Below are 230,686 nucleotides of genomic sequence, written 5' to 3' on the forward strand. Positions count from 1 at the left end.
ACCGACGAGGCCGCGTCGCTGATGCACCTCCTGGGACGGAGCGGGCACAGTCCGTCGACGAGCAGGGGCTGATCCCGGCTGGGGTCGTCCGCGGGGGTCTCCACGCTCCGCGCACGGACGTGAGCAGAGCGCTGGAGCACGTCATCGTCGACGCAGTCGGCGCACGGACGACGGATCCGGTTCGGCCGCACGACGTGTGGTTCGCGCGTCCGTGCACTGGCAACCGTCGTACGTCGAACGTATGTTCGAGACATGCCACCGATGCGACCACTGCTCCACGGTTGCCCCCTCCGGGGGCGCGCTCCCCAGGTGCCGGATCTCGCCGGGAGTGCGTCATGACGACGTCGACGCTGCATCGGCCCCGACATGGCGTCCGTTTCGTCCTCTACGACGCCGGGCGGCAGCACACGCCCCCCATCCCCGTGCCGCTCGAGATCGACGAGGACCTGCCGGCGGGCTGGCGGCGTGACCCGGCGCACCCCCGCCGCGTCCACCTGCCGGACCCGGGCCGCTGTCCGCACGGCTCGTTCCCCCGGTACGCGGCGCGGAACTGCTGTGCTCGCGATCGGGGGACCGCAGACACCGGACCGGCGGCCGCGCGCCGGTCCCATCGGGTCGCTCGCCGGGCGGTCGGCGACGCCGTCGACGATCGGGGCTGGGGTCCACGATCACGGGCTTCGAGCGCGTCCGGTCCGAGGAGCGTGCTGGCCGAACGCCAGGCGGGGTGACGACGAACGGACTTCCGGGCTGCGGGTCAGCCGCCGGCGAGCCGCTGCAGCCGGGTGGTCAGCGCGGTCCGCCGGTCGGCGTTGCCGTGCAGGTCCACGTACCGCTGCCCGAAGCTGGCCAGCAGCGCGTCGTCCAGCCGGCGCACGGCACCCGGGGGGTAGCGGTAGTCCATCCGGGCGGTGATGCCGCTGTCGTCGACGCCGCGCAGCACCTCGCCCAGCTCCACCAGGCTGGTCACGCCCAGTTCGAGCAGCAGGCCGGAGATCCAGGTGTAGTGATCCGGGCGCGACCAGCCGGCGTCGGCGTACTGCCCGGCCAGGAACGCTGCCAGTTCCCGGGGCGCGATCCGAGGGTCGTCGGGGTCGGTGTCGTCGGCCTCGTCGCCGGGAACCGGTGCCCGGAGGCGCTCGCGGATCGCGGTGAACTGCTGATCGGCCAGCTCCAGCAACCCGGCGGCCAGGGTGAACCGGCGGTCGAACTCGGAAGCGTGTTCGTCCGGCACCGTGCCCTTGTAGCGGATGTCGTGCTCGAACTCGGCCCACGCATGCTGCAGCACCGTCCGCACCTGTACCTGCACCACGCGCCCGACCAACTCCGGCAGCTCGGCCGCCCGGCCCGGGTCCACGCCGATCAGCAGGTGCCGGCTGGAGTAACCGAACCGGCCCTGCTGCGCGGTCCGCCGCCCCATGTCGCGGTCGTCGATCACCCGCACCTGTGCGGCCAGCAGCTCGGCGACCGCCTCCACGTCGCTCTGCACGTAGGTGATCACCCGCACGCCGATCTGGTCGGTGATCTCCCGCGCCGGGTCGTCGTAGACGGGCACGCCGTCGACTGCGCGAGCCGCCTTCTCCGCGAACGAGGCGATGGTCTTGGTCCGCCCGGTCACCGACAGGTAGTTGATCCCGGCGTCGTCGAGCACGCCGGTGACGAGCGCGAGCGCCTGCGCCCCGGCGACCAGGGCCTCGGGCCGGCCGTCGGCGTACGCCTGGATGGCCTGCTGCACCTGGTCGGGCGGGGGAGCGTCGACCCGGGGGCCGGGCTCCAGGTCCGGCGGCAGGGTCGGGGTCACGATGGCGCCGCCGGCCGCGTCGCCGTAGGTGGTCACCTCGTCCGGGCGCCGGACGGCGATCCATCCCACGTAGGCACACACCACGGCATCGACCTGGTCCTCCACCACCCGCAGCTCGCTCTTGCGGGTGGCGGCCTGCACCTGCTCGCGCAGCGCCGCGAACGGTGCGCCGAGCTCGAGCTCGTCCACCGCGCCCAGCAGGTCGATGAGCAGGAGCAGCTCCGCGCGCATCTGCTCGAGCACCCGGCCCGGCTTGTTCTTGTACTTCAGCGTGCGGCCCAGCCGGAACAGCGCCACCGTCGCCGCGTGCGGGTAGACCTCGATCGCCCGGCGGTCGCGGCCCGAGCGGGGGTCGAGGTCCAGCCCCAGGCGCCGGCCGATCCGCCCGCCGCGGGTGTTCCCGTCGGCGAACTCGGGTTTGCCGGTGTTCGTCGGGTGCGCCCCGGCCTGGAACCTCGCGAAGTCGGCGTTGAGCGCCCGCTCGGCGGCCCGGTTCCCGGTGGCGTTGGCGACCACCAGCGGGGCGTCGATGGCCACGATGCACGGGCCGGCGGTGAACGGGGCCAGCGCGGTCTCGATCTGCTCGTCGGTGCGCACCGCGCTGACGTGCACCAGTCGGCCGTCGTCGTCCAGCACGGCGAGGCCGGTGGGTTGCTTGAGCCCCCAGGCCAGGTCGATCCCGATGTGCTGCACGGGGTCAGCTTGCCCTGCCCCGCACCTCGTCCGTCGTCCCGCGGTGAGGTGTCTCCGCCGTTCATGCCGGACGGCGGCCCGGTTCGTCGTCCGCAACTCCGTCTGCGGCGGAGATCGGCAGACCTCCGATGCCCTCCGGTCACCCGCGGGCCGGACGGGGCCCGGCCGGCCGTGGCCGGCTGCGCCGGACGCGCTGCGCGGCGGCGGCCAGGCCGATGCCCGCCACGGCGACGGCCGACGGCTTCGGGAACCACCGCAGGGCGCCGAGGGCCCAGCCGACGGGCGCGTCGGGCTGCCGATCGGACACCCGACGCAGTGCCGTCGCCGCCGGCGCCGGTGAGCTCCCGGCGAACGCGTCGAGGATCCCGGGGAGGAAGGCCGCCATGTCCTGGGGCCCTCGGCTCGTGGTGAGGTTGCCGTCCCGGACGAGTTCCTGGTCGAGCCAGGTGGCGCCGGCGTTCACCAGGTCGTCGCGGATCCCCGGCCAGGAGGTGAGGGTCCGTCCCTCCAGGAGCCCCGCCGAGGCGAGGACCCACGGCCCGTGGCAGAGGCTGGCGATGGGCTTGTCCGCCTCGGCGAACGCGCGGACGAACTCCCGTGCCGGGGCGGACTGCCGCAGCAGGTCGGGGTTGATGAACCCGCCGGGCAGCAGCAGTCCGTCGTAGTCGCCGGGATCGGCCTTCTCGACGGTGGTGTCGACGCGGACCCGCGTGGCGGGCATGTGCAGGTTCACCCCGCGGATGCGTCCGCGCCGCAGCGACACGACGTCGACCCGCGCGCCGGCCGCCCGCAGGGCTCGCAGCGGTACGACCAGTTCGACCTTCTCGAAGCCATCGGCGGCCAGGGCGGCGATCCTGCGGCCCTTGAGCCGGCGTCTGGTGGCCATGTCGTCCCTCCCTCGCTCGACGGCGCGGAGGGGACGGACGTCCCCGGGCGGCGGAGGCCTCGATCAGGGCACCGGCGAGCTCGTCGTACGTGGCTTGCTGCTCAGCGGGGGAGCCGGTACCCGGACGCGACAGCCGGACACGTCCCCCGGCGAACTCACGCGGCCGGCGGGGCGGCTCAGCCCACGGGCAGCGCTGCGAGCCGGGCGGCCAGTTCCGCGTTGCGGCGCAGGAAGGGCACCCATCCGGTCGGCGCCCGGGTCCCCGGCTGCGCGCGCGAGCAGGCCTCCTGCTCCCAGGCCCGGAGCCGGCCGTCGCGGATGCGGAGCCGGAGGAGGACGTCGTCCGCCCAGCAGGTGAGCGTCCGGTCGCCCTCCTCGCCGTGCGTGGTGACCCGCTGTGGCGCGACCACCCACTCGACCGCCTCGATCTCCTCCTGCAGCCGGGCCGCGGACTCGTAGGCCTGCGCCCCGGCTGCGGCGTCGCGCCGGGCGACCAGCGCCGCGAGCGCGTCGGCGACCGCCGTCGGGTCGCGGTCCAGCACGGACTCCACGGCGCTCACCAGCTGCGCCACGGGCCTGTCCTGCCCACCGCGCAGTCGCGCGAGCTCCCGCGCGCCTGCGCTGCGGGCCGGGCCGGCGTGGCCGACCGGGTACAGCCGTTCCAGCCCGGACACGGCCAGGCGCACCTTCCGGGCCCCCAGGTAGGGCCCGAAGCAGCGGACGCCCGGTGCCGGCCGGTGCGCCGGGGCGAGACCGAGCCGCGGCGCCTCCGGTGAGGGGTCCAGGCGGATGCTGACCGGCTTCTCGAGGCCACCCACGATCCGGTTGTACGGCGGCAGCGACCGCTCGAGCAGGTTGCGCTCGGTCCAGGCCGCCTCGTGGACGGAGTCGCAGACGAGTGCCTCGATCCGGGCCACCCGGAGCACCATCCGGCGCAGGTGGCGGCGGTCGCGCAGATCGCCCCAGTACGAGCCGACCCGGCGGCGCAGCTCCCCGGCGCGCCCGACGTAGAGCACGCGGCCGCTCTCGTCCCGGAAGCGGTACACGCCCGGTGCGGCCGGCAGGGCGGCGACGGCGTCCGGTCGGGCGGGCATGCCCCATCGTGCGCACGACAGGAGCGCCGGTGGTGGCGCCACGCCCCACGGGTCCCCGGTGCCCCACCGGTCACGACGGACCGGTGGGGCCTCAGGTCATCGGGCCGTCTGCGCCTCGCGGCGCGGGAGCACCCAGTCCGGGCGCACGTAGTGGCAGGTGTAGCCGAAGGGGATCTTCTGGAGGTAGTCCTGGTGCTCCTCCTCGGCCTGCCAGAACGGGCCGGCCGGCTCCACCTCGGTGACGACCTTCCCCGGCCAGATGCCCGAGGCGTCGACGTCGGCGATCGTGTCGAGCGCGACGAGCCGCTGCTCCTCGCTGGTGTAGAAGATCGCCGAGCGGTAGCTGCGGCCCACGTCGTTGCCCTGCCGGTCCTTCGTCGACGGGTCGTGGATCTGGAAGAAGAACTCCAGCAGCTCCCGGAACGAGATCACCTCGGGGTCGAAGACGATCTCGACCGCCTCGGCGTGGTCACCGTGGTTGCGGTACGTGGCGTCGGGGACGTCGCCGCCGGAGTAGCCCACCCGGCTGGTGAGGACCCCGGGGCGCTTGCGCAGCAGGTCCTGGGCGCCCCAGAAGCAGCCGCCGGCGAGGATCGCGGTCTCAGTGGTCACGTGTGCCTCCTTCTTGTCCAGCACACCCGGTGAACACCGCGACCCCCGCCGGTGTTTCCACCTGCGCGTCTGCCGGGCAGCGGCACCCGCCCCCCATCCCTCCTCGGCGCGCCTGTCCGCTGTCGGACCGGCGGCAGCGATCCTGGGAGACCGTGCCGGGGAGCCGGTCGTGGAGGACGGCGAGGGGGTTGCGTGCGGGCAGGGAGCCGGCTGGGTGGGTGCCGCGGCGTCGTCGTCGCGACCGCAGCCCTCGGGCTGATCGCCACCGCCGGCCCGGCAGCGGCGGCGCCCGGCGACGGCGCGGACCAGGCGACGGAGGCCGCCGCCGAGGTCGGCAGCTCCCTGACCGAGCTCGGGGCCGCGCAGGCCGCGCTGGCCCGGGCCGACGCCGACGCCGACGTGGCGCTCGCCCGCGCGCAGGTGGCGCAGCAGGCCTACGAGCAGGCGCAGGCTGACGCGGCAACAGCCGATGCGGCGGCGCGGACGGCGCAGGACGAGCTGACCGCCGCCCAGGGGTCCGTCGCTGCCTTCGCCCGGCGTGCCTACATCTCCGGCGGCTCGTCGCCGACGCTGGAGGCGCTGCTCACCTCGGGCAGCCCGAGGGACCTCATGGAGCGCGCCGCGTTCCTCGAGACCGTCGGCGAGTACCGGTCCGCCGTGCTGGCCGGGACGACGGAGTCCCGCCGGCGCGCGGACGACGCACGCGGCGCGGCGGAGGCAGCGGTCGGCGGCGCGGAGGAGTTGAGGCAGACGGCGCAGTCGGCGCTGGTCACCGCCGACACGGTGCGGGCCGACGCGGCCACGCGGGTCGCCGAGCTGCAGGCCCGCCAGGTGGAGCTGCAGGCCCGCCTCGACGCGGCGCGGGAGACCCTGGTGCAGCTGGCGGCCGAGGCGGCTGCGACCCCGGAGCCCGCGCCGCCTCCGCCGGTCCCGACGCCGTCCGCGCCGGCCCCGAGACCATCAGCACCGGCACCGGCACCTGCACCGGCACCGAGCCCGACGCCGAGCCCTCCGCCGGCTCCGCCGCAGGCCCCGGACTCCGGCCACGACTGGGACGCCGTCGCCCGGTGCGAGTCCGGAGGCAACTGGAGCATCAACACCGGCAACGGCTACTACGGCGGGCTGCAGTTCAGCCAGCGCACCTGGGACGCCTTCGGCGGCCGGGCCTACGCCGCGCGGGCGGACCTGGCCGGCAAGGCGCAGCAGATCGCGGTGGCGGAGGAGGTGCTGGCCGCGCAGGGCCCGGGGGCCTGGCCCACCTGCGGCCGGCTCCTCTGACCCGTCCGGCCCGCGCGCCCTAGAAGGTCAGGCGACGTCGGTGCGGGCGTCGGCCAGGTACTCGCGCACGGCCGGCTCCGGGACGCGGAAGGACCGGCCGACCCGCACGGCCGCCATCTCGCCGCCGTGCACGAGGCGGTACACCGTCATCTTCGACACCCGCATGATCGCCGCGACCTCCGCGACGGTCAGGAAGGCGACCGCCGGGCGCGGCGCGGGACGGTCGGCCATCGGGCGCATGCCGGGGTGCGCCATCGGGCGCATGCCGGCCGGGCGCTGACCCTGCGGAGCGAAACCGGGCTGCGGGCGGGCGCCGGCGGGGACGGCCCCGGCCGGGCGGGCGACGCGCTGGCCGGGAGCGGCCTGACGGGGGAGGAGCGGAGCGGGGGAGCGCTGGGGCAGGGACACGGTGGTTCCTCTCGGAGGCTGACGACGCTGTGCGCCTGTGTTGATACAGACGGTAGGGGCGGAGTGTCGGCAGCGGGAGGGCTGAGGAGGACGAGACGGACCCGTCCCGTTCGTCAGATGTTGACCGTGCGCCGTGCGGGAACCGTGCGAGTGGTGGGACGACCGGGGCGGGACGGAGCGGTCTCACCCGTTGGGGGCGCGGCGCCGGGCCAGGGCTGGAGCGCACGCCGCTCCCGGCCGATGCTGCGGGAGTGCCCCTGGACCACGGGGCACGAGCACCATCGACGGGGGAAGCGATCATGAACCTCCAGTGCTGGGCCAAGGCCCCGGCCAGCGACCTCACCGTCCTCGCCGAGACCGCGGAGGTCCTGGCCGCACGCAGTGCCGTGCAGCGGGCGCCGGTGACCCTCGCGGTCTCCGATCGCGTCGCCCTCGGCATCGCCACGATGTTCCGCAGCCCCACCCCCTCGGGCCTGGTGCTCGACCGGTTCTCCCGGACCGGCACCGCCGACAGCAGCGAACTGCTGGACGCGATCCGGACCGAGCAGGGCTACGCCTCCGCCGAGGCGCACGCCGTGCTGCACTGCCTCGCCGGCTGGGTCCGCAAGCAGCTCTACGTCGCGTCCAGCAGGGTCTGACCGGCCTCGCCGGCGGCCGCCAGGGACCGGGCCGCCGCGGGGGAGGACCGCAGCGTCGCCGGCCGGCCGGTGCGCCGGGCCACCTCCAGGTGGTCGAGCACGATCTCCCGTCCCGACGGCGACAGTGCCGTCACCGACCCGGCGTCGACCACCGCGACCCGGGCCGGCTCGCGCCCGTAGCGCCGGACGAAGTCGGTGACCGCCGCGGCGTCCACCTCGCCGGCCAGGCACAGGACGCCGCCGCTGCTGCTGTTGAGCAGCCGGATCACGCCGCGCGCGGTGCGCAGGTCGGAGACGGTCACCGGCCCGGCCGCCGCAGGGGGTCGGTGCGACCGTCGGCGCACGCGAGACCGGCGACGTCCCAGCCCGCCCGGGTCGCGCCGGCGACGTACGCCGCCTCGTAGAAGTCGAGCACCGCCGTCCGGGGGTCCGGGGCCGCCCGCGCGACGTCGTACGGGAGGACGGCGAGGTGGCTGGCGCCCCGCTCGAGCCAGGACGCGCCCTCGGGGAGCGGTGCCTCCGCCAGGCCGGCCGGCTCGGGAGCCGTGTAGGAGTAGAAGGCCGGATCGGGGAACGTGGGGTCCCCGAACCAGAAGCCCGAGCTGACCACCTCGCGGCTGTAGGCCTCCCGGGTGACCGCGTCGGCGCCGGCCGGGTGCTCGACGACGCGGTCGGAGAACCGGGTGAGCGCGATGTCGAACGTGTGCCAGAAGTGGTGGACCGGGCTGGTCTTGCCGGAGAACCGGCCGGCGAACTCCTCGAGCACGAGGCCGACCTGGCTGAGCACCTGCCAGTAGCGCGTCACGGCCGCGGGGTCGTAGGTCGCGTGCTCGCTGTCCTCGGCGAACGGCCGCTCGGCGTCGGGCAGGTCGAACGGGCGGGCGTCCGACAGGTCGACCGCGATCCCCAGGTCCCGCAGCGCCGTCGTCAGGTCGGCGTGCACGGCGGCGACGGAGCGGCCGAGCAGGCTGCTCGAGACCCGCCGCCCCTCGGCGGTGCTCACGTCGAGGCGGTGGTCGACGAGGTCGAGGTCGATGGTGAACGTCGGGTCCAGCCCCATCGGCCGGGTGGTGATCCCGCGGCCGGTGACGTGGAACGGCACGTGCCACCAGTGATTGCGCCGGGGGCCGGACAGCAGGCGCACGCGGCCGGCCATCTGGGCGATCCGGTGCACGGTGGCGAGCGTGTCCGACCAGGCGGCGTAGGGCATGGCGGGGAACAACTCCACGGGCGGGGCCTCTCGGTCCGGGCCACACCGGGGCGGCGGCCGCACGCCCCAGTGTGCCGCCGGGTCAGTCGCAGACGGCGATCGCGTCGATCTCCACGAGCAGGTCCGGCTCGCCGAGGGCGCTCACCCCGACCAGGGTCACCGGCTTGACCGGGTCGACACCCAGGCGGGCAGCCGCCCGGCCGGCGCCCTCGCCGAACGCGGCGAACTTCGACGGGTCCCAGTCGACGACGTAGACGGTCAGCTTGGCGACGTCGGCGAACGTCGCCCCGGCGCCCGCCAGGGCCGTCGCGACGTTGAGGAACGCCTGCTCGGTCTGGGCCGCCAGGTCGCCGGTGCCGACGGGCTCCCCGTCCGCCGTCCGGGCCACCTGGCCGGCGAGGTACAGGGTGCGGCTGCCGCGGGCGACCGCGACCTGGGCGTAGACGTCGGACACGGGCAGACCGGACGGGTTCAGCAGTTCGACGGACATCGGTGCCTCCTCGGGGTGGGGCTCGTAGCATTGCATAGCAATGCCATGTAACGTCAAGACGTGCCCCGCAGACCCGATGCCGAGGTCCGCCGCCGACTGGTCGAGCGCGCGGCCCGGATGCTGGCCGACCGCGAGCCGGTCACGCTGCGCTCGCTGGTCGAGGGCACGGGCGCCTCGACGATGGCCGTGTACACCCACTTCGGCGGGATGCCGGGGGTCTGGCGAGCGGTGCGCCAGGAGGGCTTCACCCGGCTGTCCGCGCGGCTGGCGACGGTCCCGCGGACGGCCGACCCGGTGCACGACGTCGCCGCCCTGGGGGTCGCCTACGCCGCCAACGCGATCGAGTCCCCGGCGCTGTACCGCGCGATGTTCGACGCGGTCGCCGAGCTCGAGGACCCGGCGGGTGCCGACAGCGGGCTCGCCGTGCTCGTCGACGCCGTGGCCCGCGCCCGCGACGAGGGTCGGCTCGCGGCCGGCACCGACGCGGCCGGGGTGGCCACCCGGCTCTGGCTGGCCGGCCACGGGTTGCTCGCGCTCGTCGTCCAGGGGGTCCTGCCCGCCGACGTCGTCCCCGGGCACTCGGTCGAGACGGCGGTCGCGCTGCTGACCGCCGCCGGGGACGAGCCCGCCGCCTGCCGGACCTCGGTCACCCGGGCCTGGGAGCCGTCGACCGGCCGCCCGCGGGTGTGACCCGGGCCCGGGCACTAGGTTCGGGAGTCGACACGGGGACCGTCGGCGCAGGGGAGTGGCGAGTGGGCAGGTCGGTGCTGGTGACCGGCGGGAACCGCGGGATCGGCCTGGCGATCGCCCGGGCCTTCGCCGAGCAGGGCGACGCCGTGGCGGTGACCCACCGCGGCAGCGGGGCCCCCGACGGCTTGTTCGGCGTGACCTGCGACGTCACCGACGGCGCGGCCGTCGACCGCGCGTTCACCGAGGTCGAGGAGCACCAGGGGCCGGTCGAGGTGCTGGTCAGCAACGCCGGGATCACCCGCGACGGGCTGCTGATGCGGATGAAGGAGGACGACTTCACCGACGTCCTCGACGCGAACCTCACCGCCGCCTACCGGGTGGCCAAGCGGGCCACGCCCAAGATGGTCCGGGCCCGCGCCGGGCGGATGGTCTTCGTCTCCTCCGTCGTCGGCCTGCTGGGCTCGGCCGGGCAGGTCAACTACGCGGCCAGCAAGTCCGGTCTCGTCGGCCTCGCCCGCTCGATCGCGCGGGAGCTGGGCGGCCGCGGCATCACCGCCAACGTCGTGGCGCCGGGGTTCGTGGAGACCGACATGACCGCGTCGCTGCCCGAGAAGCGGCAGCAGGAGATCCTCGGCCAGGTGCCGCTCGGCCGGTACGCCTCGGCCGAGGAGGTGGCGGGGGTCGTGACGTTCCTCGCCGGCGCGGACGCGGGGTACATCACCGGGGCGGTCGTCCCGGTCGACGGCGGACTGGGGATGGGGCACTGATGGCGGACAAGGTCTCGAGCACGACGGCGGGAACGGGCCTCCTGGCCGGGCGGACCATCCTGGTCACCGGCGTCCTCACCGAGGCGTCGATCGCCTTCGCCACGGCGCGGATCGCGCAGGAGCAGGGCGCCACCGTCGTCCTCTCCAACTTCGGGCGGGCGCTGTCGCTGTCCCGGCGGATCGCCAAGCGGCTGCCGCAGGAGGTGCCGGTCATCGAGCTCGACGTGACCGACGCCGAGCACCTGAGCACCCTCGCCGACCGGCTGCGCGAGCACCTGGGCGCCGACGCCGTCCTCGACGGCGTCGTGCACTCGATCGGCTTCGCCCCGCAGGAGGCCATGGGCGACGGGTTCACCGAGGTGGCCTGGGAGCACGCGGCCACCGCGTTCCAGGTGTCGACCTGGTCGCTGGCGTCGCTCACCCAGGCCTGCCGGCCGCTGTTCGGCGAGAAGGCGTCGGTCGTCGGGCTGACCTTCGACGCCTCGGTGGCCTGGCCGGTCTACGGGTGGATGGGGGCGGCGAAGGCGGCGCTGGAGTCCACCTCCCGCTACCTGGCCCGCGAGCTCGGCCCCGAGGGCGTCCGGGTCAACCTCGTCGCCGCCGGCCCGCTGCGCAGCATGGCGATGAAGTCCATCCCGGGCAGCAACCAGTTCGAGGAGGCGTGGGAGGGCCGGGCTCCCCTGGGGTGGTCGGTCACCGACACCGAGCCGGCCGGCCGGGCCGTCGTCGCGCTGCTGTCGGACTGGTTCCCCGCCACGACCGGCGAGATCGTGCACGTCGACGGTGGGTTCCACGCCGTCGGGGTCTGACCTCACGGGCGGCGCGTAGAGGTCTCCCTCTTGCGGTGTTCCTCGTGCTCTTGCGGCGCTGCAACACCGCGGGAGCACGAGGAACACCGCAGAAGCCGGTGCCTCCGCATCCGCCGGGGCCACGGCGGAGAATGACCGTCGTGCCCCTCGCGACCGACGTCGACCTCCACCCCGGCCAGGCCCCCAACGACGACCCGTCGCTGGCGGTCCGCAACAACGGCGGCGCTGACCCGGCCGCGGCGCCCGCACCCGCCGGCCGACGGGAGGCCCTGCTGGTGCTCTCCTTCGGCGGCCCCCGCGGGTACGCCGACGTGATCCCGTTCCTGGAGAACGTCACCCGCGGCCGGGGGGTCCCGCGGGAGCGGCTCGAGGCGGTCGCCGAGCACTACCGGCACTTCGGTGGGGTCAGCCCGATCAACGAGCAGAACGAGGCGCTGATCGCCGCGGTCGAGGCCGACCTGCAGGCGCACGGCGTCGACCTGCCGGTCTACTGGGGCAACCGGAACTGGGCCCCCTACGTCGAGGACGCCTGGCGGCAGATGGCCGACGACGGCATCGAGCACGTCTACGTCTTCGCCACCTCGGCCTACGCGTCGGCGTCGGGGTGCCGGCAGTACCACGAGGACGTCGCCCGGGCCCGCGCCGTGCTGGGAGCCGGTGCGCCGACGGCGGAGAAGCTGCCGCACTACTTCGACGCCCCCGGCTTCGTGCAGGCCAACGCGGAGGCGCTCGCGGCCGCGCTGGCCGAGCTCCCCGACGACGTGCGGAGCACCGCCCGCCTGGTGGCCACCGCCCACTCGATCCCCGGTGCGATGGCCGCGGTCGCCGGCCCGGACGGCGGTGCGTACCAGGACGAGCTGCACGCCGCCGCCCGCGCGGTCGTGGACGCCGTCGACCCGGGCCGGCCGGTCGACCTGGTCTGGCAGAGCCGCAGCGGCCCGCCGTCGGTGCCGTGGCTGGAGCCGGACGTCAACGACCACCTGCGCACGCTGGCCGCGGCGGGGGAGACTGCGGTCGTCGTCCTCCCGGTCGGGTTCGTCAGCGACCACCTGGAGGTGGTCTGGGACCTCGACAACGAAGCACGGGAGACCGCCGCGGAGCTCGGGCTGACGTTCGTGCGCGCCGGCACCGCCGGCACGCACCCGGCGTTCGTCGCCACCGTGCGGGAGCTGCTCGAGGAGCGCCGCGCGGGTGCTCCGCCGCGGCTGGGCACGAACTGCCCGGCCGCCTGCTGCTACGTGGCCCGGCCCCAGACCGGGGCGACCTCGCGGCGGTAGCCCCGGCCCAGCACCCGGCCGAAGACGAACACCACCGGCGCCGGGACCGTCGAGCGGATGTAGGTCCGGTGCTCGTCGGCCATGCCGTCGGTGATCCAGGCGAAGAACCGGCCGTTGTCCGCCGCCGGGCGGGCGCGCAGCTTCTTCTCCACGCCCTTCCAGCCGGGGCTCTCCATGTGCGGCACGATCGCCGGGACGACGTCGCGCTCCTCGTGGTCCAGGTGGGTGTCGACCACCGCACGGGTCCGCGCCACGGATTCCCGGGCCGCGGCGATCCGGGGGGCGCTCGCGTCGGCCGCCAGCTCCTGGAGGGCCGCGTCGGTCTCGTCGACGGCGGCGGACATCGCGGCGTGCTCGGACTCCATGACCGGCAGCAGGTCCAGCGCCAGGCCCTGCGCGGCCATCCACGGGAGGACGTACGCCTCCTCGCCCTCGTGGTGGTGGTGCAGCTCGCGGCACAGGTAGGAGTACGCGCGGGCCAGGTCGGCGGCGCGGGCGGTGTCGCCCACGGGCAGCTCGGCGAGGGCGGCGGCGAGGCGGTCCAGGTCCCGGCGAACGGCGCCGTGGATCACCGAGTTCATCGTGATCGGAGCGGTCATGGCGGGGGACCGTAGCCCCCGGTACCGGACGCCGTCCCGCTCCCGTGCGCGCCATCTCGGGACGGTCGCGCGCTACCTCGGGATGCTGTTGTACGCCGCTACCAACGCCTTCCGGACGGCGTCGGACAGCGGCCGCAGGGCCTCGTCGCGGGCCGCGGCCTGGGTGGTGGTGACCGCGGCACCGGGGGCGTCGGTCATCGCGAGGTCCAGCACCCTCGCCAGCCGCTGCGCGCGGGACAGCACCGACAGCGCCAGGGGATCGGTGTCGGCGGGCATGCAGGGAGCGGTGGGCGCCTGGGCCAGCCCCGCCAGCAGCGCGGGTACCTCCGGGTGCCAGCGGGCCAGGTCGAGCCCGGCGAGGGTGCGGGCGGCGTCGCCGACGGCCAGGTCGAGCTCCCCGGAGGCGGCCCGCAGCGTGCCCTCGACCGGCGGCGGAGCCGGGGTGGCCAGCGGATGGGCCGTCCAGGAGACCGTCTCGGTGCCCAGCCGCTCGGGCACCAGCGCGAGGGTGTTCCCGAGCGCGACCTGGCCGGCCGCCAGGGCCGGCGCCGTGAGCTCCGCGGCGCGGGGGAGGCCCCGCACGTCGCCGGGGACCGGCAGGACCAGGGAGAACCGGCGCTCACCGCGGCCCCGGAGGGCGGCCAGGGCCGTGCCGAGGGGCACCGCGCCGTCGGCGCCCGGCAGCCCCGACACCGAGTGCGCGGTCTCGCCGGTCAGGGCGTCCAGCGCCTCGTCGAACGAGCAGCGCCCCGTCAGCCAGGCGGTGGCCCAGGCGGCGAACCGGCCGGCGGGGAGGTCACGCACGGAGCGAGGTTACGACGCGCGCACCGGCGGCCCGGCACCAGTTCCGCAACGTGATCGGCCGCCCCGTTCCTGCTCAGGGCAGTGGATGCCAGAGTGGGGCCGTGGACCCCTGGGTGCTGTGGTTGATCGCGTCGGGCCTGTTCGTGGCCGGCGAGGTCGCCGGCGGCGACCTGTTCCTGCTGATGCTCGCCGGCGGCGCGCTGGGCGGGATGTCCGTCGCCCTGCTCGGCGGGCCGGTGTTCCTCCAGCTGATCGGCTTCATCGTCGTGAGCGCCGTGCTGCTCGCGCTGGTCCGCCCCCTGGCCAAGCGGCACCTGGTCGACCGCACGCCCGAGCAGCTGGACGGCGTCGCCACGCTGATCGGGCGCACGGCCCGGGTGACCCGCGCGATCGACGGGCACGGCGGCCGGATCCAGCTCGGTGCCGACGAGTGGACCGCGCGCAGCCAGTACGGCAGCGACACCTTCCCGGTGGGCGCGACCGTCCGGATCCTGCAGGTCGACGGGGCCACGGCCGTCGTCGGTGACGCGCTGGAGCTCGAGTAGATGTCCCGTTCCACCACGACCGAGGGAGCCTCCCTGTGACCCCCGCCCTGATCGCGCTCCTCGTGATCGCACTGCTGCTGGTCTTCGTGCTGGCCAAGAGCGTGACGATCGTCCCGCAGGCGCAGGCGAAGGTGGTCGAGCGGCTCGGCCGCTACAGCCGCACGCTCTCGCCCGGCCTGTCGATCCTCGTGCCCTTCGTCGACCGCGTGCGCGCCACCATCGACCTGCGCGAGCAGGTCATCTCGTTCCCGCCGCAGCCGGTCATCACGGCCGACAACCTCCAGGTGGGCATCGACACGGTCCTCTACTTCCAGGTGACCGACCCCCGGCTGGCCGTCTACGGGATCGCGAACTACATCACCGGCATGGAGCAGCTGACGACGACGACGCTGCGCAACGTCGTCGGCGGGCTGAACCTCGAGGGGGCGCTCACCGGCCGCGACGGCATCAACAGCCAGCTGCGCGACGTCCTCGACGGCACCACCGGCCCGTGGGGGCTGCGGGTGGCCCGCGTGGAGATCAAGGCGATCGACCCGCCGGCGTCCATCCAGGACTCCATGGAGAAGCAGATGCGCGCCGACCGCGACAAGCGCGCCATCATCCTGACTGCCGAGGGTGCCCGGCAGTCGGCGATCACCACGGCCGAGGGCGAGAAGGCGGCCGCCATCCTGTCGGCCGAGGGCAAGAAGCAGTCGGCCATCCTCGAGGCGGAGGCCGAGCGGCAGAGCCGGATCCTGCGGGCCGAGGGCGAGCGGGCGGCGCTCTACCTGCAGGCGCAGGGCCAGGCGAAGTCGATCGAGACGGTCTTCCAGGCCATCCACGACGGCAAGCCCGACCAGGGGCTGCTGGCCTACCAGTACCTGCAGACGCTGCCGAAGATCGCCCAGGGCGACGCCAACAAGATGTGGATCGTGCCCAGCGAGTTCAGCAAGGCCCTGGAGGGGCTGGCCAACCTGGGCGGCGCCGGCGAGGGCGGTTCCTGGATGGACGTGGGCTCCGGGAACGGCGCGCCGGACGGCGCTGCGGCACCGGCCCGCGCGATGGACACCAGCGACTGGTTCGAGTCCCAGCTCCCGCCGGCCGCGGCCCAGCCGGAGGCCCGGATCGAGCTGACCAGCATCGCCGACACGATGCCGGCCGTCCCGTCGCCGACGCTGCCCCCGACTGCCGCGATGGCGCACGAGGCAGAGGCAGAGGTCCCGCACCTGCCGCAGGGGCCGCACGTGACGCCGCCCCCGCCGCAGCAGTAGCGGACACACCGGTGGCCCGGAACTCGAGGAGTTCCGGGCCACCGGGGCCGGTCAGTCCTTGAGCAGGCCCTCGCGGAGCTTGGCCAGCGTCTGGCTGAGCAGCCGGGACACGTGCATCTGCGAGATGCCGATGTCAGCGGCGATCTGCGACTGCGTCATGTTGCCGAAGAACCGCAGGATCAGGATCCGCCGCTCGCGGGCGGGGATCGTGGCCAGCAGCGGCTGCAGCGACTCCCGGTACTCCACGCCCTCCAGCGCGGCGTCCTCCTCGCCGAGGGTGGCGGCGAGGGTGGGGGAGTCGTCCTCGCCGGACAGCCGCTCGTCCAGGGAACTGCTGCGGTAGGCGTTCGCGACGGCGAGGCCCTCCAGCACCTCCTCGCGGGGGATGCCCAGGTGCTCGGCGAGCTCGCTGGGCGTCGGCGCCCGGCCGTTCTTCTGGGCGAGCTCGCCCACGGCGGAGTTCAGCGACAGGTGCAGCTCCTGGAGCCGGCGCGGCACCCGCACCGACCAGCCCTGGTCGCGGAAGTGCCGCTTGATCTCCCCGGTGATCGTCGGGACGGCGAAGGAGAGGAACTCCACCCCGCGGGTCGGGTCGAACCGGTCGATGGCCGCGATGAGGCCCAGCGTGCCGACCTGGAGGAGGTCGTCGAAGGGCTCGCCGCGGTTGCTGAACCGGCGGGCGAAGTGCCGCACCAGCGGCAGGTGCTCCTCGACGAGGATCTCGCGCAGCCGCTCGCGGCGCGGGTCGTCCTTCGCCAGCGAGGCCAGCTCGGCGAACAGCGGAGCGGTCCGCTCGGCGCGGCGCCGGTTGTCCGACACCGGCGGGGTGACGTCCTCGACCTCGGCGCGGGGCACCGGGGGGACCGGGACGGCGTCGTCCGGCGCGACCGCCGCGAGCTCGGGATCGGTGTCGGCGGGCGGGTGGTCCGTGGCGGGGCCCGAGGTCACCGCGCGACCGAGACGTCGAGGTCGGAGCCACCCACGGTGCTCGGGGCGTAGCCAGGCAGGTACTTGTCGACGGAGATGAGCGCGACCGCGGCGGACGAGCCGTCGCCGGCCGGGACCTCCGCCTGCGTGGCGGGGCGGGCGTCGACGCCGTCGACCAGGGCCTGCAGGACCGCCCAGCCGAAGCCGTCGCGGGGCACGTCGGTGCCTGCGGCGGTGGGCACCCACGCGTCGATGTGCAGGCCGCTGCGCGTGGTCTCGAAGACGACGGTCAGCGGGTGCTCGGGCAGACCGATCACGGCGAGGGTCGCGCAGACCTCGTCCACGGCCAGCCGCAGGTCCTCGACCGAGTCCAGGTCGTAGTCCATCCGGATGGCCAGGTCGCCGGCCATCGCCCGAACCGCCGGCAGCTGGGTCGGCGTGGTGGGCACCCGCAGTTCCAGCCGTTCGGCGCGCCGCCCGTCCTGCGCGAGGCCACCCCTGCGATCCACCATGCGTCGTCTCTCCTGAACGTCGTGCGGACCGGCACCTCGGCGGCGCCGGTTCCCGGGCTCCATCCTGCCCGAAGCAGTACCCCGGGCGCGGGCCACGGGGCTGTCGGGCCGCGGCGCCGACGGGAACTGATACCCCTGCGCCGACGCCGGCAAACCCCGCTCCGGCGCGGTTGCCGGTCCTCCGGGGCTGGTGTCCACTGGCCGGAGATGGACACCAGCCAGGGCGCCCGGACGCCGGACGACGTGCCCGCTGACGTCCCGGGGACGGCTGCGCTCCTGTCGGCCCTCGAGCACGCCCCCGCGGCCATCTACTGCCTGTCCGGCGCCGGGTTGCAGCCCGTGTGGGCCAACGCGCGGGCCCGGGAGCTCGGCACCGACCGGTCGGACCTGCCCCAGGTGGCCGGCCGCCCGGTGATCGAGCTCGCCGGCCGGGCCCTGCGCACCGGCCGGACCGAGACCGTCACCGGCGTCCTCGGCGAGGCCGGCTCCCCGGCGACCCTGGTGATGCAGCCCCTGTCGGTGTCGGGGGAGCCAGGCGTGCTGCTCGTGCTGGAGGCCGGCTCCCCGGCCGACGCCCGTGGCGACGGCGGTCCCGTGGAGCAGGCCCAGTCCGCGCTGTTGCCGCCGTCCCTCCCGCTGCTGCCCGACATCCGGCTCTCGGGCAGCTACGACCGGGCGACGTCGGACAACGCCGCGGGCGGCGACTGGTACGACGCCGTGCCGCTGGGATCGGGACGGCTGGCGCTCGTCATCGGCGACGCCGTGGGCTCCGGCGTGCCGGCCGCCGCCGCCATGAGCCGGCTGCGCGGCGCGATGCGCTCGGTCGCGATGCGGGACCCGTGGCCGGGTGCGGTGGTCACCGCCCTCGACGAGTTCGCGGCGCAGATGGACGACGTCGAGGGCGCCTCGGTCTTCTACGGCGTCCTCGAGGCCGCCACGGGCCGGCTCGCCTACGCCGCCGCCGGTCACCCGCCGCCGCTGGTGGTCGCGGCGGACGGCAGCACCACCTTCTTGCCGTTGACGCCGCGACCGCCCCTGGGCAGCGTGCCCGGGACCCGCACGGAGGTCTCGCACGCCGTGCTGGAGAAGGGCGCCACGCTGGTCCTGTTCTCCGACGGCGCGGTGACCGCCTCCGGGCCGCCGCCCACCCACGGCCTGGGGCGCCTGGCCGAGGTCGCCCGCTCGGTGATCGCCTCGAGCGACCCGCAGGACGGGATCGGCTCGGCGGAGCTCGCGTCCGCGGTGGCCGGGATGCTGCCGTCGCCCCAGGGCCGGCCGGACGACGTCGCCGTCCTCGTGGCCCACCGGCTGGCCGACACCCCCACCCCGCTGCGGCTCGACCTGCCGGCGGTCCCGTCCTCGCTGCCCGCCGTCCGGCGGCACCTGGGGGCCTGGCTGGACTCCCTCGGCATGGGGGAGCAGGACCGGGTCGGGGTCATGGTGGCGGTGGGGGAGGCCGCGGCCAACGCCGCGGAACACGCCTATCGCGACACCGAGCCCGGGCCCATGCACATCTCGGCCGCGGTCGACCTCGACGGCGTGCTCACCGTGACCGTCCGCGACCAGGGCACCTGGCGGGCGCCGGACCGCGACCCCGGCAGCCGGGGCCGCGGACTGCTGATCATGCGGCAGCTGGTGGACGGCGTCGTCCTCCAGGGAGAGGGCGGGACGACCGTGACCCTCCGCCTGCGGCTGCGCCGGACCCCCGACGTCGACGTCGAGCACCTGCCCGGGACGAGTGCGGCCACCGTCGTCGTCGACCGCAGCGACGAGCGCCCCGTCGTCCGGGTCGAGGGGGCGCTCGACATGGTCAGCGCCGAGCAGCTCCGGATCCGGCTGCTGGAGGCCAGCCACGGGGGCACCGGCCGGGTGGAGCTCGACGTGCGCGGGGTGACCCTCTTCAGCAGCGCCGCCGTGCGGGTCGTGCTCGCCATGGCCCGGATCGCCCGCGACGAGGGCTGGCAGCTGGTGGTGCACGCCCCCGCCGGGGGTGTCACCCGGCACGTCCTGGAGATCAGCGGGCTGGGCGGGCTGGTCGACATCCGCTGACCGGGTGGTAGGTGCCGCACAACGGTTTGGCGGACGACGCCGGTGCGCATCCACCGGGAGTGAGATTGCGGCGCAGCGACGTGCACGGCAAGGGCTGGCGGCGCCGGCGCGCCGGGCGGGGGTTCGCCTACTCCGACGAGAACGGCGTCCCGATCAAGGACGAGCGGCTGGACCGGGTCCGGGCGCTGGCCATCCCGCCGGCGTGGAAGGACGTCTGGATCTGTCCCTGGCCCAACGGGCACATCCAGGCGACCGGGGTGGACGTGGCCGGTCGCCGGCAGTACCGCTACCACGACCAGTGGCGGGCCCGGCGGGACGCCGAGAAGCACGAGCGGGTGCTGGAGATCGCGCACCAGCTGCCCGACGTCCGGGACTCCGTCGTCGACGCGCTGCACACCCGCGGCCTGAACCGCGAGCGCGTGCTCGCCTGCGCCATCCGCCTGCTGGACCTCGGCGCCTTCCGCATCGGCAGTGAGCAGTACGCCGAGGACAACGGCACCTACGGGCTGGCCACGCTGCGCCGCGAGCACGTCTCCGTCCGCGGCGAGCGGACCTTCTTCTCCTACACCGCCAAGGGCGGCATCGACCGGGAGGTCGAGATCACCGACCGCCCGACAGCCACGGTGGTGCGCCAGCTCCTGGCTCGGTCCGACGACCCGAACGAGGAGCTGCTGGCCTACCAGCTGGACGACGGCACCTGGCGCGACGTCACGAGCAGCGAGATCAACGCCTACCTCAAGGAGATCAGCGGCGCGGAGATCACCGCGAAGGACTTCCGGACCTGGACGGCGACCGTGCTCATGGCCGCCCAGCTGGCCGAGGCCCCGCCCCCGACGTCGAGGACGGGGCGCAAGAAGGTGATCACCACGGCCTACAAGGCGGTGTCCGAGCAGCTGGGCAACACCCCCGCCGTGTGCAAGGCCAGTTATGTCGACCCGCGGGTGGTCGACCGCTACGAGCACGGCGAGACCGTCGCGCCGGCGCTGCGGGAGGCCGCTGAGGCCGAGAACGACCGGGACGCGCAGCGGGTCCTGGAGCAGGCCGTCTGCCAGCTGCTGCACAGCTGAGCGCTGCCGGCGCGGACACCGACGAGGGCCCCCACCGGATCTCCGGTGGGGGCCCTCGTCGGTCGGTCAGGCGGGAGGCGCCGTCAGCGCGCGCTGCCGTCCACGATGGTGAACAGGTCGATGAGACCGGTCACCTCGAGCGGCCGGGTGACCGCGCGGGTGGTGGCGACGAGCCGGAGCTCGACGTCGCGGCTGCGGGCCGACTTCTGCGTCTCCACGAGCACGGCGAGCCCGGCGGAGCCCAGGAACTGGACGCCGGACAGGTCGATCACGAGTTCACGGGGCTGCTGCTCCAGCTGGGTGTCCAGCGAGGACCGGAGCACCGGCGCGGTGAACGTGTCCACTTCGCCGACGACCGTCACCGTGACGACGCCGTCCTCGCCCGTGGCGGTGGAGAGCGTGATCACGTCGTCGAAGGGGGCCTCGGTGCCCTCGTTCGGCACGTCGGACTGACCCTCGGCGGGCAGGTCGGGTGTGGTCACGGACGAGCTCCTCTCAACGGCAGTGCCCGGCGGCACCACCGCGCGGTCAATCTACCGCTGTGCGGGGTGCCGTTGCCGACACCCCCGGGCACTGGCCCGGTCGGACGATGGCCGTACCGGGGGAGACCCCGGTGCGGGGCGCGGCTGCCTGCTCAACCGCGCTTACAACGTAGACACCCGTGTCGACCGCCGCCAACCCCGCCTCTCCGCAGGACGGCCGCGGTCAGCCGTCCGTGACGTGCATGGCCGCCTCCTCGGGGCCCTCACCACCCACCGCCGCGTCGGCGGTGGCCTCGACGTCGTCGGCCGTGGCGTTGGTCCCCGAGTCGGAGAACGGCGAGGTGGAGGTGTCCTGCTCCAGCTGCATCGTGGCCCGCTGCGGGTCCTCGGCCGCGCGGACGCCGGGCTGGACGTCGGGCTCCTCGCGGTCCAGCCGGCCGGAGAGGGACTCGCCCTCGGACTGCTCGAACGCCGTGGTCCCGAAGTCGACGGAGGCCCCGGGCCGCTCACCGGGCAGGGGAGCGAACTCCGGGTCCTCGTTCCAGGTCTGGGTGGGGGAGTCGTCCTGGCTGACCTCGGGGATGCCCTCGTCCTCGGGGTGGACGTCGCGGGCGGTCTGGCCCTCGGGGGTGGTCATGGGGTGCTGCCTCCTCCTGCGCGGGGTGCGCGCCGTTCGTGGGCGGCCGGTCGCCCGGCTGCGGTCTCCCTGCGCCTACCCGGAGGTCTGCAGACCATGCGGCGGTGCGTGCCGGGACCGCGCGCATGGGTCGACCGGCCGCCGTGCGGGTAGCGCAGCGCCATGGCGATCGGGAACGACCTGCAGCGGGCGGCTGCCCCCCTCCGGCGATGGGCGCGCGCCCAGGGGAGGGAGTACTCCCAGGACGAGCCCCGGCCGCTGGCCGGCGACCTGGGCGCGATGGGCGTCTACCTCGGGTTGGTGTCGGCCGGCGTCGCCGCCGTCAAGGCGTCGGGCCGGGAGCTGCCGGACCGGATCCCGCCCGGCGACGCCGCGCTGCTCGCGGTCGCCACGTTCCGGCTGGCCCGGCGGATCGCCAAGGACCCGGTCACCGCACCGCTGCGCGCGCCGTTCACCTCCTTCCAGGGCCCCTCCGGGCACGCGGAGGTGGCCGAGGAGGTCCGCGAGCACGGCGGCGTCAAGCACGCGGTGGGGGAGCTGCTGACCTGCCCGTTCTGCCTGGCGCAGTGGGTGGCGACCGGGCTGGTGTTCGGCTACGCGACCGCGCCGAAGGCCACCCGGCTGGCGGCGCTCACCATGACGCTGGTCGCCTCCTCCGACGTCCTCCAGTTCGCCTACGACGCCATCCAGAACGGCGGCCTCGAGCCGGCGCCCAGGGACGAGCCGCAGGGCGTCGACTGAGGCGTCGGTAGTCCGTCCGGGGGAGAGGCGCCCGCGTCGACCTGCCGGAGGGCCCGCACCCGGCCTACGCTGCGGGTTCGGGTACCGGGGGGCGGGAGGAGGCACGGCGTGCGGTCGATCTGGCGGGGTGCGGTCTCCTTCGGGCTGGTCAGCATCGGCGTGAAGCTCTACTCCGCGACCGAGGACAAGGACGTCCGCTTCCACCAGGTGCACGCCAGCGACGGTGGCCGGATCAAGTACAAGCGGACCTGCTCGATCGACGGCGAGGAGGTCGAGTACTCCGAGATCGCCAAGGGCTACGAGCTGCCCGACGGCCAGCTGGTCATCCTGACCGACGAGGACTTCGACGACCTGCCGCTGACGACCCGCCGGGAGATCGACGTCCTGCAGTTCGTCGACCAGGACGAGATCGACCCCATCCAGTTCGAGAAGACCTACTACCTCGAGCCCGACGGCCCCGCCGTCCGCCCGTACGTGCTGCTGCGCGACGCCCTGCAGAACGCCGGCCAGGTCGCCATCACCAAGATCGCGCTGCGCCAGCGCGAGTCCCTGGCCGTGCTGCGCGTGCGCGACGACATCCTGGTCATGCACACCATGCGCTGGCCCGACGAGATCCGCCGACCCGACTTCGGCTTCCTCGACGAGGACGTCACCGTCCGGCCGCAGGAGCTGCAGATGGCCGAGGCGCTCATCTCCTCGATGTCCGGCACCTTCGACCCCACCGAGTTCACCGACGACTACCGCGAGGCCATGACCGCGCTGCTGGAGGCCAAACAGACCGGCGGCGAGGTGCAGCCGGTGCCCGAGACCGCCGACCCGGGCGCCGCCGTCGTCGACCTGATGAGCGCCCTGCGCCGCAGCGTCGAGAAGGCCCGTGGCGGGTCGGCCGACGACGAGGCCGCGCCTGCGGAACGCGCGCCGGCGAAGAAGGCGACGGCCCCGCGCAAGGCGGCGGACGAGGCGCCGGCGAAGCGGACGACGGCCGCGAAGAAGACCGCCGCGGCGAAGACCCCGGCGAAGAAGACCACCGCCGCGAAGAAGACGACCGCGACCGAGAAGGCCCCGGCCAAGCGGACCCGCCGCAGCGCCTGAGGTGGTCCGCCCCGAACCGCCGCCGGTGCCGGCGCCGATGCTGGCCACGCCCGGCGAGCTGCCCCCGCCGGCCGAGGACGGCCGCTGGGGCTACGAGTTCAAGTGGGACGGCGTCCGGGCGGTCTCCCGGGTGCACGACGGCGACCTCGGCCTGTGGGCCCGCAGCCGCACCGACATCACGGTCCGCTACCCCGAGCTGGCGCGGGTGCCCGCCGCCCTCGCCGGCCGGGAGGCGGTCCTCGACGGCGAGGTCGTCGCGCTGGACGCCCTCGGCCGCCCCGACTTCGGCGCGCTCCAGGGGCGCATGCACCGCACCGGCCCCGAGGTGCGCCGGATGGCCGCCGCGGCGCCGGTCACCTATCTGGTGTTCGACCTGCTGGCCCTCGACGGCACGGACCTCACCGGGCTGCCCTACGTGCAGCGGCGAGCCCGCCTGGACGAGCTCCAGCCGTCGGGCGAGCGCTGGGTCGCCACCCCCTGGTTCCGCGGCGGCGGGGCCGACGTGCACGCCGCCAGCCGGGAGAACGGCCTGGAGGGCGTGGTCGCCAAGCGGCTGGACAGCGTCTACCGGCCCGGGGTGCGGGCGCCGGAGTGGCGCAAGGTCAAGCACCTGCGGATGCAGAGCGTCGTCGTCGGCGGTTGGCGACCCGGCCAGGGCCGCCGGGCCGGCGGCGTCGGCTCGCTGCTGGTCGGGGTGCACGACGACGACGGCCGGCTGGTCTACGCCGGCCACGTCGGCACCGGCTTCACCGACGCCGCGCTGAAGGACCTGGACCCCCTGCTGGCCGCGCGGCCCGCGTCGCCGTTCGCCGACGCGCTGCCGCGGGAGATCACCCGCGACGCCCGGTGGGTCGAGCCGGCGCTGGTCGGCGAGGTCGCGTTCGCCGGGTGGACGGCGGACGGGCGGATGCGCCACCCCTCGTGGCGGGGGCTGCGCGACGACATCGAGCCCGAGGACGTGACCGAGGAGTGGCAGGCGTGAGCCGTCAGCGGGTGCGGGTCGACGGGCGGCAGCTCGAGGTCTCCAACCTCGAGAAGGTGCTGTTCCCGGAGGTGTCGTTCACCAAGGCGCAGGTGATCGACTACTACGTCCGGATCGCGCCCGTGCTGCTGCCGCACCTGTCCGGCCGGCCGGTCACCTTCACCCGCTGGCCCGACGGCGTCGAGGGGCAGGCGTTCTTCGAGAAGAACAGCGCCCGCCACGCCCCAGACTGGGTACGCCGGGTGACGGTGCCCAGCCCGGGCAGCTCGAAGGGCCGGGAGACCCTCGACATGGTCGTGCTGGAGACCGTGGCCGACCTGGCCTGGGCGGCCAACCTCGCGGCGCTGGAGCTGCACGTGCCGCAGTGGCAGATCGGCAGCAAGCTGCAGCCCACGCTGCCGGACCTGCTGGTGCTGGACCTCGACCCCGGCCCCGACACGGGCATCCGCGAGTGCTGCCGGCTGGCGGAGCGGCTGCGGGAGCGGCTGGTCGCCGACGGGCTCGACCCGGTCGTGAAGACGTCGGGCAGCAAGGGCCTGCAGGTGTACGCCCCGATCCGGGTCACCGACCGCGAGCACCCCAGCCGGTACGCGAAGGCACTGGCCCAGGAGCTGTCCGCGCAGACGCCCGAGCAGGTCGTGTGGCGCATGGAGAAGGTCCTGCGGCCGGGCAAGGTGCTCATCGACTGGAGCCAGAACAACCCGGCGAAGACGACGGTGGCGCCCTACTCGCTGCGCGCCCGCCCCGACGCGACCGTCTCCACCCCGATCGGCTGGGACGAGGTGGACGCGGTCAACGACGGCGCCGACCCGGGTCTGCTGCGCTTCCGCACCGAGGAGGTCCTCCACCGGGTGGAGGACTACGGCGACCTGTTCGACATCGCCGAGCGCACCCGCGCCCGCCTGCCCGCGGCCTGAGACCGGTCGGGGAGGATGTCGCGCGTGCCGACCGATCCGACCACCGCCGACGCCGGCCGCCTCGTGGTGCGCTGCCCCGACCGGCCCGGGATCGTCGCCGTCCTGTCCCGGCTGCTGGCCGACGTGGGCGCGAACATCACCGACTCGCAGCAGCACTCCTCCGACCCCACCGGCGGCACGTTCACCCTGCGCCTGGAGTTCGTCCTCGCCGACCTGGCCGAGCGCCGCCCGCAGCTGGAGGGCGCGCTGGACCTGCTGGCGCGGCAGTGGGGGATGACCTGGCGGCTCACCGAGGCCGCGCACCGGCCGTCGGTCGCGATCTTCGTCAGCCGGGCCGACCACGCGCTGCAGGAGCTCGTCTACCGGGTGCGCGCCGGCGACCTGCGGGCCGACGTCACCGCCGTCGTCTCCAACCACCCCGACCTCGAGCCGGTCGCGCGGGCCGCGGGGATCCCCTTCCACCACGTGCCGGTCACCCCCGCCACGAAGGCCGAGGCCGAGGCCCGGGCCCTGGAGATCGTGGGGGACGCCGACCTGGTGGTGCTGGCCCGCTACATGCAGATCGTGTCGCCGGAGTTCTGCGCGCGGTTCCCCGAGCGGCTGATCAACATCCACCACAGCTTCCTGCCGGCCTTCGTCGGCGCGAACCCGTACCAGGCCGCGCACGACCGCGGGGTGAAGCTCATCGGGGCGACGGCGCACTACGTGACCGCCGAGCTCGACGCCGGCCCGATCATCGAGCAGGAGGTCGCCCGGGTCGACCACCGCGCCACGGTCGAGGACATGCGCCGGGTCGGCCGCTACGTCGAGCGGCAGGTGCTCGCCCAGGCCGTGACCTGGCACGTCGAGGACCGGGTCATCGTCGAGGGCGACCGGACGATCGTCTTCGCCTGACGGCGGTCCCGGCCGCCTGCGTGGAGCGGCGCCGACGCGGGTAGACGAACGCGCATGACCTCTCCGTCCCAGGTGCGGGCGCCGGCACCGACGACCGCCCGGGCGCTCGGGTGGGTGGCCCCGCTGTGCTGGATCGCGGTGCTGCTCGACGGGTTCGACCTCGTGGTCGTCGGAACCGTCGTCCCGGCGCTGCAGGAGCCCGCCGAGTGGGGCCTGTCCGGCAGCGGCAGCACGTTCGTGATCACCATCGGCCTGGTCGGCATGATGATCGGCGCCCTCACCATCGGGACGCTCACCGACGTCGTCGGCCGGCGGAAGGCCCTGATCGGCGCCGTGACCTCGTTCTCGGTGTTCACCCTGCTCTGCGCGTTCGCACCGAACGCCGGGGTCTTCGGGCTGCTCCGGTTCCTCGCGGGCCTCGGCCTCGGCGGCTGCCTGCCCACGGCCATCGCGATGGTGAACGAGTTCAGCCGCGGCCGGCGCAGCGGCCGCGCCACCACGACGATGATGACCGGCTACCACGTCGGGGCGGTGGCCACGGCGGCGCTGGCGATCGCGGTGGTGGAGCCGATCGGGTGGCGCTGGATGTTCGTGATCGGCGCGCTCCCCGCACTGGTGCTGGTGCCGCTGATGGTGGCCCGGCTCCCCGAGTCACCGGCCTGGCTGCTGGCGCACGGCCGGGAGGACGAGGCGCGCGACGTCGCCCGCCGGCACGGCCTGGAGACGGCTCCGCCCGTCGAGGCCGGGACAGCAGAGCCGGGCGGTGCGGGAGCGACCGTGCGGACGCTGTTCACCGCGGCCTGGCTGCGCAACACCGTCGCCGTCGGGGTCACGTCGTTCATGGGCCTGCTGCTCGTCTACGGGCTGAACAACTGGCTGCCGACGATCATGCGCCAGGCCGACTACGACCTCGGCGACTCGCTGGCGTTCCTGCTCGTGCTCAACGTGGGCGCCGTCGTGGGGCTCCTGGTCGCGGGCACCGTCGCCGACCGGGTCGGCATCCGGCCCTCGGGCATCGCCTGGTTCGGCGCCGCCGCGGTCTTCCTGGCCCTGCTCTCCATCCGGCTGCCCATCGGCGGCATCTACGTCATGGTCTTCCTGACCGGCTGCTTCGTCTTCAGCGCCCAGGTGCTCGTCTACGCGTTCGTCAGCGCCAACCACCCGCCGCAGGTGCGCGCGACGGCGCTGGGCTGGTCGGCCGGCGCCGGCCGCGCGGGGGCGATCGTCGGGCCGGTGCTGACCGGCCTGCTGGTCAGCCGCGACCTGGCGTTCCCGTGGGGCTTCTACCTGTTCGCCGCCGTGGGCGCCCTGGGTGCGGTCGCCTTCGCCGCGACCCGCACGCAGGTCCTGCAGGAGCGCTGACCTACTCCCGGCGCTTGTCCTGCTCGGCGAGGAACCGCTCGAACTCGTCGGCGATCTCCTCCCCGCTGGGGACCTCGCCGCGGCCGCCCAGCAGGCCGGTGTCGCCGTGCACCGCGGTGAACTGGTCGTACTGCTGCTCGAGCGCGGCGACGACGGCGGTGTTCTCCGGCGACCGGGCGATCTGCTCGTCCACCTCGGTGCGGTTGACCTCCGCCGCCTCTCGCAGCGCGTCGGTGGGCAGGTGCAGGCCGGTCAGCCGGGACAGGTGCTCCAGCAGCGTCAGGGACGCCGCGGGGTAGGTGGCCTGGGAGAGGTAGTGCGGCACGTGCACCCCGAGGCCGTAGGCGTCCACGCCCGCCTCGCCCATCCGGAGCTCGAGGAGCGCACCGATGCTGCCGGGGATGCGGACCTGGCCCCAGTAGACGGGGTAGCTCTCGATCAGCTGCCGCCGCGTGGCGTGCGCGGTCAGCGTCACCGGTCGGGTGTGCGGCACCGGCATCGGGATGGCGTGCAGCGCGACCACGGAGGTCACGCCCAGCCGCTCGACCAGGCCGCGCACGGCGCCGACGAAGCGCTCCCACGCGAAGTCCGGCTCGGCGCCGTGCAGCAGCAGGAAGGGCTCGCCGGCGTCGTCCTCCAGCGCGTAGACCAGGATCTCCGGCAGCGTGACGTCGGCGTAGCTGTCGCCGGTGAACGTCATGCGCGGGCGGTGGGCCCGGTAGTCGACGAGCGCGTCGGCGTCGAAGCGGGCGATCACCTCGTGCGGCAGGCTGGCGAGCAGGTGCGCTCCGGCCAGCGAGCCGGCGCGGGCCGCGTCGAAGTCCCCGGCCAGGTCGTGCACCAGCACCAGGCCGCGGCGGGCCCCGGCCGGATCCGCGTGCTGGGCCAGCGCGCTCTCCCGGTCCAGGAACGGATCGGCCGCGGACAACAGCTCCACGAGGTCCTCAGGTGTGCGTGCCACGTGGTGCTCCTCTTCGACGACGTCACCACTCCGAGCCGCGGGAGCCGCTCAGGCATTCCCATGATCCCCCGCGAGGATCACTCCCCGGCGTCCTCCTCCGGCCCGGGCCCCCGGTCGCCCGGCGCGTCGACCGACTCGGCGGTCAGCGAGACGCCGTTCTCGTCCCCGGAGATCTGGGTCCGGTTGCCGTCGTCGGTCACCTCGGGCGACTTCCCGTCCAGCTGGTCGCGCGTGTAGCGGTAGGTGACGGCGATCAGCGCGGCCACGGGCACGCCGAGGAAGGCACCGGTGATCCCGGCCAGGCTGCTGCCGGCCGTGACGGCGAGGATGACGACGCCGGCGTGCAGGTTGAACCCGCGGCCCTGGATGAGCGGCTGCAGGATGTTGCCCTCGATCTGCTGCACCACCAGCACGATGATCAGGACGGCCAGCGCCGTGCCGAAGCCCTGGTCGACGAGGGCGATGAGGACGGCGAAGGCGCCGGCGACGAACGCACCGATGATCGGCACGAACGCGGCGAAGAACGTGATCACGGCCAGCGGCAGGACCAGCGGCACGTGGAGGATCCACAGGCCGATGCCGATGAAGAACGCGTCGATGAAGCCGACGTAGGCCTGCTGGCGGATGAACTCCGACAGCGTCGTCCACGCCTTGTCCGACAGCGCGGCCACGTGCGGCGCGGCGCGGCGGCCGGTCTGCGCCGCGAGCCACGGGACCCAGCGGGGGCCGTCCTTGAGGAAGAAGAACGTCAGCACGAGTGCCAGCACGAGGTTGATCAGGCCGTTGCCGATCGCGGTCGCGCCGGTCGCGGCGTAGCCGGCGATGTCCCCGGCGCGCGACTGCAGCTCGTTGATCGCGTTGTCGATGGTGTCGCCGATCTGGTCCTCGCCGATGTTGAACGGCGGGCCCTGCAGCCAGTCCTGCACGTCCTGGAGGCCGCCGCCCACCTGGTCGGCGAGGGTCTCGACCTGGTCCACGACCTGCGGCGCGATCAGCGCGATGATCCCGCCGAACACCGCGATCGCGCCCAGCAGGACCGTCGCGGACGCCAGCGCCGGCGGCCAGCCGTGCCGGCGGAGGAAGCGGGTGGGCGGCCAGAGCACCGTGGTGATCAGCAGGCCGATGATGGTCGGCAGCAGGACCACCCACAGCTTGCCGAGGATCTCCCCGAGCACATAGAGCCCCAGGACGATGAGCAGCAGCTCGGCCGAGGCGATCGCCAGCGTGCGGATGCCGCGCTGCAGCCTGGGACCGCGCTCGTCGGACGGCGCCGGCGCGGACGTGGCGGCCCCGGGGACGTCGGTGACGGCGGGCGCCGCGTCGGGGGACGGCGGACGTCGGGGGAGCAGCCTCATGCCGATATGTCAGCACAGCGCGGCCGACCGCACCGGGCGACGGCCTCGGCGGTCGCACTACCGTGACCTGCATGCCCAGGACAGCCACCGCCGACCGGGTCGACCGGGACGCCCTGCTCGCCTTCCTCCGCCCCCGGCACCGCGCCGTGCTGCTCACCCGGCGGAGCTCGGGCGGACCGCAGCTGTCACCGGTCACCTACGGCGTGGACGCCGAGGGCCGGGTCGTCGTCTCCACCTATCCGCAGCGCGCCAAGGTGACCAACGCACGCCGGGACCCCGCGGTCTCGCTGTGCGTGCTGTCCGACGACTGGGACGGGCCCTGGGTGCAGCTGGACGGGACGGCGGAGGTGCTGGACCTGCCGGAGGCGCTGGAACCGCTCGTCGAGTACTTCCGGTCGATCAGCGGTGAGCACCCCGACTGGGACGAGTACCGGGCCGCGATGGCGAAGCAGGGCAAGTCGCTGCTGCGGATCACCGTCGAGCGCTGGGGCCCGGTCGCCACGGGCGGCTTCCCGGCCGAGGTGCTCGACAAGCTCTGAGGCTTGCCGCACGCTCCGGGCGTGCCGTTCGTGGTCAGCGTCGCCGGGGGGGCGGACCCCCTGGTCGTCTCCGACCCCGCGGCGGTCGTCGACTCGGTGCTGCGCCTGGTGCGTTCCGGCCGGCGGCCGATCGGGGTGGGCGCGGGTGACCCGGGCGTCCCCGGCCGCGGCGGGCCCGCGGTCCTCGCCGCCTCCCTCGCGCTGGCGGCGGCCGCCCGCGTCCCCGCCCGGCTCGCCGTCCGCGGGCCGCAGCCGGCCGAGGCGCGGGACGCCCAGGCGGTGCTGTCGGCCCTCGCGGTCCTGGTGATGCGCCGCAGCGCCGCCGCGTGGGCCGCGGTCGACCTGCTCGCCGCCGGCCGCACGCAGGCCGCGGCCGCGGCCGAGCTGGGCGTGAGCCGCCAGGCGGTGGGCCAGCGGCTCGCCGCCGGCGGCTGGGACCTCGAGTGCGACCTGCGGCCCACGGCGGCCCGCCTCCTGGCCCGCGCCGACCCCTGAGGCGGCGAGCGCGAGGCCGCTGCCGCCGAGCGCGTCGATCGACCGGCCGCGAGAATGGGCGGGTCCGTGCCGCTCACCCAGGAGGTCCCGTGCCCGAGTCCACCGCGAACGGCGGCATCCGCAACCACGAGCTGCTGGGCGTCTACGTCAACGACCACCTGGCCGCCGCCACCGGGGGCGTGGAGCTCGTGTCGCGGATGCTCTCGCGGCACAGCGGCACCCCCTACGAGGCCAGGCTGGAGCAGTTGCTCGACGAGTTGCGCGAGGAGCGGTCCGCCCACGTCGCGATGGCCGGGGCGCTGGGCATCCCGGTCCGCGGCTACAAGCAGCTGGGCACCTGGGTGGCGGAGAAGCTCTCCCGCGCCAAGCTGAACGGCCGGCTGTTCTCCAGGTCGCCGCTCAGCGACCTGGTCGAGTTCGAGTTCATCGCCACCGCGGTCCTCGCCAAGCGGGCCGGCTTCGAGACGCTGCTGGAGCTGGCGGCGGTCGACCCGCGGCTGGACCGTGCGCTGCTCGAGCGGCTGGTCGCCCAGGCCGACGAGCAGCACACGTGGCTGGCCGACGCGCGCCGGGAGGTGGCGGCCCGTGTCTTCGGGGGGCGGCCGGAAGCTGCCGACGAGGCCGCCGACACCTGAGCTGCCCGGGCGTCGGAGGGCTGGTAGGCAGGGGACATGTGCCACGACGTCGACAGCCGCCCGCCCGCTCCGCCGTCGGCCGGTGAGGTGGCCGAGCGCGGGCTGCTCACCCTGACCTCCGCGGACGGCACGGAGTTCGACGCCGCGTTCGCCGCCCCCGCGGGTGCAGCGCGGGCCGGCGTGGTCGTGCTGCCCGACGTCCGGGGTCTGCACCCCTACTACGTGGCGCTGGCCGAACGCTTCGCCGAGGCCGGGTACCCCGCGGTCGCCGTCGACTACTACGCGCGCACCGCCGGCCGCGCCGGGCACGGCACCCGCGACCAGGACTTCGACTGGAAGGCGCACATGCCGCAGGCCACCGCCGAGGGGATCGACGGCGACACGGCGGCCGCGATCGGCTACCTGCGCGAGCGCACCCGCGCCGACCTCCCCGTGATCACGGTCGGCTTCTGCTTCGGTGGCAGCAATGCCTGGCGGCAGGCCGAGGGCAGCCTCCCGCTGGCCGCCACCGTCGGCTTCTACGGCCGGCCGCAGATGGTGGGCGACGCGGCCGGCTCGGCCCGGCTGCCGGTGCTCATGCTGATCGCCGGCGACGACATGGCCACGCCGGTCGCCGACCAGCTGGCCCTGGCCGAGACGATGCGGTCGGCCGGGGCGGAGGTGGAGACGGCGGTCTACGACGGCGCTCCGCACTCCTTCTTCGACCGCAGCGCCGACGAGTGGGCCGAGGCCTCCGCCGACTCCTGGCGCCGCATCCTGGCGCTGCTCGACCGCCTGGCCCCGTGAGCGCTCAGGGCATCGACCCGGAGGTCCTCGAGCTGGCCCACCGGGTCTTCGACCTGGCGCGCAGCGGTGCCACCGAGGAGCTGGCGGCGTACGTCGACGCCGGTGTCCCGGCGAACCTGACGAACGACAAGGGCGACACGCTGCTGATCCTCGCCGCGTACCACGTCCACCCCGGCACCGTCGCGGCCCTGCTCGCGCGCGGTGCCGACGCCGGCCGCGTCAACGACCGGGGTCAGACCGCCCTGGCCGCGGCGGTGTTCCGGCAGTCCGCCGAGACCGTCCGTGCGCTGCTCGACGCGGGAGCCGACCCCGACGGCGGTGGGCCGAGCGCGCGCGACACCGCCGCCTTCTTCGTGCTGCCGGAGATGACCGCTCTCCTGGAGGCCGCTCGGAGCTGAGCCCGCGACCCGGGCGTGACACCCTGGTGGAGGGTCGCGGCGCAGGCCGCACGGGGGAGAGTGGAGAACAGATGGTGGCCCGATCGGAGCTGCCGGAGGGGCGAGCCGTCCCCGCCCGCCGGGCCGGCGACCGGGTGCCCGACGCCGAGGAGCCGGACGGAGCCGTCCGGGCCGTCGAGGCCGCGGCATCGACCGAGGTCGCCTCGGAGGTGGCCGCCGAGGTCGAGTCGGAGGCCCCCTCGGAGACCCCGGTCGCCGATGCTCCGCAGCCGGCCGGCGGCCTGCCGCGCTGGCTGGTCCTGCTCGTCGGTGCCGCGGCCGCCACCATCGCGCTCAGCGGGGTGCGCACGCTGGCCTGGCTGATCGGCCCGGTGCTCCTGGCCCTGGTCATCGTCGTGGCGCTGATGCCGGTGCAGCGCTGGCTGATGCGGCACGGCTGGCCCCGGTGGGCGAGCGCCGCGGTGCTGCTGCTGCTCGTCTGGTCGATCCTGCTCGCCTTCGTCGCGTTGCTGGTCGTGTCCGTCGCGCAGATGGCGGCGCGGCTGCCGGACTACGCGCCGCAGTTCAACGACCTGCTGCAGTCGGTGCAGGACGACCTCAACGACGCCGGCGTGGTCTCCGGGCAGATCAGCGACCTGGTCTCGCAGATCGACTACGGCCAGCTGGTGGGGGTGGCGACCGGGCTGCTGGCCAGCCTCACCGACGCCGCGTCCACCCTGCTGCTCCTGCTGACCGCGCTGGTCTTCCTCGCCATCGAGTCCGGCGGGTTCGGCCGGCGGCTGGCGCTCATCGCCTCCGAGCGGCCGCACCTGCTCATCGCGATGGGCCTGTTCGCCCGCGGCACCCGCAGCTACCTGCTGGTCAGCACCGTGTTCGGCTTCATCGTCGCGGTCGGGGACACCATCGCGCTGACGATCCTCGACGTCCCGCTGCCGCTGCTGTGGGGCCTGCTGTCGTTCATCACCAACTACGTGCCGAACATCGGCTTCGTGCTCGGCCTGCTGCCCCCGGCCCTGCTCGCGCTGCTGGACGGCGGCTGGGGCAAGTTCTGGGCGGTCGTGATCGTCTACGCCGTCCTCAACTTCGTGATCCAGACGCTGATCCAGCCACGGTTCGTCGGCGACTCGGTCGGGCTGTCCATGACCGTCACCTTCATCGCCCTGCTGTTCTGGGGCTGGGCCCTGGGGGCGCTGGGCGCGTTCCTGGCCATCCCGCTCACCCTGCTGGTGAAGGCGCTGCTGGTCGACGTCGATCCGCGCGGCCACTGGCTGGACGCGCTGCTGCGCGAGGAACCCCGGGCACCACGGACCAGTCGTGCGCGCCAGCGTGCCCAGGCCCGCCGCTCCGCCCTCGCCTCGGTCCGCGCTCTGCACGTGCCGCGTCCGCACGTGCCCCGTCCGCACGTGCCCCGGCCGCACCGCCGCCAGCCGGGCGCGGAACCGCCCGGACAGGGCGCTGACCAGGCCTGATCCCGGAATGACCGAGCGACTCTCGACGTTGACCTGAGGTCGAGAGGAGTACGTCATGAAGGGCGATCGAGTCGAGATCGTGATCGACGCCGGCGGGAGTACCCGCACCTACGAGATCGAGGCCACCCGGGCCGGCCGGCGGGTCGACGTGACCCACGGCCGCGGCGTCGTCGAGGTCACCGAGACCACTCGCGGCGGCACGCCGGTGCGCACCGCGAGGTTCATGTCCGCCCGGGTCCTGGCCCTGGTCGAGCACCCGGCGCCGCGGCCGGCCCAGGAGGACGACGCCGCCGTGACCCGGCTGCGCAGGACCGCCTGACCGGCGGCGGGCTGGGGCGAGCAGTGCTGTAGACACAGCGGGCCGACGTCGTCCCCCGTCCCGGAGGTCCCGCCCCCATGCTGCAGAGCCTCGGCTACGCCGTCGCCTATACCGGGGTGGGCATCGCGCTGCTCGTCCTCGGGTTCTTCACGCTGGACCTGCTGACCCCGGGCCACCTGGGCAGGCATATCCACGAGAACCGCTCGATCAACGCGGCCATCGCCCTGTCTGCGGGGTTCCTCGGGCAGGGCGCGATCACCTTCGCCAGCATCTGGACCAACGCGACCAGCGGCTTCGGCGACGCGCTGGCGTACACGGTCGTGTTCGGCGTCCTGGGGGTGTTCCTGCAGGCCGTCGCCTTCGTCGTCCTCGACGTCATCACGCCGGGGCGCCTGGGGGAGCACCTGACCGAGACGCAGTTCCACCCCGCGAGCCTGGTGAGCGCTGCGGTGCAGCTCGCGGTGGCGGCGATCATCGTCGCCAGCATCTGGCCCTGACCGCGGGTCAGCCCAGCTCGCTCAGCCGCACCGCCGGAGGGGCCGTCAGGGCTTGGGGCGGAAGAGGAAGTTGTTGATGTACCCGGAGCTCATGACCATGTTGGCGAGCAGCCCGCGGGCACGCACCGCCTCGGCCAGTGCGCGCTGGTCGCGCTCCACGTCGAACTCGGTGAACGGCAGCCAGCGGCCGCGGCGCAGGAAGCTCGTGGAGTAGCCGAGCCCCTCGACCAACGCCACGACCTCCTCGACGTTGGTCGGGCGGTCGTCATGCGCCTCGACCTCGACCAGCAGCACCGGGCGGTGGGTGCTGATGGTGTCGAGCGCCCCCTTCAGCACCTGCGCCTCGTGACCTTCCACGTCGATCTTGACGAAGCCGATGGCGCCGGGGATCTCGACGCTGTCGAGCGTCCGGAGCTGGACCGTCACATCCGTGGGGTCGGCGAACCCGGGCGTGTGCAGGGTGGAACGGCCTTCACTGCCCGGCCCCCCGGAGGGCACGTGCAGCACGGCCTCGCCTGCGGCATCGGACAGGGCGAAGTTGTGCACCGTCACGTTGGGTGCGCTGACCGACTGCAGGAACTGCGCGACGTGCGGAACCGGCTCGAACGTGTGCACCGCCGTCGCGCGGCGCGACAGCCAGTACGTCCACGGGCCCCACCAGCCGCCGACGTCGACCGCGGTCTTGTCGGCCGGGACGAAGTCGCGCAACCGGCGCAGCTCGCCCTCGGACATCCGGTACTGCATGGCGATCAGGCGATGCCGCGCGCCCGGCGGCACGACTGCGAAGGTGGATTTCAGCGCGCCCATGCAACTCCGAATCGCAGCAGCGAGGCCCTGGTGCGGGCCGATCGGGCGTGACCGTACCGTGCCCCAGCTCGAAGGGAGCAGCGGTCCGGCCCAGCGGCTGTGCGGCCACCGGCTCAGACGGTGTCGAGACCCAGCTCGCTGAGGGCGCGGTCCGGGGAGAGGGGAGCCGCGGGCCCGGCGAGGATGAGCCGGTTGTCCACCAGCTGCAGCGACGTCGCCTGCATCCCGACACGCATCAGCACGGCCGTGGCAGCGGGTTCGTCACACCCGTTCAGCATCACGGCGGTCCGGTCACCGAAGTGCACGACCTCGTCGACGGCACGCAGCCGTGCCTGCACGTCGGGTTGCCGCTGGTCGGACACCGCGAGCACGGCGATGTCCGACCGTGCCTCCCGGTGCTCGACGGACTGATCCGGTGTGGCCTCTCGCATCCGCGCCATCTCGCTGTGCAGGATGCCTGCCAGGAGGTTGGCGCTGCGGTCCCAGGAGAAGCACCCGGCCCAGGTCCGACAGGTGTCGGCCACCGCCTCGGCCCGCACGGGGTCGACCAGCTCGCGCAGTGCGCGGACCAGCGCCGAGCCGAGGTCTCGTGACTCGTCCACGAGCCAGCCGGTCTCGCCGTCGAGGACCGAGTCGCGGACCCCGGGCACCCGCAGGGCCAGGCACGGGACGCCCCAGGCCGCTGCCTCGAGGATCGTGCAGCCCCAACCCTCCGCCTGCGAGGTCGACGTCGTCAGCCAGGCCCTCGCGAGGAGCTCGTCCCTGGCCTCGTCCGACACCCGCCCGTGGAACGTGACGGTCGAGTGCAGGCCGAGTTCGTGCACGAGGCTCTGCAGGCGCGTCCGTTCCGGCCCGTCCCCGACGATCTCCACGCGCAGTCCCGGCACCTCGTCGGCCACCGTCCCCAGATGACCGAGGAGCAGGTCGATCCGCTTGTGCGGCACGAGGCGGCTGACGACGACGATGGTCGGATCCGTGGCGCGGAGGGTGGTCTCCGCCGGGAGGGGGATCGTCCCGTTGGGGACGACGAAGATCGGGCCCCGGTAGCCGAGCCGGGAACGCAACTCGTGCCGGGTCGAGGGGGACACGGCGGCGATCGGCCGTCGGCCGTAGGCCCATCGCGCCGCCCGTTTCTCCAGCCACCGCCCCAGAGCGGCCATCGGTGCGGAGAAGTGCGTCGAGAACTGGTCCTGGTGGACGTGGTGGACGATCTGCACGATCGGTGCCCGACGGCCGGCGAACAACGGCGAGAAGAACGGCGTGCCGTTCTGGCAGTCCACGGTCGCGTCGAAGTGGCCGCGGAGCGTCAGGAGGCGGGCCGCGACCCGCGGGTACACCGACATCGGCCCGCCGGCACGGACGATGTGCAGGCCGTCGAGGTGCTCGCGCGCGGGCTGACCGGGCACCGCCGCCGTCAGCCAGGTGACGTCGGCGCCGGACGCGACCCACCGCTTGCCGATCTCGTGCATGTACTGCTCGGCACTACCGGCGAGCGGATGGCGGACGTCGCGCCAGTTGAGGACGAGGAGGCGGGCACCACGCAAGGCGGCCGAGTGGTCGCTCACGACCCGCTGCCGACGGCGTAACGCTGCAGTTGGAGGACCGTGCGGAAGGCGGACATGCCGTCCTTGAGGGGGGAGAACGACGATCCGCCCGCGTGACTCCAGGCGACCGGGACCTCCACGATGTCCATCCCGGCCTGCTGCAGGTGGCGGAGCAGTTCGACGTCGAAGGCGAAGCCCGAGGTCCGGCAGGTGACCAGCGCGGGGACGATCGCGGCGCGCTCGAAGAACTTGAACCCGCACTGCGTGTCCTGGACGCCCTTGACGAGACTGCGGGTCATCAGGCGGAAGGCGGCGCCGCCCAGACGCCGGCCCGCCGGTTGGGCGTGGACGAACTGCGCACCGGCTGTGTACCGGGAGCCCACCACGGCCGCGGCGCCCGCCTGGAGGTGCGTCATCGCGATCGACAGGGTCTCCACCGGCGTGGCGAGGTCGGCGTCGAAGAAGCCCACGAAGCGGGCACGACTGTGCAGCAGGGCCCGCCGGACCGCGGCACCCTTCCCCGGCCGTGCGCAGCCCACCAGCTCGACCGGCACCGTGCTGTCGGACGCGCGGATGTGAGCACGGACGACGTCGGCCGTCCCGTCGGAGCTGCCGTTGTCGACCACCAGCAGGCGTGAGCTCCACGGCTGTTCGGCCAGGAACTCGACAGTGCGCTCCAGGGTGCGAGGCAGCCGGCCGGCCTCGTTGTACGCGGGGATGGACACCTCGAGGTCGACCGGCCGGGCGCTGCCGGGCAGTGGCCGCGTGGGCTGCGGCGAGAGGGATGCCGCCCGGTTGCCGTGCACCAGGACCGGACGGGGGAGGAGCGGACGGACACCCAGAGCTGCAGTGATCGGGGTCGCGCTTGGAGTCATCTGACGGTGCCTCCGTGCGGAGTGGGCGGCTGGGACACGACGGGCGATGAGCGGTCTTGCACGGACGAGGGCGTGCCGGCGTGCTCTCGGCGGGCTGTGGCCGTACCGGGGGAACGGCGCCCTGCCGCCGCGGGCACGGGCGACGGAGCGCTATCCCCGGGGCAGCTCGGTACGTGCGGGGAGAACGGGGAGCGGATCATGCGACCAGGACGAGTGGGGCGCCGGTCACGGGGCTGGCAGGCCGCACGCCCTCGGGCTTGATCTGCACGTCCCCTGCCTCCTCGGCTGTCGGGGACGGAAGCCCCTGGTCGCGTGGCGGTAAATATGGGGGGCGTCACTCCCCGGGTCAAGCCGGGATCGAGATCGACGTCGAGTCCATCCGGGGATCGACGTGCTGCCGGGCGCCCGTGACGGGCTGCCCGCGGCGACGGCCACGACCGCCCGATCCGGGCCCCGGGCGGCGAAGTACGGTGTCGGACGAGTCCGAGCGAGACGACCCGGTGCCGTCCGGCCCGGCAGGAGAAGGAGCGACATGACCGACGCACAGCGCCGCGTGGCGATCGTGACCGGCGCGGCCCGGGGGATCGGGGCGGCCACGGCGCAGCGGCTGGCCGCCGACGGCTTCGCCGTCGCCGTGCTGGACCTCGAGGAGTCGGCCGCCAAGGCCACCGTCGAGGCCATCGAGGCCGCCGGCGGCACCGCCCTCGCGGTCGGCGCCGACGTCAGCGACGCCGACCAGGTCACCGCGGCCGTGGACCGCATCGCCGCCGAGCTCGGCCCGCCGGTCGTGCTCGTGAACAACGCCGGCGTCCTGCGCGACAACATGCTGTTCAAGATGAGCGACAGCGACTGGGACATCGTCATGAACGTGCACCTCAGGGGCGCCTTCCTGATGACCCGCGCCGCGCAGAAGCACATGATCGACGCGAAGTGGGGCCGGATCGTCAACCTGTCCTCGACCTCGGCGCTGGGCAACCGCGGCCAGGCGAACTACTCCACCGCGAAGGCCGGCCTGCAGGGCTTCACGAAGACCCTCGCCATCGAGCTCGGCAAGTTCGGCGTCACCGCCAACGCCGTCGCCCCGGGGTTCATCCAGACCGAGATGACGAAGGCGACCGCCGACCGTCTCGGCGTGGGCTTCGACGACTTCATCCAGTTCAACGCCTCGCAGATCCCCGTCGCCCGGGTCGGCCAGCCCGAGGACATCGCACACCTCGTGTCGTTCTTCGTGAGCGAGGGCGCCGGCTTCGTGTCCGGCCAGGTCGTCTACGCCGCCGGCGGTCCGCGGGCCTGACGCCCCGCACGCGACGCGGTTCACGCCGGCCGGCGGGCACAGCGCCCCGCCGGCCGGCGTTGTCGTGGTCGTGAGCCGAACTCCCCTCCGCCTCGCCGTCCTGGGCGACTCGATCGCCTTCGGCACCGGCGCCGCGCGGCCCGAGGACACGCTCGGCGCCCGGTTGTCCGCCGCGTTGCGCGCCGACGGGCACGAGGTCGAGCTCAGCGTGCTGGCGGTCCCCGGCGCGGTCTCCGCCGACCTGACCGCCCAGGTCCGCCGGGCCCTGTCCGCGGCCGGCCGCGCACCGGACGTGGCCGTCGTCGTGGTCGGCGCCAACGACCTCGCCCGCCTGGTCCCGACCGAGTCGGCGGCAGCCGCCCTCGGCAGCGCCGTGACGGCACTGCGCGGCGCCGGCACCGACGTCGTCGTGGTCCCGGCGCCGGACATGTCCAGCATCCCGTTCGTCCCGCCGGCGTTCCGGCCGGTGGTGCGGGCCGCCTCGGCGCAGTTGCAGCGCCGGCAGGAGGCGGTGGCGGCGTCCGCGGGGGCGCGGGTGGCCGCGGTCGCCGCGCACGTGGGCCGCTCGTTCGAGTCCGACCCGTCGATGTTCGCCGCGGACCGGTTCCACCCGTCCTCGGCCGGCTATGCCGCGATCGCCTCGGCGCTCACCCCGGTCGTGCTGGCAACCGCCTGCGAGCGCCGGGACGGCACGGCGGCCTGACCTGGGGCGGGAGCGACCGCCACTCGATGGGCTGCCGCCGGGCCGAAGCCCACTATCTCGACGAGGCGCTATATTCCCGCCCTCTGAGTCGCACCTCCTGTTCTGCTGCGCTCGGATGCACGGTGAGGACGGCGACAGAGCCGTTCTCCCCTCCGGGGCATCGGAGGAAGGACAGTCGAATCGGAACGGGAGCGGGTGGAATGGTCGCACTGACCAGGCAGGCGAGCGACGCGGATCGCGGAGACGCAGATCGCGACGACGCGACCCCTTCCGCCCGTCGGTGGGACAGGATGCTCCTCGCCGGCGGGATCCTGATCGCGGTGCAGACCGTGGTGCGGGCCCTCATCGTGCTGCCGTCGTACTACTGGCAGGACGACTTCTTCCACATGTTCCAAGCGCAGGAACTGGGCCTGTCCTCGGACTTCCTGGTGCGCGACCACAACGACCACCTGGAGATCGTGCCCAGCCTGGTCTACTGGCTGATCGGCCGGGACACCGGCGGCTCGTTCCTCCCGGCCGCCGTCCTGCTGGTGGGCATGCAACTGCTGGCCTCGGTGCTCCTGCTCGCGGTGCTGCGAGAGCTCTTCGGCCGTTCGCTCTGGATCCTCGTCCCCTTCGCCGCCTACCTGTTCTCCCCGCTGGGGTTGCCCGCCGCGACGTGGATGGCGGCGGGCCTGGAGGCGATGCCGCTGCAGATCGGGATGCTGACGGCGCTGCTGGGTCTCATCCGGAGCGTCCGCCGGCGGTCGTGGCGCTGGGCGGTCGTCTCGGCCGCCGGCACCGTGGTGGGGCTGCTCTCCTATGAGAAGGCGCTGCTGATCCTGCCGCTCCTGATCGGGGTGCTCGTGCTCGTCGAGTGGGCCGCGGAACCGCTCGAGCAACGGTTCCGGCTGCTGGTCCGTGCCTGGCCGTACCTCGTGGCGCACGTCGTGCTGGTCGCGGCCTACGTCCCGTTCTACCTCTCCGTCGTCGAGACCACGGGCACCGATGGCGACGTCGCAGCGGGCGCGACGGCCAGCGGCGAGACGATCACCCGGCTGCTGCTGCCCGGCATCTTCGGTGGGCCCTGGACCGGTGGCGCGCAGAACACCGTGCTGCCCGATGTCACCACGAGCAGCGCCTGGGCCAGCACCCTGCTCTTCCTCGCCGTGGTGGCCGCGAGCTTCTGGCTGCGCGGGGACCGCGCCCTGAACGGATGGCTGCTGGGCGTCGGCTACGTCGTCGTCGACCTCGCGCTGGTCCAGCTCCTCAGGTCGGGGCTGGTCGACCAGTTCCCGATCGCGCGCGACCCGCGATACATCACCGATGCGTTGCCGGTCCTCGTCATCGGGGTGTGCGCCGCGTTCACCGGGCCGTTGGTGCAGCGCGAGGGGCCCAGCTGGGTGCACCGCCTCGTCCCCTCGACCCGCGCGGCAGTGGTCGGCATCGCCCTCATCGTCAGCAGCTGTCTCTTCTCCACCGCCGTGCTGGCCGAGGATCTCCAGCACCGCGACTCCCGTGACTACGTCGACGGCCTGATGCAGGCGATGGACGACGAACCCGCGGCCTCGGTCATCAGCACCTGGATCCCCGCGAACATCAACCTCTTCCCGCAGCCGGACGGCCTGCAGTCGCTCCTCGCGGTCTTGGGCGAGGACCGGCCGTTCGACCGGCCGGGCACCGACCTGCGGGTGTACGACGTGACGACGGGGTTGCGCCCGATCGTCCTCCTCCAGCCGATGCTGCAGGCCGCGGGCGGTGTTCCCGGGTGCGGGTGGCAGGTCGCCGGCACCGATCAGCAACTGGGCGAGCTGGCCGGCCCCTCACTCGGCCCCGAGGTCCTCCAGGTGGGGTACCGGACGGACCAGCCGGTGATCCTGCACGTGAGCGTCGGCGGTGACGAGCAGGTCCTCAGCCTGGCGGCCGGTGCCGGGCGGGCCGGGTTCGTCGTCACGGGCGACCGGGGCGCGGTCACCACCCGGGTCACCGCGACGGCGCCGGCAACCGTGTGCCTGGACGGCCTGGTGGTCGGCACGCCGTGGCCGCAGGGAGTGTCCTGAGCCGGTCGGGGCGTGCGCGAGCCGGGAGGTCCCGCCGACAGGCGTGTCGCTGACGACGAGCGCGGTCAGACCGCCCGGTCCGCGACGGCCACCGGCTGCGCGGGCGTCCCCGTCGTGGCGGCGAGCGGGCCGTCCTCGTCCGGGCGGGTGCTCGCGCGGCCCTCCTGGCCTCCCACGGCACAGTTCCCGTCGATGTCGGCCCCGGTCGCGATGCGGTCCAGCAGGGCGGCCAGCTCGTCCAGGCGCAGGCCGAGAGGGGCGCCGGCCCCGGCATCGCGGACGCTCCGGGCGAGGAACGCGGCGAAGGAGGCGACTGCGGCCGGCCAGCCCAGCGAGGCGGTGTGCTGCGCGGCGGCGCGGCCCATGGCGCGGCGCGCGGCCTCGTCCTCGACAAGGGAGGCGACGGCCTCGGTCATCTGGTCCAGGTCGTCCACGAGCACGCCGGTGACTCCGTCCCGGATGGACTGCTGCAGGCCGCCGGCGGCGGCATATCCCACCGTCGGGACCTCATGGCCGCCGGCCTCGTTGACCACCAGCCCCCAGCCCTCCTTCACCGAGGGGCACAGGTGCACCCACGCCGAGGCCAGCAGCTCGTGCTTGGTCTGCTCGTCGACGAAGCCCGCGAAGCGCACCCGGTCGGCGATCCCGAGCCGCTCCGCCTCGGCGCGCAACCGCTCCTCCGACGGGCCGTCGCCCACGATCGTCAGCCGCATGTCCGGCCAGCGGTCCCCGAGCCGGGCGAGCACCTCCACGGCGTGCTCGACGCGCTTGTACGGCACCAGCCTGCCCACGGTGATGAGCTCGGGCGTGGCCGAGCGTTCTGACGTCACGGCGGGCGTGGGCTCGATGCCCACCGGAGTCACCGTGATCCGGGCGGCGTCGACGCCGAGCTCCACCACGTCGTCGCGCGTGGCCTCAGACAATGTGACGTAACGGGCCCGGCGGTAGACCCTTGGCGCGACGACCGACTCCAGCCACCACCCGATCCGGCCGCCGATGCGACCGAAGACGATCGGCCACTGCTCGCGGTGGACGTGGAACAGCGCCACGGCCACGGGGGAGCGGGTGACGAGCGTGCTCGCGAAGGGCACGCCGTTCTGCACGTCGACCACCAGCCGGGGCCGGGAGCGCCGGACCAGGGCCATCGCTCGGGGGTAGACGGTCAGCCGGCCACCCCGCCGCAGGACCTGCACGCCGTTCACGACCTCGTCGGCCGGTGCGCGGTCGTGGGCGGCGCACGCCATCGCCACCCGGAGCCCGGCAGCCGCCAGGCCCTCGGCGATCCGGTGCACGTATCGCTCGGACCCGCCGCCCTCCGGGTGACTCAGATCGCGCCAGTTCAAGAACAAGACGTCGATGTCGATCTTGGGTGCGAGCACCCGCGGGAGAGTAGTCCACGGCCAGACCCGTAGCGGGCGGCCGGAGGAGTGCCCGGGCGGCAGAGCCGCCTGAGCCGGGGCGGGGCCACCCCCGGTGGCCCCGCCGGTGGCATCAGTCGGACGTGGGCGGCTCGTCCTTGCCGGCCTCTTCGAGCTCGTCGGCCTCTTCCTTCGTCTTGTGCACGGCCTTGTCGGCGTGCTCCGGCGGGCCGTAGACCGTGTAGAGCACCAGCGGGTTCGGGCCGACGTTCACGAAGTTGTGCTTCGTCCCGGCCGGGACGACGACCAGGTCGCCCTGAGCGACCTTCTTGGTCGCTCCGCCGACCTTGGCCTCGCCGGTGCCGCTCACGAAGGTGAGGATCTGGTCGATGTCCTCGTGGACCTCCTCGCCGATCTCCCCACCCGGCGGGATGGTCATGATCACGAGCTGGGTCTTCTCACCGGTCCACAGGACCCGGCGGAAGTCGGCGTACTTCTCCGCCTCGGTGGCGATGGTGTAGTGGATGACGGCCATCGTCGGCTCCTCTCGTCGTGAAGGGATGCCCCCCGGAGCTCCGGCCCGGACGGCGAACGCCCTGCTCCTGCCCGGTATGACGAGGAGTTAGTCCCCCGGCGGCGGAGCGGTGGGGGCGCTCACAGCGGCGCGGCCACCACCGGCTGCTCGTCCGCTCCGGCGACGTGGGCGCGCCAGAGGCGCAGCAGGCCGGTCGACACCAGCAGCACGCTTGCCCCGACGGCGGCGCCGACGACGGTGAGCACCGTCAGGCGGTCCCGGGCGGCGAGGACCTCGACGGCCGTGGCCTCCAGGACGACCGCACACCAGACCGCGATCCCGGCGACGCGGTCGGCCGCGGCGATGCCCGAGTAGAGGAGCAGCTGGGCGAGCGATAGCAGCGTCCCCAGCAGCGCGAAGATCCAGGTGGCGCCACCGAGGGCGTCGCCGTACTCCCCGCCGCCGACCAGGGGGAGGGCCCGGGCGCCGAGAACCGCCGTGACGGCGGTGATCACGAGTCCTATCGACGCGACCAGCGCGACGGCAGCCGGGAGCAGCCGCCGCCGCCCCTGGGCGTTCGCCAGCCGGGGCAGCAGGACCACGCTGACGCCCTGCGGCAGCCAGAAGGCGACCTTCGCGAAGATCGAGGCCACCGCGTACTCGCCGACCAGCTCGGCCGGCAGGTGGTGGCGGGCCAGGATGACGTCGAGGTTGACCAGCAGCACCAGCCCGAGCAGGGCCCCGGACGCCCGGGCCGCCGCGACGACGTGCTTCCGGACACCGCGGGCGAGGCCCGGCCGGCCGGTGACGATCCAGCCCAGGAGCGCGCTGCAGGAGCAGCCGATGGCCATCCCGATGAGGGCCGACTGCGGGGTGCCCCCGACCAGCAGACCGGTGACCCCGCCCCCGGTCTTGAGCAGCCCGAACAGGGACGCGACAGCTGCCAGCCGGCCGTAGCGGCCGGACCCCTGCAGGATGCCGTCGTAGCCGCCGACGAGCGTGTGCGGCACGAGCACGGCGACCAGCCAGAAGACGGTCGAGGGCCCCTGCAGGTGCAGCAGGGCGACGAGCGGCCCGACGGCGAGCAGCCCGAGCACGCCGACGGACGCGGCGCCGATCAGCGCCGTCGCATGCAGCCGGGACAGCACCAGGCGCTGGTCGTCGGCCCCGCGCCCCAGCGTCAGGGCGCCCGCGGTCTGCAGGCCCGTCATCGGGACGACACCGATGAACAGGACCGCGAACAGCGCGGCGAGCTCGCCGTAGGCCTCGGGTGCGAGCAACCGGGCGGCCACCACGGTGAAGCCGTAGGCGAGCACGTTGACCCCGAGCAGGGCCAGGGACACGAGGGCCGCCGGCACCGCGGCGCGAGGGCTCTGCCGCAGCGACCGCACCACCGAAGGGGCCGGGGTGGTCGTCATCGCGCCGCCGCGGCCCGTCCGCGCCGGCCGGGCATCCCCGTGGAGAGCTCCGGCAGGACGCGACGGGTCATGCCGTGCCGGTCCGCGTGGGTGCCGGGCCGTCCCCCTCGGAGACGGCGACCGGCTGCTGGACCGGCTCGTGGTGGGGGAGGGCGTGGCCACGGGCCATCAGCAGCTCGTGGCCCTCCTCCAGGCTCTTCTCGTCGGCGTGCACGCCGACGGCGGCGATGCGCTCCAGGGACTCGGCCAGTGCGGTGAGATCGCTGTCCCGGCGACCGGCCCGGTCCCGGACCGAGCGGGCGAGGACGGCGGCGAACCGGCGGACGGTCGAGGGCCACTCGAGGGACGCGGTGTGGCGGGCGGCCGCGGCGCCCATCTCGCGACGGGTGTCGTCGTCCTCCAGCAGCCGGCCGGCGGCGGCGGTCATCTGGTCGAGGTCGTCGACGAGCACGCCGCTGACGCCGTCGAGGATCGACTCCCGCAGTCCGCCGGAGGAGTAGTAGCCCACGGTGGGGACCTCGTGGCCACCGGCCTCGTTGACCACCAGTCCCCAGCCCTCCTTGATGGAGGGGCAGAGGTGCACCCACGCCGAGGCGAGCAGCTCGTGCTTGCCCTGCTCGTCGACGAACCCGGCGAACGTCACCCGGTCGGCCACCCCCAGCCGCGCGGCGTCGGCCCGCAGCTGGTCCTCCCACCAGCCGTCGCCGATGATCGTCAGGCGCAGGTCCGGCCACCGGTCGCTGAGCCGCGCCAGGACCTCCAGGGCGTGCTCGACCCGCTTGTGCGGCACCAGTCGGCCGAGCGCGACCAGCTCGGGCGTGTCGGACCGGCGGGTCGCCACCGCCGGGACCGGCTCGATGCCGACGGGCACCACGGTGATCCGGTCGGCGTCGATGCCCAGCCCGGCCATCTCGCCCCGGGTGGACTCGGAGATGGTGACGTAGCGGCACCGGCGGTAGAGCAGCGGCGCGACGATCGACTCCAGCCACCAGCCGACCCGGCCCATGATCTTGCCGAAGACGATCGGCCACTGCTCCCGGTGCACGTGGTAGACGACGGCGGTGACCGGTCCGCGGCGCACCAGGGTGCTGCCGAAGGGGATGCCGTTCTGCACGTCCACGACCAGCCGGGGCCGGGTGCGCCGGACGAAGGCCAGGGCACGCGGGTAGACGGCCAGCCGGCTGCCGCGACGGACGATCCGCACCCCGTTGACGACCTCGTCGGCGGGGGCGCGGTCGTGGGCGGCGCAGAAGAGGGTGACCTTCAGGCCCGCGGCGGCGAGACCCTCGGCGACCTGGTGCACGTAGCGTTCCGACCCGCCGCCCTCGGGGTGGCTGAGGTCGCGCCAGTTCACGAAGAGGACGTCGATGTCCTGGGGTCGGTGGAGCACTCGGGGCACATTAATGCACGTGACACACTCCATCGATCTCTGGAGCCTCAGCCACACGGATGGAGTGCACATTGGACCGGTCGGCCACCCTGTCCCGGGCGATCACCCTCTTCCGGTCGTTCCGGACGGAGCAGACCGATCCTGAGGGGTTCTACCGGACGCTGGCGGCCGACTCGGTGTCCCAACTGTCCCACTGGGTGCAGCTGGAGGGCACGACGCTCCTCGACGTGGGCGGCGGTCCGGGGTACTTCGCCGACGCCTTCCGCAGTGCGGGGGCGAGGTACGTGGGGCTCGAGTACGACGCGAGCGAGATGGCCGCGGCGGGCGAGCCCGAGCACGGCACGCTCCGCGGCAGCGGCGAGGAGCTGCCGATCCGCGACGGCGCCATCGACATCTGCTACTCGTCCAACGTGCTCGAGCACGTCCGCCGCCCGTGGGTGATGGCGGCCGAGATGGTCCGGGTGACGAAGCCGGGGGGCATCGTCTACCTCTCCTACACGCCGTGGCTGTCCCCGCACGGCGGACACGAGACGTCCCCCTGGCACTACCTGGGCGGGCACCGCGCCCGGCGGCGGTTCCGCCGCCGCACCGGGGCCGAGCCCAAGAACCGCTTCGGTGAGTCGATGTTCGCCGTGTCGGTGGGGAGCGGGGTGCGCTGGGCCCGGTCGTGCCCGGACGTCGAGGTGCTCGCGGTCCTCCCCAGGTACCACCCGTGGTGGGCGACCTGGGTCGTGCGGGTGCCCGGCCTGCGGGAGATCGTGGCCTGGAACCTGCTCCTGGTGCTCAAGCGACGGTGAGATCCGGCGAGGAGGAGCCCTCGAGCGGTGGTCGAGCCCGGTCGCTCGCGGCCGAGCCGCAGGTGATTGCTTCACCCGCCCGGCTGGGGAAGCTGTCGATGCGGCCCCTCGCGTGCTACGAAACCCCGTGACCGCGGCGCGTCCGGGCGTCGATCGTCCTGATGAGGAGAGCCGCATGCGGGCACGTGCCGTCGGCTGGACGCTGGGCTGCCTCGGGTCCGTCGCACTCGCCGCCGCCGTCCTGGTGCCCGTCCTGTCCCCGGCGGGTGAGACGGAACTGCCTCTCGACGCGGCGTACGGGACCGAGGCGCTCGGGGACGACGTCACCTTCCTGGACCCGGCGACCCTCGTGCAGCGCACCGGTGAGGACGTGTCGGTGTCGGTCCGGGTCCGCGGGGACGAGGACTCCGGGGAGGCCGACGACGACACCGCGGTCTGGACGTACGACACGACGACCCGCGCCGGTGACGGGACACCGATCTCGACGAGCACGACGACGGTCTGCCTCGATCGCCGGACGGCCGAGGCCGTCGACTGTGCCGTCGAGTCCGTGGACGGCACCCCGACCGACGTCCAGGGCCTGACGGTGACCTTCCCGATCCCCGCGCAGGCGCAGGACGGGATGCTGTGGGACGACACCCTCAGGACGTCGCTCCCCGTGCGCTACGTCGGCACCGAGCGGTTCGCCGGCCTGGACGTGCAGCGGTGGGAGCAGGTCGTCCCCGAGCAGGTGGTCGACCGGGTCACCGTGCCCGGGGTGCTGGTCGGCTCGACCGTGCCGCGGTCGCCGGCCGACGTGGTGTACAGCGCGACGCGCAGCCTGCTCGTGGAGCCGGTCAGCGGCATCGTCGTCTCGACCGAGGACGTCCCGCGGGAGGTCCTGCGTGCCCCGGACGGAACTCCCGGAGCGGTGCTGCTCAGCGGGACGTTCAGGACGACCGAGGAGAGCGTGGACCGTGCGGTCGCCCGTGCGCGGGAGGTGAGGGACGAGCAGGACCCGACCGAGGTCGTGTCCCCCTGGTGGCTGGGCGGCGCCGGGGTGGTCCTGCTGGGCCTGGGCGCGCTGCTCGTCGTCCGCGGCCGGCGCGGCCAGACGGCCGAGCAGGCCGAGGCCCGGGACTCGCGACCGCCCGTGCCGGTCGCCTGAGACCCGGCCCGATCGTCGACATGGCCACCATCGCGCTCGGTGAGCGCACCGGCTCCGCACCCGCGGACCCGGCCGGCCCCCGGGCCGGTGCGCCGGTGCGGCTCAGGCGGGTCCTCGGCCTGCTGGACCGGTTCCGGCTCGCCCTCGTGTGCCTGGGCTTCGTGCTGCTGTCGGTCCTGCAGCAGCCCGGCAAGGTGGTCGGCGACACCAAGCTGGACCTGGCGGTCGACCCGATCGGTTACCTGGGACGGGCGCTGTCGCTCTGGGACCCGGAGGGCGGGGCCGGGCAGCTGCACAACCAGGAGTACGGCTACTTCTTCCCGATGGGCCCGTTCTTCGCGCTGGGCCAGATCCTGGGGCTGCCGCCCTGGCTGGTGCAGCGGCTGTGGCTCGCCCTCCTGCTCAGCGTGGCCTTCCTCGGTGTGGTGGTGCTGGCGCGCCGGCTGCGGATCGGCACCCCGGCCACCGCGCTCGTCGCCGGCATCGCCTATGCGCTGGCGCCGCGCATGGTCACCTCGCTGGGGGCGACGTCGATCGAGGCGCTCCCCATGGCGATGGCTCCGTGGGTGGTCGTGCCGCTGGTCGGGGTCGCGCTCCACGGCTCGGCCCGGCGGGCCGCGATGCGATCGGGCCTGGTCGTCTTCTGCATCGGCGGGGTGAACGCGGTGGCGACGGCGGCTGCCCTGCCGCTGGGCGCCCTGTACCTGCTGACCCGCCCGCCCGGTCCGCTCCGCCGTCGGCTGATCGGCTGGTGGGTGCTGGCCGTGGGGCTCGCCACCGCCTGGTGGACCGGGCCGCTGCTGTTGCTGGGGCGCTACGGCACGCGCTTCCTCGAGTACACCGAGACGGCGGCGGCGACGACCGCACCGACCGACGTGCTGAGCGTGCTGCGCGGCACCTCGCACTGGGTGGCCTACATCAACTCGGCCGCGGGCCCGACCTGGCCGGCGGGATGGTCGTTGGTGAAGGACGTGGTGCCCGCCGGGGCCACGGTGGTCCTCGCGGCCGCGGGTCTGGCTGCGCTGTGCCGTCGGGACCTGCCGGAGCGGCGGTGGCTGGTGCTGGGCGCCCTGACCGGGGTGGTCCTGCTGACGATGGGACACCTGGCCGCGGTCGACGGACTGGGGGCGGGCTGGCTGCACGAGGCCTTGAACGGGCCACTGGCGCCGCTGCGCAACGTGCACAAGTTCGACCCGGTGCTGCGCCTGCCGCTGGTGCTGGGACTGGCGCACCTGGGCGCGGTCCTGGTGCGGCGCAGCCGCCGGAGAGACGCCTCCGGCGGTGCCACTGCGCCCTCCTCGACGGGTCGGCCTGTCGTCCGGCTGGCGTCGCGCGTCCTCCTCGCGGTGCTGACGCTGGCTCTGGTGGCCACCGCGTCGCCGGCGCTGGCCGGGCGTCTCGTGCCGTCGACCGGCTTCGAGGAGCTGCCCGGCTACTGGGAGGAGACGGCGGACTTCCTGGCGTCCGAGCAGCCCAGCGGGCGGGCGTTGCTGGTGCCGGCGTCGTCCTTCGGGACCTATGCCTGGGGGTCGACCGGCGACGAGCCGATGCAGCCGCTGGCGCGGTCGCCGTGGGACGTGCGCAACCAGATCCCCCTGACCCCCGAGGGGCACATCCGCATGCTGGACGCGGTGGAGGCGCGGTTGTCGCTCGGTGAGGGGTCGGCGGGCCTGGCCGCCTATCTCGCCCGGGCCGGGATCTCCCACGTGGTGCTGCGGAACGACCTGGACACCAGCGCGGCCGGCCTGACCCGGTCGATCCTCGTCCGGCAGGCGCTGAGGAACTCCCCGGGGATCACCCCCCTGGTCGCCGACTTCGGGCCGGTCGTCGGTGAGACCGTCGAGCCCGACGGGGCGCTGCGGGACGGGGGACTGGTCGAGCCGGCGCCCGCCGTCCAGGTGTACGTCGTGGCCGACGCCGCCCCTCAGGCCTGGACGGCGCCACTGTCGTCGGCGGTCGGCGTCTACGGCGGCCCGGACGCCGTCCTCGAACTGGAGGACCGCGGTCTCGTCACCGACCTCCCCACCGTGACCGCCGGGACGGGGGGCGTGTCCCCGGACAGCGTCATGGTCGGTGACGCGTGGGTCCGACGGGAGCGCAACTTCGGTCGCATCTCGGCGGCGACCTCGGCCGGCCTGACCGCCTCCGACCCCCTCCGGCAGGACAACCCCGCCCGGGACTACACGGCGCCCGAGTTCGCCGGCGCCGAAGGAGTGGTCGCCTACTTCGACGGAACGCCGAGCGCGTCCAGCTCGGCCTCCGATCCCAACGGCTTCTCCCCGCCCCAGCTCGACGCCCAGCCGTGGTCGGCGCTGGACCACGACCCGTTGACCTCATGGCGGCCGGCACGGTGGGCCGATCCCGCCACGCCGCCGTGGTGGCGACTCACCACGTGGCGGCCCTTCTCGTCCCCGACCGTCGTCGTCCGGCTCGGCGCGGAGTTCGGCGCCGAGCGTCCCACCCAGCTGCGGCTGACCACGGACGCCGGAGAGGTCACCGTCCCCGTCGCCGACACCAGCGAGCCCCAGGTCCTGCCGCTGCCGTCGGGGTCCTCCACCTCCCTGACGATCACCGCGGTCGTCGACGACCCCACGGGCGCGACCCGGTTCTCGCTCGCCGAGGTGGAGATCGCCGGGGTCGACGTGCAGCGGACGGTGCTCGTCCCGCGACCCGACGAGCCGGTCGCGGCCTATGCCTTCGACGTGTCCGCGGGGCGCTCCGGCTGCGTCGAGGACGCCGTCGGGGCGTCCCGGTGCAGCTACGGCCTCCTCGCCGCCGGGGAGGAGAGCACCGTCCTGGACCGCGTGTTCACCACGGTCGGGGCCGGGGACTACGACGTGACTGCGACCGCGATGCCCCGTCCCGGGCCCTCTCTCGACGCGATGCTCGCGGAGGTGCGTGGCGGTCCGACGGTGCAGGCGAGCAGCACCTCGGTCGCCGACCCACGCGGCAGTGGAGCGGCGGTCCTCGACGGCGACCCGGGGACGACGTGGGTGGCCTCGGGTCTGGACGAGGAGCCGACGCTGACCCTGGACTTCGGCGAGGTCCGGCTCATCGACTCGTTGCGTGTCGTCACCACCCCCGGCGTGGCGGCCGCGGTGCCGAGCGTCGTGACGATCGACGACGGCGGCGGCCTGCAGCGGACCGTGCGGCTGGACGACGACGGCGTCGCGCGGTTCGCCGCTGTGGAGACCGATCGGCTGTCGGTCACCTTCCAGCTGCCCGACACCGTCGAGAGCGTCGACCCGCAGACCCTCTGGCGCCAGTCGCTCGGCATCGGCGTCAGCGAGCTGGAGGTCGGCGGCCCGAACCCGGTCACCGCCCCCGAGACCCCGCTCAGCCTCCCCTGCGGGTTCGGCCCGGACGTGCTGGTCGACGGCGTGGTGCTGCAGACCGCGGCGACGACGACGGTGGGGGCGGTGACGGCGGCGCAGCCGATACCGCTCGAGGTCTGCTCCGGCACCCCCGAGGTGGCCCTCGACGACGGGGAGCACCGTCTCCAGGCCCTCGCCAACGTCCTGTTCCGGCCGGAGTCGGTCACCCTCACCCGCGCCGGTGCCTCGACGGGGGCCGCTCCGGATGGCCGGACGCCGGCGGAGCGGACCCGGTGGGATGCCGACCACCGCACGGTCGAGATCGGCGCCCGCAGCGAGCCGACGCTGCTGGTGGTGCCGGAGAACGTCAACCCCGGGTGGGTGGCGCGGATGGACGGCCAGGTGCTCGAGGCCGTGACGGTCGACGGGTGGCAGCAGGGCTACGTGCTGCCGGCCGGACCGGCGGGCACCGTCCGGTTGGACTTCGGCCCCGCCACCGAGTACGAGCTGGCCCTCGCCGGCGGTGCCGGGGCGGTGCTGCTCCTCGCACTCGTCTGCGTCCTCCCCGCGCGGCCGGGACGGATCCAGGCGGGGTCGGGGCGCCGGTCGACGGCCTCCGCCGCCCGGGCGGCAGCCGGTCTGCTCGTCGTGCTCACGCTCGGGATGGCGCTGATCGGCGGGGTCCTCGGCGTGGCCTCGCTGGGTCTCCTGTGGCTCGTCGGCCGGTGGGCGGGGAGACGGCGGGCCGTCGTCCTGGGAAGCGTCGCCGCAGGGGCGCTGCTCGCCTCGGGCCTGCTGCTGCTGACCCTCCCGGACGGCAACGGCACGACACGGCAGGTGCTCGCGATCACGGCGCTGGCCGCGGTCGCCGCGGCTGTGCTCCCGGTCCACCGGCCGCGGTTCCGGCGGAGGACCCACGCCGGGACACCCGCGCCCGGATAGGCCGGCGGCAGAGGCGCGCCGTTCCCGATGGGGGCGCGAGCCGGGGTACCGTCTCCTGGGTTGTGGCGCATGCGCCGTCGCGTCGAGGAGGGGCTGCATGCGGGCACAGGTCGTCGGGTCGGGGGACGGCCACCCCGCGGCCACCGTCGAGCAGGCAGAGGTCGGGCCCGGTCCGGTGCTCGTCGCGACCGCCTGAGTTCCGACGACATGGCGACGATCGTCGACACCGAGCGCACCGCGACCCCCGAGGCGCAGGTCCCCGCGCCGGCCGGCTCCCCGGTGCCGCTGCGCACCCGCGCCGCCGGACTCCTCGTCCGCGGCCGGCTCGCCGTCGTCTGCGCCGGGTTCGTCGTCTTCTCGCTGCTGCAGGCGCCCGGCCGGGTCCTCGGCGACACCAAGATCGACCTGCTCGTCGACCCGGTCGGCTTCCTCAGCCGGGCGTTGACGCTGTGGGAGCCGCTGGGCTCGGCCGGTCAGGTGCAGAACCAGGCCTACGGCTACTTCTTCCCGATGGGCCCGTTCTTCGCCCTGGGCGACGTCGTCGGGCTGCCCACCTGGATCGTGCAGCGGCTCTGGTGGGCGCTGATCATGAGCGTGGCGTTCCTCGGGGTGGTGGCCCTGGCGCGGCGGCTGCGCATCGGCACGCCCGCCACCGCGCTGTTCGCGGGCCTCGTCTACGCCCTGGCGCCGCGCATCGTCTCCGAGATCGGGCAGACCTCGAGCGAGCTGATCCCGATGGCGCTGGCGCCCTGGGTGATCGTGCCCCTGGCCGGACTGGCGCACGACGGCAGCACGCGCCCCGGGCAGGTGCGGCGGGCGGCGCTGCTGTCGGGCGTGGCGGTGTTCTGCGTCGGCGGGGTCAACGCCGTCGCGACGGCCGCGGTGCTGCCCCTGGCCGCCCTCTTCCTGCTCACCCGCCCGGCGGGCCCGGTCCGCCGCCGGCTCGTCGCGTGGTGGGTGGCCGCGGTGGCGCTGGCCATCGCCTGGTGGGCCGGGCCGCTGGTGCTGCTCGGCAAGTTCGCCCCGCCGTTCCTCTACTACATCGAGAACGCCCAGGCGACGACGGGCCCGAACGAGATCCTCGGCGTGGTCCGCGGCACGTCGCACTGGATCGCCGAGATGGCCTCCCCGTACGGGCCGGCGTGGCCCTCGGGGTGGGCGCTGGTCCACCAGGTGCTGCCGATCGCCGGCACCGTCGTCCTCGCCGCGGCCGCCTTCGCGGGCCTGTGCCGCCGCGACCTCCCCGAGCGCCGCTGGCTGGTCCTCGGGCTCGTCGCCGGGGTCGCCCTCGTGTCGATGGGGCACCTCGCCTCCGTCGACGGGCTGTGGGCCGGTGCGCTGCACGACGCCCTCGACGACTCCCTGGCCCCGATCCGCAACGTGCACAAGTTCGAGCCGATCGTCCGGCTGCCCCTGGTGCTCGGGCTGGCGCACCTGGGCGCCGTCCTCCTCCGGTGGGCCCGGCGCCGCCGCCCGGCGCTGCCGGCGCGGCACGAGGCGTCCCGCCGGACTCCCGCGCCGCCCCGCCGGGTGCTGCCCCGGCTGGCCCGGGGCGGCTCGCGCCTGGTCCTCCTCGCCGTCGTCGCGGCCCTCGTCGCCACCGTGTCGCCGGCGCTGGCCGGCCGGCTGGCGCCGCCCACCGGGTTCACCGGGGTCCCCGGCTACTGGCAGCAGACCGCCGACTACCTCGCCGACCAGCAGGAGACCGGCCGCGCGCTGCTGGTCCCGGGCTCCTCGTTCGCCACCTACGAGTGGGGCAACACCAACGACGAGGTGATCCAGCCGCTGGCCGAGTCGGCCTGGGACGTCCGCAGCGCGATCCCGCTCAGCCCCGAGGGCCACATCCGCGTGCTGGACGCCATCGAGGAGCGGCTGGCGCTGGGGGAGGGGTCCGAGGGCCTGACCCGCTACCTCGCCCGCGCCGGCATCTCCCACCTCGTGCTGCGCAACGACCTCGCCACCGGGGAGAGCCGGTCGACCCGGTCGATCCTCGTCCGCCAGGCGCTGGCGGAGTCCCCGGGCATCACCCTCGCCGCCACCTTCGGGCCGGTCGGGGGCACCGCCGACGTGCCCGACGACCTGGTCTCCGACGCCGGGCTCGACGAGCCCGCGCCGGCGATCGAGGTGTACAGCGTCGCCGGCACCGTGCCGCGCGCCTGGACGGCGCCGCTGTCGGACGCGGTGACCGTGGTCGGGGGCCCGGAGGCGGTGCTCGAGCTGGAGGAGCGCGGTCTGATCACCGGCCGCCCGACCCTCATGGCCGGCTCGCCCGAGGCGACCGGGACGCCGATGGTCACCGACGCGCTGGTCCGGCGGGAACGCAACTTCGGCCGGCTCGACGGCGCCACCTCCGCCGGCCTCACCGTCGACGACCCGCGCCGGCTGGAGACCCCGGTCCGCGACTACGTCGTCCCCGACGCCTCCCGGGCCGAGAGCGTCGTCCGCTACATCGGCGCCGAGCCGTCGGCGTCGAGCTCGGCGTCGGACGCGAGCGGCTTCGTGGCCACCCGGCTGGACAGCCAGCCCTGGTCGGCCGTCGATGGCGACCCGACCACCGCCTGGCGGCCGGCGCCCTGGGACGAGTCCGGGCAGGCGCCGTGGTGGCGGCTGACCACGGAGCAGCAGTTCCTCGCCTCCACCGTCGTGGTCGCCCTCGGTCAGGAGCCCGGGGTCGCGCGACCGACCGAGCTGCGGCTCACCACCGACGCCGGCGAGGCCGTCGTCCCGGTCGCCGACACCGGTGAGGAGCAGGTGCTGACGCTGCCGCCGGGGTACACCTCCACCCTCACGATCGCCGCCACGAGCACCGCGGACACCCAGGCGATGGCCCTGGCCAACGTCCGGCTCCCCGGGGTGGACGCGCAGCGCTCGGTGCTCGTCCCGCGCGCGGGCGACGGCGAGCCGGTCGCGGTCTACGCCTTCGACGCCCAGCGCGGCCGCGCCGGCTGCGTCGTCGACGCCACGGGTGCCCCGCGCTGCGCCGGGGCCCTCATGACCGGCGCGGAGGAGCCGGTGTTCCTCGACCGCTCGTTCTGGGTCGAGGAGTGGGCCGACTACGACGCCCGGGCGACCGCGGTGGCCCGCCCGGGTGCGGCGCTCGACGCACTGCTGACCTCCGTCCGCGGCACGATCCCCGTGACGGCGAGCAGCTCGGCGGTCGCCGACCCCCGCGGCAGCGCCGTCGCGGCGCTCGACGGCGACCCGTCGACCACCTGGATCGCCGCAGGGGACGACCAGCGCCCCTCCCTGACCCTGACGTTCCCCCAGCCGCGCACGGTCGACTCGCTGCGGGTGCTCACCTCCGAGGGGGTGACCGCCGCGCGCCCGCGGGCGGTCACCATCGACGACGGCGGCGGCCTGCCGCGCACCCTGCCGCTGGCCGACGACGGCACCGTCCGGTTCGCACCCGTGGTCACCGACCGGCTGACCGTCACGTTCGACCTCGCCGACGACGTGCGGTCGATCGACCCGCTGACCCGCTGGGAGCAGACGGTCGGCGTCGGGGTGAGCGAGCTGGAGGTCGGCGCCCCCAACCCCGTCACCGATCCCGCCACCCCGGTCACCCTGCCCTGCGGCACCGGGCCGACCGTCCGGGTGGACGCCGCGATCCTCGGGACGGTCGTCTTCGGCACCGTGGGGGAGCTGCTGGCCGGCGAGCCGATCGCGACCAAGCCCTGCGACGCCGTGCCCGCGCTCCGGCTGCCCGCCGGTGAGCACCGGGTGGTCTCGCGCAGCAGCGACACCCTGGCGGTCGACTCCGTCACGCTCAGCCGGTTCGGGCGGGCGGTCAAGGAGAGCTCGGCGGTCGTCCGGACACCCGCCGAGCCCAGCCGGTGGGACGCCGAGCACCGCGTCGTCGAGGTCGCCGAGCGCGAAGAGCCCACGCTGCTCGTGATCCCGGAGAACCCCAACCTGGGGTGGACCGCGCAGCTGGACGGGCAGGAGTTGGAGAAGGTGACCGTCGACGGGTGGCAGCAGGGCTACGTCCTGCCGGCCGGCCCGGCCGGGACCGTCCGCCTCGACTACCCGCCGGGCGCCGAGTACCGCCAGACCCTCGCCGTCGGCGCGGGCGCGGTGGTCGTGCTCGGCATCCTCACGGCCCTGCCCGCGCGACGACCGGGGCGGGGCGGTCCGCGCCGCCGGCGGACCGGGCTCCTCGGGGTCCTGCCCGGCGTGCTGGCCGGGGTCGCCGTCGTCGCCGCCGCGGTCCTCGGCACGGCCGTGGTCGGCGGCCTCTTCGCCCTGGCCGCGCTCGCCGTGCTCTGGGTGTTCTCCCAGCTCGCCGGCTCGCGGCGCGGGGCCGTCCTGGGCACCGTGGCCGTGGTCGGGCTGCTCGTCGCCGGTGCCCTGCTGCTCGCCGACCCCGACGGCACGGAGGACCCCCGCCAGGTCGCGGCCGTGCTGGGCCTCACCGCGGTGGTGGCCGGCGTGCTGCCGGTACTGCCGGTGCTCCCGTGGCGCCGGCGCACCGCATCGGGCGGCCCCGCCCCGCGGAGCGCCGCCTCGTCCTCGTGATCGGGCACCATGGGGCCGTGCTCCGCCGTCGCGTCGTCCTCCTGCCCCTGGTCGGGCTGCTGCTGACCGGGTGCCTGCGGCTGGAGGCGCCGGAGGCCGAGGAGGTCTCGGGGGAGCCCGCGGAGACGCTGCTGCCGGTGTCCGAGGCCGCCTCGGGCGGGGCCGTGCGGCTGGAGCCGTCCTGCCCGGCGCCCGATCCGGGCGAGGTCCTGGGCGCCGACGACTACAACGAGGCGTTCGAGGACGCCGACCTGCCCTACTGGCAGTCCGCGGACGTCGGGGCCAGCGCCGTGCTCAGCGACGGCCGGGTCGTCTGGATGTGGGGGGACACCATCCGGGAGAAGGAGGTGGAGCCCGAGATGCCGCGCATGGTCGACAACTCGATGCTCGTCACCTCCGGCACCTGCATCTCCCAGCTGGTCGACGACGAGCACGGGCCGGCCCTCCCGCGCGACCCCAACCGGCTGTCGGTCTGGCCGATGTCGGTGAACCGGATCGACCCCCGCCCGGACGACGCCGCCGACGTGACCGACGTGCTCGTCGTCTTCTGCTCGCGGGTGCAGCGCGGTGACCGCATGTGGGACTTCATCGTGCGCGGGACGACGGTGGCGGTCTACACCGTCGGCGCCGACGGTGTCCCGCGGCTGTCCGACGCCGCCCAGCTGACCCCCGACGACGCGAACCTCGGGGCGATCCACTGGGGCGCGGCCTCGGCGGTCGACGGCGACTGGTTCTACGTCTACGGGTCGCGCAACACCGGCCAGGCCTACGTCTACGGCCACGAGCTGTACGCGGCGCGACTGCCGATCGGCCAGGTGATGAACCGCAACGCCATGCAGTACTGGGACGGGCGGAGCTGGCAGGGCGACAGCGACCGGGTGGTGCCGGTCATCGGTGCCGACACCGGGGTGGCGCAGACCCTGTCGGTGGACCTGGTCGACGGGAGGTACGTCGCCTACTCCAAGCTCGGTGGCGACCTCGCCGACGAGGCGGCGACCTGGACGTCGGACTCGCCGACCGGCCCGTTCGTCGTCCAGCCGGTGCTCTCCTCGCCGGCCGGCCAGGACACCGGCTACATCCAGTACACGCCGCTGGCCCACCCCGACGTCCCGACGACGCCCGGGCAGATGCTCGTCTCGGTCTCCCGGAACGTCGACGACTACGAGCTGCTCCTGCAGCGACCGCAGCTGGGCCGGCCGCTCTTCTCCGAGGTGCCCCGCCCCTGATCCGCGCCGCGGTGGGCAGGGTCACGGCCGCGGCCGGAAGATCGGGGCCGTGCGGGGCGTCAGACCTGGGGTGAGCCTGCCGCCCGCCCTGCGTGCCCACGCCGTGTGGCTCGTGGCCCTCGCCGCCTACGTGGTCGCGGTGTTCCACCGGGCCTCGCTGGGTGTGGCCGGGCCGGAGGCGCAGGAACGCTTCTCCGCCGGGGCGTCGGCGCTCTCGCTGTTCCTCGTCCTGCAGCTGGCCGTCTACGCCGGCATGCAGGTGCCGGTCGGCGTGGCCCTGGACCGGTTCGGGTCCCGGCGGCTGATCGTCGCCGGGGGCCTCACCATGGCCGCCGGCCAGCTCCTGCTGGCCGTCGCGACCGACGTGCCCACGGCCGTCGGCGCCCGCGTGCTGGTGGGTGCGGGCGACGCGATGACCTTCATCAGCGTGCTGCGCATCATCGGGGCCTGGTTCACCGGCGGCACCGTCCCGGTGATCACCCAGCTGACCGGCATCCTCGGCCAGCTGGGCCAGGTCGCCGCTGCCACGCCGCTGGTCGCGCTGCTGCACGGCGCCGGGTGGCGCAACACGTTCCTGGGTGCCGCCGCGGTGGGCCTGCTGGTCACGGTCCTGGTGGCGACCACGCTGCGGGACGTCCCGGAGGGCGTGGCGCGGCCGGCGCCTCCCGGCCTGGCCGCCGTCCGGGAGGGGCTGGCGGCCACGTGGCGCGAGTCCGGCACGCGGATCGGGCTGTACACCCACCTGGTCACCCAGTTCTCCGGCACGGTGTTCGCGCTGCTGTGGGGCTTCCCGTTCCTGACCGTGGGGGAGGGGCTGTCGCCCGGGACGGCGGCGGCGCTGCTCACGCTCCTGGTGCTCGTCGGCATGGTGGTCGGCCCGGTGCTGGGCCGGCTGTGCGGCCGCTGGCCGCTGCGCCGCTCGACCCTCGTCTTCGCCATCCTCGTGGCGACGGTCACCGCCTGGACCGTCGTGCTCCTGTGGCCGGGCCGCGCGCCGCTGGGGCTGCTCGTCGTCCTCGTGGTGGTGCTGGGCACCAACGGCCCCGGGTCGATGATCGGGTTCGACTACGCCCGCACCTGGAACCCCGCCGAGCGGCAGGGCAGCGCCAGCGGGGTGGTCAACGTGGGCGGGTTCGTCGCCTCTCTGCTCACCGTGCTCGCCATCGGCGCGGTGCTCGACCTGCTCACGCCCGGCGCGTCCACCGCCTACGACCGGGACTCCTTCCGGGCCGCCTTCTCGGTGCAGTACCTGTTCTGGGCCATCGGGGCCGTCGGCGTGCTCCGCCACCGCCGGCTGCTGCGGGCCCGGCTCGCCGCCGACGGGGTGGTCCTGGTCCCGCTCCGGGCGGCCGTCACCGCCCGGGTGCGCGGGCGCGTCGCCTCCCGCTGAGCCGCGGCCGCCGTCCAGGAGCAAGGTGGACGGCATGAGAACGATCGTCCGTGCCGCCGTGGCCGGCGCCGGCGCCGTGGCTGCGGTCGCCGTCCGGGACCTGCTGCAGCGGGAGCACACCGTCCTGCGCAACTACCCCGTCGTCGGGCACGCCCGCTACCTCCTGGAACGGATGGGCCCGGAGATCCGGCAGTACCTCGTGGCCGGCAACGAGGAGGAGCGGCCGTTCACCCGCGACCAGCGGCGCTGGGTCTACGCGTCGGCGAAGAAGGAGAACAACTACTTCGGCTTCGGCACCGACAACGACCTGGAGCACACCAGCGGCTACCCGGTCATCAAGCACACGACCTTCGGGACGGCCGTCCCGCCCTCGCACCCGTCGTCGGCCGAGGACGTGGCGCTGCCCTCGGCGAAGGTCCTGGGCGGGCCGCGGGGGCGGCGGCACGCCTTCCGCCCCGGCTCGGTGGTGAACGTGTCCGCGATGAGCTTCGGCTCGCTCTCCGGCACCGCGATCGAGGCGCTGAACCGGGGCTCCGCGCTGGCCGGCTGCCTGCACAACACCGGCGAGGGCGGGCTGTCGGTGCACCACCGGCACGGCGGCGAGCTGGTGTTCCAGATCGGCACCGCCTACTTCGGCTGCCGGGACTCCGCCGGGCGCTTCGACCTCGCCCGGCTGCGGGACCTGGTGGCCGGCGCGCCGGTGCGGGCCCTGGAGGTCAAGCTCAGCCAGGGCGCCAAGCCCGGACTCGGCGGGGTGCTGCCGGCCCCCAAGGTCTCGGCCGAGATCGCCGCGGCCCGGGGGGTGCCGGTGGGGGAGACCTGCGTGAGCCCGTCGCGGCACGCGGAGTTCTCCGACGTCGACAGCATGCTGGACTGGGTGGAGCTGCTCGCCGCCGAGACCGGGCTGCCGGTCGGCATCAAGGCCGCCGTCGGCGACATGGCCTTCTGGGACGAGCTGACCGAGCTCATGGCGACCACCGGACGGGGCGTCGACTTCGTGACGGTCGACGGCGGGGAGGGCGGCACCGGCGCCGCCCCGATGGTGTTCGCCGACTCGGTGTCGCTGCCCTTCCAGCTCGGGTTCGCCCGGGTCTACGCCACGTTCGCCCGGCGCGGCCTGCAGGAGGACGTCACCTTCATCGGCGGCGGCAAGCTCGGCCTGCCTGGCGAGGCGGTCGTCGCGTTCGCCCTGGGCTGCGACATGGTGAACGTCGCGCGCGAGGCGATGCTCGCGATCGGCTGCATCCAGGCCCAGAAGTGCCACACCGACACCTGCCCGACCGGTGTCGCGACGCAGAACGCGTGGCTGGCCCGGGGGCTGGACCCGCAGCTCAAGTCGGTCCGGCTGGCGAACTACGTGGCCACGCTCCGCCGCGACCTGGTCAAGGTCGCCGAGGCGTGCGGTGTCGAGCACCCGGGGCTGATCAGCAGCGACACGGTGGAGCTGCTCGACGGGAAGACGTCGTCCACCCCGCTGGGTCAGGTCTACGGCTACGAGGCGAGCTGGGGTCTGCCGTCGGCCGCCGACCGGGCCGCGATCGCGGCGATCATGCGCGGCGAGGCCCCGCAGGGCGGCTCTGCCCCGGCATCCCCCGACGCCATGGGGTGAGGCATAGGAAGCGATCCCCACGTCCTGGACGTCAGGACGTGGGGATCGCTTCCTATGCCTGGTCGCCCAGCAACTGGTCGAAGGGGACGAAGTCCGCGAACGGGTCGGCCGGCCGGGCGGAGGTGGGGCGGCCGGCCACGAGGTCGGCCAGCTCGCCGGCCGCACGCTCGACCCGCGGCACCAGCGACCCCCCGTCACCGTCGGCCCAGTCCTCGGACGCGGCGAACACCGCGGTCGGGACGACGACCGCGCGCAGGTAGGCGAACAGCGGCCGCATCGCGTGCTCGAGCACCAGCGAGTGCCGGGCGGTGCCCGCGGTGGCGCCCATCAGGACCGGGCGGCCGCTGAGGGCGTCGGGGTCCAGCACGTCGAAGAACGTCTTGAACAGCCCGCTGTAGGACGCGCTGAACACCGGCGTCACCGCGATCACGCCGTCCGCGCCGGTCACCGTGTCGAGAGCGGCGCGCAGGCCGCCCGAGGGGAACCCGGTGACGAGGTGGTCGGCCAGCGCGCGGGCGTGCTCGCGGAGGTCGACGACCTCCACGGTCGCGTCGTCCCCGCGCCGGCGCAGCGCGTCGACGGTCGCGGCGGTCAGCCGGTCGGCCAGCAGCCGGGTGGACGACGGGGTGCTCAGCCCGGCGGTGACGACGGCGAGGGTGCGGGTGCTCATCGGGCGCTCACCTCCGCGGGGGCCTGCTCACCGGCGCGGCGGGCGTCGACGAGGGAGGCGTGGGTCGGCGCGTCGGGCACGTGCGCGGGCTTCAGCGCGGCGAACTCCCGGCGCAGCACCGGCACGACCTCCTCGCCGAGGATGTCCAGCTGCTCCAGCACCGTCTTCAGCGGGAGCCCCGCGTGGTCGACGAGGAACAGCTGGCGCTGGTAGTCCCCGACGTAGTCGCGGAAGCCGAGCGTCCGCTCGATGACCTGCTGCGGGCTGCCGACGGTCAGCGGCGTCTCCCGGCTGAACTCCTCCAGCGAGGGGCCGTGGCCGTAGACCGGCGCGTCGTCGAAGTAGGGACGGAACTCGCGGACGGCGTCCTGGCTGTTCTTCCGCATGAAGACCTGGCCCCCGAGGCCGACGATCGCCTGGTCGGCGTCGCCGTGGCCGTGGTGGGCGAAGCGCCCGCGGTAGAACTCGACCATCCGCCGGGTGTGCTCGGCCGGCCAGAAGATGTGGTTGGCGAAGTAGCCGTCGCCGTAGAACGCGGCCTGCTCGGCGATCTGCGGGGAGCGGATCGACCCGTGCCAGACGAAGGGCGGGACGCCGTCGAGCGGGCGCGGCGTCGAGGTGAAGCCCTGCAGCGGCGTGCGGTACTTCCCCTTCCAGTCCACGACCTCGGTGTCCCACAGCCGGCGCAGCAGCGCGTAGTTCTCCACGGCCAGCGGGATGCCGTCGCGGATGTCCTTGCCGAACCAGGGGTAGACCGGGCCGGTGTTGCCCCGGCCCAGCGTCAGGTCGACCCGGCCGCCGGCCAGGTGCTGGAGCATCGCGTAGTCCTCGGCGATCTTCACCGGGTCGTTGGTGGTGATCAGCGTGGTCGCCGTGGACAGCTGCAGCGTCGAGGTCTGCGCCGCGATGTAGGCCAGCGTCGTCGTCGGCGAGGAGGAGAAGAACGGCGGGTTGTGGTGCTCGCCGAGCGCGAACACGTCGAGGCCGACCTCCTCCGCCTTCTTCGCGATGGCCACCACGGCCTGGATCCGCTCCGCCTCGCTGGGCGTCCGCCCGGTCGTGGGGTCGGCCGTGATGTCGCTGACCGTGAAGATGCCGAACTGCATCGTCGTCGCCTGCCTCGGTTGAGTGTTCAACTACCGCTGCGTGCAACGAGGTCAGGGGGAGGGGCATTCCCCGGTCAGGCGGAGAGGGCGCCGCGCACGATGTCGAGGAAGTCGTCGAGCGTGATGCCGTCGGGGTCCGCGGTGATCTCGGGGTCCACCTGGGCCTGTGCCAGCACCAGGCCGCCGACGAACTGGGCGAGGTGGCGCGGGTTCCCGGCCCGCACGGTCCCGTCGCGCTGCCCGTCGGCGATCGCCTCGGCGTAGGCCTCGAGGACGGCCCGGAACGACGTGCGGTCGGCGTTGCCGGCGAGGTCCACGCCCATCGACGTCGCCGTCAGCCGCGCGTTGCGGGGGGAGCCGCGCAGGTCGTGGACGGCGGCGCGGGCCATGGCGACCACCTTCTCGATGCCCGGGGCCGCGGGCTCGGCCGACGCGCGGAAGGAGGTGCCGAGTGAGGTGGCGTGCCGCTCGAGGGCGGCGGAGTAGAGGGCGTCCTTGTTGGTGAAGAAGTTGTAGATGCTGCCGACCGAGTAGCCGCACCCCGCCGCGATCTGCTCCAGGCTCGTGCCCTCGTAGCCGTGCTCGACGAAGAGCCGCTCGGCGACGTCCAGGATCTCCCGCCGGCCGGCCTCCAGCCGCTCCAGCCGCCGGCGCTCACGGGCCGCGGTGGCGGGATCGGTGAGGGCGGGGTCGGGGCGGGCTGGGGCGGATCCTTCAGCGGCCGGCACGCCCCCGAGTCTGCCAGGAGAACGGATCGCCTGAGTGTCCTTCAGGGGATTGAAGGTGACTCAGACCACGGGCTAGGGTCGGCGCGTCCGTGCCCGGAGGCGTGCCCGGCCGGCCCCAGCGTGCCCACCCGCCCGCCGTGACGAGGAGGAGCTCCCGTGTCGAGAAGGCTCGACTTCCCGGTGTTCGACGCCGACAACCACATGTACGAGACGACCGATGCCTTCACCAAGTACCTCCCGCCGGACTACGCCGGGCTGGTCAAGTACGTGCAGGTCAACGGGCGGACGAAGATCGCGCTGCGCAACACCATCAGCGAGTACATCCCGAACCCGACGTTCAACAAGGTCGCCCCGCCCGGCGCCCAGGAGATCGAGTTCCGGCTCAAGAACCCGTCGTCCAAGCACGTCCCGGTCGGGGGTGCGGCGCAGTTCCACGACTCGTCCAAGAAGGCCGGCGACGAGAACCTGGCCGGCATGCCGCCGAAGTACATCGAGTCGCCCCCGGCGTTCTTCGAGCCCGGGCCCCGGCTGCAGCTGATGGACGAGCTGAAGATCGACCGGGCGATCATGTGGCCGACGCTGGCGAGCCTGCTCGAGGAGCGCCTGGCCGACGACCCGGACGCGACTCACGTGCTGGTCCACGCGCTCAACGAGTGGATGATCGAGCACTGGACCTACAACTACGAGAACCGGATCTTCCCGACCCCGGTCATCACGCTGCCCCTGGTCGACAAGGCGCTGGCCGAGCTGGACTACGTCGTCGAGCGCGGCGCCAAGACCATCCTCGTCCGCCCGGCCCCGGTGCCCGGCTACAACGGCCGCCGCCGGTCGTTCGCGCTGCCGGAGTACGACCCGTTCTGGGCCCGCGTCCAGGAGGCCGGCGTCCTCGTCGGGATGCACTCCTCCGACGACGGGCAGCAGCGCTACCTCAACGAGTGGGAGGGCCACGTCGGTGAGTTCCTGCCCTTCGGGCAGAAGCCGTCGGGGTTCTCCAAGTTCCTCGGGGCGCAGTACCGGGGCATCAAGGACACCGTGACCTCGATCGTCGGCCACGGCCTGGCGACCCGGTTCCCCGACATCCGGTTCATGCCGGTGGAGAACGGCAGCGCGTGGCTCAAGCCGCTGCAGGAGACCATGAAGAAGGTCTACGGCCGCAACCCCGGCGCCTTCGACGAGGACCCGTCGGTCGCGCTCAAGCGGTCGATCATGCTCCACCCGTTCTTCGAGGAGGACATCCTCGGCGTCGTCGACGCGATCGGTGCCGACAACGTCGTCTTCGGGTCGGACTACCCGCACCCGGAGGGCATGCACGACCCGACGAGCTTCGTCGACGAGATCGACAGCCTGCCGGTCGAGGACCAGGCCAAGATCATGGGCGGCAACCTGAACAAGCTGCTCGGCTTCCCGGCCGACAGCGGGGCCCTGCCCGCCGCGGCGTGAGGACGCCGGCCGGGTCGCCGCTCGGCGACCCGGCCGGCACCGCGGCAGACTGTGCGGCAGAACACTTCGATGGTCGTCATTGAATCGAATTCAGAGTCTTGAAGGTGACTCAGCCCACTGCTACCTTCGGGATGCCGCTGTTCCCACGTGCATCCCCGGTCGCCGCACCGGCCTGGAGCGCGTTCGCAAACGAATGAGGAGAGGCCTCGTGGCCCGACGACTCGACTTCCCGGTGTTCGACGCCGACAACCACTTCTACGAGACCACCGACGCCTTCACCAAGTACCTCCCCGCGGAGTACGCGGGCCTGGTCAAGTACGTGCAGGTCAACGGGCGTACCAAGATCGCGCTGCGCAACGTCATCAGCGAGTACATCCCGAACCCCACCTTCAACAAGGTGGCGCCTCCCGGGGCCCTCGAGCTGGAGTTCCGCGCCAAGAACCCCTCGTCGAAGCACAAGCCGCTGAGCAACAAGACCAGCTTCGGCGAGACGACGAACGAGGACCGCAAGACGATCGAGGGCATGCCGCCCAAGTACATCGAGTCGCCGCCGGCGTTCTTCAACCCGGCCGACCGGCTGCCGGTGCTCGACGAGCTGGGCCTGGACCGCGCCGTCATGTGGCCGACCCTGGCGTCGCTGCTCGAGGAGCGTCTCGCCGACGACCCCGACGCCACGCACGTCATGGTGCACGCGCTCAACGAGTGGATGCTCGAGCACTGGACCTACAACTACGAGAACCGGATCTTCCCGACCCCGGTCATCACCCTGCCGGTCCTGGACAAGGCGCTGGCCGAGCTCGACTACGTCGTCGAGCACGGCGCCAAGGCCATCCTGATCCGCCCGGCGCCCGTGCCCGGCTACAACGGCCGGCGCCGCTCGTTCGCGCTGCCGGAGTACGACCCGTTCTGGGAGCGGGTGAACGAGGCCGGCCTCGTCGTCGGCATGCACTCCTCCGACGACGGCCAGACCCGCTACCTGAACGAGTGGGAGGGCCACCAGGGCGAGCACCTGCCCTTCGTCAAGAACTCGGGCTTCCACGCCCTGGTGTCGGCCGAGTACCGCGGCATCAAGGACACGGTGACCTCGATCGTCGGCCACGGCCTGGCGACCCGGTTCCCCGACCTGCGGTTCATGCCCGTGGAGAACGGCAGCTCCTGGCTCAAGCCGCTCCTCGGCACGATGGCGAAGGTCTACGGCCGCAACCCGGGCGCCTTCGACGAGGACCCGACCGTGGCGCTCAAGCGGTCGATCGTCCTGCACCCCTTCTTCGAGGAGGACGTGATCGGCGTGATCGAGGCCATGGGCGTCGACAACGTCGTCTTCGGCTCGGACTACCCGCACCCCGAGGGCCTGCACGACCCGATCGAGTACATGAACGAGCTCGAGGGTCTGTCCGACGTGGATAAGGCCAAGGTCATGGGCGGCAACCTGAACAAGCTCTTCGGCTTCGCCGCCGACGACAAGGTCATCGCCGCGTAACAGGCACCACCACGACGTGAGGCGCCGGCCGGACGAGCACGACCGTCCGGCCGGCGCCTTCGTCGTGTCCGCAGCAGTTCCCACTGATCGGACCCACCCCGGCGACGGCGCCGGGCGGAGAGGCGGAGAGCACGCATGGCCGACTACCAGTTCATCACCTACGAGCCGCTGGACGACGGCACGATCGTCCGGATCAACCTGAACCGGCCCAAGCAGCGCAACGCGCAGAACCGCGGCATGCTCGTCGAGCTCGACGACGCCTTCCGGGCCGCCGAGATGGACGACCAGGTCCGCGTGATCATCCTGGGCGCGGAGGGGCCGGTGTTCTCCTCCGGTCACGACACCGGCTCCAAGCAGTCGATCGCCGAGTGGATGCCGGGCCCGTCCCAGCACCACAGCGTCACCATCGACGGCGGCACCCGGCAGGGCGCGGAGAAGCTGTACCTGCAGGAGTGGCACTACTACTTCCAGAACACCGCCCGCTGGCGTGACCTGCGCAAGATCACCATCGCCCAGGTCCACGGGAACGTGATCTCCGCGGGCCTGATGCTCGCGTGGGCGTGCGACCTCATCGTGGCCGCCGAGGACACCCAGTTCTCCGACGTGGTCGGTCAGCGGCTGGGCATGTGCGGCGTGGAGTACTTCGCCCACCCGTGGGAGTTCGGCCCGCGCAAGACCAAGGAACTGCTGCTCACCGGTGACTCGATCGGCGCGGTCGAGGCCCACGCGCTCGGGATGGTCAGCAAGGTCTTCCCCGCCGACGAGCTCGCCGAGGGTGCGCTGGCCCTGGCGCGCAAGATCGCGCAGCTGCCCACGATGGCGGCACTGCTGGCCAAGGAGTCGGTCAACCAGTCCGTGGACAACATGGGCTTCCAGAACGCGCTCAAGGCCTGCCTGACGCTGCACGAGCTCAACCACGCCCACTGGGCCTGGGTGCACGAGGACCGGTACCCCGTGGGCAAGGCCGAGGACGGCATCCTCGGGGCGATCACCGGCGCTCCGGCCACGGCGGCGTCGAACGGCACCTCGGCGTGACCGAGGCAGTGCGTCCCACGGTGGACGACGTCCTGCGGGTGCTCCGGCTGGAGAAGGACGGCGACGGCCGGTACGTCGGCCAGTGCCTCGCCACCGAGGGGCCGGTCGTGGCCGGCGCGCAGATGATCGCGCAGGCGATCGTGGCCGCGACCGCCGAGGCCGGCGGCAAGCGGGTCACGTCGATCTCGTCGAACTTCGCCCGCACCGGCCGCGCGGACTCGCCGGTCACCCTCGAGGTCGAGCGCTTCCACGAGGGCCGGTCGCTGGCGTCGATCACCGTGACGGTCAGCCAGGGCGACCGGAAGCTGGCCCGCTCGCTGGTCCTGCTCGGCGCCGACGAGGGCGACGTCATCCGGCACGACGCAGAGCCGCCGGCCACCGGGGGACCGGACGCCGCCCCGGAGCAGGACAGCTACCTGACCGGTCACGAGCAGCGCACCGTGGGTGCCGTCGACGTGTTCGACCCGGCCCTCGTCGGGCCGCCCGAGCTGCAGTACTGGTCGCGCTGGGCCACCGAGCGCACCGAGCGCGACGTCTCCCAGGCGCTGCTGACCTGGGCGAGCACGAACTCCTTCATCGGTGCCGCCATGCGGCCGCACGAGGGGGTCGGGCTCAAGCGCGCGCACCGGGACCTGTCGACGGGGGTGCTCAGCCACACGCTGTACTTCCACGACGACTTCTCCGCGGGGGAGTGGCTGCTGTACTCGCTGCGCAGCACGTTCACCGGCGGTGGCCGGGCCTTCGGCGTCGGCGAGATCTTCACCGAGGACGGCCGGCTGGTCGCCACGGCCACCCAGGAGTCGATGATCCGGCCCATGACGGGCGGCTCAGGGCTCTGACGCGGTGTCCCGGGGGCCGCGACCCCCGGGACGCGCTGACACGGACATGCGAGCCGGGCCCCGTCGGGGGCCCGGCTCGCACCCGTGCGCTGCCAGCCGCCGGTCCCCAGGAGTCACCTCCTGGCAGCTCTCGGTGACGACATGGGGACACGGCCCCGCGACACCCCGACCGTGCCCGTTCCGTGATCTGCGCGAGCCTGCGCAGCCGCTCGCCGTCCAGCAACCTCGGAGGCACACGGCGCGGGGGACGGCCGGGTGGGCAGTCCAGAGGGGGACGTCGATGTCGCTGCGAGCGCAGGTCCTGGTGCCACCCGCGGTCGAGGAGGCTCCCTCCCCGACCGGGACGACGGGTCCGCAGGCCCCCAGCGGGCTCGACGGACTCCTCGGCACGGATCCCTGCTTCCGCGGGGCCCTGCGCGGCTACGACCGGATGCAGGTGGACAACTACGTCACCTGGGCGGAGTCGGAGCTGGCCCTCGCCCGGCGCGAGAGCGACCACCTCCTGAGCCGGTACGCGGCCTGCTCCGCGGAGCTGGCGAGCGCCCGTCTCCGGCTGGCCCAGATCGCCCGTGAGCGGACCGAGCGGCCGCGCGCCGACCAGGCCCAGCAGCTGCTCGTCCAGGCCGCCGAGCACGCCACGGCGATCACCGCGGCCGCCGAGGCCGAGGCCGAGCGCATCCGGGACGAGGCCCGGGCCGAGGCGCGGGCCCGCCTCGCCAACGTGGAGGGCCTGCGGGCGGCCGCCGCGGCGGCGTCCGAGCAGGCGGCGGAGGCGGTGGCGGCCGCCGAGCGGGACCGGGCCGTCGAGGTGGCGGAGTCGCAGCGGCAGCTCGCCGAGATCCGGGGCGAGGCCGACGAGCTGCGCCGGCAGCGGGACCGGGCATGGGAGTCACTGGCCGCGCTGCGGGAGCAGGTGAACTCGGCGCTGCAGGTGGTCGCCGGCCTGACCCCCGCCGCCCTCGCCGTCGTCCCCGACGAGCAGCACCCCGTCGCGGCGGGAGTCGCCACGAGAGTCGCCTCGTGAGTCCGGTCACGGTGCGGGGAACGGCCGGAGGGTCCCGGTCGGGGACCTGAGCCGCGCGGCGTCCCTGTGCCGGGGTCGCGCTCTGACCAGTGGGTTCCGGCCTCCGCGGTGGTGACCGTGCGTCGCGTCCGGCAGTGCGGGGGAGGCCCGCGGGACGGGTGGGACGGAGCCCGTCACGCAGCGGCTCCGCGCCCCGGGGATTGTCACGGACCGGTAACGCACCTACCGTGGCTCCCGTCCAGCCGGTCGTCTCGTCCCCACCCGGGGAGTTCGGCTGGACGCCGCCGAGTCGTGACCGCGCACGCGGAGCGAGCCGGGGACCCATCGCAGTACTGGGGTGAATCCCGCGTACCGAGCCCAGCTCGGCCGCGGGTAGGGCGACTTCCCTCCCGAACCCGTCAGCTAACTCGGTAGGCGGCCATGGAAGAAACGGAGAGTCTCCGCATGCACCGCCTCCGGGCTCCCGCGGCCCGCGGGCGCCGCCGGCAGGACGCCCTGCTCGTCCGGCCGGCCTGAGCGCCCGCCCCCCGTACCCGAAGACACCAGCACCGCCTCGCCGTCCCCACCGGGGGCTGGTCGGCGCCTGCGCACTCTCCCTCGGAGCAACTCCCGCATGTCCTCGCACCACACTGCCCGTGCCCGCTTCGCCCGCATCGGCTCCGCCCGGCTCCGCCGTGTCCTGCCGCCGACCCGTGCGCGCCGTCCCGGCGTGCTCCTGGCCGCCGCGGCCGCCGGCGGCGTCCTGGTCAGCGTCCTCGCCACCGGCGAGCCGACCGCGGCCGCCGACGCCGCTCCGGTCGCCGAGTCGGTGAGCGTCGCCCAGGCGCTCGGCATCGACGGCGTCGCGCCGGCCGCCGACTCCTCGGCCGACCTGTCCGGGCTCGGCGACCTCGCCGCCTCGCGGTCCGAGCGCGGCATGGCGGCCATCGGGGCCGCCGCGGCCCAGCAGGCCGCCGACCAGGCCGAGCTCGACCGCCGCGCCGCCGAGGCGGCTGCCGCCGAGGCGGCCGCCCGCGCCGCAGCGGAGGCCCAGGCCGCCGCAGAGGCCCAGGCAGCCGCACAGGCGCAGGCCGCCGCCCAGGCGCAGGCTGCTGCGGCTGCCGCCCCCGCCCCCGCGCCCCGGGCCGCCGCGCCGGCCCCCGCCGCGTCGGGACACTCCGGTTCGTTCAAGGACTACGCGATGTCCCAGGTCGGGAGCGCCTCGCAGTTCTCCTGCCTGGAGTCGCTGTGGGGCAAGGAGAGCGGCTGGAACCCCAACGCGCAGAACCCGTCGAGCACCGCGTACGGCATCCCGCAGTTCCTGAACTCCACGTGGGCGAGCACCGGGATCGCCAAGACCAGCGACGGCTACCGCCAGATCGACGCCGGCCTGATCTACATCGACAGCCGCTACGGCAGCCCCTGCGGCGCCTGGGCCCACTCGCAGTCGACCGGCTGGTACTGAGGAAGGACCCCCTCGCCCCCCACGCCTCGCACGCTCGGCGTGGGCCCCTGCGAGGGGGCCTCTCCGGCCACGCGCCGGGAGTGATGGACTCGTGAGATGACGCCGTCCGTGGTGCCCGCCGGGTTCGTCCGGGCGCACACCTCGGTGCGGCGGCCGTCCTCGGTGCCCGAGGTGCGGCTGCACGTCGCCGACGACGTCGTCGCCCTCTGGGAGGCGATGGAGGTCGCCGGCGGAGCGGGGGAGGCGCCGCCGTTCTGGGCGGCGGCGTGGCCCGGCGGTCAGGCGCTGGCCCGGTTCGTGCTCGACGCCCCGGAGACCGTCGCCGGGCGCGTCGTGCTCGACCTGGGTTCGGGAAGCGGCCTGGTCGCCGTCGCCGCCCGGCTCGCCGGAGCCACCCGCGTCCTGGCCAGCGACGTCGACGCCTACAGCCGGACGGCGATCGGGGTCAACGCCGGCCTCAACGGCGTCGACGGCATCAGCGTGCTGGGCGACGTCCTGGCCCACCCCCTGCCTCCGGTGGACGTCGTGCTGGCCGGTGACGTCTGCTACGACCGGGAGATGGCCGAGCGGGTGCTCCCGTTCCTCGACCGGGCCCGCGCCGGAGGGCGTGCCGTGTACCTCGGCGACCCGGGCCGGCCCTACCTGCCGCACGACCGGCTGGCCGAGGCGGCGGTGTACGAGATCGCCGAGACCGAGGGCCCGGGGACCCGCCGGACGACGGTGTGGCGACTGCCCTGAACGGGTCGAGCTCACGTCGACGCGGTGTCGAGACGATCGACACCCGATAGCGTCGGGTGGTGAGCATCGAGGAGGACCCCGGCGCCGGACGTGGACGACGGGCGCGCCGGCCCTCCGGCGACGACCGGGAGCGCGCGCTGCTGGCCACCGCGGAGCGGCTGCTCGAGGAGCGCCCGCTGGCCGACATCTCGGTCGACGACCTCGCGCGGGGCGCCGGCATCTCGCGGTCGACGTTCTACTTCTACTTCGCCTCCAAGGAGGCGGTCGTCCTCGCGCTGCTGGACCGCGTCGTCGCCGAGGCCCGTGCCGCTCGGACGGCGGCGCTGGCCGGGGCCGCCGGTGCCCGGGCCGCGTGGCGAGCCGCGCTGGTCACCGTGCGGGACACCTTCCGCGACCACCGCGCGCTCACCGCCGCCGCGACGGAGCTGCTGGCAGCCAGTCCCGAGGTGCAGTCGGTGTGGTCGGGGGTCATGGAGGACTTCGTCGTCGAGACCGCGGCCGCCATCGAGGCCGAGCGGGCCCGCGGGGCCGCACCGCCCGGCCCGCCGGCACGGGACCTCGCCGTCGCCCTCAACTGGATGAACGAGCGGGTCATCCAGGTCTCGGTCTCCGGCCGCGGGCCGGGGCTCGCCGAGGACGCCCTGCTCGACGTGCTGCTGACCGTCTGGCTGCGCACCATCTACGGCTCCGACGACGCGCCGGCCTGACCCGCACCCTCCCGCCCGACACGTCGTTGAACTACTCGACACCGTGTCGACAACGGCGTCGGCGCGGTGCACCATGGCCGTGATGACCGAGGAGAGCGGGAGCCCGATGACTGCAGAGCACGTCGACGTCCTGATCGTCGGAGCCGGCCTGTCCGGCATCGGCGCGGCCTGCCACCTCGAGGAGGAGCGGCCGGGCACCACCTATGCCGTCCTGGAGGCCCGGGCCGCGATGGGCGGCACCTGGGACCTCTTCCGCTATCCGGGGATCCGCTCGGACTCCGACATGTTCACCCTGGGCTACTCGTTCCGGCCGTGGACCGATCCGCAGGCCATCGCCGACGGCACCTCGATCCGCCGCTACATCGAGGAGACCGCCCGCGAGTACGGCGTCGACGCGAAGATCCGCTATCACCACCGGGTGCTGGGCGCGGAGTGGTCGAGCGACGACGCGCGCTGGAGGGTCACCGTCGAGCGCTCCGACACCGGCGAGCGGCTCACGATCACCTGCGGCTGGCTGTCGGTCTGCTCCGGCTACTACCGCTACGACGAGGGCTTCACCCCCCGCTTCGAGGGTGCCGACACCTTCCGGGGGCAGGTGATCCACCCGCAGCACTGGCCCGAGGACCTCGACGTCACCGGCAAGCGGGTCGTGGTCATCGGCAGCGGCGCCACCGCGGTCACCCTGGTGCCGAGCCTCGCCCCGCAGGCGGAGCACGTCACCATGCTCCAGCGGACCCCGACCTACGTCGTCTCGTTGCCCGGCCGGGACAAGCTGGCCGAGTCGCTGCGCCGCTTCCTGCCCCAGCGCGTCGTCTACCCGGTGATCCGGTGGAAGAGCGTGCTGCTCTCGATGGCCTCGTTCCAGCTGTCCCGCCGCCGGCCCGCGCTGATGAAGAAGGTGCTGCGCCAGGCCCAGGAGAAGCAGCTGCCGGCCGGGTACGACGTCGCCACGCACTTCACGCCGCCCTACGACCCGTGGGACCAGCGGCTGTGCGTGGTCCCCGACGGCGACCTGTTCCGCGTCATCCGCGAGGAGAAGGCGTCGATCGTCACCGACCGGATCGCCCGTTTCGACGAGACCGGCATCCAGCTGGAGTCGGGACAGCACCTGGACGCCGACGTGATCGTCACGGCGACCGGGCTGAACGTGCTCCCGGTCGGCGGCATGACGCTCACCGTCGACGGCGCCCCGGTGGAGCTGGGGGAGACGGTCTCCTACAAGGGGATGATGATCTCCGGCGTCCCGAACTTCACGCTGACCATCGGCTACACGAACGCGTCGTGGACGCTGAAGGCCGACCTCGTCGCCCGCTACGTGAGCCGGCTGCTGGAGCACATGGAGCGCAACGGCTACGACGTGGCCACCCCGCTGGCCCCGGCCGACCCCGAGCGCGAGCCCTTCCTCGGGCTGAGCTCCGGCTACGTGCAGCGCAGCCTCGACCAGCTGCCCAAGCAGGGCGGCCGGGCGCCGTGGAAGCTGTACCAGAACTACATCCGCGACGTCGTGCTGATCCGGCGCGGCCCCGTCGAGGACGAGGGCATCCGGTTCTCCCGGAAGCAGCCCGCCGTGCAGGAGGTGGCCGCCTGATGGACGCCTACCGCTTCGCCGGCGGCACGGCCGTCGTGACCGGTGCCGCCAGCGGCATCGGCGCCGCCCTCGCCCCTCTGCTCGCCGCCCGCGGCAGCGACCTGGTCCTGGTCGACCGGGATGCCGGGCGGCTGGCCGAGGTCGCCGCGTCGGTCCGCGCCGCGCACCCGGGGATCTCCGTGGACACCGCCGTGGTCGACCTCGCCGACCCGGTCGCGACGCAGCGGGTCGCCGACGAGCTGGTCGCCGCCCACCCGGGCACCACGCTGCTGGTCAACAACGCCGGCGTCGCGCTCGGGGGCCGCTTCGACCAGGTGACCCTGGACGAGTTCGACTGGGTCATGGAGATCAACTTCCGCGCGGTGGTCCGCCTGACCAAGGCCTTCCTGCCGACGCTGAAGGCCCACCCCGGGTCGCACGTGGTCAACCTGTCCAGCCTGTTCGGGCTCATGGCCCCGGCCGGGCAGGCCGCGTACAGCTCCAGCAAGTTCGCCGTCCGCGGGTTCACCGAGGCGCTGCGGCACGAGCTGGCCGAGGACGGCGTCGGCGTGACCAGCGTGCACCCCGGCGGCATCCGCACCCGCATCGCCGAGACCGCACGGGTGGCCAGCGGGGTCGACGCCGAGGAGGCCGCGGCCGGCAAGGCCGACTTCGCGAAGCTGCTCACCTTCCCGGCCGAGAAGGCCGCGGCACTGATCGTCGACGCCGTGGAGAAGCGGCGGCCCCGGCTGCTCATCGGGATCAGCGCGAAGATCCCCGACGTGCTGGTCCGGGTCGCCCCCGGCGGCTACGGCCGGCTCCTCGCCGCGGTCACGAAGCTCGCCGGGATGCGCCGCTGACCGCTGCCGCGCGGCACACTGGTCCGGCGCCCGCAGCGGTCGGGCCGGAGGGGGCACCGTGAGCGAGCAGGAACCGGCCGGCGGGCGCGTGCCGCGGTCGATCGAGGACTTCGTGGCCCAGTTGCGCGGCTTCACCGAGCGCGCGCGGGGCATGGCCGCGGGCGCCGTGCCCGGCGGCTTCTCGCTGCCCCGGTTGCCGTCGCCGCCGGGGGCCATGTCGGCGGCCCAGCTGAAGGCGATCGACGGCGCGGTGCGCGGGCAGCGCCGGCAGATCCAGGGGATGGTCGCGCAGCTGCAGGCCTTCGACGAGCAGCTGGCCGTGTTCGAGCGGCTGCTGGACCCGCTCGTCGAGTGGAGCGCGACGTGGGCCCGCCTGGAGGGTGCCGTGGCCGATCTCGTCCGGACTCCCGCGCCCCCGGCCGAGGAGGGGACGGCGCCGCCGCCCGGTACCTGACCCTGGGAGACTGCAGATCCGGGGGCGAGAGCGAGGAGCACGACATGGCCGGGCGGTACGAGTACAAGGTCGAGGAGCTCCGCGAGGGCATGCTCGGCGGCAAGATGTCCGGCGACCGGCTGGAGAAGGTGCTGAACGACCACGCCCGCGAGGGCTGGCAGCTCAAGGCCATCACCGCGGTCGAGGTGAAGGGCCGGATCGGCCCCGGCGGCGTCGAGGGCGTGCTGGTGACCTTCGAGCGGCCGACCGCCTGAGGTGGAGCGGGGATCGATCGAGGCCGACGACCGGGCCCTCCTGCACGCCGACTGCGCGCGCTGCGCGGCGCTGTGCTGCGTGCTGCCCCCGTTCGCCGCCTCGGCCGACTTCGCGATCGACAAGCCGGCCGGCCGGGCCTGCCCGAACCTCGCCGCCGACGACCGGTGCGGCATCCACGCGCAGCTGGCCGAGCGCGGCTTCCCCGGGTGCGTGGCCTTCGACTGCTTCGGCGCCGGACAGCAGCTGGTGCAGGTCACGTACCGCGGTCGCGACCCCCGCGCCGAGCCGGGGGCGGCAGAGGTGCTCGACGCGATGCGCCAGGTCTCCGAGCTGCTCTGGTACCTGTCGGAGGCGCTGACCCGGCCGGCCGCGGCACCGGTCCACCCGCGGCTGACCGCCGCCCGGAACCGGGCCCGCGCGCTGCGGGACGCCGGGGCCGCCGAGCTCGCCGCGCTCGACACCGGGGGGCTGCGGCGCGAGGCCGGCGTCCTGCTGCGGGAGGTCAGCGAGCTGGTCCGCGCGGAGCTCCCGGGCCCGCGGCGGGACCGCTCCGGCGCCGACCTGCTCGGCCGGGACCTCCGCCGGGCCGACCTCCGGGCGGCCTGCCTGCGCGGTGCCTACCTGATCGGCGCCGACCTGCGGGGAGTGGACCTGCGCGGCGCCGACCTGCTGGGCGCCGACCTGCGCGGAGCGGACCTGCGCGGGGCGGACCTGCGCGACGCCCTGTTCCTCACCCGGCCCCAGGTGGCCGCCGCCCGCACCGACGGCGCCACCGTCCTGCCGGCCGGACTCGGGTGACGGCGACCGCCGCGGGCGTCCTGGCCCTCTACGACACCCTCGCGCCGGTGACCCCGGCGGAGCTGGTCGGCCGCTGGCGGGGGGCCGAGCTGCCCACGGGGAGCCGGCTGGACGGGCTGCTGACCCTGCACCGCTGGGTGGGCAAGGACGTGGTCGACGCCGAGACCGTGCACCCGCTGCTGTTCGCCGGCCGGCGGGGGACCCCGGTGCCGGTGACGCCCTGGCCGGCGCCGCTCGGGCTGCTGCTGCGCGCGCCGGGGCTGGCGCGCACCCCGCTCGCGCGGGCCGGGTTCGCCGTCCTCCGGCCGCTGCTGCGGGCCCGCCGGCCCGGCGCCCGGGTACGCACGGTGACCGCCCGCGGGGTGGCCACCGCGGCGATCGTCTACGACGCGCTGCCGGTGGTCGACACCTTCCGCCGGGTCGACGGGCGCACTCTGCTCGGGCTCATGGACATGCGCGGTCTCGACGAGCCGTTCGCCTTCGTGCTCAGTCGCCCGCCGGACCGCGCCGGCGCAGCAGGCCGGTGACCGACTCCACCCGCGACTGCGCCTGACGCAGCCCGGAGACGATCGGCAGCAGGTCCTCGGACAGCCGGCGCACCGTCTCCGGCAGCCCGTCGACCACCGGGTCGTCGAGCACCCGGCCCACCCGGACCAGGCCCGGCCGCAGCGCCCGGACGGGCTCCTCCAGCTCCTCGACCAGGGCCTCCAGCCGCTCGGCGGTCCGCTGCGCCGAGGCGATGGCCGCCGTCGCCGTCCGGGTCGCGGTGATCAGCTCGCGCACCGCGCCGTTGAGGTCGGTCAGCGTGCGTGGCAGCGACGCGAGGGCCTCCGTCTGCGTCTGCAGCAGCGAGACGAGGTCGGAGAGGCCGGGGATGCGCGGCAGCCGGAAGGGGTCCACCCGGCAACCGTCGACGGCGGCGGCGCCGGGCGCAAGGCGGCCCGCCGACACCGCGACCGGTCAGCCGGGCAGGACGTCCCGCCAGAGCCGGCCGGCGGCGCGCCCCGTGCCGACGTCGGCGAGCCCCCGCAGGGCGTCCAGGTCGTGCAGGACGCCGGGTGCGCCGCCGAGCAGCGCGAACACGCCGACGCCGGTGGCCAGCATCGACGGCTGCGGCGCCGGCATGCCGGTGGGCCGCACGAACGTGATGCCCCACCGCTGCCCGGCCGCGGTCAGCTTCACGCCGCCGCCGAACCACCACCACGGCCACGTCACATCGGTGACCTGCCGCAGCGCGACGTCGAACACCGGCTCGTCGCTGGTGAAGGTCAGGCCGCGGCGGTCGGTGGCCAGGTAACCGGGCACGTTGCGCAACCCGCCGATCAGCCAGGCGGGGCTCACCAGCAGGCCGGTCGCCGACATCACAGCGCCTTGAGGATGTCCTCGACCCGCTCGCGGGCGTCGCCGAAGAGCATCCGGGTGTTCTCCCGGAAGAACAGCGGGTTCTGCACCCCGGCGTAGCCGGTGTTCATGGACCGCTTGAACACGATGACGTTCTCGGCCTCCCACACCCGCAGCACCGGCATGCCGGCGATCGGGCTGGACGGGTCCTCGGCGGCCGAGGGGTTCACGGTGTCGTTGGCGCCGATCACGAGGACGACGGAGGTCCGCGCGAGGTCGTCGTTGATCTCGTCCATCTCCAGGACGACGTCGTAGGGGACCCGGGCCTCGGCCAGCAGCACGTTCATGTGGCCGGGGAGCCGGCCGGCGACGGGGTGGATGCCGAAGCGGACGTCGACGCCGGCGTCGGTGAGCCGGCGGGTGAGGTCGGCGACAGGCCCCTGGGCGTGCGCCACGGCCATGCCGTAGCCGGGCGTGATGACCACGGACTCGGCGTCCTGGAGCAGTTCGGCGACCTCGGCGGCGGTGATCTCGGTGTGCTCGCCCTCCTCGCCACCGCCGGACGCGGCGGCGCCCTCGTTGCCGAAGCCGCCGGCGATGACGGAGATGAACGAGCGGTTCATGGCCTGGCACATGATGTAGCTCAGGTAGGCACCCGAGGAGCCGACCAGCGCGCCGGTGATGATCAGCAGGTCGTTGTCCAGCAGGAACCCGGAGGCGGCCGCCGCCCAGCCGGAGTAGCTGTTGAGCATCGACACGACGACGGGCATGTCGCCGCCGCCGATCGAGGCGACCAGGTGCCAGCCCAGCGCCAGCGCCAGCGCGGTCAGGACCGCGAGGACCGGCAGGTTCGGCGAGATCACGAAGACGACGGTCAGGACGGCGAAAGCGGCCAGCGCGCCGAGGTTCAGCCAGTTCTTGCCCGGCAGCACCAGGGGGTTGGACCGGATCCGGGCCGAGAGCTTCAGGAAGGCGACGATCGAGCCGGTGAAGGTCACCGCGCCGATGAAGACGCCGATCGCGACCTCGGCGGAGTGGATCTCGGTGGCCAGGCCCAGGACCTCGGCCTCGCCCTCGGGGGCGCCCTCGACGGAGAGGTAGCCGTTCCAGCCGACCAGGACGGCGGCCAGGCCGACGAAGGAGTGCAGCAGCGCGATCAGCTCGGGCATGCCGGTCATCTCGACCTGCCGGGCCCGCCACAGGCCGATCGCCGCGCCGGCGGCCATCGCGACCAGGATCGCGACGATCGCGGCGGCCTCGAGGTCGTCGGCGGCCAGCGCGACGGTGGCGACCAGCGCCAGGGCCATGCCGGCCATGCCGTAGCCGTTGCCGGCCTTGGCGGTCTCGTGCTTGCTCAGCCCGGCCAGGGACAGGACGAACAGCAGGCCGGCGACGAGGTAGGCGGCCGCGGCCGCGGACTCGAGGCTCATCGGTGCGCTCCCGCGGTCGTGGTGACGGCTGCGCGGGCGGGGCCGCGGGTGAACATGCCGAGCATCCGGCGGGTGACGGCGAAGCCACCGAAGACGTTGATGCTCGCCAGCAGCACGGCGATGAACGCGAGCACGGTCACGACCCCGCTGATGTGCCCCAGCTGCAGGATCGCGCCGACGACGATGATCCCGGAGATCGCGTTGGTGACGCTCATCAGCGGCGTGTGCAGCGCGTGGTGCACGTGCCCGATCACGTAGTAGCCGATGACCACCGACAGCGCGAACACCGTCAGGTTGCCGACCAGCTGGTTCGGGGCGAACGCCGTCGCCACGAACAGCAGCGCCGCAGCCAGCCCGACCAGCGCCGACCGGCGGCCGGTCGTCATCGGCTGCTTCTCGACCTTCACCAGCGGGGGCGGAGGTGCGGCGACCGCGGGCGCGGCCGACACGGCGACCGGCGGCGGCGGCCAGAGCACCTGGCCGTTGCGGACGACGGTCATCGCCCGGATCACCACGTCGTCCATGTCGAGCACGAGCTCGCCGTCCTTGGCGGGCGTGAGCAGCTTGACCAGGTTGACCAGGTTGGTGCCGTACAGCTGCGAGGCCTGGGCCGGGAGCCGCCCGGGCAGATCGGTGTACCCGATGATCGTGACGCCGTTGGGCGTCGTCACGACCTGGTCGGCGACCGAGCCCTCGACGTTGCCGCCCTGCGCGGCGGCCATGTCCACGATGACCGAGCCGGGCGTCATCGAGGCGACCATCTCGGCGGTGAGCAGCCGCGGCGCCGGCCGGCCGGGGATCAGCGCGGTGGTGATGACGATGTCGACGTCGCGGGCCTGCTCGGCGTACATCACGGCGGCGCGCTCGTTGTAGTCGTCGGAGGTGACCGACGCGTACCCGGTGCCCCCACCCGGCTGCGGCTCGTCGGCCGGCACGCCCACGTACTGGCCGCCCATCGACTCGATCTGGTCGGCCACCTCGGGGCGGACGTCGGTGGCGCGGACGATCGCGCCCAGGCTGGTGGCGGCGCCGATGGCGGCGAGCCCGGCCACGCCCGCGCCGGCGACCAGGACCTTCGCCGGCGGCACCTTGCCCGCCGCGGTGACCTGGCCGGTGAAGAACCGGCCGAAGGCGTGCGCGGCCTCGATGACCGCCCGGTAGCCGGCGATGTTCGCCATCGACGACAGCACGTCCAGCGACTGGGCGCGGGAGATGCGGGGGACGGCGTCCATCGCCAGCGCGGTGACCGGCCGGCCGGTGAGCTCCCGGATCATGTTCGGGTCGAACGCCGGTGCCAGCAGGCTGACCAGCACGGCGTCCTCGCGGAGCAGGTCGAGCTCCGCGCGGGCGGGCTTGCCCACGTGCAGGACCAGCCCGGCGCCCCACGCCTGCGCCGCGGTGCCGATGCGGGCACCGGCCTCGGCGTAGGCCTCGTCGGGGTGGCTGGCCGCCGCGCCCGCGCCGGACTCGACCACCACCTCGTGGCCCAGGCCGATCAGGGACCGGACGGTGGTCGGGGTGGCGGCCACCCGGGTCTCGCCGGGGGACGACTCGCGTGGAACGCCGATGAGCACGAGCTTTCCTACCAGCCGGGGCCTGTCGGCGGCCCTCCGGCACCCGGGGGGACCGGATACCCCCCGACCGGGTGGTACCGACCGGCCACGGGTGCAGGGGAGACACCGGGAGGCCGTAGTCCACAGCAGTGCCGGGAGAAGACCGGCGCGCACCACCTGCACGCGCAACACAGGACGGAGGGAGGACCGTGACAGCGACTCCCACGCCGGTCGACCCCCGGGTCGCACCAGAGATCGTGTCGTCGGTCTTCTACGGGGCCTCGGTCAGCGACACGCTGGCCCTGCTGGTCGCCGAGATGTCCGACGTTCCCCGGCTCTCCTGGGGCAACGAGGGTGCGGTGCACCTGCTCGGCTACGCCCTCGAGGACCTCTGCGGCCTCCCGGTCGCGCAGCTGCTGCCGTCGCTGCGCGGCAGCGAGCTCAAGCTCCTGCTGCGGCGCGAGCGCACCGCGCGGATGAACCTCCCGGTGCGGACGGCCAGCGGTGTCTTCACCGAGTGCGTCGTCGTCTGCACGCCCACGCCGACCGGCCGGATGTGGAACCTGCGGGTCATCTCGGCCGACAACGACCAGGAGCGCGCGCTGCGGGCCAGCGCCGACGCCCACGAGCAGCGGTTCGCCACCCTGACCGAGCGCTCGCCCGTCCCCACCCTGCTCTCGGAGCAGGGGATGCGGCTGGCCCACGTCAACGACGCCTTCTGCACGCTGGTCGGGCTCCAGGCCGAGCAGCTGCTCGGCACCGGGTGGATGGGCTCCATCCACCCCGACGACCTCGACCACGTGATCGAGCAGGTGGCCGTCGTCCTCGGTGGCGGCGACAGCGAGGCCTCCGCCCGCCTGTGCTGCAGGACGGTGGCGAGCGGAGGACCGTCATCCGGTTCGCCCACCTGTTCACCCCCGGCGTCGGAGCCGGCTTCGTCGCCACCATCGAGGACATCACCGAGCGGCTGGCGTTCGAGACCACGCTGGCCCACCAGGCCAACCACGACCCGCTCACCGGGCTGCCCAACCGCACCCTCCTGGCCGGGCACGTCGCGGAGCGCTTCGTCCGCGGCGCCTCCGGCCTGGCCTGCCTCTTCCTCGACCTGGACGACTTCAAGGTGGTCAACGACTCCCTCGGGCACGCGGCCGGCGACGAGCTGCTGGTCGAGGTCGCCGACCGGCTGCGCGCGGTGGTGCGGCCGGGCGACCTGGTCGCCCGCTTCGGCGGCGACGAGTTCGTCGTCGTCTGCGAGGACGTCGACGAGGACGACGCGGTCGCGCTCGCCCAGCGGATCGGCGCGGCGCTGGCCGCGCCGGTGCGGCTCGGCGGCGTGGACGTCCGCCCGCACGCCAGCGTCGGCGTCACCGTGCAGGCCGAGGAGCACACGTCGCCCGACGACCTCATCCGCGACTGCGACATCGCGATGTACCAGGCCAAGAGCGGCGGCAAGGGGCGGATCACCGTCCTGGACCACCGCGCCCGTGCCGAGGCCCGCGACAAGCTGCGGCTGGTCGCGGACCTCCGCGACGCGATCGAGCGGCGCGAGATCACCCTGCTCTACCAGCCGATCTTCGGCACCGTCGACGGCAGCTCGACCGCGGTGGAGGCGCTGGCGCGCTGGCAGCATGCCGAGCGCGGCCCGATCAGCCCCGTCACCTTCGTTCCCCTGGCCGAGGAGAGCGGCCTGATCGGCCCCCTGGGGTCGCTGGTGTTGGACGAGACCTGCCGCCAGCTGGCCGAGTGGGACGCGCTCCTGGGCCCCGACGCCCCGGGCCGGGCCAACGTCAACGTGTCGGCGCTGCAGCTGGACGACAACCTGCACGGCCTCGTCGTCGCCGCGCTCGACCGGCACGGCCTGCACGCCTCGCGGCTGTCGATCGAGATCACCGAGTCCGCGCTCATGCAGGACCCGGCCGCGGCGCGGGCGATCCTCCAGCAGCTGCGCGACCTCGGTGTGCAGCTGGCCATCGACGACTTCGGCACCGGGTACTCGTCGCTGGCCTACCTGCGGCACCTCCCGGTCGACTGCCTCAAGGTTGACCGGACCTTCGTCGCGGAGCTGGCCGAGGGCCACACCGAGATCACCACGGCCGTCATCGCGCTCGCCGGCAGCCTCGGGCTGTGCACCGTCGCCGAGGGCGTGGAGACCGCGGAGATGGCCGAGCAGCTGACCCGCCTGGGCGCCACGTACCTGCAGGGCTTCCACCTGGCGCAGCCGATGAGCGGCGCCGGCGCGGCGGCCTGGTACGCCCAGCGCGCGCCCGGGGCCGGCAGCCCGGCCACCCTCCCGACCCGACCCACCCCGGAGCAGACGTGACCCGCCCGCAGCTCGCCGCCGCGCCCTCGTTCGACCTGGACACGCTGCTGGCCAGCATCGACACGATGGCGGCCCAGAAGCCCGTCGCCGCGCAGATCGTGTCGGTGGCCAACTCCGACGAGACCAGCGCCCGCGTCCTCGCCGACATCCTCGCCGCCGACGTCGCCCTGGCCAGCCGCGTGATGAAGCTGGCCAACAGCGCCTACTTCGGGATGCGCGGCCGGGTGGCCTCGCTGCAGTTCGCGGTCACCGTGGTCGGGTTCACCACCGTCCGCACCATGGCGACGGTCGCGCTCACCGACCTCGACGACGAGTCCCGGCTGCCCGGGGACTTCTGGGCCAGCACGACCAGCGTCGCGCTGGCGGCGTCGCTGCTGGCGCCGCGGTTCGGCGAGCGGCCCCAGGACGCGCTCTGCCTGGGTCTGCTGGCGCAGGTCGGCGTCGCGCTGCTGCACCACAACGACCCGGCGGGCTACGGCGAGCTGCTGGCCGAGGAGTCGACGTTTCCCGGCCGCCGGGCCGCCGAGGTGCGCCGCTACGGGATCTCGGGGATGCGGCTGACCGGGGTCGCGCTGGAGCAGTGGGGCTTCCCGCGCAGCATGGTGGGACCGCTGGCCGCCGTCGACGACCGGAGCTCGACCGAGGGAGCGCTGCTGCGCTGTGCCTTCGAGCTGGCCGCCCGGCTGACCCAGCCCGGCTACCAGCCGGTCGACGTCGCGCAGCTCACCGACGGCCAGGTCCGCGAGGACGCGGTCGCACCCGTCCTCGACCAGGTCGCCCAGGACGCCGACGAGCTCCGCCGGGCGATGCTCGACGGCTAGTCCGCACCGACGACAGCGGCCGGCGCCCCGCTCGGGGACGCCGGCCGCTGCCGTGGGGGAGTGCTCAGCCCGTGTAGGGCGCGCCCAGCGGGTCGACGGTCGGGTGCTCCCCGACGGTGGCCGCGAGCCGGTCGAGGGCGAAGTCGCCGTCACCGAGCACGTGGTCGATCGCGGTGAGCCGGCTGGTGTAGTGCCCGATCTTGTACTCCGCGGTCACGCCGATGCCACCGTGCAGCTGGATGGCCTCCTTGCCGATGTGCCGGCTCGCGCGGCTGGTCTGCAGCCGGGCCCGATCGGCGGCGGAGACGACGTCTCCACCGGCGTCGGCGACCATGCTCGCCCACAGCGCGGTGCTGCGGGCCAGCTCCAGGGAGACGTACATGTCCGCGGCGCGGAAGGTGAGCGCCTGGAACTTGTTCAGCGTCACCCCGAACTGCTTGCGCTGCGTCAGGTACTCCGACGTGGTGCGCAGCGCCGTCTCCATCGCGCCGACCGCCTCGTTGGCGTAGGCGATCCGCGCGAGGGCGAAGGCCCGCTCGACGTCGGCGCTGCGGTCCGCGGTGCCCTCACCGAGCAGCCGGGCGGGGGTCGACGCGAACGTCACGTTGGCCGCCCGGCCGCCGTCGTGGGTGCGGTAGCCGGTCCTCGACAGGCCCGAGGCCTCCCCGTCGACGACGAACAGCGCGGTGCCGCCGTCGGTGACGGCGCTGACCACCAGGACGTCGGCGCGGGCGCCGTTCAGCACCGGCTCCTTGACGCCGGTGAGCGTCCAGGAGTCGCCGTCCTGCGTGGCGGTCACGCCGGCGGCCGAGGCGCTCCACCGGGTGCCGGGCTCGGCGTGCGCGAAGGCGAGCACGCTGCTGCCCTCGCTCAGCGGGCCGAGGAGCTCGGCGCGCTGCTCGGCGGTGCCGACGGCGGCGACGAGGCCACCGGCCAGCACCACGGCCTCGACGAAGGGCTCGGGCGCCAGGACACGGCCGATCTGCTCGGCGACGATCGCCACCTCGATCGGGCCGGCGCCCATGCCGCCGTCCTCCTCGGGGAAGGGCAGGCCCAGCACGCCCATCTCGGCGAGCTGGCCCCACGTCTTCTCGTCGAATCCGGGGTCGTTCTTGGTGACCTGGCGGCGCTGCTCGGCGTCGCCGTAGGCCCGGTCGAGGAGGCCGCGGACGGCCTCGCGCAGGTCGTTCTGCTCGCTGTCGAACTCGAAGTTCATCTCGTCAGAGCCCCAGGATCGTGCCGGCGATGATGGTGCGCTGCACCTCGTTGGAGCCTCCGTAGATGGAGACCTTCCGGTAGTTCAGGTACTCGGGCACGGTCACCCGGGCCCAGTCCGGGACGTCGGAGCCGCCGTCGGCGTACGAGGCCAGCGAGAGCGGGCCGGCGATGTCGACCAGCAGCTCCGTGGCGGCCTGCTGCAGCTCCGAACCGCGCAGCTTGAGCACCGACGACGCCGGGTGCGGGCGGCCGTCGGCGGAGTTGGCGACCACGCGCAGCGCGGTCAGCTCCAGCGCCAGCAGCTCGTTCTCGACCTCGGCGATCCGGCCGGCCATCCGCGGGTCGTCCAGCAGCGTGCGGCCGCCGACGGTGGTCTCGCGGGCCAGCTCCTTGGCCAGCGCCAGGTAGGACTTGGTGGTGCCCACCCGGGCGATGCCGACCCGCTCGTTGCCGAGCAGGAACTTGGCGATCGTCCAGCCCTGGTTCTCCTCGCCGACGAGGTTCTCCGCGGGGACGCGGACGTCTTCGAAGAAGACCTCGTTGACCTCGAAGCTGCCGTCGAGCAGCTCGATCGGCCGCAGCGTGACGCCCGGGGTGTCCATCGGGAAGAGCAGCAGCGAGATGCCGCGCTGCTTCTTCTCCGCGGTCGGGTCGGTGCGGCAGAGGCAGAAGATCCAGTCGGCGTGCTGGCCGAGCGTGGTCCAGGTCTTCTGGCCGTTGACGATCCAGTCGTCGCCGTCGCGGACGGCGGTGGTGCGCAGCGACGCCAGGTCGGAGCCGGCGTCGGGCTCGGAGAAGCCCTGGCACCACCAGATGTCGAGGTTCGCGGTCTTGGCCAGGTAGCGCTCCTTCTGCTCCTGGTTGCCGAACTGCGCGAGCACCGGGCCGATCATGGACGTGTTGAACGCCAGCGGCTCGGGGACCGACGCGAGCTGCATCTCCTCGCGCCAGATGTGGCGCTGCAGCGGCGTCCAGTCCTTGCCGCCCCACTCGACCGGCCAGTGCGGCACGGCGAGACCGGCGGCGTTCAGCGCGCGCTGGGCCTCGACGTACTGGTCCTTGCTGACGTGGCGGCGGGCGGCCACGGTGTCCCGGATCTCCTGGGGCACCTGCGTGGTGAAGAAGGTGCGCATCTCCTCCCGGAAAGCCTCGAGCTCCGGGGACAGCTGCAACCGCATCGGACCTCTCTCCTGACGTCGGCCACCGTGGGCGACGCCCTCTCGTGCGTGTGACGACGACGATCCCACATCTGTTACCGGCGGGTAGCACGGGACGGGCGCCCCCGCTCGCGGGAACCCCCCGCCCGCGGCGGGCGTTGCCGCGATCATGGAGCTGACCTGCCCGAAGTGCCACGGGACCATGCGCACCTACGAGCGCAACGGCGTCCACGTCGACCAGTGCAGCGACTGCCGCGGGATCTTCCTCGACCGGGGTGAGCTCGAGCGGTTGATCGACGCCGAGAACGACTGGCACGGCGAGGCCCGCGCCCCGAAGCCGGCACCGGTGGCCGACGGCCGCTACCGCTCCGACCACGACCGGGAGGACGACCGGTACCGGGACCAGCAGCGGGCGGCGTCCTCCGGGGGGCTCGGGTCGGTCGTCAGCGAGGTGCTCGGCCAGGTCCAGGGCCGCTCGCACTCGAGTTCCTCCCGCCGGCCGTACGAGAAGAAGCGCAAGGAGTCCTTCCTCAGCGACCTCTTCGGCTGAGGAGGGGTGCCCCGCCCTCCGGCGGGGCACGCTGGGTGCGTGTTCGACGTCGACTGGATGGACCTGCTCTGCCGGGCGGTGCTGCGGGAGCGGACCGCCGAGTTGGTCGCCGAGGCCTGCGCCTGGAGCGTCGGTCTCTCCGACCGGCCGCACCTCCTGCGCCGGCGCGGGCGGCTGGTGGAGACCGGCGGCACGACCGGCGACCGCGCCGCCACCGGCCAGATGCTCAGCGGGGACGAGGACGGCCGGCTCGACCTCGGTGACGCCCGGCCGGGCAGCTTCGCCGACGCGCTGAACGCGGTGGGCCCGGACGGCGTCGTCCACGCCGACCGGTTCGACCGCGAGGTGGTCGACCCCTTCGTGCTGGCCACCTGCGTCCTGGCCGCGGAGCGGGCGCGCGACACCCGGCCCGCCGAGTGGGCGGAGCTGCTCGACGACCTGGGCGAGGACGGCACCGACCTGCCGGCCGTCGTCGCGGCGGGGGAGTGGGAGGCGCCGCTGCGGATCGACGCCGAGCACCTGGTGCTGGCCGCGCTGGGCGACGTCCCCCTGCTGCAGGTGGAGGCCGAGGGGCTGCCGCTGTCACTGGTGCGCCGTGCCGAGGCGCTCACCCGTGAGGCGGCGGCGCCGTCCCCGCCGACCGCACCGGTGGAGGACCCCGCCGCCTCGGGCGCGGTGTTCCTCGCCCGCGCGGCCCTGGCCGACGGCGGCCTGCCGGAGCCGGTCGCCCGGACGGACGCCGACCGGCTGCTCGCCCTCCTGATCGCGGAGGGCATCGAGCCGGAGGAGGTCGCCGCCGTGCTGCCGCACCTGCCGCTCGCACCGGGGACGGCGGGCGTGGTGCTCGGCCTGCTGGCCGCGCGCGGCTGACCGGCCCGGTCACGCGCCGGGGTCTGCCACCAGCCGGGTGAGCACGCGGGGGAGCAGGTCGGGGGGCACTGCTCCGGGCTCCGGCAGCGACTCGACGGCGAGGCCGTGGACGAGGGCCAGCAGCACCACGCCCAGCGACTCGGCGTCCCAGCCGGCCACGCCGCGCCGCGCGAGGAAGCCGGCCACGACGGCGGTGACCCGGTCGCGGAACTCCCGGCGGGTGGCCACGAACACCTCGCGCACGGCCGGCTCGCGCACCGCCCGCTGCCAGAAGTCCAGGAACAGGACCTGCCAGCGCGGATCGAGCCGGCCCAGCTCCGTCGCGACGGCGGCTAGAGCCTCGGGCAGGTCCCGCGCGTCGGCCATCGCCGCCTCGATCGCAGCGAGCCGGGCGGCCACCTCGTCCTCCATGAGGGCGAGGAACAGCTCGTCCTTGCCGGCGAAGTTGGAGTAGACGGCGCCCTTGGTGAACCCAGCGGCGGCCGCGACGTGGTCGAGGGTCGCAGCGGCGAACCCGCGGTCGGCGAACACCTGGCGGGCGCCCTCGAGGAGCCGGCTGCGCACGTCGGCGCGCGCGGGACGGGGCATGCGGCCGGGTGTGCGCGGGGACACCGCGCGGGGACTGGACTCTGCCACGGAGGCGAGGATACTCATCAGTATCCAATACCAGCCGGTATCGAGGAGAGGCATGACCCGTCCGGAGCCCCCGGTCCCCGCCCGCAGCAGCGCCGCCCGCACAGCGGTGCTGGTCCTGGGCGTGCTCCTCCTGCAGCTCGGCTTCGTGCTGAGCTACATCGGGGCGTTCCACTCGCCGACCCCGCGGGACGTGCCGCTGGCCGTCGTGTTCCCGGCCGGCGCGCCCGCGGCGACGGTCGACGAGGTGGTCGCCGGTCTGAACGGCATCGACGGCTCGCCGCTGGACGCGCGGGCGGTGGCCGACGAGGCGACCGGTCGGGACCTGCTGGCCGACCGCGAGGTCGACGGCGTCCTGGTGCTCGGCACCGGCACCGAGGACCGGCTCCTGGTGGCCGGCGCGGAGGGTGGCGCGCTCAGCACCGCGCTCGAGACCGTCGTCGAGCGGGTCGACGCCGCCCAGCAGCGCACGGTCACCACCGACGACGTCCTGCCGGCCGGTGACCGGGACACCCGCGGCCTGTCGCCGTTCTACCTCGCCGTCGGCTGGGTGGTCGGCGGATACCTCGTCGCCGCGATCATCGGCGTCGCCTCGGGCCCCCCACCGACCCGGCGGTCGGCGCTCGGCCGGCTCGGGGCACTGGCGGCCTACGCCGTGGTCTCGGGCGTCGGCGGCACGCTCGTCGCCGGCGCCGTGCTGGGGGCGCTCGACGGCCCCGTGCTCGCGACGTCGGCGCTCGGCACGCTGGTCGTGTTCGCTGTCGGCGCGTTCACCATGGCGCTGCAGGGCGTGCTCGGGCTGGTCGGCGTCGGGGTGGCGATCCTGGTGTTCGTCGTCCTCGGCAACCCGAGCGCCGGTGGCGCCTACCCCGGCCCGCTCCTCCCGCCGTTCTGGGCGGCGATCGGCCCCTGGCTGCCGCCGGGCGCCGGCACCGACGCCGTCCGGGCGATCGTGTACTTCGACGGCACGGGGGCCGGGCGTTCGCTGCTCGTCCTCGCTGGTTACGCGGTGGTCGGGGTCGTCGTCACGCTGCTGGCGGCCGGCCGCGGCGCGAGCAGCCAGGTGAGCAGCGCGGTCGCGACCGAGACGGCGCAGCCGCCCAGCGCCAGCGCGGTGTAACCGCCGGCAGAGGGGAACGGCGCCCCCGCCGGCGTCGCCGCGGCCAGCACCGCGGCGACGACGGCGCTGCCGGTGGAGAAGCCGACGTAGCGCAGCACCTGGTTGAGGCTCATGGCGCTGCCGGTCTCCCGCGGCGGGACGGCGCCCACGACCAGCCCGGGGAGCACGGCGAACACGGCCCCGACCCCGAACCCGGCCAGCGCCATGACCCCGCCGAGCGCCCACAGGTTCCCGGGCACCAGGGCGTACAGGCCCAGCGCGAGGGCGAGCACCAGCGCACCGGCCGGCAACGAGACGTGCGGACCGGCGCGGTCGGTGAGCGCCCGCGCGGCCCGGCTCGCGCCGACGCTGGCGACCGAGAACGGCACCAGCACCAGGCCGGCGACCACAACGCTGGACCCGAAGCCGTAGCCCGAGGCGGCGGGCGTCTGGGCGAACACGGTCACCGAGGCCAGGAGCAGGTAGTTGGCCATGCCGACCAGCAGCGAGGTCAGGTGGGCGGTGGCCGCCGTCCGCCCCCGGGCCAGCCGCAGGTCGACCAGCGGCGCGGGGACGCGCAGCGACCAGGCGATCCACCCGGCGGCGGCCAGCACGCTCGCCGCGGCCAGGCCCAGGAGCCGGGGCGAGGTCCAGCCCCAGGTGTCGCCCTCGCTGAGCACCAGCAGGCCGCCGGCCAGCGCACCGCCCAGCAGCACGGCGCCGACGACGTCGAGCCGGCGCGGCGCGGCCGTCGGCGGCGGCGGGAGCACCAGCGCGCCGGCGACCAGGGCCAGGCCGCTCACCGCGGCGCCCAGCCAGAAGGCGGCGTGCACGCCGCCGAGGTCGGCGACCAGCCCCGCGACGGGGTAGCCCAGGCCCACGCCGGCGACGACGGTGATCGACAGCGCCGCGACGGTGGCGCGCTGCCGCGGACCGGTCAGCGCGTCACGGGCGGTGGCCATGGCCAACGGGGCCAGCCCCAGCCCCAGGCCCTGGAGGGCCCGGCCGGCCAGCAGCCAGCCGAAGCCGAGCGGCAGCGCGGCCAGCACGCTGCCGGCCAGGACGACGGCGAGGGCGCCCAGCATCACCCGCCGCCGGTGCCGCCCGTCGCCGAGCCGGCCGAGCACCGGGGTCGCCACGGCGCCGACGAGCAGGCTCACGGTCAGCGACCACTGCGCGTCGTGGACCGGGACGTCGTAGACCTCCGCGATCGCCGGCACCAGCGGCGCGCCCAGGCTGCTGATCACCGCGACCACGGCGACGCAGAAGACCAGCACCGGGGGCAGCGCCCGGGCGGCCGCCGTGGGGGTGCCCTGGACGGGGTCGGTGCGGGTGCTCATCCCTCGATCGGCAGACCGGTGTAGTTCTCGGCCAGTTCGCGGGCGGCGGCTTCAAAGGAGCAGACCCGGCGCAGCTGGGAGAGCTGGAGTTGGGCGTCGAAGTCGTCGCCGGAGGGGTGCAGCATCGAGGTCATCCACCAGGAGAAGTGGGTGCAGCGCCAGACCCGGCGCAGGGCGGTGTCGGAGTAGGCGTCGACCAGGTCGGTTCGCTTCTCGCGCAGGAGGCGGGTGAGGGCGGTGGCCAGCAGCGTGACGTCGGCGACGGCGAGGTTGAGGCCCTTGGCGCCGGTGGGCGGGACGATGTGCGCGGCGTCGCCGGCGAGGAACAGCCGCCCGCGGCGCATGGGGGCGCTGACGAACGAGCGCATCGGCAGGATCGACTTCTCGGTGATCGGGCCGGTGTTCAGCTCCCAGCCGTCGAGGGCGAAGCGGGTGGCCAGCCCCTCCCAGATGCGGTCGTCGGACCAGTCCTCGATCTTCTCCGACGGGTCGACCTGCAGGTACAGCCGCGAGACCGTGGGGGAGCGCATCGAGTAGAGGGCGAAACCGTCGGGGTGCCAGGCGTAGATCAGCTCGTCGGTGGCCGGCGCGGCGTCGGCGAGGATCCCCAGCCAGGCGTAGGGGTAGGTGCGCTCCCAGACCTGCGCGCCGGATGCGCCTCCGGCGACGACCGCACGGCTCGGGCCGTGGAAGCCGTCGGTGCCCGCGATCACGTCGCACTCGAGCACCTGCGGGGTGCCGTCGGCGTCGGTGAAACGGATGCGGGGGGAGTCGCCGTCGACGTCCTCCGGGACGACGTCGGAGACCTCGAACAGCAGCGGTGGGCCGCCGTCGAGCTGGGTGGCGATGAGGTCCTTGGTGACCTCGGTCTGGCCGTAGACCCACACGGTGCGCCCGCACAGCGCCGGGAAGTCGAGGGTGTGCCGGGTGCCCGGGTACTGCAGGTGGATGCCGGAGTGCTCCATGCCCTCGCGGTGCAGCCGGTCGCCGACGCCGGCGGCGGTGAGCGTGTCGACGGTGTGCTGCTCGAGGATGCCGGCGCGGATACGGGCCTCGACGTAGTCGCGGGAGCGGTTCTCCAGCACCACGGAGTCGATGCCCTGCAGCGTCAGCAGCCGCGACAGCAGGAGCCCGGCCGGCCCCGCCCCGATGATCCCCACCTGAGTGCGCACGCTGCCGAGTGTGACCACCTCGGCCCGGGCGGGGAACCGGGCGCTGCCGCTCAGTGGAAGTCGCGCACCCGGGCCAGCTGCCGGCCGATGCCGCGGGCGGCGACCTCGAGCACCGGGGCGAGCCGGGTGACGTCGCGCCGGGAGCTCGGGACGACGACGCCGAGCGCGGCGGCGACCACCGGCGTCCCCTCCACCTGCACCGGGACGGCCACCGAGTGGGTGCCCAGCGACATCTCCTCCGCGGTGCGGGCGTACCCGCGGCGGCGGACCTCGGCCAGCTCGCGGCGCAGCCGGCGGGGATCGACGACGGTGTGCCGGGTCTGGCGGGTGAGCGAGCGGAGGGCGGCCTCGACGACGTCGTCGGGGGCCGCGGCGAGCAGCACCTTGCCGACGGCGGTGGCGTGCAGCGGCAGCCGGCTGCCCACCGAGCTGACCACCGGGACCGACTCCCGCCCGGAGATCCGCTCGACGTAGAGAGCGGTGGGCCCCTCGCGGACCGCCAGGTGCACGGTGTCGCGGGTCGCGGTGTGCACGTCCAGGAGGAACGGCGCGGCGACGGTGCGCAGCTCGGCCTGCACGGGCGCCAGCAGGCCGAGGTCCCAGAGCTTGCGGCCGATCTCGTAGCGGCCGTCGGCCCGGCGGACGAGGCCGCCCCAGCCGGTCAGCTCGGCGACCAGCCGGTGCGCCGTCGACAGCGGAGTGCCCGACCGCGCGGCGATCTCGGTCAGGCCGAGCCGGGGACACGAGGCCTCGAAGGCGTCGAGCACCGCGAGGGCGCGCGAGGTGACCGACCGGCCGCCCTCCGCCGCACCTCCGGCCACGTCGTCGTCCTTCCGTCCAGTGGGAGCGCGAGCTTGGGGAGAGTACGCCCGCCGCCTACGGTCGCGGCATGACGCGGAGCACGTCCGACGGCGGCCTGGTCCTGCCGCGCTACCTGGTCGAGGACCCCTCACACCGGACCCCGCTGGCGTATCCGGGGTACCGGAGCACCGCGCTCCGGGCGCCGCTGCGCGAGCCGGTCGACCTGCCGCACCGGCTCACCGAGGTCACCGGTCCCGTCCTCGGCGAGGACCGGGTGCAGGCGCACGACGCGGACCTGACCTGGCGCAACGGCGGCGAGGCGGTCGGTCAGCGGATCCTCGTGCACGGGCGGGTGCTCGACAGCGACGGCCGTCCGGTGCCCGGCGCGCTCGTGGAGGTGTGGCAGGCCAACGCGGCCGGCCGGTACCGGCACGTCGTCGACCAGTGGCCGGCGCCGCTGGACCCGCACTTCGACGGGCTGGGCCGGGTGGTCACCGACGACCTGGGCCGCTACGAGTTCCTGACGATCAAGCCCGGCGCCTATCCGTGGGGGAACCACCACAACGCCTGGCGGCCGGCGCACGTCCACTTCTCGCTCTTCGGGCGCGCGTTCACCCAGCGCCTGGTGACCCAGATGTACTTCCCGGACGACCCGCTCTTCGGGCAGGACCCGATCTTCAACGCCATCCCGCCGGTCGCCCGCGACCGCGCCATCAGCCGGTTCTCCCTCGAGCGCACCCAGGACAACTGGGCACTGGCCTTCGAGTGGGACATCGTGCTCCGCGGCGCCGAGCAGACCCCGTTCGAGGCCTCCGACCCCGCAGATGACGACGGGGACGTGGCGTGAACCCCCTGGACGTGCCGGCCGACCCGCCGGGCCCCTTCCAGCCCCGCTCGGGACAGCGCGGCAGCGGCTTCCTCACCGGACCGCTGCGCCGCGGCACCACACCGAGCGCGACCGTCGGGCCGTACCTGGCGATCGGGCTGAGCTGGGCCGACGGGGAGTGGGCCGCCGCGGAGGGCACCACCGACGGGTTCTGGATCCGCGGCCGGGTGATCGACGGCGCGGGGGAGGTCGTGCCCGACGCGATGGTCGAGACCTGGCAGGCCGACCCCGACGGCCGCTTCCCGTCGCCGGAGGACCCCCGCGGGGCGGCGGAGTACCCCGGCTTCCGCGGGTACGCCCGGTCGCAGACGCTGAGTGGCGAGTTCGCCGTCTTCACCGTCAAGCCCGGCCGGGTGCCCGACGGCGAGGGCGGCCTGCAGGCGCCGCACGTCGACGTCTCGGTCTTCGCCCGCGGCCTGCTCGACCGGGTGGTCACCCGGATCTACTTCGCCGACGAGGAGGCCGCGAACGCCGAGGACGTCGTCCTCCGGTCGGTGGCCGAGGCCCGCCGCGACACCCTGCTCGCGGTGCCCACCGGGGACGGCTACCGCTTCGACGTCCGGCTCCAGGGGGAGTCCGAGACCGTCTTCTTCGCGGTCTGAGCGGGGTACCGGTGCGGCTGGTAGGCAGGGCGGCGTGACAGGTCTCCTCGACGGCACCTTCGCGCGCGGCGGTGCCTCCGCGGCGGTCTCCGGCGACGCGTGGTTCCGGTCGCTGCTGGCCGTGGAGGCAGCGCTGGCCCGTGCCGCCGCGCGTGCCGGGCTGGTGCCCACCACGGCGGCCGACGCCGTCACCGCCGCCTGCGCCGACCCCGGCCGGCTGGACCTCGCGACCGTCGTCGCGCGGGCCGCCGATGCCGGCAACCCGGTGCCGCCGCTGGTCCGGGTGCTGCGCGACGCCGTGGGCCCGGACGCCGCCCGGGCCGTGCACGTGGCCGCGACGAGCCAGGACGTCGTCGACACCGCGTTGATGCTGATGAGCCGCGCGGCGATCGCGGTGATCGACGCCGACCTGGCAGCGGCCGCGCAGTCCGCTGCGGGCCTGGCGCGGACGCACCGGGACGACGTCCTCATGGGCCGCACGCTCATGCAGCAGGCGCTTCCGACGACGTTCGGGCTGAAGGCCGCCGGCTGGACGGCCGGCCTCGACGGCGCCCGGACCCGGCTGGCCGAGGTGGTGGCGTCGCTGCCGGTCCAGTACGGCGGCGCGGTGGGCACCCTCGCCGGGGCCGGTCCCCTCGTGCGCGACGCACTCGCCGAGGAGCTCGGGCTGGAGACGACCGCGCTGCCGTGGCACACGGTGCGGTTGCCGATCGCGGACCTGGCGGGTGCGCTGGGCGCGGCGGCGGGAGTGGTCGCCACCGTGGCCGTCGACGTCGTGCTCCTCGCCCAGACGGAGGTCGGCGAGGTCGGCGAGGTCAGCGAGCTCCGCGGCGGGTCCTCGGCCATGCCGCACAAGAACAACCCGGTCGCCGCCATCTCCGCCCGGGCCTGCGCCCGCCGCGCGCCGGGGATGGTGGCCACGCTCTTCGCCGCGATGGAGCAGGAGCACGAGCGGGCCGCCGGCGCCTGGCACAGCGAGTGGCCGACCCTGGCCGACCTGCTGGTCACGGTGGGTTCGGCGGCGTCCTGGCTGGCCGAGTCGCTGGCGTGCCTGCGGGTGGATCCCGCGCGGATGGCCGCCACGGCCGAGGCGGCGGCCCAGGTCATCCCGGCCGCCGCGGGGCTCGACGTCGGCGAGGCCGGGGCCCAGGCGGACGCCGCTCTGGCCGAGCACGCGCAACTCGTCGAAGGAGGGGCATGACCGCCGTCGAGGTCGCCTACACCGAGGACGGGCCTGCCGACGCGCCGGTCGTCGTCCTCTCGAACTCGCTCGGGGCAACCCGGGGGATGTGGGACCCGCAGGTGCCGGCGCTGGCTGAGCGCTTCCGGGTGGTCACCTACGACACCCGCGGACACGGCGACTCACCCTCTCCGGCCGGCCGGTGGACCCTCGACGACCTGGTGGACGACGTCGTCGCGCTGCTCGACCGGCTCGGCGCGGCCCGGGCGCACGTCGCGGGCATCTCGCTCGGCGGCATGACGGCGATGCGGATGGCGGTGCGCGAGCCGGCGCGGGTCGACCGGATCGCCGTCATGTGCAGCTCGGCGAAGACCGAGCCCCAGGGCTTCCGGGACCGGGCTGCTCTCGCGCGGACCGGCGGGACGGCTGGCTTCGCTCCCACCGTGGTGAGCCGCTGGCTGACCCCGGCGTTCGCCGCGTCGCACCCCGACCTGGTGGCGCGGCTCGAGGCGATGGTCGCCGGCTCCGACGACGAGGGATACGCGGCGTGCTGCGAGGTCGTCGCCGACCTGGACCTCCGGTCGGACCTCGGGCGGATCGCGGCGCCGACCCTCGTCGTCTCCGGCGCGGACGACCCCTCGCTCCCGCCGGAGCACCAGCAGGCGATCGCCGCCGGGATCCCCGGCTCGGTGTTCCTCTCGGTGAGCCCAGCGGCGCACCTGGCCAACCTGGAACGGACGCTCGAGGTCACCGGGGCACTGCTGGCCCACGTCGACGGAGCCGGGCGATGACCTCCGAACCGGGACCCACGACCGACGAGGAGCGCCGCGCCGCGGGCATGCGCACCCGGCGCGAGGTGCTCGGGGACGCGCACGTCGACCGCGCGGTGGCGGCCACGACCCCGTTCACCGAGGGCTTCCAGGACTTCATCACCCGGGTGGCGTGGGGCGACGTCTGGCAGCGGCCCGGGCTCTCCCGCCGCGAGCGGAGCATCGCGACGCTGTCGATCACCATCGCGCTGCGGCACTGGGACGAGTTCGCCCTGCACGTCCGTGCCGCGGTGAACAACGGGCTGACCGACGACGACATCGCCGAGGTGCTCCAGCACGCCGCCGTGTACGCCGGTGTGCCGGCCGCCAACCACGCGTACAAGGTGGCCGGGCCGATCCTGGCCGAGCTGCGCGCCGCTGACTGAGGGGACATCGACATGGCACTGCTCGAGGACGGCGCCTGGCAGGGGAAGCTCTGGACCGGTGCCTGGACGGACGGGGCCGGCGGTACCTACGACGCGGTCGAGCCCGCCACGGGCGACGTGATCGCACCGGTCGGCCGGGCCACCCCGGCCGATGTCGCTGCCGCCGCGGCCCGCGCTGCCGACGCACAGCGTTCGTGGGCGGCGGCGCCGTTCGAGCAGCGCGCCCGGGTGTTGCGTCGCGCTGGCTCGCTGCTGGAGGAGCACGCGGACGAGATCAAGGGCTGGCTGGCCCGCGAGTCCGGGGCGATCCAGCCGTTCGGCGACTTCCAGGTGCACACCAGCGCGCAGGAGTGCTTCGAGGCCTCCGCCCTGCCCTCGCACCCGTACGGCGAGCTGCTGCGCACCGGCTCCCCGCGGCTGTCGATGGCCCGCCGGGTGCCGGCCGGTGTGGTGGGCGTGATCGCTCCGTTCAACGTGCCGACGATCCTCGCCATCCGTGCCATCGCCCCCGCGCTCGCACTCGGCAACGCCGTTGTCCTCAAGCCGGACCCGCGCACCGCGATCTCGGGCGGTGCGGTCTTCGCGCGGGTCTTCGAGGAGGCCGGGCTGCCGGCGGGGGTGTTCCAGGTGCTGCCGGGTGGCGCCGACGTCGGCGAGGCGCTGGTCGTCGCCCCGGAGGTCCGGGTCATCGCCTTCACCGGTTCGACGCGGGCCGGCCGGGCGGTCGGGGCGCTCGCCGGCCAGCACCTCAAGCGTGCGCACCTGGAGCTCGGCGGCAACTCGGCGCTGATCGTGCTGCCCGACGTCGACGTGACGGCCGCGGCGTCGGTCGGGGCTTGGGGGACCTTCTCCCACCAGGGGCAGATCTGCATGGCGACGTCGCGGCACCTGGTGCACGAGTCGATCGCCGAGGAGTACACCCAGGTGCTGACCGAGAAGGTGGCCGGCCTGCCGGTCGGTGACCCGTTCCGCGAGCAGGTCGCGCTCGGGCCGCTGATCGACGCCGGCCAGCGCGACCGCGTGCACGGGCTGGTCACGGCCTCGGTCTCCGCCGGTGCCTCCGTGCGGACCGGCGGGACGTACGAGGGCCTGTTCTACCGGCCGACCGTGCTCGCGGATGTCACGATCGACCACCCCGCGTACGCCGAGGAGATCTTCGGGCCGGTCGCCCCGGTGACGCCGTTCTCGTCGCTCGACGAGGTCGTCGGCCTCGCCTCCGGCACCGAGTACGGCCTCTCGCTCGGCATCCTGACCCGCGACGTCTACGCCGGCCTGGAGCTGGCCGAGCGGATCCCGTCGGGGCTGGTGCACATCAACGACCAGACGGTGAACGACGAGGCGGTCGCGCCCTTCGGCGGGGTCGGCGCATCGGGAACCGGCTCCCGACACGGAGGTCCGCAGGCCAACATCGAGGCCTTCACCGAGACGCAGTGGGTGACGGTGCGCGGGGACCTGCCGGCGTATCCGTTCTGACCTGCCACCGGAGGGCGGCCGCGCGGGCGGGTGACGGCGGCACTCGCCGGGTCCAGGCATCTTCTGGTTCCCGCGGGCTGCCGTCCGACTGATCTGCATGGCAGGCATGGTGGCCCGTGACGGCGACACGGCTCGAACACCTGTCCACAGGCGGGTCGCTGTCCACAGGTCTCGTCAGGGCAGCCCGGCGCGGCCGACTGTCCGGCACGGTCCACAGCGTGATCGATACCGACAGCCCGTGCGTGACCGGATCGGAGCAGCTGCGCGAGCTGCTCGACTCCGGGGCCGCCGCGTTGTCACAGGCGCTGGCCGCCTGGCGAGACGAGGCGAGGTCTGCGGCGCGGGGTGTGCGGGCCCTGGCCGCCTTCGCGCGCCTGCGGCCGCACGGTGCACTGGACCGGCAGCCCGGCGAGCCGGGCGCCATGTCGGCAACGACCCGGGCCGCCCGGCCGGAGGCGCTCGCGGAGGTGAGCGAGTGGGCGGTGGACGAGGTCGCCCTCGCTCTGCGGATGAGCGCGGCCACCGCATCGGACCGGCTGAGCGACGCCCTGGTGCTGGTGGAGCGGCTGCCGTGCACGCTGGCGCTGCTCGAGGCCGCGGAGATCAGCTGGGCGCATGCCCGGCAGATGATCGCCCAGGTCGGCCCGGTGTCCGACGACGAACTGCGTGCGCGGATCGAGGCACGGGTCCTCGGCCTGCTGAAGGACAAGACGCCCCCGCAGCTCGGGGACTGTGCCCGCCGGATCGTGCTGCGGGAGGACGCCGACGCCGCGGCCCGCAGGCTCGTTGCCGCCATGCGGGGGCGCGGGGTGGCGTTGTTCGACCGGCGGGACGGATCAGCGACCCTGACGCTGGACCTGCCCTTGCCGGTGGCGGTCGCGATCTACCGGGCGCTGGAGGCGCACGCCGAGGAGGCGCGGACCGAAGGCGACGAGCGGACCAAACAGCAGCGTATGGCCGACGTGGTCGCCGACCTCATCCTGCGCTCCGGCGCGAACGGGCTACCGCCGGTGTCCATCGCGCTCACGCTCGTGGCGACGCTGGAGACGATGCTGGGCGGCAGCGAGCCCGGCCAGGTCGAGGGTCACCTGGTCCCGGCCGAGGCGGTCCGGGAGCTCGGCTACGCCTTCGGCCTCATGCCCCGCCCCGCGCCCGCGGCCACGCCGGCGACTTCTGCTCCTGAACAAGAGCCCGAGCCCGATCAAAAGCCGGAGCCGGCAGACAGTGCCGAGCCCGAGCCCGAGCCCGAGCCCGAGCCCGACTCCGAGCCCGACTCCGAGCCCGAGCCCGAGCCGACGGGGGAGCCAGGGCCGGACCTCGTTCGTGCCCCTTCCCCTGGTGCGACTCCTGTCCGCGACCGACCGCTGGCCGAGTGGATGGCACGCGCCGCGGCGCGGGACAGGGCCGCGGTCGACGCCGCCCTGTCCGGTGCCGACCGGGCGATCGCCGACGGCGCCTGGACCGACGGCGAGGAACGCGCGCTGCTGGACCTCGGTGCCCTGATCGGCGTGCGCGACGTCGCCGGCACCGGGCTGGCGCACCGACCGCACATCGCGGTGGTGGACATGCTCCGCGGCAGCCTGGTGGCGCTCACCGACGCCACCGGCATCCGCCGCGGCCAGGCCCTCGGTCCACCGACCGGATCGGAGGCACATGACCCAAGCCTCGCCCTCGACCGGTTCGTCCGTCTCCGCGACCGGCGCTGCCGCTTCCCCGGCTGCCGCGCCCGCGCCCGGGTGTGCGATCTGGACCACCAGGAGCCGTGGCCGCACGGCCGGACCGAGCACGGCAACCTCTGCTGCCTCTGCGAGCACCACCACCGACTCAAGCACCAAGCCCCTGGCTGGCGGTTCGACGCGACCAGCGAGTCGTCGGACCGGATGGCCGACGACGGTGCCCTGGTCGTCACCACGCCGAGCGGCGACACCCGGATCAGTCGGCCGCCGCGATTCGGCACCGACCTCGACGTCCCGCCGTACTAGCGGTCGCGCAGCGGGCGGACCGGCCGAGTGACGGACCTCCTGGAGATCGACCGCAGCGCCACAGAGCCGCTCGCCGTCACCGGGGCTCTTGGACGGCGGCTTCCTGCGCCGGCCCGGACCGACCTCAGGTGGGCTGGCCACGTCGGCGCCACCGGTACACCAGCACGATGGCGAGGACGCCGGCCCCGCAGAGCGCAATCGACATCCCGAGGCCGTTCCCGTCGGCGGGCAGCTCCGTCGCCGCGGGACACACGGCACCGTCAAACCGCGCGGCGAGGTTCTCCCCGCCGAGGTGCCACATCGGGCCGCCGCCGCGGGACACGACGACCGCGAACACGCCGTGGTGGACGCCTGCGGCGAATTGCGCTGGCTGGTCGCCGTCGTAACCGGCCGGCGTGACCTGGTTACCCGGTCCGAACGGGATGTCCACGGTGGCTCCGGTCCGATTGTCGTAGCCGAAGACGGCGGTCCAGCTGCCGTCCGGGTGGGCCATGACGCAGTCCACGAGGGGTACGACATCCGGCAGGTGCGACCGGCCGGGAGCCGCGGCCGCTGTGCCTGTGGTCAGCAGGAGGGCCGCAGCGACGGCCACGACAGCGAGCAGGCGGTAGACGGTCCGGTTCGGGGTGCGCTCCATGGCATGGGGCCCTCGTGTCGGTGGGGACGGATCACCTGGCACAGGTCCTTTCGCCCGAAGACTCCCGGCCTGGAGTCAAGATCACGAGGCGAGATGATCTTTCTCGATCCGGAACGAACCCGCTCGCGAACAGTGGCCGAGACGCCGGGAGCGCCGGCGACGGTCGTCGCGCACGGTGCCCGACGCCGTCGCCCCCCTCGGCGAGGTGATCGACGCCGTCGCCCCCTCGGCGACATGGTCGACGCCGTCGGGTGGCCGACGTGCCCGGCGGCAGGTCCTCGGCGTGAAGGGGGCCCGTGGGGTGTGGTCCTCAGCTGCGCAGCCGGAGGTCCTGCCCGGGCCGCAGCTGCGCGCACCGGTCGACGTCGACGTCGGCGACGTAGCCGATCACCGGGTAGCCGCCGGTGACGGGCGCGTCGGCGAGGAACAGCACCGGCAGCCCCGAGGGCGGCACCTGCACCGCCCCGCGCACCATGCCCTCGCTCGGCAGCTCGCCCTCCCGCTCCCGGCGCAGCGGCTCGCCGTCCAGACGCAACCCGATGCGGTTGCTCTCGGCGGTGACCGTCCACGGCCGGGTGGTGAGCGCCGTCCACGCATCGTCCGCGAACCAGTCGCGCCGGGGACCGGGCAGCACCCGCACCGTCACCTCACCGCCGGGCGGATCGGCCAGGGGCGCGAGCTCCGTGTCGGGGAGGGGCTGTCGGGCGTGGCCGACGGGCAGGACATCGCCCACCGAGACCACCGGCGGGCCGAGGCCGGAGAGCAGGTCGGTGGAGCGGGACCCCAGCACCGGCTCGACGTCGATGCCGCCGCGCAGCCCGACGTACGTGCGCAGACCCGTCGCCGGCCCGCCCAGCCGGAGCTCCCGCCCCGCGGCCAGCGGCACCGGCGCGTTGTGCGCCGTGGCCCCGTGACACCGGGCGCCCGTGGTCACGACCAGCAGGTCGGCCTCGGCCCGCAGCACCAGGCCGCCGAGCGTGACCTCGAGCAGCGCCGCGTCGGGGTCGTTGCCGAGCAGCCGGTTGGCCAGCGCCGCTGCGGCCCGGTCGGCGGCCCCCGACCGGCCGATGCCCAGCGCCCCCCGGCCCGGCCGGCCGAGGTCCTGCACGGTGGTCAGCGGCCCGGTCGCCAGCACGGTCACCGCCTTCATGGCACCGCCTTCATGACACCGCCTTCATGGCACCGCCACGAACCGCACGCGGACGCCCGGCCGCAGCAGCGCCGCCGGGTCCCGGCCGAGATCGAGGACGGCGACGTCGGTCCGCCCGATCAGTTGCCACCCGCCGGGGGACTCGCGGGGGTAGACGCCGCTGAACGGCCCGGCCAGACCCACCGCACCGGCCGGGACGCGGGTCCGCGGGGTGCTGCGCCGCGGCACGTCCCAGGGCTCGCCGTCCGGGGTGCAGTAGCCGAACCCCGGGGCGAAGCCGCAGAAGGCGACGGTCCAGCCGGTGCCGGTGTGCCGGGCGACGACGTCGTCGGGGGCGACGTCCCACAGCGCGGCGACGTCGGCCAGGTCGGCGCCGTCGTAGTGCACCGGCAGTTCCACCGTCCCACCGGTGCCGCGGGAGCCCGGTCGGGGGCGCACCCGGCGGAGCGAGGCCTCGACGTCGGGGAGCGACGCCACCGCCGGGTCGGTCACCACCAGCACGGTGCGCGCCGCGGGGACGACGTCCACCACGCCGGGCAGCGGTTCGTCGACCAGCGCGGCGTAGAGCCCGAGGACGTCGTCCAGCGACTCCACCTCGACCAGCAGCGCCGTCGAGCCGCTGGGCAGGACGCGCATCAGCCGGCCGCGAAGGGCGCCAGCGCGACGCCGGCGCCGGTCAGCTCCGCGCGGACCCGCCGGGCGATCGCCACGGCGCCGGGGGTGTCGCCGTGCACGCAGATCGAGTCCGGCCGCAGCAGGAGGGAACGGCCCGAGGCGTCGGCGATCGGCTCGCCGGTGGCCATGGCCAGGCAGCGGCGGGCGATCTCGTCGGCGTCGTGCAGCACCGCGCCGGGGGACCGCCGGGAGACCAGCGTGCCCTCGGACGTATAGGCGCGGTCGGCGAACGCCTCGGCCACGACGGGCAGCCCGGCGTCCGCCGCCTGCCGCAGGAACGCCGATCCCGGCAGACCGAGCACGGGCAGGCCGGGGGAGTACTCGACCACCGCCCGGACGACGGCCGCGGCCTGCTCCTCGTGGCCGACGATCGCGTTGTAGAGCGCCCCGTGCGGCTTCACGTAGCGCACCCGGGTGCCGGCCACGCGGGCGAAGGCCTCCAGCGCGCCGAGCTGGTAGACGACGTCCTGGGTGAGCTCGTGCGGCTCGACGTCGACGAACCGCCGACCGAACCCGGCGAGGTCGCGGTAGGAGACCTGCGCGCCGATCGCGACCCCGGCGGCCGCCGCCTGCTCGCACACCCGACGCAGGATCACCGGGTCGCCGGCGTGGAAGCCGCACGCCACGTTCGCGCTGGTCACGACGTCGAGCAGCGCCTCGTCGTCCCCGAGGGTCCACCGGCCGAAGCCCTCGCCGAGGTCGGAGTTCAGGTCCACGGCACAGATCATGGCGTGCCGGGAACGCTCAGCGGCGGGGCCCGCGCCGCCCCGGCCACTCCTGCACCCACTCCTCACCGGGTGCCATCGCGGCCCAGCGCCGGCCGGCCGCCCGCAGCGTCTCCGCGGCCGCGGCCAGCCGGTCGGCCGACACCCCGGCCCGCGCTATCTCGCCGGGCAGGACCTCGGCGCCCTCGGCCATCCGGTGCACCAGGTCGGCCAGCGCTTCCGCCCGCATGACTGCGCCCGCGCGCGAGCGCTTGAGCCGCTCCGACCGCTCCGCGGCGTGCGGCGGACGGCGCCCGGAGACGTGCCGCATCGTCGTCCACACCGCGCCGTCGGCGACCGTTCCCCACACGCCGTCCGTGATCCCCAGCGAGGACTCGACGAGCGCGTGCACGAGGTCGTGCGGGAGGCCGGAGCCCCCGCCGGCGCCGCGGACGGTGAACACCACCCCGTCGTCCCGCTCGACCAGCGACTCCACGGCACGCCGGTCGGCCATCCGCCGGAAGGTCAGCCGCACCGCTCCAGCATCACCGCCGGTTCAAGCGGGTTTCACCACGTCGTAGCGGATGCAGACGAACTCGCCGTTCACCGTCCACTCGGTGCGCCGCAGCTCCACGTGCCGGGGGAGCAGCGGCGCACCGGCGCCGATGGTGACGGGGGCGAGGGAGACCTCGACGGCGTCGAGCAGGCCGAGGTCGGCGAACTGGCCGGCGAGGTCCCCGCCGCCGACCACCCAGACGTCGCGTTCGCCGGCGGCGGCCACCATCTCGGCGTGCAGCGCCGTCAGCGCCTCCAGGGTGTCGGCGGCGGTGAACCGGATGTCGGCACCGGCGTAGGGCTCGTGGTCGTCGCGGTGGGTGAGGACCCACGCCGGCACGGTGTAGGCCCAGGACGACGGCTCGTGCTCACGGATCCACCGGTAGGTGCTGGAGCCCATGACGATCGCGCCGACCGACTTCTCGAACTCCTTGTAGCCCATCGGTCCCTCGGCGTCGATCTCCCGCGAGAGTAGCCAGGCCAGCGAGTGGTCGGGGGTGGCGATGAAGCCGTCGAGCGTAGTGGCGGTGTAGTAGACGGTGCGGGTCACGGGGCATCCCTCCGGGTCAGCCAGTCGATCGGGTCACCGGTGTCGATCTCCACGCCGGCGTCGCGCAGCAGCGAGCGGACCAGCAGCCGCCGGTGCGCGGAGTACGTGAGCACGTGGGCGACGACGCTGCCGAGCACGAAGGTCTCGGGCGGCTCGCACAGCGCGTCGACCAGCCGGTCGCCCCACGCCCCGCGCCGGGCGATGTCGCGGACGGCGGCCAGCCACCGCGGGGCCACCGCGTCGTGCCGGGCGAGCAGTGCGGCGGGGTCGTCGGCGCCGCGCACCGGCTGGTCGGCGCCCTCGATGGAGGCCAGCCAGACCTCCTTGGTCCACACGAGGGTGGACAGCACCGCGGCCACCGACTCCTCGGCGCCGTCCCACGGCAGCACCGTCCAGCCGGGCAGCCGGACCCGCCGGTACTCCTCCTCGGGCAGGCCCTTGACGACGTCGATCAGCGCCCGGGTGTCCTCGACGTCGTGGTGCACCATCAGCGCGCTGACTTCGTCGGCAGGACGCCGCGACGGCTCGTCGGCGACCCACAGCGACATCGGCGGGTGGAAGTGGATCCCGTTCGGCGCGGGCAGCCAGTGGGTGTCCCGGGCGGACTGCCCCGCTCCGACGTCGGTGCCGGGCGGGCGGCCGTACGCGCGGGCGAACGCGCGGGCGAAGCCCTCGACCGAGTCGTAGCCGGCGGCGAACGCGGTGTCGGTGACGGTCGCGCCGCCGCGCAGCTGCCAGGCCGCCCGCTCGAGCAGCACCCGGCGGCGCAGGGCGACCGGCGGCTCCCCGGCCCCGGCGGTCACCTGCCGGCTGAAGTACCAGGGGCTGGCGTAGGCGTCGCCGGCCATGTCGGGCAGCGTCCGGTTGTCCTCGTCCAGGACGGCGTCGATCAGCTCCCGCAGGCGGTCCCGGCCGGCGGAGGCGGAGGAGGGGGAATCGGCCACGGGGGGAGTCTGGCCGCCCGTGCCGTCCCGGTGCCCGACCGTTCTTGCGCTGTCTGCGCGGCGGTCGGCGGAGGGCCAGCATGGACGGCATGGCCGCTCCCGCCGAGCACCGCGCGCAGTACCGGGCGGGCCTGGCCGTCCCCACCTCGGGCGCCGCGCCCGGGTTCACGCAGGCCAACCTCGTCGTCCTCCCCCGGGACTGGGCCTGGGACATGCTGCTGTTCGCCCAGCGGAACCCGCGGCCGGTGCCGGTGCTCGAGGTCACCGACCCGGGCTCGCCGGAGACCACGCTGGCCCCGGGCGCGGACCTGCGCACCGACCTGCCCCGGTACCGGGTGTGGCGGGACGGCGAGCTGGTCGACGAGCCGACCGACGTGTGCGACGTCTGGCGCGACGACCTCGTGGCCTTCCTGATCGGCTGCAGCTTCAGCTTCGAGACCGCGCTGCGGGACGCCGGCGTCCCGGTCCGCAACCTCGAGCAGGGCCGCAACGTGTCGATGTACCGGACGTCGGTGCCCTGCCGCCCGGCCGGCCGGCTCTCCGGCCCGCTCGTGGTCTCGATGCGTCCGGTGCCCGCGGCGCTGGTCGCCACCGCCGTGCAGGTCACCGCCCGGATGCCGCAGGTGCACGGGGCGCCGGTGCACGTGGGGGACCCGGGCGGGCTGGGCATCGCCGACCTGGCCGCGCCCGACTACGGCGACCCCGTCGAGGCGCAGCCCGGCGACGTCCCGGTGTTCTGGGCGTGCGGGGTGACGCCGCAGGCCGCGGTGCTCGCGTCCCGGCCACCGCTGGCCATCACCCACGCGCCGGGCCACATGTTCGTCACCGACGTCCCGGACTCGGTCTACCGGCTGCCCTGAGGCGCCAGGTCGCCCGCCAGCTCGTCGAGCAGCGTGGGCCCGGTCTGCTCCCAGCCCAGCTCCGTGCGGGCCAGGGCGCCGTCCGCCTGCTGGTCCAGCAGCAGCGCGGCACCGAACAGGCCGAGCCGCTCGACGGTCTCCTCCGCCGTGCTGCCCACGACATCGCCGCCCGCGGTGGCCGCGAGCCCGATCTCGCGGACGGTCGGGTTGTGCCCGCTGACGCCCAGGTACCAGCTGCCGGCCGGAGCGCTCTGCAGGGCCAGCGCGTAGAGCCGGCCCAGGTCGGCCGCCGACACGGTGGTCCAGTGCTGCTCGCCGCTGCCGGGGAGGACGAGCGCGCCGTCGGGCGTCCGCGGGCCGTCCGTGAGGACCGTGGCGGCGATGCCGGCGCCCGGCGCGTGCACGATCCCGGGCGCGATGACGACGCTGCGGACGCCGGCCGACGCCGCGTCGCGGACCCGCGCGTCCAGGGGCAGCCGCCACGCGGTGAGCTCCGGCGGGGCGAGGGGAGAGGTCTCGTCGACCACGCCGTCGCCCAGGATCCAGACGCCGCTGGTGTGCACGTACGGCTTCCCGGTGCCGGCCAGCACCGGCAGGACGGCGTCGAGCAGCGCGGCGTCGACGGCCGCACTGGTCTCGTCGCCGGGGGTTGCGGTGTGCACGAACCCGTCGGTGTCGCCGGCGGCCCTGGCCAGCACGTGCGCGTCGGTGAGGTCGCCGCGGACGACGGTGGCGCCGGCCCCGGTCAGGCGGGCGGCGGAGGCGTCGCTGCGGGCGAGCGCGGACACGGTGTGGCCGTCGTCGAGCAGGGCGGTGAGGACGGCGGAGCCGACGAGGCCGGTGCCGCCGGTCAGGAACACGTGCACGGGAGGTCCTTCCGGGAGGGGGCTGCAGGCCACGACAACCGCGGCCGGGCCCGGGGTCATCCCCTCGCGGAGGGCCGCGTCAGACCTCGTCGACGGCGAACGTGGAACTGGGGCTGACGAACTCCTCCTGCGCGGCGACGAGCAGGATCTCGCGGGACCCGGCGGCCTCGGTGGCGGCCAGCAGCCCGTGCACCGACGCGGCGGCGCGGGCGAGGGCCTCGGCGGCGGAGCGGGTGTCGAGCCAGTGGGCGAGGAACAGCGCCGCGATCGCGTCGCCGGCGCCGTTGACCGCGACGTCCAGCCGCGGGGTGCGCACCCGCCAGTGCCGGCCGCCCTCCGACGCCAGCAGGTCCACCGCGTCGTCGGGGGTGTCGTCGGCGACCAGCGAGGTGGTCAGCACGACCTTCGGGCCCAGTGCCTGGACGGCGGCGACGGCGTCCTTCACCGAGTCCAGCGACTTCGTCGTCGTCCCCGAGAGCAGGTCGAGCTCGTAGTGGTTGGGGGTGACGAGGTCCGCGGTGGGCACGGCCACCTCGCGCATGAACTCGGGGATGCCCGGCCGCACGAACACCCCGCGGCCGACGTCGCCGATCACCGGGTCGCAGCAGTAGACCGCCGCCGGGTTGGCCGCCCGTACGCGGCCGACGGCGCCGACGACGGCGTGGCCGATGTCGGCCGAGCCGAGGTAGCCGGAGAGGACGGCGTCGCAGCCGCCCAGCACGCCGCGGTCGGCGATGCCCTCGACCACCTCGTCGACCGCCTGGCCGTCGAACACCCGCCCGCGCCACTCGCCGTAGCCGGTGTGGTTGGAGAACTGCACGGTGTGCACCGGCCAGACCTCGATGCCCAGCCGCTGCAGGGGGAACACCGCCGAGGAGTTCCCGACGTGGCCGAAGGCGACGTGGGACTGGATCGACAGGACGGCCGTCATGGCCCCGTACCGTGCCACAGTGCTGATCCGCGACGCCGTCCCGGCCGACGCTCCCCGCTGCGCCGAGGTCTACGCCCCCTACGTGACCGACGCGGCCGTCTCGTTCGAGCTCGAGCCGCCGTCGGCAGCCGAGATGGCGGCGCGGATCGCGCGGGCGCAGGAGGGGCACGCCTGGCTCGTCGCCGAGCGGGACGACCGGGTCGTCGGCTACGCCTACGGCGGGGAGTGGATGACCCGGGCGGCCTACCGCTGGTCGTGCACGGTGAGCGTCTACCTGGAGCCGGGGCTGCGCCGCACCGGTACCGGGCGGGCGCTGTACGAGGCGCTGTTCACCCGGCTCGCCGCCCGTGGCCACCGCACCGCGCTGGCCGGCATCACGCTGCCCAACCCGGCCAGCGAGGGCCTGCACCGGGCCCTGGGGTTCGAGCCGGTCGGCACGTTCCGGCGGGTGGGGTTCAAGGACGGGTCGTGGCACGACGTGGCGTGGTGGCAGCGGCCGCTGACCGGCGACGACGGGCCGCCCGCGGCGCTGCGCTGAACCCGGACGCGCCCGGACGGCGCCGTCCCTCCGTCGGACGACGCCGCCCGGGCGCGGGCTCGGGGGGACTGGCTCAGGCGGTGCGCGTCACCAGTCGACGCCGGCGCGCTCGCTGCCGGTCTGGAGCAACCCGCAACCGGCGATCCGGTAGGTGTTCATGACGGTCAGCCGCGGCTCGTAGACGTGCACGCTGACCGCCGGCACCGTGCCGGTGTTGGTCACCTGGTGCACGTGGTGCGGCCCGAACGGGCGCACCCGGCCGGCGGTGAGCGCGGCCTCGGAGTCGCGGACCCCGCCGTCGCCGCGGTCGGTGACCGTCAGCTCGGTCAGCGCGCCCGAGACGACGGCGAAGGCGCCGGCCGAGCCGCCGTGGTCGTGCAGCGGGGTGCCCTGCTGCGGCATCCACGAGAGCAGCCAGATCTGGGCGGCGGCGAGGTCGTCGTGCAGGGCGGGGTCGAGTGCGGCCGCGGCGGTGGCCGGGTCGAGCAGGTGGGTCCACCGGCTGTGTGCCTGGTACTCCACGAGGTCGGTCCAGGCCGCCGCGTTGGCGGCGAGGGCGGCGGCCAGGGCGGCCGCGCTGGTCCGCCGGGTGGTGACGTCGTCGGGGAGGCGGTGCGGGGCGGCGGCGCGGGCGGGGCCGCCGTGCGCGGTGATCGACGCGAGCAGGTCCGCCGCGGGGGCGGGCAGGGCGGCGCCGAGGAGCGAGGTGCTGGAGGTCACGGGAGATCCTGACGTGCGGCGCGGCTCCGTCGGCGGAGCGCGCGGGGGGATGTGCGGTCGGACGGCGTCAGGAGGCCGGACAGAGTGCGCTCGCGACCCGCAGCAGGTCCACGGCGGACCGGCGGTACAGCGCAGGCGTCTCGGGCACGTGCTCCAGGGAACGGGATCGGTGTTTCCCTGTCAAGTCCATCGGATTGATGGAGATTCGTGTCGAGGTGGGGCAGGCCGTCCTACGCCGAGGGCCTCGCCGGTCAGGGGCATCCGGTCTCGACGAGGGCGCCGATCGCCGCCGCACCCAGCGCGTCGACCTCGGTCGCCAGCCGTCGCAGCGGGACCGGGTGCGGCGAGCGCAGCAGACCGGAGAGCCGCGCGGTCGCCCGGGCCAGCCGCCGCTCCACGGAGAGCTCGTCCTCGCCCGGTCGGCCCTGGACACCCCACGGCTCGCCCAGCTCCGCGCACATCCCGGGCAGCCGGTGCAGCAGCTCGGCGCACCCCGAGGCCAGCCGCCACCACGTCCCCGCGGCCAGCGGCGCCGGCGCTCGGGTCCCGGCGTCGGCCCACCGCAGCAGCGCGACGACGTCGGCCCACACGGCGTCGGACACGACGCACGTGACCGCTGAGCACCCGGGCGGGCGGTGGGCCAGCACGGAGGCCCGTGCGGCGGCGGGGTCGAAGAGCCAGCGGGGTCCGTCCATGGCGCCACGCTGGCCCCCGCGGGTGGGAGGGACCGGTCAGGCGGCTGGGAACCGGCTGGCAGCCGTCGGTAACGAGAACTCGCCGTGTTCGTCACCCCGTGGACACGCCGTGCCGACAGGCTGCGGGTCGTCAGCCCACGTCGCCCCGGAGGTGCGCGCGTGAACATCGCCCTGCTGCTGGGTCTCGACCCGCCCCGGCGCGTCCGCGCGCACACCGAGGCGCTGGCGGAGGCGTTGGCCCGCGCCGGGTGCGAGGTGACGGTCTGGTCGCTCGGCGGGCGTCCGGACGACGGCCCCGCCCGCGCACCGGAGCCCGGCGTCCGGCTCCGTCCGGTGCCCTTCCCCGACGAGCCGGGGGAGGACGCGGCTGCGCGGACCCGCCGGGCCGTCGCCGAACTCGGGATGGCCGTCGCCGCCGCGGACGAGCGGTACGACGTCGTGCACGCGCAGGACTGCACGAGCGCCGACGCGGTGCCCGGCTGCGTCCGCACGGTGCACCACGCCGCAGCCGCCTCCGACGCGTGCGGCGAGGCCGAGCCGGCCGCCTGCCACGAGCGGGCCTTCCTCCGGCCCCGGGCGCTGTTCTGCTCCTCGGCGGCCGGCGCCGCGCAGATCCGGGCCCGGTGGGGTCGCGAGGCCGTCGTCCTCCCCGGAGGCGTGGACACCGCCCGCTTCGCCGCGGCCGCGGACCCCGGGAACGCGGCCGGCCGCAACCGCTGGCGGGCCCGCCTGGGCCGGTACGTGCTGGCCGTCGGCGGGGTGGAACCGCGCAAGGGCACCCTCGACCTGGTCGAGGCGATGGCCACGGTGCGGCTGACCCGGCCCGACCTGGCGCTGGTGCTGGCCGGCGAGGCCCTGAGCGACCACCGCTGGTACCGGTCCGTGGTCGAGTCGCGGGCGCAGGAGCTGGAGGTGTACCCGCTCGTCCTCGGCCACGTGCCGGACGAGGAGTTCGCCCCGTTGGTGGCCGGCGCCCAGGCCCTGGCGGTGCCGTCGACCGAGGAGCGGTTCGGCTCCGCCGTGCTGGAGGGGCTGGCCGCCGGGGTGCCCGTCGTCGCGCGGGACCTGCCCGCGGTGCGCGCCGTCGCCGGCCACGTCACCGCTCTCGCCGGGAACCCGGCCGGGTTCGCCGCCGGCCTGCTGGCCGCCGGCGCCCCGGACGAGGAACGGATCGCGGCCGGTCGCGCTCTCGCCGCGGGACTCGGCTGGGACGCCGTCGCCGAGGCCCACCTGCGCTGCTACCGGGCGGTCGCGGCCGCCGCGCTGCGCGACCCCGTCGGCGCCTGACCCGGTTGTCCGTGACTCACACGGGCAACCCTTGACCCCGTTCCGCGCGATCGCTGGCAGAACTGGGACTGGAGTCACTCGACCCCCGCGCCGATATCCCAGCGTCGGACCGAGCCGGGACCGACCAACGGCCGGAGCAGTCGGCGCGAACGGGGGTGTGACGTGCACGGGTCGGGGTCGGACTGTGGAACGGCCCAGCAGGTGGCGACGGGACCGGCCTGGTGGCTGGTCGACGGCGCCGACCTCGTCGTCGCCGGTCCCTACGCCGACCAGAACGAGGCGGTCTGGGCGACCGGACCGCTGAGCCCGGAGGGCGGGATCGGGGGTGCCCCCGCGTACGGCGTCCGGCGCGAGGGCGGCCGGCTGTCCCGGCGCCCCTCGCCCGAGGACCGCGCGTGGCTGGCCGACCTCTCCGGCGAGCTCGAGCGGGTCGGCGAGGAGTGGGACGCCCTGGTCGACGACGTCTCCCCGCTGGTCGGGCTGCTCTGCCAGCTCGGAGCGGCCCTGGTCGAGGTGGGGCTGCCGCTGCACGACTGCAGCGGCCGGACGGCGACCCGGTCCCGCGGCGGGGTGTGCCTGACGCCGACCTCGCTGCACGACGGCGTCGTCGTGGCCTGGACCCAGCACGTGCGCGCCACGCGGGAGGCGCCGCGCCCGCCGGACACCGACCGGTGGCTGCAGGAGACGATGAACCGCACGCTCGCCGGGCTGCTCAGTGGCCTGGGCTTCACCACGAGCCCCTTCGGCGAGGCCAGCGCGGCGCTGGTCACCGGCCGGCGCGCCACGGCCGAGGCCGCGAGCGACCAGGCCACCGGCGACGAGCGAGCGGGTGACTAGGCGCGGTCGCTGCTCGTCAGGTGCGTCCCGAGGTTCTTGAGGGCCTTGCGCAGCTGACCGCCGGCGAACCGGATGATCAGCCCGCCGACGAAGCCGGGGCTGGTCTCCTGCGCCATCGTGTAGTCGACCCGGGTGCCGCTGCCCTCGGGCGTCAGCAGGAAGTTCTCGGCCAGCGCCCGGACGGCCGGCAGCCCCGCCTCGTCCACCCGGAACGCCCACCGGCGGCCCGGCTCCCAGGCGAGGACGGTCTCCAGGAACCGGGAACCGCGGGCGAACACCTCCCGCTGAGAGCCCACCCCGTGCGGGCCGGGGGTGAGGTAGCGGCCGGCGTCGGTGAAGCCGGGGAACCAGGCGCCCCAGCCGGCCGGGTCCTCGGCGAGTGCGGCGAAGACGACGTCGGGTGACGCGGGCAGCACGTGGCTGACCGTGACGCGGTGCTTCGCGGAGTCGATGAAGTCCAGGTCGACGGCTCGCAGGCTCGTGGGCATGGCGGCACCCTAGACCGGCCGGTGCCGGTGGGGCAGGTGGCTACGGTGACCCCTCGTGGAGCCTGCTGCCGAACCCCGACCCGCCGTGCGCCCGGGCTCGGGCCCGCTGCGCGGCGTCCGCGTCGTCGAACTGGCCGGCCTCGGCCCCGCCCCCTACGCCGCCATGCTGCTGGCCGAGCTCGGCGCCGACGTGCTGCGGGTCGACCGGCCCGGCGGCGCGCGCGTCCTCCTGCCGCCGGAGCAGGAGCTGCTGCACCGCAGCCGGCCCTGCGCCGCCGTCGATCTCAAGCGCCCCGAGGGCCGGGACCTGCTGCTGCGGCTGCTGGACGGCGCCGACGTGCTCGTCGAGGGCCTGCGTCCCGGGGTCACCGAGCGGCTCGGTCTCGGTCCCGAGGAGGCGCTGGCCCGCAACCCCCGGCTGGTCTACGCGCGGATGACCGGGTGGGGGCAGACCGGTCCCCGCGCCGCCGAGGCCGGCCATGACATCAACTACCTGGGGCTGACCGGCGCGCTGCACGCCATCGGCCCCGCCGACCACCCGGTGCCGCCGCTGAACATCGGCGCGGACTTCGGCGGGGGCTCGCTCTTCCTCGTCGTCGGCGTGCTGGCGGCCCTCCTGGAGCGGGGGACCAGCGGCCGGGGGCAGGTCGTGGACGCCGCGATGGTCGACGGCGCCAGTTCCCTGATCACGATGGTCCACGGCATGCTCGCCGCCGGGGTGTGGACCGACCGCCGGGAGGCGAACGTGCTCGACGGAGCCGCGCCGTTCTACACGACCTACGCCTGCGCCGACGGCCGGCACGTCGCCGTCGGCGCGATCGAGCCGCAGTTCCACGCCCGGCTGCTCGAGGGCCTCGGGCTGACCGGGGAGCTGTCGCACCAGCACGACGTCGCGGCCTGGCCCGAGCACCGGCGCCGGCTCGCGGCGGTCTTCGCCACCCGGACCCGCGACGAGTGGGCCGCGCACTTCGCCGGCTCCGACGCCTGTGTCACCCCGGTGCTCGGGCTCGCCGAGGCGCCGGCCGATCCGCACCTGGCGGCGCGCGGCAGCTACGTCGACGTCGACGGCGTCGCCCAGCCCGGCGTGGCCCCGCGGTTCTCGCGCACCCCGGGCGCCGTCCGCGGCGCTCCCCGGCTGCCCGGCGAGGACACCCGGTCGGCGCTGGCCGCCTGGGGGGTCGCCGACGACGAGGTCCGCCGGCTGCTGGACGACGGTGTGGTGGCCTCATGAGCGCCGTCCAGCTGCGGGAGCTGCTCACCGTCGTCGAGGAGGCGCCCGACCGCTTCGTCACCGGCGCGCCCACCGAGAACCGGCACAACGGCCTGTACGGCGGGCAGGTGGCGGCGCAGGCACTGGTCGCGGCCGCCCGCACCGTCTCCGACGAGCGGGTGCCGCACTCGCTGCACGGCTACTTCCTGCGCCGCGGCGACGCCCGGCTGCCGGTGGTCTTCGACGTCGAGCGCGACCGCGACGGGCACTCCTACTCCGCCCGCACCGTCGCCGCCCGCCAGGAGGGCCGGGTGATCTTCCGGCTGGCGGCGTCGTTCGCCCGGCCCGAGGAGGGCCCGGACCGGCAGTCCGGGACGATGCCCGAGGTGCGCGGCCCCGAGGAGTCCCAGCCGCTGCCGTCGATCCTGCCCGGCGTCGAGGTGCGCGACCCCGATCCCCGGGCCGACCGCGCGCACCCGATGCGCACCTGGGTGCGGGCACCGAGCGCGGCGGAGGGGGGCGCGCTGCACCAGGCCGCCGTCGCCGTCCACGTCTCCGACCTCTTCAGCGGGCTGGCGCACCTGATGGGCCCCCGGGTCCGCTCGATGGCCAGCCTCGACCACGCCGTCTGGTTCCACCGCCCGGTGCGGATGGACGACTGGGTGCTCATGGACCACGTCGGCACCACGGTGGCGGCCGGTCGCGGCTGGTACACCAGCACGCTGTTCGACCGCGCCGGCGCCGTCCTGGCCAGCGGCGCGCAGGAGATGGTGATCCGGGAGGCACGCGGGCCGGAGGAGGCCGGCTGAGCCGCGGCGGTCAGGCGCCGGCGACGAGCTCGGTGTCGACGCCCAGCCTGCCGACCGCCGACGCGCCGCCGGGGCTGCCGAGCGGGGCGTCCCGGCCGGGGAGGGGATCGACGAAGAAGCGCCGGTTGTCGGCGACGTGCGCCTCGTTCTCGTCGCTCACCCGCCGGTCCTGGGTGATCGCCTCGACCGGGCAGACCGGCTCGCAGGCGCCGCAGTCGATGCACTCCCTGGGGTTGATGTAGAGCTTGCGGTCGCCCTCGTAGATGCAGTCGACCGGGCACTCGTCCACACAGGACTTGTCGGTCGTGTCGATGCACTCGCTGCCGATCACGTAGGGCACGGGGCTGCTCTCCTCGAGAGGGGTGGGCTCGGGCGCGGTCAGGCCGGCACGGGGGCGTCGGAGCGCGCGCTGCCGAGCCGCTCGACGGCGAGCTCGCGGATGCGGAACCGCTGCAGCTTGCCCGTGGCGGTCGTCGGCAGCTCGTCGAAGACCAGGATGTTGCGCGGCCGCTTGAACGCGGCGAGGCCGTCGCGGCAGAAGGCGACCAGGCCGTCGGTGGTCACAGCGGCGCCGTCGGCGAGGACGACGCAGGCCACCGGCTTGTCCAGCCCGGCCTCGTCCGGCACGGAGACGACGACGACCTGGTGGACCTCGGGGTGCGCCCGCAGCCGCTCCTCCACCTCGGTGGGGGAGACCCAGATGCCCCCGGCCTTGATGATGTCGTCGGTGCGGCCGAGGGAGGAGAAGTAGCCGTCGGCGCTGCGCACGTAGGTGTCGCCGGTGCGGACCCAGTCGCCCTGGAAGACCCGGCGGGTGACGTCCATCCGCTGCCAGTAGCCGGTGGCCGCCGAGCTGCCCCGCACCCACAGGTTGCCGGGCGTCCCGTCGGGGACCGGGGCGCCGTCGTCGTCGAGGATCTTCGCGTCGTAGCCGGCGACCACCTCGCCGGTCGACCCGGCCCGGGTCCGGCCGGGCCGGCCGCTGATGAAGATGTGCAGCATCTCGGTGGAGCCGATGCCGTCGAGCATCTCGACGGCGAACGTCGAGGTGAACCGCTCGAACAGCGGCGCGGGGAAGGCCTCGCCGGCCGACACGCAGGCGCGGACCGGGGCGAAGGCGTCGGCCGGGAGCCCGGCGCCGACCAGTGCCGCGTAGAACGTCGGACCGGCGAAGAAGAGGGTGGGCCGGTGCTCCCGGAGCACCTGCAGGGTGCCGGCCGGGCTCGGCCGCGAGCGGTCGAGCACCGTGGTGGCACCGACGGAGAACGGGAACGTCATCGTGTTGCCCAGGCCGTAGGCGAAGAAGAACTTCGCCACGGAGAAGGTGACGTCGTCCGGGCCGACGGCCAGCACGTCGCGGGCGTAGGTGACCGCGGTGTCGCGCAGGGAGCCGTGCCGGTGCATCGCGCCCTTCGGCGTGCCGGTCGTGCCCGACGTGTAGAGCCAGAACGCGGGGGAGTCGGCGACGGTGGGGTAGGGCTGCGCCGTCCGCTCGCGGAGGCCGGCACCGTCGGCCAGGAACCCCGCCCAGCTGCGGACGCGGACGTCGTCCACTCGGGGCAGCTCGACCGCGCCGTCCGCGGCGGTGCCCATGACCACGACGTCGGCGAGGTCGCGCTGCCCGGCCAGGCCGGCGGCGAGGCCGGTGAACTCCGCGCTCAGCACCACGAGCCGGGCGCGGCTGTCGGTGGCGATCGCGGCGATGTCCACCGGCGTCAGCATGGTGCTCACCGGCACCGGGACGGCGCCGATGCGCAGGCCGGCCAGGAAGGCGGCGAGGAGTTCGGGGGTGTCGCCCATGCACAGCAGCAGCCGCTCCTCCGGCCGCACCCCCGACGCCACGAGCGCCGCGGCCACCCCGGCCACGGCGTCGTCGAACTCGCCGTAGGTCAGGGTGCGGACGCTGCCGTCGCGGTCGATCGCGACGACCGCCCGGCGGTCCGGGGTGGCCCGGGCGTGCCGGGTGACCAGCCACTCGGCGGCGTTGAAGAGCTCCGGAACGGCGGCCACGGCGCACCTCGTCTCGTGCGGATGGCCCTCCTGCAGGGGCCCGTCGCGAGCTCGCGAGCGGTGGGGGCAGGAGGGTCCTTCGTCAGAAGCGGACGTAGTCGTACTCGACCGGCAGCGAGTTGATGCCGACCGACGGGGGAGCGATCCAGCCGGCGAACTCGCCCGGCTCGTGGCAGGGCGTCATCAGCTCGGCGACCCGCGCGCGGTCCTCGGGGCTCGGCAGCCAGTCGACGGCCCGCTGCTCCCACGTCGCGGGGTCCAGGACCTCGCCGGCGGGGGAGACGGAGGAGCCGGCGAAGGCGCCGACCTTCCGGTTGAAGCCCTGGTGCGGCAGCGTGAGCCGCTGCTCCAGGCCGGCCTCCTCCAGCTCCTGGTTCCACCGCCGGACGCCGTTCTCGCAGTCCGCGGCGTACTCGTTGCGCAGGTCCAGGTTCAGCGCGGTCAGCATCGGCACCGTCTTGGTGGCCATCCGGCCGTCGGTGATCACCGGCACGTCCATCGTCAGGTCGTGCAGCTGGTGGTCGTCCTTGCGGCGGGTCTCCATCCACCGGCCCTTGAGCCCGGCGGTGTAGTAGGCGGCCGCGTTGGACGACGTCTCCGCGCCGAACAGGTCCATCGACACCGAGTACTGGAAGTTGAGGTACTTCTGGATGACCGACAGCGGGATGCCGCCGTGCTCCCAGATGTCGTCGGTGCCGTGCTGCGCCATCAGCTCGGCGGTCCGCTGCACCGTCCGCTGCACGCCGGTCGTGCCGACGAACATGTGGTGCGCCTCCTCCTTGAGCATGAACTCGCAGGTGCGCGCCAGCGGGTCGAAGCCGCTCTCCTTCAGCGTGCCGAGCTGGTACTTGCCGTCCCGGTCGGTGAAGTAGGTGAACATGAAGAACGACAGCCAGTCGGTCGTCTCCTCGTTGAACGCGCCCAGGATGCGCGGGCTGTCGTAGTCACCGGAGTTCCGCTTCAGCAGCTGCTCGGCCTCCTCGCGGCCGTCCTTCCCGAAGTAGGCGTGCAGCAGGTAGACCATCGCCCACAGGTGCCGGCCCTCCTCCACGTTGACCTGGAAGAGGTTGCGCATGTCGTACAGCGACGGCGCGGTCATGCCGAGGTGGCGCTGCTGCTCCACCGACGCGGGCTCGGTGTCGCCCTGGACGACGATCAGCCGGCGCAGGTCCGAGCGGAACTCGCCGGGGACCTCCTGCCACGCCGGCTCGCCCTTGTGCTGGCCGAAGGCGACCGTCCGGTCGGGGTCGCGCTCGGCGAGGAAGATGCCCCAGCGGTACTCCTCCATGGGCACGCGGTCGAAGTGCGCCCAGCCGTCGCGGCCGACGGCGACGGCGGTGCGCAGGTAGACGTCCTGCGTCGGGACGGCCGGGCCGAGGGCCTTCCACCAGTCGAGGAACTTGGGCTGCCAGCCCTCGAGGGCCCGCTGCAGCTTGCGGTCGCCGGCGAGGTCGACGTTGTTCGGGATCCGCTCGCTGTAGTCGATGGACGACAGCGGGCCGGTCGGGGTGGGGGCCTCGCCGGTGACCGTGCCGTTGGTCGGGGAGCTCTCCATCGTGGTCATGCTCAGACCCGCTTCCTGTCGTAGTCGGCCCGCTTGCCGGTGCCGTAGCGGCGCAGCGCCCCGTCGGGGCCGGCGGCGTTGGGCCGCTGGAAGATCCAGTTCTGCCAGGCGGTGAGCCGGCCGAAGACCTTGGTCTCCGGGGTCTCCCGGCCGGCGAAGCGCAGGTTGGCCTCCATGCCGGTCAGCGCGTCGGGGGAGAAGCTGGCCCGCTCCTCGATGGCGAGGCGGACCTCGTCGTCCCAGTCGATGTCGTCCGGTGCCGCGGTGACCAGGCCGAGGGCGTCGGCGTCGGCGGCGAGCAGATCGCGCCCGGCCGCCGCCTCGGCGGCGGCGAGCTCCTGGGCGCTGCCGAGGAAGCGGACCTGCAGCCGGGTCAGGTCGTTGCCCATGGGCAGCAGGCCGGTGGTGAAGGCGTTCAGCCGGATCACCGCGGGGGGCAACGGGCGCTCGTCGTCCTCGAACTGCCCGTCGAGCATGTACTGCCGGTCCGCGGCGAGGGCGATCTCGGCCAGGGCGCCGACGAAGCAGCTGCCCGGCTCGATCAGCGCGAAGAGGCTGCGGGACGTCGTGTCGAGCCGCTTCACGGTCCGCTTGTAGAAGCCGATCAGCTCGTCGACCAGCCAGTGCCCGCGGGCGCCGAGCAGGAACTCGTCGGAGGCCGCGGCGGTCGCCGGGTCGCCCTCGGTGCGCAGCAGCCACGTGCCGATCGACTGCTCGTTGCTGCGCAGGTGCAGGATCGCGTCGTCCAGCTGGCGGGTCATCGCGAGGAACCAGCCCCGGTCGCCCTGGGCCTGCAGTTCCTCGACCGACGCGGGGACGGCGGACGGGCCGAGCACCGTGACGGTGGCCGTGCCGGAGTCGCGGTCGAGGACGACGCGCACGTGCTCGTAGCCGAAGCCGTCGTCGGTGGTCTCGCGGCGCAGCGGGGTCAGCGCGATGCCCTGCGCGCCGGCGCCGGGCCGGGTGGAGCCGGCGGCGAGCTCCGCGGCGCGGCGGGCCACCTCGGCGTCGAAGTCGCGGGCCTTGACGACGGCGTCGACCAGCCGCCACTGCACCGCCTTCTCGCCGCGGACGCCCTCGGCGGTGGTGGAGAAGACGTCGGCCAGGTCGCGCCGGACGCCGCGCTTGTCGACCACGCGGGTCAGGCCGCCGGTGCCGGGCAGCACGCCCAGCAGCGGGACCTCGGGGAGCGAGACGGCCGAGGAGTTGTCGTCGACCAGCACGATCTGCTCGCAGGCCAGCGCCAGCTCGTAGCCGCCGCCGGCCGCGGTGCCGTTGACCGCGGCGAGGAACGGCAGCCCGGAGGAGCGGGACGCGTCCTCGATGCCGTTGCGGGTCTCGTTGGTGAACTTGCAGAAGTTCACCTTCCAGCTGTGCGGGGAGGCGGCGAGCATCCTGATGTTCGCGCCGGCGCAGAACATCCGCTCCTTGCCGCTGGTCACCACGACGGCCTTGACCTCGGGGTGCTCGAAGCGCAGCCGCTGGACCGCGTCGTGCAGCTCGATGTCGACGCCGAGGTCGTAGCTGTTCATCTTCAGCTCGTAGCCGGGGACCAGGCCGCCGTCCTCGTCCACGTCGAGCGTGAGCGTGGCGATCTCGCCGTCGACCGACAGCCGCCAGTGCCGGTACTGCTCGGGCGAGGTGACGAACGAGACCTCGACGGTCGCGGCCGGCTCGGCGACCGGGGCGGGGGCCTCCGGAGTCGGCCGGCGGTCGTCCAGCGTGGTCACGGCGCCTCCCAGGGGACGGGGCCGGCGAGGGGGGATCCCCGGCGGCCGCGTGTCCCCATCGTGACGTGCTACAGAGCGATGTGCAACCAGCAGAGCTTCTGTAGCGGAGGCGCGCCGTGGTCCGTCACCTGCCGTTCGAGCTGCGCGTCCGTCCGTCACCGCGGTCCGGACCGCTGTCCGGATTGTGGGACGGATCACGCATGGGCCGTGAGGGCGGTCGGGGACCGCGCGGGCCCTCCGGCAGGATGGCGCCGGACGCGGCGGAGGGAGGGCCATGCCCTGGGCGCGCTTCGACGACCTCCGCACCGGCACCGCACTGGCCTTCGACGACGTCGAGCAGGAGCTGGTCGCCGTCCGCCCCGAGGAGGTGCCGGCCGTCCTCGACGAGGTCGACCGGCTGACCTCGGCCGGCCGCTGGGCGTTCGGCTTCGTGGCCTACGAGGCAGCCGCGGGCCTGGACCCGGACCTGGCCGTGCACGAGCCGGTGCCCGGGCTCCCGCTCGCCTGGTTCGGGATCTCGTCGGCGCCGGCACGGGTCGGGGTCGTGACGCCGAACGACGTCCGCGACCACGCCGTCGGCCCCTGGTCCTGTGCGTGGGACGCGCCGCGCCACCGCGACGCCGTCGAGCGCGTGCGGGAGCACATCGCCGCCGGCGAGACCTACCAGTGCAACCTGACCACGCGCGTCACCGCGCCGGCGGCCGGGGACCTGCGGCAGCTGTACGCGGACCTGGCCCTGGGCCAGCGCGGCGCCCACAACGCCTACCTGGACCTCGGGCGCTTCGTGGTCGCGAGCGCCAGCCCCGAGCTCTTCGTCGAGTGGACCGGGGACCTGCTGCGGATGCGGCCGATGAAGGGCACCGCCGCGCGGGGACGGACGCCGGAGGAGGACGCTGCGGCGGTCGGCGCGCTCCTGGCCAGCGCCAAGGAGCGGGCCGAGAACGTCATGATCGTCGACCTGGTGCGCAACGACCTGGCCCGGATCGCCCGCACCGGCAGCGTCACGGTGACCGGGCTGTGCCGGCCGGAGCGCTTCGAGACGGTCCACCAGCTCACCTCGGAGGTCACCGCCGAGGTGCTGCCGGGCACCGGGCTGACCGACGTCTTCCGTGCGCTGTTCCCCTCCGGGTCGGTCACCGGGGCGCCGAAGGTCGCCTCGATGCAGCTGCTCCGCGAGCTCGAGGACGGCCCGCGCGGCGTCTACTGCGGCGCGGTGGGGGTGGTGGCCCCGCCCGGCGCGCCCGTCCGGGCCCGGTTCGCCGTCGCGATCCGCACCGTCCTGGTCGACCGCGAGACCGGCACGGCCACCTACGGCACCGGCGGGGGCATCACCTGGGGGTCCGAGCCCGCGGCGGAGTACGCGGAACTGCTGGCCAAGGCGCGGGTGCTCGACGCCCGGCCCGAGGACTTCGCCCTCCTCGAGACCATGCGGCACGAGGCCGGGCGCGGGGTCCGGTCCCTCGACGCGCACCTGGACCGGATGGCCGGCTCGGCCGCCTGGTTCGGGTTCCCGTTCGACGGTGCCGCCGCGCGCGCGGCGCTGGCCGGCCGGCTGACCGGCGCGGGGGACGCCCGGGTCCGGCTGCTGTGCGCCCGGGACGGACGCCTGACCGTCGAGGTCGGGCCGCTGCCCGGCGCCGTCGCCGGCCCGCTCCGGCTGCACGTCGACGACGACCCGGTCGACTCCCGCGAGGTCTGGCCGCACCACAAGACGACGCTCCGCGCGCCCTACGAGCTGCGGCGGGCCCGGCACCCGGAGGCCGACGAGGTGGTGCTGGTCAACGAGCGGGGTGAGGTCACCGAGGCCTGCACGGCCAACCTCGCCGTCCGCCTCGACGGCCGCTGGTGGACGCCGCCGCTCGGGGACGGCTGCCTCCCGGGCGTCGAGCGGGCCCGGCTGGTCCGGGCGGGGGTCCTCGCCGAGCGCGTGCTGCGGCCGGCGGACCTCGTGCAGGCCGGGGAGTTGGCGCTGGTCAACTCGCTCCGCGGCTGGCGCCCGGCCGTGCTGGGCGCGGCGCCGGGCTGACGCGGTGCCGGATGCCACGATGGGCGCCGTGGAGCCAGGGGACGGGCCGGTCGTCACGCGCCGCCAGGAGCTCGGCGCGGCCAGTGCGCGCAGCCTGCTGCTCACGGTGCTCGGCGAGTTCGTGCTGCCGTCCGGCCGTCCGGTGTGGACGGCGACCCTGCTGGAGCTGCTCGGCGACCTCGACGTCGCCGAGAAGGCGGCCCGCCAGGCGATCATGCGGACGGCGGACTCCGGCTGGATCGCCTCCTCCCGGGTCGGGCGGGAGACGCGCTGGTCGCTGACGGCCGCCGGCACCCGCCTGCTGCGCGAGGGCCGCGACCGGATCTACGGCTTCGCCCGGGACGAACGGCAGTGGCACGGGCGCTGGCTGGTGGCCCTCGTCGGCGTCCCGGAGAACAACCGGGCCCTCCGGCAGCGGCTGCGCACCCAACTGGGCTGGGCGGGGCTCGGCTCGCCGGCGCCGGGGACGTGGGTGACGCCCTGGACCGGCCGCGAGCCCGAGGTGCGCGAGGCGCTGGCCGACCTCGCGCTCCTGGCCGGCAGCTGGACCTTCGTCGCCGACGCCGGCCGGGTGGGCGACGAGCGGTCGCTGGCCCGCGCGGCCTGGGACCTCGACGACATCGAGGGCCGGTACGAGGACTTCCTCGAACTGGTTGGCCGGCGCCGGCCGCGGACCGACCGGCAGGCGCTGGTCGCCCAGGTTCGGCTGGTCCAGGAGTGGCGCCGCTTCCCGTTGCTGGACCCGGGCCTGCCGCGGGAGCTGCTGCCGCCCCGGTGGAGCGGCAACCGGGCCGCGGAGGTCTTCCGGGAGCGGCACGCCGCCTGGGCCGCCCGGGCCGAGGCGGCCTGGTCGGAGCTGGCCCGCGACTGACCGCGGCCGGCGACTCAGGCGGGGACCGGGTGCTCGGCCAGCCAGGCCCGTCCGGCGTCGGTGATGACGCGGACGTCCTTCTCCGCCTGCAGCAGCGGGGGGTCCGACCGGTAGAGGCGGGCCACGAGCCGGTTGTCCGGGGCCAGCCGGCGGGCGATCTGGTGCGCCTCGAGCTTGTGCAGCCGCCCGTCGGGGGCCTGCGCGAACCGCTGCAGCAGCGCGGCCTGCGCCGCCTCCGGGTCCCGCCGCGGACCCGGGGCCGCGGCGGCCGGCTCCTCGTCCAGCAGCGCGGTCATCGCCCGGGAGAACGTCTGGACCAGGTCGCGGATGCGGTCCTCGCGCGACGGGGGGTCGGCGTCGCCGCCGGCGCCCTGCCAGGTGCGCTGCGGATGCCGGCGCAGGTACTCCTGCTCGAGCTCGAGCATCCGCTCGGTGTGCGTGCGGAACTGGTCGGCGGTGCCGTGCAGGAAGACCCAGTGCCGCATGGCGTGGGCGTGCACCCCCTGGCGCTCCAGCTCCTCGTCGGACAGGTCGCGGGCGGGCACGCCGGGGCGGTCGCTCATGACGCTCCTCTCGGGGCGGGCGGGTGTGATCGGGGTCTCATCGTGCTGCCGGCCGGCGCTGCTGTCACGCGTTCCGGGTGGCAGGGTGGGGCCGACGCAGCGGGGAGCGGAGGGGTCGATGAGCCGTCGGGAGTGGTGGGTGGACGCCGAGCGGGCCCTGGGGACCGCGCTGGGCCGGCTGGTCCCGCACGAGTACCCCGGCCCCTCGCTGCTGCCGGGCTGGTCGCGGGCGCACGTGCTGGGGCACCTCGCCGGCAACGCCGACGGGCTGACCAACCTGCTCGAGTGGGCGCGCACCGGCGTGGAGACCCCGATGTACGCCTCCGCGCAGGCGCGGAACGCGGAGATCGAGCGCCGCGCCGCGCTGCCCCCGGAGGAGCTCGACGCCGAGGTGCTGGCGGCCACCCGGCGGCTGGCGGAGGCGGTGGCCGGGCTGCCGGACCGGGCCTGGGACGCCGAGGTCCGCACCTTCCCCGGTCGCACGGTACCGGCGAGCGAGGTGCTGTGGATGCGGACCGTCGAGGCCCGGGTGCACGCGGTCGACCTCGACGCCGGGGTGGGCTTCGCCGACGTGCCCGGCGACGTGCTCGCCGCGCTGGTCGACCAGGTCTTCGGGACCTGGGCGCGCAAGGACACCGTCCCGGCCCTCACGGTCTTCGCCGGCGACGGGGAGTGGGGCAGCGGCGAGCCCGCCGTCGCCGGGTCGCTCCCGGACGTCGTCGCCTGGCTCACCGGCCGGACGGCGGGGGAGGGGCTGCGGTCCGACGGGCCGCTGCCGTCGCTGCCGGCCTGGACCTGAGGCCCCCGTGCTCGACGGACACGTGCTGGTGGACGCGCACGTCCACGTCCCGCTGCTCGACACCCTGGCCCCGGCGTGGGTCGACTGGGCCCGGCAGTTCGGCCGGCCCGGCATCCTCGAGGAGATCTGGCGTCCGGACGGCACGCCGGACCCGGCCGCGCTGGACCGGCACATGGCCGAGCAGGGTGTGGACGTCGCCCTGCTGTTCTGCGAGTACAGCCCCAAGGCCACCGGCTACCAGCGCTTCGACGACCTGCTGCCGCTCGTCGAGCACAACCCGCGGCGGTTCCGGCCGGTCGCCAACGTCAACCCGCACCTGCACCACCCGATCGCCGCGGAGCTCACCCGGCAGCTGGACCTCGGTGCGGCCGCGCTGAAGATCCACCCCGTCCACGGCGGGTTCCGGGCCGACGACGCGATGATGTACCCGGCCTACGCCGTGCTGGTCGAGCGCGGCGTGCCGCTGGTGGTGCACTCGGGCACGAGCACCTTCCCGGGCTCGACCAACGCCTACGCCGACCCGGTGTACCTCGACGCCGTCGTCCGCGACTTCCCCGACCTCCAGGTCGTGCTCGCCCACGGGGGGCGCGGCTGGTGGTACGACGCCGCGGCCTTCCTCGCCGTCTCCCGGCCCAACGTGTGGATCGAGCTCTCCGGTCTGCCGCCGCGGCGGCTGCCCGAGTACTACGGCCGCTTCGACCTCGCCCGGCTCGCGCGGAAGTTCATCTACGGCACCGACTGGCCCGGCGTCCCCGGCCAGGCCGCGAACGCCCGCGCGATCGCGGCCCTGGACATCCCGGCGGACGTCGTCCCGCTCGTGCTCGGGGGCAACGCGCTGCGCGTCTACCGCGGGCTCGACCCCGCGGTCTGACCGGTCACGACCGCCGCCAGCCGGTCGACCGCCCAGTCCAGCTCCTCCTCGGTGACGACCAGCGGCGGGGCGAGCCGGATCGTCGAGCCGTGGGTGTCCTTGGTGAGCACGCCGCAGGCGGCCAGCCGCCGGCAGGCCTCGGCGCCGTTCATCAGGGCGGGGTCGACGTCGACACCGGCCCACAGCCCGCGGGTGCGGACGGCGGTGACCCCGGAGCCGACGAGCTCCGACAGCCGCGCCGACAGCCGGGCGCCCAGCTCGCGCGCCCGGGCCTGGTACTCGCCGGTCTCCAGCAGCCGCACCACGGCGTGCCCGACGGCCGCGGCCAGCGGGTTGCCGCCGAAGGTGGACCCGTGGCTGCCCGGCGTCACGACGCCGAGGACGTCGCGCCGCGCCACGACCGCCGACACCGGGAGGATGCCGCCGCCCAGGGCCTTGCCGAGGACGTAGACGTCCGGCGTCACGCCCTCGAGGTCGCAGGCGAAGGTGGCCCCGGTGCGCCCCAGCCCGGACTGCACCTCGTCGGCGACGAACAGCGCGCCGGCCTCGTCGCAGGCGGCCCGCACCGCGGCGAGGTAGCCCGGCGGCGGCACCACGACCCCGGCCTCGCCCTGGACCGGCTCGAGGAGCACCGCGACCGTCTCCGGGGTGAGCGCCGCCCGCAGCGCGGCCGCGTCGCCGTAGGGGACGACGTCGAAGCCGGGGGTGAAGGGGCCGAAGCCGTCGCGCGCCACCGGGTCGGTGGAGAACCCGACGATCGTCGTCGTCCGGCCGTGGAAACCGCCCGCGGCGACCACGATCCGGGCCCGGCCGTCGGGGACGCCCTTGACCCGGTACCCCCAGCGGCGGGCGACCTTGACCGCGGTCTCCACCGCCTCCGCGCCGGTGTTCATCGGCAGCACGAGGTCCATGCCGGCCAGGGCGGCGAGGTCGCGGGCGAACGGGCCCAGCCGGTCGTTGCCGAAGGCCCGGCTGGTGAGGGTGACCCGGTCCAGCTGGTCGCGTGCGGCGGCGACCAGCGCGGGATGGCGGTGGCCGAAGTTGAGCGCCGAGTACCCGGCCAGGCAGTCCAGGTACCGGCGGCCGTCCACGTCGGTCACCCACGCGCCCTCCGCCGCGGTGACGACGACCGGCAGCGGGGAGTAGTTGTGCGCGGTGACGGCCTCGGCCAGCGCGAGGTGCTCGGCGGTGCGGGACACGGTGGTGCTCATGGCGCATGGTCGACCCCGCGGGGTCGCGCCGGAAGAGTCGTGCGTACGCAACCAAACGGTTGACAACGGCGCCGGCGCGGTCCTAGCCTCTTTCTCAACCGGTTGGTTGAGCGAAGAGGAGGTCGACATGGCGGCGGACCCGCTGTCCCGGGTGTTCGCGGCCCTGGGCGACCCCACCCGCCGGGACATGGTGGCGCGGTTGACCCTCGGTGACGCGACGGTCAACGAGCTGGCGGCCCCGTACGACATCAGCCTGCAGGCGGTCTCCAAGCACGTGCGCGTGCTCGAGGACGCCGGGCTGGTGAGCCGGAGCCGGTCGGCGCAGCGCCGGCCGGTGCACCTGGAGGCGGAGGTGTTCGACCTCATGACGAAGTGGCTCGAGCGCTACCGGCGCGCCGCCGAGGAGCGCTACCGCCGTCTCGACGACGTCCTGGCAGCCCTGCCGGACGATGCACACCCCGAGGGAGGAGCACGGCCATGAGCACCAGCACCGCGCACGAGACCCAGATCGTCGCCGACCCCGACGTCCCGATGGTCCGGATCACCCGCGAGTTCGACGCCCCGCCCGCCAAGGTCTTCCGGGCGCACACCGACCCCGAGCTGGTGAAGCTCTGGAACGGGCCTCGGGGACTGGAGATGCGGGTGGACTCCTGGGACTGCCGCACCGGCGGCTCCTACCGCTACGTGCACGCGCGGGACGGCGAGGAGTTCGCCTTCCGCGGGACCTTCCACGAGATCCGGCCCGACGAGCTGATCGTGCAGACCTTCACCTTCGAGGGCTTCTCGGACGCCGTGGCGCTGGAGAAGCTCGTGCTGGAGGAGCTGCCCGGGGGCCGCTGCCGGCTCACCGCCACCTCGCTGGTGGACAGCTTCGAGGGCCGCGACGCCTTCGTGGCCAGCGGCATGGAGGTCGGCGTCCGTGAGGGGTACGAGCGGCTGGACGCCGTCCTCGCCGGGAGCTGAGGTCAGGCCGGCCGGCGGCTGGGGAGGGTGCCCTCCTGGTGGTCCAGCTCGCGCTGGAGCGTCCGGAGGCTCTCGTCCGGCAGCCGGCCGGCGTCGCGCCAGCGCAGCAGCTCCTCGCGCTCGGCGTCGAGCACGGCCTGGCGCACGCGGAGGGCGGCCTCGTACTCCGGGGACACCGGGATCTCCCCGCCCTCGGCGAACTGCAGCACCGACAACCGCCGCTCGTAGCGGTCCAGCCGGCTGCGCAGCGCCGCCCGGAGGCCGTCGATCGCCTGGTCCTCGACGTTGCTGTGCTGCTCGCCGTCCAGCTCGTCCAGCCGCGCCAGCCCGGCGCGGACGGCGGCGGCACGGGCCTCGTTGCGCAGCCGCGCCTCGTCCGCGGCGTCCGCCCGCACGCCGAGGCGGCGGACCAGCGGCGCGAAGGTCAGGCCCTGGCCGACCAGCGTGACGAGCACCGCGACGAAGGCGCAGAAGAGCAGCAGGTCGCGGTCGGGGAACGGCTCGCCGGCGTCGGTCGTGAGCGGCAGCGTGAAGATCGCCGCCAGGCTGATCACGCCGCGGGTGCCGGCCCAGCTGAGCACCACGATCTCGCGACCCGACAGCCGCCCGGTGCGGGTGCGGCCGCCCCACGCGGTGGCCGAGGCTGCGCGCAGCGGCGGTTCGGGCTCGGGCAGGTCCTGGTCGCCCAGGCGGGCGTGCATCCAGGTCGGCAGCGACTCGGTCAGCAGCAGCCACAGCGGACGCAGCAGCAGCATGACGCCGACGGTGATCGACACCGCGATCACGACCGTCGAGGTCGCGTACTGCCCGAGGTTCTCGATCACCGACGGCAGCTGCAGGCCGATGAGGAGGAAGACGACGCCCTCGAGCAGGTAGTCGACCAGCCGCCACACCGCCCGCGTCTGCAGCCGGGTCTCGCCGGACTGCCAGTACGGCGCGTTGTGCCCGATGACCAGCCCGGCGACGACGACGGCCAGCACACCCGAGACGTGCACCTGCTCGGCCAGCAGGTACGCCACGAACGGGGTGGCCAGCGAGATCGCGTTCGACGAGAGGGGGTCCTGGCGCAACCGGCGCAGCGGCCGGATGGCGAGGGCCACGAACAGCCCGGCCGCGACCCCGCCGGCCGCGGCCAGCACGAACTGCCCGGCCGCCGACCACGTGGAGAACCCGTCGCCCTGGGCCGAGGCGACGGCGACGGCGAGGATGGTCAGCGCGGTGGCGTCGTTGAGCAGCCCCTCGCCCTGGATGAGGGTGAGCAGCCGGGGCGGCAGGCCGACCCGCCGGCCGACGGCGAGCGCCGCGACCGGGTCCGGCGGGGCCACCGCGGCACCCAGCGCGATCCCCGCGGCGAGGGTGGCGCCGGCCACGAACAGGCTGAAGCCGATGCCGATCAGCAGGGCCGTGGCGAGCACCAGCAGCACCGAGAGGCTCACCACCGTCCGCATGTTCTTGCGGATCGCCAGCAGCGAGGACTCCAGCGCCGCGCTGTAGAGCAGCGGCGGCAGCACCAGCGTAAGCACCAGATGCGGGTCGAGCTCCACGTTCGGCCCGGGCAGGAACGCGTAGGCGATGCCCAGCAGGGTGAGCAGGGCCGCGGCGGGGAGCCCGGTCCGCTCGGCCACCCGGTGGACCACGACGGTCACCGCGATCGCGCCGAGGACGAGCAGCAGAACGGTCTCGACGCTCACCGCCACATCCTGCCGGGGACGGCGGCCGCGTTCACCTCGACGCCCCGGGAGCTCACGCGGCTGCGACCGAGGTCATCGCCTCCGCGGTCAGCGCCAGCGACCGGAGCCGCGACTCGGGCGCGGGGGCCTGGAAGGCGACGATCAGCTCGTCGGCGTCGGCCCGGCGGCGGAAGGCCGTCAGCTGGTCGCGCACCTCGGCCGGGGTCCCGACGGCGGTGTGGGTCAGCATCCCGTCGACGTGGACGGCGGCCCCGCCGGCGAGCAGCAGCTCGGCCTCGTCGTCGGAGAGGTCGCGGCCGCGGCCGAACAGGCCCACCGCCAGCCGCCGGCGCACCGCGGCCAGGTCGGCGCGGGCGGCCTCGGCCGTGTCGGCGGCGACGACGTTCACGCCGGCGATCACGTACGGCCGGTCCAGCTGCTCGGACGGGCGGAACTCCGCGCGGTAGGCGGCCACCGCCGCCTCGAGCATCTGCGGCGCGAAGTGCGACGCGAAGGCGTAGGGCAGGCCCAGGGCGGCGGCCAGGGTGGCGCCGAACATCGAGGAGCCGAGGACGTAGAGGGGCACGTTCGAGCCCTTGCCGGGGATCGCGTCCACACCCGGCACCCGCGTCTGCCCGGCCAGGTAGGCCTGCAGCTCGAGCACGTCCTGCGGGAAGCGGTCGGCCGAGCTGCCGTCGCGGCGCAGCGCGTACATGGTGTTCTGGTCGCTGCCGGGGGCGCGGCCGAGCCCGAGGTCGATCCGGCCGGGGTACATCGCGTCGAGCGTGCCGAACTGCTCGGCGATGGTGAGCGGCGAGTGGTTGGGCAGCATCACGCCGCCGGCGCCGAGCCGGATCGTGCTCGTGTGCGCCCCCACGTGGCTGATCAGCACGCTGGTGGCCGAGGAGGCGATCGACGGCATGTTGTGGTGCTCGGCGTACCAGACCCGCCGGTACCCGTGCTCCTCGGCGGCCCGGGCGAGGGCGACGCTGGCCGCGATGCTCTGGCCGGCGGTCTGCCCGGGCGCGATCGGGGCGAGGTCGAGGACGGACAGCGGCAGGGACTGCTCGGACACGGTGCGGGGGCCTCTCGTCGACGGTGCTCGTCAGGGCCAACCGCGCCGACCCCGTCCGCCTTCCCGGGTCCCCCCGAGCGTGGGTGGTGGCGGCCGGGAGACGGCGGGAGGGTGGGCGGGACAACGACGCCGTCTGCGCCCCGGAGGCCGTGCCATGAGTTCCCAGCCGCCCCTGCCCTCCTACGCCAGCGGGACGTCGACCGTGCCGCTGCTCGGCGACACGATCGGCGCCGACCTCGACCGCACCGTGGCCCGGGCGGGGGAGCGCGAGGCCCTCGTCGAGTGCGCCACCGGCCGCCGGTTCAGCTACCGGGAGTTCGCCGCCGAGGTCGACGCGGTGGCCCTCGGCCTGGACGCCCTCGGCGTGGCGAAGGGCGACCGCGTCGGCATCTGGGCGCCCAACTGCGCGGAGTGGGCGTTCGTGCAGTACGCGACGGCGAAGCTGGGCGCGGTCCTCGTCAACATCAACCCCGCCTACCGCACCTCCGAACTGGCGTACGTGCTGCGCCAGGCCGGCATCTCCGTGCTGGTCAGCGCGCCGGAGTTCAAGACCAGCGACTACCGGGCGATGGTGGCCGAGGTGCGCGGCGACTGCCCGGACCTGCGCGAGGTGCTGTTCCTCGGCGGCCCGGAGTGGGATGCGCTGGTCTCCGCGGGGCGCGCCGGGGACCGGCAGCTGCTGGCGCGGCGGGAGGCGGAGCTGTCGGCCGACGACCCGATCAACATCCAGTACACGTCGGGGACGACCGGCTTCCCCAAGGGCGCGACGCTGACCCACCACAACCTGCTCAACAACGGTTTCTTCGTCGGCGAGGGGTGCGGCTACACCGAGGCCGACCGGATCTGCATCCCGGTGCCCTACTACCACTGCTTCGGCATGGGGATGGGCAACCTCGCGGCCACCAGCCACGGCGCCACGATGGTGATCCCGGCGCCCGGCTTCGACCCGGCGGCGACGCTGCGCGCGGTGCAGGAGGAGCGGTGCACGTCCCTCTACGGCGTCCCGACCATGTTCATCGCCGAGCTGGCGCTACCCGACCTGGCCTCCTACGACCTGTCGTCCCTGCGGACCGGGATCATGGCCGGCTCCCCGTGCCCGGTGGAGGTCATGAAGCGGGTGGTCGCCGAGATGGGCATGACCGAGGTGACCATCTGCTACGGCATGACCGAGACCTCGCCGGTGTCCACCCAGACCGGCGCGGACGACGACCTGGACCGGCGCACCTCCACCGTCGGCCGGGTGCACCCCCACCTGGAGGTCAAGATCGTCGACCCGGCGACCGGGCTCACCGTGCCGCGGGGCGAGCCGGGGGAGCTGTGCACCCGGGGCTACTCGGTGATGCTCGGCTACTGGGAGGAGCCGCAGAAGACCGCCGAGGTGATCGACGCCGCGCGGTGGATGCACACCGGCGACCTCGCGGTGATGGACGCCGAGGGCTACGTGAACATCGTGGGCCGGATCAAGGACATGGTCATCCGCGGCGGGGAGAACGTGTACCCCCGGGAGGTCGAGGAGTTCCTCTACACCCATCCCGACGTGGTCGACGCCCAGGTGATCGGCGTGCCCGACCAGCGCTACGGCGAGGAGCTGATGGCCTGGGTGCGGCTGCGCGAGGGTGCCGAGCCGCTGACCGCCGAGTCGCTGCGGGAGTTCTGCGCCGGCCGGCTGGCCCACTACAAGGTGCCGCGCTACGTGAAGGTCGTCGACGCCTTCCCGATGACGGTCACCGGCAAGGTCCGCAAGGTCGAGATGCGCGAGGTGTCGGTCGCCGAGCTCGGCCTGGAGGCCCCCGCCACGGCGTGAGTGGAGTGCCACAGCGCAGGTTTCCTGCGCTGTGGCACTCCACTCAGCGGGGGGCGGTGGCGGTGAGGTCCGCGTCGGCGCCCTGGCGGGCCGGCCCCGCCGCCGCGTCGGCCGGGGTGTCGTCGCCGGTGTCGTCGAGCATCCGCGCCTCGTCGAACGGCGCCTCGCCGGACAGTGCGGCGTCCAGCCGGCCGCGGTCCAGCTCGTGCGTCCAGGTGGCCACCAGGACGGTGGCGATGGCGTTGCCGGCGAAGTTCGTCACCGCGCGCGCCTCGGACATGAACCGGTCGATCCCGACGATGAGGCCGACGCCGTCGAGCAGCTCGGGCCGGTGCGAGGACAGCCCGCCGGCCAGCGTCGCCAGGCCGGCGCCGGTGACCCCGGCCGCGCCCTTCGAGGCGATGATCATGAACACCAGCAGGCCGATCTGCTCGCTCAGCGACAGCGGGTCACCCAGGGCCTCGGCGATGAAGAGCGACGCCATCGTGAGGTAGATGGCGGTGCCGTCGAGGTTGAACGAGTACCCGGTCGGGACGACGATGCCGGCCACCGGCTGGCTCACCCCGGCGTGCTCCATCTTGGCGATCAGCCGGGGCAGTGCCGTCTCCGACGACGACGTCGACACGATGAGCAGGAACTCCCGGCCGAGGTAGCGCATCAGCCGGAAGACGTTCACGTGGGCGACCAGCCGCAGGATCGTCCCCAGGATGCCGAAGACGAAGAGGGCGCAGGTGACGTAGAAGGCGAGCATCAGCATCGCCAGGCTCTTCAGCGCGTCGGCGCCGGTCTCGCCGACGACCGCCGCGATCGCCCCGAAGGCGCCGATGGGTGCCAGCCACATGACCATGGCGAGGATGCGGAACACCAGCTTCTGCAGGTGGCCGATGCCGCGCAGCAGCGGCTCGCCGGCCTTGCCGAGGCCCTGGATGGCGAACCCGACGAGCAGGGCGACCAGCAGCGCCTGCAGCACCGAGCCCTCGGTGAGCGCCGACAGCAGCGTGGTGGGGATCAGGCTCAGGACGAAGCCGGAGAACCCCGAGCCCTCGGCCTCGGCCTGCGAGGCCAGGTCCGAGCCCTGGCTGCGGAGGGCGTCCGACAGCTCCAGGCCGTCGCCGGGGTGCACCAGGTTGCCGACCACCAGCCCGATCCCCAGGGCGACGGTGGACATGAGCAGGAAGTAGCCCAGGGCCAGCCCGCCGATCCGGCCGACCTTCGCCGCCTGCTTGATCGCGCCGATGCCCAGCACGATGGTGCAGAAGATGACCGGGCCGATCAGCATCTTGATCAGGTTGACGAACGCGGTACCGAGCCACTTGAGGTCGACGGCGAAGTCGGGGAAGACCAGGCCCACGACGATGCCGAGGACCACGGCCGTGATGACGGCCAGGTAGAGCCAGTGGGTGCGGTCGCGCCGCGTCGCGGCCGGCTTCTCCGCGGTGTCGGACTCGGCGGCCATGCGGGCTCCTCGGGCGGATCGGATGCGGGGCGGGGACCACCGTCACCGCCCCGACATCGCGCCGCAACCGGGAGTGCGGTCAGACCGGCTGGGGCGGCCGGGACCGGGACCCGGGCGGGCGCCGCCGGAGCTCGCTGAGCGGGCGGGGCCGGGGCACGGCGTCCTCGACCGGGAGCCGGTCGGCCAGACCCACCAGGTCGATGATCCGGCGCACGCACCGGCCGGCACCGACCAGGTGCAGGGTGGCGCCGTGGCGGGCCGCCTGCTCGCGCAGGTCCAGCAGGGCGGCCAGGCCGGCGCCGTCGCAGAAGGTCAGGCCGCCGGCGTCCAACCACCAGTCGACGGACCGGCCGGCGGACAGGACGGGCACGACGTCCCCGACGTCGGCGGCCGAGCAGCAGTCCAGCTCGCCGCTGAGCGTGACGAGGGCTGCCGTGACGTCGACCGAGACGGTCAGCGACCCGGGGCCGGGACAGGGGCGGGGGAGCTCGGACATCGGCGGCTCTCCGGGCTGCGGAGGACTGCTGGCCTGCGGGGGCCGCGGCCGCCTGTTCGACCGTGCACAACCTAGAACGGCGCACGGCCCCCCGGCAGGGTCGAAGGACCTCGGTCGGCGGACGAGCGCGGCGCTCTGCGGTACGGTTCCGTGGACGTCCAAGTAACTGGAGGACCGAGTGCCCGCTCCCGCCCTGCACGTGCCCGTCCACCCGGTCCGGTTCGTGACCGCGGCCAGCCTGTTCGACGGCCACGACGCGGCGATCAACGTCATGCGCCGCCTGCTGCAGAGCCAGGGGGCGGAGGTGGTGCACCTCGGCCACGACCGCGGGGTGGACGCCGTCGTCCGCGCGGCGCTGGAGGAGGACGTCCAGGGCGTCGCCGTCTCCTCCTACCAGGGCGGGCACGTCGAGTACTTCAGCTACCTGCGCGAGCGGCTGAGCGCCGCCGGCGCGGGGCACGTGCAGGTCTTCGGCGGCGGGGGTGGGGTCATCGTCCCCGAGGAGATCGCGCTGCTGCGCGAGCGCGGGGTGCGCATCTTCTCGCCGGAGGACGGCGCCCGCCTCGGCCTGCCGGGGATGATCAACGAGCTGATCCGCGAGTGCGACGTCGACCTGGCCGCCACCGCGCCGTCCGCCGACGCCGTCGTCAGCGGCGACCGGGCGGCCCTGGCCCGCGCGATCACCGTGCTCGAGGCCGGCCGGGCACCCGAGCTGGCCGCGGCGCTGCACGGGGCGGCCGCGGCGCGCACGGTGCCGGTCCTCGGCATCACCGGTACCGGCGGCTCGGGGAAGTCCTCGCTGACCGACGAGTTGCTGCGCCGGCTCCGCCTGGACCAGGGCGACCGGCTGCGGGTCGCCGTCCTCGCCATCGACCCGACCCGCCGGCGCGGTGGCGGAGCCCTGCTCGGCGACCGGATCCGGATGAACGCGCTGGAGGAGACGGTCGACGGCGACCGCACCTCCTTCCGCTCGCTGGCCACCCGCACCGCCGGCGCGCAGGTGCCCGAGCACCTCGCCGACGTGCTGGCCGCCGTCAAGGCCGCGGGGTTCGACCTGGTCGTCGTCGAGACGCCGGGCATCGGCCAGGGCGACGCGGCGATCGTGCCGTTCAGCGACGTGTCGCTCTACGTCATGACGCCGGAGTTCGGGGCGGCCTCGCAGCTGGAGAAGATCGACATGCTCGACTTCGCCGACGTCGTGGCGGTGAACAAGTTCGAGCGCCGTGGTGCCGAGGACGCCCGCCGCGACGTCGCCCGGCAGATGGTGCGCAACCGCGAGGCGTTCGGGCAGCCGTGGGACTCGATGCCGGTGTTCGGCACCAGCGCCGCCCGGTTCAACGACGACGGCGTGACCGCGCTCTACCAGCACCTGCGCGGGCTGCTCGCCGGCGCGGGGCTGCCGGTGGGCGAGGGCGCGCTGCCGGCGGTCGAGGTCCGGTCGTCGTCGGGGCTCTCCGGCGTCGTCCCGTCGTCCCGGTCGCGGTACCTGGCCGAGATCACCGAGACCGTCCGCGGCTACCACGCGGTCACCGAGGAGCAGGCCGAGCTCGCCCGCCGCCGGCAGCACCTGACCACCGCGGCGGAGGTGCTGGACGGGGACGCCGCGGCCGCGGCGCGGGCGGCTGCGGAGGCGACCGACCTGGTGCCGGCGGTGCGCGACCAGCTGGCCGGGTGGCCGGCCGTCGTCGAGCAGTACTCCGGCGACGAGCTCACCTACACCGTGCGGGGCAAGGACATCACCGTCCCGCTGACCCGCGCGACGCTGTCGGGCACGAAGGTCCGGCGGGTGGCCCTGCCGCGGACCCGCGACGACGGCGAGCTGGTGCGCTTCCTCCGGAGGGAGAACCTGCCCGGCGCGTTCCCGTTCACCGCCGGTGTCTTCCCGGTCAAGCGCGAGGGCGAGGCCCCGGCGCGGATGTTCGCCGGCGAGGGCGACCCGTTCCGGACCAACCGCCGGTTCAAGCTCCTCAGCGCGGGTCAGCCGGCGACCCGGCTGTCGACCGCCTTCGACTCGGTGACGCTCTACGGCCGCGATCCGGAGCTGCGGCCCGACGTCTACGGCAAGGTCGGCACCTCCGGCGTCTCGATCGCCACGCTGGACGACATGCGGGAGCTGTACGCCGGCTTCGACCTGTGCAGCCCGACGACGTCGGTCTCGATGACCATCAACGGCCCGGCGCCGGCGATCCTCGCGATGTTCCTGACCACCGCGATCGAGCAGCGGCTGGCGCGGTTCCGCGAGGAGGAGGGCCGCGACCCCGACGCCGCCGAGGCCGAGGAGCTGCGCGCCTGGGTGCTGGCGAACGTCCGCGGCACGGTGCAGGCCGACATCCTCAAGGAGGACCAGGGCCAGAACACCTGCATCTTCTCCACCGAGTTCGCGCTGCGCTGCATGGCCGACATCCAGCAGTGGTTCATCGACTCCCGGGTGCGCAACTTCTACTCGGTGTCGATCTCCGGCTACCACATCGCCGAGGCCGGGGCGAACCCCATCAGCCAGCTGGCGTTCACCCTCGCCAACGCGTTCACCTACGTCGAGGCCTACCTGGCCCGCGGCATGGCGATCGACGACTTCGCGCCGAACCTGAGCTTCTTCTTCTCCAACGGGATGGACGCCGAGTACACCGTCATCGGCCGGGTGGCCCGGCGGATCTGGGCGGTGGCGATGCGCGACCGGTACGGCGCCGGCTCGCGCGCGCAGCAGCTGAAGTACCACGTGCAGACGTCGGGCCGGTCGCTGCACGCGCAGGAGATGGACTTCAACGACATCCGCACCACGCTGCAGGCGCTGTGCGCGATCTACGACAACGCCAACAGCCTGCACACCAACGCCTACGACGAGGCCGTGACCACGCCCTCGCAGCACTCGGTCCGCCGGGCGCTGGCCATCCAGATGATCATCGACCGCGAGTGGGGGCTGGCGGCGAACGAGAACCCGCTGCAGGGCTCGGCGGTCGTCGAGGAGCTCACCGACCTGGTCGAGGCCGCCGTGCTGGAGGAGTTCGACCGGATCTCCGAGCGGGGCGGGGTGCTCGGCGCGATGGAGACCGGCTACCAGCGCGGCCGCATCCAGGACGAGTCGATGCTCTACGAGCACCGCAAGCACGACGGCTCGCTGCCGCTGGTCGGCGTCAACACCTTCCTCGACCCGCACCGCGACGAGCAGCCGCCGGCGCCGGTGGAGCTCGCCCGCGCGACCGAGGACGAGAAGAAGTCGCAGCTCGCCCGCCTCGAGGACTTCCACGCCCGGCACGCCGCCGAGGCCCCGGCCGCGCTCGCGCGGCTCCGCGAGGTCGCGATGAGCGACGGCAACGTGTTCGACGCGCTCATGGACGCCGTCCGGGTCTGCTCGCTCGGGCAGATCAGCGAGGCCTTCTTCGAGGTGGGCGGCCGCTACCGGCGCAGCGTCTGAGCCCGGACGCACCTGCCCTGCCCGCGGGGCCATTGCGGGTCGAACTCGTGCGTCGGGGGTCCTGCAGGACCGGTGAGGCGCGAGAAGAACCCGCAATGGGGTCGCCCTTGCGGCTCTCCCCGCGCGTCTGCGGTGCTGCAGCGCCGCGGGAGCAGGGGGAACACCGCAAGAGGGCGGCGGGAGCGGCTGCGGGAAGATGACCGGCGTGAGCACGCCGTCCCTGCCCTTCGACCCCGTCGCGGAGGCGACCCGCCACTGGCGCGAGCACGGGTGGACCGACGCCGCCGTCGGCATGGAGGCGGTCACGTCGCTGATGCGGGCGCAGGCGATCGTGCAGGCCCGGGTGGACGAGGTGCTCCGCCCGCTGCAGCTCACCTTCGCCCGCTACGAGCTGCTCATGCTCCTGTCGTTCACCCGCACCGGCGCGCTGCCCATGGCCAAGGCCGGCGCCCGGCTGCAGGTGCACCCGGCGAGCGTCACCAACGCGGCCAGCCGCCTGGAGGCCGCCGACCTGGTGCGCCGCCGCCCGCACCCGGAGGACGGCCGCGGCGTGCTCGTGGAGATCACCCCCGCCGGTCGTGCGCTCGCCGCGGAGGCCACCGCCCGGATCAACGAGGTCTTCACCGCGCCGGAGCTGAGCAACGACCGGATGCGCGACCTGATCGACATCCTGCGCGACCTGCGCCGCTCGGCCGGCGACTTCGGGGGATGAGCCTCCTCGACGACCTGGGGACGGCGGTGCCGCTGGCCGGCCCGCCGCGGCGGATCGTCTCGCTCGTCCCCTCGCTCACCGAGGCGCTCGCGGTCACCGTCGCCGGCCGGCTGGTCGGCGCCACCGACTGGTGCACCCACCCGGCGGACCTCGGCGTGCCCCGGGTCCGGGGGACCAAGAACCCCGACCGGGCCGCGATCGCCGCGCTCGTGCCGGACCTCGTCGTCGCCAACCGGGAGGAGAACCGCCGGCTGGACGTCGACCGGCTGCGCGCAGCGGGGATCCCGGTGTGGGTGACGGTGATCGAGTCCGTGGACGAGGCACTGGCCTCGATGCGCCGGCTGTTCGGCGAGGCGCTGGAGGTCGACGAGCCCGGCTGGCTGACGGAGGCCGCCGGCGCGTGGGCCGATCCGCCACCCGCCGGCGGGCTGCGCGTCGCCGTCCCCATCTGGCGGGACCCGTGGATGGTCGTCGGCCCGCGCACCTTCGCCGGCGACGTCCTCGCCCGGCTCGGGCTGGTCAACGTGTTCGGTGCGGGGGAGGAGCGCTATCCGCACACCACCCCGGCGGACGTCGTCGCGGCCGGTGCTCAGGCGGTGCTGCTGCCCGACGAGCCCTACCGGTTCACCGTCGACAACGGCCCCGAGGCGTTCCCCGGCCTGGCGTCGGCGCTCGTCTCCGGGCGGGACCTCACCTGGTACGGCCCCTCGCTGGCCGGCGCCCGCGACCGCCTCGCCACCGCCGTCGCCACCCTCGGCTGAGCGGGGAGGCCCAGACGCCCTGCCGGTCCGGAGGCGTTGGCCCTCCAGCGGCCACTGCGACGGCTGGAGTGGCCGGTCCCGGGACATCGCTCAGCTACGAGCGGGTTGTCCTGACAGTCGAACCCGCTGGGCCCAGAACCGGCCGCGGAACGGGCCGCCCGGGTACATCGGTCGGCCCGCGACGCCTCAGGCGGTGCCGGCCACCGGGCGGGGGAGCTCGGCGTGCGGGCGAGACTGCCACCGCGCCCAGTCGGCGCTGACCTCGCCGGCGGCGCGCAGCAGCAGCGGCAGGTGCTCGCCCACCAGCCGCTCGGTCGGGGTCTCCGCGGCGTGCACGGTCACGTTCATCGCCGCGCGCACCGCCCCGGCGCCGTCCCGCACCGGCACCGCCACCGAGCGGACGCCCGGCGCGAGCTCCTCGTCGGCCAGGGCCCATCCGCGGGCCCGGACCTCGGTCAGCTCGGCGTCCAGCTCGGCGCGGGACCGGGCGGCGTACCCCGGCAGGCCCGCGCGGCTGGGGGTGGCGAGCGCGGCGTCCAGCTCGTCCGGGCCGAGGGCGGCGAGCAGCACCTTCCCCTGCGAGGTCTGCGGCGCCGGGAAGCGGGTGCCGATCTCCACCCGCAGCGCGATCAGCTTGGGCACCGAGACCCGGGCGACGTAGACGATGTCGGAGCCGTCGAGCTGCGCCATCGACGAGGACTCGCCGGTCGTGCCGACCAGGTCCTCCAGGTGCGGCCGGGCGACGTCCCACAGCCCCAGCGACCCCGTGTAGGCCGCACCCAGGTCGAGCACCCGCGGCGTCAGCTCGAAGCCGGCCGCCCCGGGCCGGACGTAGCCGAGCTCGGCCAGGGTGAGCAGCAGCCGCCGCGCGGTGGGCCGGGCCAGGCCGGTGGCGGACGCCACCTCCGACAGGGACATCGCGCGGTGCGCCGGGCCGAAGCAGGTCAGGACGTCGAGGCCGCGGGCCAGCGCCTCGACGAAGTCCGGCCCCTCGCCCCGTCCGGCCATCAGCGCCCGTCCCTCATCGGCCCAGCACCCGGTCCTCGCCGCCGGCGCGCTTGGACGCGTCCTTGTAGTCGCTGTACTGGTAGGGGTTCTCCAGGATCTCGGCCTCGGCCTCGGGCATCTCCGGGAACATCCCGGCCTGCCAGGTCTCCTCGCCGCAGGCGCCGCGGAGGTACTCGATGGTGTCCTCGATCTCCGACCGCACCGCGGCCAGGTCGACCCCGACGAGCTTCCCCTCGGACTTCACGATCCGGCCGTCGACCAGCACGGTGTGCACGTCGCCGCGCTGGGCCTGGAACGCCACGTGCCCGAAGGGGTTGAGCAGCGGGAACGACACCGGCGAGGAGTCGTTCTTGATGAGGACGACGTCGGCCTTGCGCCCCACCTCGAGCCGGCCGAGGTCGCCGGCGCGGCCGATGGTGTGCGCGCCGCCGCGGGTGCACCACTCGACGACGTCGCGGGCGCGCAGCCGCAGGTGGGTGATGGTCTCGCCCTTGAGGTGGGCCTCCATGTGCTCGCTCATCCGGTCGGCGTTGAGCGTCGCGCGCATCGCGGAGAACATGTCGCCGCTCCACCACACGCTGGTGTCCATCGACAGCGAGACGGGGATGCCGTAGGTGAGCACCTGCTCGGTCGGCGCGTGGCCCTGGCCGGCGCTGCACTCGGACTCGGTGGCCACGGAGATCGAGCCGCCGGTGCCGGCGATCCGCTGGTAGCTGTCGCGGGTGAGCGTGGAGGCGTGCACGTAGGTGGTCTCCGGCGTCATGAAGCCGCCGTCGTACATCTGCTGGATGCCGGTGTCGTTGGTCGCGCCCCACACGCCCGCGTGCGTGGTGACCGGCAGCCCGAGCTCGCGGGCCACCTCGAAGGCGGCCTTCTCCGGGAACGCCGGGTCGCCGGTGACGTCGAAGGCGATCTGCACGCCCATCCGGTCGTCGCGCTCGTCGCGCAGCCGCTCGAGGAAGGAGCGGACGGCGGGGTCGGCGGTCCACTCCCACGGCCCGGCCTGGATGTTGCCGTAGGCGAACACGAAGCGGCCCGGCGTGGAGCGGAGCGCGTCGAGGGCGGCCTCGGCGTGCTCGACGCTCTGCAGGTTGTGCGACCAGTCGACCGTCGTCGTCACGCCCGCGTCGAGGGACTCGATCGCGGCCAGGCGGTTGCCCGCGGCGATGTCCTGCGGGCGGAACTTCTTGCCGTGCTCGAGGTAGTACCAGACGAAGTACTGGGTGAGCGTCCAGTCGGCGCCGTAGCCGCGCATCGCGGTCTGCCACATGTGCCGGTGGGTGTCGATCATGCCGGGCATGACGATACCGCCGGACGCGTCGATCTCCTGCGTCCCCTCCGGGACGTCGAGGGCGGGTCCGACGGCGGCGATCCGCCCGTCGACGACCAGGACGTCGGCGCCGGCCAGCACGCTGCCGGCGTCGTCCATGGGCAGCACGGTGCCGCCCCGCAGGACGACGGGTCCGCTGTTCGGCTCGCTCATGAGGGCTCCTCCTCGACGGGACGACGACACTGTCGGACGCCCGTCCGCATCACGGACACGGGCGCCGGGTGCGGCCACACTGGCCGCGGGGGAGGCGACGTGTCAAGGCGGGGCGCAGACGATCACGGACCGTTTGACAGTCGCCGCGAGGCACCCCGAGACTCTGGCGGACGGCTGTCCGCACAGCGGCTGGCCACGGCGGAGGGACACATGCGGGAATGACAACGACTGTGCCCGGCGGGCCGCTCTCCGGGCTCCTGGTGGCCGACTTCTCCCGCATCCTCGCCGGCCCCTACGCGACCATGCTGCTGGCCGACCTGGGCGCCGAGGTGGTCAAGGTCGAGGGTCCCGGCGGTGACGACACCCGCACCTGGGCGCCACCGGTGCGCGAGGGCGTGAGCACCTACTACCTGGGGGTCAACCGCAACAAGCGCTCCGTGGCGCTGGACCTCAAGGACCCCGACGACGTCGCGGCGGCCCGCGAGCTGGCCCGCCGCGCCGACGTCGTCGTGGAGAACTTCAAGCCCGGCGGCCTGGCCCGCTTCGGCCTCGACTACGACTCGGTCGCCGCGACGAACCCGGCGGTCGTGTATGCCTCCATCAGCGGCTTCGGCAGCGGTCCCGGCGGGCGCGCGCTGCCCGGCTACGACCTCATCGTGCAAGCGATCTCCGGCCTGATGAGCCTGACCGGCGATCCCCAGGGCGACCCCTACCGCGCCGGGGTGGCCGTGTTCGACGTGATGGCCGGGCTGCACGCCACGATCGGCGTCCTCTCCGCGCTGAACCTCCGGCACGAGACCGGGCGCGGGCAGCACGTCGAGGTCAACCTGCTCGCCTCGGCGATGTCGGGGCTGGTGAACCAGACCAGCGCGTTCGTCGCCGGCGGCGTCGTCCCGTTCCGGATGGGCAACAGCCACCCGAGCCTGTTCCCGTACGAGCCGCTGCCGTGCTCCGACGGCGACCTGATCATCACCGCCGGCAACGACGGGCAGTTCCGGAAGCTGTGCGAGGTGCTCGGGCTCCCGGAGCTGGCCGCGGACCCGCGCTTCCTGCGCAACGAGGACCGGACGGCGAACCGCGACGAGCTGCGCCCGCTGCTGGTCGAGCGGCTGCGCACCCGCACCAAGATGGAGTGGTTCCGCGACATCATCGGCGCGGGCGTCCCGTGCGGGCCGATCAACACCGTCGACCAGGGCATCGCCTTCGCCGAGGAGGTCGGCCTGGACCCGGTGGTGACCGTGGGGGAGGGGGCCGACGCGATGCCCTCGATCCGCAACCCGATCCGCTTCTCCGACACCGCCGCCACCTACCGGCTGCCCCCGCCGCGGGTCGACGAGCACGGCGAGGAGATCCGCCGCTGGCTGGCCGCACCGGAGGAGAGCCCGTGACCGAGTACCCGACCGCGCTCGGCGCCTCGACCCGCGAGTCGATCACCCTGCTGGGCTCCGACCTCGCCCGCGACGTCATGGGCACCGTGGGCTTCGGCGAGCTGGCGTTCTGGCTGGCCACCCAGCGCCGTCCCACCCCCGGCGAGACCCGGGTCTTCGAGGCGGTGCTGGCCGCGCTGGCCGACCACGGCTTCACGCCGACCGCGATCGTCACCCGGCTGACCTACCTGTCGGCGCCGGACTCGGTGCAGGGCGCGCTGGCCGCGGGGCTGCTCGGTGGCGGCTCCCGCTTCCTCGGCGTCACCGAGGACTGCGGCCGGTTCCTGCACGACGTCCTCGCCGGCGCCGGCGAGCTGCCCGCCGACGACGCCGGCTGGGACGCCCTCGCGCTGGAGACCGTCACCGCCCAGCGCGCGGCGCGCCGGTTCGTGCCGGGCCTCGGGCACCACGTGCACAAGGACGGCGACCCGCGCACCCCGCGGCTCTTCGAGATCGCCGCCGAGGAGGGGCTGGTCGGGCCGCACCTGGCGCTGTTCGCCGCCATCGGCCGGGTGCACCCGCAGGTGCTGGGGAAGACGCTGCCGCTCAACGGGGCCGGCGTCTGCGGCGCCGCGCTGGCCGACCTCGGGCTGCCGCTGGAGCTGCTGCGCGGGTTCGCCCTGCTGGCCCGGACCGCCGGGCTGATCGGGCAGCTGGCCGAGGAACTGCGCCACCCCGTGGCCAACGACGTCTTCCTCTCGGTCGACCTGAACAACCGCTCGGTCGCGCCGGACCCCTACGTCCCCGAGCCCCTGGAGGGCTGACCCGTGCGCGCCGCCGTCCTGACGACCCCGGGCTCGACGCCGGTCTGGAGCGAGCACCCCGACCCGGCGCCGGGCGGCACGCGGGTGCGGGTCACGGCGGCGGCGGTCGTCCCGCTCGACCTGCTCTGCGCCTCCGGGACGTCGTACTTCGGGTCGCCGGCCTGCCCCTACGTGCCGGGCACCCAGGGCGTCGGCGTCGTGGCGGAGTCGGGGTCGTTCGCCCCGGGCACCCGGGTGTTCTTCGAGACCGCGGCCGGCCGGGCACCGGTCGACGGGAGCCTCGCGGAGCTCTGCGCGACGCCCGACGACATGGTCGTGCCGATCGAGGCCGACGTCGACGACGTGGCGGTCGCGGCGCTGGGCATGTCCGCGGTGGCCGCGTGGATGGCGCTCACCGTCCGCGGCCGGTTCCGTCCCGGCGAGCGGGTGCTGGTGCTCGGCGCCGGGGGAGCCGTGGGCCAGGCCGCCGTCGGCGCGGCCCGGGCGCTGGGCGCCGGCCGGGTGGTGGCCGTGTGCCGGTCCGCCGAGGCACGGGAACGCGCCGGTCGGGCCGGCGCCGACGCCGCCGTCCCGCTGGACGGCGACGCCGGAGCACTCGCCGACGCGTTCACCGCGGCGCTCGGTGGTCCCGCCGACGTCGTGGTCGACCCCGTGTGCGGCGTCGCCGCCACCGCCGCCGCGCGGGTGCTGGCCCCCGGCGGCCGGCTGGTGAACCTCGGGAGCGCGTCCGGCGACACGGCCGAGTTCTCCTCCGCGGTGCTGCGCAGCCGGTCGGCGGAGATCCTCGGCTACACCAACGTCACGCTGACGCCCGGGCAGCGACGGAACGCGCTCACCGCCGTGCTCCGGCACGCCGCCGCGGGGGAGCTGGCCGTGGCCGCCGACGCGCTGCCGATGGCCGACGTCGCCGCGGCCTGGGACCGGCAGGCCGCCGGCCGCGCGACCCGCAGACAGGTACTGATCCCGTGACCGATGCAGCAGGAGGAGCAGCCGTGGAGCTCGTCACCGAGGACAACATCACCGACCTCGCCGTGCAGCGCTGGCAGACCGCGCACGACCCGCGGACGGCGGAGGTCATGACCGCGCTCGTCCGCCACCTGCACGACTTCGCCCGCGAGGTCCGGCTGACCGAGGCCGAGTGGATCGCCGCCGTGCAGTGGCTCAACCGCACCGGGCAGATCAGCAGCGAGAAGCGGGAGGAGTTCATCCTCGCCTCCGACGTGCTCGGGCTGTCGATGCTCGTCGTGCAGATGAACCACCGGCTCGACCCGGCCGCGACGCCGGCGACGGTGCTCGGCCCCTTCCACATCCCGGGCTCGCCGGAGCTGGGCTTCGGTGGCGACATGTCCGACGGCCTGACCGGCGTCCCCCTGTACGTGCACGGGCACGTCCGCGACCTGGCCGGCGCGCCGGTGCCGGACGCGCGGCTCGACGTCTGGCAGGCCGACGACGAGGGCCTCTACGAGTCCCAGCACCCGGCGGTCGACGAGGCCCGGCTGCGCGGCATCTACCGCACCCGTGACGACGGCTCCTACTGCGTGCGCACCATCGCGCCGAGGGGCTACTCGATCCCGATGGACGGGCCGGTCGGCGACCTCGTCTCGGGCACGGACATCAGCCACTTCCGCCCGGCGCACGTCCACTTCCTGCTCGACGTCCCCGGCTTCGAGCCGCTGATCACCCACCTGTTCCAGGAGGGCGCGGAATACCTGGACAGCGACGTCGTCTTCGGCACCAAGCAGGAACTCGTCGTCCGCTTCGAGCAGCGCGAGCCCGGCCCCACGCCGGACGGCGGCAGCAGTGACGTCCCGTGGGCCGAGGCCCGCTACGACTTCGTGCTGCAGCCGAGGGGCTGACGGCCGGGCCGCGGCGTGGCGTGGCGCGGCTGGACAGCCGGCCGCGCCGGCGACTCCGTGGTCCGGGCGACGAGCGCCAGCCCGCCGGTGAGCAGGACGACGTAGAGCACCGGCAGCGCCGCCGGCCCGGCGAGGGCGAGGCCGGCGACGGTCGCTGCGACCAGGGTGGCCGTCCCGATCCAGAACCGGCGCCGCAGCCGGCGGACGGCGGGCGCGAGCAGCTCCTGCTCGAGCGCGGCGAGGACCTGGTGGTCGTGCCTGTCCATGTCTGCCTCCACGTGCTCGGGAGGGAGGGGGCCGTGCCCGGGTCGGGTCGGCTCAGGTCGGGTCGGGGTCGTTCGGCCCCTGCCGGGGGCCGGCGGTGCCACCGACCTCGGCGGCGTACGGCTGGTGCCGCTTGCCGACGTGCGCCTCCGCGTGCAGCCGCTCGATGAGTTCCGGGTGGTGCGCCTCGAACGCCGGGCGCTCCGAGCGGATCTTCGGGATGGCGAGGAAGTTGTGCCGCGGGGGCGGGGAGGAGGTCGCCCACTCCAGCGAGTTCCCGTACCCCCAGGGGTCGTCCGCCGTCGCCAGCTGCCCGCGCCGCCACGAGTGCACCACGTTGTAGACGAACGGGATGATCGACGCCCCGAGGACGAAGGAGAAGACCGTCGAGACGGTGTTGAGCGTCGTGAACCCGTCGTCGGCCTGGTAGTCCACGTACCGGCGCGGCATGCCCTCGCCGCCCAGCCAGTGCTGGACGAGGAACGTGCCGTGGAACCCGACGAAGGTCATCCAGAACTGGAGCTTCCCCAGCGGCTCGTCGAGGAACCGGCCGCACAGCTTCGGGAACCAGAAGGCGATCCCGGCGTTGGCGGCGAACACCACGGTGCCGAAGACGACGTAGTGGAAGTGGGCGACGACGAAGTAGCTGTCGTTGAGGTGCCAGTCCAGCGGCGGGCTGGCCAGCAGCACGCCGGTCAGGCCGCCCAGCAGGAACGTGACCAGGAAGCCCACCGACCAGAGCATCGGCGTCTCGAACGTCAACTGGCCGCGCCACATCGTGCCGATCCAGTTGAAGAACTTGATCCCGGTCGGGACGGCGATGAGGTAGGTCGTGAAGGCGAAGAAGGGCAGCAGGACCGCGCCCGTGGCGTACATGTGGTGGGCCCACACCGCGACCGACAGGATCGCGATCAGCATCGTCGCGCCGACCATGCCCTTGTAGCCGAACAGCGGTTTCCGGCTGAACACCGGGATGATCTCGGTGATGATGCCGAAGAACGGCAGCGCGATGATGTAGACCTCGGGGTGGCCGAAGAACCAGAACAGGTGCTGCCACAGCATCGGCCCGCCGTCCGCGCGGGTGAACACCAGCGAGCCCAGGTTCCGGTCCGAGAGGTTCACCAGCAGCGCCGCGGTCAGGATCGGGAACGCGAACAGCACCAGCAGGCTGGTGACCAGCGTGTTCCAGGTGAAGATCGGCATCCGGAACATCGTCATCCCGGGCGCCCGCAGGCAGACGATCGTGGCGATGAAGTTGACGGAGCCGAGGATCGTGCCCAGCCCGCCGACCGCCAGCCCGGTGAACCAGAGCGTGGCGCCGGCGCCCGGGGAGTGCACGCCGTCCGACAGCGGGATGTAGGCGTACCAGCCGAAGTCGGCGGCGCCGCTGGGGGTGAGGAACCCGCCGGCGGCGATGAGCCCGCCGAAGAGGAACAGCCAGTAGGACAGGGCGTTCAGGCGGGGGAACGCGACGTCGGGGGCGCCGATCTGCAGCGGCATGATCAGGTTCGCGAACGCGAAGAACAGCGGCGTCGCGAAGAGCAGCAGCATGATCGTGCCGTGCATGGTGAACAGCTGGTTGTACTGCTCGGGCGACAGGTACTGCAGGCCCGGACGGGCCAGTTCGCCGCGCATCAGCATGGCCATCAGCCCGCCGGCGCCGAACCAGGCGAACGACGTCACCAGGTACATCAGGCCGATGGTCTTGTGGTCGGTGGTCCGCAGCAGGTTCGACAGCCGCGAGCCCTTCGCGGGCGGCGGGGCGGCGGTCGGCCGGGTGACGAACGGCCGCGGCGCGAGTGTGGTCATGCGGGCCTGCAGGCGGACCGGGCGACCGGGGACGACGTCCTCATGTGCACCTCCGTCGGGGACGGGCGGAGCGGAGTGCACCCAGACTGGACCCCTCAGCGGCGGAGCGGAACCCTCCGGGTCGCGGCGGTGTCGCGGCCGTGGGGAGCGCCGCGGGTGGGAAGGTGCCGGGCATGCCGCGGCTGAACGCCACCACCCTGTCCACGCTGGGCCCGTCGGTCTCGACGCCCCGCTACGACCGGGCGGCCGTGCGGCCGGGGATCGTGCACCTCGGCGTCGGCGGGTTCCACCGCTCCCACCAGGCGCTGTACGTCGAGCGCCTGCTGGAGGCCGGTCAGCGGGACTGGGGCATCTGCGGCGTCGGCGTGCTCCCCGGTGACCGCCGGATGGCCCAGGTCATGGCGGCCCAGGACGGCCTGTACACGCTCGTCGTGAAGCACCCCGACGGCTTCCTCGACGCCCGCGTCGTCGGCTCGGTCGTCGAGTACCTGTTCGCGCCCGACGACCCGGAGACCGTCGTCGAGCGGATGGCGGCGGAGGCCACGCGGATCGTCTCGCTGACCGTCACGGAGGGCGGCTACAACACCTCGGCGGCGACCGGCGAGTTCGTCGGCGACGCCCCGGACGTGCTCGCCGACCTCCGTCCGGCCGCGACCCTGCGGACGTCGTTCGGGCTGGTCACCGAGGCGCTGGCCCGCCGCCGCGCGCGGGGGCTCCCGCCCTTCACGGTGGTGTCCTGCGACAACATCCCGCACAACGGCGACCTGGCCCGGCGCAGCTTCGCCGCCTTCGCCGCGCTGCGGGACCCGGACCTGGGGGAGTGGGTGGCCGCCGAGGTGGCCTTCCCGAACTCCATGGTCGACCGGATCACGCCGGTCACCACCGACGAGGACCGCGCCGAGCTGGCCCGGCGGTTCGGTGTCGAGGACGCCTGGCCGGTGGTCTGCGAGCCGTGGACCCAGTGGGTGCTGGAGGACGCGTTCCCGGCCGGCCGCCCGCCGCTGGAGGACGTCGGCGTGCAGCTGGTCGCCGACGTCGCGCCCTACGAGCTCATGAAGCTGCGGCTGCTCAACGCCGGGCACCAGGTGCTGGCCCACCTCGGCCGGCTGGCCGGGCTCGAGTACGTGCACGAGGCCTGCCAGGACCCGCTGTTCCGCGTGTTCCTGCGCGGCTACCTCGACGAGGAGGCGACCCCGACGCTCGCCCCGGTGCCCGGCATCGACCTGGACCGGTACAAGGCCGACCTGATCGGCCGGTTCGCCAACCCGCAGGTCCGCGACACCCTCGATCGCGTAAGGGAGAACGCCTCCGACCGGGTTCCGCAGTTCCTGCTCCCGGTGATCCGGGCGAACCTCGCCCGCGGCGGCGAGATCCGCCGCTCGGCCGCGGTGCTGGCCGGCTGGGCCCGCGCCGCCGAGGGCGCCGACGACGCCGGCCTGCCCCTGGCGCTGGTCGACCCGCGGGCCGAGGCGCTGGGTGCCGGGGCGGACCGGCAGGCGACCGAGCCGCTGGCCTTCCTGGCCGACCGGGACGTCTTCGGCGACCTCGCCGACGACGACCGGTTCGCCGCCGCCTACACCGGCGCGCTGGCCTCGCTGCGCGAACGGGGCGCCCGCGCCACCGTGCAGGAGCTGGTCAGCCCGCGTCGGCGGGGCTGACGGGCCGTCCGACGCCGCGGGTGGCCGCCACCTGCGGTCCGGCGGTGGCGACCCACGGGTCGAGCACGGCCGGGTCGTCCCACGAGCGGTCGATCAGGTACAGCCCCCGGGTCGGGGTGGTGGCGCCGAGTTCGGTGAGCACCGGCTTGAGCAGCAGGTCCGGCGCCAGCGCGTGCGCCGGCCCGCCGCCGAGCATCAGCGGCACGGCGACCACGCCGGCCAGGTCGCCGGTGCCCACCTGGTCGAGGAACAGCTTCAGCAGACCGGTGTAGGTGCCCTTGTAGGTGGGGCTGGCGACGACCGCGACCTCGGCCTCCCGCAGCGCGCGGACGGCGTCCTCGACGGCGGGGTCGCCCCAGCCGAGGAGGCCGGCTCCCAGGTCGATCACGTCGACGACCCGGTCCGGCGGGGCGCCGGTGAGCCGTTCGAGGACGGACTCGGCGGCGGCGCGGGTCCGGGACCGGGGCTTGGGGTTGCCGACGACGGCGAGGGTGCTCACGACACCAATCCCTACCATCCCGATCGTGTTTGACGGGTAAGCCGGTCTCTGTCATCGTCGGGGGCAGGTCACGAGTGCCAGCGCGAAGCCCCGGCTCGCTGGCCGGCAACCCTCCTCCGCGGTGGGGTGCTCCGGGTGACGACCAGGCGGGCGCCGTCCGGCGCCGGCAAGCGCGGACCCTCCCGGGTCCCGACCCTCGGAGGAGACCCGTGTCCACCGCCGTCCTGACCCGTCCCGCCGCTCCCGCGCCGGGGGCGGCCCCGCTGCTGCCCGTCGTCGGCGCCGGGCTCGCCGTCCCGCTGGCCACCGGCGGCACCGCCCCGTACGCGCAGCTGGACACCGCCGCGAGCACGCCCGCGCTGGCCGCGGTGGCCGACCGGGTCGCCGAGGCGCTGCCGCTCTACGCCAGCGTGCACCGGGGCGCCGGGTACCTCTCGCAGGTCTCGACGGCCCTGTACGAGTCCGCCCGGGACCGGATCGCGGCCTTCGTCGGCGCCCGGGACGACGACGTCTGCGTGGTCACCCGCAACACCACCGACGCCCTCGGTCTGCTGGCCGGCTGCGTGCCCGACGGGGGAGGGGTGCTCGTCCTCGACGCCGAGCACCACGCCGACCTGCTGCCGTGGCAGCGGCGCGGCGACGCCACCGTGCTGGCCACCCCGCCCACCGTGGCCGCGACGCTGACCGCCCTGGCCGACGTGCTGGGCCGGCGCCGGTACGCGCTGCTGGCCGTCACCGGCGCCTCCAACGTCACCGGCGAGGCGCTGCCGCTGGCCGACGTCGTGGCGCTCGCGCACGCCGCCGGCACCCGGGTCGTCGTCGACGGCGCCCAGCTGGTGCCGCACCGGCGGTTCTCCCTCGCCGACTCGGGCGCGGACTGGGTCGCCTTCTCCGGGCACAAGCTCTACGCGCCGTACGGCGCGGGGGCGCTGGTCGGCCGCCGGGACTGGCTCGACGCGGGTCCGGCGTACCTGGCCGGCGGCGGAGCGGTCGCCGAGGTGACGGTCGAGGAGACCCGGTGGGTCGCCGCGCCGCACCGGCACGAGGGTGGCTCGCCGAACGTGCTGGGCGCCGTCGCGCTGGCCGCGGCCTGCGAGGCGCTCGACGCCCTGCCGGCCGGAGCCCTGGAGGCGCACGAGCGGGCGCTGCGCGCGCGGCTGGCCGACGGCCTGCAGGCGCTGCCCGGCGTCCGGGTGCTGCGCATCTGGCCCGACTCGGGCGAGCCGACCGGCGTCGTCGGGTTCACCGTGACCGACGCCGATCCCGGACTGGTGGCCGCGTTCCTCTCGGCCGAGCACGGGATCGGGCTGCGCGACGGGCGGTTCTGCGCGCACCCGCTGCTCGAGCGGCTGCGCGTCCCCGGCGGAGCGCTGCGGGCCAGCGTCGGGGTCGGCACCACCGGCGCCGACGTCGACCGGCTGCTGGCCGGGCTCGCCGCCTACCTGTCCGACGGGCCGTCCGTGGCCTACGCCGTCGTCGACGGCCGGTGGCAGCCGGCCGACGACCCGCGCCCGCTGGCGGGTCTGGCCGGTGCCGACCCCGCCGCCCTCGCCCGCGGCGCCGGCTGCGGCGGCCCGGCCCGGTGAGCGGCTCAGGCAGGCAGGACGACGGTGCGCAGCTCGTGCGCGCCGTCGGGGCGGGTGGCCTCGTAGAACCAGCGGGCACCGCCGCCGGGCAGTCCGACGACGTCGGCGTAGCGCAGCCCGTGCGGCGGGTGCGGGCTCTGCAGGAACGGCCCGTCCCCGGCGGCGCGGAAGCCCAGCTCGCCGTCGTGGACCGCCAGGCCCGTCCGCTCCTCCCAGTTCTCCGCGGCGGTCGCGCGGCCGTCGTAGACCGCCCAGGTGCGCGAGCCGTCGAGGACGACGGCGGTGAAGCGCACACCCCGGGCGTCCCAGCTCCCCTCGGTGCCGGCGAGCGCGGTGCCCCGCCACGTCCACTCCACGCCGTCGGGGCTGGTGGCGTGCTCGGTGGTCATCCGGTCGGTCGCGTCGGGGTCGTCGAGCGGGTGCACGGAGGCCCAGAGGTGCCACTGGACGCCGTCGTGCCGGACCACCGGGTCCTTGACGCCCGCCTGGTCGCTGCCCGGCAGCACGGTGCGGGGCGGCGCGGTCGCCAGCCCCTCGACGGTGTCGGCCTCCAGCAGGTCGACCCGCCAGTGCCTGGTGCCGGGCGTCGCGCAGGAGACGTAGAGGCGCCACCGGCCGTCGGGGGTGTGCACCAGGGCCGGGCGCTCCAGCGACTCGGCGCCGAAGCGGTCCTTGCCGAGCGCGGCGACCGGCTCGAAGCGGACGCCGTCGGCCGAGCGGGCGAGCACGTTGCCGAAGCCGCGGCCCTCGCCGACCGGCCGGCGCAGCCGGTAGGCCAGCCACCAGGTGCCGTCGACCAGCTGGGCCGACGGGCCGCCGGCCCACGAGCCCGGGCGCGGGTCCTCCGGTGCCACCACCACCTCGGCGTCGGCCCAGAACCGCTCCGGTTCAGGGGGTCGCGGCGCAGGGGTACGGGTGGCACTGGAGGTCACGCCGCGTGTCTACACCCCGAGGAACCGATCACCGGAGGAACCCCGTGAGCGCACCGGCCGGCCGGCTGCCCGACTTCGTCATCGCCGGTGCCCCCAAGGCGGGCACCACCGCGCTGCACGCGGCGCTGGCGACCCACCCGGGGCTGTACCTCTCCCCGGTCAAGGAGCCGAAGTACTACATGACCGACGGCCGCCCGCCGCCGCGCAGCGGCCAGCGCGGGCCGGGCGACGCGCACAGCGCCCAGGAGTGGATCTGGCGGCGGCCGGAGTACCTGGCGCTCTTCGCCGGCGCCCCGGCCGGCGCGGTGGCGGGGGAGAGCACGCCGTTCTACCTCTACGACCGGGCCGCGCAGGCCCGGCTGGCCGCCGACGTCCCCGGCGTCCGGGTGGTCGCCGTGGTCCGCGACCCGGTCGACCGGGCGTACTCGAACTGGGTGCACCTGCGGGCCGACGGGCTGGAGCCCGAGGCCGACTTCCTGACCGCCGTCCGCGCCGAGGAGGAGCGGATCGCGGCCGGCTGGGCGCCGTTCTGGCACTACCGCGGGCTGTCCCGCTACGGCGAGCAGCTGCGCGACCTCCACACCCACCTGCCCCGCGAGCAGGTCCTCCTGCTGCGCTACCGGCAGCTGGTCGACACCCCGCGGGAGACCCTCGACCGGGTCAGCCGCTTCCTCGGGGTCGCCGAGGGCGTCGCGCACGTCGTCGCGCCGGAGAACGTCAAGCCACACGTCGCCGACACCGCCCGCTACCGGGCGCTGGCCCGGGTGGCGCGGGCCGGCGCGGCGCTGGGGGCGTCCGTCCCGCCGCAGGTCTGGCGGCAGGCGAGCCGGCCGCTGCTGTCCGCCCTGCACGCCGGGCGGACGCCGCGGCCGACCCTGCCGGTGGAGGTCCGCCGCGAGGTGCTGGCGCCGCTGCTGGCCGACGTGGCGCTGCTCGAGGAGGTGACCGGGGAGTCCTTCGCCGACTGGCGCGGGGACACCGGCCGGGGCGACTTCCGCAGCCGCTCGGGCGCCCGCTCGGTGTGACATCAACCGCAAAGACCACTAAGTCGGTCGGGATTGACGGCAATGGTCTCGGGTGGCAGGCTCGGACCCGGCATCGAGTGTCAGCGACAAGCCCTGGCTTGCTGACCGGCAACCCTCGTCCGCGGTGGGGTGCTCCAGGTGACGGCCCGGCGAGGCGATCCCGCCCCGCAAGTGTGGAACCCCCGGCTCGGCCGGCTGCAACAGGAGGAACCAGGTGCTCGACGGACCGGCCGGGACGCGCTCCGCGCACGCCCGTCGCTCCCTGCTCACCTGCCGGCGGCACATCGACCTGCAACTGGTGACCAGCGCGCTCTGTCCCCGCTAGGGACCCGCCTCAGCCCGCACCACCCCCGCTCGCCGGGCACGCCTCCGCGTGCCCCGCGGCCGGTCCGTGCTGCCCGCAGCACGCCATCCCCCCTGCTCGTGGCCCTGCCACGCCCGCCTCTGGAGACCCCGAACCCCGTGAGCACCGTCCGTTCCCGATCGGCCCGCCGGGCCGCGCCCGTCCTCATCACCGCAGCAGCGCTGCTCCTGACCGCCTGCGGCAGCGACGACGGCGGCGGCTCCGCTGCCGCCGCGGCGGGTGAGCCGCAGTCCGGGGGGACGCTCACCTTCGCCGTGAGCTCCGACGCCGGCTGCGTCGACCCGCAGCAGGTGGGCAGCAACGACACCATCTACTCGACCCGGCAGCTGGTGGACTCCCTGACCGACCAGGACCCGGACACCGGCGAGATCGTCCCGTGGCTGGCCGAGAGCTGGGAGGTCAGCGACGACGCGACGACCTTCACGTTCCACCTGCGCGACGGCGTCACGTTCAGCGACGGCACCCCGTTGACCGCCCAGGTGGTCAAGGACAACTTCGACGCGATCCCCGACCTGGGGCCGCTGGCCAGCCTCGGCCGCGGCTACCTCACCGGCTACACGGGCACCGAGGTCGTGGACGACCTGACCGCTCGGGTCAGCTTCGGCACCCCGAACGTCCAGTTCCTGCAGGCGACCTCGACCCACTCGCTCGGCCTGGTCTCCTCGGCCAGCGCCGCGCTGCCGCCGGAGCAGCGGTGCAGCGAGGGGATCGTCGGCTCCGGGCCCTTCACGCTGGGCGACTACGTGCAGAACCAGTCGATCACGCTGGAGAAGCGGCCCGGGTACGACTGGGGCTCCTCGCTCTGGGAGAAGGACGGCGAGGCCTACCTCGACGAGGTCGTCTTCCAGGTCATCCCCGAGGCCGGCGTGCGCACCGGCAGCCTGCAGTCCGGCCAGGTCGACGCGATCAGCAGCGTCGGGCAGGCCGACGAGGCGGCCCTCCAGGGTGCCGGCATCGACCTGCAGGCCCGGGCCAACCCCGGCGTGGTCTTCGGCGTCACCTTCAACAACTCCCTCCCGCAGTTCGCCGACCCGGCCGTCCGGCAGGCCGTCTCCCTCGCCGTCGACCGGCAGGAGATCGTCGACGCGGTCTACCCGACGGGGACGCTCGCGGCGACGAGCGTGCTGTCCAGCACCACCCCCGGCTACACCGACGTCTCCGACACGCTGACCACCGACCCCGACCGCGCCGCCGAGCTGCTGGACGACGCCGGCTGGACCGAGGGCGGCGACGGCATCCGGGAGAAGGACGGCGTCCGGCTCGAGCTGGAGATCCTCTGGGCGCCGGTCATCGGCACCAACCAGCCGGCCCTGGAGCTGCTGCAGCAGCAGCTGCGCGAGATCGGCGTCGACGTCCAGCTGGACCAGCAGCCGATCGCGCAGACCTTCAGCATCCTGCAGTCCGGCGCCTACGGCGGGGCCTGGGGCAACGTGACCCGCGCCGACCCCGACATCCTCCGCGGGAACTTCTCGACCCAGCTGGCCAACCTCTACCGGCTGCCGGCCAGTGAGCTCGACGAGCTGCTGACCGGTCAGGCCGCCGAGACCGACCAGGCCGAGCGGTTCGACCTGGTCGCCCAGGCGCAGCAGCTGCTGGTCGAGGAGGCCTACACCGTGCCGGTGGTGGAGCTGCAGACCACGCTGGGCGTCTCCCCGGACGTGCACGACCTCCAGTTCGACGCCTCCAGCCGCCTCCAGCTGCACAACACCTGGACGTCCTGATGGGCCGGTACGTCCTGCGCAGGCTGGCCCAGGCGGTCGTCGTCCTCTGGGCCGCCTACACGCTCTCCTTCCTGATCCTGGACCTGCTCCCCGGTGACCCGGTGACCGCGATGGCCAGCGCCGGGATGGACGGCGGGACGGTCGACCCGGCGGAGCTGGCGGCCATCCGCGCGCAGTACGGCTACGACGACCCGATGCCGGTGCGCTACCTGACCCACCTGGGCGACGCGCTGACCGGGGACCTCGGCAACTCGGTGGCCACCGGCCGCCCGGTGGTCCAGACGCTGGCCGACGCGCTGCCCTCGACGCTGCAGCTCACCGCCGCGGCGCTGGCGCTGGCCGCGGTCCTCGGCGGCGGGCTGGCGCTGGCGGCCACCTACAGCCGCCGGCGGTGGCTGCGGCAGCTGCTGCTGTCCCTGCCGGGGCTGGGGGTGTCGGTGCCGACCTTCTGGGTCGGCCTGATGCTGGTGCAGTTCCTGTCGTTCCGGCTGCAGTGGTTCCCCGCGTTCGGCAACGAGGGCGCGTCGTCCCTGGTGCTGCCCGCGGTGGCGTTGGCCATCCCGACCGGCGCCCTGGTGGCGCAGGTCCTGGCCAAGAGCATGCTCACCACGCTGGACGAGCCCTACGTGCAGACGGCGCGGGCGAAGGGGGCCGGCCGGGCCCGGATCCACCTGTCCCACGCGTTGCGCAACGCCTCGCTGCCGGCGCTGACCGTGGTGGGCCTGCTGGCCGGGCAGCTGCTGGCCAACTCGGTGGTCATCGAGACCGTCTTCTCGCGGGACGGCCTCGGGCGGGTCACCGCCGCGGCCGTCGGTTCGCAGGACCTGCCGCTCGTGCAGGGCGTCGTCGTGCTCGGCGCCTTCGTGTTCGTCCTGGTGAACCTCGTCGTCGACCTCGTCTACCCGTTGCTGGACCGGCGGATCGCCGTCGCCGGGGTGCGGAGGAGCCTCGCATGACCGACATCCTCGTCACACCGGTCGCGCTCGCGCCGCCCGCGGCCGTCCCGCAGACGGCCGTCCCGGTCCGGCGGCCGCGCCGGCTGGTGCGCTTCCTCGTGCGCCGGCCGGGGCTGGTCCTCGCCGGCGTGCTCGTCCTCCTCGTGGTCGTCGCCGCGTTCGCGCCCGGCCTGTTCACCGGCCAGGACCCGCTGGTCGGCGAACCCGTCGAGAAGTTCACCGCTCCCGGCGCGGCCCACTGGTTCGGCACCGACGAGCTCGGCCGCGACCTGTTCGCCCGGGTCGTGCACGGTGCGGCGCTGTCGCTCAAGGCCACGCTGATCGCGGTGTCCGTCGCGTTCGTGGTCGGTGGCCTGCTGGGCCTGGTCGCCGGGTTCGTCGGCGGCTGGGTCGAGGACGCGATCATGCGGGTGGTCGACGTCCTGCTCTCGATCCCGGCGCTGTTCCTGTCGCTGGCATTCGTCACCGCCCTCGGCTACGGCACGATCGAGGTGGCCGTCGCGGTCGGCATCGCCAGCGTCGCCGCGTTCGCCCGGGTGATGCGCGCCGAGGTGCTGCGGGTGCGCACGGCGGTGTTCGTGGAGGCCGCCCACTCCTCGGGTGCCCGCTGGTACAGCGTGCTCGGGCGGCACGTGCTGCCGAACTCCCTCGGCCCGGTGCTGGTCCTGGCCACCCTCGAGCTGGCCACCGCTGTGCTGGCGGTCTCCTCGCTCAGCTTCCTGGGCTTCGGGGCCCCGCCGCCGGCGCCGGAGTGGGGCAGCCTCATCTCCGGCGGGCGCAACTACCTGGGCAACGCCTGGTGGCTGACCGCGATGCCGGGCCTGGTCGTCGCCGCCACGGTGCTGTCGATCAACCGGATCGCCCGTGCGCTGGACGGCGAGTGGGCGGCCGCCCGATGAGCGCCCCGCTGCTGGAGCTCCGCGGCCTGACGGTCTCCTACGACACCCGCACCGGCCCGGTGGCCGCCGTCCGCGGCGTGGACCTGGACGTGCACCGCGGCGAGGTCGTCGCCCTGGTCGGCGAGTCCGGCTCGGGGAAGAGCACCACCGCCCACGCCGTCGTCGGGCTGCTGCCGGCCGGCGGGCGGATCGACGGCGGGGAGGTCCGCTTCGGCGGCCGCGACCTGGCCGGCGCCTCGGAGAAGGAGCTGCAGCTGGTCCGTGGCGCCTCGATCGGCCTGGTGCCGCAGGACCCGACGGTCTCGCTCAACCCGACCAAGCGGATCGGTGAGCAGGTCGCCGAGGTGCTGCGGGTGCACGGACTGGCCGGCCGCCGGGAGGCCGCCGAGCGGGCGGTGGAGCTGCTGGGGCGGGCCGGGCTGGCGGAGCCGGCGGTCCGGGCGCGGCAGTACCCGCACGAGCTGTCCGGCGGGATGCGGCAGCGGGCGCTCATCGCCGTCGCCATCGCCGGCGGCCCGCAGCTGCTCATCGCCGACGAGCCGACCAGCGCCCTCGACGTCACCGTGCAGCGGCGGATCCTCGACCACCTGGGGACCCTGACGCGCGAACTCGGGATGGCGGTGCTGCTGGTCACCCACGACCTCGGGGTCGCCGCCGACCGGGCGCAGCGGATCGCGGTCATGTCCGGCGGGCGGATCGTCGAGGTCGGCCCCACCGAGCAGGTGCTCAGCGATCCGCAGGACCCGTACACGCGCCGGCTGCTCTCCAGTGCCCCGAGCCTGGCCGCCGCCCGCCGGGCCCCGGTGCCGGCCGCCCGGCCGGACCCGGTCGCGGCCCAGCCGCTGGTCGAGGTGCAGGGCCTGAGCAAGGACTTCGCGTTGCCCCGCGGCAGCGCCGAGCGGGTCCTGCACGCCGTCCGCGACGTCTCCTTCACCGTCGAGCGCGGCCGGACGACGGCGCTGGTCGGCGAGTCCGGCTCGGGCAAGTCGACGACGGCGCGGATGGTGCTACGGCTGACCGACCCGACCGGCGGCCGGGTGCTGTTCGACGGCCAGGACGTGACCCGCGCCCGCGGTGCGGGCCTCCGCGAGCTGCGGCGGCGGGCACAGCTGGTCTACCAGAACCCCTACGCCTCCCTGGACCCGCGCTTCTCGATCGAGGAGGTCGTCACCGAGCCGCTGCGCGCGTTCCGGGTCGGCGACCGCGCGAGCCGGACCGCCCGGGCCCGCGACCTCCTCGAGCGGGTCTCCCTGCCGGCGTCGACGCTGGACCGGCGGCCGGCGGAGCTCTCCGGCGGGCAGCGCCAGCGGGTGGCGATCGCCCGGGCCCTGGCGCTGTCCCCGGAGCTGGTCGTCTGCGACGAGCCGGTCTCCGCGCTCGACGTCTCCGTCCAGGCGCAGGTGCTGGAGCTGCTGGCCGAGCTCCAGGAAGAGCTCGGGGTCTCCTACCTGTTCATCTCCCACGACCTCGCCGTCGTCCGGCAGGTCGCGCACGCCGTCGTCGTCATGCGCGCCGGCGAGGTCGTCGAGAGCGGGACCACCGAGGAGATCTTCGCCGCCCCCACGCACACGTACACCCGCGAACTGCTGGCCGCCATCCCCGGCACCGCCGCCCGCGCCCCTCTCCCCATCCCTGCTGCAGGAGGAACCCGATGACCGCCACCGTCCCCGACACCACCGACTTCGCCCAGGACTGGGAGCGCTGGCACGAGCAGAAGGAGGCCACGCTCGCCTCTCCGCACGGCTTCCTCGCCGTCACCGCACTCTCCTGGCTGGGCGAGCAGCCGCAGCAGGTGCCCGGCGCGCCCGGCACCTGGCTCGCCGACGCCCGGGGGGTCGTGGTCACCCTCGCCGAGGGCGAGCGGCTCACCGTCGACGGCGCCGAGGTCACCGGCGAACACGTGATCGGCGAGCTCGGCCTGCGGGAGAGCCGGCTCACGCACGCCGGCGACGTCGCGGTGGAGGTGGCCGAGCGCGGCGGGCGGTACGTCGTCCGCGTCCGCGACCCCCGCTCGCCGCTGCGCCGGCAGTACCCCGGGAACCCGGCCTACGCCGCGGACCCGCGCTGGGCGGTGCCCGGCCGCTTCGTGGCCTTCGCCGCGCCCCGGCCCACGACCGTCCCCGGTGCGTTCGCCGGCGTCGAGCACGTCTACGACGCGCCCGGGGTCGTCGAGTTCGAGCTCGACGGGCAGCAGCTGTCGCTGACCGCCTTCGCCGGCTACGAGCCCGGATCGCTGAACGTCCTGTTCTCCGACGCCACCTCGGGCGACACCACCTACGCCTTCCGCTCGCTGCTGATCGCCCCGCCCTCGGCCGACGGCACGGTCGTCGTGGACCTGAACCGGGCCGCCAACCTGCCCTGCGCCTACACCGACCTGGCCACCTGCCCGACGCCGCCGGCGGAGAACCGGCTGCCGATCCGCGTCGAGGCCGGCGAGCTCACCCCGCTCACCCGCGGCGTCGGCCTCCCCACCGAGAACGGGGCGGTGCTCGATGCCTGAGCCCCTGCACCTGGCGGTCGCCCTGGACGGCGCCGGCTGGCACCCCGCCGCCTGGCGCGAGCCCGACGCCCGTCCGGCCGACCTGTTCACCGCCGGCTACTGGGTCGACCTGGTGCGGGAGGCCGAGCGCGGCCTGCTCGACCTGGTCACCCTCGAGGACGCGCTGTCGCTGCAGTCCGACGACCCGTGGACCCCCGACGAGCGCACCGACCGGGTCCGCGGCCGGCTGGACGCCGTGCAGGTCGCCGCCCGCGTCGCCCCGCTCACCCGCGGCATCGGCTTGGTGCCGACCGCGGTCGTGACCCACACCGAGCCGTTCCACCTCTCGAAGGCGCTGGCCACCCTCGACTACGTCAGCACCGGCCGCGCCGGCGTGCGGGTCAAGGTCAGCAGCAGCGCCGCGGAGTACGCCCACTTCGGGCGCCGGGAGGCCGTCGCGTTCGACCGGTCGTCCTACGACAGCCCCGAGGTGCAGCGCGTCGTCCGCGAGCTGTTCGACGAGGCCGCCGACTGGGTCGAGGTGGTCCGCCGGCTCTGGGACAGCTGGGAGGACGACGCCGAGATCCGCGACGTCGCCACCGGCCGGTTCGTCGACCGGGAGAAGCTGCACTACGTCGACTTCACCGGTCCGCACTTCTCGGTGCGCGGCCCCTCGATCACCCCGCGGCCGCCGCAGGGGCAGCCGATCGTGACCGCGCTCGCGCACGCGACGGTGCCCTACGACCTCGTCGCCCGCAGCGCCGACCTCGGGTTCGTGACCCCGCGCGACGCCGCCGACGCCGCGGCCATCGTGGGCGAGATCCGGGGGCTCCAGCAGCAGGCGGGCCGGGCCGAGGAGACCGTGCACGTGTTCGGCGACCTCGTCGTCGTCCTGGACGACGACCCGGCGGCCGCGGCCGCCCGGCTGCGCCGGCTCGACGACGTCGCGGGGAGCGAGTACTCCAGCGACGCCCGCGTCTTCACCGGCTCGGCCGTCCAGCTGGCCGACCTGCTGGAGGAGTGGACGGCAGCCGGGCTCACCGGCTTCCGGCTCCGCCCGGCGACCCTGCCGCACGACCTGCTGCAGGTCACCGGGCGGCTGGTGCCCGAGCTCCAGCGCCGCGGCCTGTTCCGCACGGAGTACGAGGCGACCACCCTGCGCGAGCAGCTCGGCCTGCCGCGGCCCGCCAACCGCTACGCGACCGTCTGAGGGGCCCCGGAATGACCGAGAAGCCACGCAAGCAGATCCACCTCGCCGCGCACTTCCCCGGCGTCAACAACACCACCGTCTGGAGCGACCCGGCGGCCGGCAGCCACATCGAGTTCTCCTCGTTCGTGCACCTGGCGCAGACCGCGGAGCGGGGGAAGTTCGACTTCTTCTTCCTCGCCGAGGGGCTGCGGCTGCGCGAGCACAAGGGCCGCATCCACGACCTCGACGTCGTCGGCCGGCCCGACACGTTCACCGTGCTGGCCGCCCTGGCCGCGGTGACCGACCGGCTCGGGCTCACCGGGACGATCAACTCGACGTTCAACGAGCCCTACGACGTCGCCCGGCAGTTCGCCACGCTCGACCACCTGTCGGCCGGGCGGGCCGCCTGGAACGTCGTCACCTCCTGGGACGCGTTCACCGGCGAGAACTTCCGCCGCGGCGGCTTCCTCGCCCAGGACCAGCGCTACGACCGGGCCCGCACGTTCCTGGCCACGGCGCAGGAGCTGGCCGCGTCCTGGCGCGGCGACGAGATCGTGGCGGACAAGGAGTCCGGCGTCTTCCTGCGCGACGCCGCGGCCGGCCGGTTCGCCCACTCCGACGCGCACTTCGACATCTCCGGCCGCTTCGACGTGCCGCGCAGCCCGCAGGGCCGCCCGGTGGTCTTCCAGGCCGGTGACTCAGACGAGGGCCGGGAGTTCGCCGCCTCCGCCGCGGACGCGATCTTCACCGGGCACGGCACCAAGGAGGCCGGCCAGGCCTTCTACGCCGACGTGAAGGGCCGGCTGGCGAAGTACGGACGGCGGCCCGAGGAGCTGCTCGTCCTCCCGGCGGCGACCTTCGTGCTCGGCGACACCGACGCCGAGGCCGCCGAGCTCGCGCACACCGTCCGGCTGCAGCAGGTCTCCGGCGCGACGGCGCTGCAGTGGCTCGAGCAGGTGTGGAACCGCGACCTGTCGGCCTACGACCCGGACGGCCCGCTGCCCGACGTCGACCCGGTCGTGGGCGAGCCCTCCGTGGCCAAGGGCCGGGCCAGCGCGCGGATGTACAAGGACCCGGTCGGGACGGCGAACGAGTGGCGGTCGCTGGCCGAGGCCAAGAAGCTGTCGATCCGCGAGCTCGTCGTCGAGGTCACCTCGCGGCAGACCTTCGTCGGCAGCGCCGCCACGGTCGCGGCGACCATCGACGACCTGGTGCAGTCCGACGCCAGCGACGGCTTCATCCTCGTCCCGCACATCACCCCCACCGGGCTGGACCCGTTCGTGGACCAGGTCGTGCCGCTGCTGCAGGAGCGGGGCGTCTTCCGCACCGAGTACGAGGGCACGACGCTGCGGGACCACCTGGGCCTGGCGCCGCTGCCGTCCGGCGCACCCGTCGGGGCCGCGCGGTGAAGCTGCTCGCCGCCGATCTCCTGCTCAACCCGACGGACCCGGCGACGGGGCGGGCGGCCGACCCGCACGAGCGGATCGCCGAGGCGGTCCGCGGCGCGGTGTGGGCCGAGCAGGCCGGGTTCGACGCCGTGGGGATCGGGGAGCGGCACGCCGCGCCGTTCCTCTCCTCGGCGCCGACCGTCCTGCTCGCCCACATCGCCGCGCTGACCACGCGGGTACGGCTGGTCAGCACCGTGACCGTGCTGCCGCTGCTCGACCCGGTCCGGGTGGCCGAGGACTTCGCGACGATCGACTCCCTCTCCGGCGGCCGGGTCGACATCGTGATCGGCAAGGGCAACGACCCGGTGCAGAACCGGCTGTTCGGCTACGAGCTGGACGACCAGTGGCGGCTGAACCGCGAGAAGTACGAGCTGCTGCGCCGGCTGTGGCACGAGGAGTCGGTCACCTGGTCCGGCGACGTCCGTCCGCCGCTCACCGACGCCACCACGCTGCCCCGCCCGGTCCAGCAGCGGATCCCCGTGTGGCACGGCAGCGCGTCGTCCACGGAGTCCACCGAGCTGGCGGCCCGCTTCGGCGAGCCGATCTTCAGCGCGAACGCCTTCCACCCGACGAAGAAGTACACCGACCTCGTCCTGCACTACCGGGAGCGGCTGGCCGCCCACGGGCACGACCCGGAGTGCGGGGTGGTCGGCGTCGGCTGCGGCGGCGTGTACCTCACCGAGAACAGCCAGGACGCCGTCGAGGCCATGCGCCCCCGCTACGCGGCCTTCCTCGAGAGCCCGGCGGCGACGCACAACGCGCCGGAGTTCACCGACGTCGTCGACGCGATCGAGCGCGGTCCGCTGCTGGTCGGCAGCCCGCAGCAGGTGGCCGAGAAGCTCGCCCGCTGGGACGCGGAGTTCGGGGGGATCGAGGTGCTCCAGCTGGGGCTGCAGGGCATCGGCGTCCCCGCCGACGAGCACCGGGCCACCCTCGAGCTCTTCCTCGACCGGGTCGCCCCCGTGCTGCGCGCCGAGCTGCCCAGCCGGGTGTGGCCGGACACCGAGGTCGCGGCATGAGCCGCTGGGACGCGCCCGGCCCGGTCCTCGCCGTCGTCGGCGCGGGGCCCACCGGCGTCGGCGTGCTCGAGCGGCTGGCCGCCAACGCGGCCGAGCTCGCCGGAGGCGGCCGGCTCACCGTCCACCTGGTCGATCCCCACCCGCCGGGTGGGGGCCGGGTGTGGCGGGCCGCGCAGCCGTCGCTGCTCTGGGCCAACTCGCTCGTCGCCGACGTGACGCTGCTGCCCGACCCGTCGTGCACCGTCGAGGGGCCGGTCGGTGACGGCGTGACCCTCGCCCAGTGGATCGACTGGGTGGGCCGGCACCTGCCCGACGGCGACCCGGTGGGGGAGGAGGCCCGCCGGCTCACCCCGACGTCCTTCCCGTCCCGGCCGCTGGTCAACGCCTACCTCAGCTGGGTGCTCGCCGGTGCCGTCGACCGGCTGTCCCCGTGGGCGGACGTCGTCGTCCACCCGCGGCGCGCGGTCGACGTGCGCAGCGACGCCGACGGTGCCGAGGTCGCCCTCGACGACGGCACCGTGCTCGCCGTCGACACGGTGCTGCTGGCGCAGGGGCACCTGGACGCCGGGCCGACCGCGGGGGAGCGGGCGCTCGCCGCAGCTGCCGCACGGCACGGGCTGACCTACCTGCCGACCGGGTACACCGCCGACGTCGACCTGGCCGCACTCGCCCCGGGCGAGGACGTGCTGGTCCGCGGCGCCGGCCTGGCCTTCGTGGACCTCGCGGTGCTCCTCACCTCCGGTCGCGGCGGCCGCTTCGAGCGGGATGCGGACGGGGTGCTGCGGTACCTGCCGTCCGGCGACGAGCCGGTGCTGCACGTCGGGTCGCGCCGGGGTGTGCCCTACCGGGCGAAGCTCGCCTACACCTGGGCCGGGCCGCCGGTGCCGCTGCGCTTCCTCACCCCCGCGGGCATCGAGGCGGCGTTCGGTGCCACCCGCCGGCTGGACCTGCAGGCCGACCTCGGCCCGCTGCTCGCCCGCGAGCTGGCCTGGGCGCACTACGCCGAGCTGTTCCGCGCCGCGCCCGAGCGGACCCGGCTGTCCTGGGACGAGTTCGCCGAGCGTCTCGCCGCGGCCGGGCCCGCCGCCGCGCGGCGGCTGGTCGCGGCGGCCGTGCCCGACCCGGCCGACCGGTTCGACCTCGTCGCCCTGGACCGGCCGCTGGCCGACCGCTGGTTCCCCGACGGCGACCGGCTGCAGGAGGCCGTGCGCCAGCACGTGCGCGCCGACCTCACCCGCTCCGCCGACCCCCGGCACAGCTCCGACGCCGCGGTGTTCGTCGCGCTGCTGCAGTCGTTCGGCACCATCGGGGCCCTGCTGGCCGCGGGCCGGCTGACCCCCGAGTCGGAGAGCGAGCAGCTGACCGGCTGGTTCATGAACCTCTTCAGCTACCTCGCGAGCGGCCCGCCCGGACCGCGGCTGGAGGAGCTGCTGGCCCTGTCGGAGGCCGGGGTGCTGCGCTTCCTGGGTGCGGACACGCAGGTGGTCCTCGACGAGGAGGCCGGACTGTTCCGGGCCCGCTCGGCGAGCACGCCGGGCGAGACCCCCGCCCGGGCCCTGGTCGACGCGCGGCTCCCGCGGGCCGACGTCACCGCCACCCGCGACCCCCTGGTCGCCGCCCTGCTCGCCCGGGGCGACGCCCGCGAGCGGGTGCTCCCGGACCCGACGGCGCCCTCGGGCGCGCGCCGCACCGGACGCCTGGACGTGGACGCCGACCTGCGGGTGGTCCGCGCGTCAGGGCTGCCCGACCCGCGGCTGCTGGCGCTGGGCGCATGGACCTCCGGTCCGCAGGTCGCCGGGTTCTCCCGTCCTCGCACGAACGCACCGTTCTTCCGGACCAACGACGCCCTGGCCCGCCGGCTCTGGCACTCCCTCGCCGCCGCCGGGCGGCCCGTCGCCGCGGAGGTGGCCTGATGACCGCGCTCGAACACACCTGCCGCAGCGACGTCGCCCTGTCCTTCAAGGAGGTCATGGCCGGCGTCCCGACGCCGGTCTCGGTGGTGACCACGCTGGACGCCGGCCGGCCCTACGGCACGACGGTCAGCGCCTTCACGTCGCTGTCGATGTCGCCGCCGATGGTGCTGGTGTCGCTCGACCGGCGGTCCGGGCTGCTGGCCCGGCTGGCCGAGAGCCGTCCGTTCGGGCTCAACGTGCTCGGGCACGGGCAGGCCGACCTGGCACTGCGGTTCGCGCGGAGCGGGCCGGACGGGTTCGACGACGTCGCCTGGCGGGCCGAGGCCGGCGCGGCACGGCTGCTGGGCAGCCCCGGCTGGCTGGCCTGCCGGGTGGCCCGCCTGGTGGACGGCGGCGACCACGTCATCGTGCTGGGCGACGTCCTGGTCGCGAACCAGGCCGAGGGCGCGCCGCTGACCTACCACGCGCGGACCTTCGGGACCCACGCCGCGGCGGGCTAGCCCGCGCTGGCGCTGCGGAGGACGGCGGCGATCTCCCGCTCGGTCGCGGCGGCGTCGATGCCCAGCCCCGAGAGGACGCCGTCGCCGGCCTCCTGCTCGAGCAGGGCGAGCAGGAGGTGCTCGGTTCCCACGTAGTCGTTCTCGAGGCGCGCGGCGACGTCGAAGGTGCCCTCGAGGACCGCCTTGACGGCGCCGTCGAACGGGATCAGCGCCGGGATCGCGGCGCCCGAGGCCGGCGGGAGGGTGGCGGCGACCGCTTCCCGGACGCGCTCCAGCGATCCGGCGCGGGCGGCGAGGACGAGCGCCGCGATGCCCTCGGGCTCGGCGAGCAGCCCGAGGGTCAGGTGCGCGGGGGAGACCTCGACCGCGCCGGCGGCCCGGGCCTCCTCCTGGGCGGCGACGACCACGTGCCGGGCCCGGGGGGTGAACCGGTCGAAGCCGGCCCGCATGTCCCTCGGCTCCTCCCGGCCGGTGCGGCTCACGAAGCGCTTCTGCGCCGCCTGCTTGGTGACGCCCATGCTCCGGCCGATGTCGGTCCACGACGCACCCTGACGGCGGGCCTGGTCGACGAAGTGGCCGATGAGCGAGTCGGCGATCTCGCTGATGTGGTCGGCGAGGAGCACGGCGTCGCTGAGTTGCTCCAGGGGGTCCTCGTGCACCGTGCGGATCGAGTCGATGAGGTCGTCGAGCCGGACGGTGATCTGCACGGGGGAGGCCATACCGTCAACGCTAGGTTGACGGCGCGACACCGTCAACCCCGAGTTGACGATTCCTGCGTGCCGTGCGGAATGGCGGTTCTGCACGGTGCAGAACCGCCATTCTGCCCGGTGGGTGAGAATCGTTGAAGGTTGGAACATCTGCCAGGGGGGCCTGGTTGCCGCCGTCGAGGCGCCGCACGGGCGCCGGCAGACCCGAGGAGCACGCATGTCGATCGTCGTCACCGGAGCCACCGGCCACCTGGGCCGCCTCGTCGTGGAGGAGCTGCTGGCCCGCGGCGTGCCCGCCGAGGAGATCGTGGCCGGCGGCCGCCGGGTCGAGGAGCTGACCGGCCTCGCCGGCCGCGGGGTACGGGTGGCCCGGATCGACTACGACGACGTGGCGACGCTGGACGAGGCGCTCGCCGCCGGCGACCGGCTGCTGCTGGTCTCCGGCAGCGACCCGGCCGCTCGGGTGCAGCAGCACCGGAACGTCATCGAGGCGGCGGCCCGCGTGGGGGTCGCCCTGGTGGCCTACACCAGCATCCTGCGGGGCGACGCGAGTCCGCTCGCCCTGGCGGAGACCCACGTGCAGACCGAGGCCGACGTCCGGGGTGCCGGCATCCCCTTCGTGCTGCTGCGCAACGGCTGGTACACCGAGAACTACGGGCAGGCCCTGCAGGAGGCCGAGGCGGCCGGCACCGTCTCGGCCAGCGCCGGCGACGGCCGGGTGGCCAGCGCGACCCGTGCCGACTACGCCGCCGCGGCCGCCGCCGTGCTGGCCGGCGAGGGGCACGAGGGCCGGGTCTACGAGCTCTCCGGCGACACCGCCTGGAGCTTCGACGAGTTCGCCGCCGCGGCCGCCGAGGTGCTCGGCCGGGAGGTGGCGTACCGGCGGCTGACCACCGACGAGCACGTCGCCGGCCTCACCGGCGTCGGCCTGGACGAGCCCACCGCCCGCTTCGTCGCCGGCATGGACGCCGCCATCGCCGAGGGCGCGCTGGACTCCACCACCGGCGACCTGTCCCGACTGGCCGGGCGCCCGACCACACCGCTGGTCGAGGCGCTGCGCGCGCTGCGCTAGGCGCCGCGTCCCCCCGGAGGGGTGGCGGAGGACGACGGCCGGCGCCGGACGGGGCACGATGCCCTGATGCACCCCGACGGCTCCGGGACGACGACCTCACCCGGCCTCCGCATCCCCGCGCCGCGCGCCGAGGGCGAGGTCGGCCCGGCAGCCGACCCCGCGGCCGGCGACCGGCTGCTGGTCCCCGACGAGACCTGCTGGCGGATCGAGCGCGCCGACCGGTACGCGGTCTTCGTCGACGCCGCCGACTACTTCGCCACGCTCAAGCAGGCGCTGCTCGGCGCCCGGCGACGGGTGCTGCTCATCGGGTGGGACTTCGACCCGCGGATCCGGATGGACCCGCGCGCCGGCGGGCGCAGCCGCGACGACCGGCTCGGCCGGGTGCTGGAGGAGGCGGTCCGCGCCAACCCGGAGCTGCACATCGGCGTCCTGATGTGGGACCTCGGCATGGCGTACGGGCTGGGCCGGGGGCTGGCGCCGATCGTGCTGCTGGGCCGCCGGACGCCGGACCGGCTCACCTTCACGGTCGACACCCACCACCCGGTCGGCGGCGCCCACCACCAGAAGATCGTGGTGATCGACGACTGCCTCGCCTTCGCCGGCGGCATCGACGTCACCGCCGACCGCTGGGACACCCCCGAGCACCCGGACTCCTCGCGGCAGCGGGCCCGGCCGCGGTCGCACCGCGACATGGGCCCCTGGCACGACGTCACCAGCCTGGTGTCCGGGCCCGCCGCCCGGGCCATCGGCGACCTGGCGCGGGAACGGTGGGAGAGCGGCAAGGGCGAGCACCTGGAGCCGGTGTCCGGCGTGGAGCCCTGCTGGCCCGAGGGCGTCGAGCCACTGCTGACCGACGTCGAGGTGGCCGTCTCCCGGACCCGGCCCGAGCACGGCGGGACGTCGCTGGTCCACGAGATCGAGAAGCTCTGGCTCGCCGTCGTGGCCGGTGCCCGGCACACCCTGTACATCGAGACGCAGTACTTCGCCAACCGCCGGGTGGCCGAGGCGATCGCCACCCGGCTGGGCGAGCCCGACGGGCCGGAGGTCGTCGTGCTCAACCCGCACGAGGCCTGGGGCTGGCTGGAGGAGAAGGCGATGGGCAGCGCGCGCGCCGCGCTGCTGGAGCTGGTGCAGGAGGCCGACCGGCACGGCCGGTTCCGCATGTACGTGCCGGTCACCGCGTCGCGGCAGCCGATCTACGTGCACGCGAAGGTCACCGTCGTCGACGACCGGCTGCTCCGGGTCGGGTCGTCGAACCTCAACAACCGCTCGATGGGCCTGGACACCGAGTGCGACGTCAGCATCGAGGTGCACGAGGACTCGCCCGACCGCGACGCGGTCGCCGCCGCGGTGCTCGGCATGCGGGACCGGCTGCTCGACGAGCACCTCGACGTCGCCCCGGAGGAGGTCGCCGCGGCGGTCGAGCGGGCCGGGGGGTCGCTGATCGCGGCCATCGAGGAGCTGCGCCGGCCCACAGGCCGGTCGCTGGTGCCCTTCGAGCGGCCCGACCTCGGCCCGGCGGGGAGAGTGCTGGCCGACACCCAGATCCTGGACGCCGAGCGGACGCCGAACCGCTGGCAGCGCATCCGGTCGTCGTTCGGGCGGCGGCGGTCGCGCCGGCCGCTCGCCTAGAACCGGGCGGCCGCCATGGCCTCGCGGGCGTCGGCGGCCAGCCGGCGGACCAGCTCCCCGGCCGGCACCGCCTCGGCCAGCACGTGCGCCTGGCCGGCCCACATGTGCAGCTCCTCGCCGTCCCCGGCCGCCCGGGCAGCGGCGCGCAGCGGCTGGGTCAGGAAGTGCACCTCGGGGTAGGCGGCGGGTGCGGCGCCCGACAGCTCCGTCGTCGCCCGGTTCACCAGCGCGCGGGCACTGCGCCCGGTGAACGCGCGGGTGACCGTCGTCGGCCGCTCCTCGGCGAGCGCGGCCGCGTGCACCGGCGCCGTGCCGGCCTCGGGCGTGCGCAGGAACGCCGTCCCCAGCTGGGCGAGCGCGGCGCCCGCGGCGAGGACGGCGGCCACGCCCCGGCCGTCGCCGATGCCGCCGGCGGCCACCAGCGGCAGGTCGGTGACCCGCCGGACCAGGGCCAGCAGGGGCAGCAGACCCAGCTGGGCGGGCTCGGGGTCGGAGAGCCCGCCGCGGTGGCCGCCGGCCTCCCACCCCTGGACGACGAGCGCGTCGGCACCGGCCGCGGCGGCCGCGGCGGCGTCCTCGGGGGAGGTGACGGTGAGCCAGACCGGCACGCCGGCGGCGTGCAGCCGCTCGACCGACTCCGCCGGCGGCAGCCCGAAGGCGAAGGAGACGACCGCGGGCCGGAGCCCGGCGAGGACGGCGACCTTGGCGGCGTGGTCGTCGTCGGAGTGCACCGGCTTGCCGAGCTCCACGCCCAGGGCCGCCGCGCGGGGCGCGACCAGCTCGGCGTACGCCCGGACCTCGCTCGCGCTCCCGGCCGGCACGGGGGTGAAGACGTTGACGCCGAAGGGCGCGGTCGACGTCGCGCGCAGCCGGCCGACCTCCTCGGCGACCGCATCCGCCGTCCGGTAGCCAGCGGCCAGGAAGCCGAGGCCGCCGGCCTCGCCCACGGCCGCAGCGAGCGCGACGGTGGACGGGCCGCCGGCCATGGGCGCGGCGACGACGCGGGTCGGGACCGGGGGCAGGGGGAGGGCTGTCACGCCCCCAGCCTGCCCCCGGTGCGGGTCAGCCGTCCTCGCGGTGCGGGTTCTCCAGGCGGAAGAAGGTGCTCTGGTTCCGGTCCGTGCGCTCCTCCTGGTAGATGAAGTTCAGCTCGCGGACGTCGAAGGTGGCGAACCACTCGTCCCAGCTGACCTTCCGCAGGTCCGCGTTGTCGCCGCCGAAGTCGATCCGCAGCACGCCCAGGTGGTCGCCGTGCTCGGTGCCCGGCACGGTCGCCGGCTCCCCGCCGCGCTCCTCGGCCCACTGCCGGATGACCTCGTGGCTGGTGGTCACCAGGCTGCGGCCGGCGCGCTCCGGGTCCTCGTCGGGCGAGGTGATCTCCTGCGAGTACCTGATGGACTTCGAGGTCTGGTCGCCGGTGCGCACGTGCCCGCCGTCCGGCCCGGCGTCCCCGGGCTCGCCCGCGCCCCCGCCGTCCCCGGCCGGGCCGCCGCGGGCCTGCTCGGACAGGGCAGCCACCAGCTCGTCCTTCTTCATCGACGACGTGCCCTCGATGCCGGCGTCCTTCGCGCGGTCCCGCAGCTCGTCGACCTTCATCTCGCGCAGCCCGGTCTCGCTCAGGTCGGGCGTGTCGGGTGTCGTGTTCGCCATGGCGGTCAGCTCCTCCGGTTGCGGGTCGGGTCAGGACGACGGGTCGAGGGCGACCCTGGTCCAGCCGGTCTGCCGCTGGTCGAACGTCTCGTAGGCGTCGAGCACCGAGGGCATGTCGCCGACCTGGGTCAGCACGGTGGACGGGTCGATGGCGCCGGGCCGCAAGAGATCTGCCTTCATGCGGGAGCCTCCTGGGTGGTCCTCTCCAGGGGCCGCCGCGGCTGAGCGGGCCCGTGCGGTCGAACGCCCTCCGGGGCGGACCGCTGACGCCGGGCCTCCTACCCCTCGCGTCCGCCCGCAACCACCGCCGGTCGAGGCGTCGGCGTCCTCGGTCGGGGTATCCCCTCGGGCGCCTTCCCAGGACACCGATGCGAGGGAGAGTGGCATGACCACGAAGGTCGAGAAGTCGATGCAGGTCGACGTCCCGGTGCGGACGGCGTACGACCAGTGGACCCAGTTCGAGGAGTTCCCCGCCTTCATGGGCGGGGTGCAGCAGGTGCAGCAGCTCGACGACCGGCACCTGCACTGGGTGGCCGAGATCGGCGGCGTCCGCCGGGAGTGGGACGCCAGCATCCTCGAACAGGTCCCCGACCAGAAGGTCGCGTGGGCGGCCACCGGAGGCGCGACCAACGCCGGGGCGGTGTGGTTCGAACCGGCCGGGCCCGGCTCGACGATCGTGCACCTGGAGATGGAGTACGAGCCCGAGGGCCTGGTCGAGAAGGCCGGCGACGCCCTGGGCCTGGTCGACCGGCAGGTGCGGTCGGACCTCGAGCGCTTCAAGGCCCTGGTGGAGAGCGAGGGGTACGCCAGCGGCGCCTGGCGTGGCTCGATCAACCCCCACCTGGACGTGGGGGTGCCCGGCGCCGACGCGGCCGTCGGCTCGCACGGTGACAGCGGCAAGGCCGGCGTCTCCGGCAAGGCGGTCGCCGCCGGGGCAGCCGCGGCCGTGGCGGGGGTGGCGGCCGCGGCCGTCGCGGCGTCCAAGGCCGGTACGGAGGAGCGGCCACGGGAGGAGACCGCGCAGACGCCGCCCCCGCCGCCGGTCGTCCCGGCCCAGGCCGTCGTCGTGGAGGAGGACGTGCTCGTCGTGGAGGAGGCCGGTCAGCCCGCCGTCCTGATCGAGGAGGACGTCCTGCTCGACGGACCGGTCGACCCGGACGTGCCCCCGGGCGCCGGCCGCGGGGTGTGAGCGGCGGGGCCGGGCCGGCGCGCACGCCGGCCCGGCCCGGAGCCGCGAACGGATGCCCGCGATCGGGTTTGGCACCCCCGGAGCCGGGGGCACGGCGGCGTCCGTGGACGCGGACATCACCCTGACCGTCGACGGCGAACAGCAGCGCCTGACGGTGGACACCCGGACGACGCTGCTGGACACCCTGCGCGAGCGGCTCGGGAACGCCAGCCCGAAGAAGGGGTGCGACCACGGCCAGTGCGGGGCGTGCACCGTGCTCCTGGACGGCGACCGGGCGCTGAGCTGCCTCGCGCTCGCGGTCGCCCACGACGGCGCGGAGATCACCACCGCCGACGGGCTCGCGGCCGGCGGGGAGCTGCACCCGGTCCAGCAGGCGTTCCTGGACCGCGACGCCTTCCAGTGCGGCTACTGCACCCCCGGCCAGATCTGCTCCGCGGTGGGGGTGCTCGACGAGGTCCGCCGCGGCTGGCCCAGCCACGCGAGCGAGGACCTCACCGCGGACCCGGAGCTGACCCACGACGAGGTGGCCGAGCGGATGAGCGGCAACCTCTGCCGCTGCGGCGCCTACGCCAACATCGTCCCGGCCGTGCAGCAGGCGGGGGGCATGGCGTGAAGCCGTTCGCGTTCGCCCGCCCGGCCGACGTGGCCGAGGCCGTGCGCACCGTCGCCGCCGAGCCCGACGCCGTCTTCCTCGGCGGCGGGACCAACCTGGTCGACCTCCTCAAGCTCGGCGTCGCCCGCCCCGACCGCGTCGTGGACGTCCGCCGGCTCACCTCGCGGGAGATCACCGACACCGCCGACGGCGGGCTGCGGATCGGCGCCGCGGTGACCAACAGCGAGCTGGCCGCCGACCGGCGGGTGCGGGAGCGGTACCCGGTGCTGGCCCAGGCGCTGCTGGCCGGCGCGACCGGGCAGCTGCGCAACCTGGCCACGGTCGGCGGCAACCCGCTGCAGCGGACCCGCTGCGTGTACTTCACCGACGTCAGCACGCCGTGCAACAAGCGCGAGCCCGGCACCGGCTGCTCGGCCGTCGGCGGCTACACCCGCTACCACGCGGTGCTGGGGGTGGACGCCGCGCTCCCCGACGCGAGCGCGCCGAAGACCTGCATCGCCACCCACCCCTCCGACATGGCGGTCGCCCTGGCGGTGCTCGACGCGCAGGTGCAGGTGCTCGGCCCCGGCGGAGCCCGCACGATGCCGTTCGGCGAGCTGCACCGGCTGCCCGGTGACGACCCCACCCGCGACACGGTGCTGGAGCACGGCGAGCTGATCACCGCCGTCGACCTGCCCCCGCTCCCGGCCGGCGCCCGCTCGGCCTACCGCAAGGTCCGCGACCGGGCCTCCTACGCCTTCGCGCTCGTCTCGGTGGCCGCGGTCGTGGCCGACGGCGAGGTGCGGCTGGCCCTCGGCGGTGTCGCGCACAAGCCGTGGCGGGCGACCCGGGCCGAGGAGGTCCTGGCCGGCGGGCCGGTGACGGAGCACGCCGTCCGGCACGCCATGGACGTCGAGCTGACCGCCGCGCAGCCCCAGCCGGGGATCGACGGCGGCAACGGCTTCAAGATCCCCCTGGTGACCCGCACCGTCGTCGCCACGGTCCGCGACCTGACCTCGGAGGTGCCGGCATGACCGAGCTGCTGGAGCCGCGCGCCATCGGCCGCGACACCGTCCGCCGCGACGGCGAGGCGAAGGTCCGCGGCACCGCGACCTACGCGATCGAGACGCCCGTCGAGCACCCCGCCTACGCCCACCCGGTGCAGGCGACGGTCGCCCGTGGCCGGATCACCGCGATCGACACCTCCGCCGCCGAGGCGCTCGACGGCGTGCTCGTGGTCCTCACCCACGAGAACGCCGAGCGGCTGGCCTCGACCGACGACCGCGAGTTCGCCGTCCTGCAGGGCGACGAGGTCGCCTTCCGCGGGCAGCTCGTGGGCGTGGTGGTGGCCGAGACGTCCGAGCTGGCGCGGCAGGCCGCCGACGCCGTCCGCGTCACCTACGCCGAGCAGCCGCACGACAGCGAGCTCCGGGTGGACCACCCCGACCTCTACGCGCCGGAGCAGGTGAACGCCGGCCACCCGACCGACACCGCCGAGGGCGACGTCGCCGCGGCCGTCGCCACCGCCGCGGTCACCGTCGAGGAGACGTACTCGACGGCGATGTACTTCAACAACCCGCTCGAGCCGCACGCGACGACGGCGCTGTGGGACCCGGCCACGGACGTGCCGCTGACCCTCTGGGACTCCACCCAGGGCGTGCACCCGGCGCGCGCCGCGGTGTGCGAGGTGTTCGGGCTGGAGGAGGAGCGGGTCCGGGTCGTCTGCCCGTTCGTCGGCGGCGGCTTCGGCTCGAAGGGCACCCCGCACGCCAACCTGATGCTCGTGACGATGGCGGCCCGGGCGCTGCCCGGCCGGCCGGTCAAGCTGGCCCTCACCCGGCAGCAGATGTTCGCCCTCTCGGCCTACCGGACGCCCACGATCCAGAAGATCCAGCTCGCCGCCGACCGCACCGGGCGGCTGCAGGCGCTCGCGCTCGACGTGGTCGAGCAGACGTCGCGGATCAAGGAGTTCGCGGAGCAGACCGCCGCGCCCGCCCGGATGATGTACGCCTCGCCGAACCGGCGGACGACGCACCGGCTGGCCGCCCTCGACGTCCCGGTGCCCTCGTGGATGCGGGCGCCGGGGGAGTGCCCGGGCATGTTCGGGCCCGAGGTGGCCATGGACGAGCTGGCCGAGCGGCTGGGCGTCGACCCGGTCGAGCTGCGGATCCGCAACGAGCCCGAGGTCGACCCCGAGACCGGCAAGCCGTGGTCCAGCCGCAACCTCGTGCACTGCCTGCGCGAGGGCGCCGAGCGGTTCGGCTGGGCCGAGCGGCCGCCGGCCGGGCACCGCGAGGGCGCCTGGCTGGTCGGCACCGGCGTCGCCTCCTCGGTGTACCCGACGATGCGGCAGGCGAAGTCGACGGCCACGATCCGCTTCGAGGACGGCCGGTACGTCGCCGAGATCGGCGCCGCGGACCTCGGCACCGGCGCGTGGACGGTGCTGCCGCAGATCACCGCGGACGCGCTCGACGTGGACCTCGACGACGTCGAGGTGCGGATCGGCGACACCCGGTACCCGGTCGCGTCGGTGGCGGGCGGCTCGTCCGGCACCAACACCTGGGGCTCAGCCCTCGTGGTCGCGGCGACCGAGTTCCGCAGCAAGTTCGGCGGCTCGCCGGCCGACGGCGACGAGGTCAGCGGGGACGTCGACCAGGCGTCCAAGGACGAGGACCACTCCGCCTACGCGTTCGGCGCCCAGTTCGCCGAGGTCCGGGTGAACGTCGCCACCGGGGAGCTCCGGGTGCCGCGGCTGTACGGCGTCTTCGGCGCCGGCCGGATCGTGAACCCGCGGACGGCCCGGTCGCAGCTGATCGGCGGCATGACGATGGGCCTGTCGATGGCGCTGCACGAGAACGGCGTCTGGGACCCCCGCATCGGGCAGGCCGCCACCCACGACCTCGCCGAGTACCACGTGACCGTCAACGCCGACGTGGGCGACATCCAGGCGCACTGGCTGGACGAGCACGACCCCTACGTCAACGCCATGGGCAGCAAGGGGATCGGGGAGATCGGCATCACCGGGACGGCGGCGGCGGTCGTCAACGCCGTGCACCGGGCGACCGGCGTCCGCGTCCGCGACCTGCCGGTGACGCTGGACAAGGTGCTGGCGGCTCTGCCGTGAGGCGCGACAGCCGGAGGTGATGTGCGGCCAGGGCATGTTCGTGCGTCAGAACCCGCCCTGGCCGCACATCACCGCCCCGTGGTCGCCGGGTGTACCTGCGGGTCGGCCGGGTACGTGGCCCGACGACGATCCGCCGAGACGGGCGACGGCCGCCGAGACCAGGCGTGTGCCGCCCCGTCCGGCCCAGCAGTACGAGGAGCCCTCCCGTGGCCCAGTCCCCTCCGACCCACGAGACGATCGGCGGGCTCGAGGTGGTGCACACCTTCACCGGCGCGATGCCGACCGGCGTGACGGTCTCGCACACCGGCCGGGTGTTCGTCTGCTACCCGAAGTGGGGCGACGAGGTCGGCTTCACGGTCGGCGAGCTGCGCGACGGGCAGGAGGTCGCCTTCCCCTCCCAGGAGGTCAACGACAACCGGTCCGACGTCGACCCCGAGCGGTTCGTGTCCGTGCAGAGCGTCGTCGTCGACCCGGCCGACCGGCTGTGGGTGCTCGACACCGGCAGCCCGGAGTTCCGGCCCACGGAGCACGGCGGCCCGAAGCTCGTGTGCGTCGACCTGGCCCGCGACGAGGTCGTGCAGACCATCCTGTTCCCGACCGACGTCGCGCTGCCGACGACCTATCTCAACGACGTCCGGTTCGACCTGCGCCGCGGCGACGCGGGGACGGCGTTCATCACCGACTCCTCCGACCAGGGCCCGAACGGGATCATCGTGGTCGACCTGGCGTCGGGGGAGTCCTGGCGGCGGCTGCACGAGCACCCGAGCACCAAGGCGGTCGCCCCGCCGGACCTGCGGATGGTCGTCGAGGGCCAGGAGTTCCTCGAGCGGGCCGAGGACGGGTTGACGTCGCCGATCTGCATGGGCGCCGACGGCATCGCGATCTCCGCCGACGGCGAGCGGCTCTTCTACTGCCCGATGGCCGGCCGCCGCTGGTACAGCGTGTCGGTCGACGCGCTCGTCGACCGCACGCAGGACGACGACGCGGTGGCCGGCACGGTCCGGGACGAGGGCGACAAGGGCTGCGTCAGCGACGGCCTGGAGACCGACGACGCCGGCCGGCTGTACGTCACCGACGGCGAGCACGACGCCATCCACCGGCGGCTGCCCGACGGCAGCTGGGAGACCGTCGTCTCCGACCCGCGGCTGCTGTGGCCCGACACGATGTCCGTCGCCGACGGGTTCCTGTACGTCACCGCGAACCAGCTGTACCGGCAGGACACGTACCGGGGTGGGAAGGACGAGCGGCGCAAGCCCTACGTGCTGTTCCGGACGCCGATCGACGCCGGGCCGGTCCGCCTGCGCTGAGGAGGTCGCCCCGTGCCCCGCACCGACCGGATCGCCGAGCCCTGGGGAACGCGCACGCCCTACGGGCCGGGGGAGCCCTGGCCCGTCCGCGTGGACACCCACCTGGCCGAGGGCGTGACCGAGGACGACGTCGACGCGTGGGTGCAGTCGGCATCGCTGCTGCACTCCAACGGCGACGGGCTGGACATCGCCGTGCGGAACGGCCGGATCGTCGGCGTCCGCGGGCGGGCCGTCGACCGGGTCAACCACGGCCGGGTCGACCCCAAGGACCTCTTCGGCTGGCAGGCGAACGAGTCCCCGGACCGGCTGACCCGGCCGCTGATCCGGCGCGACGGCGAGCTCGTGGAGTGCGACTGGGACACCGCCATGGACGCCGTCGCCGGCCGCTGCCGGGAGCTGCTCGACGAGCAGGGGCCCAGCGCGGTCGGCTTCTACACGACCGGCCAGCTGTTCCTGGAGGAGTACTACACGCTCGGGCTGATCGCCCACGGCGGCATCGGCACCAACCACGTCGACGGCAACACCCGGCTGTGCACCGCGACCGCTGCGGCCGCGCTCAAGGAGTCCTTCGGCACCGACGGCCAGCCCGGCTCCTACACCGACGTCGACTCCGCCGACGTCATCTGCCTGTACGGGCACAACGTCGCCGAGACCCAGACGGTCCTGTGGGCGCGGATGCTCGACCGGCTGGCCGGGACGGACCCGCCGGCGGTCGTCTGCGTGGACCCCCGCGAGACGCCGGTCGCCCGCGCGGCGACGGTGCACCTCGCGCCGCGGCCCGGCACGAACGTCGTGCTCATGAACGCGCTCCAGCACGAGCTGGTGCGCAACGGCTGGATCGACCGCGACTACGTCGACGCCCACACGGTCGGTTTCGCCGAGCTCGAGGACCGGCTGGGCGCCTACACCCCGGAACGGGCGGCGGAGATCTGCGACGTCCCCGCCGACCGCATCCGCGAGGCCGCCCGGCTGATCGGCACCGCCGAGCGGCTGATGTCGACGGTGCTGCAGGGCTTCTACCAGTCCCATCAGGCCACCGCGGCCGCCGTGCAGGTCAACAACATCCACCTGCTGCGCGGCATGCTCGGCCGCCCCGGCTGCGGGCTGCTCCAGATGAACGGCCAGCCGACGGCGGAGAACACCCGCGAGTGCGGTGCCGACGGCGACCTGCCCGGCTTCCGCAACTGGTCCAACGACGAGCACGTGGCCGAGCTGGCCCGGATCTGGAACGTCGAGCAGCTCGACATCCCGCACTACAGCCCGCCGACCCACGCGATGCAGATCTTCCGGTACGCGGAGGAGGGCTCGATCCGCTTCCTGTGGATCACCGCCACCAACCCCGCGGTCTCGCTGCCGGAGCTCGCGCGGGTCCGGTCGATCCTGGCGCAGGAGCGGCTGTTCGTCGTCGTCTCCGACCTGTACCTGACCGAGACCGCCGCCTTCGCCGACGTCGTCCTGCCCTGCGCCACCTGGGGGGAGAAGACCGGCACCTTCACCAACGCCGACCGCACGGTTCACCTGTCGGAGAAGGCGGTCGATCCGCCGGGGGAGGCCCGGCCCGACCTCGACGTGTTCCTCGACTTCGCGCGCCGGCTGGACCTGCGGGACAAGGACGGCGCGCCGTTGGTGACCTGGCAGGAGCCGGAGGCGGCGTTCGAGGCGTGGAAGGAGTGCAGCCGCGGCCGGCCCTGCGACTACAGCGGCCTGACCTACGCCCAGCTGCGCGGTGACAGCGGGGTGCAGTGGCCGGTCACCGCCGACGCCCCCGACGGCACCGAGCGGCTCTACGCCGACGGCGCGTTCATGGCGCACCCGGACTACTGCGAGAGCTACGGCCGCGACCTGGTGACCGGCGCGCCGTTCGAGGAGTCGGAGTACCGCGCGCTGAATCCCGAGGGCCGGGCGGTCCTGCGGGCGGCCGAGTACGTGCCGCCGCACGAGCTGCCCGACGCCGACCACCCGTTCCAGCTGATCACCGGCCGGACGCTCTACCACTTCCACACCCGCACCAAGACCGCGCGGGCACCGCAGCTGCAGGCCGCGGCGCGGGAGGTGTGGGTGGAGATGTCGGCCGCCGACGCCGCCGCCCGCGACCTCGCCGAGGGCGACCTGCTCGAGGTGCGCACGTCCCGCGGCCGGGTGCGGGCGCGGCTGCGGGTGAGCGGGATCCGGGACGGCGTGCTGTTCCTGCCGTTCCACTACGGCTACTGGGACGCGTCCGGCGCGGAGCCCGAGAGGGCGGCCAACGAGCTGACCCCGACCGACTGGGACCCGGTGTCCAAGCAGCCGATCTTCAAGACCGCGGCGGCGGCGGTCGACCTCGTCGAGCGCGGCGGCGTGTCCGCGGCCCCGACGACGACGGCCTCGCGACCGGTGAGCGACGGCGTCCCGCCGACCCGCGGGGGAGCGACCGCCGAGGTGCTGGAGGAGGTCCGGTGAAGCTGGGGCTGGCGATCGAGGAGCTGCACCGCTCGGAGAACCACCTGCACGCCACGCTGCTCGCCGTGTCGGACCGGCACGCGGCCGACCACGAGGTCTTCCACGTCGCCCGGGACATCGCGCGGTGGAGCGACCGGCACGTGCAGGCGCTGGCCGCGATCGGGCACGACTACGGCCTGGAGCTGGACCCCGAGCCGGACCGGTCGCCGGGCGTCCTGGAGGCCGTGCGGCAGACGGCGTCGGACCTGTTCGGCCGCCGGTCCGAGCCGGGGCTGGTGCTGCTCGCCGACCTGCGGCATGTCCACCGCGTCGCGGCCGGGGTGTCGCTGGACTGGGAGCTGCTCGCCCAGGCCGCGCAGGGCGCACGGAAGCGCGAGCTGCTGGAGCTCGCCGAGTCCTGCCACCCCGAGACGCTGCGGCAGGTGAAGTGGGCGAACGCGAAGTTGAAGGAGTCCGCGACCCAGGCGCTGGTGAGCTGATGGAGCCCGTGCAGACCCGGGTCGTCCTGCGGCCGGTCGCCACCCCGCTGCCCCTGGGCTTCCTCGCGCTGGTGGTCGCCACCACCGCCTTCGCCGCGGTGCAGCTGGGCTGGGTGGCGCCGGCGGAGGGCCGGATCGCCGCGCTGGCCGCGATCGCCCTGACCGTTCCCCTGCAGCTGCTGGCGTCGGTGGTGGGCTTCCTCGCCCGCGACCCGGCGGCGGCCACCGGGATGGGCGTGCTCGCCGGCACCTGGGGAACGGTCGGCCTCGCCACGCTGACCTCGCCGCCCGGGACCGCGAGCGACGGGCTGGGCGTCGTCCTCCTCACCGCGGGCGTGGCGATGCTCGTGCCCGCGACGGCTGCGGTCGCCAAGCCGGTGGCCGCGGCGGTGATGGGCCTGGCCGGCGTCCGCTTCGCCGTGACCGGCGCCTACCAGCTCACCGGCTCGCCGGACTGGCAGCGGGCGGCCGGCTGGGTGGGGCTGGTCCTCGCGGTGGTCGCCCTCTACGCGGCGCTCGCGCTCGAGCTGGAGGGTGCGCGGGGGCGGACGGTCCTGCCCGTCGGCCGCACCGGTGCGGCTGCCGCGGGGATGCGCGGCGAGGGCCCGCTCGCCCCGGCCGACCTCGCCGCCGAGGCCGGGGTGCGTCCGCAGCTCTGACGCCCGTCCGGGTGAACGGCCGGACGCGGGCACCGGTCGAGGTGATTGGGCAAGGCAACCACCGGGCATGGCGGTGCCGGTCCCGCGCGACGTAGCCCCCGTCGCGGTGCGGGATCCCAGGGTTCAGCTCGGTGGAGGCGTACGTGGCGGCGCAGGACACGAGGTCCGACGAGGACCTGGGCACGATCGAGACCGACGTCCCCGCGCGGCTGGACCGGCTGCCGTTCTCCCGGTTCCACCGCATGGTGATCATCGGGCTGGGCACGGTCTGGATCCTCGACGGACTCGAGGTCACCATCGTCGGCAGCATCGCCGCGCGGATGACCGAGGCCGGCAGCGGCATCGACATCACCGCCAGCCAGATCGGGCTGGCGGCCTCGATCTACATCGTCGGTGCGTGCATCGGGGCGCTGTTCTTCGGCCAGCTCACCGACCGCTTCGGCCGCAAGCGGCTGTTCCTGCTCACGCTCGGCGTCTACATCACCGCGACGGTGCTGACCGCCTTCGCCTGGACCCCCTGGTTCTTCTACCTCTGCCGCTTCTTCACCGGAGCGGGCATCGGCGGCGAGTACGCGGCGATCAACTCCGCGGTCGACGAGCTGATCCCCGCCCGCCTCCGTGGCCGGGTCGACCTGCTCATCAACGGCTCCTACTGGCTGGGTGCCGCCGTCGGCTCGGGCGCGACCCTGCTGCTGCTCGACGAGAACCTCTTCAGCGCGAGCGTCGGCTGGCGGCTGGCCTTCGTCATGGGCGCCGTCCTCGGGGCGGTCATCCTCGTGGTGCGCCGGCACGTGCCCGAGAGCCCCCGCTGGCTGTTCATCCACGGCCGGGCCGACGAGGCCGACGAGACCGTCGACCGCATCGAGGCCGAGGTCCGCGAGGAGACCGGGCAGGACCTCGAGGAGGTCTCCCAGACGCTGCGCATCCGGCAGCGGGAGGTCATCCCGTTCCGGGAGATCGCGCACGTCGCCTTCACCCGGTACCCGAAGCGCGCGGTGCTCGGCCTCGCCCTCTTCGTCGGCCAGGCGTTCCTCTACAACGGGTTCACCTTCAACCTCGGCACGCTCATGTCGACGTACTTCGGGGTCGCCTCCGGCTTCGTGCCGGTCTTCCTCGTCGTGTACGCGCTCGGCAACTTCCTCGGGCCGCTGCTGCTGGGCCGGCTGTTCGACACGGTCGGCCGCAAGCCGATGATCTCGTTCGCCTACCTCGGGTCGGCCGTCATGGCCGTGGTGACCGCGCTCTTGTTCACCGGGCTGAACTCCTGGACCTTCATCCTCTTGCTGAGCGTGACGTTCTTCCTCGCCTCGTCCGGCGCCTCGGCTGCCTACCTCACGGTCAGCGAGATCTTCCCCATGGAGACCCGGGCGCTGGCCATCGCCTTCTTCTACGCCGTCGGCACGGGCCTCGGCGGGATCGTCGGGCCGCTGCTGTTCGGCCGGCTCATCGAGAGCGGCGACCCGGAGGCGCTCATGACCGGGTTCTTCATCGCTGCCGGGGTCATGGCGCTCGGCGGCATCGCCGAGCTCGCCTTCGGCGTCAAGGCCGAGAACGCCTCGCTCGAGTCGATCGCCGAACCGCTCACCGCGGAGGACGGCGACGGCTCGGACGGCGACGGCTCGGACGAGGACGCCACCCGGATCCGCGAGCGGTCGGCCCGCCGCGAGCAGCGGGAACGGGCCGGCGCGCGCCGCTACCGGCCCGGGCCCGGACAGCGGATGTCCTCCCCGCGGATGACCGTCACCACCCCGGTGCGCGACGACCGGTCGCTGGACCGGCAGATCGCCTCGGTGGAGGCGGTGCTCCGCCAGCGCGGGACGCTCACGCGGGAGGCGCTCGCGGAGGCCGTCGGCGCGCGCTGGTGGGGGCCGGGACAGTTCCGGTCCGCCCTCCGCGCGGCGGTGTCCGAGGGCCGGGCCGTCGTCGTCGGCCGCGGCCGGTACGGCCCGGGCGGCCCCGTCGCCTGACCCGCGGGGTCAGGCGAGCGCGGTGAGCAGGTCGCGACAGGCCTGCTCGCAGCGTCGGCACGCCTCGGCGCAGACGCGGCAGTGCTCGTGCATCCCCGCGTGCTGCGCGCACTCGTCGCCGCAGGACCGGCAGGCCGTGGCGCACGCCTCGAGGACCGCGCGGGCGACCGCCGAGTCGTGACCGGCCTGCCGGGTCAGCACCCGGGCCGTGGCCGCGCAGACGTCGGCGCAGTCGAGGTCGGTCCGGATGCAGTGCCGGAGCTCGGCGACCATCTCCTCCGCCAGGCACGCGTCCGCGCACGCCGTGCAGGCCTCGGCGCACTGGATGCAGGCGTCGATGCACGCGACCAGTGCGTCGGCGGCGGGCCCGGAGGCGGCGTGCGGATGGGTGGCGAGCATCTGCGCGGTCACGGTCATGCGGGGCCACGTACCCGCCGCGCCCGCGGGCGACGCCCGGTCAGTTCAGGTGCGACTGCCAGTCGGCGGGCACCCGTCCCCGCGGGCCGGGGGCCGGCTGGTCGAGCGGGTGGTGCTGCGGGTCGGCGAGGTGGGCCCCGTGCACCGGCCGGTCGGCGGGGAAGTCCCAGAACCAGTCCTCGCCCGGTTCGAAGCTGCGGATCACCGGGTGCCCCGTCTCCGCGGCGTGCCCGCGGGCGTGCTGGGACGGCGAGGAGTCGCAGCAGCCCACGTGCCCGCACTGGGCGCAGCGGCGGAGGTGGAACCACCAGCCGCCGGTGGCCTCGCACTCGACGCAGCCGGGGCCGCTGGGCGGGACGGTGGGATCGATGCCTGGCGTGCTCACGCCGTTCACCGTAGGCGGACGGACCGGGTTCCGGTGGGCTGTCGCCGGTGGCTGTGCGGGAGCTAGCGTGAGGTGTCCGCCGACGTCGTCGGGCGACCTCTGTACCAGCACCTCGGAGGAGGCCGCCCATGAGCCGCCCGGTCCTGCTCACCGTCGACGACGACCCCCAGGTCTCCCGCGCCGTCGCCCGCGACCTGCGCCGCCGTTTCGGCGAGGAGTGCCGCATCGTGCGGGCCTCCTCCGGCGCCGAGGCGCTGGAGGCGCTGCGCGAGCTCAAGCTCCGCGGTGAGCCGGTGGCCGTCCTGCTCGCCGACTACCGGATGCCGCAGATGGACGGCATCGAGTTCCTCGAGCAGGCCATGGACCTGTTCCCGCGCGCCCGCCGGGCGCTGCTCACCGCCTACGCCGACACCGACGCCGCGATCGCGGCGATCAACCTGGTCGACGTCGACGCCTACCTGCTCAAGCCGTGGGACCCGCCGGAGGAGAAGCTCTACCCGGTCGTCGACACGATGCTCGACTCCTGGAAGGCCAGCCCGGCCGCGGCCGTCGAGGACGTGAAGCTGGTCGGGCACCGGTGGTCGCCGGCCTCGTTCCGGGCACGGGACCTGCTGGCCCGCAACGCCGTCCCCTACCGCTGGTACAGCGTCGAGGACCCCGAGGGGCAGCGGCTGCTGGAGGCGGCGGAGGCGACCGCGGACGACGTCCCGGTCGTCGTCACCCCGAGCGGGCAGGTCCTGCGCGCGCCGGCCGATGCGGAGCTCGCCGCCGTCGTCGGGCTCACCGTGGACGCGCGCGAGGAGTTCTACGACCTGGTCGTCGTGGGCGGCGGCCCGGCCGGGCTGGGAGCCGCGGTCTACGGCGCCTCGGAGGGGCTGCGCACCGTGCTCGTCGAGCGCGAGGCGACCGGCGGGCAGGCCGGTCAGAGCAGCCGGATCGAGAACTACCTCGGCTTCCCCGACGGCGTCTCCGGCGGTCAGCTCGCCGACCGCGCGCGCCGGCAGGCCGGCAAGTTCGGCGCCGAACTGCTGCTCACCCGCGACGTCGTGGGCCTGGAGGCACACGGACCCAAGCGGGTGGTGCGCTTCGCCGACGGCGGCAGCATCGCCGCGCACGCCGTCGTCCTCGCCACCGGCGTCTCCTACCGCAGCCTGGGCGTGGACGGTGCCGACGGGCTGACCGGCCGCGGCGTCTTCTACGGCTCGGCCCTGACCGAGGCCGCCTCGTGCAAGGGGCGGGACGTCTACGTCGTCGGCGGGGCGAACTCCGCCGGGCAGGCGGCGATGTTCTTCGCCCGGCACGCCCGGTCGGTGACGATCCTCGTGCGCGGGCCCTCGCTGGAGGCGTCGATGTCGCACTACCTCATCGCGCAGATCGAGCAGACCCCCGCGATCTCGGTGCGCACCTGCACGACGGTCGTGGGGACCTCCGGCAGCGACCACCTGGAGGGGCTCACGCTGCAGGACGAGAAGACCGGCGCGCAGGAGAGCGTCCCGGCCAGCCACCTGTTCGTCTTCATCGGCGGCGCCCCGCGCACGGCCTGGCTGGACGGCGTGGTGGCCCGCGACGACCGGGGGTTCATCCCCACGGGTCCGGAGCTGATGGCCGACGGCGAACGTCCCAAGGGCTGGGCGCTGGACCGCGACCCGTGGCTGCTGGAGTCCAGCCTGCCCGGCGTGTTCGTGGCCGGTGACGTGCGGGCCGACTCGGTGAAGCGGGTGGCCTCCGCCGTCGGTGAGGGAGCGCTGGCCGTGACGCTCGTCCACCGGTACCTGGGGGAGCGGTGACCACGCCCACGCACCTGGCCCCCGACGAGCTGCGCGGACTGTTCCTGTTCGAGGACCTGGACGCCGACCAGCTGGCCTGGGTGTCGGCCAACGGCGACGTCGTCGACTGCGCCGCGGGCACCGAGGTGTACGCCGAGGGGGAGCCCGCCGAGTGCTTCTTCGTGCTGCTCGAGGGCACGATGGCGATGCTCCGGCGGGTCGGTGGCACCGAGGTCGAGACCGTGCGGACCGACTCCCGCGGCGTCTACTCCGGCGCGGTGCAGTTCTACATGCGGGACCGGATCACGCAGTCGTACGCCTCGACGGTCCGCGCGGTCACCGACTGCCGGTTCCTGGCACTGCCGGCCGGCCCCTTCGCCGAGGTGTTCCAGCGCTGGTACCCGATGGCGGTGCACCTGCTGGAGGGGTTGTTCGTCGGCACGAAGAACACCGCCGAGGTGGTCGGGCAGCGGGAGCGGCTGCTGGCGCTGGGCAAGCTGACCGCGGGGCTGACCCACGAGCTCAACAACCCGGCCGCGGCGGCCGCCCGGGCCACCGCGGCGCTGCGGGAGCGGATCGCGGGCATGCGCGCCAAGCTCGCGAAGCTGTCGGACGGGCACGTCCCCGAGGGGATGCTCACCGCGCTCACGACGCTGCAGGAGGACTTCCTCTCCCGGATGGGGCCGGCCGCCGAGCTGGGCCCGCTGGAGCGCTCCGACCGGGAGGACGAGCTCGGCGAGTGGCTGGAGGAGCGCGACGTCGACCGCGCCTGGGACCTCGCCGGGGTGTTCGTCGCCGCCGGGCTCGGCCCCGAGGACCTCCAGCGGGTGGCCGACGCCGTGACGCCGTCCGCCCTGCCGGCGGCGCTGCAGTGGCTCTCCTACACCGTCGAGACCGAGTCGCTGGTGACGGAGATCGGCGAGAGCACCGCGCGGATCTCCGCGCTCGTCGACGCCGCGAAGCAGTACTCGCAGATGGACCGGACGCCGCACCAGGCCGCCGACCTGCACGCCGGCCTCGACGCCACCCTGACGATGATGAGCGGCAAGATCGCCCCGGGCGTGACCGTCGTCAAGGACTACGACCGGTCGCTGCCCCTCGTCCCGGCATACGCCGGCGAACTCAACCAGGTGTGGACCAACCTCGTGCACAACGCCCTCGACGCGATGGCCGGCTCGGGCACGCTCACCCTGCGGACGGCGGTCGACGGCGACTGCGCGCTCGTGGAGATCGCCGACACCGGGCCGGGGATCCCCGAGGAGCTCCGCCGCCGCGTGTTCGAGCCGTTCTTCACCACCAAGCCGGTCGGCCAGGGCACCGGCCTGGGGCTGGACGTGTCGTGGCGCATCGTCGTCAACCGGCACGGCGGCGACCTGACGGTGCAGTCGCGGCCCGGCGACACCCGGTTCCAGGTGCGGCTGCCGCTGGAGGAGCCGTCCGCCTCGTGAACCTGTCCCCGCTGGACCCGGCGGGCGACGGATCCCTCGCGTCCGACCTCCTGGCGCTGCAGCGGGAGGCGTACGCGGTGGAGGCCGCGCTCCTCGGCGACGACCGCATCCCGCCGCTGCACGAGTCCCTCGCTGCGCTCCGGGCCGCGCCGCTGCGCTGGACGGGGGCGTGGGGGGACGGCGGCCTGACCGGTGCGGTCGCGTGGACCGACGACGGCGACCTGGTCGACGTCCACCGGCTGGTCGTGGCGCCCCGGGCCGCCCGGCAGGGGATCGGGTCGGCGCTGATCCGGTCGGTGCTCGCGCTCGGCCGCCGCACCGTGGTGGCCACCGGCCGGGACAACGCGCCGGCACGGGCGCTGTACGAGCGCCTGGGCTTCGTGCCGACCGGCGACCGCGAGGTGCTGCCGGGGCTCTGGGTGACCGGGTTCCGGCACGACCCCTGAGGAGGAGGTCACTGGGAGCGCGCCGGCCGCTGTGCTGGACTGGACGGCGTGAGCAGCGCCGACCCGGCTCGCGGGACCGACACCGACGTCCGGGACGAGACGCGCGACCGCATCCTGCTGGCCGGGATGCGCTGCACGGCGCAGTTCGGCCGGGCCAAGACGACGATGCAGGACGTCGCCGTCGCCGCCGGGGTCTCCCGGGCGACGCTGTACCGCTACTTCGCCGACCGCGGCGCGCTGTTCAGCGGCATCCGGGAGTACGAGCACGAGCACGACCTCGCCGAGTTCTCCCGGCTGGCCGACGGCGCCCGGTCGCTGACCGATGCCGTCGCGGCCCTGGGGGAGGTGCTGGCCGGCACGTCGGCGCGGTACCGGGTCGGCGCGCACCTCGCCGCCGGTGACGAGAGCCTGGCCACCTACATGGCGCTGCGCTCGGGGCGGGAACGGGAGCGGGCCGCGGCGTTGATCCGGCCGTACGTGGCCCGGGCTTCCGCGGCGGGGGAGCTGCGTCCCGGCGTCTCCGCTGCCGAGGCGGAGGAGTGGATCGCGCTGGCCGTCGTCCAGGCGACGTCGCTGGCGCCGCTGCACTCGGTCGACGCGGAGGACCCGGCCGCCGTCGGCCGCTGGCTGGCGCGCATGGCGTGCTCGGGTCTCTGCGTCTGACCTCTCGCTGACCAGGCTCTTCCGCGCCACGATGGGCCGATGCGGAGCATCCGGATCACGCCCAACCTGCAGGTGGCCGACGTCGCCGCGGCCAAGGCCTTCTACACCGGCTTCCTCGGGCTGAGCACCGAGGAGTTCGACCTGGGCTGGGTCGCCCGCTGCACGTCGCCGGACACGGGTGCGCACGTGCAGCTGGTGTCCGCGGACGCGACCGCGCCGGAATTGCCGGTCGTCTCGGTGCACGCCGAGGACGTCGACGCGGCCTACGCGGAGGCACAGCGGCTCGGGTACGAGATCGTGCATCCGCTGACGACGGAGGAGTGGGGCGTGCGCCGCTTCTTCGTGCGGGCGCCCGACGGGAACGTGCTCAACATCGTCGCCCACCGGGAGTGAGACCCGGGCGTCGCACCGGACACCCGGAACTGTCAGTGGTCGAACGTATGTTCGGTCCATGTCGCGCATGACCGGTACTGCCTCCCTCGCCGAGGGAGCGCTGATCGACTGGTCGATCAGCAAGCCGGTGAGCCTGCCGCGGTTGCCGGTGGAGCTGCTCGACCGGGCACAGGCGGCGGCGGAGTTGCAGCGGGTGGTCGCCCAGCGGGCGATGCTGGCGGCGTACGAGGCGGAGCTCGTGCTCGCGATGGCGGACGAGTCGCCCGACGTCGACGATCCGCCGCCGGGTGCGCGCGGTGCGCGCGGGTCGTGGGGTGCTGAGAAGCGGTTGCCGGGGGTGTCGGAGTTCTTCCCGGCGGAGCTGTCGATGGTGCTCAACTGCGGTCGCGGTACCGCGGCGAAGCTGGCGGTGCGGGCGCACACGTGGCGCGAGGGGTTGCCGGGCACGTTCGCGGCGCTGGCCGCGGGGGTGCTGGATGAGCCGCGGGCGAAGGTCCTGGCCGAGGTGTTGGAGCAGGCGGCGCCGGAGGTGGCGCGGCGGGTGGAGGCGCAGCTGTTGCCGCAGGCGGTGGAGTTGTCGGTGGGGAAGCTGCGGAAGCGGGCGGAGGCGTTGCTGGCCGGGGTCGATCCCGATGGGGTCGATGAGCGGCGGGCGGAGACGCAGAAGGCCGCGGATGTGCGGATCTATCCGTCTACCCGGGAGGGGATGGCGATGGTCGCGGTGGAGCTGCCGGCGGATGAGGCGGTGGCGGTGCATGACGCGTTGACCCGGTATGCCGGGATGCAGAAGTCCGATGGTGACGTGCGGCCGATCGGTCTGTTGCGGACGCGGGTGTTCGCGGATCTGGTGCTGCGGCCGTGGGACGTCTCCCGGCCGCCGGTGACGGCGCATCTGCAGGTGTCGGCGTCGCTGGGGTCGCTGGCCGCGACGTCGACCGAGGCCGGGGAGGTGAGCGGGCTGGCGATCACGGCCGGCCACCTCCGGGAACTGTTGCGCCGCCTGGACGCCCTCGGTGTGCAGCCGCCGGAGGGCGGGTCGGTGACGCTGGGTCTCACCGATGACGACGGCGCCCTGCTGGGTACCTGCACGCTCGATCAGCTGCGGCAGCTGGCGCGGCGCGGCTGTCCCTCGCATCCCGAGGAGGACTGTGGGTGTGCGGTGCTGGACCGGCCGGCGGCGGTGGAGTCCTACGGCCCGAGCCGGCCGCAGCAGCGGTTCGTGCACACGCGTGACCGGACCTGCCGGTTCCCCAACTGCGGCCAGCGCGTCGGGTGGGCCGACGCCGACCACGTCGTCCCGCACTCCTGCGGTGGCCCGACCGACTGCGCCAACCTGTGTTGCCTGTGCCGGAGCCACCATCGGCTGAAGACCTTCGCCCCCGGCTGGCGCTTCGAGATGAGCGACGACGGGGTGCTCACCGTGACCACCCCGTCCGGGGTCACCCGAACCACCCGACCACCCGGCATGCGACCACCACCAGATGGGCCCGCTCCCGACGAGCCCGACCCGCCACCCGAACCTCCCGGCGCCGACGAGAACAAGGGGAGCGGGCCGCGGCTGGGCACCCTGGATCTGATCCGGCGATGGCGCCCGAGGCCGCCCGGCAGTCCCAGCCCCTGGGCGCAGGACCCGCCGCCCTTCTGACCTGACCCGGCTCGACGGGCCACCGGCACGTGGACAGGCCGACACGTCCCCATGTCGACGTGTCCACGTGTCGGTCTGTCCACCTGTCGGCCTGTCCACCTGTCGCCTCGTCGCCGGGAGGCCGTGGCCGGTGGGCAGGGGGGCGTGGTTGCGCGGCGCCGGTGTCGGGCAGGGTGTGCGCATGGACGCTGCGCCCCCCACGACGGCCATCGACATCACCGCGACGCCGGAGTGGCAGGCCCTCGCCGACCACCACGCCCAGCTGCGCGACCGCACGCTGAGGGAGCTCTTCGCCGACGACCCCGACCGCGCCCGGCGGTTGACCCGCCAGGTCGCCGACCTCGTCGTCGACCACTCCAAGCACCGGGTCACCGACGAGACGCTCCGGCTGCTGCTCGCGCTCGCCGAGCGGGCCGGGCTGGCGGGGCACACCCAGGCGATGTTCCGCGGCGAGCACATCAACGTCACCGAGGACCGCGCCGTCCTGCACGTCGCCCTGCGCGCCCCGGCCGGCAGTGAGCTCGTCGTCGACGGGCAGGACGTCGGCGCCGACGTGCACGAGGTGCTCGACCGGATGGCCGCCTTCGCCGGCCGGGTGCGGTCCGGGGAGTGGCGCGGCCACACCGGGAAGCCGATCCGCGCTGTGGTCAACATCGGGATCGGTGGCTCCGACCTGGGCCCGGCCATGGCCTACACCGCGCTGCGCGCCTTCTCCGGCCGCGGCATCACCGCCCGGTTCGTCTCCAACATCGACCCGACCGACTTCACCGAGGCCACCCGCGACCTCGACCCGGCCGAGACGCTCTTCGTGGTCTCCTCCAAGACCTTCACCACGCTCGAGACGCTCACCAACGCCTCGGTCGCCCGCGACTGGCTGCTCGCGGGGCTGGGCGGCGACCAGGCCGCCGTCGCCAAGCACTTCGTGGCCGTCTCCACCAACACCGACGCCGTCCGCGAGTTCGGCATCGACCCCGACAACATGTTCGGCTTCTGGGACTGGGTCGGCGGCCGCTACTCCTTCATGTCGGCCATCGGCCTGTCGCTCATGGTCGCCATCGGCCCCGAGGCCTACCGCGAGATGCTGGCCGGGGCGCACGCCGTCGACGAGCACGTCCGCACCGCGCCGCTGGCGGAGAACCTGCCGGTCCTCCAGGGCCTGGTCAACGTCTGGTACACCGACTTCTTCGGCGCCCAGACCCACGCCGTCCTGCCCTACAGCCAGTACCTGTCCCGGCTGCCCGCCTACCTGCAGCAGCTCACGATGGAGAGCAACGGCAAGTCGGTCCGGTGGGACGGCGAGGCCGTGACGACGGCGACCGGCGAGGTCTACTGGGGGGAGCCCGGCACCAACGGCCAGCACGCCTTCCATCAGCTGCTGCACCAGGGCACGACGCTCGTGCCGGCCGACTTCATCGGCTTCGGGCAGCCCGGCCCCGGCATCGACCAGGACGGCACCACCGGCGAGATGCACGACCTGCTGATGGCCAACATGTTCGCCCAGTCCGCGGTGCTCGCCTTCGGCCGGACCGCGGAGGAGGTCGCCGCCGACGGGACCCCGGCCGAGCTCGTTCCGCACAAGGTCATGCCCGGCAACCGCCCGAGCACGACGATCCTGGCGCCGCAGCTGACCCCGTCGGTGCTCGGGCAGCTCATCGCCTTCTACGAGCACACGGTGCTCACCGAGGGGGTCATCTGGCAGATCGACTCCTTCGACCAGTGGGGGGTCGAGCTCGGCAAGGTCATGGCCCGCCAGCTCGCTCCGGCGCTGACGAGCGAGCAGCCGACGGAGCTCGACCAGGACGGCTCGACGGTCGAACTGGTGCGCACCTACCGGAGGCTGCGCGGCCGCGAGGCCTGATCTCACCGAGGTGGCCACGTCAGCGACCACCTCGCCGACGTGGCCCCTTCGGCGGGTGGGACGCGCCATGTCGACGTGTCGGCATGTCGTCTAGACGTCATGACGTATCGTCGGGTCAATGCGCATCGGAGTCCTGACCGGCGGCGGTGACTGCCCGGGTCTGAACGCCGTGATCCGCTCGGTGGTCCGGACCGCGGACAGCCACTACGGCAGCCAGGTGATCGGCTTCCGGGACGGCTGGCGCGGCCTGCTCGAGGACCGGTCGACCCCGCTCGACGTGGCCGCCGTCGACGGCCTGCTCACCCGCGGCGGGACGACGCTCGGCTCGGCCCGCGTCGCGCCGGAGAAGCTGCACGCCGGGATCGACGAGATGATCGGCACGCTCGACCAGCACGGCATCGACGTCCTCATCCCGATCGGCGGCGAGGGCACGCTCACCGCGGCGCACGTGCTGTCGGAGGCCGGCGTCCCGGTGGTCGGCGTCCCGAAGACGATCGACAACGACATCGACGGCACCGACCTGACGTTCGGCTTCGACACCGCGGTCAGCATCGCCACCGAGCTCATCGACCGGCTGCACACCACCGCCGAGTCCCACCAGCGGGTGCTGCTCGTCGAGGTCATGGGCCGGCACGCCGGGTGGATCGCGCTGCACGCGGGCCTCGCCTCCGGTGCGCACCTGACCCTCGTGCCCGAGCAGCCGTTCGACGTCGACGAGGTCGTCCGGCTGGTCACCGAGCGCTTCGCTCGCGGCGACTCGCACGTCATCGGCGTGGTGGCGGAGGGCGCCCAGCCGCTGCCGGGCCAGATGGCGTTCCGCGAGGGCGCGGTCGACGAGTTCGGCCACCGCCGCTTCACCGGTGTCGCCCAGCAGCTGGGCGAGGAGCTCGAGCGGCGCACCGGCAAGGAGGTGCGCGCCACCGTGCTGGGTCACGTGCAGCGCGGCGGCACGCCGACCTCCTTCGACCGCGTGCTGGCCACCCGCTTCGGCCTGCACGCCGCGATCGCCGCCCACGAGGGCCACCACGGGCAGATGGTCGCCCTCTGCGGCACCGACATCGAGCTCGTCCCGCTGGCCCGCGCCGTCGCCCGGCTCAAGACCGTCCCGCCCGCGCGGCTGGCGGAGACGCGCGCCTTCACCGGCTGAGGCGGACACTCCCGGGGGTGGGCAGCGCAACCCCGGGCCGGACGGACCTCGCGGCGACGGTGGCCGGCGGGGGCATCGTCGTCGTCGACTGCCGCGCCGCGTCCTCCGGCTCCAGCCGCGCCTTCACCGCCGTCCTCGACGCCGCCGCCGCGCGCCACCCCGACCTGCGGTTCGTGGCCGTCGACATCGAGCGGGAGCCGGCGCTCGCCGAGGAGCTCGGCGTGCGCAGCGCGCCCACGCTGATGGTCTTCCGGGACGGCGTCCTGGTGTTCGCCGAGCCCGGCTGGCTGCCCGGCGACTCCGTCGACGTGCTGATCGCCACCGTCCGGGAGCTGGACATGGCCGCCGTCCGCGCGACGTTCCCCCCACCGCCGGGCTGAGCCGCCCGGCAGGGACGGCGCCGGAGGCGGAGGATCGACCGGTGACCCGCTCGGCCCCCGAACCCCGCACCAGCGATCCCGACGGGGAGTTCGAGCCGGATCCCCGTCGCTGGCAGGCGCTCTGGGTCACCCTCGTGGCCGGTTTCATGAGCCTGCTCGACGTCAGCATCGTGTCGGTGGCGCTGCCGTCGATGACCGAGGGGCTCGGCGCCACGCCGGCCACCATCCAGTGGGTCGTCTCCGGGTACGCGCTCACCTTCGGGCTGATGCTCGTGCCGGCCGGCCGGCTGGGCGACGCCTACGGCCGGCGGCGGCTGTTCCTCGTCGGCCTGGCCGGGTTCGTCCTGGCCAGCGCCGCAGCCGGCGCCGCGCCGTCCGTCGAATTCCTCATCGCTGCCCGGCTGGTGCAGGGCCTGGCCGCGGGCTGCCTCGCGCCGCAGAACTCGGCGCTCATCCAGCAGCTGTTCCGCGGCGCCGAGCGGGGCCGGGCCTTCGGCATGTTCGGCGCCACCATCGGCGTGTCGACCGCAGCGGGGCCGGTGGTCGGCGGCCTGATCCTGGCGCTGGCCGACGGTCCCGGGGGCTGGCGCTGGATCTTCTACGTCAACGTGCCGATCGGGGCGCTGGCCTTCGTGCTCGCCCTGCGGCTGCTGCCCCGCGGCGGCTCCGGGCGGGCGGGGCACATCGACGGCGTCGGGGTGGCGCTGCTCGGTGCCGGTGCGCTGTCCCTGCTCTTCCCCCTCGTCCAGGCCGAGTCCGGTGGGCTGTCCCGGCTGTGGTGGCTGTTCCCGGTCGGCGTGGCGCTCCTGGCCGCGTTCGTCGCATGGGAGCGCCGGGTCGTGCGGACCGGCGGGGAGCCGGTGTTCGACCCCCGGCTGGTCACCGAGACCCGTGGCTACGCGGCCGGCGCGGGCCTGGGCACCGTCTACTTCCTCGGCTTCAGCGGCATCTGGCTGGTCCTCGCCCTGTTCTTCCAGACGGGCCTGGACTACACCCCGCTCCAGTCGGGCCTGTCGGTCACCCCGTTCGCGCTGGGCTCGGCCTGCGCCGCGGTGGTCGCCGGGCGGCTGGTCGAGCGCTACGGCCGCGCGCTCACCGTGTTCGGCCTCACCGGCGTGGCCCTCGGGCTCACGGCCGCGGCGACCATCCTGCTGCTCGTGCCGCCGGAGTCGGCGGGGTGGGCGGTGGCGCCCGCGCTGCTGCTCGGCGGTATCGGCGGCGGCTTCGTCATCTCGCCCAACATCACGATGACCCTGCGCAACGTGCCGGTGCACATGGCCGGGGCGGCCGGCGGCGGCCTGCAGACCGCCCAGCGGTTCGGCGCCTCGATCGGCACCGCGGCCCTGCCCGGCCTCTTCTACGTGGTCCTCTCCTCGGCCGACGGCGACTACTCGGTGGCCGCCGCCTCGGGGCTCGCGGTCGCGCTGGTCACCACCCTGGCCGCCCTCGCCCTCGCCGTCCTCGACTGGCGGCGGGACCGGCGCGAGGACGCGCAGGAACGGACCCGGTCCGAGGACGCGCACGGCGAGCACGTGACCCACGGCGCCACCGCCTGGCACGGCTGAACGGGCCGAGGCCCGCGATCGGGCATCCGTACGGTAGGGATGTCGGTATGCCGCTGTTCTCCTTCGAGGGTCGTTCCCCTCAGGTCCACCCCGACGCCTTCGTGGCGCCCACCGCGACCCTGATCGGCGACGTCGTCGTCGAGGCGGGGGCCTCGATCTGGTACGGCGCGGTGCTGCGCGCCGACTTCGGCCAGATCATCGTCCGCGAGGGCGCCAACGTGCAGGACGGCTCGGTGCTGCACGGCGGCGAGCCCACGATCATCGGCCCGGGCGCCAGCGTCGCGCACGGCTGCGTCGTGCACGGCGCGCAGGTCGGCGAGGGCTCGCTGATCGGCAACAACTCCACCGTCCAGGACGGCGCCCGCATCGGCCACCACACCCTGATCGGCGCGGGCAGCCTGGTCGCGCCGGGCGCCGAGATCCCCGACGAGGTCGTCGCGATGGGGTCGCCGGCCAAGGTCCGCGGCCCGCTCACCGAGGGCACCCGCCACTGGGTCACCGACAACGGCCGGCACTACCGGGAGCTGGCCGCCCGGCACGCCGCCGGCATCGAGCAGGTCGGCTGACCCCGCCGGGGCGAGCGCCACACCGGTGACGCGGCCCCGCCGGGGCCGCCTGGAATGGTGCAGTCCGTGGGAAACGGGGAGCCGGGCTCGTTCTGGCCGTCGGGGAGGGTCCGCCGCCCGGCCGACGTCGGCCGGCTGTGCTGGTACGCCGGCGGTCTCCTCGGCCTGGTGCTGCTCTCCGTGCTCGTGCCCGGCGCCACCGACGCCGTCGTGCCGCCGGGCCTGCGCGGGCTGCCCCGGGGCGTCGTCGCGGTCGTCAACGGCGCCGCCTCCCTGACCGCGATCGCCGCCCTCCTCGGCCTGGCCGTCGACGCCCTGCGCCACCGCCGCTACGCACTCACCACCGCCGGTCTGGCCGGCCTGCTCGCCGCCGCGGTCGCCGTCGCCGCGGAGCACGCCGGGCAGCTGGGGTGGATCGCCGTCCTCGGCCCGGCGGACCGGCCGGCGGTCATCCCCATCTCCGTCGGCATCGCGGTGGTGATCGGCAGCGACCGGTCCCGCAGCGCCCGGCTGACGCTGCTCGCGCTGGGCGCCCTCGCGACCATGACCGGCTGCGCCCTCGCGCTGAGCAGCCTGACCGTGGCCGGGGCGGTCGCGGCGGTCCTCATCGGTGCCGGGGCCGGCTTCGGCGTCCGCGTCGCGGTGGGGGTCGTGCCGGCGCGGCCGGCCGAGGAGGAGGTGCGCGCCGTGCTGGCCCGGGCCGGCGTCGAGGTCGACGCGCTCCGGATGCTGCAGGTCGCCGCCGGCCGCGCCCGCTACACCGCCCGGGACGACGCCGGCGAGGTGCTGGTCACCGTGGTGGACCCCGACCGCCGCGGCGTGACGGTCGCCCGCCGGCTCTGGCGGGTCCTCCGCTTCCGCACGCCGGCGGTGGGCCGGCCCGCGCTCAGCCTCCGTGGCGTCCTCGAACGGCAGGCGCTGGTCACGGCGCTGGCCGGCGCGGCCGGCGTCCCCGTGCCCCGGGTCCAGGCGCTGCTGGCCGCCGGGCCGGCACTCGTGCTCGTGGAGCGACCCCTCGGCGGCATGCCGCTGCTCTCCGCCTCCGTCCGCGACGAGGCGCTCGCCGGGGCGTTCGGGGCGCTGCGCCGGCTGCACGACGCCGGCATCGCCCACGGGGCGCTCTCCGAGCGGGCGGTCGTCCTGCTGCCGGACGGCGCGGTCGGGCTCGGCGAGCTGCAGTACGCCCAGCCGGCCGCCGGGGAGCTGCAGCGCGACCTCGACGTCGTCGCGCTGCTGGTCGCGGTGGCCGCGCGGGAGGGGGTGGACCGGGCGGTCGCGGCGCTGCGCTGCGGCTACGCCCCTGGGCCGGCGGACACCGACCGCATCGTCGGGCTGCTGCAGCCCCTGGCGCTCGTCCGGCCGGTCCGGCGGTCGGTGTCGGGTACCCCGGTCCTGGAGGACCTGCGCGCCGCGCTGTCGCCGCCGGACCGCGGCCGCGCCGTGCCGGCCCAGCGCCTGGAGCGGGTGCGCCTGCGGACCCTCGTGAGCGTCGCCGGGGGGACGGTCGCGGCGATCGTGCTCGCCAGCCAGCTGTCCGAGGTGCCGCTCGGGGCGGCGCTCCGGCAGGCGCGGCCCGGGTGGCTGGTCGTGGCGCTGCTGGGCTCGGCGCTCACCTACGTCGGCGCGGGACTGGCACTGCAGGCGTTCATCCCGACGCGGGTGCCGTTCGTCCGCACGTGCCTGGTGCAGCTGGCGTCGTCCTTCGTGACGCTGGTGACCCCACCGACCGTCGGGCACGTCGGGCTGAACATCCGCTACCTGCAGCGTGCCGGGATCCCCACGGCGTCCGCGGCGGCGACCGTCGGGGTCGGTCAGGTGGTCACCGTCGGCGGCACGCTGCTCCTGCTGGTCGTGGCCGGCTGGCTCAGCGGGGTGTCGCCGTCCCAGCCCTCGCTGCTGCCCAGCGGCAACGTGCTCGCGGTGCTCCTGGTCGCCGCCGGGATCGTCGCCGTCGCCCTGGCCGTCCCGGGCACCCGGCGGACGCTGCGCGCCCGGGTCGAGCCGCTGCTGCGCCGCACCATCCCGCAGCTGCTGGCCGCCCTGACCGACCCGCGCCGGCTCGGCACCGCACTGTCGGGGGTGGTGCTGCAGAACGCCGGCTACGTGATCGCCCTCGACGCGTCGCTGCGGGCCTTCGGGACCTCCCTGGACCTGCCGGCGCTCGTGGTCGTCTACCTCGTCGCCTCCACGGTGGGCTCCGCGGCGCCGACACCCGGCGGGCTGGGCGCCGTCGAGGCGGCGCTGGTCGCCGGGCTGACCGCCACCGGCGTGCCGCTGGCGGCGGCGCTGACCGCGGTGCTCGCCTTCCGCGCGGCGACCTTCTGGGTGCCCGCGCCCGTGGGGTGGGTGGCCTTCACCGTCCTGCAGCGCCGCGACCGGATCTAGGGGCGGCGGGCCACGGGCCGGCTGTGGGGGTGGTGTGGGCGCGCTGTGGGTGGGGTGCGGCCGGCCGCGCCGACAGGCTCGACGCCATGACCGAGACCACGAACCGGACTCCGACCCCGACCCTGACCGACACCTCCGACATGGTGGTGGTGCACCGCGCCTTCCGCCGCGAGTTCCGTCTCGCCCCGGCGCTGGTGCGCGCCGTGCCCGCCGGCGACAGCGCCCGCGCCGCCGTCCTCGCCGCGCACGTCCGCCTGCTCCTGGACGGGCTGCACCTGCACCACAGCGGCGAGGACGCGGTGCTCTGGCCGCTGCTGCTGGACCGCGCCGCGCCCGACGCCGCTCTCGTGCACCGCATGGAGGCCGAGCACGAGCAGGTCGCCGCCGCCATCGACGGCGTCCGCGGCGCCCTGGACCGCTGGGTCGTCGAGGCCCGCCCCGCCGTCACCGAGGAGGTCGCCGCCGGGATCGAGGCCGTGACCGCGCCGCTGCTCCAGCACCTCGCCGAGGAGGAGGCCGAGATCCTCCCGCTGGCCGCCCGGCTGCTCAGCGAGGCCGAGTGGGAGGCGGTCGGGGAGCACGGCATGTCCCACATGCGGAAGTCGCAGCTGCCGATCATGTTCGGGATGGTCCTGGAGGAGTGCGACCCGCAGGAGCGGCAGCGGATGCTCGGCATCCTCCCGGCGCCCATCCGGCTGCTGGCGCGCACGGTGTTCGCCCGGCGGTACCGCCGCTACGTCAGGGAGATCCGCGGCTGATCCGGGCAGCGAGGGCCGGCACGTCGGCGGGCCGCAGGGTGCGGCCCCGCCGCCACGCCCGCCCGAACGCCTCCTCGCCCAGCGCCGAGCGGACGGCGGGCAGCCACTGCCGGACCGCCTCGGCGTCGGGTGGGTAGGCGGCCGCGACCGACGCCGCCTCGGCCGTCGCCGACCCGGCCGCGAACAGCTCGGCCGCGACCTCGTGCTCCCCGCGCTGCGCCGCGCAGACGGCCAGCGCGGGCAGCGTGTAGGCCAGCGCCCAGGTGGTGGCCACCTCGGCGGCCAGCCCGGCGGCCTCGGTGAGCGGGGCCAGGCCACCGGCCTCGTCCCCGGTGGACTGGGCGAGCGTGGCCTGCATGTTGAGCACCGACGCCAGCGAGAAGGGACCGCCGAGGCGGCGGGCCAGGTCCTCGGCCGTCGCCAGGGCGGCCCGGCAGCCCTCGGCGTCCCCGGCGCGCAGCAGCCGCTGCCCGTCCGCCATGACCGCGTGCAGCTCCGCCCACAGCGCGCCGGTGCGCCGGCCGAGGTCGGCGGCCTCGGCGAGCATCCCCTCTGCCGGGTCGAGGTCGCCGAGGAAGACCGCCGCCGAGCCGGCGAGCACCAGGGCCAGGGCCAGGTCGCGGTCGGCGCCGGCCGCCCGAGCGGCGGCCACGGCCGCGGCGCCGGACGTGGCGGTGCCGGGGATGTCACCGCTGGCGTAGCGCAGCCCCGCCTCGGCGAGCAGCAGCACCGAGCGGTCGGCCGGGTCGAGGTCGCCGTCGTCGGCGGCGATGATCCGCTCTGCCCAGCCCAGCCCCTCGACGGCGTTCCCGCGCAGTCCCCAGTAGAGCCAGGTGGCGCCGACCAGCCGGGCGGCCGCACCCGTGCGCCCCCGGTCGAGCAGCCGGCCGAGGGCGGCGCCGAGGTTGCCGTGGTCGCGCTCGATCCGGTCCAGCCAGGACGCCTGGTCGGCGCCGAAGAGTGCGGTCCCGGCGCCCTCGACCGACGCGGCGACGACGTCGGCGAAGCGGTCGGCGACCTCCTCGGCCTCGCCGACCGAGGCCAGCCGGGCCGCCGCGTACTGCCGGACCGGCTCCAGCAGCCGGTAGCGGCCGGACGCGGCGTCGGCCACGACCAGCGACTGCTCGACCAGGCCGGACAGCGCGGGGAGGACGTCGTCCCCGGCCAGCTCCTGGGCGGCCTCGAGGGAGAACCCGCCGGCGAACACCGACAGCCGGCGCAGCAGCGCCTGCTCGTCGGCGGTGAGCAGGGCCGCACTCCAGTCCAGGGTGGCCCGGACGGTGCGCTGCCGCTCCGGGAGGTCCCGGGACCCGGGCGACCCGAGGGCGGTGTCCAGCCTCGCCAGCAGCGCCTCCGGCGCGAGGTACCGGGCGTGCGCCGCGGCCAGCTCCAGGGCCAGCGGCAGACCGTCGAGCCGGTGGCAGATGGCGGCGACGGCGGGAGCGTTCCCCTCGGTGAGCGTCACCGGCCCGCCGGCCGCGCGGGCCCGGTCCAGGAACACCCGGGCGGCGGGGGAGGCGGCGACCGCCTCGAGCGCCAGGCCGGCCGGCACCGGCAGCGGCTCCAGCGGCCGCTCCACCTCGGCGCGCACCCGGAGCGGGGCACGGCTGGTGGCCAGCACGACCAGGCCGGGACAGCGGGCCAGCAGCGCGGCCACGTCCGGTGCGGCGGCCAGGACGTGCTCGACGTTGTCGAGGACGACGAGCAGCCGCCGCCCGCCCAGCACCGTGGCGAGCGCGTCGAGCGTCGGGCCGCCCGGCTGCTGCCCGCCGACGGCCCGCGCCACGGTGGGCAGCACGAGGGCGGCGTCGCGCAGGGGCGCGAGTTCCACCAGGACGACGCCGTCCGGGAAGTCCGGGGCGAGGACGTGGGCGACGTCGAGCGCGAGGCTGGTCTTGCCGACGCCACCCGGCCCGGTGAGCGTCAGCAGCCGGGTGTCGCCTCCCCGCAGCAGAGCGGCGATCGCCGCCCGCTCGGCGTCCCGGCCGACCAGCTCGACCGGCGGGCGGGGGAGGGCAGGGGGAAGGTTCGGCGCCCCGCCGGGCCGCGCCGCGGCCGCGAGGGCACCGCGGGTCTCCTCGTCGAGGTCCAGCGCGTCGGCCAGGGCGCGCACCGTGTGCGGATAGGGCCGCCGGCGCTCGCCGCGTTCCAGCGCGCTCACCGCCTTGGCGGTCAGACCGGCCCGCTCGGCGAGCTCCTCCTGGGTGAGCGCCGCGGTCTCGCGCAGCCGGCGCAGCCGCTCGGCGAAGGGGCCCGGTGCGCTCACGGGCGCAGAAACTAGTCGCTCGCGAGGACGACGAGGAGGGTCCGCGGGCCGTGCACGCCTTCGACGCGCTGGAGTTCGATGTCGCTGGTGGCCGAGGGGCCGCTGATCATGGTGAGCGGGCGGAGGGGGTCGAGGCGGGCGAGGCCTTCGGGGACGCTGCCGACGACCTGGTCGGCGGTGACGACGCAGACGAGGACGTCGGGCAGCAGCGAGAGGGCGCGGCGGCCGCAGATCGGTGAGGCGTCGAGGACGAGGGTGCCGGTCTCGGCGACGGCGACGGTGACGCCGGTGAGGGTGGCGGCGAAGGCGGTGAGGTCGACGGCGGGGCGGCCGTCGTCCTCGATGGCGCCGGCGGGGCGCCACTGGGCCGGGACGCCGGGGGCGACGACGACGTCGCCGGGGATCCCGTGGAGCGCGGCGGTGACGGTGGGCCCGATGGCGTCGGGCGCGCAGCGGTGGACTGTCGCCTGGTAGTCCTCGAGGCGGTCGGTGAGGACGTCGAGGAGTTCGGGGAGCGGGCGGTCGTCGGTGGTGCGGTAGTCGCGGGCGACCTCTGTCGGTGGCTGCTGGGTGCCGAGGGCGGTGCGGATGCGGGCGAGGACGTCGTCGCGGGCGCTCATGACCCGTGCTCCTCGGCCCATTGCTGGGTGAACGTCTTCGCGGGCGGGGTGGGGAGGTCGCGGGTGCGGGTCCAGGCGCTGGCCGGTGGGGGCAGGGCGGCCGGGAGGGTGGGCCTGCCGCGGGCGAGGAACCGGCCGAGGCCGGCGGCGCGCTGGGCCAGGCGCCACAGCCTGGGGTGCGACATGACCTTCGACAGGGCCCGGAACGCGGCGGCCTCCGGGGTGGTCCGGGTCTGGGCCTCGACGTGCTCGGCGCGCAGGTGCACGAGGATCGAGGGGATGTCGATGGCGACCGGGCAGACGTCGTAGCAGGCGCCGCACAGGGAGCTCGCGTAGGGGAGTGAGGCGTTGTCCTCGACCCCGGTCAGCTGCGGGGAGAGCACGGCGCCGATCGGGCCGGGGTAGACCGAGCCGTAGGCGTGCCCGCCGGTGCGTTCGTAGACGGGGCAGACGTTGAGGCACGCCGAGCAGCGGATGCAGTGCAGGGCCTCGCGGCCGACCTCGTCGGCCAGGACCGCGGTCCGGCCGTTGTCGAGCAGGACGAGGTGGAAGTCCTGCGGTCCGTCGCCGGGGGTGATGCCCGCCCACAGCGAGGTGTAGGGGTTCATCCGCTCGCCGGTGCTGCTGCGGGGGAGGAGCTGCAGGAACACCTCGAGGTCGCGCCAGGTCGGCACCAGCTTCTCGATGCCCATCACCGTGATCAGCGTCTGCGGGAGGGTGAGGCACATCCGGCCGTTGCCCTCGGACTCCACCACGGCGAGGGTGCCGGTCTCGGCGACGGCGAAGTTCGCGCCGGAGACGGCGACCCGGGCGCGGAGGAACCGCTCCCGCAGGTGCTCCCGCGCCGCCATCGCCAGCTTCCGCGGGTCGTCGGTGAGGTGCGGGTCGACGCCGGGGATGGTGCGCGCGAAGATCTCGCGGATCTCGGCCCGGTTCTTGTGGATCGCCGGCACGAGGATGTGGGAGGGCTTGTCCTCACCGAGCTGCACGATCAGCTCGGCGAGGTCGGTCTCCAGCGCCTCGATGCCGGCGGCCTCCAGGGCCTCGTTCAGGCCGATCTCCTGGGTGGCCATCGACTTGACCTTGACCACCTCGGTCGCGCCGGTGGCCTGCACCAGGGCGGTGACGATCTGGTTGGCCTCGGTCGCGTCGCGGGCCCAGTGCACGGTGCCGCCGCGGGCGGTGACCTGCTCCTCGAGGGCGATGAGGTGCTCGTCGAGGCGGGCCATCGTCGCGGCCTTGATCGCCCGGCCGGCCTCGCGCAGCTCGGCCCAGTCGGGCACCTCGGCGACCACGCCGGCGCGCTTGCCCCGGATCGTGGTCGTGGCGTGGCCGAGGTTGGCCCGGAGCTGGCCGTCGCGCAGGGCGTCGCGGGCGGCGTCGGGGAACGACCGGTCCCCACGCAGGTTCCCCACCCCGGCCGGTGCCGTGGGGATGCCGAGGAAGACCGCGGTCACAGGTCCACCCTCCCGGGCACTATGGCGGTTCCGCTCGGTGCAGAAGCGCCATTCTGCACGGAGTTCTCCTCGGTCGAGGCGAGGATCTCGGCCAGGTGCACGGTCCGGGTGCCCGACCGGAGCCGGGAGAGTCCGCCGCCGATGTGCAGCAGGCAGGAGGAGTCACCCGCGGTGCAGACCTCGGCGTGCGTGGCCAGCACGTTCGCCATCTTGTCGGTCAGCATCGCCGTCGACGTGTCGGCGTTCTTCACCGCGAACGTCCCGCCGAACCCGCAGCAGGACTCCGCACCCGGCAGCTCCACCAGGTCCAGACCGCGGACCGCCCGGAGCAGCTGCAGCGGCCGGTCACCGACCCGCAGCAGCCGCAGCGAGTGGCAGGTCGGGTGGTAGGTCACCCGGTGCGGGTAGTAGGCGCCGACGTCGGTCACGCCGAGCACGTCGACCAGGAACTGCGACAGCTCGTACGTCCGCCCGGCCAGCGCCTCGGCCTCGTCGGCCAGCGCGTGCTCCCCGGCCCGCCGCGCCACCGCGGCCTGCTGGTGGTGGATCGACGCGACGCAGGAGCCCGACGGCGCCACGATCGCCTCCGCCCCGGCGAACGCGCGCACGTGGTTGGCCACGATCGGCACCGCCTCGCGCCGGTACCCGGTGTTGACGTGCATCTGCCCGCAGCACGACTGCCCCGCAGGGACGATCACCTCGTGACCGAGCCGCTGCAGCAGCGTCGCCGTCGCGTGCGCCACCTGCGGGACCATCGTGTCGACCAGGCAGGTGGCGAACAGGGCGACCCTCACAGCTCGGCTCCCGGGTCGCGGCGGGTCATGCTCGACTCCCGGACGACCAGCACGGGCTCGAAGACCGGCTGCTCGTGCACGTGCCCGGGGCGGCTCTCGTCCAGCAGCAGCTCGGCGGCCCGGCGGCCCAGGTCCTGGCGGGGCTTGCTGACCGACGTGAGCGGGACCGCCGCCGCGGCCGCGAAGTCGATGTCGTCGTAGCCGACGATCGCGAACTCGTCGGGCACGCGCACGCCGTGGCGGACCATCTCCTGCAGCACGCCGAGGGCCATGAGGTCGTTGGCGCACACCGCGGCGGTGGGGCGGCGCGCGGCCGGGATGCCGATCACCCGCGACGCTGCCTCGCGACCGCCGGCGACGGAGAGCTCGGCGGGGGAGAGGACGGTCAGGTCGGCTCCCGCCATGCCCGCCCGCCGCGCCTCCTCGACGGCGGCGACCACGCCGGCGTGCCGCTCCTGCACCTGGGGCAGGCCGGAGGCGCCGCCGATGAAGGCGATCCGCCGGTGGCCGCGCTCGAGCAGGTGCTCGGCGGCGAGCCGCCCACCGAGGACGTCGTCCGTGCTGACGGCGCACTGGTCGGCGGTCGGCGCCCGGCGGTCGACGAGGACCACCGGCACGCCGCGGTCGCGGAGCGCGGCGATGTCGCCGCTCAGTTCGGCCGTCGGGGTGATCAGCACGCCCTGGACCCGCTGCTCGGCGAGCGTGGCGAGGTGCGCCTTCTCGCGGGCGGGACGGTCGTCGGTGTTGCAGAGGATCAGCGACAGGCCGGCGGCGTCGACGACCTCCTCGACCCCGCGGGCGACGTCGGTGAAGAACGGGTTGGAGATGTCGAGGACGACGAGGCCGACCGAGCGGCTGGAGCCGGCGCGCAGCTGGCGCGCGGACTCGTTGCGCACGAAGCCCAGCTCGGCGATGGCGTCGAGGACGCGGGTGCGGGTGCCCTCGCTGACCAGCTCCGGCCGGTTCAGGACGTTGCTCACCGTGCCCACGGACACGCCGGCCCGCCCGGCGACGTCCCGGATGCTGTTCGTCACGGGCGACCCCCGAGTGGCCTGAATCGTCTCAAACCCGGCGGCGCACGGGCTTTGACACCGTAGCAGGGCCGTGCGTAGGCTGCGTCACACCGCGGTATGAATCGATTCAGACACCGCCCGCACCCTCCGGAGCACCCCGTGGACGACCTCCGCACCGGCGCCCTCGCCGCCCTGGCCGAGCAGACCATCGAGCTGCCCTCCTGGGCGTTCGGCAACTCCGGCACCCGCTTCAAGGTCTTCGGACAGCCCGGCGTCGCCCGCGACCCGTTCGAGAAGATCGAGGACGCCGCCCAGGTGCACCGGTTCACCGGGGTCGCACCGCGGGTCTCCCTGCACGTCCCGTGGGACCTCGTCGACGACTTCGGGAAGCTCGCCGCGCACGCGGCCGACCTCGGCGTCGGGATCGGGGCGATCAACTCCAACCTGTTCCAGGACGACGACTACCGGCTGGGCTCGCTCACCCACCCCGACGAGGCCGTGCGGCGCAAGGCGATCGCCCACCACGCGCAGTGCGTCGACGTCATGCGCGCCACCGGCTCGACCGACCTGAAGCTGTGGCTGCCCGACGGCACCAACTACGCCGGCCAGGACGACCTGCGCGGCCGGCAGGACCGGCTCGCCGACTCCCTGCAGCAGATCTACGCGATGCTCGACCCGGAGCACCGGCTGCTCATCGAGTACAAGTTCTACGAGCCGTACTTCTACGCGATGGACATCCCCGACTGGGGCACCTCGCTCCTGCACTGCCTCGCCCTCGGCGAGCAGGCCACCGTCGTCCTCGACACCGGCCACCACGCGCCCGGCACGAACATCGAGTTCATCGTCATGCAGCTGCTGCGCGTCGGCCGGCTGGGCGCCTTCGACTTCAACTCCCGCTACTACGGCGACGACGACCTCATCGTCGGCTCGGCCGACCCGTTCCAGCTGTTCCGGATCATGAACGAGATCGTCGAGGCCGACGCGCTGCGGCCCGCGTCGCGCGTCAACTTCATGCTCGACCAGTGCCACAACATCGAGCCGAAGATCCCCGGCCAACTCCGCTCGGTGATGAACGTCCAGGAGGCGACGGCGAAGGCGCTGCTCGTCGACCGCGAGGCGCTGCACGCCGCCCAGCGCTCCGGTGACGTGCTGGCCGCGCACGGCGCGCTGACCGACGCCTTCAGCACCGACGTCCGCCCGCTGCTCGCCGAGCTGCGCGAGTCGCAGGGCCTGGACGCCGACCCCTACGCCGCCTACGCCCGCTCCGGCCACCAGGAGCGCATCGCCCGCGAGCGCGTGGGCGGTACCCAGGCCGGCTGGGGCGCCTAGTTCTCCCTCGTGGTGCAGAACCGCCATTCCGCACCGTGCAGAACCGCCATTCCGCACACAGGCCCCTCTGGAAGGACCTCCTCCCCGTGACGAACCCCGTGGTCCGCGAGCTGCTCGGCCGGAGCAACCGGCTCGGCGCCGACCCGCGCAACACCAACTACGCCGGCGGCAACACCTCTGCCAAGGGCACCGACACCGACCCGGTGACCGGGCAGCCGGTCGACCTGATGTGGGTCAAGGGCTCCGGCGGCGACCTCGGCACGCTCACCGAGGCGGGGCTGGCCGTGCTGCGGCTGGACCGGCTGCGCAGCCTGGTCGACGTCTACCCCGGCGTCGACCGCGAGGACGAGATGGTCGCCGCCTTCGACTTCTGCCTGCACGGCCGCGGCGGTGCCGCCCCGTCCATCGACACCGCGATGCACGGGCTGGTGACGCAGCCGCACGTCGACCACCTGCACCCCGACTCGGGCATCGCCCTGGCCACCGCCGCGGACGGCGAGGCGCTGACCCGCGAGTGCTTCGGCGACCGCGTGGTCTGGGTGCCGTGGCGCCGTCCCGGCTTCCAGCTGGGCCTGGACATCGCGGCCATCGCCGAGAAGAACCCGCAGTCGATCGGCTGCATCCTCGGCGGCCACGGGATCACCGCCTGGGGTGCCACCAGCGCGGAGTCCGAGGCCAACAGCCTGGAGATCATCCGGACGGCGGAGCGGTTCCTCGCCGAGCGCGGCAAGGCAGAGCCCTTCGGCGCCGTCGTCCCCGGCTTCGAGCCGCTGCCGGAGACCGAGCGCCGGCACCGGGCCGCGCTGCTCGCGCCGGTCGTCCGCGGCCTGGCCTCGACCGACCGCCCGCAGGTCGGCCACTTCACCGACTCCGACGTCGTCCTCGAGTTCCTCTCCCGCGAGGAGCTGGCCCGGCTGGCCGCGCTCGGCACCTCCTGCCCCGACCACTTCCTGCGCACCAAGGTGCGGCCGCTGGTCGTCGACCTGCCGGCGTCCGCGCCGGTGGAGGACGTCGTCGCCCGGCTGCGGACGCTGCACGAGGAGTACCGCGCCGAGTACGCCGCCTACTACGCGCGGCACGCCACCGCCGACAGCCCGGCGATGCGCGGCGCCGACCCGGCGATCGTGCTGGTGCCCGGCGTGGGCATGTTCAGCTTCGGCGCGAACAAGCAGACCGCCCGCGTGGCCGGCGAGTTCTACGTCAACGCCATCAACGTCATGCGCGGCGCCGAGTCGGTCTCCACCTACGCGCCGATCGACGAGAGCGAGAAGTTCCGCATCGAGTACTGGGCGCTGGAGGAGGCCAAGCTCGCGCGGATGCCGAAGCCGAAGCCCCTGGCCACCCGGGTCGCACTGGTGACCGGCGCCGCCAGCGGCATCGGCAAGGCCATCGCCGAGCGGCTGGCCCGCGAGGGAGCCTGTGTCGTCGTCGCCGACCTGGACCTCGCCAAGGCCCGGGACGCCGCCGCCGGGATCGGCACCGCCGACGTCGCGATCGGCGTCGCCGCCGACGTCTCCGACGCCGAGGCCGTGGCCGCCGCCTTCCGCGAGGCCTGCCTGGCCTTCGGTGGCGTCGACCTGGTGGTCAACAACGCGGGACTCTCGATCTCCAAGCCGCTGCTGGAGACGACGGAGCAGGACTGGGACCTGCAGCACGACGTCATGGCCAAGGGCAGCTTCCTCGTCTCCCGCGAGGCCGCGCGGATCATGATCGAGCAGGGGATGGGCGGCGACGTCGTCTACATCTCCAGCAAGAACTCCCTGTTCGCCGGGCCGAACAACATCGCCTACGGCGCCACCAAGGCCGACCAGGCGCACCAGGTGCGGCTGCTGGCGGCCGAGCTCGGCCCGCACCAGATCCGGGTGAACGGGATCAACCCCGACGGCGTGGTCCGCGGGTCGGGCATCTTCGCCGGTGGCTGGGGCGCCTCCCGCGCGGCGGTCTACGGCGTCAAGGAGGAGGAGCTGGGCGAGTTCTACGCCCAGCGCACCCTGCTCAAGCGCGAGGTGCTGCCCGAGCACGTCGCCGACGCGGTCTTCGCCCTCACCGGCGGGGAGCTGACCCGGACCACCGGCCTGCACGTGCCGGTCGACTCCGGCGTCGCCGCCGCGTTCCTCCGGTGATGGGAGCGTTTCGCGCGCGAGAGTCTCCTCGATGACCGTGCGGGTCGCGGCCGTCGACCTCGGGGCCTCCAGCGGGCGGGTCGTGGTCGCCGAGGTCGGGGACGGCCGGCTCGAGCTCACCGAGGTGCACCGCTTCCCGAACCGGCCGGTGCGGGTCGGCGGGACGCTGCACTGGGACGTCCTGGGCCTGTACACCGGCGTGCTCGACGGGCTGCGGGCCGCCGGCCGGCTCGGCCCGCTCGACGGCATCGGCATCGACAGCTGGGCGGTCGACTCCGGCCTGCTCGACGCCGACGGCGCGCTGCTCGGCAACCCGGTGCACTACCGCGACGACCGGCACGCCGGCGCGGTCGACGACGTGCACGCCGTCGTCGGCCCCGAGGAGCTGTACCGGGTCAACGGGCTGCAGCACCTGCCCTTCACCACACTCTTCCAGCTCGCCGCGGCGCGGGGCACGGCGCAGCTGGCGGCGGCGCGGCAGCTGCTGCTGGTGCCCGACCTGCTCGCGTACTGGCTCACCGGTGCGGTGGGTGCGGAGGTCACCAACGCCTCGACCACCGGCCTGCTCGACGCCGCCACCCGCGAATGGGCCACGGACGTCGTCGACCGGCTCGGTCTCGACCGCGGCCTGCTCCCGTCGCTGCGGCAGCCGGGGGAGCGGCTGGGGACCCTGACGCCCACCGTGCAGGGGGAGACGGGCCTGGGTCCCGTGCCGGTGATCGCCGTGGGGTCCCACGACACCGCGTCAGCGGTCGTCGGGGTGCCGGCGGCCTCCGAGCGGTTCGGCTACGTCTCGTGCGGCACGTGGTCGCTGGTCGGAGTGGAACTCGACGCCCCGGTGCTGAGCGAGGAGAGCCGGGTCGCCGGGTTCACCAACGAGCTCGGCGTCGACGGCACCGTCCGGTACCTGCACAACGTGATGGGCCTCTGGCTGCTGCAGGAGTCCCTGCGCACATGGGCCGACGCCGGGCTGCCCGCCGACCTGACCGCACTGCTGGCGGCCGCCGCCCGCGTGCCGGCGCTCACGACCGTCGTCGACCCCGACGACCCCCGGTTCCTGCCGCCCGGCGACATGCCCGCCCGGATCGCGGAGCTCTGCCGGGAGGCCGGGCAGACGCCGCCGCAGAGCCAGGCCGAGACGGTGCGCTGCATCCTCGACAGCCTCGCGCTGGCCTACCGCCGGACCGTGCGCCGGGCGGCCGAGCTGTCCGGCCGGCCCGTGGACGTCGTCCACCTGGTCGGCGGCGGCGCGCGCAACACCCTGCTCTGCCGGCTGACCGCCGACGCCTGCGGGCTGCCGGTCCTGGCCGGCCCGGTCGAGGCCGCGGCGCTCGGGAACGCGCTGGTCCAGGCCCGTGCGCTGGGCGCGGTGGACGGTGGGCTGGCCGACGTGCGCGCGCTGGTCCGCGGCACCCAGGAGGTCGTCGAGTACCGGCCGGACCCGGGCGCCGGCCCGGCGTGGGACGCCGCCGAGCAGCGGCTGCACCCTTCCGCACGGGGACCCGTCCGCCGCTAGGCTCCGGAGACCACCCGTTGTGACCCACGTCTCAGGGCGCCGCCGGCGGGGGTGGGCCGGGCGTGTCCATGATCGGGGAGTCCCGCATGAGGATCCGTGTCGACGGCGAGATCTGCCAGGGCCACACGCTGTGCGCCATGTCCGCGCCCGACCTCTTCGTCCTGAGCGACGAGGACGGTCACGCCCAGGCCATCCACGAGGAGGTCCCCGCGGGGCAGGAGGACCGGGCCCGGGAGGCCGTCCGCTCCTGCCCGGAGCAGGCGATCCTGGTCCTCAGCGACGAGCCGGCCGTCGGGGCCGTCCGGTGAGCGTCGACGAACGCACGACGCCGGGGACGGCGGCGGCGAGCAAGGCGGAGCGCCGGATCGAGCTGGACCGGTACAGCTCCGACCTCCGGCTCTCCTTCGTCGACTGGGCGCAGAAGCTGCACGCCGGGCCGCGGATCGCCTGGAACGACACCCACGGCGGCTACTGGTTCGTCAACGGCAACCAGGAGGTCTTCGACGTCGCCCGCCGGGCCGACGTCCTCTCCAACGACGCGGTCCGCTATGGCGGCATCGGGATCCCGGCGATGGACCCGGCCGCGCGCGGCGGCGTCATCGGCGGGTTCCTGGAGATGGACCCCCCGCGGCAGCGCTACCACCGCAACGCGCTGAACGCCTACCTCTCCCCGGCCGCGGTCGCCCGGTGGCAGCCGGTCATGGACGAGATCACCCGGGCGGCGATCGACGACCACATCGAGTCCGGCTCGATCGACTTCGTCGAGGACCTGGCGAACGTCGTCCCCGCGGTGCTGACCATGGGGTTGCTGGGGCTGCCGCTCGAGGACTGGGTCATCTACAACGAGCCGTCGCACGCGGGGGTCTACACGCCCATCGACTCGCCGGACTGGCCCCGCGTGCAGCAGCTGGGCATCGAGATGGGGATGCGCACGCTCGAGCACATCCAGCGGGCCCGGACCCACCCCCGGCCCGGGCTGCTGCAGGCGGTGGTGGACGCCGACCTCGGCGACGGCGACCGGGCCGACGACCTGGAGGTCATCGGGGTGGTGGGTCTGCTGATCGGTGGCGGCTTCGACACCACCACCGCGCTCACCGCGCATGCCCTCGAGTGGCTGGGGGAGCACCCCGACCAGCGCGAGCGGCTGGTCCGCGAGTGGGAGACGCTGCGCGACAGCGCGACGGAGGAGTTCCTGCGCTTCTACACACCGGCGCAGGGTGACGGGCGCACGGTGACCCAGGACGTGGAGATCGACGGTGCCCACCTCTCCGCCGGCGACCGGCTGTGGATCTCCTGGGCGATGGCGAACCGGGACGAGACCGTGTTCGAGGACGCCAACGAGATCCGGCTCGACCGCACCGGCAACCGGCACTCCAGCTTCGGCCTGGGCATCCACCGCTGCATCGGGTCGAACGTCGCGCGGGCGACCTTCAAGACGATGCTGAAGGCGGTGCTGGACCGGATGCCGGACTTCGTGTGCGACCCGACCGGGACGGTGCACTACGAGACGACGCAGGTGATCAACGGCATGCGGTTCCTGCCGGCCACCTTCACCCCGGGGCAGCGCCAGGGCCCGGGGGTCGAGGAGACGATCGCCGGTCTCCAGCGGGTCATCGACTCCCAGGGCCTCGCCGAGCCGGTGACTGTCCGCACGGGACGGGGGACCCCGGGCTGAGCTCTCCCCGCGCGCCGCGGCCGGCCGGGACGGGTTCCGGAACGGTCAGCCGCGGCAGCAGGGGGTGCACCAGCGGGCCGACCAGCAGCGCGTAGGCGACGGTGGCCGGACCGAGCGTCCCGCCCAGCGCCCAGCCGGTGGCCACGACGGCGACCTCGATCGAGGTCCGCACCCAGCGGACCGACCAGCCGGTGCGCCTGACGATGCCGGTCATCAGCCCGTCGCGGGGGCCGGGGCCCAGCCTCGCGCCGATGTACAGGGCGGTGCCGACGGCGTTCAGCGCGATGCCCGTGACGGCGAACGCGATCCGCCACCCCCAAGCCGCGGGCTCGGGGAGCACGGCGAGGCCGGCGTCGACCACGACCCCGATGACCACGACGTTGCTCACCGTGCCGAGCCCGGGACGCTCCCGCAGCGGCACCCAGGCCAGGAGCACCAGCGCGCCGACGACGACGGTGACCGCGCCCAGCGAGAGCGGCACCCGCTCCGCGATCCCCTGGTGCAGGACGTCCCAGGGCATGTTGCCCAGGGAGGAGTGCAGCAGCAGGGCCATCGAGACGCCGTAGGCGACCAGGCCGACGTACAGGTTCACCAGCCGGCGGGGGAGGCGGGACGGGAGTCGCACGCGTCGAGCTTGCGCCGTCCCGCGGGGTCGCCGGGCAGGCCACCGGGCCGGAAGTGGCCTGGGCGGTGCCGGCCGGCCCGGTTCGGAACCGGCGTCTCGACATGGCGCACGAATTGTGCGATGGGTCTCAGGAATGGTTCCGCGTGCGTGAACTCCGTGGAAAGTCCCGGCACATTCCAGCGGTGGCTCAAGAAATGGCGGGCGGGAACCGATGGAATGGAGACGCCCCATTCCTCTGCAGAACAGGACGACGTATCCATGAGCACCCTCGCCACGGTCGGCCGGCACGTCCGCCGTGCCGCCACCCGCCGCTCCCGCGACCGGGTCCTCGCCGCGTTGCACCCCGCGGTGCGCGACGAGGTCCTCACCCGGTGGGAGTCCGAGGCCCGCTGATCCCTCGGGGCGCCGCCGCTCGATGAGCGACACTGTCCGCCGGCGTCGCAGGTGAGGAGAGCGCGGTGGAGGTCGGCCAGGGCAGTCGTGCCTCGGCGATGTCGGACGTCGCCGCCCGAGCCGGGGTCTCCCTGCAGACCGTCTCCCGGGTGGTCAACGGCTCGCCCCACGTCGCCCCGCTGACCCGTCAGCGCGTCGAGCAGGCCATCGCCGAGCTCGGCTACCGCCCCAACACCGCGGCGCGCGCGCTGGTCACCGGCGCGACCCGCACCATCGGGCTGGTCACCCACAACCTCCACCAGTACGGGCCGGCCCAGACGATGGTCGGCCTCGAGCGGTCGGCCCGCCACGCTGGGTACTCGCTGCGCATCGCCGTCCTCGACGAGGCCAGCGGCGCGGCGATGCAGGCTGCCGTGGAGGACCTCGTCGCCGAGTCCGTCGACGCCGTCGTCGCCCTCGCCACCTACGCCGACGCGCTGGACGCGGTGGACCGGCTGACCACCAGCGTCCCCGTGGTCACCGTGCAGGCCGGCCCCGACCCCCGGCGGCCGACCGTGTGGGTGGACCAGGAGGCCGGCGCCCGGCTGGCCACCCGGCACCTGCTGGAGCTCGGCCACGCCACGGTGCACCACGTCGCCGGGCCAGTCTCGTCGCTGGAGGCGCGCCGCCGGCTGGCCGGCTGGCGGGCGGAGCTGCGCGCCGCGGGCGTCCCCGCCCCCACCCCCCTGCGCGGCGACTGGACGCCGGCGTCCGGACTGCGGGCCGGACAGCGGCTGGTCGAGCGCCTCGGGGACCCGGCGGCCCGGCCCACCGCGGTGTTCGTCGGCAACGACCAGATGGCCGTCGGGATGCTCCGGGCCCTCGCCGACGCGGGGGTCGACGTCCCCGGGGAGGTCAGCGTGGTGGGGTTCGACGACGTCCCCGAGGCCGCCTACCTGCTGCCCGGGCTGACCACCGTCCGCCAGGACTTCGCCGAGCTGGGCCGGCGCGGGGTGGGCCTGGTGCTGGACCGGCTGTCGGGCAGCGCCGGCGGCGGGGGGACCCCGGTGCAGCCGCAGCTGGTCGTCCGCTCCTCGACGGCGGCCCCGGCGTAGGTCGGCCGGCCGATGCCCGTGTGAGCGCTGACACACGGCCATGTGAGCGCTAACATGCCGGTATGGACGCCGCCGCAGCCGTCGCCAGCGGCGCCACCGCCCTGGGCATCGAGCTCGGGTCGACCCGGATCAAGGCCGTGCTCATCGGCCCGGACTCCGCCCCGCTCGGCGTCGGGAGCTCCGACTGGGAGAACCAGCTCGCCGACGGCCTCTGGACCTACTCGCTGGACGCCGTCTGGTCAGGGCTGCAGGCGAGCGTCGCGGCCCTGGCCGACGACGTGCGCGAGCGCCACGGCGTCGACCTGGCCGGGGTCGGCGCGCTCGGGGTGTCGGCGATGATGCACGGCTACCTCGCGTTCGACTCCGCCGGTGCCCTGCTCACGCCGTTCCGCACCTGGCGCAACACGAACACCGGACGGGCGGCCGAGCGGCTCAGCGCGGAGTTCGGCTGCAACATCCCGCACCGGTGGAGCGTGGCGCACCTCTACCAGGCGGTCCTCGACCGCGAGGAGCACGTCGGGCGGGTCGACCACCTCACGACCCTGGCCGGGTACGTGCACTGGCAGCTCACCGGCGAGAAGGTGCTCGGCATCGGGGACGCCAGCGGCATGGTGCCCGTCGACGCCGCGACCGGCGGGTACGACGCCGCGATGCTGGCGCGGTTCGACCAGCTCGCCGCCGAGGCCGGGACCGAGCTGTGCCTGGCCGGGCTGCTGCCCGCCGTCGCCGTCGCCGGTCAGCGGGCCGGCACGCTCACCGAGGCGGGCGCGCGGCTGCTCGACCCGTCGGGCCGGCTGCGCCCCGGCATCCCGCTCTGCCCTCCCGAGGGTGACGCGGGCACCGGGATGGTCGCCACCAACTCGGTCGCTCCGCGGACCGGCAACGTCTCGGCCGGGACGAGCATCTTCGCCATGGTCGTGCTCGAGCGCGACCTCCCCGGGACGCACCGCGAGATCGACCTCGTGACCACGCCGGCCGGCGACCCGGTCGCGATGGTGCACTGCAACAACGGGGCGAGCGAGATCGAGGCCTGGGCCGGCCTGTTCACCGAGTTCGCCCGCGCGCTGGGCGCGGACGCCGACCCGTCGGCGGTCTTCGAGGTCCTGTTCCGCGCCGCACTCGACGGCGCTCCGGACTGCGGCGGCCTGCTGGCCTACAACTACCTCTCCGGCGAGCCGATCACGGGCCTCGAGGAGGGGCGGCCGCTGTTCGTCCGGACCCCGGGCAGCCGGTTCGACCTCGCCACCTTCATGCGGACGCACCTGTTCGCCTCGCTGGCCACGCTGCGGATCGGCATGGACGTCCTGCTGGAGACCGGGGGCGTGCGGCTGGACCGGATGTTCGCCCACGGCGGCCTGTTCCGGACCGAGGGCGTCGCCCAGCGTCTTCTGGCCGCCGCGATCGACACCCCCGTGTCCGTCGGCGGGACCGCCGCGGAGGGCGGCGCCTGGGGCATGGCCGTCCTGGCCGCGTACGCCACCGCGGACCCGCCGGGCCGGAGCCTGGCCGACCACCTCGAGCGCACCGTCTTCGCCGGCGCGGAGCTGCACACCGTCGCGCCGGACCCGGCCGACGCCGCCGGCTTCGACGCGTTCGTCGAGCGGTACGTCGCGGCGCTCCCCGTCCAGCGGGCCGCCGTCGAGCACGTCGAGAGCACCGCCGTCCCCCGTCCCGAGGAGCAGAACCCGTGACCTCCACCCGGCCCCGCACCGAGCGGGGCACCCACCGCGAGCAGCGCGAGCGGGTCGCCGCCCTGCACGCCGAGCTGGTCCGCAGCGAGCTGGTCACCTGGACGTCGGGCAACGTCTCCGAGCGGGTGCCCGGCGAGGACCTCTTCGTGATCAAGGGCAGCGGCGTCTCCTACGACGACCTGACGTGGGAGTGCATCACCGTCTGCGGCCTCGACGGCACCCCGGTCGACGGCGTGATGAAGCCGAGCAGCGACACCGGCGCGCACGCGTACGTCTACCGGCACCTCCCGCACGTCGGCGGCCAGGTCCACACGCACAGCCCGTACGCCACGGCGTGGGCGGCGCGGGGCGAGGAGATCCCCTGCGTGCTCACCGCGATGGCGGACGAGTTCGGCGGACCGGTCCCCGTGGGGACCTTCGCGCTGATCGGCGACGACTCCATCGGCCGCGCCGTCGTCGAGATGCTGTCGGGATCGCGGTCGCCGGCCGTCCTCATGCAGAACCACGGCGTGTTCACGATCGGCCCGTCGGCCCGCGCCGCGGTCAAGGCGGCGGTCATGACCGAGGACGTCGCCCGGACCGTGCACCTGGCCCGCCAGCTGGGCGAGCCGGTCCCCATGCGGCCGCAGGACGTCGACGCCTGCTGGACCCGCTACCAGAACGTCTACGGACAGTGAGGGCCCGACGATGAGCACCGACGCGTTCGAGGGTGAGGTCTGGGTCCTCACCGGCAGCCAGGGCCTGTACGGCGAGGAGACGCTGCAGCAGGTCGCCGGGCAGTCCCGCCGGGTGTCCGATGCGCTCTCCGACGCCGCCGAGGTGCCGGTCCGGGTCGTGTGGAAGCCGGTGCTCACCGATCCGGCCGCGATCCGCCGGGTCATGGGCGAGGCGAACGAGGACCCCCGCTGCCTCGGGGTGATCACCTGGATGCACACCTTCAGCCCGGCGAAGATGTGGATCGCGGGGCTCGACGCCCTGCGCAAGCCGCTGCTGCACCTGCACACCCAGGCCGACGCCGCCCTGCCCTGGGCGACGATCGACATGGACTTCATGAACCTCAACCAGGCCGCCCACGGCGACCGGGAGTACGGCTTCCTCCTGACCCGGCTGCGGATGCCGCGGACCACGGTCGCCGGGCACGTCGGTGACCCCCGGGTGCGGGCCCGGATCGGCTCCTGGGCGCGTGCCGCCGCCGCGGCGGCCGCCGTGCGGGACCTGAGGCTCGCCCGGTTCGGGGACAACATGCGGGAGGTCGCGGTCACCGAGGGCGACAAGGTGGAGGCGCAGATCCGCTTCGGCGTCTCGGTGAACACCTGGGGCGTCAACGACCTCGTCGCCGTCGTCGACGCCGTGGAGGAGACGGCCGTCGACGCGCTGGTGGCCGAGTACGGCGACCTCTACGAGTTCGAGCCCGACGCCGCGCCGGGCGGGCCGAAGCACGACGCGGTCCGCTACCAGGCCCGCATCGAGGCAGCGCTGCGCACCTTCCTCGCCGACGGCGGGTTCGGCGCGTTCACCACGAACTTCGAGGACCTCGGCGGGCTGCGGCAGCTCCCGGGCCTGGCCGTCCAGCGGCTGATGGCCGACGGCTACGGCTTCGGCGGCGAGGGCGACTGGAAGACCGCCGTCCTGCTGCACACGCTCAAGGTCGCCGGCCGCGGCCTGCCCGGTGGCACGTCGTTCATGGAGGACTACACCTACGACCTGACCGGCACCCCGCGGGTCCTCGGCGCGCACATGCTCGAGGTGTGCCCGACCATCGCCGGCGAGCGACCCCGCGTGGAGGTGCACCCGCTGTCGATCGGCGGCCGGGAGGACCCGGCCCGGCTGGTCTTCGACGCCGCACCGGGCGAGGGCGTCGTCGTCGGCTGGTGCGACCTGGGGGAGCGCTTCCGCTGGGTGGCGAACGAGATCGACGTCGTCGCCCCGTCGGAGCCGCTGCCCAACCTGCCGGTCGCCCGTGCGGTGTGGGAGCCGCGGCCGGACTTCGCGACGGCGACCGAGGGCTGGCTGACCGCCGGCGGGCCGCACCACACGGTGCTGAGCACGCAGCTCGGCGCCGACGAGCTCACCGACCTGGCGGAGGTCTTCGGCACCGAGCTGGTGCTCATCGACGCCGACACCACCCGGCGCAGCCTCGCCAAGGAACTGCGCTGGAGCGCCGCCTACCACCGCCTGGCCCTCGGCCTGTAGGACTCCGGCCATGACCGACGCGACGGAGCAGGACGAGTTCGGCGACCCCTACGTCGACGTGCAGGAGGAGCGGTCGGCGCCCGTCGCCCACACCTATGTGCACGGTGGCTTCCGCGGCACGGAGACCAGGTTCTCCCTCTACTTCCCGCCGGCCGGGCAGTACGAGGGGCGGTTCTTCCAGCACGTCACCCCGGTGCCGCTCAGCGAGCACCTCGCGCAGTCCGCGACCGGTGAGCAGGACACGATCGGGTTCGCCGTCTCCAGCGGGGCGTACTTCGTCGAGACGAACGGGGGAGGGGAGGCCGGCCGGCCGGGATCGGCGGGCGATCCCACCGTCGCCGCCTACCGGGCCAACGCCGCCGCGGCGCGGTACTCGCGGGGAGTCGCGGCGCGGCTGTACGGCGAGCACCGTCCGTACGGCTACCTCTACGGCGGCAGCGGCGGTGCGTTCCGCACCATCGGCGGCGCCGAGAACACCACCGGCGTCTGGGACGGCGTCGTGCCCTTCGTCCCGGGGTCGCCGGTGGCCATCCCGAACGTGTTCACGGTCCGCATGCACGCCCAGCGGGTGCTGCGGAGCAGCCTCGACCGGATCGTCGACGCCCTCGAACCCGGCGGCAGCGGCGACCCGTCCGCCGGCCTGACCGACGAGGAGCGGGCGGCTCTGGCCGAGGTGACCCGCATGGGGTTCCCGCCGCGGTCCTGGTTCGGGCACCGCACGATGGGGATCCACGCCTTCGAGGCGCTGTACCCCGGCCTGCTGATGGCCGACGCGGCCTACTTCACCGACTTCTGGACCGAGCCCGGGTACGAGGGCGCCGACCCGGCGTCCTCGGTCCACCGGGACCGCGTCGACCACCCCGCCGAGGTCGTGGCCGTGGTCGACGGCGGTGCGGCGGAGCGGCTCGGGCTGCCCGTCGAGCGCGACCACGGCGGCAACGTCGACACGGCGTGGGCCGGGAGCGCGGAGGCGGCGTCGGTGCCCGTCGCGGTCCGCCTCTCCGCGGTGCCGGCGGAGGTCGGGTCGGTGGCCGAGCTCGTCGTGGACTCCGGGGCCGCCGCGGGCGTGGTGGTCGGCCCGGTGCGCGTCGCCGGCGACGCCGTCGTCCTCCCCGCGGGCAGCGGGAGCCGGCTGGCCGGGCTCCGCCCCGGCGACGCGGTGCGGGTGGACAACGCCCGGCTGCTGGCGGCCCAGACCTACCACCGGCACCAGGACCCCGGCCCCGACTTCGCGGTGTGGGACCAGTTCCGGGAGCCGGACGGCACCCCGCGGTACCCGCAGCGGCCGCTGCTGCTCGGCCCGCTCTTCACCCAGTTCGCCTCCGGCGTCCTCCCCACCGGCCGGTTCGCCGGCAAGATGATCGTCGTCGCCTCCCTGCTCGACCGCGAGGCGTTCCCCTGGCAGGCCGACTGGTACCGGGCCAAGGCGCGCGAGCACCTGGGCGACGCCGCCGACGACTCCTTCCGGCTCTGGTACGTCGACTCCGCCCTGCACAACGACGACGAGGTGCAGGAGGACCCGACCCACACGGTCAGCTACCTCGGCGTCCTGCACCGGGCGTTGCGCGACCTCGCGGCCTGGGTGGAGCGTGGCGAGTCCCCGCCGGCCACCACCGCCTACGAGGTCGCCGACGGCCAGGTCCTCGTCCCGGCGACGGCGGGGGAGCGGCACGGCGTGCAGCCGGTCGTCACCCTGACCGCCGACGGCGGGGCGCGCGCCGAGGTCGCCGTCGGGCAGGACGTCGTCCTCCGCGCCGTGGCCGAGGCCCCCGACGGAGGGGACGACGTCGTCGGCGTGGAGTGGGACCTCGACGGCCGCGGCGAGTTCGTCGCCGACGAGACCGCCGTCCCGGGGCGCCGGGTCGGAGTCGAGCGCCGGCACGCCTTCGCCACCCCGGGCACCCGCTTCCTGACCGTCCGGGTCACGGCGCAGCCGGCCCCCGACGCCGGCACGTCCTTCGCACGCATCCGGGCCCTGGCGAGGGTCCGCGTCGTCGTCAGCTGATCCGAGCCCCACACCGGGTCCGCGCGGCGGACCCCGGACCCCGAGGAGCAACCCCGTGCGCCGCACCGCGTTCACGTCCGACTGGCAGTTCCGGCCCAAGGCCGACGCGTTCGCCGAACTGACCGGGGGCGGAGGCGCGTGGCACCCGGTCACGCTGCCGCACGACGCCACCCTGACCCGGGAGCGCGACGCCGCGGAGAACTCGCGGACGGGCTACTTCCCGGGCGGCACCTTCGAGTACCGGAAGCGGTTCGCCGTCCCGGCCGAGCAGGCCGCGCAGCGCACGCTGCTGGAGTTCGAGGGCGTCTACCGCTCCGCCATGGTCTACGTGAACGGCAGCCTCGCGGCGACGTGCGCGGGCGGCTACACCGGCTTCGTGGTCCCGCTGGACGACTTCCTGCGGTACGGCGCCGACAACGAGGTCCGGGTCGTGTGCCGCAACGAGGCCGACTCCCGCTGGTACGCCGGCGCGGGCATCCACCGGCCGGTGCACCTCGTGGTCGGGGAGCCGGTGCACGTCGCCCTCGACGGCGTGCACGTCACCACGCTGGAGGCCGACGCGGAGTACGCCCTGCTCGAGGTGGCGACGAGGGTGGAGAACGCCGGACCGCGGCTGGCGACGCGTGAACTCGTGGCCGAGCTCCGGGACGACGCGGGTGCGGTGGTCGCCGCCGATCGGGTGCCGGTGAGCGTGCTGCCGGGGGAGCCGGCCGTCGTCCGGCAGCGGCTGACCGTCGTCCGCCCGGCGCTGTGGGGGCCGGACTCGCCGGCGCTGCACACCGCGACCGTCACGCTGCGGGACGGCGACCGGACCGGGGACGACGCCGAGGTCACCGTCGGCATCCGCACGATCACCGTCGACCCGCACCGGGGCCTGCGGATCAACGGGGAGCCGGTGCTGCTGCGCGGGGCGTGCGTGCACTCCGACAACGGCGTCCTCGGGGCGGCGACGATCGACCGGGCCGACGAGCGCCGGGTCGAGCTGCTGCACGCGGCCGGCTTCAACGCCATCCGCAGCGCCCACAACCCGGTCAGCCGCGCCGTGCTGGAGGCCTGCGACCGGCTCGGCGTCCTCGTCATGGACGAGCTGGCCGACATGTGGACCGAGAGCAAGTCCGACCTCGACGCCGCCCTGACCTTCCCGGAGTGGTGGGAGCGCGAGCTCGAGGCGCTGGTCCGCAAGGACCGCAACCACCCCAGCGTGGTCATGTACTCGATCGGCAACGAGATCCCCGACGTCGGCAAGCCGCACGGCGCGATCTGGTCGCGGCGGCTGGCCGAGCGGGTCCGCGAGCTCGACGGCACCCGCCTGGTCACCAACGGGGTCAACGGGATGCTGGCGGTGATGGACCAGCTCGCGGAGATGCGGCAGTCGGCGACGGCGGCCGAGGGCGGCATCAACACGATGCTCACCGACATGAGTGCCGTGATGGGGCAGCTGGCCGCCTCGCCCCTGGTGGGGGACCGGACCGCAGAGGCCTTCGGCACCCTCGACGTCGCCGGGATGAACTACATGGACACCCGCTACGAGCTCGACCGCGAGGCCTTCCCGAACCGGGTGATCGTCGGCAGCGAGACCTTCCCCGCGCAGATCGACCGGCTCTGGCGGCTGGTCCGGGACAACCCGCACGTGATCGGCGACTTCACCTGGACCGGCTGGGACTACCTCGGCGAGGCCGGCATCGGCCGGGTCTCCGACCGCACCGACGACCCGACCCCGCAGTTCTCCGGCCCCTACCCGTGGCTCACCGCCTGGTGCGGCGACATCGACGTCACCGGGGTCCGGCGGCCGCAGTCCCACTACCGGGAGATCGTCTTCGGCCGCCGCAGCGAGCCGTTCCTCGCGGTGCAGCGGCCGGAGCTGTCCGGCCGCGCGCTGGGCCGCACCCCCTGGTCCTGGACCGACGCCGTCGGCAGCTGGAGCTGGGCCGGCGCCGACGGCACGGACCTGCTCGTGGAGGTCTACAGCGACGCCGAGGAGGTCGAGCTGCTGCTCGACGGACGGTCGCTGGGCACCGCCCCCGCGGGGGAGGCGCACCGGTTCCGGGCGGAGTTCACGGTCGCCTACGCACCCGGCGAGCTGACCGCCGTCGCCCGCACCGGCGGCGAGGAGACCGGCCGGTCGACCCTGCGGACGGCGTCCGGGCCGGTGGGCCTCGTCGCGAGCGCGGACCGGGACGCCGTCCGCGCCGACGACACGGACCTGGCGTTCGTCGAGATCGCCCTGGCCGACGCCGCCGGCACGGTGGCCCTGGGCGTGGACCGGCAGGTGCGGGTGGCCGTCGACGGGCCGGCCGTGCTGCAGGGGCTCGGCAGCGGCGCGCCGGTCACCGAGGAGTCCTACCTCGACGACGTCCACACCACGTTCGACGGCCGCGCGCTGGCCGTCGTCCGCCCCACCGGTGCGGGCGCGGTCACGGTGACCGTCACGGCCGAGGGCTGCGAGCCCGCGGTCGTGCGGGTCCAGGCCGGCTGAGGACCCGGCTCACCCGGCCGGCTGCAGCTCGTCGTCGGCCGGGTCGGCCGAGGGCCCGGCGAACTGGGCCTCGTGCAGTCGGGCGTAGGCGCCGCCGGCGGCCAGCAGCTCCTCGTGCGACCCCTGCTCGACGATCGCGCCGGCCTCCATGACGAGGATCAGGTCGGCGTCGCGGATGGTCGACAGCCGGTGGGCGATCACGAAGCTGGTCCGGTCCTGGCGCAGCGCGGTCATCGCCCGCTGCACGAGCAGCTCGGTGCGGGTGTCCACCGAGCTGGTCGCCTCGTCGAGGATCAGGACGGCGGGGCGGGCCAGGAACGCCCGGGCGATGGTGATGAGCTGCTTCTGCCCGACGCTCAGCGCGCCGCCGTCGTCGCCGATCTCGGTGTCGTAGCCGTCGGGCAGCGTGTGCACGAAGTGGTCGACCAGCGCCGCCCGCGCCGCGTCCTGGATCTCGTCGGGGGTGGCGCCGGGCCGGCCGTAGGCGATGTTGTCCCGGATGGTGCCCGAGAACAGCCAGGTGTCCTGCAGGACCATGCCCATCCGGGAGCGCAGCGCCGCGCGGCTCATCGTGGCGATGTCGACCCCGTCGAGGGTGATCCGGCCGCCGTCGAGCTCGTAGAAGCGCTCGATCAGGTTGACCAGCGTGGTCTTGCCGGCGCCGGTCGGGCCCACGATCGCGACCGTCTGCCCCGGCTCGACGACCAGGGACAGGTCGCGGATCAGCGGCTCGTCCGGCTCGTAGCCGAAGGACACCGACTGGAACTCCAGCCGGCCGCGGGTGGGTGCGCTCGACGGCGGGTCCTGCGGCTCGGCCGACTCCTCCTCGGCGTCGAGCAGGTCGAAGACCCGCTCGGCGCTGGCCACCCCGGACTGGGCCACGCTGGCGATCGAGCCCAGCTGGCTCAGCGGCTGGGTGTACTGCCGCGAGTACTGGATGAAGGCCTGCAGGTTCCCCAGCGACAGCGAGCCGTTCAGCATCAGCAGGCCGCCGACGACGGCGATCCCGACGTAGACGAGGTTGCCCAGGAACATCGTCACCGGCATGAGGATCCCGCTGACGAACTGGGCTCCGAAGCCGGCCCGGAAGAGCCGCTCGTTCTCCTCGGTGAAGCGTGCCTCCACCTCCTGCTGGCGGCCGAAGACCTTGACCAGCGCGTGCCCGCTGAAGGCCTCCTCGATCTGCCCGTTGAGCGACCCGGTGCGCTTCCACTGCTCGCGGAACATCGGCTGCGACCGCCGGGCGATCAGCCGGACGGCGAGCAGGCTCAGCGGTACCGCCACCAGCGCCACGACCGCCAGCAGCGGCGAGATGACGAACATGATCGCGACGATGCCGACGACGGTCAGCACCGAGGTGACGGCCTGGTTGACCGTCTGCTGCAGCGACTGGGAGATGTTGTCGATGTCGTTGGTGACCCGGCTGAGCAGCTCGCCGCGCGACCGGCGGTCCACGTAGCGCAGCGGCAGGCGGTGGATCTTGGCCTCCACCTCGGCCCGGAGCCGGAACATCGTCCGCTGGGTGACGCCGTTGAGGACGTACGCCTGCGCCAGCGACAGCAGCGAGGCGGTCACGTAGATCGCCAGGACGAGGACCAGCACCCGGGCCAGCGAGGCGGTGTCGATGCCGTCGCCCGGCTCGAAGTCCAGCGGGCGGAGCAGGTCGGCCGTGGTGTCCTGGCCGCGGGCCTCGAGGAGGGCGATCGCCTCCGGCTTGGTCAGCCCCTCCGGCAGGCCGCGGGTGAGGGCGCCCTCGAAGACGATGTCGGTGGCGCGGCCGAGCACCTTCGGGCCGATGACCATGAGGGCCACGCTGCCGACGGCGAGGGTGAGGACGAGGGCCACCCACCACCGCTCCGGCCGCAGCCGGCGGAGCAGCCGGCGGGCCGAGGGGAGGAAGGCCCGGGCCTTCTCGGCGGGGGCGCCGGACCCGAACGGCCCGCCGCCGGGCCGCCCACCGGGGGCGGGCCGGGGCGCTGGTGCTGCTGCCGGTCGTGGGGCGCTCATGCCAGCTGCTCCTCGGGTAGGGCCTGGCTGGCCACGATCTCGGCGTACTCGGGACAGGTCGCCATCAGCTCGGTGTGGGTTCCCTGGCCGATCACCCTGCCGTCCTCGAGGACGATGATGAGGTCGGCGTCGAGGACCGTCGCGATCCGCTGGGCGACGACGATCACCGTCGCGCCGGCGACCTCGCGGGCGAGCGCGGCACGCAGCCGCGCGTCGGTCGCGGTGTCCAGCGCGGAGAAGGCGTCGTCGAACAGGTAGACCTGCGGGCGGGCCACCAGGGCCCGCGCGATGCTCAGCCGCTGGCGCTGGCCACCGGAGAGGTTGGTGCCGCCCTGGCTGACCGGGGCCTCGAGCCGGTCCGGGAGGGCCCGGACGAAGTCGGCGGCCTGCGCGATCTCCAGCGCGGCCCACAGCTCCTGCTCCGTCGCCTCGGGCCGGCCGTAGCGCAGGTTGCTCGCCACGGTGCCGCTGAACAGGAAGGCCTTCTGCTCGACCAGCCCGACCCGCGACCACAGGTGGGCCGGCGCGAGCTCGCGGACGTCCACGCCGTCCATCAGGACGGCGCCGGCCGTCACGTCGACCAGCCGCGGGATCAGCCCCACCAGCGTGGTCTTGCCCGATCCGGTGCTGCCGACGACGGCCGTGGTGCGGCCGGGCTCGGCGGTGAAGCTGACGTCGCGGAGCACGGGCCGCTCGGCGCCCGGGTAGGCGAAGGTGGCGCCGCGCAGCTCGACGACGCCGCTGGGCTCCTCGGGGACCACCGCGGTGGCCGGCGGCAGGACGGTCGGCTCGGTGCGGAGGACCTCGTCGATCCGGCCGGCCGAGACGGCGGCCCGCGGCAGCATGAGCGCCAGCAGCGACGCCATCATGACCGCCATCAGGATCTGCACCAGGTAGCTCAGGAACGCGATCAGCGAGCCCACCTGGAGGCTCCCGTCCTCGACCCGCGCGGCGCCGAACCAGATCACGGCCACGCTGGAGACGTTCAGGACGAGTGTCACCAGGGGGAAGACGAAGGCGAACAGCCGGCCCGCCCGCAGCGCCGACTCGGTCACCGCGGCGTTGGCGTCGGCGAACCGGGCGGTCTCCTGCGGCTCCCGGACGAAGGCGCGGATGACCCGCATGCCGGTGAGCTGCTCGCGCAGCACCCGGTTGATGGTGTCGATCCGGACCTGCAGCCGCTCGAAGTGCGGCCGCATCCGTGAGGTCACCAGCAGGACGGCGGCCAGCATGATCGGCACGGCGACGGCGATGACCCACGAGAGGCCCGGGTCCTCGTGGACGGCGAAGACGACCCCGCCGATCGCGAGGATGGGCGTGGGCACCAGCATCACGCAGCTCATCAGCACGAGCATCTGCACCTGCTGGACGTCGTTGGTCGAGCGGGTGATCAGCGACGGCGCCCCGAAGGCGCCCATCTCCCGGCTGGAGAACGACCCGACGCGGCGGAACAGGGCCAGCCGCACGTCGCGGCCCACCAGCATCGCCGTCCGGGCGCCGAACCAGGCGGCCGCCACGGCGGCGGCGACCTGGATGAGCGTGACGCCGAGCATCAGGCCGCCGAGGGTGAGCACCCGGCCGATGTCCCCGGTGGCCACGCCCTCGTCGATGATGTCGGCGTTCAGGCTGGGCAGGTAGAGGTTGGCCACGGCCTGGATCGCCTGGAAGACGACCACACCGGCGAGCAGGCCGCGCATGGGGCGCAGGAACCTGCGCAGGAGCGGGATCAGCACCTCAGTCCTCCCCGCCGTGGCCGGTGAGCACCCCGTGGGTGACGAGCCGGACGAGGTCGTCGGCCGACAGCCCCGCGAACTCGCCGGCGAGGTGCGGCAGCGACGTGCCCAGGGCGACCAGCAGGAGGAACTGCCCGACCGTCTCGACGGGCACGGCGAGCCGGGCGGCGTCCGGGGCCAGCAGCTCGCGCAGCGGCTCCAGCCACCGGCGGTCCCCCCGGTCGACGGCGATCTCGGGACCCGGCTGCTCCCGGACGGCGGCCAGGACCCCGACGACCCCCCGGAGGCGGTCCTGCACGAGCAGGAGGACCGTGCGGAGCTTCTCCTCGACCGGCAGCGTCGGGGGCACGGTGGCGAGGGCCTCGGCGAAGCGCTGCGGCGAGAAGTACCGCTCGATCGCGGCCTCGATCAGCGCCTCCTTGGTGCCGAACGCCCGGAAGATCGTGCCCTCGGCGACGCCGCAGGCCTCGGCGATCTGCCGGGTCGAGATGGCGCGCCCGTGCGCCTGGACGAGCGGGATCACGCCGTCGAGCAGGGCCGCGCGCCGGTCGTCGGGGGAGAGCCGGGCGGCGCGCACCCGGGGCGCGGTGCTGGGTGGGGAGCTCACGACGGCCACTGTAATGAGCATTCACTCATCAAGCCACCTCGACGCGCCGATGCGCGTCATCCCGATTAAGACACGGGACTTGATTGTGATCCATGCCATCGCTACGGTCGCCGTCGAAGGCGGACGTCTTAATCATCCCGTGCATGTCTTGCATCGTGGGGACGGCTGTCCGTCGTCGTCGGCAGCGCGGGTCGTCCCGTGCGGTCCATGCCGGCTCGGGTGTCGATCGGACTGGAGTGAGATGCGCAGCAGAACAACCGCCGTCCTGGGGGTCGCGTGTGCCATGGCGTTGGTGCTCTCGGCGTGCGGCAGTGACGACGAGGAGTCCGGGAGCGGCGGTGGTGGCGGGGGCGAGAGCGCCGGGGGCACGCTCCAGGTCGGGCTGCTCACCTCGCTGAGCGGCCCGGGTGCCGCCGCGGCCGCGGACTCCATCCGCGGCGCCGAGGCACGGTTCGCCGCCTACGAGGACGCGGGCGAGGGCTGCGCCGGCGACCTGGACTTCGACATCGTCGAGGCCGACGACACCACCAGTGCGCAGGGTGCGTTGTCCGGCGTGCAGAAGCTGGTCCAGCAGGACGACGTCTTCGCCATCCTGAACGTCAGCGCCTTCTTCTACGGCGCCTCGCCGTACATGACCACCCAGGGCAGCACCGTGCCGGTGTTCGGCGGCGCCTGGGACGGTGCGCCGGAGTGGAGCGCCACCGACGACAACCTGTTCAACTCCGCGCCGGTGCCGGACTACGAGACCATCTACAGCCAGGCCGGGGAGTTCTTCAAGAGCCAGGGCGCGACCAAGGTCGCCGGCATCTCCGTCGTCAGCCCCAGCTCGCAGGCGGGCCTGGAGGCCGGCATGCAGTCGATGGAGGCCGCCGGCCTCGAGCGCGCCTACGTCAACAACAGCGTGCCCTTCGGCAGCACCGACGTCGGCGCCATCGTCCTCGGCATCATCGAGTCCGAGGCCGACGCGGTGTACACGACGCTGAACTTCGACACGTCGCTGGCCATCATCGCCGGACTCAAGCAGGCCGACTACCCGGTCAAGATCTTCCTCTCGCCGACCGGCTACGGCGCCGACCTGCTGCAGTCCGAGCCCGCGGTGCAGGCCGGCCAGGGCGTCACGTTCTCCTCGTCCTTCACCCCGATCGAGCAGGACACCCCGGCGACCCAGCAGATCCGCGACGCGCTGATCGAGTACACCGACAACGAGTCCGGCATCCCGGGGTTCTACGAGAGCCAGGGCTGGTTCGGCGCCGACCTGTTCCTCTACGGCCTCGAGCAGGCCGGCTGCGATGCCAGCCAGGAGGAGCTCATCTCGACCCTCCAGGAGACCGACGACTGGGACGCCAACGGGCTCTACCCGAACCCCATCCCGCAGAGCACGACGGACTACGAGGAGCAGTGCTCCTTCTACGTCAAGCTCGAGGGGAACGCGTTCGTGCCCATCGAGGGCGCCGACCCGTTCTGCGGCGAGCCGGTGAGCTGATCGGTCGTCCGGCACCTGTCCCACCCGCCCGGCGTCCGCTCCTCCAGGAGCGGGCGCCGGGCATCTGCACCCGGCCGCCGGCCCCGGCGGCCGACACCCCAGGAGGACACCCCATGGCACGTCTCGAGGGCACGGTCGCCTTCATCACCGGCATCGGCCGCGGCCAGGGCCGCAGCCACGCGCTGCGCCTGGCGTCGGAGGGCGCCGACATCATCGGCGTCGACGTCTGCGCCGACTTCGCCTCGGTCGCCTACTCGATGTCGACCGAGGAGGACCTCGCCGAGACCGTCCGCCAGGTCGAGGCGCTCGACCGGCGGATCGTCGCCCGCAAGGCCGACACCCGGGACCGCGCCGCGCTGCAGGCCGTCGTCGACGAGGGCGTCGCCCAGTTCGGCCGGCTCGACTTCGTCGTCGCCAACGCCGGCATCAGCCCCGGCCTGTTCAAGCTGACCACGCCGGAGGAGGACCAGCAGGCCTGGGACGAGGGCATCGGCGTCAACCTCACCGGCGTCTGGAACACCACCCAGGTGGCGATCCCGCACATCGTCGCCGGCGGCCGGGGTGGCGCGATCGTGCTCACCGGGTCGACGGCCGGGCTCCGGGGGATGGGCGGCGGGGCCTACGGGGTCGCCAAGCACGGCGTCGTCGGCATCATGCGCGGCCTGGCCAACGACCTGGCCGACCAGAACATCCGCGTGAACGTCGTCCACCCGACCGCCGTCAACACGCTGATGGCGACGAACGAGGCGATGCAGGGCTTCCTCGCGACCCAGGTCGACAAGGGCGTGCACCTGCGCAACGCCCTGCCCGTCGACATGATCGAGCCGGCCGACGTCAGCAACGCCGTGGCGTTCCTGCTCTCACCCGAGGGCCGCTACATCACGGGCACGAACCTGCCGGTCGACGCCGGCTTCGTGAACCGCATCGGCTGACGGCCGTGCTCTCCTCTCTCCCGGCCGGACCGGGTCCGGCGACCTCGGTGTGCGACGCGCTGAGCGCGATGGCCCACCCGGCCCGGCACGAGCTGCTGCGCCTGCTGGCCGGGCGGGAGGAGGCCGGGGTGGCGCTGATCCGCGCCACGCTGGGCCTGAGCAAGCCGGCGGTGACCTACCACGCCGGGATCCTCCTGGAGGCGGGCCTGATCGACGTCCGCCGGCGTGGCCGGACGCTGACCTACACGCTGCGCCGGACGGCCGCCGCCGACGTGTGGCAGGAGCTGGCCGCCCTGGCGGCCGACCCGTCCTGAGCCGGGCAGCACGCATGACGGCGCCGCCGGCGGGATCTCCCCGCCGGCGGCGCCGTCGCGCGTCAGCAGGTCAGCGCACCCACTGCTTGCTGCCCGGCAGGGTGAGCCGTGGGAGGCCGAGGACGTGCTGGGCGATCATGCCCTTGAAGACCTCGGTGGTCCCGCCGTAGGTGGCCGTGCCCTGCGCCCAGCGGTGGGCGAACTCGATGACGCCGTCCTCGATCGCGCCGTCGGCGCCGTGGGCGAGCAGGGCCTCGGGGCCGACCAGGTCGATCAGCTCGGCGACCCCGGCGATGGAGGACAGGGACGCCTTGTTCCGGCCCATGGGTCCGTGGGTGACCCGGCTCGCCTCGGTCGAGACGATGAGGGCACCCAGGCGGTCGAGGAAGACCGGGTCGTCGGCGACGAGCGTCCCGTCGGGGCGGGTGGTGCGCTTGGCCCAGCGGGCCGCCGCGTCGATGGCCCGGTCGAAGGACTGGGTGTACGTGGCGCCCCCGGCGAGGTCCTCGAGGCCGTCCGCGATGCGGCCGCCACCGTGCTCGTTGGACAGGGGTCCCTGCAGGGTGGCCCAGCCGGCGTTCACGTCGCCCACCCGGTGGCGATCGGACACGTGCACGTCGGTGTAGTAGACGGCGTTGGTGCGCTCGCCGCCGTAGGTGTGGATCGCCTGGATCTCCACGCCCGGCGAGTCCAGCGGCACGAGGAACATCGTGAGGCCCTTGTGCTTCGGGGCCTCGGGGTCGGTGCGGGTGATGAGGAACGTGTACTGGCAGTTGTGCGCGCCGGTCGTCCACAGCTTGGAGCCGTTGAGCACCCACTCGTCGCCGTCCCGGACGGCGCGCAGCGTCGCGGCGGCGATGTCCGACCCGCCCTCGGGGTCGCTGTAGCCCAGGCAGAAGCGCACCCGGCCGGCGGCGACCTCGGGCTTGAGCTCGGCCGCGAGTTCCGGGTCGGCCGACAACTGGAGCCCGGACCAGACCAGGCGTGTGGTGCCGTGTGTCACGCCGGGCACCTGGCGACGGGCCAGCTCGAGGCTGAGGATCCGCTGGCTGACGCGGTCCAGCCCGGCGCCCCCCTCCTCCACCGGCCAGGCCGGGAAGAGCCAGCCCCGGCTGCCCAGCGCCAGGTGCACGCCCTCGTGGAAGCCGTCCCCGGTGCGCCGCTCGTGCTCGTGCACCTCCTCGGTGACGATCTCGTCGAGGACGGTGCGCACCTCGCGCTGGAACTGCTCCTGCTCGGGCGTGAGGTGGACGGTGCTGAAGTCCATGTAGTCGTTCCTCTCTCGCCGACCGGGAGGAGTGGTCGGCAGTCCGCCGGCCCGAGGGTGGACCCCGGGCCGGCGGAGCCGGTCGTGCGTCGGTGGCTCAGCGGATCGTGACGCCCGCGTCCACCTTCATCTGGGTGCCGGTGACGTACCGGGCGTCGTCGGACACCAGGTGCAGGACGGCGTTGCTGATGTCCCGGGCCTCGACGATCTGCACCGGCAGGGCGTTCTCGTAGATCGCCCCCAGGTCGGTCCGCGTCTCGCTGAGCAGGCCGAACAGCGACATCGGCGCCATGCCCGTCGCGACGCCGGTCGGGTGGACCGTGTTCACGCGGATGCTGTGCACGGCGAGCTCGTTGGCCAGCGCCAGGCTCAGCCCGACCACCCCGTGCTTGGAGGCGGTGTAGGGCGTGGTCAGCGGGCTGCCCTTGATCCCCGCGGCGGAGCTGATGTTCACCAGGCTCCCGCCGCCGGCCGCGATCAGGTGCGGGATGGCGGCGACGCAGGTGTTCCAGGTCCCGATGAGGTTGACGTCCAGGACGGCGCGCCAGTCCGCCACCGTGGTGGTGTCCCA

At 74.6% G+C, this 230,686-nt stretch carries 214 protein-coding genes, 1 pseudogene and 3 riboswitches (2 of these 218 only partly in view); of the genes and pseudogenes, 134 read left to right on the plus strand and 81 right to left on the minus strand.

All coding sequences use genetic code 11. The annotated features are described in order from the left end of the window. Positions 1–72: the final stretch of a glycerophosphodiester phosphodiesterase gene (locus N555_RS0112690; RefSeq protein ID WP_197028993.1), read on the plus strand. 852 nt of this gene lie to the left of the window's left edge; only the last 72 of its 924 coding nucleotides appear in the window; its start codon lies beyond the left edge, outside the window; it ends in the stop codon at positions 70–72. Between the two features lie 682 nt (positions 73–754). Here the strand turns inward: N555_RS0112690 and N555_RS0112695 are convergent. The 4 genes from N555_RS0112695 to msrA form a co-directional block, all read right to left on the minus strand. After that, positions 755–2,491: a DUF429 domain-containing protein gene (locus N555_RS0112695; RefSeq protein ID WP_029431864.1), complete on the minus strand. Its 1,737-nt coding sequence runs from the start codon at positions 2,489–2,491 to the stop codon at positions 755–757. A gap of 139 nt (positions 2,492–2,630) precedes the next feature. Then, a complete protein-coding gene (locus N555_RS0112700; RefSeq protein ID WP_029431865.1) occupies positions 2,631–3,377 on the minus strand; it encodes a type 1 glutamine amidotransferase domain-containing protein in 747 nt (248 codons plus the stop codon). A gap of 176 nt (positions 3,378–3,553) precedes the next feature. Then, positions 3,554–4,471 carry a nucleotide excision repair endonuclease gene (locus N555_RS0112705; RefSeq protein ID WP_029431866.1) on the minus strand — a complete coding sequence of 306 codons (918 nt, stop codon included), beginning with the start codon at positions 4,469–4,471 and terminating at the stop codon, positions 3,554–3,556. A gap of 96 nt (positions 4,472–4,567) precedes the next feature. After that, on the minus strand, positions 4,568–5,083 hold the full coding sequence (gene msrA, locus N555_RS0112710) for a peptide-methionine (S)-S-oxide reductase MsrA (RefSeq protein ID WP_029431867.1): 516 nt from the start codon (positions 5,081–5,083) through the stop codon (positions 4,568–4,570). A gap of 192 nt (positions 5,084–5,275) precedes the next feature. Between msrA and N555_RS29125 the strand changes: the two genes are divergently transcribed. Further along, positions 5,276–6,361, plus strand: a complete 1,086-nt coding sequence (locus N555_RS29125; RefSeq protein WP_304412916.1) for a transglycosylase family protein — start codon at positions 5,276–5,278, stop codon at positions 6,359–6,361. Between the two features lie 27 nt (positions 6,362–6,388). Here the strand turns inward: N555_RS29125 and N555_RS29130 are convergent, their stop codons facing one another. Further along, a complete protein-coding gene (locus tag N555_RS29130) occupies positions 6,389–6,592 on the minus strand; it encodes a helix-turn-helix domain-containing protein (RefSeq protein WP_029431869.1) in 204 nt (67 codons plus the stop codon). Positions 6,593–7,068: 476 nt separating this feature from the next. Between N555_RS29130 and N555_RS0112725 the strand changes: the two genes are divergently transcribed. Beyond that, the gene (locus N555_RS0112725) at positions 7,069–7,407 is read left to right on the plus strand and encodes a hypothetical protein (protein WP_029431870.1); all 339 of its coding nucleotides are present in this window, start codon (positions 7,069–7,071) and stop codon (positions 7,405–7,407) included. Here the strand turns inward: N555_RS0112725 and N555_RS0112730 are convergent. From N555_RS0112730 to N555_RS0112740, 3 genes are all read right to left on the minus strand, one after another. Further along, complete coding sequence (locus N555_RS0112730) at positions 7,383–7,709, minus strand: hypothetical protein (protein WP_051684029.1); 327 nt, start codon at positions 7,707–7,709, stop codon at positions 7,383–7,385. The two genes, N555_RS0112725 and N555_RS0112730, sit on opposite strands and share 25 nt — an antisense overlap. After that, positions 7,706–8,635 carry a DUF5996 family protein gene (locus N555_RS0112735; RefSeq protein ID WP_197028994.1) on the minus strand — a complete coding sequence of 310 codons (930 nt, stop codon included), beginning with the start codon at positions 8,633–8,635 and terminating at the stop codon, positions 7,706–7,708. Before N555_RS0112735 ends, N555_RS0112730 begins: the two co-directional genes overlap by 4 nt. Before the next feature lie 64 nt (positions 8,636–8,699). Further along, a complete protein-coding gene (locus N555_RS0112740) occupies positions 8,700–9,107 on the minus strand; it encodes a RidA family protein (protein WP_029431873.1) in 408 nt (135 codons plus the stop codon). Positions 9,108–9,167: 60 nt separating this feature from the next. Between N555_RS0112740 and N555_RS0112745 the strand changes: the two genes are divergently transcribed. From N555_RS0112745 to N555_RS0112760, 4 genes are all read left to right on the plus strand, one after another. Then, positions 9,168–9,797: a TetR/AcrR family transcriptional regulator gene (locus tag N555_RS0112745; protein ID WP_231502726.1), complete on the plus strand. Its 630-nt coding sequence runs from the start codon at positions 9,168–9,170 to the stop codon at positions 9,795–9,797. Positions 9,798–9,859: 62 nt separating this feature from the next. Further along, positions 9,860–10,564 (plus strand): 3-oxoacyl-ACP reductase FabG, encoded by a 705-nt coding sequence (gene fabG / locus N555_RS0112750; RefSeq protein ID WP_029431875.1) that lies wholly within the window; start codon positions 9,860–9,862, stop codon positions 10,562–10,564. Beyond that, positions 10,564–11,373 (plus strand): enoyl-ACP reductase FabI, encoded by an 810-nt coding sequence (gene fabI, locus N555_RS0112755; protein WP_029431876.1) that lies wholly within the window; start codon positions 10,564–10,566, stop codon positions 11,371–11,373. The genes fabG (N555_RS0112750) and fabI overlap by 1 nt, the downstream gene beginning before the upstream one ends. Before the next feature lie 140 nt (positions 11,374–11,513). Then, positions 11,514–12,650, plus strand: a complete 1,137-nt coding sequence (locus N555_RS0112760) for a ferrochelatase (RefSeq protein WP_197028995.1) — start codon at positions 11,514–11,516, stop codon at positions 12,648–12,650. On the opposite strand, the gene N555_RS29135 is transcribed toward N555_RS0112760, so the two are convergent. Then, the gene (locus tag N555_RS29135) at positions 12,608–13,249 is read right to left on the minus strand and encodes a hemerythrin domain-containing protein (RefSeq protein ID WP_029431878.1); all 642 of its coding nucleotides are present in this window, start codon (positions 13,247–13,249) and stop codon (positions 12,608–12,610) included. The two genes, N555_RS0112760 and N555_RS29135, sit on opposite strands and share 43 nt — an antisense overlap. A 72-nt stretch (positions 13,250–13,321) precedes the next feature. Next, a complete protein-coding gene (locus tag N555_RS0112770; RefSeq protein WP_029431879.1) occupies positions 13,322–14,053 on the minus strand; it encodes a hypothetical protein in 732 nt (243 codons plus the stop codon). 101 nt (positions 14,054–14,154) lie between these two features. Between N555_RS0112770 and N555_RS0112775 the strand changes: the two genes are divergently transcribed. Then, complete coding sequence (locus tag N555_RS0112775; RefSeq protein WP_029431880.1) at positions 14,155–14,598, plus strand: NfeD family protein; 444 nt, start codon at positions 14,155–14,157, stop codon at positions 14,596–14,598. Between the two features lie 35 nt (positions 14,599–14,633). Then, on the plus strand, positions 14,634–15,848 hold the full coding sequence (locus N555_RS0112780) for an SPFH domain-containing protein (protein WP_051684030.1): 1,215 nt from the start codon (positions 14,634–14,636) through the stop codon (positions 15,846–15,848). A gap of 51 nt (positions 15,849–15,899) precedes the next feature. Here the strand turns inward: N555_RS0112780 and N555_RS0112785 are convergent, their stop codons facing one another. Both N555_RS0112785 and N555_RS0112790 read right to left on the minus strand, forming a co-directional pair. Then, positions 15,900–16,796 carry an RNA polymerase sigma factor SigF gene (locus tag N555_RS0112785; RefSeq protein WP_081866180.1) on the minus strand — a complete coding sequence of 299 codons (897 nt, stop codon included), beginning with the start codon at positions 16,794–16,796 and terminating at the stop codon, positions 15,900–15,902. Then, positions 16,793–17,287, minus strand: coding sequence for an ATP-binding protein (locus N555_RS0112790; RefSeq protein ID WP_029431883.1), 495 nt, complete (start codon positions 17,285–17,287; stop codon positions 16,793–16,795). The genes N555_RS0112785 and N555_RS0112790 overlap by 4 nt, the downstream gene beginning before the upstream one ends. A 207-nt stretch (positions 17,288–17,494) precedes the next feature. On the opposite strand from N555_RS0112790, the gene N555_RS0112795 reads away from it, so the two are divergent. Together N555_RS0112795 and N555_RS0112800 are read left to right on the plus strand one after the other, a co-directional pair. Then, the gene (locus N555_RS0112795) at positions 17,495–19,336 is read left to right on the plus strand and encodes a SpoIIE family protein phosphatase (protein WP_029431884.1); all 1,842 of its coding nucleotides are present in this window, start codon (positions 17,495–17,497) and stop codon (positions 19,334–19,336) included. A 59-nt stretch (positions 19,337–19,395) separates the two neighbouring features. Next, complete coding sequence (locus N555_RS0112800; RefSeq protein ID WP_029431885.1) at positions 19,396–20,403, plus strand: DNA topoisomerase IB; 1,008 nt, start codon at positions 19,396–19,398, stop codon at positions 20,401–20,403. Between the two features lie 83 nt (positions 20,404–20,486). Here N555_RS0112800 and N555_RS0112805 read toward each other — a convergent pair whose 3' ends face one another. Together N555_RS0112805 and N555_RS0112810 are read right to left on the minus strand one after the other, a co-directional pair. Next, the gene (locus N555_RS0112805) at positions 20,487–20,885 is read right to left on the minus strand and encodes an STAS domain-containing protein (RefSeq protein WP_029431886.1); all 399 of its coding nucleotides are present in this window, start codon (positions 20,883–20,885) and stop codon (positions 20,487–20,489) included. Between the two features lie 223 nt (positions 20,886–21,108). After that, on the minus strand, positions 21,109–21,522 hold the full coding sequence (locus N555_RS0112810; protein WP_029431887.1) for a hypothetical protein: 414 nt from the start codon (positions 21,520–21,522) through the stop codon (positions 21,109–21,111). A 162-nt stretch (positions 21,523–21,684) separates the two neighbouring features. On the opposite strand from N555_RS0112810, the gene N555_RS0112815 reads away from it, so the two are divergent. The 6 genes from N555_RS0112815 to N555_RS0112840 all read left to right on the plus strand — a co-directional run bounded on the left by N555_RS0112815 (position 21,685) and on the right by N555_RS0112840 (position 27,510). Beyond that, the gene (locus N555_RS0112815) at positions 21,685–22,263 is read left to right on the plus strand and encodes a DUF1360 domain-containing protein (protein ID WP_034510352.1); all 579 of its coding nucleotides are present in this window, start codon (positions 21,685–21,687) and stop codon (positions 22,261–22,263) included. A gap of 108 nt (positions 22,264–22,371) precedes the next feature. After that, on the plus strand, positions 22,372–23,355 hold the full coding sequence (locus tag N555_RS0112820; RefSeq protein WP_029431889.1) for a non-homologous end joining protein Ku: 984 nt from the start codon (positions 22,372–22,374) through the stop codon (positions 23,353–23,355). A 1-nt stretch (position 23,356) separates the two neighbouring features. Beyond that, a complete protein-coding gene (gene ligD, locus N555_RS0112825) occupies positions 23,357–24,337 on the plus strand; it encodes a non-homologous end-joining DNA ligase (RefSeq protein WP_029431890.1) in 981 nt (326 codons plus the stop codon). Then, complete coding sequence (gene ligD, locus N555_RS0112830; protein WP_197028996.1) at positions 24,334–25,254, plus strand: non-homologous end-joining DNA ligase; 921 nt, start codon at positions 24,334–24,336, stop codon at positions 25,252–25,254. Before ligD (N555_RS0112825) ends, ligD (N555_RS0112830) begins: the two co-directional genes overlap by 4 nt. A 24-nt stretch (positions 25,255–25,278) precedes the next feature. Then, positions 25,279–26,148, plus strand: coding sequence for a formyltetrahydrofolate deformylase (gene purU, locus N555_RS0112835; protein ID WP_231502727.1), 870 nt, complete (start codon positions 25,279–25,281; stop codon positions 26,146–26,148). Positions 26,149–26,202: 54 nt separating this feature from the next. Then, entirely contained in the window at positions 26,203–27,510 is a 1,308-nt protein-coding gene (locus N555_RS0112840) for an MFS transporter (protein ID WP_029431893.1), read from the plus strand. Position 27,511: 1 nt separating this feature from the next. Here N555_RS0112840 and N555_RS0112845 read toward each other — a convergent pair whose 3' ends face one another. Both N555_RS0112845 and N555_RS0112850 read right to left on the minus strand, forming a co-directional pair. Continuing rightward, positions 27,512–28,471, minus strand: a complete 960-nt coding sequence (locus N555_RS0112845; RefSeq protein ID WP_029431894.1) for a proteasome assembly chaperone family protein — start codon at positions 28,469–28,471, stop codon at positions 27,512–27,514. A 77-nt stretch (positions 28,472–28,548) separates the two neighbouring features. Further along, a complete protein-coding gene (locus N555_RS0112850; RefSeq protein WP_081866182.1) occupies positions 28,549–29,826 on the minus strand; it encodes an AI-2E family transporter in 1,278 nt (425 codons plus the stop codon). A gap of 71 nt (positions 29,827–29,897) precedes the next feature. On the opposite strand from N555_RS0112850, the gene N555_RS0112855 reads away from it, so the two are divergent. From N555_RS0112855 to N555_RS0112890, 8 genes are all read left to right on the plus strand, one after another. Further along, a complete protein-coding gene (locus N555_RS0112855; RefSeq protein ID WP_029431896.1) occupies positions 29,898–30,365 on the plus strand; it encodes a PPOX class F420-dependent oxidoreductase in 468 nt (155 codons plus the stop codon). Between the two features lie 21 nt (positions 30,366–30,386). Next, positions 30,387–30,860 carry a hypothetical protein gene (locus tag N555_RS0112860; RefSeq protein ID WP_051684031.1) on the plus strand — a complete coding sequence of 158 codons (474 nt, stop codon included), beginning with the start codon at positions 30,387–30,389 and terminating at the stop codon, positions 30,858–30,860. Between the two features lie 89 nt (positions 30,861–30,949). Further along, complete coding sequence (locus N555_RS0112865; RefSeq protein ID WP_029431898.1) at positions 30,950–31,495, plus strand: hypothetical protein; 546 nt, start codon at positions 30,950–30,952, stop codon at positions 31,493–31,495. 36 nt (positions 31,496–31,531) lie between these two features. After that, positions 31,532–32,281, plus strand: a complete 750-nt coding sequence (locus N555_RS0112870) for a dienelactone hydrolase family protein (RefSeq protein WP_029431899.1) — start codon at positions 31,532–31,534, stop codon at positions 32,279–32,281. Then, complete coding sequence (locus N555_RS0112875; protein ID WP_029431900.1) at positions 32,278–32,679, plus strand: ankyrin repeat domain-containing protein; 402 nt, start codon at positions 32,278–32,280, stop codon at positions 32,677–32,679. Before N555_RS0112870 ends, N555_RS0112875 begins: the two co-directional genes overlap by 4 nt. 71 nt (positions 32,680–32,750) lie before the next feature. Continuing rightward, the gene (locus N555_RS0112880; RefSeq protein WP_081866183.1) at positions 32,751–34,148 is read left to right on the plus strand and encodes an AI-2E family transporter; all 1,398 of its coding nucleotides are present in this window, start codon (positions 32,751–32,753) and stop codon (positions 34,146–34,148) included. 55 nt (positions 34,149–34,203) lie between these two features. Further along, a complete protein-coding gene (locus tag N555_RS25950; RefSeq protein ID WP_034510356.1) occupies positions 34,204–34,467 on the plus strand; it encodes a hypothetical protein in 264 nt (87 codons plus the stop codon). Between the two features lie 77 nt (positions 34,468–34,544). Continuing rightward, positions 34,545–34,964 carry a DUF350 domain-containing protein gene (locus tag N555_RS0112890; protein WP_029431903.1) on the plus strand — a complete coding sequence of 140 codons (420 nt, stop codon included), beginning with the start codon at positions 34,545–34,547 and terminating at the stop codon, positions 34,962–34,964. A gap of 45 nt (positions 34,965–35,009) precedes the next feature. Here the strand turns inward: N555_RS0112890 and N555_RS0112895 are convergent, their stop codons facing one another. From N555_RS0112895 to N555_RS0112905, 3 genes are all read right to left on the minus strand, one after another. Then, a complete protein-coding gene (locus N555_RS0112895) occupies positions 35,010–35,771 on the minus strand; it encodes an FkbM family methyltransferase (RefSeq protein WP_051684032.1) in 762 nt (253 codons plus the stop codon). 113 nt (positions 35,772–35,884) lie between these two features. Next, complete coding sequence (locus tag N555_RS0112900; protein WP_051684033.1) at positions 35,885–37,336, minus strand: glycosyltransferase family 4 protein; 1,452 nt, start codon at positions 37,334–37,336, stop codon at positions 35,885–35,887. Further along, on the minus strand, positions 37,333–38,190 hold the full coding sequence (locus tag N555_RS0112905; protein ID WP_081866184.1) for a glycosyltransferase: 858 nt from the start codon (positions 38,188–38,190) through the stop codon (positions 37,333–37,335). Before N555_RS0112905 ends, N555_RS0112900 begins: the two co-directional genes overlap by 4 nt. 532 nt (positions 38,191–38,722) lie before the next feature. Between N555_RS0112905 and fabG (N555_RS0112910) the strand changes: the two genes are divergently transcribed. From fabG (N555_RS0112910) to N555_RS0112920, 3 genes are all read left to right on the plus strand, one after another. Next, entirely contained in the window at positions 38,723–39,484 is a 762-nt protein-coding gene (fabG, locus tag N555_RS0112910) for a 3-oxoacyl-ACP reductase FabG (RefSeq protein WP_029431907.1), read from the plus strand. A 70-nt stretch (positions 39,485–39,554) separates the two neighbouring features. Then, positions 39,555–40,187, plus strand: coding sequence for an SGNH/GDSL hydrolase family protein (locus N555_RS0112915; RefSeq protein WP_029431908.1), 633 nt, complete (start codon positions 39,555–39,557; stop codon positions 40,185–40,187). A 290-nt stretch (positions 40,188–40,477) separates the two neighbouring features. Beyond that, the gene (locus tag N555_RS0112920) at positions 40,478–42,226 is read left to right on the plus strand and encodes a hypothetical protein (RefSeq protein ID WP_029431909.1); all 1,749 of its coding nucleotides are present in this window, start codon (positions 40,478–40,480) and stop codon (positions 42,224–42,226) included. Positions 42,227–42,291: 65 nt separating this feature from the next. Here the strand turns inward: N555_RS0112920 and N555_RS0112925 are convergent, their stop codons facing one another. From N555_RS0112925 to N555_RS0112940, 4 genes are all read right to left on the minus strand, one after another. After that, positions 42,292–43,605, minus strand: coding sequence for a glycosyltransferase family 4 protein (locus tag N555_RS0112925; RefSeq protein WP_156036346.1), 1,314 nt, complete (start codon positions 43,603–43,605; stop codon positions 42,292–42,294). Between the two features lie 112 nt (positions 43,606–43,717). Next, positions 43,718–44,119 (minus strand): cupin domain-containing protein, encoded by a 402-nt coding sequence (locus N555_RS0112930; protein ID WP_029431911.1) that lies wholly within the window; start codon positions 44,117–44,119, stop codon positions 43,718–43,720. Between the two features lie 119 nt (positions 44,120–44,238). Beyond that, entirely contained in the window at positions 44,239–45,516 is a 1,278-nt protein-coding gene (locus N555_RS0112935) for a lipopolysaccharide biosynthesis protein (protein WP_156036347.1), read from the minus strand. A 67-nt stretch (positions 45,517–45,583) separates the two neighbouring features. Next, complete coding sequence (locus N555_RS0112940; protein WP_197028997.1) at positions 45,584–46,906, minus strand: glycosyltransferase family 4 protein; 1,323 nt, start codon at positions 46,904–46,906, stop codon at positions 45,584–45,586. Positions 46,907–46,965: 59 nt separating this feature from the next. Here N555_RS0112940 and N555_RS0112945 point away from each other — a divergent pair, with 59 nt between their 5' ends. The 7 genes from N555_RS0112945 to N555_RS0112980 all read left to right on the plus strand — a co-directional run bounded on the left by N555_RS0112945 (position 46,966) and on the right by N555_RS0112980 (position 61,846). Next, positions 46,966–47,703, plus strand: a complete 738-nt coding sequence (locus tag N555_RS0112945) for a class I SAM-dependent methyltransferase (protein ID WP_197028998.1) — start codon at positions 46,966–46,968, stop codon at positions 47,701–47,703. Between the two features lie 175 nt (positions 47,704–47,878). Then, on the plus strand, positions 47,879–48,850 hold the full coding sequence (locus N555_RS0112950; RefSeq protein WP_029431915.1) for a cell envelope lipid trafficking protein PgfA: 972 nt from the start codon (positions 47,879–47,881) through the stop codon (positions 48,848–48,850). Positions 48,851–48,870: 20 nt separating this feature from the next. Beyond that, positions 48,871–53,106, plus strand: coding sequence for an alpha-(1->3)-arabinofuranosyltransferase domain-containing protein (locus tag N555_RS0112955; RefSeq protein ID WP_051684035.1), 4,236 nt, complete (start codon positions 48,871–48,873; stop codon positions 53,104–53,106). 207 nt (positions 53,107–53,313) lie between these two features. Then, complete coding sequence (locus N555_RS0112965; protein ID WP_051684036.1) at positions 53,314–57,621, plus strand: alpha-(1->3)-arabinofuranosyltransferase domain-containing protein; 4,308 nt, start codon at positions 53,314–53,316, stop codon at positions 57,619–57,621. 17 nt (positions 57,622–57,638) lie between these two features. Next, a complete protein-coding gene (locus N555_RS0112970) occupies positions 57,639–58,847 on the plus strand; it encodes a DUF4185 domain-containing protein (protein ID WP_156036348.1) in 1,209 nt (402 codons plus the stop codon). A gap of 70 nt (positions 58,848–58,917) precedes the next feature. Next, the gene (locus N555_RS0112975; protein ID WP_197028999.1) at positions 58,918–60,237 is read left to right on the plus strand and encodes an MFS transporter; all 1,320 of its coding nucleotides are present in this window, start codon (positions 58,918–58,920) and stop codon (positions 60,235–60,237) included. A 34-nt stretch (positions 60,238–60,271) separates the two neighbouring features. Next, a complete protein-coding gene (locus tag N555_RS0112980) occupies positions 60,272–61,846 on the plus strand; it encodes an FMN-binding glutamate synthase family protein (protein WP_029431920.1) in 1,575 nt (524 codons plus the stop codon). Positions 61,847–61,898: 52 nt separating this feature from the next. Here N555_RS0112980 and N555_RS0112985 read toward each other — a convergent pair whose 3' ends face one another. The 3 genes from N555_RS0112985 to N555_RS26865 form a co-directional block, all read right to left on the minus strand. Then, a complete protein-coding gene (locus tag N555_RS0112985; protein WP_029431921.1) occupies positions 61,899–62,516 on the minus strand; it encodes an FMN reductase in 618 nt (205 codons plus the stop codon). Further along, positions 62,513–63,622: an LLM class flavin-dependent oxidoreductase gene (locus tag N555_RS0112990; protein ID WP_029431922.1), complete on the minus strand. Its 1,110-nt coding sequence runs from the start codon at positions 63,620–63,622 to the stop codon at positions 62,513–62,515. Before N555_RS0112990 ends, N555_RS0112985 begins: the two co-directional genes overlap by 4 nt. A gap of 74 nt (positions 63,623–63,696) precedes the next feature. After that, a complete protein-coding gene (locus tag N555_RS26865; protein ID WP_029431923.1) occupies positions 63,697–64,350 on the minus strand; it encodes a TetR/AcrR family transcriptional regulator in 654 nt (217 codons plus the stop codon). Positions 64,351–64,506: 156 nt separating this feature from the next. Between N555_RS26865 and N555_RS0113000 the strand changes: the two genes are divergently transcribed. The 14 genes from N555_RS0113000 to N555_RS0113065 all read left to right on the plus strand — a co-directional run bounded on the left by N555_RS0113000 (position 64,507) and on the right by N555_RS0113065 (position 77,518). Continuing rightward, the gene (locus N555_RS0113000) at positions 64,507–65,790 is read left to right on the plus strand and encodes an amidohydrolase family protein (protein ID WP_034510367.1); all 1,284 of its coding nucleotides are present in this window, start codon (positions 64,507–64,509) and stop codon (positions 65,788–65,790) included. Positions 65,791–65,998: 208 nt separating this feature from the next. Then, the gene (locus N555_RS0113005; RefSeq protein ID WP_197029000.1) at positions 65,999–67,270 is read left to right on the plus strand and encodes an amidohydrolase family protein; all 1,272 of its coding nucleotides are present in this window, start codon (positions 65,999–66,001) and stop codon (positions 67,268–67,270) included. A gap of 135 nt (positions 67,271–67,405) precedes the next feature. Further along, positions 67,406–68,305 carry an enoyl-CoA hydratase gene (locus tag N555_RS0113010; RefSeq protein ID WP_051684037.1) on the plus strand — a complete coding sequence of 300 codons (900 nt, stop codon included), beginning with the start codon at positions 67,406–67,408 and terminating at the stop codon, positions 68,303–68,305. Continuing rightward, positions 68,302–69,144 carry an acyl-CoA thioesterase gene (locus N555_RS0113015; protein WP_197029001.1) on the plus strand — a complete coding sequence of 281 codons (843 nt, stop codon included), beginning with the start codon at positions 68,302–68,304 and terminating at the stop codon, positions 69,142–69,144. Before N555_RS0113010 ends, N555_RS0113015 begins: the two co-directional genes overlap by 4 nt. A gap of 280 nt (positions 69,145–69,424) precedes the next feature. After that, positions 69,425–70,168 carry a hypothetical protein gene (locus N555_RS0113020; RefSeq protein ID WP_029431928.1) on the plus strand — a complete coding sequence of 248 codons (744 nt, stop codon included), beginning with the start codon at positions 69,425–69,427 and terminating at the stop codon, positions 70,166–70,168. A gap of 272 nt (positions 70,169–70,440) precedes the next feature. Then, positions 70,441–70,600: riboswitch (cyclic di-AMP (ydaO/yuaA leader) on the plus strand. 181 nt (positions 70,601–70,781) lie between these two features. Further along, a complete protein-coding gene (locus N555_RS0113025; protein ID WP_156036349.1) occupies positions 70,782–71,612 on the plus strand; it encodes an aggregation-promoting factor C-terminal-like domain-containing protein in 831 nt (276 codons plus the stop codon). Positions 71,613–71,708: 96 nt separating this feature from the next. Next, on the plus strand, positions 71,709–72,350 hold the full coding sequence (locus tag N555_RS0113030) for a class I SAM-dependent methyltransferase (protein WP_029431930.1): 642 nt from the start codon (positions 71,709–71,711) through the stop codon (positions 72,348–72,350). A gap of 59 nt (positions 72,351–72,409) precedes the next feature. Further along, positions 72,410–73,057, plus strand: a complete 648-nt coding sequence (locus tag N555_RS0113035; protein WP_231502728.1) for a TetR/AcrR family transcriptional regulator — start codon at positions 72,410–72,412, stop codon at positions 73,055–73,057. An 82-nt stretch (positions 73,058–73,139) separates the two neighbouring features. Beyond that, a complete protein-coding gene (locus tag N555_RS0113040; protein ID WP_231502729.1) occupies positions 73,140–74,645 on the plus strand; it encodes a flavin-containing monooxygenase in 1,506 nt (501 codons plus the stop codon). Beyond that, complete coding sequence (locus N555_RS0113045; RefSeq protein WP_029431933.1) at positions 74,645–75,484, plus strand: SDR family NAD(P)-dependent oxidoreductase; 840 nt, start codon at positions 74,645–74,647, stop codon at positions 75,482–75,484. The genes N555_RS0113040 and N555_RS0113045 overlap by 1 nt, the downstream gene beginning before the upstream one ends. Before the next feature lie 58 nt (positions 75,485–75,542). Next, positions 75,543–75,938 carry a hypothetical protein gene (locus tag N555_RS0113050; RefSeq protein ID WP_029431934.1) on the plus strand — a complete coding sequence of 132 codons (396 nt, stop codon included), beginning with the start codon at positions 75,543–75,545 and terminating at the stop codon, positions 75,936–75,938. A 44-nt stretch (positions 75,939–75,982) separates the two neighbouring features. Next, positions 75,983–76,192: a DUF4177 domain-containing protein gene (locus N555_RS0113055; RefSeq protein WP_029431935.1), complete on the plus strand. Its 210-nt coding sequence runs from the start codon at positions 75,983–75,985 to the stop codon at positions 76,190–76,192. A 1-nt stretch (position 76,193) separates the two neighbouring features. After that, entirely contained in the window at positions 76,194–76,991 is a 798-nt protein-coding gene (locus N555_RS0113060) for a pentapeptide repeat-containing protein (RefSeq protein ID WP_231502730.1), read from the plus strand. Next, entirely contained in the window at positions 76,988–77,518 is a 531-nt protein-coding gene (locus N555_RS0113065; protein ID WP_029431937.1) for a DUF4334 domain-containing protein, read from the plus strand. Before N555_RS0113060 ends, N555_RS0113065 begins: the two co-directional genes overlap by 4 nt. Here N555_RS0113065 and N555_RS0113070 read toward each other — a convergent pair. From N555_RS0113070 to N555_RS0113085, 4 genes are read right to left on the minus strand one after another with little or no spacing between them, the layout of a single operon-like run. After that, on the minus strand, positions 77,478–77,891 hold the full coding sequence (locus N555_RS0113070; protein ID WP_029431938.1) for a hypothetical protein: 414 nt from the start codon (positions 77,889–77,891) through the stop codon (positions 77,478–77,480). The genes N555_RS0113065 and N555_RS0113070 overlap by 41 nt on opposite strands. A gap of 60 nt (positions 77,892–77,951) precedes the next feature. After that, positions 77,952–78,353 carry a hypothetical protein gene (locus N555_RS0113075; protein WP_029431939.1) on the minus strand — a complete coding sequence of 134 codons (402 nt, stop codon included), beginning with the start codon at positions 78,351–78,353 and terminating at the stop codon, positions 77,952–77,954. Next, positions 78,353–79,762 (minus strand): Re/Si-specific NAD(P)(+) transhydrogenase subunit beta, encoded by a 1,410-nt coding sequence (gene pntB / locus N555_RS0113080; RefSeq protein WP_029431940.1) that lies wholly within the window; start codon positions 79,760–79,762, stop codon positions 78,353–78,355. The genes N555_RS0113075 and pntB overlap by 1 nt, the downstream gene beginning before the upstream one ends. Further along, positions 79,759–81,336 (minus strand): Re/Si-specific NAD(P)(+) transhydrogenase subunit alpha, encoded by a 1,578-nt coding sequence (locus N555_RS0113085; protein WP_051684038.1) that lies wholly within the window; start codon positions 81,334–81,336, stop codon positions 79,759–79,761. Before N555_RS0113085 ends, pntB begins: the two co-directional genes overlap by 4 nt. A gap of 533 nt (positions 81,337–81,869) precedes the next feature. Here N555_RS0113085 and N555_RS28735 point away from each other — a divergent pair. From N555_RS28735 to N555_RS0113100, 3 genes and pseudogenes are all read left to right on the plus strand, one after another. Next, positions 81,870–82,121, plus strand: a pseudogene (locus N555_RS28735) (PAS domain S-box protein); the annotation flags it as partial. A 53-nt stretch (positions 82,122–82,174) separates the two neighbouring features. Then, entirely contained in the window at positions 82,175–83,635 is a 1,461-nt protein-coding gene (locus N555_RS26870) for a putative bifunctional diguanylate cyclase/phosphodiesterase (RefSeq protein WP_231502731.1), read from the plus strand. After that, the gene (locus N555_RS0113100; RefSeq protein WP_029431944.1) at positions 83,632–84,456 is read left to right on the plus strand and encodes an HDOD domain-containing protein; all 825 of its coding nucleotides are present in this window, start codon (positions 83,632–83,634) and stop codon (positions 84,454–84,456) included. Before N555_RS26870 ends, N555_RS0113100 begins: the two co-directional genes overlap by 4 nt. A gap of 64 nt (positions 84,457–84,520) precedes the next feature. On the opposite strand, the gene N555_RS0113105 is transcribed toward N555_RS0113100, so the two are convergent. Both N555_RS0113105 and N555_RS0113110 read right to left on the minus strand, forming a co-directional pair. Continuing rightward, the gene (locus tag N555_RS0113105) at positions 84,521–85,672 is read right to left on the minus strand and encodes an acyl-CoA dehydrogenase family protein (protein WP_029431945.1); all 1,152 of its coding nucleotides are present in this window, start codon (positions 85,670–85,672) and stop codon (positions 84,521–84,523) included. 4 nt (positions 85,673–85,676) lie between these two features. After that, the gene (locus tag N555_RS0113110) at positions 85,677–86,852 is read right to left on the minus strand and encodes an acyl-CoA dehydrogenase family protein (protein ID WP_029431946.1); all 1,176 of its coding nucleotides are present in this window, start codon (positions 86,850–86,852) and stop codon (positions 85,677–85,679) included. A 181-nt stretch (positions 86,853–87,033) separates the two neighbouring features. On the opposite strand from N555_RS0113110, the gene N555_RS25960 reads away from it, so the two are divergent. Next, entirely contained in the window at positions 87,034–87,381 is a 348-nt protein-coding gene (locus N555_RS25960; protein WP_231502732.1) for a TFIIB-type zinc ribbon-containing protein, read from the plus strand. Between the two features lie 39 nt (positions 87,382–87,420). Continuing rightward, positions 87,421–88,251: a hypothetical protein gene (locus N555_RS0113120; RefSeq protein WP_029431948.1), complete on the plus strand. Its 831-nt coding sequence runs from the start codon at positions 87,421–87,423 to the stop codon at positions 88,249–88,251. A gap of 9 nt (positions 88,252–88,260) precedes the next feature. Here N555_RS0113120 and N555_RS0113125 read toward each other — a convergent pair whose 3' ends face one another. Beyond that, entirely contained in the window at positions 88,261–88,887 is a 627-nt protein-coding gene (locus N555_RS0113125; protein ID WP_197029003.1) for a TetR/AcrR family transcriptional regulator, read from the minus strand. 52 nt (positions 88,888–88,939) lie between these two features. On the opposite strand from N555_RS0113125, the gene N555_RS27455 reads away from it, so the two are divergent. Further along, the gene (locus N555_RS27455; protein ID WP_197029004.1) at positions 88,940–90,004 is read left to right on the plus strand and encodes an ABC-2 transporter permease; all 1,065 of its coding nucleotides are present in this window, start codon (positions 88,940–88,942) and stop codon (positions 90,002–90,004) included. On the opposite strand, the gene N555_RS0113135 is transcribed toward N555_RS27455, so the two are convergent. Genes N555_RS0113135 through N555_RS0113145 form a run of 3 tightly spaced genes read right to left on the minus strand, consistent with a single transcriptional unit; the run spans position 89,887 to position 93,316 of the window. Then, positions 89,887–91,323 (minus strand): MFS transporter, encoded by a 1,437-nt coding sequence (locus tag N555_RS0113135; RefSeq protein WP_081866190.1) that lies wholly within the window; start codon positions 91,321–91,323, stop codon positions 89,887–89,889. The two genes, N555_RS27455 and N555_RS0113135, sit on opposite strands and share 118 nt — an antisense overlap. Continuing rightward, complete coding sequence (locus N555_RS0113140; RefSeq protein ID WP_029431952.1) at positions 91,320–92,495, minus strand: 4-hydroxybenzoate 3-monooxygenase; 1,176 nt, start codon at positions 92,493–92,495, stop codon at positions 91,320–91,322. Before N555_RS0113140 ends, N555_RS0113135 begins: the two co-directional genes overlap by 4 nt. A gap of 50 nt (positions 92,496–92,545) precedes the next feature. Beyond that, positions 92,546–93,316 carry an IclR family transcriptional regulator gene (locus N555_RS0113145; protein WP_029431953.1) on the minus strand — a complete coding sequence of 257 codons (771 nt, stop codon included), beginning with the start codon at positions 93,314–93,316 and terminating at the stop codon, positions 92,546–92,548. Positions 93,317–93,384: 68 nt separating this feature from the next. On the opposite strand from N555_RS0113145, the gene pcaH reads away from it, so the two are divergent. From pcaH to N555_RS0113180, 7 genes are all read left to right on the plus strand, one after another. Further along, positions 93,385–94,143 carry a protocatechuate 3,4-dioxygenase subunit beta gene (gene pcaH / locus N555_RS0113150; protein WP_029431954.1) on the plus strand — a complete coding sequence of 253 codons (759 nt, stop codon included), beginning with the start codon at positions 93,385–93,387 and terminating at the stop codon, positions 94,141–94,143. Next, positions 94,140–94,784, plus strand: a complete 645-nt coding sequence (pcaG, locus tag N555_RS0113155; RefSeq protein ID WP_197029005.1) for a protocatechuate 3,4-dioxygenase subunit alpha — start codon at positions 94,140–94,142, stop codon at positions 94,782–94,784. Before pcaH ends, pcaG begins: the two co-directional genes overlap by 4 nt. A 34-nt stretch (positions 94,785–94,818) precedes the next feature. Beyond that, positions 94,819–95,985, plus strand: coding sequence for a 3-carboxy-cis,cis-muconate cycloisomerase (pcaB, locus tag N555_RS0113160; protein ID WP_034510379.1), 1,167 nt, complete (start codon positions 94,819–94,821; stop codon positions 95,983–95,985). Continuing rightward, on the plus strand, positions 95,982–96,755 hold the full coding sequence (gene pcaD, locus N555_RS0113165) for a 3-oxoadipate enol-lactonase (protein ID WP_029431957.1): 774 nt from the start codon (positions 95,982–95,984) through the stop codon (positions 96,753–96,755). The genes pcaB and pcaD overlap by 4 nt, the downstream gene beginning before the upstream one ends. Then, positions 96,752–97,159, plus strand: a complete 408-nt coding sequence (gene pcaC / locus N555_RS0113170; RefSeq protein ID WP_029431958.1) for a 4-carboxymuconolactone decarboxylase — start codon at positions 96,752–96,754, stop codon at positions 97,157–97,159. The genes pcaD and pcaC overlap by 4 nt, the downstream gene beginning before the upstream one ends. 12 nt (positions 97,160–97,171) lie before the next feature. After that, positions 97,172–98,632, plus strand: a complete 1,461-nt coding sequence (locus tag N555_RS0113175; protein ID WP_029431959.1) for a benzaldehyde dehydrogenase — start codon at positions 97,172–97,174, stop codon at positions 98,630–98,632. A gap of 218 nt (positions 98,633–98,850) precedes the next feature. Continuing rightward, positions 98,851–100,614, plus strand: a complete 1,764-nt coding sequence (locus N555_RS0113180; RefSeq protein ID WP_156036350.1) for an HNH endonuclease signature motif containing protein — start codon at positions 98,851–98,853, stop codon at positions 100,612–100,614. A 124-nt stretch (positions 100,615–100,738) separates the two neighbouring features. Here N555_RS0113180 and N555_RS0113185 read toward each other — a convergent pair whose 3' ends face one another. The 7 genes from N555_RS0113185 to N555_RS0113215 all read right to left on the minus strand — a co-directional run bounded on the left by N555_RS0113185 (position 100,739) and on the right by N555_RS0113215 (position 105,829). Next, positions 100,739–101,251, minus strand: a complete 513-nt coding sequence (locus N555_RS0113185; RefSeq protein ID WP_029431961.1) for a hypothetical protein — start codon at positions 101,249–101,251, stop codon at positions 100,739–100,741. A gap of 310 nt (positions 101,252–101,561) precedes the next feature. After that, the gene (locus tag N555_RS0113190) at positions 101,562–102,401 is read right to left on the minus strand and encodes a 5-oxoprolinase subunit C family protein (RefSeq protein WP_029431962.1); all 840 of its coding nucleotides are present in this window, start codon (positions 102,399–102,401) and stop codon (positions 101,562–101,564) included. Positions 102,402–102,425: 24 nt separating this feature from the next. Then, on the minus strand, positions 102,426–103,037 hold the full coding sequence (locus tag N555_RS0113195) for a 5-oxoprolinase subunit B family protein (protein WP_029431963.1): 612 nt from the start codon (positions 103,035–103,037) through the stop codon (positions 102,426–102,428). Next, on the minus strand, positions 103,037–103,792 hold the full coding sequence (locus N555_RS0113200; RefSeq protein WP_197029006.1) for a LamB/YcsF family protein: 756 nt from the start codon (positions 103,790–103,792) through the stop codon (positions 103,037–103,039). The genes N555_RS0113195 and N555_RS0113200 overlap by 1 nt, the downstream gene beginning before the upstream one ends. Positions 103,793–103,820: 28 nt before the next feature. Further along, a complete protein-coding gene (locus N555_RS26875; protein WP_051684040.1) occupies positions 103,821–104,315 on the minus strand; it encodes a hypothetical protein in 495 nt (164 codons plus the stop codon). 21 nt (positions 104,316–104,336) lie between these two features. Beyond that, positions 104,337–104,885 carry a dihydrofolate reductase family protein gene (locus tag N555_RS0113210; RefSeq protein ID WP_029431966.1) on the minus strand — a complete coding sequence of 183 codons (549 nt, stop codon included), beginning with the start codon at positions 104,883–104,885 and terminating at the stop codon, positions 104,337–104,339. Beyond that, on the minus strand, positions 104,882–105,829 hold the full coding sequence (locus N555_RS0113215) for a helix-turn-helix domain-containing protein (RefSeq protein ID WP_029431967.1): 948 nt from the start codon (positions 105,827–105,829) through the stop codon (positions 104,882–104,884). Before N555_RS0113215 ends, N555_RS0113210 begins: the two co-directional genes overlap by 4 nt. An 89-nt stretch (positions 105,830–105,918) precedes the next feature. Between N555_RS0113215 and N555_RS0113220 the strand changes: the two genes are divergently transcribed. After that, complete coding sequence (locus tag N555_RS0113220) at positions 105,919–106,689, plus strand: putative hydro-lyase (RefSeq protein ID WP_029431968.1); 771 nt, start codon at positions 105,919–105,921, stop codon at positions 106,687–106,689. On the opposite strand, the gene N555_RS0113225 is transcribed toward N555_RS0113220, so the two are convergent. Beyond that, entirely contained in the window at positions 106,674–107,555 is an 882-nt protein-coding gene (locus N555_RS0113225; RefSeq protein ID WP_029431969.1) for an NAD-dependent epimerase/dehydratase family protein, read from the minus strand. The genes N555_RS0113220 and N555_RS0113225 overlap by 16 nt on opposite strands. Positions 107,556–107,634: 79 nt before the next feature. After that, positions 107,635–108,486 carry a pyridoxal kinase PdxY gene (gene pdxY / locus N555_RS0113230; protein WP_029431970.1) on the minus strand — a complete coding sequence of 284 codons (852 nt, stop codon included), beginning with the start codon at positions 108,484–108,486 and terminating at the stop codon, positions 107,635–107,637. Between pdxY and N555_RS0113235 the strand changes: the two genes are divergently transcribed. Then, positions 108,485–109,024: a GNAT family N-acetyltransferase gene (locus N555_RS0113235; protein ID WP_029431971.1), complete on the plus strand. Its 540-nt coding sequence runs from the start codon at positions 108,485–108,487 to the stop codon at positions 109,022–109,024. The genes pdxY and N555_RS0113235 overlap by 2 nt on opposite strands. Before the next feature lie 87 nt (positions 109,025–109,111). Here the strand turns inward: N555_RS0113235 and N555_RS26880 are convergent, their stop codons facing one another. Then, positions 109,112–109,744, minus strand: coding sequence for a cysteine dioxygenase (locus N555_RS26880; protein WP_051684041.1), 633 nt, complete (start codon positions 109,742–109,744; stop codon positions 109,112–109,114). Between the two features lie 251 nt (positions 109,745–109,995). Further along, complete coding sequence (locus tag N555_RS0113245) at positions 109,996–110,439, minus strand: hypothetical protein (protein WP_029431973.1); 444 nt, start codon at positions 110,437–110,439, stop codon at positions 109,996–109,998. 159 nt (positions 110,440–110,598) lie between these two features. Here N555_RS0113245 and N555_RS0113250 point away from each other — a divergent pair, with 159 nt between their 5' ends. Both N555_RS0113250 and N555_RS0113255 read left to right on the plus strand, forming a co-directional pair. Then, positions 110,599–111,726 carry an MSMEG_0565 family glycosyltransferase gene (locus N555_RS0113250; RefSeq protein WP_029431974.1) on the plus strand — a complete coding sequence of 376 codons (1,128 nt, stop codon included), beginning with the start codon at positions 110,599–110,601 and terminating at the stop codon, positions 111,724–111,726. 201 nt (positions 111,727–111,927) lie between these two features. Next, positions 111,928–112,563: a hypothetical protein gene (locus tag N555_RS0113255; protein ID WP_051684042.1), complete on the plus strand. Its 636-nt coding sequence runs from the start codon at positions 111,928–111,930 to the stop codon at positions 112,561–112,563. On the opposite strand, the gene N555_RS0113260 is transcribed toward N555_RS0113255, so the two are convergent. Then, a complete protein-coding gene (locus N555_RS0113260) occupies positions 112,560–113,051 on the minus strand; it encodes an SRPBCC family protein (protein WP_029431976.1) in 492 nt (163 codons plus the stop codon). The two genes, N555_RS0113255 and N555_RS0113260, sit on opposite strands and share 4 nt — an antisense overlap. Positions 113,052–113,106: 55 nt before the next feature. Between N555_RS0113260 and N555_RS0113265 the strand changes: the two genes are divergently transcribed. Continuing rightward, complete coding sequence (locus N555_RS0113265) at positions 113,107–114,282, plus strand: CaiB/BaiF CoA transferase family protein (protein WP_304412917.1); 1,176 nt, start codon at positions 113,107–113,109, stop codon at positions 114,280–114,282. After that, positions 114,279–115,070, plus strand: coding sequence for an acyl-CoA thioesterase (locus tag N555_RS0113270; RefSeq protein WP_029431978.1), 792 nt, complete (start codon positions 114,279–114,281; stop codon positions 115,068–115,070). The genes N555_RS0113265 and N555_RS0113270 overlap by 4 nt, the downstream gene beginning before the upstream one ends. A 10-nt stretch (positions 115,071–115,080) precedes the next feature. Here N555_RS0113270 and fdxA read toward each other — a convergent pair whose 3' ends face one another. The 4 genes from fdxA to boxC form a co-directional block, all read right to left on the minus strand. Beyond that, the gene (gene fdxA / locus N555_RS0113275) at positions 115,081–115,410 is read right to left on the minus strand and encodes a ferredoxin (protein WP_029431979.1); all 330 of its coding nucleotides are present in this window, start codon (positions 115,408–115,410) and stop codon (positions 115,081–115,083) included. Between the two features lie 38 nt (positions 115,411–115,448). Continuing rightward, the gene (locus N555_RS0113280) at positions 115,449–117,080 is read right to left on the minus strand and encodes a benzoate-CoA ligase family protein (protein WP_029431980.1); all 1,632 of its coding nucleotides are present in this window, start codon (positions 117,078–117,080) and stop codon (positions 115,449–115,451) included. Positions 117,081–117,162: 82 nt separating this feature from the next. After that, positions 117,163–118,635 carry a benzoyl-CoA 2,3-epoxidase subunit BoxB gene (gene boxB, locus N555_RS0113285; RefSeq protein ID WP_231502733.1) on the minus strand — a complete coding sequence of 491 codons (1,473 nt, stop codon included), beginning with the start codon at positions 118,633–118,635 and terminating at the stop codon, positions 117,163–117,165. 11 nt (positions 118,636–118,646) lie between these two features. Then, complete coding sequence (boxC, locus tag N555_RS0113290) at positions 118,647–120,374, minus strand: 2,3-epoxybenzoyl-CoA dihydrolase (RefSeq protein WP_029431982.1); 1,728 nt, start codon at positions 120,372–120,374, stop codon at positions 118,647–118,649. Positions 120,375–120,648: 274 nt separating this feature from the next. Between boxC and N555_RS0113295 the strand changes: the two genes are divergently transcribed. Together N555_RS0113295 and N555_RS0113300 are read left to right on the plus strand one after the other, a co-directional pair. Next, a complete protein-coding gene (locus N555_RS0113295) occupies positions 120,649–122,400 on the plus strand; it encodes a chorismate-binding protein (protein WP_034510399.1) in 1,752 nt (583 codons plus the stop codon). A 28-nt stretch (positions 122,401–122,428) separates the two neighbouring features. Further along, positions 122,429–123,271, plus strand: a complete 843-nt coding sequence (locus N555_RS0113300) for a PaaX family transcriptional regulator (protein ID WP_197029008.1) — start codon at positions 122,429–122,431, stop codon at positions 123,269–123,271. 14 nt (positions 123,272–123,285) lie between these two features. Here N555_RS0113300 and N555_RS28340 read toward each other — a convergent pair whose 3' ends face one another. Continuing rightward, a complete protein-coding gene (locus N555_RS28340; protein ID WP_051684043.1) occupies positions 123,286–123,834 on the minus strand; it encodes a DUF6158 family protein in 549 nt (182 codons plus the stop codon). A gap of 118 nt (positions 123,835–123,952) precedes the next feature. Between N555_RS28340 and N555_RS0113310 the strand changes: the two genes are divergently transcribed. Together N555_RS0113310 and N555_RS0113315 are read left to right on the plus strand one after the other, a co-directional pair. Continuing rightward, on the plus strand, positions 123,953–124,633 hold the full coding sequence (locus N555_RS0113310; RefSeq protein ID WP_051684044.1) for a maleylpyruvate isomerase family mycothiol-dependent enzyme: 681 nt from the start codon (positions 123,953–123,955) through the stop codon (positions 124,631–124,633). A gap of 7 nt (positions 124,634–124,640) precedes the next feature. Beyond that, a complete protein-coding gene (locus N555_RS0113315) occupies positions 124,641–125,504 on the plus strand; it encodes an amidohydrolase family protein (protein ID WP_029431987.1) in 864 nt (287 codons plus the stop codon). Here the strand turns inward: N555_RS0113315 and rocD are convergent. Then, positions 125,477–126,715: an ornithine--oxo-acid transaminase gene (gene rocD / locus N555_RS0113320; protein WP_029431988.1), complete on the minus strand. Its 1,239-nt coding sequence runs from the start codon at positions 126,713–126,715 to the stop codon at positions 125,477–125,479. The genes N555_RS0113315 and rocD overlap by 28 nt on opposite strands. Positions 126,716–126,842: 127 nt before the next feature. Here rocD and N555_RS0113325 point away from each other — a divergent pair, with 127 nt between their 5' ends. Both N555_RS0113325 and N555_RS0113330 read left to right on the plus strand, forming a co-directional pair. After that, positions 126,843–127,196: an ArsR/SmtB family transcription factor gene (locus N555_RS0113325; protein WP_034510406.1), complete on the plus strand. Its 354-nt coding sequence runs from the start codon at positions 126,843–126,845 to the stop codon at positions 127,194–127,196. Further along, positions 127,193–127,678 (plus strand): SRPBCC family protein, encoded by a 486-nt coding sequence (locus N555_RS0113330; RefSeq protein WP_029431990.1) that lies wholly within the window; start codon positions 127,193–127,195, stop codon positions 127,676–127,678. Before N555_RS0113325 ends, N555_RS0113330 begins: the two co-directional genes overlap by 4 nt. A gap of 2 nt (positions 127,679–127,680) precedes the next feature. Here the strand turns inward: N555_RS0113330 and N555_RS0113335 are convergent, their stop codons facing one another. Together N555_RS0113335 and N555_RS0113340 are read right to left on the minus strand one after the other, a co-directional pair. Beyond that, a complete protein-coding gene (locus N555_RS0113335; protein WP_029431991.1) occupies positions 127,681–129,369 on the minus strand; it encodes a Na+/H+ antiporter in 1,689 nt (562 codons plus the stop codon). Positions 129,370–129,421: 52 nt separating this feature from the next. Continuing rightward, positions 129,422–130,423, minus strand: coding sequence for an LLM class flavin-dependent oxidoreductase (locus N555_RS0113340; protein ID WP_029431992.1), 1,002 nt, complete (start codon positions 130,421–130,423; stop codon positions 129,422–129,424). Positions 130,424–130,577: 154 nt separating this feature from the next. Here N555_RS0113340 and N555_RS0113345 point away from each other — a divergent pair, with 154 nt between their 5' ends. Next, entirely contained in the window at positions 130,578–132,227 is a 1,650-nt protein-coding gene (locus N555_RS0113345) for an AMP-binding protein (RefSeq protein WP_029431993.1), read from the plus strand. Positions 132,228–132,270: 43 nt separating this feature from the next. On the opposite strand, the gene N555_RS0113350 is transcribed toward N555_RS0113345, so the two are convergent. Then, the gene (locus tag N555_RS0113350) at positions 132,271–133,683 is read right to left on the minus strand and encodes a cation:dicarboxylate symporter family transporter (protein ID WP_029431994.1); all 1,413 of its coding nucleotides are present in this window, start codon (positions 133,681–133,683) and stop codon (positions 132,271–132,273) included. A gap of 79 nt (positions 133,684–133,762) precedes the next feature. Next, on the minus strand, positions 133,763–134,179 hold the full coding sequence (locus N555_RS27930) for an STAS domain-containing protein (RefSeq protein WP_051684045.1): 417 nt from the start codon (positions 134,177–134,179) through the stop codon (positions 133,763–133,765). A 178-nt stretch (positions 134,180–134,357) separates the two neighbouring features. Here N555_RS27930 and icmF point away from each other — a divergent pair, with 178 nt between their 5' ends. The 3 genes from icmF (at position 134,358) to N555_RS0113370 (ending at position 139,064) form a co-directional block, all read left to right on the plus strand. Next, on the plus strand, positions 134,358–137,591 hold the full coding sequence (gene icmF / locus N555_RS0113360) for a fused isobutyryl-CoA mutase/GTPase IcmF (RefSeq protein WP_029431996.1): 3,234 nt from the start codon (positions 134,358–134,360) through the stop codon (positions 137,589–137,591). 205 nt (positions 137,592–137,796) lie between these two features. Further along, complete coding sequence (locus tag N555_RS0113365; RefSeq protein WP_231502734.1) at positions 137,797–138,303, plus strand: MarR family winged helix-turn-helix transcriptional regulator; 507 nt, start codon at positions 137,797–137,799, stop codon at positions 138,301–138,303. Further along, entirely contained in the window at positions 138,300–139,064 is a 765-nt protein-coding gene (locus N555_RS0113370) for a helical backbone metal receptor (RefSeq protein ID WP_029431998.1), read from the plus strand. The genes N555_RS0113365 and N555_RS0113370 overlap by 4 nt, the downstream gene beginning before the upstream one ends. 186 nt (positions 139,065–139,250) lie before the next feature. Here N555_RS0113370 and N555_RS0113375 read toward each other — a convergent pair whose 3' ends face one another. Further along, positions 139,251–140,072, minus strand: coding sequence for an IclR family transcriptional regulator domain-containing protein (locus N555_RS0113375; protein ID WP_029431999.1), 822 nt, complete (start codon positions 140,070–140,072; stop codon positions 139,251–139,253). A 13-nt stretch (positions 140,073–140,085) separates the two neighbouring features. Continuing rightward, entirely contained in the window at positions 140,086–141,555 is a 1,470-nt protein-coding gene (locus N555_RS0113380; RefSeq protein ID WP_051684046.1) for an amidohydrolase family protein, read from the minus strand. A gap of 218 nt (positions 141,556–141,773) precedes the next feature. Between N555_RS0113380 and N555_RS0113385 the strand changes: the two genes are divergently transcribed. The 4 genes from N555_RS0113385 to N555_RS0113400 are packed head-to-tail and all read left to right on the plus strand — an operon-like array spanning position 141,774 to position 145,602. Then, entirely contained in the window at positions 141,774–142,943 is a 1,170-nt protein-coding gene (locus N555_RS0113385; protein ID WP_029432001.1) for a CaiB/BaiF CoA transferase family protein, read from the plus strand. Beyond that, a complete protein-coding gene (locus tag N555_RS0113390; protein WP_029432002.1) occupies positions 142,940–143,746 on the plus strand; it encodes a citryl-CoA lyase in 807 nt (268 codons plus the stop codon). The genes N555_RS0113385 and N555_RS0113390 overlap by 4 nt, the downstream gene beginning before the upstream one ends. 3 nt (positions 143,747–143,749) lie before the next feature. Continuing rightward, positions 143,750–144,715, plus strand: a complete 966-nt coding sequence (locus tag N555_RS0113395; protein WP_029432003.1) for a quinone oxidoreductase family protein — start codon at positions 143,750–143,752, stop codon at positions 144,713–144,715. Between the two features lie 23 nt (positions 144,716–144,738). Next, on the plus strand, positions 144,739–145,602 hold the full coding sequence (locus N555_RS0113400; protein WP_029432004.1) for a dioxygenase family protein: 864 nt from the start codon (positions 144,739–144,741) through the stop codon (positions 145,600–145,602). Here N555_RS0113400 and N555_RS0113405 read toward each other — a convergent pair. After that, on the minus strand, positions 145,572–145,868 hold the full coding sequence (locus tag N555_RS0113405) for a hypothetical protein (protein WP_029432005.1): 297 nt from the start codon (positions 145,866–145,868) through the stop codon (positions 145,572–145,574). The genes N555_RS0113400 and N555_RS0113405 overlap by 31 nt on opposite strands. 52 nt (positions 145,869–145,920) lie before the next feature. Further along, positions 145,921–147,675 carry an aa3-type cytochrome oxidase subunit I gene (ctaD, locus tag N555_RS0113410; RefSeq protein WP_029432006.1) on the minus strand — a complete coding sequence of 585 codons (1,755 nt, stop codon included), beginning with the start codon at positions 147,673–147,675 and terminating at the stop codon, positions 145,921–145,923. Positions 147,676–147,848: 173 nt separating this feature from the next. Here ctaD and N555_RS0113415 point away from each other — a divergent pair, with 173 nt between their 5' ends. Further along, complete coding sequence (locus tag N555_RS0113415; RefSeq protein ID WP_029432007.1) at positions 147,849–149,333, plus strand: mannitol dehydrogenase family protein; 1,485 nt, start codon at positions 147,849–147,851, stop codon at positions 149,331–149,333. On the opposite strand, the gene N555_RS0113420 is transcribed toward N555_RS0113415, so the two are convergent. Beyond that, positions 149,311–149,832 carry an NADPH-dependent FMN reductase gene (locus N555_RS0113420; protein ID WP_029432008.1) on the minus strand — a complete coding sequence of 174 codons (522 nt, stop codon included), beginning with the start codon at positions 149,830–149,832 and terminating at the stop codon, positions 149,311–149,313. The two genes, N555_RS0113415 and N555_RS0113420, sit on opposite strands and share 23 nt — an antisense overlap. Before the next feature lie 66 nt (positions 149,833–149,898). Beyond that, a riboswitch (SAM riboswitch) is annotated at positions 149,899–150,011 on the plus strand. Between the two features lie 30 nt (positions 150,012–150,041). Between N555_RS0113420 and N555_RS0113425 the strand changes: the two genes are divergently transcribed. Beyond that, positions 150,042–151,418, plus strand: a complete 1,377-nt coding sequence (locus N555_RS0113425; protein WP_029432009.1) for an aminotransferase class V-fold PLP-dependent enzyme — start codon at positions 150,042–150,044, stop codon at positions 151,416–151,418. 5 nt (positions 151,419–151,423) lie between these two features. Here N555_RS0113425 and N555_RS0113430 read toward each other — a convergent pair whose 3' ends face one another. After that, a complete protein-coding gene (locus tag N555_RS0113430; protein ID WP_029432010.1) occupies positions 151,424–152,350 on the minus strand; it encodes a glycoside hydrolase family protein in 927 nt (308 codons plus the stop codon). Positions 152,351–152,394: 44 nt separating this feature from the next. Between N555_RS0113430 and N555_RS0113435 the strand changes: the two genes are divergently transcribed. From N555_RS0113435 to N555_RS0113490, 11 genes are all read left to right on the plus strand, one after another. Beyond that, positions 152,395–153,375 (plus strand): sulfotransferase, encoded by a 981-nt coding sequence (locus N555_RS0113435; protein ID WP_051684047.1) that lies wholly within the window; start codon positions 152,395–152,397, stop codon positions 153,373–153,375. A gap of 69 nt (positions 153,376–153,444) precedes the next feature. Further along, a riboswitch (SAM riboswitch) is annotated at positions 153,445–153,555 on the plus strand. A gap of 282 nt (positions 153,556–153,837) precedes the next feature. Next, complete coding sequence (locus N555_RS0113445) at positions 153,838–155,460, plus strand: ABC transporter substrate-binding protein (protein WP_029432012.1); 1,623 nt, start codon at positions 153,838–153,840, stop codon at positions 155,458–155,460. Beyond that, entirely contained in the window at positions 155,460–156,416 is a 957-nt protein-coding gene (locus N555_RS0113450; protein WP_029432013.1) for an ABC transporter permease, read from the plus strand. Before N555_RS0113445 ends, N555_RS0113450 begins: the two co-directional genes overlap by 1 nt. After that, the gene (locus N555_RS0113455; RefSeq protein WP_029432014.1) at positions 156,413–157,315 is read left to right on the plus strand and encodes an ABC transporter permease; all 903 of its coding nucleotides are present in this window, start codon (positions 156,413–156,415) and stop codon (positions 157,313–157,315) included. The genes N555_RS0113450 and N555_RS0113455 overlap by 4 nt, the downstream gene beginning before the upstream one ends. Next, entirely contained in the window at positions 157,312–158,970 is a 1,659-nt protein-coding gene (locus N555_RS0113460) for a dipeptide ABC transporter ATP-binding protein (RefSeq protein ID WP_034510552.1), read from the plus strand. The genes N555_RS0113455 and N555_RS0113460 overlap by 4 nt, the downstream gene beginning before the upstream one ends. Then, positions 158,967–159,815: a DUF1684 domain-containing protein gene (locus tag N555_RS0113465; protein WP_034510415.1), complete on the plus strand. Its 849-nt coding sequence runs from the start codon at positions 158,967–158,969 to the stop codon at positions 159,813–159,815. The genes N555_RS0113460 and N555_RS0113465 overlap by 4 nt, the downstream gene beginning before the upstream one ends. Beyond that, complete coding sequence (locus N555_RS0113470; protein WP_029432017.1) at positions 159,808–161,004, plus strand: LLM class flavin-dependent oxidoreductase; 1,197 nt, start codon at positions 159,808–159,810, stop codon at positions 161,002–161,004. Before N555_RS0113465 ends, N555_RS0113470 begins: the two co-directional genes overlap by 8 nt. Positions 161,005–161,015: 11 nt before the next feature. After that, a complete protein-coding gene (locus N555_RS0113475; RefSeq protein ID WP_029432018.1) occupies positions 161,016–162,392 on the plus strand; it encodes an NtaA/DmoA family FMN-dependent monooxygenase in 1,377 nt (458 codons plus the stop codon). Further along, entirely contained in the window at positions 162,389–163,450 is a 1,062-nt protein-coding gene (locus tag N555_RS0113480; protein ID WP_029432019.1) for an LLM class flavin-dependent oxidoreductase, read from the plus strand. The genes N555_RS0113475 and N555_RS0113480 overlap by 4 nt, the downstream gene beginning before the upstream one ends. Then, complete coding sequence (locus N555_RS0113485) at positions 163,447–165,363, plus strand: FAD/NAD(P)-binding protein (RefSeq protein ID WP_051684048.1); 1,917 nt, start codon at positions 163,447–163,449, stop codon at positions 165,361–165,363. Before N555_RS0113480 ends, N555_RS0113485 begins: the two co-directional genes overlap by 4 nt. Continuing rightward, complete coding sequence (locus tag N555_RS0113490) at positions 165,363–165,863, plus strand: flavin reductase family protein (RefSeq protein WP_029432021.1); 501 nt, start codon at positions 165,363–165,365, stop codon at positions 165,861–165,863. Before N555_RS0113485 ends, N555_RS0113490 begins: the two co-directional genes overlap by 1 nt. On the opposite strand, the gene N555_RS0113495 is transcribed toward N555_RS0113490, so the two are convergent. Next, positions 165,860–166,582 carry a Clp protease N-terminal domain-containing protein gene (locus N555_RS0113495; protein ID WP_029432022.1) on the minus strand — a complete coding sequence of 241 codons (723 nt, stop codon included), beginning with the start codon at positions 166,580–166,582 and terminating at the stop codon, positions 165,860–165,862. The two genes, N555_RS0113490 and N555_RS0113495, sit on opposite strands and share 4 nt — an antisense overlap. A 205-nt stretch (positions 166,583–166,787) precedes the next feature. On the opposite strand from N555_RS0113495, the gene N555_RS0113500 reads away from it, so the two are divergent. Next, a complete protein-coding gene (locus N555_RS0113500; RefSeq protein ID WP_029432023.1) occupies positions 166,788–167,642 on the plus strand; it encodes an SDR family oxidoreductase in 855 nt (284 codons plus the stop codon). A gap of 66 nt (positions 167,643–167,708) precedes the next feature. Beyond that, a complete protein-coding gene (locus tag N555_RS0113505; protein ID WP_081866218.1) occupies positions 167,709–169,274 on the plus strand; it encodes a phospholipase D-like domain-containing protein in 1,566 nt (521 codons plus the stop codon). Here the strand turns inward: N555_RS0113505 and N555_RS0113510 are convergent. Genes N555_RS0113510 through N555_RS27935 form a run of 3 tightly spaced genes read right to left on the minus strand, consistent with a single transcriptional unit; the run spans position 169,271 to position 171,104 of the window. Then, entirely contained in the window at positions 169,271–170,311 is a 1,041-nt protein-coding gene (locus N555_RS0113510; protein WP_051684049.1) for a nitronate monooxygenase, read from the minus strand. The two genes, N555_RS0113505 and N555_RS0113510, sit on opposite strands and share 4 nt — an antisense overlap. A gap of 25 nt (positions 170,312–170,336) precedes the next feature. After that, positions 170,337–170,924, minus strand: coding sequence for a Rho termination factor N-terminal domain-containing protein (locus tag N555_RS0113515; RefSeq protein WP_051684050.1), 588 nt, complete (start codon positions 170,922–170,924; stop codon positions 170,337–170,339). A 30-nt stretch (positions 170,925–170,954) separates the two neighbouring features. Then, a complete protein-coding gene (locus tag N555_RS27935) occupies positions 170,955–171,104 on the minus strand; it encodes a hypothetical protein (RefSeq protein ID WP_156036351.1) in 150 nt (49 codons plus the stop codon). A gap of 205 nt (positions 171,105–171,309) precedes the next feature. Here N555_RS27935 and N555_RS0113525 point away from each other — a divergent pair, with 205 nt between their 5' ends. The 9 genes from N555_RS0113525 to N555_RS0113565 all read left to right on the plus strand — a co-directional run bounded on the left by N555_RS0113525 (position 171,310) and on the right by N555_RS0113565 (position 182,680). Then, positions 171,310–172,113, plus strand: coding sequence for an SRPBCC family protein (locus N555_RS0113525; RefSeq protein WP_081866193.1), 804 nt, complete (start codon positions 171,310–171,312; stop codon positions 172,111–172,113). Positions 172,114–172,216: 103 nt separating this feature from the next. Next, on the plus strand, positions 172,217–172,726 hold the full coding sequence (locus N555_RS0113530; RefSeq protein WP_029432028.1) for a 2Fe-2S iron-sulfur cluster-binding protein: 510 nt from the start codon (positions 172,217–172,219) through the stop codon (positions 172,724–172,726). Continuing rightward, positions 172,723–173,739, plus strand: coding sequence for an FAD binding domain-containing protein (locus N555_RS0113535; protein WP_029432029.1), 1,017 nt, complete (start codon positions 172,723–172,725; stop codon positions 173,737–173,739). The genes N555_RS0113530 and N555_RS0113535 overlap by 4 nt, the downstream gene beginning before the upstream one ends. After that, positions 173,736–175,829, plus strand: coding sequence for a xanthine dehydrogenase family protein molybdopterin-binding subunit (locus N555_RS0113540; RefSeq protein ID WP_029432030.1), 2,094 nt, complete (start codon positions 173,736–173,738; stop codon positions 175,827–175,829). Before N555_RS0113535 ends, N555_RS0113540 begins: the two co-directional genes overlap by 4 nt. 206 nt (positions 175,830–176,035) lie before the next feature. Further along, positions 176,036–177,136: an L-dopachrome tautomerase-related protein gene (locus N555_RS0113545; RefSeq protein ID WP_029432031.1), complete on the plus strand. Its 1,101-nt coding sequence runs from the start codon at positions 176,036–176,038 to the stop codon at positions 177,134–177,136. Between the two features lie 12 nt (positions 177,137–177,148). After that, a complete protein-coding gene (locus tag N555_RS0113550) occupies positions 177,149–179,575 on the plus strand; it encodes a molybdopterin oxidoreductase family protein (RefSeq protein WP_029432032.1) in 2,427 nt (808 codons plus the stop codon). After that, on the plus strand, positions 179,572–180,054 hold the full coding sequence (locus N555_RS0113555) for a hypothetical protein (RefSeq protein ID WP_029432033.1): 483 nt from the start codon (positions 179,572–179,574) through the stop codon (positions 180,052–180,054). The genes N555_RS0113550 and N555_RS0113555 overlap by 4 nt, the downstream gene beginning before the upstream one ends. Then, positions 180,054–180,713, plus strand: coding sequence for an acetate uptake transporter family protein (locus N555_RS0113560; protein ID WP_029432034.1), 660 nt, complete (start codon positions 180,054–180,056; stop codon positions 180,711–180,713). Before N555_RS0113555 ends, N555_RS0113560 begins: the two co-directional genes overlap by 1 nt. Before the next feature lie 131 nt (positions 180,714–180,844). Beyond that, on the plus strand, positions 180,845–182,680 hold the full coding sequence (locus tag N555_RS0113565; RefSeq protein WP_197029010.1) for an MFS transporter: 1,836 nt from the start codon (positions 180,845–180,847) through the stop codon (positions 182,678–182,680). Positions 182,681–182,689: 9 nt separating this feature from the next. Here the strand turns inward: N555_RS0113565 and N555_RS0113570 are convergent, their stop codons facing one another. Then, on the minus strand, positions 182,690–183,097 hold the full coding sequence (locus tag N555_RS0113570; RefSeq protein ID WP_029432036.1) for a four-helix bundle copper-binding protein: 408 nt from the start codon (positions 183,095–183,097) through the stop codon (positions 182,690–182,692). Between the two features lie 40 nt (positions 183,098–183,137). After that, positions 183,138–183,482, minus strand: coding sequence for a UBP-type zinc finger domain-containing protein (locus N555_RS0113575; protein ID WP_156036352.1), 345 nt, complete (start codon positions 183,480–183,482; stop codon positions 183,138–183,140). Between the two features lie 128 nt (positions 183,483–183,610). On the opposite strand from N555_RS0113575, the gene N555_RS0113580 reads away from it, so the two are divergent. From N555_RS0113580 to N555_RS0113640, 13 genes are all read left to right on the plus strand, one after another. Then, positions 183,611–185,269 (plus strand): NAD(P)/FAD-dependent oxidoreductase, encoded by a 1,659-nt coding sequence (locus N555_RS0113580; protein ID WP_029432038.1) that lies wholly within the window; start codon positions 183,611–183,613, stop codon positions 185,267–185,269. After that, positions 185,266–186,696 (plus strand): ATP-binding protein, encoded by a 1,431-nt coding sequence (locus N555_RS0113585; protein ID WP_029432039.1) that lies wholly within the window; start codon positions 185,266–185,268, stop codon positions 186,694–186,696. The genes N555_RS0113580 and N555_RS0113585 overlap by 4 nt, the downstream gene beginning before the upstream one ends. Then, positions 186,693–187,142 (plus strand): GNAT family N-acetyltransferase, encoded by a 450-nt coding sequence (locus tag N555_RS0113590; protein ID WP_029432040.1) that lies wholly within the window; start codon positions 186,693–186,695, stop codon positions 187,140–187,142. The genes N555_RS0113585 and N555_RS0113590 overlap by 4 nt, the downstream gene beginning before the upstream one ends. A 48-nt stretch (positions 187,143–187,190) precedes the next feature. Beyond that, on the plus strand, positions 187,191–187,805 hold the full coding sequence (locus tag N555_RS0113595; protein WP_029432041.1) for a TetR/AcrR family transcriptional regulator: 615 nt from the start codon (positions 187,191–187,193) through the stop codon (positions 187,803–187,805). A 39-nt stretch (positions 187,806–187,844) separates the two neighbouring features. Next, positions 187,845–188,198 (plus strand): VOC family protein, encoded by a 354-nt coding sequence (locus tag N555_RS0113600; protein ID WP_029432042.1) that lies wholly within the window; start codon positions 187,845–187,847, stop codon positions 188,196–188,198. Positions 188,199–188,256: 58 nt separating this feature from the next. Continuing rightward, positions 188,257–189,843 carry an HNH endonuclease signature motif containing protein gene (locus tag N555_RS26895; protein WP_156036353.1) on the plus strand — a complete coding sequence of 529 codons (1,587 nt, stop codon included), beginning with the start codon at positions 188,257–188,259 and terminating at the stop codon, positions 189,841–189,843. Between the two features lie 181 nt (positions 189,844–190,024). Then, entirely contained in the window at positions 190,025–191,701 is a 1,677-nt protein-coding gene (gene pgi / locus N555_RS0113610) for a glucose-6-phosphate isomerase (protein WP_029432044.1), read from the plus strand. Between the two features lie 118 nt (positions 191,702–191,819). Then, a complete protein-coding gene (locus N555_RS0113615) occupies positions 191,820–192,848 on the plus strand; it encodes an ATP-dependent 6-phosphofructokinase (protein ID WP_029432045.1) in 1,029 nt (342 codons plus the stop codon). Between the two features lie 17 nt (positions 192,849–192,865). Beyond that, positions 192,866–193,228, plus strand: a complete 363-nt coding sequence (locus N555_RS0113620; protein WP_029432046.1) for a thioredoxin family protein — start codon at positions 192,866–192,868, stop codon at positions 193,226–193,228. Between the two features lie 41 nt (positions 193,229–193,269). After that, the gene (locus N555_RS0113625; protein WP_051684051.1) at positions 193,270–194,793 is read left to right on the plus strand and encodes an MFS transporter; all 1,524 of its coding nucleotides are present in this window, start codon (positions 193,270–193,272) and stop codon (positions 194,791–194,793) included. Positions 194,794–194,840: 47 nt separating this feature from the next. After that, complete coding sequence (locus N555_RS0113630) at positions 194,841–195,359, plus strand: gamma carbonic anhydrase family protein (RefSeq protein ID WP_029432048.1); 519 nt, start codon at positions 194,841–194,843, stop codon at positions 195,357–195,359. A gap of 66 nt (positions 195,360–195,425) precedes the next feature. After that, complete coding sequence (locus N555_RS0113635; protein WP_156036354.1) at positions 195,426–197,744, plus strand: lysylphosphatidylglycerol synthase transmembrane domain-containing protein; 2,319 nt, start codon at positions 195,426–195,428, stop codon at positions 197,742–197,744. Between the two features lie 86 nt (positions 197,745–197,830). Continuing rightward, a complete protein-coding gene (locus N555_RS0113640) occupies positions 197,831–198,502 on the plus strand; it encodes a hemerythrin domain-containing protein (protein WP_029432050.1) in 672 nt (223 codons plus the stop codon). On the opposite strand, the gene N555_RS26900 is transcribed toward N555_RS0113640, so the two are convergent. From N555_RS26900 to N555_RS0113665, 5 genes are read right to left on the minus strand one after another with little or no spacing between them, the layout of a single operon-like run. Next, positions 198,483–200,768, minus strand: a complete 2,286-nt coding sequence (locus tag N555_RS26900; RefSeq protein WP_051684052.1) for an ATP-binding protein — start codon at positions 200,766–200,768, stop codon at positions 198,483–198,485. The two genes, N555_RS0113640 and N555_RS26900, sit on opposite strands and share 20 nt — an antisense overlap. A gap of 11 nt (positions 200,769–200,779) precedes the next feature. Further along, on the minus strand, positions 200,780–201,388 hold the full coding sequence (locus N555_RS0113650; protein WP_029432052.1) for a LutC/YkgG family protein: 609 nt from the start codon (positions 201,386–201,388) through the stop codon (positions 200,780–200,782). Next, on the minus strand, positions 201,385–202,845 hold the full coding sequence (locus tag N555_RS0113655; protein WP_029432053.1) for a LutB/LldF family L-lactate oxidation iron-sulfur protein: 1,461 nt from the start codon (positions 202,843–202,845) through the stop codon (positions 201,385–201,387). Before N555_RS0113655 ends, N555_RS0113650 begins: the two co-directional genes overlap by 4 nt. Beyond that, positions 202,842–203,639: a (Fe-S)-binding protein gene (locus N555_RS0113660; protein ID WP_029432054.1), complete on the minus strand. Its 798-nt coding sequence runs from the start codon at positions 203,637–203,639 to the stop codon at positions 202,842–202,844. Before N555_RS0113660 ends, N555_RS0113655 begins: the two co-directional genes overlap by 4 nt. Next, entirely contained in the window at positions 203,636–204,673 is a 1,038-nt protein-coding gene (locus N555_RS0113665; RefSeq protein WP_231502735.1) for a LacI family DNA-binding transcriptional regulator, read from the minus strand. The genes N555_RS0113660 and N555_RS0113665 overlap by 4 nt, the downstream gene beginning before the upstream one ends. Before the next feature lie 138 nt (positions 204,674–204,811). Between N555_RS0113665 and rhaI the strand changes: the two genes are divergently transcribed. From rhaI to N555_RS0113690, 5 genes are all read left to right on the plus strand, one after another. Further along, complete coding sequence (gene rhaI / locus N555_RS0113670; RefSeq protein WP_029432056.1) at positions 204,812–205,981, plus strand: L-rhamnose isomerase; 1,170 nt, start codon at positions 204,812–204,814, stop codon at positions 205,979–205,981. A 35-nt stretch (positions 205,982–206,016) separates the two neighbouring features. After that, entirely contained in the window at positions 206,017–208,104 is a 2,088-nt protein-coding gene (locus N555_RS0113675) for a bifunctional rhamnulose-1-phosphate aldolase/short-chain dehydrogenase (RefSeq protein ID WP_081866197.1), read from the plus strand. Between the two features lie 31 nt (positions 208,105–208,135). Next, a complete protein-coding gene (locus tag N555_RS0113680) occupies positions 208,136–209,620 on the plus strand; it encodes a rhamnulokinase (protein ID WP_029432058.1) in 1,485 nt (494 codons plus the stop codon). Positions 209,621–209,706: 86 nt separating this feature from the next. Next, complete coding sequence (locus tag N555_RS0113685) at positions 209,707–209,928, plus strand: ferredoxin (protein WP_029432059.1); 222 nt, start codon at positions 209,707–209,709, stop codon at positions 209,926–209,928. Then, positions 209,925–211,295 (plus strand): cytochrome P450, encoded by a 1,371-nt coding sequence (locus N555_RS0113690; protein ID WP_029432060.1) that lies wholly within the window; start codon positions 209,925–209,927, stop codon positions 211,293–211,295. Before N555_RS0113685 ends, N555_RS0113690 begins: the two co-directional genes overlap by 4 nt. On the opposite strand, the gene N555_RS0113695 is transcribed toward N555_RS0113690, so the two are convergent. Continuing rightward, complete coding sequence (locus N555_RS0113695; protein ID WP_051684053.1) at positions 211,231–211,920, minus strand: membrane protein YczE; 690 nt, start codon at positions 211,918–211,920, stop codon at positions 211,231–211,233. The two genes, N555_RS0113690 and N555_RS0113695, sit on opposite strands and share 65 nt — an antisense overlap. A 258-nt stretch (positions 211,921–212,178) precedes the next feature. Between N555_RS0113695 and N555_RS28980 the strand changes: the two genes are divergently transcribed. The 7 genes from N555_RS28980 to N555_RS0113730 all read left to right on the plus strand — a co-directional run bounded on the left by N555_RS28980 (position 212,179) and on the right by N555_RS0113730 (position 221,772). Continuing rightward, positions 212,179–212,313, plus strand: a complete 135-nt coding sequence (locus tag N555_RS28980) for a hypothetical protein (protein WP_255347363.1) — start codon at positions 212,179–212,181, stop codon at positions 212,311–212,313. Positions 212,314–212,378: 65 nt separating this feature from the next. Further along, the gene (locus tag N555_RS0113705; RefSeq protein ID WP_029432062.1) at positions 212,379–213,407 is read left to right on the plus strand and encodes a LacI family DNA-binding transcriptional regulator; all 1,029 of its coding nucleotides are present in this window, start codon (positions 212,379–212,381) and stop codon (positions 213,405–213,407) included. A 62-nt stretch (positions 213,408–213,469) separates the two neighbouring features. Further along, a complete protein-coding gene (locus tag N555_RS0113710) occupies positions 213,470–215,098 on the plus strand; it encodes a xylulokinase (RefSeq protein ID WP_051684054.1) in 1,629 nt (542 codons plus the stop codon). After that, on the plus strand, positions 215,095–215,775 hold the full coding sequence (locus N555_RS0113715) for an L-ribulose-5-phosphate 4-epimerase (protein ID WP_029432064.1): 681 nt from the start codon (positions 215,095–215,097) through the stop codon (positions 215,773–215,775). Before N555_RS0113710 ends, N555_RS0113715 begins: the two co-directional genes overlap by 4 nt. Before the next feature lie 10 nt (positions 215,776–215,785). Continuing rightward, the gene (gene araA / locus N555_RS0113720) at positions 215,786–217,291 is read left to right on the plus strand and encodes an L-arabinose isomerase (protein WP_029432065.1); all 1,506 of its coding nucleotides are present in this window, start codon (positions 215,786–215,788) and stop codon (positions 217,289–217,291) included. A gap of 10 nt (positions 217,292–217,301) precedes the next feature. Next, complete coding sequence (locus N555_RS0113725; protein ID WP_034510420.1) at positions 217,302–219,296, plus strand: hypothetical protein; 1,995 nt, start codon at positions 217,302–217,304, stop codon at positions 219,294–219,296. A 55-nt stretch (positions 219,297–219,351) separates the two neighbouring features. Next, the gene (locus tag N555_RS0113730; protein ID WP_029432067.1) at positions 219,352–221,772 is read left to right on the plus strand and encodes a glycoside hydrolase family 2 TIM barrel-domain containing protein; all 2,421 of its coding nucleotides are present in this window, start codon (positions 219,352–219,354) and stop codon (positions 221,770–221,772) included. Positions 221,773–221,781: 9 nt separating this feature from the next. On the opposite strand, the gene N555_RS0113735 is transcribed toward N555_RS0113730, so the two are convergent. The 3 genes from N555_RS0113735 to N555_RS0113745 are packed head-to-tail and all read right to left on the minus strand — an operon-like array spanning position 221,782 to position 226,119. Then, positions 221,782–223,779, minus strand: a complete 1,998-nt coding sequence (locus N555_RS0113735; protein ID WP_029432068.1) for an ABC transporter ATP-binding protein — start codon at positions 223,777–223,779, stop codon at positions 221,782–221,784. Further along, on the minus strand, positions 223,776–225,512 hold the full coding sequence (locus N555_RS0113740) for an ABC transporter ATP-binding protein (RefSeq protein ID WP_029432069.1): 1,737 nt from the start codon (positions 225,510–225,512) through the stop codon (positions 223,776–223,778). Before N555_RS0113740 ends, N555_RS0113735 begins: the two co-directional genes overlap by 4 nt. Position 225,513: 1 nt before the next feature. Next, positions 225,514–226,119, minus strand: a complete 606-nt coding sequence (locus tag N555_RS0113745) for a TetR/AcrR family transcriptional regulator (protein ID WP_197029011.1) — start codon at positions 226,117–226,119, stop codon at positions 225,514–225,516. A gap of 241 nt (positions 226,120–226,360) precedes the next feature. Here N555_RS0113745 and N555_RS0113750 point away from each other — a divergent pair, with 241 nt between their 5' ends. The 3 genes from N555_RS0113750 to N555_RS25980 all read left to right on the plus strand — a co-directional run bounded on the left by N555_RS0113750 (position 226,361) and on the right by N555_RS25980 (position 228,848). Next, positions 226,361–227,602 (plus strand): ABC transporter substrate-binding protein, encoded by a 1,242-nt coding sequence (locus N555_RS0113750; RefSeq protein ID WP_197029012.1) that lies wholly within the window; start codon positions 226,361–226,363, stop codon positions 227,600–227,602. Between the two features lie 113 nt (positions 227,603–227,715). Continuing rightward, entirely contained in the window at positions 227,716–228,534 is an 819-nt protein-coding gene (locus N555_RS0113755) for a mycofactocin-coupled SDR family oxidoreductase (protein ID WP_029432072.1), read from the plus strand. 5 nt (positions 228,535–228,539) lie between these two features. After that, entirely contained in the window at positions 228,540–228,848 is a 309-nt protein-coding gene (locus N555_RS25980; protein WP_051684057.1) for an ArsR/SmtB family transcription factor, read from the plus strand. Positions 228,849–228,918: 70 nt separating this feature from the next. Here the strand turns inward: N555_RS25980 and N555_RS0113765 are convergent, their stop codons facing one another. Together N555_RS0113765 and N555_RS0113770 are read right to left on the minus strand one after the other, a co-directional pair. Next, the gene (locus tag N555_RS0113765; RefSeq protein ID WP_029432074.1) at positions 228,919–230,115 is read right to left on the minus strand and encodes an acyl-CoA dehydrogenase family protein; all 1,197 of its coding nucleotides are present in this window, start codon (positions 230,113–230,115) and stop codon (positions 228,919–228,921) included. A 97-nt stretch (positions 230,116–230,212) separates the two neighbouring features. Then, positions 230,213–230,686: the 3' portion of a mycofactocin-coupled SDR family oxidoreductase gene (locus N555_RS0113770; protein WP_029432075.1), read on the minus strand. The gene runs 345 nt beyond the window's last position; the window shows 474 of its 819 coding nt (coding positions 346–819); the start codon falls outside the window, past its right edge — the gene reads right to left on this strand; its stop codon occupies positions 230,213–230,215.

The organism is Blastococcus sp. URHD0036 (genome assembly GCF_000701365.1).
In the GTDB taxonomy this organism is placed as follows: Bacteria; Actinomycetota; Actinomycetes; order Mycobacteriales; family Geodermatophilaceae; genus Trujillonella.

Coding starts and splice junctions, on each gene's coding strand:
- pcaH (WP_029431954.1), top strand. CDS start 93,385: ATGACGCGGAGCACGTCCGACGGCGGCCTGGTCCTGCCGCGCTACCTG.
- N555_RS0113195 (WP_029431963.1), bottom strand. CDS start 103,037: ATGCGCGTCCTGCCCAGCGGCTCGACGGCGCTGCTGGTCGAGGTGGAG.
- N555_RS0113245 (WP_029431973.1), bottom strand. CDS start 110,439: ATGGACGGACCCCGCTGGCTCTTCGACCCCGCCGCCGCACGGGCCTCC.
- N555_RS0112930 (WP_029431911.1), bottom strand. CDS start 44,119: ATGGCCGTCATCCACTACACCATCGCCACCGAGGCGGAGAAGTACGCC.
- N555_RS0113025 (WP_156036349.1), top strand. CDS start 70,782: ATGTCCTCGCACCACACTGCCCGTGCCCGCTTCGCCCGCATCGGCTCC.
- N555_RS0113615 (WP_029432045.1), top strand. CDS start 191,820: ATGCGCATCGGAGTCCTGACCGGCGGCGGTGACTGCCCGGGTCTGAAC.
- N555_RS0113540 (WP_029432030.1), top strand. CDS start 173,736: ATGACCGAGCTGCTGGAGCCGCGCGCCATCGGCCGCGACACCGTCCGC.
- N555_RS0112980 (WP_029431920.1), top strand. CDS start 60,272: ATGAGAACGATCGTCCGTGCCGCCGTGGCCGGCGCCGGCGCCGTGGCT.
- fabG (WP_029431907.1), top strand. CDS start 38,723: ATGACCGACGCACAGCGCCGCGTGGCGATCGTGACCGGCGCGGCCCGG.
- N555_RS0113295 (WP_034510399.1), top strand. CDS start 120,649: ATGCCCTGGGCGCGCTTCGACGACCTCCGCACCGGCACCGCACTGGCC.
- rocD (WP_029431988.1), bottom strand. CDS start 126,715: ATGAGCACCACCGTGTCCCGCACCGCCGAGCACCTCGCGCTGGCCGAG.
- araA (WP_029432065.1), top strand. CDS start 215,786: ATGAGCACCGACGCGTTCGAGGGTGAGGTCTGGGTCCTCACCGGCAGC.
- N555_RS0112955 (WP_051684035.1), top strand. CDS start 48,871: ATGGCCACCATCGCGCTCGGTGAGCGCACCGGCTCCGCACCCGCGGAC.
- N555_RS0113490 (WP_029432021.1), top strand. CDS start 165,363: ATGACCGCGCTCGAACACACCTGCCGCAGCGACGTCGCCCTGTCCTTC.
- N555_RS0112990 (WP_029431922.1), bottom strand. CDS start 63,622: ATGCAGTTCGGCATCTTCACGGTCAGCGACATCACGGCCGACCCCACG.
- pcaD (WP_029431957.1), top strand. CDS start 95,982: ATGACCGCCGTCGAGGTCGCCTACACCGAGGACGGGCCTGCCGACGCG.
- N555_RS0113075 (WP_029431939.1), bottom strand. CDS start 78,353: ATGTCGGCGACCGGCCTGCTGGTGAGCCCCGCCTGGCTGATCGGCGGG.
- N555_RS28980 (WP_255347363.1), top strand. CDS start 212,179: ATGAGCACCCTCGCCACGGTCGGCCGGCACGTCCGCCGTGCCGCCACC.
- N555_RS0113710 (WP_051684054.1), top strand. CDS start 213,470: ATGGACGCCGCCGCAGCCGTCGCCAGCGGCGCCACCGCCCTGGGCATC.
- N555_RS29135 (WP_029431878.1), bottom strand. CDS start 13,249: ATGACCGCTCCGATCACGATGAACTCGGTGATCCACGGCGCCGTTCGC.
- N555_RS0113185 (WP_029431961.1), bottom strand. CDS start 101,251: ATGGAGCGCACCCCGAACCGGACCGTCTACCGCCTGCTCGCTGTCGTG.
- pntB (WP_029431940.1), bottom strand. CDS start 79,762: ATGAGCCTCGAGTCCGCGGCCGCGGCCGCCTACCTCGTCGCCGGCCTG.
- N555_RS26895 (WP_156036353.1), top strand. CDS start 188,257: ATGTCGCGCATGACCGGTACTGCCTCCCTCGCCGAGGGAGCGCTGATC.
- N555_RS0113600 (WP_029432042.1), top strand. CDS start 187,845: ATGCGGAGCATCCGGATCACGCCCAACCTGCAGGTGGCCGACGTCGCC.
- N555_RS0113030 (WP_029431930.1), top strand. CDS start 71,709: ATGACGCCGTCCGTGGTGCCCGCCGGGTTCGTCCGGGCGCACACCTCG.
- ctaD (WP_029432006.1), bottom strand. CDS start 147,675: ATGACCACACTCGCGCCGCGGCCGTTCGTCACCCGGCCGACCGCCGCC.
- N555_RS0113570 (WP_029432036.1), bottom strand. CDS start 183,097: ATGACCGTGACCGCGCAGATGCTCGCCACCCATCCGCACGCCGCCTCC.
- N555_RS0113630 (WP_029432048.1), top strand. CDS start 194,841: ATGCCGCTGTTCTCCTTCGAGGGTCGTTCCCCTCAGGTCCACCCCGAC.
- N555_RS0113455 (WP_029432014.1), top strand. CDS start 156,413: ATGACCGACATCCTCGTCACACCGGTCGCGCTCGCGCCGCCCGCGGCC.
- N555_RS0112705 (WP_029431866.1), bottom strand. CDS start 4,471: ATGCCCGCCCGACCGGACGCCGTCGCCGCCCTGCCGGCCGCACCGGGC.
- N555_RS0113470 (WP_029432017.1), top strand. CDS start 159,808: ATGCCTGAGCCCCTGCACCTGGCGGTCGCCCTGGACGGCGCCGGCTGG.
- N555_RS0113680 (WP_029432058.1), top strand. CDS start 208,136: ATGACCGTGCGGGTCGCGGCCGTCGACCTCGGGGCCTCCAGCGGGCGG.
- N555_RS0113750 (WP_197029012.1), top strand. CDS start 226,361: ATGCGCAGCAGAACAACCGCCGTCCTGGGGGTCGCGTGTGCCATGGCG.
- N555_RS0113725 (WP_034510420.1), top strand. CDS start 217,302: ATGACCGACGCGACGGAGCAGGACGAGTTCGGCGACCCCTACGTCGAC.
- N555_RS0112870 (WP_029431899.1), top strand. CDS start 31,532: ATGTGCCACGACGTCGACAGCCGCCCGCCCGCTCCGCCGTCGGCCGGT.
- N555_RS0112850 (WP_081866182.1), bottom strand. CDS start 29,826: ATGAGGCTGCTCCCCCGACGTCCGCCGTCCCCCGACGCGGCGCCCGCC.
- N555_RS0112855 (WP_029431896.1), top strand. CDS start 29,898: ATGCCCAGGACAGCCACCGCCGACCGGGTCGACCGGGACGCCCTGCTC.
- N555_RS0113735 (WP_029432068.1), bottom strand. CDS start 223,779: ATGAGCGCCCCACGACCGGCAGCAGCACCAGCGCCCCGGCCCGCCCCC.
- pcaC (WP_029431958.1), top strand. CDS start 96,752: ATGACCTCCGAACCGGGACCCACGACCGACGAGGAGCGCCGCGCCGCG.
- N555_RS0112920 (WP_029431909.1), top strand. CDS start 40,478: ATGCTCCTCGCCGGCGGGATCCTGATCGCGGTGCAGACCGTGGTGCGG.
- N555_RS0113175 (WP_029431959.1), top strand. CDS start 97,172: ATGGCACTGCTCGAGGACGGCGCCTGGCAGGGGAAGCTCTGGACCGGT.
- N555_RS0113135 (WP_081866190.1), bottom strand. CDS start 91,323: ATGAGCACCCGCACCGACCCCGTCCAGGGCACCCCCACGGCGGCCGCC.
- N555_RS29130 (WP_029431869.1), bottom strand. CDS start 6,592: ATGGCCGACCGTCCCGCGCCGCGCCCGGCGGTCGCCTTCCTGACCGTC.
- N555_RS0113465 (WP_034510415.1), top strand. CDS start 158,967: ATGACCGCCACCGTCCCCGACACCACCGACTTCGCCCAGGACTGGGAG.
- N555_RS0113045 (WP_029431933.1), top strand. CDS start 74,645: ATGGACGCCTACCGCTTCGCCGGCGGCACGGCCGTCGTGACCGGTGCC.
- N555_RS0113055 (WP_029431935.1), top strand. CDS start 75,983: ATGGCCGGGCGGTACGAGTACAAGGTCGAGGAGCTCCGCGAGGGCATG.
- N555_RS0113525 (WP_081866193.1), top strand. CDS start 171,310: ATGACCACGAAGGTCGAGAAGTCGATGCAGGTCGACGTCCCGGTGCGG.
- N555_RS0112815 (WP_034510352.1), top strand. CDS start 21,685: ATGGCGATCGGGAACGACCTGCAGCGGGCGGCTGCCCCCCTCCGGCGA.
- N555_RS0112740 (WP_029431873.1), bottom strand. CDS start 9,107: ATGTCCGTCGAACTGCTGAACCCGTCCGGTCTGCCCGTGTCCGACGTC.
- N555_RS0112890 (WP_029431903.1), top strand. CDS start 34,545: ATGCTGCAGAGCCTCGGCTACGCCGTCGCCTATACCGGGGTGGGCATC.
- N555_RS0113650 (WP_029432052.1), bottom strand. CDS start 201,388: ATGAGCGCCCGCGACGACGTCCTCGCCCGCATCCGCACCGCCCTCGGC.
- N555_RS0112905 (WP_081866184.1), bottom strand. CDS start 38,190: ATGACTCCAAGCGCGACCCCGATCACTGCAGCTCTGGGTGTCCGTCCG.
- N555_RS25960 (WP_231502732.1), top strand. CDS start 87,034: ATGCGCACCTACGAGCGCAACGGCGTCCACGTCGACCAGTGCAGCGAC.
- N555_RS0113375 (WP_029431999.1), bottom strand. CDS start 140,072: ATGGCCGGACGGGGCGAGGGGCCGGACTTCGTCGAGGCGCTGGCCCGC.
- N555_RS0113325 (WP_034510406.1), top strand. CDS start 126,843: ATGGCGGCGGACCCGCTGTCCCGGGTGTTCGCGGCCCTGGGCGACCCC.
- N555_RS0113110 (WP_029431946.1), bottom strand. CDS start 86,852: ATGCGGTTGCAGCTGTCCCCGGAGCTCGAGGCTTTCCGGGAGGAGATG.
- N555_RS0113310 (WP_051684044.1), top strand. CDS start 123,953: ATGAGCCGTCGGGAGTGGTGGGTGGACGCCGAGCGGGCCCTGGGGACC.
- N555_RS0112880 (WP_081866183.1), top strand. CDS start 32,751: ATGGTGGCCCGATCGGAGCTGCCGGAGGGGCGAGCCGTCCCCGCCCGC.
- N555_RS0112700 (WP_029431865.1), bottom strand. CDS start 3,377: ATGGCCACCAGACGCCGGCTCAAGGGCCGCAGGATCGCCGCCCTGGCC.
- N555_RS0113560 (WP_029432034.1), top strand. CDS start 180,054: ATGGAGCCCGTGCAGACCCGGGTCGTCCTGCGGCCGGTCGCCACCCCG.
- N555_RS0113755 (WP_029432072.1), top strand. CDS start 227,716: ATGGCACGTCTCGAGGGCACGGTCGCCTTCATCACCGGCATCGGCCGC.
- N555_RS0113495 (WP_029432022.1), bottom strand. CDS start 166,582: ATGGCCTCCCCCGTGCAGATCACCGTCCGGCTCGACGACCTCATCGAC.
- pgi (WP_029432044.1), top strand. CDS start 190,025: ATGGACGCTGCGCCCCCCACGACGGCCATCGACATCACCGCGACGCCG.
- N555_RS0112935 (WP_156036347.1), bottom strand. CDS start 45,516: ATGACGACCACCCCGGCCCCTTCGGTGGTGCGGTCGCTGCGGCAGAGC.
- N555_RS0113580 (WP_029432038.1), top strand. CDS start 183,611: ATGAGCCGCCCGGTCCTGCTCACCGTCGACGACGACCCCCAGGTCTCC.
- N555_RS0112985 (WP_029431921.1), bottom strand. CDS start 62,516: ATGAGCACCCGCACCCTCGCCGTCGTCACCGCCGGGCTGAGCACCCCG.
- fabI (WP_029431876.1), top strand. CDS start 10,564: ATGGCGGACAAGGTCTCGAGCACGACGGCGGGAACGGGCCTCCTGGCC.
- N555_RS0112965 (WP_051684036.1), top strand. CDS start 53,314: ATGGCGACGATCGTCGACACCGAGCGCACCGCGACCCCCGAGGCGCAG.
- N555_RS0113450 (WP_029432013.1), top strand. CDS start 155,460: ATGGGCCGGTACGTCCTGCGCAGGCTGGCCCAGGCGGTCGTCGTCCTC.
- N555_RS0113515 (WP_051684050.1), bottom strand. CDS start 170,924: ATGGCGAACACGACACCCGACACGCCCGACCTGAGCGAGACCGGGCTG.
- N555_RS0113040 (WP_231502729.1), top strand. CDS start 73,140: ATGACCGAGGAGAGCGGGAGCCCGATGACTGCAGAGCACGTCGACGTC.
- N555_RS0113640 (WP_029432050.1), top strand. CDS start 197,831: ATGACCGAGACCACGAACCGGACTCCGACCCCGACCCTGACCGACACC.
- N555_RS0113380 (WP_051684046.1), bottom strand. CDS start 141,555: ATGAGCGAGCCGAACAGCGGACCCGTCGTCCTGCGGGGCGGCACCGTG.
- N555_RS0113475 (WP_029432018.1), top strand. CDS start 161,016: ATGACCGAGAAGCCACGCAAGCAGATCCACCTCGCCGCGCACTTCCCC.
- N555_RS0113010 (WP_051684037.1), top strand. CDS start 67,406: ATGGCCGACTACCAGTTCATCACCTACGAGCCGCTGGACGACGGCACG.
- N555_RS0113190 (WP_029431962.1), bottom strand. CDS start 102,401: ATGAAGGCGGTGACCGTGCTGGCGACCGGGCCGCTGACCACCGTGCAG.
- N555_RS0113485 (WP_051684048.1), top strand. CDS start 163,447: ATGAGCCGCTGGGACGCGCCCGGCCCGGTCCTCGCCGTCGTCGGCGCG.
- N555_RS0112810 (WP_029431887.1), bottom strand. CDS start 21,522: ATGACCACCCCCGAGGGCCAGACCGCCCGCGACGTCCACCCCGAGGAC.
- N555_RS0113235 (WP_029431971.1), top strand. CDS start 108,485: ATGGCCCCGTACCGTGCCACAGTGCTGATCCGCGACGCCGTCCCGGCC.
- N555_RS0113765 (WP_029432074.1), bottom strand. CDS start 230,115: ATGGACTTCAGCACCGTCCACCTCACGCCCGAGCAGGAGCAGTTCCAG.
- N555_RS0113460 (WP_034510552.1), top strand. CDS start 157,312: ATGAGCGCCCCGCTGCTGGAGCTCCGCGGCCTGACGGTCTCCTACGAC.
- pdxY (WP_029431970.1), bottom strand. CDS start 108,486: ATGACGGCCGTCCTGTCGATCCAGTCCCACGTCGCCTTCGGCCACGTC.
- N555_RS0112725 (WP_029431870.1), top strand. CDS start 7,069: ATGAACCTCCAGTGCTGGGCCAAGGCCCCGGCCAGCGACCTCACCGTC.
- N555_RS0113330 (WP_029431990.1), top strand. CDS start 127,193: ATGAGCACCAGCACCGCGCACGAGACCCAGATCGTCGCCGACCCCGAC.
- boxB (WP_231502733.1), bottom strand. CDS start 118,635: ATGGAGAGCTCCCCGACCAACGGCACGGTCACCGGCGAGGCCCCCACC.
- N555_RS0112945 (WP_197028998.1), top strand. CDS start 46,966: ATGGAGTGCACATTGGACCGGTCGGCCACCCTGTCCCGGGCGATCACC.
- N555_RS0113105 (WP_029431945.1), bottom strand. CDS start 85,672: ATGAACTTCGAGTTCGACAGCGAGCAGAACGACCTGCGCGAGGCCGTC.
- N555_RS0113220 (WP_029431968.1), top strand. CDS start 105,919: ATGGCCGCTCCCGCCGAGCACCGCGCGCAGTACCGGGCGGGCCTGGCC.
- N555_RS0112950 (WP_029431915.1), top strand. CDS start 47,879: ATGCGGGCACGTGCCGTCGGCTGGACGCTGGGCTGCCTCGGGTCCGTC.
- N555_RS0113370 (WP_029431998.1), top strand. CDS start 138,300: ATGAGCCTCCTCGACGACCTGGGGACGGCGGTGCCGCTGGCCGGCCCG.
- N555_RS0113350 (WP_029431994.1), bottom strand. CDS start 133,683: ATGGCCGCCGAGTCCGACACCGCGGAGAAGCCGGCCGCGACGCGGCGC.
- N555_RS0113405 (WP_029432005.1), bottom strand. CDS start 145,868: ATGGACAGGCACGACCACCAGGTCCTCGCCGCGCTCGAGCAGGAGCTG.
- N555_RS28340 (WP_051684043.1), bottom strand. CDS start 123,834: ATGAGCGACCGCCCCGGCGTGCCCGCCCGCGACCTGTCCGACGAGGAG.
- N555_RS0112840 (WP_029431893.1), top strand. CDS start 26,203: ATGACCTCTCCGTCCCAGGTGCGGGCGCCGGCACCGACGACCGCCCGG.
- N555_RS0112895 (WP_051684032.1), bottom strand. CDS start 35,771: ATGGGCGCGCTGAAATCCACCTTCGCAGTCGTGCCGCCGGGCGCGCGG.
- N555_RS0112790 (WP_029431883.1), bottom strand. CDS start 17,287: ATGGTGGATCGCAGGGGTGGCCTCGCGCAGGACGGGCGGCGCGCCGAA.
- N555_RS0112795 (WP_029431884.1), top strand. CDS start 17,495: ATGGACACCAGCCAGGGCGCCCGGACGCCGGACGACGTGCCCGCTGAC.
- N555_RS0113385 (WP_029432001.1), top strand. CDS start 141,774: ATGACAACGACTGTGCCCGGCGGGCCGCTCTCCGGGCTCCTGGTGGCC.
- N555_RS0113270 (WP_029431978.1), top strand. CDS start 114,279: ATGAGCGCCGTCCAGCTGCGGGAGCTGCTCACCGTCGTCGAGGAGGCG.
- N555_RS0113020 (WP_029431928.1), top strand. CDS start 69,425: ATGTCGCTGCGAGCGCAGGTCCTGGTGCCACCCGCGGTCGAGGAGGCT.
- N555_RS27935 (WP_156036351.1), bottom strand. CDS start 171,104: ATGAAGGCAGATCTCTTGCGGCCCGGCGCCATCGACCCGTCCACCGTG.
- N555_RS25950 (WP_034510356.1), top strand. CDS start 34,204: ATGAAGGGCGATCGAGTCGAGATCGTGATCGACGCCGGCGGGAGTACC.
- N555_RS0113500 (WP_029432023.1), top strand. CDS start 166,788: ATGTCGATCGTCGTCACCGGAGCCACCGGCCACCTGGGCCGCCTCGTC.
- N555_RS0113505 (WP_081866218.1), top strand. CDS start 167,709: ATGCACCCCGACGGCTCCGGGACGACGACCTCACCCGGCCTCCGCATC.
- N555_RS27455 (WP_197029004.1), top strand. CDS start 88,940: ATGACCCGTCCGGAGCCCCCGGTCCCCGCCCGCAGCAGCGCCGCCCGC.
- N555_RS0113685 (WP_029432059.1), top strand. CDS start 209,707: ATGAGGATCCGTGTCGACGGCGAGATCTGCCAGGGCCACACGCTGTGC.
- N555_RS0113345 (WP_029431993.1), top strand. CDS start 130,578: ATGAGTTCCCAGCCGCCCCTGCCCTCCTACGCCAGCGGGACGTCGACC.
- N555_RS0113260 (WP_029431976.1), bottom strand. CDS start 113,051: ATGCCCACGAGCCTGCGAGCCGTCGACCTGGACTTCATCGACTCCGCG.
- N555_RS0113415 (WP_029432007.1), top strand. CDS start 147,849: ATGCCGCGGCTGAACGCCACCACCCTGTCCACGCTGGGCCCGTCGGTC.
- N555_RS27930 (WP_051684045.1), bottom strand. CDS start 134,179: ATGTCCGAGCTCCCCCGCCCCTGTCCCGGCCCCGGGTCGCTGACCGTC.